The sequence below is a fragment of the Paenarthrobacter sp. NPDC092416 genome (assembly GCF_044755025.1).
Classification (GTDB): Bacteria; Actinomycetota; Actinomycetes; order Actinomycetales; family Micrococcaceae; genus Arthrobacter.
Window position 1 is genome coordinate 461,373 of the sequence record NZ_JBIVQG010000002.1, and the last position, 230,686, is coordinate 692,058.

Genomic DNA, 230,686 nt, shown 5'->3' on the forward strand with positions numbered 1-230,686 from the left:
AAGGCTTGGACGTGGCTGAGCCCGTAAACGTTGACCCCACCATCCTGCAAGCACTCCGCAACGGTGACCCCGAGGCCCTCAGCAGGGTGCTCGTCAACGACCTCCAACGTGCTTCGATCAGCCTGGCCCCACAGCTCCGCGACACCATCGGCTTGGGCGAAGCACACGGCGCACTGGCCGGGATGGTGTCCGGATCCGGGCCCACCATTGCGCTGCTCGCCAGCGATTCGGTGTCCGCGACCGTCCTGGCCGACGAACTGACGCACCGTGGTCACAATGCCTTGGCCGTTCACGGTCCAGTGCCCGGCGCCCGGATCATCTCCGATACCCTCCTTTAGTAGCTCCCCGCATTCCGGCAGTAGAAAGTAGTACCCATTGGCCCACCTGCTTGGCGGCGAAAACCTCACCGTTTCGTTCGCAACCCGCACCATCCTGGACGGCGTCACCCTTGGACTCGAAGATGGCGACCGCATCGGCATGGTCGGCCGCAACGGTGACGGCAAATCCACGCTCATGCGGTTGCTCGCGTTGCGTTCGACGCCGGACTCCGGCCGCGTCACCAAACGTGGCGACGTCAACGTCGGCTACCTCGACCAAAGCGACGTGCTCGACGGCGACCTGACCGTCGGTGCGGCGATCGTTGGCGACCGCGCGGACCACGAATGGGCGGCCAACCCCAAAATCCGTGAAGTCATGGGTGGCCTGGTGGGCGACGTCGATTGGCACGCCAACGTCCATGCCCTTTCCGGCGGCCAGAAGCGCCGCGTCGCACTGGCCAAGCTCCTCATCGAAGACCACGACGTCATCATGCTGGACGAGCCCACCAACCACCTCGACGTCGAAGGCGTTGCGTGGCTGGCCCGACACCTCAAGACCCGCTGGCGCGCCAACCAAGGCGCCTTCCTCGTGGTCACCCACGACCGCTGGTTCCTCGACGAAGTCTGCAACTACACCTGGGAAGTCCACGACGCCATGGTGGACATGTTCGACGGCGGATACGCCGCCTACGTTTTGGCGCGCGCCGAGCGTGACCGCATGGCCGCCGTCGTCGAAGGCAAGCGCCAGCAGCTCGTCAAAAAGGAACTCGCCTGGCTGCGACGCGGCGCCCCTGCCCGAACCGCCAAACCGAAATTCCGGATCGAAGCAGCCAACGACCTCATCGCCGACGTGCCCGATCCCCGCGACTCCGTGGCGTTGAGCAAGATGGCGACTGCCCGTCTGGGCAAGGACGTCCTGGATCTTGAGAACGTCACCTTGGACTTCGAAGGCGGTGAAACCGGGCAGAAACTGTTCAACAACATCACGCTGCGCCTGGCGCCGGGCGAGCGACTGGGCCTGGTGGGCGTCAACGGTGCAGGCAAGTCCACACTGCTGAAGTTGCTCAACGGCGAAATCCAGCCCACGTCCGGGAAGGTCAAGCGCGGCAAGACGGTGGTGACTGCCGTTCTCACGCAGGACGTCAAAGAGCTCGACGACGTCTCGGACCTCCGCGTTATTGAGGTCATCGAACGTGAGAAGCGGTCCTTCAGCGTGGGCGGCAAGGAATTCACCGCCGGCCAACTCGTGGAGCAGCTCGGGTTCACCAAGGAAAAACAGTGGACTCCCGTCAGCGACCTCTCCGGTGGTGAGCGTCGCCGCCTCCAGCTCCTGCGCCTGCTGGTAGGGGAGCCCAACGTCCTCATGCTCGATGAGCCCACGAACGACCTCGATACCGACACCCTTGCCGCCGTCGAAGACGTCCTTGACGGCTGGCCCGGAACGCTTGTGGTGGTCAGCCACGACCGCTACCTCCTGGAACGCGTCACCGACAACCAGATGGCCCTCCTGGGCGACGGAAAACTGCGTGGCCTGCCCGGCGGCGTGGATCAGTACCTGGAGCTCCGCGAAGCCGCCCTGGCGTCCGGCGCCATTGGTGGGGGATCAGGGGCCCCGACTGCGGTTTCCGGCTCCGCAGCCGTACCGTCAGGCGCCAGCGAGGCCGAGAAGCGCGAAGCCCGCAAGGATCTCAACCGGATCGACCGCCAACTCGGCAAGCTCTCACAGCAGGAGGAGAAGCTCCACACCCAAATGGCCGCGAAATCGGAATCCGGAGATTTCGACGCGCTGGGTGAGCTCAATGCCAAGCTGCAGGAGTTGCTTGAGGAGAAGGAAGGCCTGGAGCTCGAATGGCTTGAGGCCGCGGAGATCCTGGGAGAGTAGTCCGGCGCGTCGCGCGGTAAGTGCCGCTTGGCTGTCGTTCGTGGCGGTACGGCAGCCCGCACGCTCTTTCACATCCCGTGCCGTTTTGGGCAACCCTCTTTCAGGTCGCGCGCTGTTTTGTGGAACTCTCTTTCAGGTCGCGCGCCGTTTTGGGCAACCCTCTTTCAGGTCGAGCGCGGCGGGATGACCGCTGACCTGATTGCCAGAGCCGCAAGCCGCACGCTCTCTCAGATCCCGAGCCTTTTTGAGCAACCCTCTTTCACATCCCCCAGCCCGTGTGCATCCTCGGCGTGCTGGCTCGTTCCTGGCCTTTGGCGCGGCGTGACTTCGTCGTTGGGCCGCTACTCCGTTGTCGGCCAGCGACGGAGTTGCGGCTTAGTGACTTAGCAACAAGAGGACGCCCCGTGCCATCCATCGGTCTGACATTCGTGGGCGCCGACAATTAACGTTCCCGGCCGCGTCCGAACCAGCCAGCCAGAAAACGCCATTGTGAACCTCGTGGACGATCGGTCCGGAGGACCGTCGCTGCGCCCAAAGTCTTTGTACGAGTGGAAGAAGATCTCCACCAAGAAACTACGTGAAGCTCAGAGCGTCACGGGCCTTGCCAGCAGCGCTGGATTCGGCGGGATGTGGGTGAGGGTTGGCCGGAAGGGGCCGGGATGTGAGTGAGCGTCGGGCAAAAGGGGGCGGGATGTGAGTGAGGGTTGGCCGGAAGGGGGTGGGATGTGAGTGAGCGTCGGGCAAAACGGGGTGGGATGTGGGAGAGCGTCCGGCCTTAGCCGTCCGAGCGGAGCTCCGGCTCCTTTTGCAGGCCGGTGAGGCCGTTCCAGGCCAGATTTACCAAATGCGCAGCGACGGCTCGTTTGTCCGGCTCGCGGCTGTCCAGCCACCACTGGCCGGTCATCGCCACCATGCCCACCAGCATCTGCGCGTACATGGCGCCGTCGGCAGCGCTGAAGCCGCGGCGGGCGAACTCGTCGGAGAGCAGGTGCTCGACGCGGGCGGTGACATGGGACAACAGCGTGGAAAAGGCGCCTTCCGGCTGCGAGGGAGGGGCATCGCGCATGAGGATGCGGAAGCCATCAGTGCGGTCTTCAATGTAGCCGAGCAGTGCCAGCGCCGCGCGTTCTACGAGGACACGGGGCTTGGCGTCGGTGCTGAGTGCTTCGGTGATTGAGTCCAGGAGGATGTGGAACTCGGTGTCCACCACTTGCCGGTAGAGCCCCTCCTTGGATCCGAAGTGCTCATAAATGACCGGTTTGGAAACCCCGGCGGAGGCCGCGATTTCTTCAATGGTGGTGCCGTCCAGGCCGCGGGCCGCGAAGAGTGCACGGCCAATGCCGATGAGTTGGGAGCGACGCTGTTTGCCGGTCATTCTGGCTCGCACTGGTTGGCCGTTGACGCGGTGTTCGAGGCGCCCGGACGCGGCCGTTGGGCGGGGGAGTTCAGTGCTCTTGCTCACGTGTCCATCATGCACCAAGCGGGCGCCGGGCCGGGTCTGGAGGGGGTGTGGCGCGTGGTCCGATGGGCATCGAGGACGGGTCAAGTCGCGAAGCATGCAAAGGTCATGGCAAACTAGATTCTTGTGTGTGCATCCCGGTGACCCGGGGATCCCTCAGGCCCTGCCGCCTGGCGGACTAAATGCACGCGCGGTCCGCTCTGGTGTAATGGCAGCACCCCGGCCTTTGGAGCCGTGGAGTATAGGTTCGAATCCTATGGGCGGAACGGTCGGAATTGCTCTCCTCTGTACCTGGAACGGCTCCAACGGTGTCTGGGGCCTCAGTTGGATGTCAGCGTTCCGAAGCCGGGTTACCCGGGACAATACCGAGCAAGGAGAGCCAGTACGTGAGCCCCGAATCCACCGGTCCCGCAGCAGTCATTGTCCTGGCTGCAGGCGCCGGCACGCGCATGAAGTCGCGGACTCCCAAAATTCTCCACGAAATCGGCGGACGCTCCATGGTGGGCCACGCCCTCCTCGCAGCCCGCGCCATCAACCCGCAGCAATTGGCCTTGGTGGTCCGGCACGAACGCGATCGCGTCGCCGAGCACGTATCAGCGTTGGACCCCGAAGCCCTGATCGTTGACCAGGACGAGATCCCCGGCACTGGCCGTGCTGTTGAGGTCGCCCTGACGGCACTGGACGCCAGCGCTGAACTGGCGGGCACCGTCGTCGTTACTTATGGCGACGTGCCCCTGCTGACCGGCGGGCTGCTGGGAGAACTGGTTGCAACGCACCAGGCCGAAGGCAACGCCGTAACCGTTCTCACCGCGATCCTTGACGACGCCACCGGCTACGGCCGTATCCTGCGGGCCGAGGACGGTACCGTCACCGGCATTCGCGAGCACAAGGATGCCAGCGAAGCCGAGCGCGCCATCCGTGAGGTCAACTCCGGCATCTACGCCTTCGACGCCGCCGTACTCCGCACCGCGCTGGTGAAGGTCACTACGGACAACGCCCAGGGCGAGATGTACCTCACCGATGTGCTGGGTCTGGCGCGCGACGCCGGTGGCCGGGTTGCAGCGGTTGTCACCGAAGACCGCTGGCAGGTTGAGGGCGCCAACGACCGCATTCAGCTGTCGGCTCTCGGCGCCGAGCACAATCGCCGCATCATCGAATCCTGGATGCGCGCAGGCGTCACAGTGGTGGATCCGTCTACTACGTGGATCGACTCCACGGTCACTCTCGACGAAGACGTTCGCTTGCTGCCCAACACGCAGCTTCACGGTTCCACCACGGTGGCGAGGGACGCCGTCGTCGGCCCTGACACCACTCTGACCGACGTAAACGTGGGCGAAGGAGCCAAGGTGATCCGCACCCACGGATCCGGTTCCACGATCGGTGCGAAGGCCAGTGTTGGCCCGTTCACGTACCTCCGCCCGGGCACTGTCCTCGGGGAAACGGGCAAGATCGGTGCGTTCTACGAGACGAAGAACGTGACAATCGGCCGTGGCTCCAAGCTGTCCCACCTCGGCTATGCCGGCGACGCTGAAATCGGCGAAGACACCAACATCGGCTGCGGCAACATCACGGCCAACTACGACGGCGAGAAGAAGCACCGCACGGTGATCGGCTCCGGTGTCCGCACTGGTTCCAACACCGTGTTCGTGGCTCCCGTCACGGTAGGCGACGGTGCGTACAGCGGTGCCGGTGCCGTCATCCGCAAGGACGTCCCCCCGGGAGCCCTTGCCCTCAGCCTCGCAGCACAGCGGAACGCCGAAGGTTGGGTCCTGGCCAACCGCCCTGGTACTGCCTCCGCGCAGCTGGCCCAGGCCGCGCTGGAGCCGGTTACCGCCCCCACATCCTCACAATCCCCAGCAACCATAGAAGAGGGCAAATAGGCATGAGCGAAATTACCGCACACGGCGAGAAGAAACTGGTTCTCGCCGCCGGAAGGGCACATCCGGAGCTGGCGCAGGAAATCGCGAAGGAGCTGGAAACCGAGCTCCTGCCCATCGACGCCTATGACTTCGCCAACGGGGAAATCTACGTCCGTTCGGCCGAAAGCGTCCGCGGTACTGACGCTTTCGTCATCCAGGCTCACCCGGCACCGCTCAACAACTGGCTCATGGAGCAGTTGATCATGATCGATTCGCTCAAGCGCGCCTCGGCCAAGCGGATCACCGTTGTTTCGCCGTTCTACCCGTACTCACGCCAGGACAAGAAGGGTCGCGGCCGCGAGCCCATCTCGGCCCGCCTGGTTGCCGACCTCTACAAAACGGCCGGCGCGGACCGCATCATGTCCGTGGACCTGCACACCTCGCAGATCCAGGGCTTCTTCGACGGTCCAGTTGACCACTTGATGGCCATCCCGTTGCTGGCCGACTACATCCGCACCAAGGTTGAGGCCGACAACATCACGGTGGTTTCGCCGGACACCGGCCGCGTCCGCGTCGCCGAGCAGTGGGCAGAACGCCTGGGCGGTGCCCCGCTCGCGTTCGTTCACAAGAGCCGCGACCTCACGGTACCCAACCAAGCTGTTTCGAAGACGGTGGTGGGTCAGGTTGAGGGACGTACATGTGTCCTGATCGACGACATGATCGACACCGGCGGAACCATCTCCGGCGCAGTCCAGGTCCTCAAGAACGCCGGCGCCAAGGATGTCATCATCGCTTGCACGCACGCAGTGTTCTCCGAGCCTGCCGCTCAGCGCCTCGCTGATTCGGGTGCCCGTGAAGTTGTGGTCACCAACACGCTGCCGATCCCGGCCGAGAAGCGCTTCCCGCAGCTCACGGTCTTGTCGATCGCGCCGTTGATTGCCCGCGCCATCCGTGAAGTGTTCGACGACGGTTCGGTCACCAGCCTGTTTGACGGCAAGGCCTGATCCAGGCACTGAAATAGCCGGGCCATCCGCCGCCTCCGGGCGTGCGGGTGGCCCGTTTTCAGTTACCGGGCGATCCACTGCTAAACTCGTGGGGATACCTTGGCGAGGGAGAGCACATCCGGTCCGCATTCTTGTGGACCAGGGTTGCGGGTCTCCGTTATCGACTGGGTCTGCATCTCCTTCAACACAGGCGGAATGGCCAGTAGCCATTCTCAGCCGGGCGTAGAAGGTCCACAGACCTCCGCCCTTGCTGATAGACCAGCCCGGAATTTCCCGGGCGCCCCAGTAATCAAGGAGTACACATGTCTGAGCAGAAGCTCACCGCAGAACTGCGCACCGAATTCGGCAAGGGTTACGCCCGCCGTGCACGCATGGCCGGCCAGATCCCGGCTGTCATCTACGGCCACGGTGCAGAGCCGATCCACATCAACCTCCCGGGCCGCGCCACCACGCTGGCTGTCCGCGTTTCCAACGCCCTGCTGGCAATCGACGTCGACGGCGAGCAGCACCTGACGCTCGTCAAGGACATCCAGCGCGACCCGGTAAAGCAGATCATCGAGCACGTTGACCTGCAGACCGTCCAGGCCGGCGAGAAGGTTACTGTTGACATCTCCATCCACGTGACCGGCGAAGTTGCTCCGGGTGCTGTTGCCAGCCTCGAAGCCACGACGGTTTCCCTTGAGGCTGAGGCAACCCACGTGCCCACCGCCGTCGAGGTTGACATTGCAGGCCGCAAGGCCGGCGAGAGCATCCACGCCTCCGACCTCGTCCTGCCGAAGGGCTCCACGCTGCTCACCGAAGGCGACACCCTGGTGGTCCGCATCGCAGAGGCCGCTGGCGAAGCTGAAGAAGAAGCTCCTGCCGCCGAGTAGTCTTTGACTGTTTGAGGCATACGCCTTGAGTGGCCGGGTCCCCGCGGGGCCCGGCCACTTGCTTTTCCCACCCCCGGCATTCATAGGATTGACACCATGACAGACACTTGGCTGATTGTCGGCCTCGGCAACCCCGGCAGCCAGTACAGCAACAACCGGCACAACGTTGGCCAGATGGTGCTGGACGAATTGGCCTCCCGCATGGGCGGCAAGTTCAAGACCCACAAGGCGCGCGCCCAGGTGGTGGAGGGCCGGTTGGGAATCGGCGGACCCCGAGTGGTACTCGCCAAGCCAATGACGTATATGAACGTATCTGGGGGACCCGTGGCTGGCCTGTGCCAGTTTTTCGACATCGCGCCCGATCACGTCATTGCGGTCCATGATGAAATCGACATCCCATTCAACACCGTGAAACTGAAAATTGGTGGTGGCGAGGGCGGGCACAACGGGCTGCGGGACATCTCCAAGGCACTGGCAACCAAGGACTATCTGCGCGTGCGCGCGGGTGTGGGCCGGCCGCCGGGACGCATGGAAACTGCCGACTTTGTCCTCAAGGACTTCGCAACTGCTGAGAAGAAGGACTTGCCGTTCCTCGTGGACGAGGCCGCGGATGCGGTGGAAATGCTCATGAGCCAAGGTCTCCTGGCTGCCCAGCAGAAGTTCCACCCCGCCAAATCTTGAGGCAATCTTGAGGAAAGAATGACCAAAGCCTGACGCTCCAACGGACCTCAAGGCCTACAAAGTGTCGGCAACCGGCGGTAGTCTGCAAGGTACGCAGGTAAGCGGTGGGGGACTGTCGCGGATGTAGCTAAGGATGGCGGATGTCGGCGGAGTTGCTAAACAGGGGCGGAGGAGTCGCAGCGAGGGCTGTGGCTCCTGACCTTGTGGGTGGCCCTTCGGAAAGGCAGACATGGTCCCTTCTTGCCCGGACTCATGATCTGGCCCGGGCAAGCAAGCAGCTCGAATCTCCTGAATCGTACGGCGTGGTCCTGACAGGTGAGCGCGGCATAGGTAAATCGGGCCTGGCGCGGGCAGTGGTGTCCTCGCTGGGCCCCAAGATTCACAGCCTCCAACTTCGCAACACGATTGCCAATGGCCGCACCCCGTATGGCTGCCTCGGTTTCCTGCTGGCCAGGCTGCCCTCCGACGCCGTTGGTTCGGCCACCGGCATCCTGCACGGCGTGACGTCCCTGATCCGTGCCGAGGCTGCCGGGCGCAAGACGCTTCTGATCGTGGACAACGCAGGTGGCATGGACCCCATGAGTACGGGCGTGCTGCTGAACCTCATGGTGACCGGCACGGCAAAGGTGATCTCCACTGTCCAGCGGGCCAGCGACCTCCCGTCAGACTTCCACCGCCTGGTCCTTGAAGGCCAGCTGGGCGAAGTGCACCTCAACACATTGAGCGAGGAGCAAACCAAGCAGGTCCTCGGCTCGGTGCTGGGGCACTACGTTTCCTCCACGTTGGTGGGTTCATTGCACTCCGCAGTGGGTGGGAACCCCATGCTCCTCCACGCCCTGCTGGACGAGCAAAGGCATTCGGGAAACCTTGTCCTCAATGACTCTGTCTGGACACTCCGCGACCGGATCAAGCTTGAGGGCGCAACAGTGGTGGAGGACTTTGTCCGGTCCAGGCTGGCGCGCGAGCCGCAGGCCAACCGGACAGTGGTGGAGCTCCTGGCCTGCGCCCAGCGCGCTACATTGGTGGACCTCGCCGGGATTTTCGGGACAGAGGTCCTGGTGGAAATGGAGGAGTCCGGGCTGCTGACGGTGGAGCGGGCGGACGAGCACTGGGTTTCGCTGCGCGACAACTACGTTGGCGAGGTAGTCCGCGGCTGGTTGACCACAAGGCGCCGCCGTGAGCTGCGGCTGATGTTGCTGGGCCCCAAAGAGCCGGACCTGCATGGCCTGGCTGCCCAGGACCTGTTGAGCTATGCGGCGTGGATGCACGCTTGCGAGGATGAGCCCGCACCTTCGGCGTCCCATGCCCTTGCCGCCGGCCGAGCAGCCCTGGACGACTACGACCCCAACTTTGCCATTCAATGCACTTTGTCGCTGGACAAGAACGACGCCGAATGGGTGCCCGGCCAGCGCTTGAAGGCCGCTGCATACCTCATGCTGGATTTGCCCCTGCATGCCGCGCAGGCCCTGGACGAAGTGGGCGAGTCCCACATCGCTGCGCTGGATCCATTGGAGTTTGCCGAGGTCACCGCAGCCAAATGCCAGGCCATGACGTGGATTGATGGCCGTTCCGGCATGGTCCCCGGGGTCATAGCAGCGGGATTGGACACGCTCGCCCGGAAGGCCGGCGCCAACGGTGCCTACCCGGACGGAATAATCGAGAGGGCCCGCAACCGCTTGAACCTCTGCGGGTATGAGTACAAGGCCTACATGGGGGAGTACGCCGCGATTGTCGCGGCACTGGAGGATGAACTGGCCAAGGACCCGGCAGAAGACCGGGAGCACTGGCTCAGGTCGGCTTTCTTGCTGATCGAGGCGCGGTGCGTCCTGGGTCGCGAGCTGGAGGCGCAACAGCTGGCACGGACGGTGTCCCGGCAACTGGGCTCCGGGGACCGCACAGCCCCTTTGGAGGAAGCCTTTGCCCGGCACACATTCCTGGTCCTCCTCTTGTCCGGACAGTGGCGCAAATGCATTGAATTGATGCGCCGCGCGCCCTCGACGCCGGCACGGCTGCAGTACAGGGGCGCCTTGACTGAGCTCGGAGTCGGGCTGGCTTACGCCTACGCCGGCAAACCTTCACAAGCATTGGAACCGTTGCGTTCGGCAGTGGCCCAATTGGAACTCCGGCCCGCAATGAACATGGTCAAAGTTGCCTACGCGGCCACGGCTTTTGCCTACGCCCAGCTGGGCAACTCGCTGGAGGCCGGGCGGTACTTGGACCTCTACCGGACCTGCCGTGGGGTGGGGACATACTTCTCGGAATCGGTGGCGGAATTCTGCGCCGAAATGGCGGGCCGCTGGATGGGTGATCCGGAAGCGAAACATCGGCTCATGGCCCGCGCCCATCTCGACATCGCCAAGGAACGCTACACCACCGCGGGAATCTGTCTGTTCGGTGCCACCGTAGAAGGCACGGACGAGGAATACCGGCTGCTTGAAGACATAGCGGGTCGCAGGCAGGGCCCCTTGGCCAAAATTGCTGCTGAGCTGGCACTTGGGTCCCAAATGAAGAGCTCGCGCAGGCTGCTTGGCGCCGCAGATGAGGCAGCAGCCCTGGACTTGCAGGTTGTTGAGGCCAGATGTGTTGCGATGGCCCTGGATTTTGCCCGCGACGCCGGTGAGACGACTGCGGCCCGAACGGCCCAGCTGCGGCTCGAACGGCTTGAACAGTCGGTCTCGGCGCTGCCGATCCAACCGCGCAGTGACGCGCCCGTTTTGACTGAACGAGAAAGGCAAATCGCCAAACTGGCCGGAAAGGGTGTCAGCAACCGTGAAATCGCAATGGATATTGGGGTGTCTGTGCGGACCGTGGAAGGGCACCTCTACCAAGTATTTACCAAGCTCGGAGTGTCATCGCGGGGCGAACTCAATGGACTCCTCTGAGCACATTCAGCCGGCCTCGGCTCACCAGGCCCGGTGCGCATGAGGGCCGAGCACCTTGTAGGCCGTGACGCCGAGCTGGACCTGGCAATGGAAATCCTCAGGCAGGAAGGAGCCGGCGCCGTCCTGGTAGTGGCAGACGCCGGCATCGGAAAGACGGCCTTGACCGCCGAAATCGCCGCCCGCCTTGCCGACGAGATGGTGGTGATGCGGGTCCACGGCAGTCCCGCGCTGTCCTCCGTTCCCTATGGTGTCCTGGCCCCCTATCTGCTGGACCTTCCGGTGGAGCAAGCAACCTCTCCAGTGGCGATCCTCCGGGAGTTCTGGGCACAGTTCGAAAAGAAGCGCGGTGCCAACGGTGCGCGGTTGCTGCTGGTGGTGGATGACGCCCACGAACTCGACGAAGGAAGCACGCAGATCCTGGCCGAGCTGGTGACAGCGGGTTGGGCACGGCTCGTTGCCACAAGCCGCCCCAGGCCCGGACTCCCGCCTGCGTTGCTGCAGCTCTGGTACGACGGCTTGGCCGAAAGGCTCGAGCTGCATCCTTTGGACAAGGACACTGCCACCGAACTCGCCGAAAAGACGCTTGGCGGATCGGTGATGGCAAGTACGGCGGACGTGCTGCACTCAGTTTCCGAGGGCAACCCCTTGCTGCTTCGCTGCCTCTTGGAGGATTCCAGGGCCGGCGGCAACCTGGTGCGGCGGAACGGGGTCTGGTTCCTCGCCGGGGCCCTGTCCGGGAAAGGTGAAGGCCTGGCCGAGGTGGTCCGGAACAAGGTGCTCCGAACCACTGATGCCGAGCGCGAAGCGTTGTACGTCCTCGCCTTGGCGGAGCCGGTCCCCGCCGCCGTTCTGGACACGTTGGTGGGACGCGACACTGTCCGGTCCTTGCTGGACAGCCGTTTGGTGCAGTCCACCAACGGCCCCGGGAGCCCGCTGAAGATGTGGCACCCGATGTACAGTGAGGCGCTTCGCCAGCTGGTGTCGCCGGCCCGCAGCCTTCAAATCCGTCAGCGGATGGTGCAACACTTCGCCGAGCCGGCCACGGCTGAAGGCCTGCTCCGGATGGTGAGCTGGGCGCTTGACTGTGGTGCCGACGTCGACGATGAACAACTGTTGCGGGCCGCCTTCCTAGCCGTGAAGCTCCTGCACAATCCGCTGGCTTTGGCGGCTGCGGGCAAAGTCCGTTCACAGGCGCTGCAGCCGCGGGCGCGGGCCGTGATGGCTATGGCGCATTACAACGATGGCAGCTACCGTGCTGCCGTGACGCTGCTGGAAGAGGATGCCGGCTTCCTGGACGCTGACCCCTCGGGTCCGCTGGGTGCCGGCCTCTTGTGGGCCGCTTCCCGCTCTGCCGTAGGTGACAAGTCCGCGGACATCGTTGCTTACGCCCAGTCGGCCGCCGCCGGGCTCATAGGCGGCCTTGCCAAGGAGGACCCCGTGGTCAAACACATCCGACGCCATGCGGTCGCGTTGGAGTTGGCTGCCCTGGCCCAGGACGGCAAGTACGTCGAGCTCCGGACCGGCTTGGAGATGTTCGCCAAGGAACTGGATCCGGATGCTTCAGACTTCATCATGAATCAGCTCTTCCTCCTGGCCATGCAGTGCGAATTGCTGACGGTCGAGGGTCAGGCTTCCGACGCGCTGGAAGCAGGCCGGGAAGCCTTGGTGCTCCTGGACGAGCACAACGACGACCTCCTGTACTTCAGCGACTTCATCCTGGTCCGGTACGCCCTGGCCGCCCTGGAGGCCGGAGAATGGGCGGCGGGTGAGACGGCCCTCAACCGCTATGCGGCGAGTTCAGCCATGGGGCTGATTACCTTTGGCGGCGACATACAGGCACTGAAGGGCATGGCGTTGCTTCGGCAAGGGCGGCTGGAGCAGGCCGGCGACCTGCTGACGCCCGCCGTCGAAGCCCTCCGCCTGAAGGACCCCCAGCGATTGCGGCGGCTGGGTGCCGCCATGGCGTTCTACGCCGCAGCCCGGACAGGGAATAAGGAACTGGCTCACAGGCTCCTGGCGGAACAGGAAGCGGCTGCACCTGGCGGTGCGTATGTTGAGGCGCTGGCTGAGCTTTTCACGCTGGCCGGAAGGGAACACCTGGGCCGAGGCACCGGGCTGGAGAAGCTCCGTGGGTTGCCTGAGTCCGTGCACCTCCACCAGATGCCGGGGGTGCTGCTGCAAAACCTGGTCCTCCGGGCAGAACTCGGTGACGTCCAAGCCATGGGGTCGCTTGAGGAAACAGCGTCATCCATGGGTGGATCGTGGGCCGCGGGCTGGGAGTCGCTGGCATCCGCGCAGCTGGCAGGGGCTGGAGAAGGGTTCGTCACAGCTGGCAACACGTTGGCTGCCGCAGGCATGCCAGGGCCGGCGGCGGTGGCCTTCGACAAGGCAGCAGTGGCATTTGACGCGGAAGGCAAGCGGCCGGAGGCCCGGCAGGCCGCTGTGCTCCGCGACGTCAGCGAGGCCAGTCTTGGCGATGCCCTGGTCCATGATCCCCACACCGAGGCTGACCGGTCGGTGCCATTGACGCGCCGTGAGCAGGACATCGTGGCCCTGGCCGTTTCGGGGCTCACTGACCGCCAGATCGCGGAGAAACTCATGGTGTCCGTACGTACCGTGGAAGGCCACTTGTACCGCAGTTACGCCAAGCTGGGCATCCGCCGTAGAGAAGACCTGGGTGCAGCTGTCCGCAACTGAGGCTCAGGCCTGCCAAGTACCTCCGCGCGACCGTGCCGCCTACCTGCCCGCGTGGCCGCTGCGATTTTAACCATTCATTGGAGTAACCCGCTGTGGCGTCCTCGTGAAACCAAGTAGTCGGGTCCGGCGCGACTGAGTACAACAAGGTATCGGGCCCTCCAAAGCCACTGACTAATCGAGTACCGATTACTGGTGTACGGATTTCCGCCACGCGGTTAACTGATCTTGGAAGGACGGTTAGCCCCAAGCATCAACCGGAATTCCAAAGTCGCAACACCAGCATCGGTGGTCTCTTTGAGCCGATGCCCCGGACATCGAAAGGTGTTCGGCCCTGGACGAAGCCGGCGGCGACAGAGTCTTCTGAGACCGAGACTCTCCCCCCAGCCGCCGCCGGCTTCTAGGCCAGGTTTCCCGCTTTTCGCGGAACTCGATCCACCTCCCGGACCAAGGGAAATCTGCCATTGGAGTGTGAATGTTGCCGGAGCCCTGGCTTGACGAAGACACCGTCACAGTCGGGCTGAGGACAGCAGCATTCACGGACCGAAGGCAACTCCTCGACCTCATTCTTGACACCGTACCCTCGCCCGCGACCAGCGGCATTGTGGTGGTGGGAGACAAAGGATCCGGCAAGAGCCACTTGCTCCTTCAAATTGAAGCCGGACTTCGCGGTTCCTTTGACGTCCGTACTTTCGCTGGCAAGCAGGAACTGGAAAACACCCTCTACGGCGCCTTGCCCGGAGCCTCGGCGGACCTCCCCGATGAGGCCTTACTGCCGGGATTGAACGTCATCCGCGCACTGGCCGACACGCTGGGTCCGGAGACGTACGTTTACAGGCCGGCACCTGCACGACGGCGGAGCAAGCGGCTTCCAGCGGCCGCCCGGCCACCCCTGGTCTTGTTGGTGGACGATATCCATTACGTCGATCCGGCCTCGCTCGCGATCCTCCTGCAACTGATCCCGGGATTCGGTGCAACCCTGGTGGCAACGGCTGACAGCCGCGTTCCGCTTCCCCAGGACTTGTACCAGTTGTGGGAGGACGGATTCCTGGAGCAGCATTTTCTGCCTCCGTTCAGCTTCTCCGAAGCCCACACCCTGTGCGAGAGCGTCCTTGGTGGTCATGTCCAACCACGTGCAAGCGCATTGATGGCGGCCATGAGTGGATTCAATGTCGGTCTCCTCTGCATCGCCATTGAGGATGCGCGCCAAGCCGGGCTTCTGGTGCAACGGGACGGCTTTTGGACCATCAATGTCCGCGCGCACTGTGACTGGCCCGGGGTGGTGCAGCACGTTCGGACGGAGAATGCATCGCGAACTGAATCGGAGCAGCGGGCCCTGGAACTGATTGCATTGGCGGAGCCGCTGGCGCTTGACGTTGTGGAGCGCAGCTTTGGCCAGCGGACGGTGGAACTCCTGCTGGGTGATAACTTCATCAGGATCCTGCCCGGGAAGCCCCCCTTTGTCCGTACGGGTTCCTGGCTCCGGGGAGAGGGTACCCGGCTTGCTGTCCCGCGTTCACGGAGCCGCGCGCTTCGGCTGAGCGTGGACGAGCCGCAGTTCGCCCAACGTTCTCCCGCGGCCTTGGTTCGCTGGGTCGCGTGGACCCTCGACTGTGAGATAGCCGTTGCTGACGAGCTGCTTTTGGCCGTTGCTCCGGCGGCGGACAGGCCCTCAACTGCCGAGCTGGCCATGAAGGCTGCCGCAGCGGTATCCGGTTCCGAACATCTGCCCGAGGCCAAATTGCTCACAGCCCGTGCGCTGATTGCGGAAGGCCAACTGACTACTGCGTGGCCCATTCTGCGGGAGCTGGCGGGCAGGGGTTCACCCGCCGAAGTGAAAGCAGAAGCTTCAAGCCGCCTGCGGTCACTGGGCCTGCTGGGAGTGGTGCCGGCGGAGGACGTGCAGGGGCCCGGGGCGTCGCAAGAGCCCGGCGAACACATTGTGTGGGACATCCAAGAAGCCGAGCGGCTACTCCTGGCCGGCGAAACCGGCGCTGCCCTGGTGTTCACCGCAGAGGCGATGGCCGCCACCAAACTCCCGTCCTTGCAGTCGTTCCGCCCGGGGGTGCTCCTCAGGCATGTCATGTGCCTGCGTCATAGCCTGGATTGGGACCATCTGGACAGCCTCTTGGACTGTACGGCGTCCTATGCGATGCCTGCACAATTGGCCGTCTGCCTGGAAGTCGCGCGCGGCTACGCCCAAATCAGCCAAGGCCTTCCTCGGGCGGCGGGGCGAACGCTGGAACCCGTCGTGGCTGAACTGTCCGACGTCGGGCTGCCGCCGGTATTGGGCTTGGCTGCGGCCTTGTCGGCCTACTCCGCGGCATTGTGCGGAGACTCGGACAAGGCGTTGTCGAGGATGGCGCAAAGCAGGTCTGCGATGTCCGAAACACGCGGTGGCGCCGGTTCTGCAGACCTGCTGTTCCACGTGAGCTCGGTGTTCGTCGCGGCCGCGCTGGACAGGGCAGAGCGTGGGTCCGCGCATTTGAGGGACGTGGCGGAGCAAGCCCGCTTGGACGGCTTCCCCATGGTGGAAGCCGAGGCGTTGTCCCTCCTGACGCTCAACGGGAGCGGCACCGGCGTCGACGATGACCTGGCAGTCCAGCGACGCCTTGGCGAGCTTGCCTCCTCACTGCACGGTGCCGGAGGCGCCGCGCTGGGTACGTTCGCCGAAGCCTTGCTGGGCAACGATCCGCGGGCGCTCGAGGCCGCGGGGAGGGAATTGTCCGGCGCGCGGCTCTTCGCTCACGCCGCGATCTGCTACTCCAAGGCATCGGAAATCTACCAGGTGCGGGCGCGCGGCGCTGCAAGCCGGAGGGCGGCCACGCTCCTGGGCCGGTTGCGGAGCGCGTTCGACAATGAGGTTGCGCCCCCGCTCGGGTGGCTTCCCGGCACCGCGGGCAGGTGACGTGCTCCAGAGCACACCGCCCGGCACGGCGCATCGTGGGATAATTGAGAGTCCCTGAAGGTTTTCCGAGGAGCGCCCCTTGACCGTCATATCAACTCCTGCCTCACTGCAGCGGTCCGTGAATGCCATGGACAACGCGGAGGTGCTGCGGATCCGGAACGATTTCCCCGTTCTGGACCAACTGGTCAACGGTAAGCCGCTGATCTACCTCGATTCCGGGGCGACGTCGCAGAATCCTTTGAGCGTGATTGAGGCCGAGCAAGAGTTCTACGAGCAGCGCAATGCTGCCGTGCACCGGGGTGCCCACCAGCTCGCTGTGGATGCCACGGAAGTCTTTGAGGACGCCCGGCAGACCGTAGCGGATTTCATCGGCGCGCAGTACGAGGAAACCGTGTGGACCTCCAACGCTACCGAGGGCCTGAACCTCATTGGCTACGCGCTGTCCAACGCGGCTTTGTGGGCCGCGCAGGGCCGCGGCGATTCACGTCTCAAGGACCTGGCCCTTGGTCCTGGCGATGAAATCGTGGTTACTGAGATGGAACACCACGCCAACCTGATTCCTTGGCAGGAACTCGCGTTCCGGACCGGCGCTACGCTCAAGTACATTCCCATTACTGATGACGGCACGCTTCGGTTGGATGCGGCCGCGGACCTCGTGGGGGAGCGGACACGGCTCCTGGCCTTCACCCACGCCTCCAACGTCCTGGGCACCATCAACCCTGTTGCTGAGCTCGTGGCCATCGCCCGCCGTGTTGGCGCGCTGGTGGTCCTCGATGCCTGCCAGTCGGTGCCGCACATGCCTATCGACGTCAAGGAACTGGACGTTGACTTCGCGGTTTTCTCCGGGCACAAGATGCTGGCCCCCACGGGTGTTGGAGTGCTCTACGGCAAGCAGGAAATTTTGGACGTCCTGCCGCCTTTCCTCACGGGCGGCTCCATGATCACCACCGTCACCATGGAACGCGCCGAGTACCTGCCGGCACCCCAACGCTTCGAGGCCGGAACCCAGCGCATCTCGCAGGCCGTAGCGCTGGCCGCCGCCGTCAATTATCTGACAGAGACCGGGATTGACCGCATCCACGCTTGGGAATCAACGTTGGGACAACGGCTGGTCACGGGACTCGAAAGTATCGAGGGAATCCGCGTGATCGGTCCGGCCTCCGGAAAGGACCGGATCGGCTTGGCGGCGTTCGACGTCGCCGGTGTCCACGCGCACGACGTCGGACAGTTCCTTGACGATCGCGGCATCGCCGTCCGCGTCGGTCACCACTGCGCCCAGCCCCTGCACCGCCGCCTGGGCCTGACCGCTACCACCCGGGCAAGCACCTACCTGTACAACACAACGGACGATGTGGACGCGTTCCTTGACGCTGTCTCCGGCGTTCGGGCTTACTTCCAGGCCTGAAACGCCCGCACCGGCGTCCATTAACGATTTCCTCAGAACGGGCAACCAGCACCATGAGTCTTGACCAGCTGTACCAGCAGATCATCCTGGACCATTCCAAGCAGCGGCACGGCAGCGGGCTCGCGGACACCGAGCCCCCGGCCGGGACTTCCACGGGCCAGTCGCACCAGCTCAACCCGGTGTGCGGTGATGAGGTCACGCTTCGTCTCGCCGTTGCCGATGGCACTGTAAAGCAGATCAGCTGGGACGGTGCTGGCTGTTCCATCTCCATGGCCTCGGCCTCGGTCTTGACTGACCTGGCGGAGGGCATGTCCGTGGAGGAAATGCACGCCGTGATTGATAACTTCCGCGAGCTCCTGCGCTCCCGCGGCAAGATTCAGGCCGACCCGGAGGTCCTGGGTGACGCTGCCGCGTTTGAGGGTGTTGCCCGGTATGCGGCCAGGGTCAAGTGCGCCATGATTTCATGGGTCGCTGCCGAAGACGCACTTAACCAAGCGACGGCATAAGCAGCAGCTTAGGCGCGGGCGAAGACGTCAGGTACGCCGTCGCCGTCGTCGTCCCGTTCTTCGTCTGCCTGCACCTGGCGGTACCGCCGGTTGCGCGCCCTGAGCACGACGGCGGCCAGCAGCGCCGCGATCAGGGAACCTGCCAGGATAGCCACCTTGGCGTGGTCGTTGTGCGCGGAACCCGTGCCGAAGCCAAGCTCCCCGATCAGCAACGAGACCGTGAAGCCAATGCCGGCCAGGAGGGCGAGGCCGAAGAGGTCGATCCAAGCGATGCTTGAGTCCAAACTGGCCCGGGTGGTCTTGGTAACCAGAAATGTGGTGCCGAAAACACCGATCGCCTTGCCCACCACCAGAGCCGCCACAATGCCGACAGCCACGGGGTCGCTGAGCGCGGCACCCATGCCGCCGAATCCGCCCAAGGCCACTCCGGCGGAGAAGAATGCGAAGACCGGGACAGCGAATCCGGCGGAGAACGGACGCAGACGGTGTTCGAAGTGCTCAGCGAGACCTTTTGCAGGCTCGCCCTTCTTGCCGCTGGCGAAGACCGGCACGGCAAAGCCCAGAAGGACCCCGGCCACCGTGGCATGGATTCCGGAGGAGTGCACGAATCCCCAGGTAGCAAGGGCGAGGGGGAGCAGGAGATACCAGCTGCGGATCCGCTTTTGGACGAGGAATGTGAAGAGGCCCAGCGGGATCAACGCGGCGAGCAGCATGAGCGGCTGGATGCCAGTGGAGTAGAAGAATGCGATGATGCCGATGGCGATGAGGTCGTCCACCACGGCGAGGGTCAGCAGGAACGTCCTCAGGGCGGCCGGGAGATGGGTGTTGATGACGGCCAGGACGGCGAGGGCGAAGGCAATGTCCGTGGCGGTGGGGATAGCCCAGCCGCGGAGCGTTTCCGCGCCGGAACCCAGGTTGAAGAGAACATAGATCAACGCGGGAACCACGACACCGCCAACAGCCGCTGCCACAGGAACGATCGCTTTTGCGGGTTTGCGCAGTTCTCCGGCGACGAATTCGCGCTTGAGTTCAAGGCCTGCGAGGAAGAAGAAGACAGCCAGCAAACCGTCGGACGCCCAGTGGCCCAGGCTTAGCTCCAGGTGCCACGGTTCATAGCCGATCTTGACGTCGCGGAGGGCGAAGTAGCCGTCGGCGGCGGGGGAGTTCGCCCAGATAAGGGCGATTACCGTGGCTGCCAGGAGGAGCGCGCCGCCCACAGTCTCCGTGCGGAGAATCGAGAGGACGCGGCGGTACTCGGGGTAGCTTGAGCGGGAGAAGACGTTTGTGGTGGCTGGTGGTGGGGTGGCCACAGGGGCTCCTTGTCGGTGGGCGGTCGATCAGCGGGTAGGCATCACGAAGAAATCGCCGACCAGACTTCCCGGCACACCAAAGCCCAGTCTACCCAACTAGGTCGCAGTAGAGCGCGTTATGAGGGCTCAAAACGCGCACTACTGCGACCCAGTTGGGTGGGACAAACGCTAGGCGAACAGCCCCGCAACCCCTATTGCCGCCGTCGCGAGGCCCAGCACCATGGAGATGGTGACCAGAACAACGTGGACGGTCAGGAACTTGGTCGCCTTGCCTGCAGCGTCGCGTGCGCGGGGGTCTTTCATGACGCGCTTGAGGAACTGCGGCCACACGGCCAGGGACCAAACTCCGGCCACGATCAGCACCCAGGCAAGGATTGCGGGAATGTCCATTTGCTAGTGGCTTTCGAGCCAGGCCTGCGCCTGCTGGGACTGGATGTTCAGTGCCTTGCCCACCATGGGCTCAGCGGCATCGGCGATCTTACCGCCCAGGAACGGAACCGAGGAGGAAACGGTGCCCTCAAGTTCGATCCGGGTGTTGCCGCCATCGGCCACGAGGCGCTGGACAGCCGTGACGTCGAGCGGAGCACCGGAAACCTTCAGCGCGATTTTGCTGGCGCGTGAACCGTCGGCAGCCGGGGCTTCCCACAGTTCAGTCTGCGTAACCGTCAGGCTCTCGCCGACGAACTTGCGGGCGATGTCCGGAAGGCGGGTGGTGGGCAGGGTGCGGACCGTCGTGGTGCTGAACTCGCCGGCGGTGTCGCCGTCGATCGTGAACGATTCCAAGGAGCCGCCCACCAGTTCGCTGGTGTGACGCAGGAACTCTTCGTCAACAAATACGGCCGCTACGCGGTCGACGCTGTGCGGCAGGGTGGTGGATGCACTCAGGGCCATGGGTCCTCCGTGGATGTGGTGGTAGTGAAGCTGTTTTAGCTCCCAACATCCTACGGGGTGTCTTTGGCCACCCCGGAACCGGCTTCATTAACGGAAGGTTGACGCGCGGCGGATTCTTGGCTGGCGGACTCTTGCAACGCGATAGCGGCGGCGGAGATATTCCGTGCCATGGAGGGGAAAATGATGCCGTGGAACGGGTACACGCCCAGCCAATAGAGTCTGCCGCCCAAACCCCGCGGGAAGAAGATGGCGCGCTGCTTGTACAGGCTCCCGTCGCCGTCGGGTTCTACCGCCAACTCAAGCCACGCCCGTCCCGGCGCCCGCATCTCGGCCCGGAGCCGCAACAACCTGCCGCGGTCGATCGCTTCCACGCGCCACCAGTCGACCACCTCGCCGCTGCCCAGCTTCTTGGGGTGACGGCGCCCCCTCAGGAGCCCGGCACCACCGGTGAGCTTGTCCAGCCAGCCGCGGACGCGCCACGCCAGCGGCAGGGAGTACCAGCCGTTCTTGCCGCCGATCCCTTCGATGATGGTCCACACGTAGTCGGGCCGGGCATCGCTGTGGAAGGTCCGCTCGTCCACATACACCTTGTACCCAGCCCAATCGGGGTCGCTGGGCAGGGGATCGGCATCCACGCCTGCGTTGGCCCATGTGGTCTCCACCTGGCCGTCGCGTTCTTTGCCCAGCGCCAACGCAACGGCGCGGCGGTAGGGCGTCAGACCGCCGTCTGGCTGGGGAATGACATGGTCGACGTCGTGCTCCCGCGACACTGCGTCGTGCTGCAGCGACTGCACCAAAGGGAAAGACATGGACAGCGGAATGGGCGTCACCAAGGCCACCCACAAACCGGCGAGCTTGGGCGCGGGAACGGGAAGCGCGATCACCAGCCGCCGCGGAAGCCCGCGCTCCACGGCATACTCGTTCATCATGTCCCTGTATTTCAGGACATCACGGGAGCCGATATCGAAGGACCGGTTGATGGTTCCTGGCAGCGCAGCCGCAGCCACCAGGTAGTGCAGCACGTCCCGGACGGCGATGGCCTCGATCCGGTTCTTGACCCAGCTGGGCGCGGGCATCACAGGAAGGGTGTCGGCCAAGTGCCGGATCATCTCAAACGATGCTGACCCTGAACCGATGACCACCCCGGCCTGGAACACGATGGAATCCACGGCCGATTCGAGGAACACACGGCCCACGGTTTCGCGGGAACGCATGTGCGTGGAGAGTTCGGTGTTGTCCGGGTGCAAGCCGCCCAGATAGACGATCCTCTGGACGCCGGCGGCCGAGGCAGCCTCCGCGACGAGCCTTGCCATGGACTCTTCCTTGGCTTCGAAACCACGTCCCGACGCCATGGAGTGGACCAGATAATAGAGGACGTCTACGTCCTTCAGTGAGCCCTCCAGGCTGCCGGCATCCGACAAACTGTCTTGGACGATCTCAACCTGGTCATGCCATGGAACATCGGCGATTTTCTGTGGCGAACGGACCAGGACCTTGACCCGATGGCCCGCTTCGAGGAGCCGCGGGACGAGGCGGCCACCGATGTATCCGGTGGCGCCGGTGACCAGCACCGTCTTCGACTGCGTGTCTTCTGATGGCTGCAAAGGGTAACTCCTCGGGCTGGAGGGAGGGGTAGGCTGGAACGACCCGGCATTCTTTCGAATTTCCGGGCATTTGTGTTGCCTGCCCTTGGACCCACCCTAGGAGTTTCAGCCATGAGCCTCAACGGTCTGCGCCGCGCACTGGCGGAGGACAAGACTTTCGCGCGCGTCCGAACGGAGGCACAACGGCCCTTTGATGGTCGGAGCACTGACTACCAGATCAGTGCGCCCACCGGAATGCGGGCCGTGCTGCTGGCTGAAATGGCCGACGGCCTTGCCGCCCAGGAATCCGGTGCGGTGGTGTTGGCAGTGACTGCCACTGGCCGCGAAGCCGAGGACCTCACTGCGGCGCTCGCCTCCTACCTGCCCGCCGACTCCGTGGCCACCTTCCCGAGCTGGGAAACCCTCCCGCACGAACGGTTGTCGCCGCGTTCTGACACCGTGGGACGCCGGCTGTCGGTCCTCCGACGGCTGGCACACCCGGAAAGCTCGACGTCGGCCCCGTTGCGGGTGGTGGTAGCTCCGGTTCGCGCCGTGGTCCAGCCGATCGTGGCCGGCTTGGGCGATCTGGTTCCGGTGACGTTGAAAGTAGGGCAGGAAAAGCCCTTCACCGACGTGGTCCGTGCCCTCGCGGATGCCGCATATGCCCGCGTGGACATGGTCACGCACCGCGGCGAATTCGCAGTCCGGGGCGGCATCCTGGACGTCTTCCCGCCCACGGAAGACCACCCTGTCCGCGTTGAATTCTTCGGCGACGAGGTCGACCAGATGCGCTGGTTCGCCGTCGCCGACCAGCGCTCACTGTCCGCCCCGGGAATCCACCACCCCACGGAACTCCACGCACCTCCCTGCCGCGAAATCCTCATCACACCGTCCGTGATGTCACGCGCGGCCAAGCTCAAAGCGGACATGCCGGCTGCCGCGGACATGCTGGAGAAGATCGCCGGCGGCATCGCAGTGGAGGGCATGGAGTCCTTGGCGCCGGTGCTGGTGGATGCCATGGTTCCGTTCGTGGACCAACTCCCGGCGGGCTCGCTCAGCGTAGTGATCGAGCCCGAGAAGGTGCGGACGCGTGCCCACGACCTCGCTGCCACCAACGAAGAGTTCCTGGAAGCTGCTTGGTCAACAGCGTCCGACGGCGGTGCGGCGCCCCTTGATCTGTTGTCGCGTGCATCGACGGACCTGCATGCAGCAAGCTTCCGCTCCCTGACCGACACCCGCACGTCCGCGCTGGATCACGGTGTGTCCTGGTGGTCCATCACTTCGCTTGCCACGGACGAGGACTTGGTCCTGGACATCGATGTCCTTAACCTCCGCGCCCGCGAGCCCCGGGGCTATCAGGGCGACGTTGCCGAAATGCTGGAGTTCATCGGTTCCCATGTGCGTGATCAGTGGCGGATCGTGGTGGTAACAGATGGCCCCGGTCCCGCCCAGCGCCTGGCGGAGCTGTTCCACGACGCCGACATCCCGTGCGCCCGCGTGGACTCCCTGGACAAGGATCCCCAGTCCGGCATCATCGAGGTGACCACCGCCGCCGTCGGACGCGGTTTTGTCCTGGACAGTCTCAAACTGGGCCTTCTGACCGAGGCCGATCTGCTGGGCAGGGCCACTGCAAGTTCCACCAAAGACATGCGGCGCATGCCGTCCAAACGGCGCAACGCCGTGGACCCGCTGCAGTTGCACGCAGGAGATCACGTGGTGCACGAGCAGCACGGCATCGGTCGGTTTGTGGAGCTCATCCAGCGCAAGGTGGCCGGAACGTCGTCATCCGATGCGGGCCTGCGCGAGTACTTGGTCTTGGAGTACGCAGCGTCCAAGCGCGGTGCTCCGGGGGATCGGTTGTTCGTCCCGACGGATCAGTTGGACCAGGTCACCCGCTACGTAGGCGGGGACACGCCCGTACTGAGCAAGATGGGTGGCGCGGACTGGGCCAGCACCAAATCCAAGGCCCGCAAAGCCGTCAAGGAAATCGCCGGTGAGCTGATCAGGCTCTACTCTGCCCGGATGGCATCCAGAGGCCACGCCTTCGCCCCGGACACTCCGTGGCAGCGTGAACTCGAGGAAGCTTTCCCGTATGTGGAGACGCCCGACCAGCTGACCACCATCAACGAGGTCAAGGCGGACATGGAGCGCGAGATCCCCATGGACCGGCTCGTGTCCGGCGACGTGGGCTACGGCAAAACCGAGATCGCGGTCCGTGCTGCCTTCAAGGCTGTCCAGGACGGCAAGCAGGTAGCGGTGCTGGTCCCCACCACGCTCCTTGCCCAGCAGCATTATGAGACCTTTACGGAGCGTTTCTCCGGGTTCCCGCTGCGCGTCAAACCGCTGTCCCGTTTCCAGAGCACCAAGGAAGCCAAGGAAACCGCGGAGGGCGTCAAGAGTGGTGCCGTGGACGTCGTGATTGGCACGCACCGCCTCTTGTCCAAGGACTTCGAGTTCAAGGACCTGGGCCTGGTGATTGTGGATGAAGAGCAGCGCTTCGGTGTGGAACACAAGGAAGCGCTCAAGAAAATGCGCACCAATGTGGACGTGCTGGCCATGAGTGCCACGCCGATTCCGCGAACCTTGGAAATGTCGCTGACCGGCATCCGGGAAACCTCCACCCTGGCCACACCGCCCGAAGAGCGGCACCCTGTGCTGACGTATGTGGGTCCCTACACGAACAAGCAGACCTCGGCGGCCATTCGCCGCGAACTCATGCGCGAGGGCCAGGTGTTCTTCGTGCACAACCGGGTGTCCTCGATTGAACGCATCGCCGCCCAGATCCGCGAGCTCGTCCCCGAAGCCCGCGTGGAGGTAGCCCACGGCCAGATGTCCGAGAGCCGCCTTGAGAAGATCATTGTGGACTTCTGGGAGAAGCGCTTCGACGTGCTCGTCTGCACCACTATCATCGAGACGGGCTTGGACATTTCCAACGCCAACACGCTGATTGTGGACGGCGCAGACAAGTACGGCCTCTCCCAGCTGCACCAGCTCCGAGGCCGTGTTGGCCGCGGCCGCGAACGTGCCTACGCCTACTTCCTCTACCCCTCGGAGAAGCCCTTGGGCGAGGTGGCGTTGGAGCGGCTCAAGGCAGTTGCGGCGCACAACGAGCTCGGCGCCGGCATGCAATTGGCTATGAAGGACCTCGAAATCCGTGGCGCCGGAAACCTGTTGGGTGGTGAACAGTCCGGACACATCCAGGGTGTCGGCTTCGACCTCTACATCCGCCTGGTAGGCGAAGCCGTGGCCGAGTACCGTGGCGAGGCCGAGGAAAAGGCCGCCGAGATGAAGATCGAGCTCCCGGTCAACGCCCACTTGCCGCACGATTACGTGCCGGGCGAGAGGCTGCGCCTGGAGGCCTACCGCAAACTGGCTGCCGCCATCACCTACGAAGCCATCGACGAGGTCCTGGCTGAACTCGTGGACCGTTATGGTGAGCCGCCGCTGCCGGCCCAAAACCTGATCTCGGTGGCCCGCTTCCGGGTGGGGGCCCGCGAAGCCGGCCTGTCCGACGTCGCACTCCAAGGAAACTTCATCCGCTTCTCGCCGGCGCAACTGCCCGAATCCAAGACCATGCGACTGAATCGCATGTACCCGGGTTCGCAGGCCAAGCCCGCGTTGGACGCCGTCTTGATCCCCAAGCCCAAGACCGCCAGGATCGGCGGCCGGGACCTTCAGGACGCCGAGATCCTGGAATGGGCCAACAACGTGATTTCCGCAATCTTTACCGACATCCCCGTGAAGGCAGGCTAACCGAATGATGGGAGGACACCACGCCGCGTCTGGTGCCGCGGCGTGGATAGCTATTGCCTCGACCGGCCCGTACGCCTTGGGTTGGTATCCGTTGGATTCCACGGGAATCCTCATTGGAGCCATGGCGACGGCGGGCACCGCCTTGGTCTGCGACTGGGACCACCGGCACAGCACGATCGCGAACTCGCTGCCTCCGCTGTCCAACGCGATTGCCGTGGGTATCGAGAAGGCCAGTGGCGGTCACCGGCAGGGGACGCACTCGCTGCTGGGAGCCTCGGCGTTCGTGGTGCTCGCAGCCATGGCGGCGCAATTCCAGATGGTGACCCCCGTTGGAAAGCTGTCCGTTGGCGCCGGGCTCCTGTGCATGTTCATGATCAACCTCGCGGCCAAAGCACTGAACCTGTTCCCGAAGTCCGGCTGGATCACCAACTGGCTTTTCGCGCTGGTTATGGCGGGCCTGGTGACGTGGTTCGCGCCGGATCAGTGGGGCTGGTTACCGTTGTCCATGCTGACGGGCGTTGTTGTGCACATCGTGGGCGACATGATCACCGTGGGCGGCGTACCCCTGTTGTGGCCGATCGTCATCAAACCACCGAAATTCCTGCGGAAATCGCTGATCAGTGGAATCTGGAAAGCCAACGGTGCTTTTTCCGTGCCGCTGCTCGGCAAAGCCGGTTCCCGCCGGGAATGGTTGGTGCTCATCCCCGTGAGCGGGTATGCGATGGTGGGCATGGGGGCCGCGGCCTGGGCGCTCGCGCAGCAGCATTGGCCGCGGGTGGTTTCCTCTTTGGGAGTGCTCGCCGGGCTGTAGCATGGCTGCCCTGCGAACTACCGGAAAAGCATTGACAGAGGCAAGCCCCAGGCGGATTATTACATCATCTGGATTAATTCTGGGGCCTGGCTGAGGTTCCGCCAGGCAATTAAATTAGATCGTCTTTAGAGGACATCGCCATGCCTGAAAAATCTGAACTCCCCATCTTCCGCGCTGCCGTCAAACAGCCGGAAACCCGCGATCTCCTGCACGCCGCAGAAGTGCTGTTCCGGATCGCGGACTTCAAGCTGAGCGAGAACCAGGATGCCCTCATCCTGGAATCGCCCACGCACGTGGTGGAACTCGCCCGCCCCAGCGGCGGCATCTGGGCAGCCGACAACACCCGGCTCTTCAACCCCCACCTCAGGCCGGTCCTTCCGGATCTGGACAAGGCCAGCTCGTTTGCGAAGGACTTCGCTGCAAACTCCGGGCTCCTGCCCGCATTGGGTGGCCCCGCCTCCTGGGGTGACGTCGTGGTCGGGGGGACCCGGCTAGCGACCGTGAACGGCAAGGAGCGCGAAGACCGGGAACTTGACCGCCAGTTCATCTTCCCCGTGCATGTCGAGGGGCTGCCTGTTGTGGGCGGCGGCGGTGACTTCACTCTTGCGCTCGGCGACGGCGGCGACATCATCGGCTTCCACGGCGTCTGGAGGGACCTGACCGATGCTTTCGTTTCCCGCACCATCTCCAGGGATGAAGCAGAAGAGTCCTACCGGAAATCCCTTGATGCCGCAGGGCTGAAGGTTGAATCCGTGGTCTCCTACCTGGCGTACTACTCCGCGCCGGCAGCGGAGGCCCAGGAAGTTCTGTACCCGGTGCACGTCCTCGGGGGAACTGCGATCGTGGATGGCCAGAAGGTTCCGCTGCGCATGTCCACATTGCCGGCCACGGAATTCGGACCCAAACCCGTCATTCCGGCGCCGGAGCGCCCGCGCCCGCCCGCCTCCAAACCGGGTTCCGGCGGGGGCGACGAGAGTCCCCGCCAGCGCCGCGGATACACGTCCCCCTCCACCGGGGAGAGGATTTCCGCCGAGGCCCGTGCTGCGAACCCGTTCGAAGCCGGCACGTCCTGGATAGGAGTGAGCGGTGGGCTGAACGGCAGCAAGAACAACGCCAAGGGATTTGTTGACGGCTGGCAGTCCGCAGGCTGGAACGTCAATTTCAACTGGGGCGATGCCAATGCCTTCGAAAGCGACTGGCGTCGCAACGATGACACTTGGGTTGATGCGGCCGATTTCGTGTTCTACACGGGCCACGCGTCCATGAACGGGTGGGTTCTGGCCAACCCGGACGACGGCAGCCTGAACTTCAGCGAAGTGGGAGCCGGGCCAGCCAATCCCGGTGACCTCTGGGGACAGAATGACCTCGAATGGGTGACCATTGCCGCCTGCGGCCCCTTGCAGGACAGCATCCTTTCGCCCGGGGGCGGCAATGTCCTTTCGCGCTGGGATGGAGCCTTCGACGGCCTGCACTTACTGATGGGCTATGGCGCCATTACTTTCGACAACGAGACCGAGGGCCGCGACCTGGTCAAATATGCGCGCCAGGGCAAGACGCTCCGGGACGCCTGGTTCCGCACAGCCAAGGAAACGCAGCCGGCCACCAACGGGGCTGCTGCTCCGGATGGTCCGGTGGTGTGGACCGGAGTGATGTGGGCAAGTAAGGCTGGGGCGGACCCGGCCAACGACCACGCGTGGGGCCATGGTTCGGTTTCTGCCGACCCGGTTTCACCCACGTCGCTCTCCTGCATGTGGACGGTCTGCTGACAAACGGTCGCCCTTTAAGACAAACAACGCGGGGTCACTTACGGCCCGTCAATCCCTGAGGAATGGGCTGTAAGTGACCCCGCGTTGCAGTCTAAAAGAGGTTTAGCTTTCGCCAGCCGAGTCCGAGCGGCCGAAGATGGTCTGCGGGATCCAGAAGGCCAGGGCAAAGAGGCCCAGGCAGACGGCCATCGGCCAAGGGTTCCCAAGGCTCAGGAAGGACAGCGAGTAAATGGCGCCCAAGAACAGGACCATCATGATGACAAACAGGACGATGGAGACGCCGAGGTTGTTCTCTTTTTCAATCGGGGCACTTGTTGCGTTCTTGGACATTCATTCCTCCTCGGCCCCGCAGGGCTCAAAAATCTCTGGCGGTTGCGGAAGCCTTAGTAGGCTGATGAACCCTGTTCACCCTTGACGATCGCAATTCCGGAACTCGCTCCGATACGTGTTGCACCAGCAGCAATCATAGCCTGTGCATCGGCCAGGGACCGCACTCCGCCGGAGGCTTTGACGCCTAGCTCCGGGCCCACGGTCTTGCGCATCAAGGCCACATCTTCAACAGTGGCTCCGCCGCCGTTGAATCCGGTGGAGGTCTTCACGAAGTCCGCTCCTGCTGCGACGGAGGCTTCGCATGCAATGACTTTTTGTTCGTCGTTCAACATGGACGTCTCAATGATGACCTTCAGGATGGCGCCACCGGCGTGTACTGCCTCGGCGACGGCGGTGATGTCGTCCACCAGGGCACCCTTATCGTTGGCGCGGGCCGCGGCCATGTTGATGACCATATCGATTTCATCGGCGCCGTCCAGCACAGCACCGCGGGCTTCGAAGGCCTTGACGTCGCTGGGGGTGGCGCCGAGCGGGAAACCGATCACCGAGCAGGTCAGGACGCCCGAACCCTTGAGGGCCTTGGTCACTGTCTTCACCCAGATCGGATTGACGCAGACGGACTTGAACTTGTACTCGACCGCCTCGGCGCAGACCTTCAAGACCTCGGCCTCGCTGGCCTCGGGCTTCAAGAGGGTGTGGTCTATATACGAGGCGATGCCGGCTTCGTTGCTCATGGGATCCTTCCGTGCCGGGCGTGGCCGGCCCGGTGGCCGCAAGGTTGTCACTGCCCGTCAAAGGACCATCTTGCCACACCCTATCCCGCTTGCTTAGGCGGCCACTTGGGCCTCGCGTGCCTTCCCCAGCGAGCCGCCCATGGTACCCAGGAGAAGCCCTGATGCGCACAGCATCGCCGAGGACTCCGCCGAGAGCAGCAGGCCCAAGCGGAGTCCGTCGCATGACGCGGCATCGCCGATTGCCCAGATGCCCGGCACAGAGGTGGCGAGGTCGCGCCCCACTGCAATGCCGCCGTCGTGGGCTGTCATGAGGCCAGCGCTCTCGGCGAGTTCGTTGCGGGCCGTCCGTTCCTCAGCCAACACCACCAGATCACCGTTCATGCTGCTGCCGTCCTCGAAGAGGATGCCAGTGGCGGGCAGTGCAGAACCGGCGATGGACGCGACGACGGCGGCGGGGCGCAAGGTGGTGCGGACCGGGCGGACACCGCGGGCACGCAACACGGCTTCGGCCTGGCCGGCAGCGGGTCCTGTGCCGACGAGGATGCCGAGAGGGCGCCGGCCGACGATCCGGGTGACGTCCTTGACGGCTTCGCCAATGGCTCCGGCGTCGTCGATGGTGGAGTAGTTGAGGCCGCGGGAGGCGCCGGTGACCGGCGGGAGGGCGGGTGCCGATCCGGTGGCGATGACCAGTTGGTCGTAGGCGAACTCCATGCCATCCACCGTGGTCACGATCTTCGCATCGGAATCGATGAAGCTGGCGGCCTGTCCGAAGCGGACGGAAACCTGCGGGAGTTCTGCGAGCGCCAGGAGGGCATCGGGGCATTCGTCACGGTTGCTGAGCACAGTGATGGTGCCGTTGAAGGGGCGCTGCCGGGGGTCGCTCTTGCCCGCCAGTCGCCGCACCAAAGCCTGGGCCGCGGGTCCTGCGCCGGCGATGACGATGTGGAGGGAAGTTGCGGACGGGGTGGCGGACATGGTTGGCCCTTTCGCTGGTACGACCTGTTTGGTGCTGTTGATCATCAGCGTAGATGTCCGGTTTTTCGTGGGTGTTTCCCCGCTGTTGCCATCTTTTGTAGATCCGTAGCGTGGCGTTTACCCGCCGGTAATAACGTGGATCACACTCGTGGCCGGTCATGGTGAGGTCGACGCCGGATGGCCGGCTCGGAGGGGGCGGTTCAGTACCGGCGCAGCAGCTCCCGAAAACCGTTCGCAGCGAAGCCGGCCACCGCCGAAGCACGATCCACGAACCCGTGTGCACCCACGGGTTCAATGGAGCCAAGCAGCGCGGCTGTGTCTGCGACGCTGAGGGTCAGGTCGGCCGATAGTCCGTCCACGTCCAGCTGCGCCCGCCGCGAATCGGACCACGCGTCCGGCCCTGGGTCATCGTGCAGGGTGCGGGTCACCGCCAGGTCCCGCCACTCGCCGTCGAGCCTTGCCCGCGCACGGTAGGTGACGTTATCACCGGCCGCCTCCACCCGGCCGTCCCCCAGGAACACGCGGCCCCCGAAACGGGCGTGCTCCACATAGCCGGTGAACTGCGGGGCTGATTCAGCGGGTGTGGTGGGCAGCACTACGGTGGCCTTGAACGTGAGCGGTGTGCCGTCCAGTTCGCCGCGTAAGGTGTCGTTGAAGCGGACTCCGGCAGCGGGCTCGGTCATCGCCGTGCAGGCGGCGTCCTTGGCGAGCCCGGTGGGCGTCATGGCGTCAAGGTAGGCGCGGGCATCCCGGTAACCCATGCCGATGAGGGTGTCGGCGTCGATCCTGCCCAAGTAGAACTCGGGATCCAACGGCAGTGGATGTTCGGGGCGCACCACATGCAGCACAAAATCGCGTCCTGCGGCCTTTGCGGTCTCGAAGTCCGCAAGCAGGGCTCCCATGGCGCTCATTTCGATCATGTGCACGTATTGCTCCAAGGGACCGTCTCCCCAGTACGGCGCGTTGCCGATGCACCAGATGAGCCACACTTCATCGGCGCCTCGTCGCAGGGCTTCGCCGACGTTCGCGTCGCGTATCCACACGGCATCGGTCCAGATCTTCCCTTCACGACGCAGCGGTGTCAGGAAGATGGGCAGCGACATCCCGGCGGCCATGAGCGCGGCGTCGATACCGGTTGCGTCGATTGCGTGGCACCGCTTCTCGGTGAACTCCACTACGTTGAAGGAGCCCTCGACGGCGCCTGGTTCCGCTGCGCGGGCACGGATGGTGGCGTCATTGATTCCCAAGGCCGGGAAGACTTTGTCCAGGATGCCGTCGGCGTCGCCAATGGCAGGGAGGGACCACGGCCCCTTGAGGTAGTCGCCAAACGGCAGGGCTGAGCCGAAATCCTTGACGTCCACGCCCGACCAACGGGCACACATCTCCTCCGGGGGGATGCCGGAGAGCAGCATGCCGGCGGTGAGGATGCCGCCGGAGGTGCCATCGATGTGGTGGAATTCCATGCCCTCTTCTGCCAGTGCCCGGACGACGCCGGCTTGCCAGGCCACGCGCATCCCGCCGCCGGCGAGGACCAAGGAGCGTTTCATGTGCCGAGGCCTGCGCTGACCTGCGCTCCGCTGATCCGGCGCCAATAGATGAAGAGTAGTACCGCCGTCGCGAGGTCGAAGAAGGCGACCAGCAGTGCAACGGGGGCGAAGACACCGTTCAGTACCCCGATCCCGACGGCACCGAACGCCCCGGTTTTCTGCACACCGGACCAGAGGACAACCTCGGGCGAGGGCACAGCGTTAAGGAGGGTGTGCAGGAGCAGCCCACCCACCACCACCATGAACATTCCCACGGTGCCGAAGAGTTGCCGGGTTTCGGGAGTGGATTCCGTCCCTATGATGTGGAGGACGCTGCCGCCGAAGGGAACCTGGATGGCGCCGGTGAGCACGGTGATGATGGCGATCACGGCCAGGACCGCCCTCAAGGGGTCGGCAGCCGCCCAGGCCACAGTCCCGGGAGGGTGTGGTTTCCGGGATCCTGCGTGCTGGTGCGCGGTCACGCGAAGGACTCCAACAGCCGGCCGCGGTCCACGAGCAGCCAGACGATGGCGGCCCATGTCAGCGTGGACACGTAGAAGCGGATGTCGTTGAGCATCATCCACCGCTGCAGCAGGGAGCGGAGTTCGGCGTCGTCAGCGAAGTCGCCGCCACGGATCCGGACGTTGATGGGGATGATGATGCCTTGCCCCACCCATGTCAGCACGATGATCCCCACGAGGCAGATGATGGCCGGAATGACGCGGATGGTGCCCCACTCGGACCAGACCAGGATGCCACCGGAGATGAACATGATGGGGACCACGATGGTGAAGAACTTGGTGGCTGCGCGCGTGGGGATGCCGAAATGCATGTCCACGTTGTCGCGGGCCAGCGAACGCCACGTGGGGTAGAGGAACCATTTCAGGACCCACATGGTGCCCACGTACATGGTGGCGCCGAAGAGGAAGTAGAGGGCGTTGATGAGCAGGAGCCAGTTCATTGGGCACCTCCTGGAGTGGTTCGCGGAACGGTGCCGGGGCCGGGGATCCTGCTGCGGTCCGGGGGAGCCAGCCACTCCTGCCCTTGGCCCAGGTTGACGACGCTGTCCATCATGTCGCCGCCGCGAAGGGCCACGGCCTCGAGCTGGGTGGGGGCCGTGAGGAACCAGGCTTCGTAGTGGTCGTCCAGGACGCCGTGGGCTTGTGGCAGCCAGGCGGTGAACACCGGCTTGCTCTCAACCTGCAGGTTCTTCAAGGGCTCGACGCCGGGCGCGTCACCGAGGATAAGCCGCGCCTTGGCTTGGGCGCCCAGGGCGATGTCCCCGGTGGCTTCGAAGTAGATGTCCGATTTCCAGAGCATGTTCCGGAAGACGCAGTAGTTGGACGCGGCCAGTTTTAGCGGCAACCCGAGGGGGTCGGGCCGTTCGATTTCGATGTAGCAGCCCAACTGGCCGTCTTTGTCGTACTGGGCGGAAACAGTCGAGTCCGTCACCACAAAGTCGAGGTTGGCCTGGTGCTTGGGCATGCCCCAGATTCCCTTGCCACCTTTGACGGAAATCTCCGAGCTGACGGGCAGGTCCACCACGAACTGGCCCAATTTGAAGGTCTTTTGGAAGATCAGCGGCAGGATGGGCGGGGTGGGCCGGCTGCCGTGGGTGATGGCGATGGCCAGCGAGTATTCGATGTACTTCCCGATGTCCGTGGATTTGTAGTTGACCACTGTGACCACCAGCAGACCCTTGCCGCCCAGGCTGAACGGCCGCATCTCTGAGCCTGGAAGGGCTGCTGCCGCTGCCCTTTTGTTGATGGGGAAGGCCGCCATCAGTACTGGGGAGTCATCGGAATTGACCGGCATGACGTATTTGATCCCGTCGGCGAAGGCGTGCTGTCCGCGGAGCCGCTCCTGCCTGCGTGGTACGGGTGAGGGGATGAGCTTGAGCAAAGGGGTGACCAGTTCGGTAAGGGTTTTCATGACTTCTGCTCCTGGACTCTGCTGGGTTGCTGGACTCTGCTTGTTTCCTGGATTCCGTTGAGTTCCTGGACGATGACCGGGAAAGTGTCCTGCCACGCGTGGTCGCCAAAGAAGACGTCCAAGTGGCCGTAGCCGGGGATGAGATGGAGCGAGTCCTTGCCGGGTCGGTGCTTTTGGAAGAACTCGAAGGTGCGTTGCTGGCTTTCGGGCAGGAAGCACAGATTGTCCACGCCGGCGATGAAGGCGAACCGGGCATCGGTCTGGGGTGCCTGAGCCACAAAGTTGTCCGGCAGTTCGGGGTGGTTTCCCGCTGCGACCATGTGCCCGGCCTTGATGCTGCGGCCCATCTCCTCGAAGAATGTCACCGGCACTTCGGCGAACTCGCCGCTGAGCCATTGGTGCGTGGCGTCGTCGAGGTTTTCATGGGACCAGAGGGCCGGGCGCCCGCTGCCGTAGGTGAAGCTGACCATTTTGCAGACGGTGTTATCGCATTCATGGTGGGTGGCCTTCACCAGGCCGCGGATGGCCCGGGTGAAGTAGCCCTGGGACTTGTAGCCCCACGACGGCGACAGGTGCGGCGTGAAGACCTTGACCACCGGGGTCAGGTAATCGATCTTCAGCCGCGAGAACGCCGGGACCACCGGATGCAGGGAAACGGCGTTGGACACGATCGTGTCTACTTGAGGCAACAGCCCAGCCACGGCGGACATGGTGAACGACGTGGATCCCTGGCAGTGGATGACGGCTTTCATCGTGTCCGCGCCGGTGGCGTTCAGGACATGCTCGACGGCGGCAGGATGGTCGTACACGGCGGCGTCGGCGAGCGTCCAGGAAAGGGGGTCGAGGTCTATGGACGCCCGCCAATTGAGCATCCACACATCCCAGCCGTCTTCCAGGAGTACATCGACGATGGTGGTCCGGACCGGTGGCCTGAACAGCTCCGCCCGGACGCCGGATCCGTGGACCAGCATCACAGGCCCCTTGGTGACCTCAGCCGGGGACGTGACATGGACCAGGCTCAGCGGTGTGTTGTCCCGGGCACGGAACGGAATGACCTCGGTCCTGTGCTCGGCACGGGTGATGATCATGATGAGGTGCCTTTCCGTGCGATGGTGATGGGTTCTTCAAGCAGCCGCACCGCCGGCAATCCGGACGACGGAACCAGCCGCGCGCCGTCGTCGTTCGTCGCCAGTTTCCAATCGCGGCAAACGGTGTCCAGCATGAGCGGGTAGACGGTGACGCTGCCGTCCAGGGCGAGGTGGAGACGGAGGAAGCCCTTGTGGTCCTCGATTGACTGCCCGGACATTTTCCACGAGGACACCTCGCCGGTGGGTGTAGCCAGGATGTACAGGGCGAAAGTCTCGCTGCCCAGCGCCCAGCCGCCCACATGCATCAGTGCGAGTGCCAGCAAGACGATCACGAAATGCGGCCAGCCATCCGGCCAGGGAATCAGGATCACGACGGCGGCACTCACTGCGAGCGCGGACAGCTGGTACAGGGCGCCACGGGCAAAGACCACGATCCCGGACGTCGCGAGATCGAGCCAGCGTGCAAGCAACGCCGTCACTGCGAGCAGGAACGGCACCGAAACGACCAAGATCACGATGAGCAGCAGGGTGTTTCCGTGGGTCAGGCCGCGGAGGCTGTCCACGAACGACTCGCCGCGGAAGGCGCTGAAAACCGTCCAGATGGTCAAGGCAGCCACCACGTGTGCGATGCCCAGCGATAGCCCGAAACCGGGATTGCGGATGGGCAGCCAATATTGGGAGAACGGGTTGGCCAGCCGTGGGCCGAGACGCTGGGAGTCTGCCTGGCCCGGATAGATGGTGGGCATGCGGATGAAGCGCCGGCCCGTGGGAACGTCCTGCACGTCCGGTATGCTCGCCGATTCTCCGGGGCTGGCCGCCGGTGCCGGGAGGACGAGGTGCTCCGGTAGCCAGTGCGCGTCCGAGAGGTAGGCGCCGCCCAGGCCGCACGTGATCATTTGGGTTCTGGACGGATCCGGTGGGAGGTTCTCGGCTTCGCCGGGCGCTCGCTGTTCGTAGCGGGAGTAGTGGTGGAGATCGCCAGTGAGCCATAGCCGGACACTGGCGCCCGTACTCTCGAACAGGCCGGTTTCAGGGTTGAAGCGGCGGCGCAGGTAGTCCTGTTCGAAGAAGTTGACCTGCCGGAACTCATTGACTCCGGGCTCCGAGGCGTCAACCCAGAACGGGGCTGCGACGCACAGCATGATCGCGTCCCCGGGCTGCAGCTGCAGGGTGACGTTCCGGTAGAAGTAGTCCAGTTGGGGTTCGTCGATGTACTGACCCAGTTGGCTGTCCAGGCCCAGGAGCCACCAGCCCGGCGTTCCGCGCCGGCCCGGTGCCGGGGATTCGCCTGTGAGCCGGACCGCGAAGTAGCTGCGTGATTGGATGGTCCGCCACCTGCCGATGCTCCGTTGCCGGGTGAACAAGCGGATGAACGAGGTCAGGCCGTCGTACCAGTCATGGTTGCCGGGGAGGGCCAGCATGATGGGCGTCTCGTTGTGGGGCCTGCTTTGCGCGCTATTCGTGGCGTTTAGCGCGTTGAGTGGGCCCCGCAACGCGGGCAGGGCCGTCCGGTATGGTCCCGCCATCCGGTTCTCGTACGCGGCAGGGGAAGCCACGGGGTACACCTCGTCACCGCCAAGGACCAGGACCCGGCCGCGGGGGAGTTCGTGGCCTTCGACGGTCAGCTTGTCTTGGGCCAGGAACAACGCGACGGAATACGTTGCGTCGAAGCCATCGCCCAGGTCAGCGGCGAAATCGAGCCACATGTCTGTGGCTGCCGGATTGTCAGCTGCGCGTGCTTCACGCTCCTCGTGTTCAGCGCGGGCCCCACGGTCCGCTGCTTCCTCTGGCGAGGGCCGGCCTGTTTCCTTTGGCGAGGGCAAGCCGCGGCTGCTGACCGGTGGTTGCGCGGGTTGGCCGGGGACTGGGAGCTTGTCCAGGTCCAAGGGGTCGGCGGGGAAGCTTCCTTCCAGTTCACGTTTGTCGCCGAAGTCGGCGAACACGGTGGCAGCCATGACCTTCAGTGCGGTACGGGCCAGCGACATGGGAGAGAGCCAACGGACCGCTGCCTGGGGAGTGAACCCCAGGACAGCGCGGTGTTTCGCGAGCTCCCAGCTCTTCATCGCCCTGGCCGGCGTGGAGTACGGAGCGGGAAAGGGACACGTTTCAAGGCCCGGCCGTAAACCTGCAACAGCTCGCCCGCGAAGAGCTTCATGAAGGCCGCCAACCCTGCCACGGGCGCTGGTCCGTCGGCCCTGAACGTGGTCAGCTGCTTGGCGAAGTCCAGCGGGCGGATGTACAGAATGCCGGCGCCAACGATGCCCTGCTCTTCGCCGTGACCTTGACTCTCGGAATGGTCCGGTATTTCCCGGGTTTCCGGCAGGACTTCCGGCAGTGTTTCCGGTGGCGGCACATGCCCGCGGAGGATGGTCGCGTAGAGGATGGTGGTGTCCTGCCAGATGTCCAAGCCCGCCTCGTTGTGGATGAGTTTGTGGCCGGTGAACGTGAACGGCGTGCCGCCCGGGTCTCGGAGCCACAGCCGGTACAGCATGCGCCGCGCCGGTCTGCCGTCCGCGGACTCATCGGCGACGAACAGGTTGAACCAGCCACGTTCCACAGGCATCCGTCCGCCGAAGTAGTCCGCCAGCACGTAGCCCTCAGCCTTGGCCGGGTGGGCAGGATCGGCAACGAACGCGTCGATGTCTTCGGCGGTAATCGTCAGCTCGAACATGATCTTCCGGCTCCGGTCCCTGCCCAGGCTCCTGCCCTTCTCAGGATCGGTGACACCGGGACTGAACCAGCCATGCATCTGCTCGGTGAACCGCACCGAGGTAGCATCCTTGGGTTTCGCCGTTGGAATCCCGAGTCCACGCGACCGCGACCCGGTAGCACTCTCTGCGGTCACCGCGCTCGCAGGCTCTTCCTCCTGTGCGCCCTTGCCCTTGGTGGCGTCCGGTGCCAGGGCTCGGGGAGCCGCAGCGCCGACGTCGACGACGGCGCCAGCGAAGTCGCCGGGACCTGCAGCGTCGGCGGGGGTAATTCCCCTGTGTTCCCCTTGGCCGGCGACGTCCAGAATGTGCGCGCACGTGCGTTCCGCGAAGGCCGCAATGGTCAGAGAGGGGTTGGCGCCCACGGGCCCTGGCATTGCCGCTCCGTCCACGACGTACAGGCCGGGGTAACCGAACACCTCGCCATGGGAATCGCACACCGCTTCGCCTGGGTGCCTGCCCGAGGGGGCACCGCCGATCGGGTGGACCGTTATGACCCGTTTTGCCCACCACAGCGGATTGTCTACGAAGTCGCCGTCGAGGTCGCGGGCGATCGCGGCCATCGTTTCGCGGACGCGGCCGAAGTATTCGGTTGACGTTGCCATGGTCCAGGCGATGGCGAGCCTGCCGTCGTGAAGGGACATGACGCCGTCGGGAATGTCACGCCCCATGCCCAACAGCGGGACAGAACTGGTGGAGAGCCGGCCATCGCCCAGGGCAGCAGCCAGGTCTGCCGACACGTTGGAGCGGCCGGACTCGAAGAGCCTGTCCTTCAACAACTGGCCCGCAACCCTGGCCGTGCGTTTGACCGTGGTGCCGAGCTGGGCGGTTTCGATGAGCCAGTTCATGAACGCTGGATACCCGGCGTCCTCCACGTAGTAGCCGCGGCCGTCGCCGTCGTCGTCGTTTGAATCGGGCACCCTGATCGCAGTGGTGATGACGGGACCGCGGCTACCGGTCAGGGTTCGCACGCCCGGGCGGTTGCCGTTGGCGGCGGGAGTCTTGGCTCCCATGATGAAGGTCAGGAGATCGCCGTTGCCGCTGAAGCGGGTGCCCAGGGCGTCACTGAGCGCAGGGAGCGAGCCGCGGTTGCGGAGCAGGAGGAAGTTGGTGCCGAAGGTGCCCGCGCCAAGGAGGAGCCGGCGGCAGTGGATGAAGCGTTCGGTGAGGAGGGCTCCAGGGTTGCGGGGATCGTGGACGACGTAGCGGACCTCGTAGCCTCCGCCGTCCAGGGGCCTGATACCGCGGACATCATGGAACGTCCGGACATCGGCACCTTTCGCCGCTGCTGCGGAAATGTAGTTGTGGTCCAGGGTGTTCTTGGCGCCCGCGTTGCAGCCGATATCGCACTCGCCGCTGAGCGTGCACGTGGTCCGAACCGTGGTGGGACCGTGGATGCTGCCGTAGCTGGGCAGAGGCAACGGCCGGTTGGTTTGGGGCTCCTTATCGGGCTCCGTGGAGAACGTCACGGCGATCGGCGGGCGGCTGATGTGCAGGCCCAGCGTTGCGGCTGTGTCCTCCATGGCTTGAGTCTTGGGAGTGTCCCTGTAGGGGTAGGGGACCGGTTTGAGCATGGACTCTGCGGCGTCATAGTACGGATCGAGGTCAGCGCGCGTGAAGGGCCAATTCTCGTAGCCGCCACCGGGAATGGGGGACTCGTTGACGAACCACTTTTCGTCTTTGCGGAGCAGCACATTGGCGTAGATGAGGGAGCCGCCGCCCAGGCCGCTGGACACCAGGCCCTCCGTGCCGCGGAAAGTCCAAGCATCAAACAGACCGTACAAGCCGCGGTCCGGATCCCAGAAGTTTCTGCCCATCTCTGCCGGGGAACGGGCGAAGCTGCCCGGCGGGTAGGGTTTGCCCCGCTCCATCAACACCACGGACTGCCCTGCCTCGGCCAAGCGAAGGGCGGCCACCGAGCCGCCGAAGCCGGATCCGACCACAACCGCATCTACTTTTTCCATGCCGCCCCGGTGGCGTGGCGGATCGTCGGCAGGTTCCGAACCCGCATCCCCGTTGTTCCCGGTCCCCAGACGACCCATGGCCGTTCCTCTCAGAGGAAAGCTGACAACATAGCTGCAAGAGACGGCGCCGGACGTGGCCGGGCGGTGCCTCCGCGGACTATGGCCCCATGTTCCCACCGGGCCGGGAATCTGTCCATGAGGTGGAGTAATCCGTTTGTGGCCGTTCGCGGGTGCGGCCGGGGGATGTATTCAGCCGATGCGCGTGAAGTTCAGGTCGAAGTCGTGCTCGAGTGGCGCTCCCAAGTAAGAACCGCGCTCCCAACGGCCCGTGATGCTGTTGCCGTCTTCGCTGACATGGCCGACGTAGCGTTGCGGCCAGTCCGGGCCGTCCCGGAAAAGGGTCCATACATTGCCCTTGAGCGTCATGTCGTAGATCCGTGCGACGCCGCGCGAATCGAAGTAGTGCTGCTGGAGAGCGCCGTCCGAGCCTGTTGCGCCGATAACGCTGACGGCGTTGGGAAACTCCGGCCTTTGAACCGTGGATCGCTGGATGAGGAAACCGCCTCCCTCCAACCATTCGAACGTTGTCCGGCCGGACGCACCCATCGCTGGCGCTTCCGTCTCCCATTCGCCGACCAGGATGTTGAGGGACTCCATGGTGGGTTCGGATGTCATCGGTCCTCCTCGTGTGTGGACCCAGTGTGTGGACCCAGTTTCCGCCTTGGCCTGCCGGTTTGGCGAGGGCTGCGGGGACTTCCTGACCCTCTTTGGGGGACCGTGGGCCGGAAGTCATCCGAATTGGGTTGAATACCTGCAGCCCAACACCCAAAGAAGGTCAGGAAGCAACGCTGGTCGGGTGCCTTGGTGGCATGATGGGCGCATGAGCCGAGTCACTTGCGATTTGACCATCTCCTTGGACGGCTTCGTCGCCGGCCCGAATCAGAGGGCGGAGGAGCCGTTGGGCGATGGCGGAGAACGGCTGCACCGGTGGATGTTCGAGGAACCTGAGGCCAACGCGGCCGCGATTGAGGGCATCCTCGAGGCCAGCGCGTACATCATGGGACGGAATATGTACGCGGGGCCTGGGGAGTGGGACGAGGAATGGCGGGGCTGGTGGGGCGAGGAACCGCCATATCACGCACCCGTTTTCGTCCTGACGCATCAACGCCGCGAGCCTTTGGAGATGCAAGGCGGTACAACGTTCAACTTCGTGACCGACGGCATCGAGTCAGCACTCGCCCAAGCGCGCGAGGCAGCCGGCAGCAAGGACGTGGCTGTTGCCGGAGGGGCGGAGACCGCACGCCAATTCCTTTCGGCTGGGCTGATCGATGAGTTGCGGCTGCACATTGCGCCCATGGTCCTCGGGTCTGGCGAACGACTGTTGGACGGCGTCGGGGACCTCAAGCTTGAGCAGACAGAAGTCAGCGGAAGCAGCCTCGTCACGCACGTGCGCTACCGGGTGGTTCGCTGAGGGCTGCAGGTTCGTTGAGGGCTGCACGTTCGCTGAAGGCTGCAGCCCTCAGTCGTCATCGCGCGCGTAGTGGAGCAGCACCACGCCGTTGCCGAATGTCCGTGTCTGCTTGAGCGTGAGGTTCATCCGGACTTCGGGGACCTGGAGCAGCGGCACGCCCTGTCCAAGGACCACGGGATTGACGTAGACCCGGATCTCGTCCACCAAGCCGTGCCGGATGAAGGAAGCGGCCAGGTTGGGGCCGCTCAGGATGATGTCGCCGCCAGGCTGCGCCTTGAGTTCCGCTATTTGTTCAGGCACGACGCCGGACATCACCGTGGTGTTCCAGCCCGCCTGAGCGATGGTCTTCGAAAAGACGAACTTGGGGATGTCCCGCCAGATTCCGGCGAAGTCGAGCATGGGTGCTGAGAGCCCCGGACTTTGGTCGGCTGTGGGCCAGTAGCTGGCCATCAACTCGTAGGTGACGCGCCCGTACATGAAGGCTCCCGTCGCCCGGAATTGCCCGTTCAAGTAACTGAGGAGTTCGTCGTTAACGCGGTGCCAGCTGATGTCGCGATCCGGGCCTTCGAAGAATCCGTCCAAGGATACCGATGACATCAGCACGATCTTGCGCATTCGAGTACCTCCGCGTTCGGCGCAGGGCGGCGTGGCCGCCGCCGTTCCTTCCAGTGAAGCAGTACCTTCCAGTGAAGCAGTCGCCTCCACGAGATCAGGCTACTGTGGAGGCGCCGTCGAACTTCGGACCACCAGCTGCGGCGTGAGCCGCCTGTCGGCCATTGGAGCGTCGGGGTCGTTGAGCCGTGCCAAGGCCACTTCGCCCGCGATCCTGCCCAGCTCCACCGCATGGAGATCCACGGACGTCAGGTCAATCCCATGGAGCCGTGCTGTCCTTGAATTGTCATAACCCACCAAGGACAGGTCGCCGGGAATGCTCAGGCCCCTGGCATGGGCGGCCTCACGCACGCCCATGGCGAACTGGTCATTGTGCGTGAAGATCGCGGTTGGCGCGTCCGCGGCGTCGAGCAATTCGGCGGCCGCGCGCTCGCTGGCCTCTTGGGTGAAGTCCTGGGCGGACAAAGTTTGCGGGGTCAATCCGGCGTCGCGCATGGTTTGTTCATAGCTTTGTCTGCGCACTATGTGGCCGTCGTGGGCAGGCCCCGCCAAGTGGGCTATGCGCGTGTGCCCCAGGTTGAGCAGGTGTTCGGTGGCTGCCCGGGCGCCGAAAGCGTCATCCGAATAGACGCTGTCAACACCCTCCACCGGCCGGGTGACGCTGACCAGCGGGACGATCTGGGCCATTTCCCGCACGTGTTCGTCTGAATCCAGCAAAGTTGCGGCGATGATGATCCCCACCCGAGCCTCTATCAGTGACTCCAGCGCACCAGGGTCTACACCGTCCACTGATCGGGAAACGCTGAGGATCATACGGTTGCGGTTTTGGGGGAGCGCTATCCGGACGCCGCTCAGGATGTCTGCATAGACCTCGTTGCGGATGTCCATGAGATAGAGCCCGACGGCGGAGCGGTGCTTGCGTGCGAGGTCGGCGGCTCCTGCGTTGGGCCGGTATCCGAGACGCTTCGCGGCATCGAAGATGGCCTGTTTGGTCTCCTCGCTGACTCCGGGGGCGCCGCGGAACGCGAACGATACGAGGGTTCTGGACACGCCGACTTCACGAGCCACGTCGCTTTGCGTGGCAGGACGGTGTCCGCGGTCAGGGGCCATGCCTTCATCCTCCCACGACCGAAGACCAAGAAAATTAGTCATTTGTTAGTTTGACCTTACATTTAAGCCTTTCGCGCGTTAGTCTTTATTCAGAGCGGGTATTTATGACTCGCACCACACTGACAAAGGAGTCCTGATGTCTGCTACGCAAGCGCAGCGCGAAGGCGCCAATATAGCCGCCCTTCCTCCGTTGACGAACGGTCCGCACCGCAAACGCCTTGGCATGGTTGCCATGGTGGCCACCTTCGGTGGTCTCCTCTTTGGCTATGACACCGGTGTCATCAACGGAGCGCTTCGACCGATGACCGCCGAACTCGCACTTACGCCACTCACCGAGGGGGTCGTGACAAGTTCCCTGCTCTTTGGTGCCGCCGCCGGGGCAATGGGAGGCGGCCGCCTCTCCGACACCTGGGGACGGCGCAAGACGATCATCCTCCTGGCCATCTTGTTCCTCGCCGGCGCCTTGATCTGTGTGTTCGCTCCGAACTTCGAGGTCATGGTGGTGGGCCGTGTCATCCTCGGCCTCGCCGTCGGCGGAGCTTCTTCCGTGGTGCCGGTGTACCTCGCTGAGCTCGCCCCGTATGAGATCCGCGGTTCGTTGGCGGGCCGCAACGAACTGATGATCGTCGTCGGCCAGCTCGCGGCGTTCGTCGTCAATGCGATCATCGGCAACATCTGGGGCGAGCACCCTGGTGTTTGGCGGATCATGCTGGCGGTCGCTGCGCTGCCTGCCATTGCCTTGTTCCTCGGCATGCTCCGGATGCCTGAGTCCCCACGTTGGCTGATCTCCCAGCGCCGCACGCAGGAAGCCTTGGATGTACTCTCCACCATCCGTTCGCCCGAGCGTGCCGCGGCGGAAATGGCCGACGTCAAGCACCTCACCGAAGAGGAAGAGCAGATGAACTTGTCCGGGTGGGGCGCGCTGAAGAACAAGTGGATCCTGCGCATCCTCCTCGTGGGCATCGGCCTGGGCGTTGCCCAGCAGCTCACCGGCATCAACTCGATCATGTACTACGGACAGTCCGTGCTCGTCGAGGCCGGTTTCGACTCAAACGGCGCGCTCATCGCCAACATCGCACCAGGTGTCATTGCCGTCGTCGGCGGTGTCATCGGGCTTTCGCTGATGCAGCGCATCAACCGCCGCACCACCCTGATTACCGGCTTCATTCTGACCACGGTCTGCCACTTCCTCATCGGCATCGCCTCGATCGTGCTGCCCGTCGGGGACCCGGTACGACCGTTTGTGATCCTCTTCCTGGTGGTCGCATTCGTGGGCTCCATGCAGACGTTCCTCAACGTTGCCGTATGGGTGATGCTCTCGGAGATTTTCCCGCTGCACATCCGCGGCTTCGCGATCGGTGTTTCCATCTTCTGCCTTTGGATCGCCAATGCCTTCCTCGGCCTGTTCTTCCCAACGCTGGTGGCCGGGGTGGGGATCACCGGTACGTTCTTCCTCTTTGGCATTGTGGGCATTCTTGCCCTGATCTTCATCTACACCCAGGTCCCCGAAACCCGTGGCCGTACGTTGGAAGCCCTTGAGGAGGACGTCACCACGGGTGCTATCTACCTGGTGCACAAGAACCACGCGAGCGTGGGTTCCTAAAGCCTAGGAGACCTTCCGCCGGTACGCTGCCATGGCGAACGCATAAGCGATGACGAGGATGCCGATGCACCAGGCGAGGGCAATCCAGATGTCGCCGCCAACCGGCCGGGACGCGAACAGGGCCTGGATGGTATTGACGATCGACGTCACGGGTTGGTTCTCGGCAAACCAGCGGACCGGGCCCGGCATGGTGTCGGTGGGCACGAACGCCGAGCTGATGAACGGCAGGAAGATCAGCGGGTAGGAGAAGGCGCTGGCACCTTCCACGGTCCCTGCGCTGAGCCCGGCGATGACGGCGACCCAGGTCAAAGCCAAGGTGAACAGCGTCAGGATTCCTGCGACCGCAAGCCATTCCAAGGGGCCTGCTGAGGGGCGGAAGCCCATCAGCAGGCCCACGATGACAATGATCACCACTGAGATCAGGTTGGCCACCACAGACGTCAGCACATGAGCCCACAACACCGAGGATCGTGCGATCGGCATCGAGTGGAACCGCTCGAAGATGCCACTTTTCAGATCGATGAAGAGCCGGAAAGCGGTATAGGCGATCCCCGAGGCAATGGCGATCAGCAGGATGCCCGGCAGCAGGTAGTTGACGTAGTTGTCCGTGCCGGTCTGGATCGCCCCACCCAGCACGAACACGAACAACAGCATGATCGCGATCGGTGTGATGGCGGTGGTGATGATGGTATCCACGCTGCGGAAGATGTGCCGCATGGAGCGGCCCAACAGGACGGAAGTATCTGCGAAGAAGTGCGTGCTGGTGCTCATGACCCGTCCTTTACTGACTCGACCTTGGCGTTATCACCCACGAGTGCGAGGAAGACTTCCTCCAGTGTGGGCTGTTTTTCGATGTATTCGACCTTCGCTGGTGGAAGGAGTTGTTTCAGCTCGGCGAGGGTTCCGTTCGCGATGATGCGCCCCTCATGGAGAATGGCGATCCGGTCTGCGAGTTGCTCGGCCTCGTCAAGATACTGGGTGGTGAGCAGAACGGTGGTGCCGTGCTTGGCAAGGTCCTTCACGATCTGCCATACCTCCAGGCGTGCCTCGGGATCGAGTCCCGTGGTTGGCTCATCGAGGAAGATCACCCTCGGGTGCCCGATCAGGCTCATGGCAATGTCCAGGCGACGGCGCATGCCTCCCGAATACGTGGCGACTCTTCGAGGGCCGGCATCGGTAAGGTTGAAGCGCGCCAGGAGGTCATCAGCCACTTGCCCGGAGTTTTTCAGGTGCCGAAGCTTTGCCACGAGCACCAGGTTCTCGCGGCCTGAGAGGATCTCGTCGACGGCGGCGAACTGCCCGGTCAGGCTGATGGTCTCCCTCACCCTGAGCGGCTCTGCCGAAAGGTCGAAACCCTCGACGGCGGCCTCGCCGGCGTCCGCTTTCAGCAGGGTCGACAGGATCTTCACCATGGTGGTCTTGCCTGCTCCATTGGAGCCGAGCAGCGCGAAGATGCTTCCCGGGGCTACCTCGAAGTCCACGCCGCGCAGCACATGCAGATCCTTATAGGACTTCTCAATGCCCTGCACCCTGATTGCGGTGGTTGTCATGATCCGGTCTCCTTCGCCTTCGCCTGGTCGACCGCCTTGGTCAGGCGATCGCGTTCCTTGTCGATCCACCGCTTTCCGCCGTATGCCTGGGCGAAGCTCTCAGCGAATTCGATGGGGTCTTCTCCGACGATCTCGCTCACCGGCGTGCCGTCGATTGCCGCGCGTTCCCACAGATCCGCGAGGTCGGAGAACATCTGCACGATCGTGTCGCCTTCGGTGACCCCGCCGTAGTACATGAAGTACCGGTTGAAGGCGGTCGCCACTGTGCCGTAGGGCTCAGGGAGGGCATCCAGCCGCGCCTTGGCCTGCTTGTACTGCTTCTTTTGTTCCAGCGAGCCGGTCACGAGCTCGATCCACTTTGCTGCCATGTCAGTTTCCTTCCTTGCGAAGCTCTTCAATCCGTTCGGACAAGAAGCTCCATGTGTTCCAGAATTCGTTCAGTTCTTTTTTGCCCTGGGCGTTGAGTGAGTACACCTTGCGGGGCGGGCCCTTTTCGGATGGCCGCTTCTCGACGTCCACCAGACCCTTTTGCTCGATCCTGACCAGGAGCGCGTACACGGTCCCCTCAGCGATCTCGGTAAAGCCCTGCGCCCGGAGCAGCGTGGTGATCTCATACCCATAGGCTGCGTTGCCGGTCAGGAGGGCAAGAACAATGCCCTCCAATGTGCCTTTGAGCATCTCCGTCATTTGCTTACCCACTGGACACCTCCTTCACTACTCAGTATTACTAGCTACCACTACATAGTAGCGCTAAGTAGTGGAAGTGCAACCCCCCAATATTTGATGGTTGGTGGGCGGCAGCAGCGGTGCGCGCATGCACGATGTCGTCCCTTACCAGCGCATGCGTTCAGTGATTTTGACGGTCGCGTCGAGGGCTCGGCAGGAACACCGAGTGTGGTTCCGGTTTTGAAGGTTTAGCCGACGTGGACCCAAGGCCGGCGGGTGACGTCGGGCTCAGCTTCGCGGAGTACTTCCCGGGTGACGGGGGCAATTTCGCCTTCGCCCAGGAACAGGAACCTCAGGAGGTTGATGACGGGGTTGCCTTCGGTCCAGCGGAAGTAGATGTGGGGCATGATGCCGGTGACATCCCGGATGTGAAGCAGGACCGAGGCAATGGTGTTGGGCACGACAGGTCCGTGGACTTCCAGGATTTGGTGCCCGTGCCGGGTGATGCCGCGCACGAGCAGCTCGGTTTCGAAATCGGAGGAATCGTCCACGACCACCTCCAGGAAGAGGGGTTTTCCGACCACAGGCAGGTGGCTGACCTCCATGGCGGAGCGAACTTTGTCGCGGTAGGCCTCCGCCGTCATGCGCAGCGGTTCGTGGGCGATGATCCGGATGGGTCCGTCCCAGGTCTCCGAAATGAATCCCAAGGCTTCCTCGTCCAAGTGCACGCGGGTGGCGTGGAGTTCGAACGAGCGCCTGACCCGGGAGAGGAAGGACACCGCGATGATGCCGGCAATGAAGACAGCGGCGATGCGGATACCTTCGGGGCGTTCGATGATGTTGGCGATGGTGGTGTAAATGAACACGACGGCGATGATCCCGAACGCGATGGCGCGTTTGCGCTGCTTCCGTCGCCGGGCCGACAGGGTCACGGCAACGGCCGCTGACATCATCAGCACCAGCACACCGGTGGCGTACGCGCCGCCTTGGGCGTCGACGTCGGCGTCGAAAATCCAGGTGACAAGGAACCCGACCAGGGTGAAGACCAGCACGAGGGGGCGGACGGCTTTCGCCCACTCGGGGGCCATCCCGTACCGGGGCAGGTAGCGGGGGACCAAGTTCAGGAGACCGGCCATGGCGGAGGCGCCGGCGAACCAGAGGATGGCGATGGTGCTGATGTCATAAAAAGTGCCAAAGCCGTTGCCGAGGTATTCGTGGGCGATGAATGCCAGTGCTCGGCCGTTGGCCTGCCCGCCGGGCTGGAACTCGTGTTCGGGGATCAGGACGATGGTGGTGAAGCTCGTGGTGATCAGGAAGCTGGACATGATCACGGCGGCGGTTGTCAGCAGCCGGCGTGTTCCTTGGATGCGTCCGATGGGATGTGTTTCGGTGTCGCCGTCCTTGCCGCGGACTTGCGGCATGACCGCGACGCCGGTTTCAAAGCCTGATAGACCGAGCGCCAGCTTGGGGAACACGATCAGGGCGATGCCGACGGCAATCAGCGGGTTCCCATGGGAAGTCGTCAGGGCCAACCACCAGTTGTTGACCGCGACCGGGTGTGTAAGGGCTTCGAAGGTGGAGACGGACACGACGACGACGTTAAGGCTCAGGTAGAGGGCAACAAGGGCGACGGCGACCCCGATGGCTTCCTTGAAACCGCGGAGGAACACGGCGCCGAGCAATGCCAGGAGCAACAGGGTAACGGGCACCTGCTGGCCATGCAGCCAGTCCGGGACCAGCGGATTCTCGATGAAGTGCGCAGTGGCGTCCGCGGCCGAGAGGGTCATGGTGATTAGGAAGTCGGTCGCCGCGAAGCCCAGCAGAACCAGCACGAAAAGCTTCCCGCCCCATTTGGGAAGCAACCGTTCAAGCATCGCGATGGAGCCTTCACCGCGGTGGCTTTCGCCGGCTACCCTTCGGTACACCGGTAAGGCGCCCAACAGCGTGACAGCGACCAACACCAGTGTCGCCAGCGGTGAGATCACTCCGGCGGCCAGCGCGGCAATAGCCGGCTGGTAGCCGAGCGTGGAGAAATAGTCGACACCCGTCAGGCACATCACCTGCCACCAAGGGTGCTTCCTTGCATGGACGTCGGACACCGCGCCGGGGCCTTGATGGGTGCCTTTGCTGTCCTGAAGGCCGAAGAGCAGCCAGCTCCTGAACCGGGAACCTGGGCCCTGACGGGCGGCGGTTGGATCAGCCGGGGGCCGGCTCATCGTGGTCATGGGTGCTTCCTTCGTGCGGCGCACTTGGCTGTTCTCAGCTTGAAGATAGCACCGGCGGGCCCACACGATGCCGGTATGGCGGTGATCTTGACGGTTCCTTTACGCCCCACCGGGGCACGGCAAATCGCCAAGAACTAGGCGCGCAGCCGGTAACCCCGCTTCACCACCGTTTCCACGAGCTTGCCGTCGGGAAGTGCGGAGCGGAGCCTGCTGACCGTCATGTCAAGGGCGTGCACGGAACCGCGGAGATCCAGCAGGTCCGAGAGCGCTTCGCGGGACAGCACGGCACCGCCGGCTCCGAGCAAGGCCCGGAGCAACAGCAGCGGAGCCGGAGCCAGCTCCACGACGTCGCCGTTGATTCGCAGGCAGCGGCCACGCAGCTCGATCGTTGCCGTCTTGGTTTCGAGGCGGCGCACATGGTTCAACGAAAGGTGCTCGGTCACCAGGCGAATCAGCGCGCCCATGCGGTAACGGTCGGGGATCAGCGGCGTCAGCCCGGCGTCGACCAGTGGCTGTGCTGTGACAGGCCCCACGGCGGCAACCGTCACCGGGCCTTTGAGGGCTTCGATGAGCTGGCGGTACAGGCCCATTTCGTGGGCCGTGCTCCACATGGCGTCCACAGCGGGGGCGCTGGTGAACGTCAGGACGTCCAGGTTGCCGCTGCACACGGCCTCGATCAGGCGCGGCAGCTTGTCCTCACCGTCAGGCTTCACCCAGCGGTACGGCGTCACAGTCAGGACGGTGGCGCCGGACATGCGCAGTCGCTCCAACTGGCGGACGTCGGTGTACCCGTGCAGCTGCACGGCTACGGTCTTGCCCCGCACACCTTCGGTGAGCAGCATATCCACGAGTGTCGCTGTGGTTTCGTCGCTGCTGATGCCGACGTCGGCAAGGCCGGCCGCGCGGACGGCGCCTCGGGCTTTGGGGCCGCGAACGAACATGCGGCAGGCTGAGAGGGTCTCCAGGAGTTGCTCGCCGATGCCAAAGGAGTCGGCGGCCTCGCACCAGCGTCGCATACCGTATGCGGTAGTGGCGATGCAGATGTCCGGTTTGGCGGCGATGATGGCACGGGTGTCCTCAATGAGGACCACATCCTCCTGCACCGGGGCGATCTTCAAAGCGGGGGCGTGAAGCACGCTCGCACCGCGGCGTTCCAAGGCCTCGATGAGGTCCCTGGAACGGCGGTGCGAGGTCACGCCAATGCGGAATCCATCCAAGGGCGCTTCGGCGGCTTCGGAAACGCCCGGAGCGGCTACGGCGTCCTGGATTTCGAGGGCACGTGCAACAGTCATTGGTTTACCTTCAGGCTTCAAGGAGCGAAGCCGCGAGTCGGCTCAGTTCAGCGGATGCTTCGGCATGATTACGGTTGGCTTCAGCCACCCTGACCACCTCGCCGATGACCAGTACGGCCGGGTTGCTGCATCCAGTAGCTGCCGTTTCGATCGTACCGAGGTCTGCGATGGTAGTGCGCTGGCCGGGGCGGTAGCCGCGTTCGACGACTGCCATCGGCATGTCTGCGTTCATGCCGGCGCGGCGAAGGCCTGCGGCCAGTTGGGGCAGGGTTCCGATGCCCATGAGGACAACGATCGTGCCGCCGAGTCCGGCCAGGTGCGTGTGCTCCTTCTCGGTGAGCGGAGCGTGACCGGAGACCACAGTGAACATGTGGCTTACCTCGCGGTGGGTCACGGGGATGCCTGCCGCCGCGGGAACGGAGATGGCGCTGGTGACACCGGAAATGACGCGCACAGGTACGCCGGCAGCAACACACGCTGCCACTTCTTCGCCGCCGCGGCCAAATACATACGGGTCACCGCCCTTGAGCCGGACCACGTTCTTGCCCCGCAGTGCGGCCTCCACCATGAACTTCTCGATGTCCCGCTGGGTCACCTTATGGTGACCGGGCTGCTTTCCGACGTCGACCAGATCCGCCGACGTCAGGGCGGCCAGTTCCTGGTAGGGAGCCAGACGGTCGTAGAACACGACGTCGGCATCCCGCAGTGCGTTCACGGCACCGACTGTCAGCAAATCCAGGGCGCCGGGCCCGCCGCCCACCAATGTCACATGGCCTTCGGCGCCAGCTGCCGGTTCATGGGCAACCGGGATGCCGGCCTCGCGGCAACGGTCCACCAACGGCTCCCAGCCGGTGGCGCCGTCGTCGACCACTGCCACCAGGAAAGGACGCTCGGGGAGCGGCCCGTCCTCCCGCACACCCTCGGGGGTGCTGAGCCGGTACACGGTGGCGCCGGCGCTCTGGTAGCGGCGGACGGCCTGGCGGGCGGCCAGGTCCGATCCGGTGACGAGGACGTCGCGGCCTGTGAGATCAATGGTGAGCTGCATGTGTAACCCCTGGTTATTCGCTGCGGACCGGGATGGTGGAGGCGATGAGCACGCCGCCCTTTTCTTCGTTCGTGGCGGGGCGGATCTGCCCACGCTCCGGAACGAAGGAGATGGACTCGTCCTTCTGGTTGGGCGCGTTGACGAAGGAACGGAAGCGGCGGAGGCGCTCCGGGTCCTTGAGGGTCTCTGCCCATTCGTCCTCGTAGGTGTCGATGTGCTTGGCCATGGCGGCTTCAAGCTCCTCGGCGATACCCAGGGAATCGTGGACCACTACTTCCTCGACGTGCTTGATGTCGCCGTCGAGTTCTTCCTGCCAGCGTGCGGTGCGCTGCAGGCGGTCTGCGGTCCGGATGTAGTACATCAGGTAGCGGTCGATGTACTTCAGCAGGGTCTCGTCATCCAGGTCCTTGGCGAGCAGCTTCGCGTGCGCCGGAGTGGCACCGCCGTTGCCGCCCACGTACAGGTTCCAGCCGTCAGCCGTGGCGATGACGCCAACGTCCTTACCGCGGGCTTCGGCGCATTCGCGGGCACAACCGGAAACGCCCATCTTCAGCTTGTGCGGGCTGCGGAGGCCGCGGTATCGCAGCTCCAGGGCGATGGCCATGGCCACCGAATCCTGGACACCGAAGCGGCACCACGTAGATCCAACACAGGACTTCACCGTGCGCAGGCTCTTACCGTAGGCCTGTCCGGACTCGAAACCGGCGTCCACCAGTTCCTTCCAGATATCCGGCAGCTGCTCCAGGCGGGCACCGAACATATCGATGCGCTGGCCGCCGGTGATCTTGGTGTACAGGTTGTACTTCTCGGCGACGGCTGCAATAACACCAAGGCCCTTGGGTGTGATCTCACCGCCGGCGATGCGGGGAACCACCGAGTAGGTGCCGTCCTTCTGCATGTTCGCCAGGGCGCGGTCGTTGGTGTCCTGCAGTGAGCCACGTCCGGAGTCCAGGACGTAGGCGGAGTGCTGGCTGGCAAGGATGGAGGCAATGGTCGGCTTGCAGATGTCGCAACCGGCGCCGGTACCGTACTTGGCCATGATGTCTTCGAACGAGGTGAGTTCCAGGACGCGGATGGCGTCGAAGAGTTCCTGGCGGGACAGGCTGATGTGCTCACAGAGGGCCTTGGAGACCTCGATGCCGGACTTGGTCAGTTCGCCTTCCAGGAGCTTCTTGAGCATCGGGACACAGGAACCACACTGGGTACCTGCACGGGTGCAACCCTTGAGTTCGCCGAGTTCCTGAACCGGGGCATTGCCGTCGCATGCGCCACAGCCGTTGATGGCGTCGCGGATGGTTCCGGCGGCCACGTTGTTGCAGGAGCAAAGGATTGCGTCGTCCGGAAGTTCGGTTTCCGGTGCTTCGCCGCCGCCGGCAGCACTCAAGTAAGCGCCGGGCTCAGCCGGGAGTTCGCGGCCCAGAAGCGGGCGCAGGCTCATGTAAGGGGAAGCGTCGCCCACGAAGATGCCACCCAGGAGGGTCTTGGCGTCGTCGGTGGTGACGATCTTCTGGTAGACGCCACGGGCGGGGTCGGCGTAGACGATTTCCAAGGAGTGCTCGGTCTTGGCGAAGGCGTCACCGAAGCTGGCAACGTCAACGCCCGAAAGCTTGAGCTTGGTAGCTGTATCGAAGCCAGGGAACGTTGCCTCGCCGCCGTGCAAGCGGTCCGCCACGATCTCGGCCATGGTGTTGGCCGGCGCAACAAGGCCCAGGCACATGCCGCCGTAGTTGGCGACTTCACCGATTGCCCAGATGCCGTCCACCTCGGTGGCGCAGAAGTCATTGATGACCACGCCGCCGCGCTGGCCCAGGCTGAAGATCTGCTCTTCGCCCTCAGCGGCGCGGAAGAGGTCGTCGCGGGGCTTGACGCCGATGGCTACGATCACGATGTCGGCGTCGATGGTGCGGCCGTCGGCCATGAGGACTCCGGTCACGTTGCCGTCGTCGTCCGTCACAACCTCGGAGGGGAAGACGCCGCCGTGGACTTCAAAGCCCTTGGCCTCGATCAGGCGGCCAAGCGCCTGGCCTGCACCCTCATCCAGCTGGGTGTTCATCAGCCACGGGGAGCCGTTGATGACGATCGGCGTGGCCCCCAGCAGCTCCGTGCCGGCCGCGGACTCGAGGCCGAGCAGGCCACCACCAATGGTGACTGCGTTGACCTTGCGGCCAAGCTTTTCGGTGAGCTCGGCGATTGCCTTGTTGATGGCCCAGACGTCTTCGAGCGTCCGGTAAACGTGGGTGTGCTCGGATCCGGGGATGGGGAGGCGGGCTGCGTCCGAACCCGACGCGACCACCAGGTGGTCGTATTCGTACTTGTTGCCGGCGGCCGTGAGGACGCTCTTGGCAACGGAGTCAATCTTGACAGCGCGCTCGCCGGTCTTCAGCGTCAGGGCCTCGTGGTCCCACATGGCGGCGTCGCCCAAGGTGAGGTCAACATCGGTTTCCGTCAGGGCCTTGCTCAATGCCACGCGGTCGTAGGGGAGGTGTGCTTCCTCGGTGAGCACCGTAACCTGCCAGCCTTCAAGACCGCGGTTGAACATGGCGTCGGCGAAACGGTGGGCCGCAGGGCCGCCTCCGACGACGACGATGCGGCGCGGGTTCTCTGTACTTGAAGTGTGTCCGGTCACTGGTGGGCCTTTCGCAAATGTTGCAGACGGATCTCCGCAACTTGTAAATCCAGCGTACGGACGGGCAGTTTCGCTTCAGTTTCCCTTTTGTTTCGTGATCTTAACTTCTGCATCACGAACGCATTTCGCGTGGTGTGAGGTCTCTTTTACGAACTGGACACAATCCCGGACTCCCCATGAAACACCCGCGTCTTAGCGTGGAGGAGTGGCCGCAAGCGTGGCCCGGTCCGGGGGATTGACGGTGGAAGTACCAGCACCCGGACACAGTGAGAGGGGCTGAAATGACCGTAATTCTGGACCGTGCCGAAGAGCTGACCACTACTGCTGCCGCCTGGCACCGTGTGTGCCTGGAGGACGAACTTGAGCTCGCCTGGGGCGAAGCGGCACTGATCGAGGGCCGTCAGGTGGCGCTGTTCCGCACCGCCCCCGGTGAGGTTTACGCCGTCGCACAGCAGGACCCGGCGACGCTGGCCAACGTCATGGCCCGTGGCATCATCGGATCCCGCGGCAGCCGGCCGACCATTGCATCGCCGCTGCACAAAGAGGTCTACGACCTCGAAACCGGTGAGTGCTTTACGCACCCCGAACTCAAGCTCGCAGCCTTCGCCACCCGTTTGGTGGATGGCTACATCGAGGTTGAACTCTAAAGCCCGCTAAACCTGGTAGCTACAAGCCCAACGCTTCGCGGACATCCCTGAGGACTTCATCCAGGGATGTCCGTGCTGCTTGGCGCGCAGTGGAAAGCTCCGCTGCGGATTCCACAGGCTGGATGACTTCGAGATAGCACTTGAGCTTTGGCTCCGTGCCGCTGGGCCGGATGATCACGCGGCTCTGGTCACGGGTGAGGTACAAAAGCCCGTCCGTGGGCGGCAGCTGTTCGCTGCCTTCGGCAAGATCGGTGAAGACCTCGACGGCGGAGCCTCCGAACGCTTCGGGAGGGTTGACCCGCAGGCGGTTCATCATCGCGTCCAGCAGGCCCAGATCGGCCACTCGGATGCTCAACTGGTCACTGGCGTGCAGCCCGTGCACCAGGTAGAGCTCGTCCAGGGTATCGAAGATTGTTTTCCCGTCGGCCTTCGCCGCGGCCGCGAGCTCGGCGATCAGCACTGCCGCTGAGATGCCGTCCTTGTCCCGGACCAGATCCGGGGCCACACAGTAACCCAGCGCTTCCTCGTAGCCGTAGACCAAGCCGGGGACGCGGGAAATCCACTTGAACCCGGTGAGGGTTTCCTCATGGGCATATCCTGCTGCAGCGGCGATGCGTGAGAGCAGCCGTGAGGACACGATCGAGTTGGCGAAGACGCCCGCACGGGGCTCCTCACCGGCGTCGAACGCCAAACGCGAGACGATGTGCGCGCCAAGCAGGGCACCTACTTCGTCGCCGCGCAGCATCCGCCACGCACCGGTGGCGGGGTCAAAAGCAGCAACCGCGGCCCGGTCGGCGTCGGGGTCGTTGGCCAAAACAATGTCAGCATCCAAGCTGCCGGCTGCCTCCAACGCCAGGTCCAGCGCGCCGGGTTCCTCCGGGTTGGGGAACGCGACCGTGGGAAAGTCGGGGTCCGGTTCGGCCTGCTCAGCCACCAGCGTCACGTCGGTAAACCCGGCAGCATTGAGCACGGCAACGGCAGTCCCGCCGCCGACGCCGTGCATGGGAGTGAGGACAATTTTCAGGTCACGGGCCGGGAAATGTTCCCGGTCCACGAGCCCGGCCATGGCCGCCTGGTAGTCAGTGGCGATGGATCCCGGCAGGACAGTCCAGCCGGATTCCGCGAGCTCAATCGAATTCAGGGCGCCGACGGCGTCGATCTTGGCCGCGATCTGCTCGTCGTACGGGGCCACGATCTGCGAGCCCCTACCGCTTTCGGTCACCGCATGGCGCCCCAAATACACCTTGTAGCCGTTGTCTTGGGGTGGATTGTGGCTGGCCGTGACCATCACGCCGCCGTCGCAATCCAGAACCCGGACCGCGTAGGCGAGCAACGGCGTCGGAAGCGCCGCTGGCATCAGGAACGTCTCAATCCCGGCGGCGGTGAAGATCGCCGCGGTCTCTTCCGCGAAGATGTCCGAGTTGTACCGGGCGTCATACCCGACGACGGCGCGCGGCCGGGTACCCGGGGCAGCCGCGGCCACTGTTTCGGTGAGGAAGTCCGCCAGGCCTGCCGCTGCCCGGCGCACGACGACGCGGTTCATCCGGTTGGGACCGGGGCCGAGCGCGGCGCGCAGGCCTGCGGTGCCGAATTGCAAGGTGCCATTGAAGCTGTCCGCAAGCTGCTGCGCCGCGCCGGCGTCGCCTCCGCTCGCGTGGCCGGCCAGCTCAAGGAGGGCAGCCGAAGTGGCCGGATCCGGGTCTTGGGCGGCCCACTGGTGGGCGTCACTGATCAGCTGCTCAAATGCGGCATCGCTTGATGTCATAGTGACAAACTATCCTCATTGCCCACGTCAAGGGCAACGCGGGGTCAGATATGGCCCATAAATCTGGTCGCAATGGGCCGTATCTGACCCCGCGTTGCTTCAGAGCGCGCGGGACCGCACCGTGAATTCGGTGTCGCCGTCCATGCTGAACACTGCCGATCCCGTGTTGTCCCACGCCGGGAAGAACGTGTCCGAAATAACTGCGGCACCGTCCTGCGCGAAGACTTCCACGGACGACGAATCGAGGAGGATCCGGAGCCGGACCGTGTTCCCGTTGCCTTCGGCCGGGACCGCAACCTGGTGGTACGGGCTGAATTTCTCGGAGAAGTTCGTGGTTCCGGCGTTCGAGCGGTCCACCTTTACCGTCCGGGTGTCCCTGTTATAGGAGACACGCAGTCCGGAGCTGCCGTCGGCCGCCTGGCGGAGCAGAATCCCGGCCTCGCGTGCGGTGGTGAGCTTCATTTCGACGTCCATCAGCTGCGTGCGGCCAGCGAAATCACCTCCCAGATCCTGCAGGGATGAACCGACGGTGAGGTTTTTGCTTTTTTCCTCACCTGTGGAGCCCATGGCGTTGAGGGCTGCGGCAGCGATGGCGGAGCGCAATTCAAGCCGCTTTTCGCCGCGCACCAGCGTGAGTTCGCGGGGGATGGCCATTGAACCTCGCCACGGGGTGGTGGGCACGTGCTGGGCGTAGTCCCAGTTACCCATCCAACCCAACAGCACAGGTTTCCCGCCGGGGGCGTTGGAGAGGGAGTTGGCGGCGTAGTAGTCAGCGCCGTGATCGAGCCATTGCGACTCACTTAGCGGCGCATCCGGAGCTGCCGCGTTCTCGGCGGTGAAACGGGTCCCGTCGAATTCGCCCACAAAGTACTGCATGCCCGAACCACCGGCGATGCCGCCAGGATTGATGCTGAGGAGCATCACCCATTTCTTGGCAGTTGAGTCCTCTACGTCCATCTGGATCAGCTCAGGAACTTCCCAGAGCCCGCCTTGAGCGCCGACACCGGAGAAATCGCTGAGGAATTCCCAACGGAGCAGGTCTGTGGACTTGAACATCTTGACCACTTGGGCATCGGCCACCACGGTGGTCATGACCCAGTAGCGGCCCGGCTCGTACCACGTGATCTTGGGGTCGCGGAAGTTGTTGTTGGTGGGTGTCAGGTTCAGGACAGGGTTGCCGTGGTACTTATGCCAGCTTGTCCCCTGATCCAGGCTGAATGCCACCGATTGTGCCTGGGCGCCTTGGTGGAGGGCGCCGTTCTTGCCATACGCGCTCGTGTACAAGGCCACCATGGGTGGGTTCTGGGCGGTGCCCAGACCGGAGGCATTGTTCTTGTCCATCACGATCGAACCGGAGAAGATCTCCTCGTCAACGCTGGCTTCCATGGCCACGGGATGCTCTTCCCAGTGCACAAGGTCGGTGCTGGTGGAGTGCCCCCAGGACATGTTGCCCCACGAGTTTCCGCGCGGGTTGTACTGGTAGAACGCGTGGTAAGTCCCGTTGTCGTAGACCAGGCCGTTGGGATCGTTGAGCCAGTTCTTGCTCGCTGTCAGGTGGACGGCGGGGCGCCAAGGGTCCGAAGCGGAAGGCCGGTTGCCAGCAAGTGTGGGGACCGGCGTCGGGCCGGCTGTGCAGGAGGCTGCGGAAAAGGCGACGACGACGGCGGCACTTACCGCCAGCAACTGGCGGCGGGAAAGGTGGGGGCTGGGGAAAGTCATGGGGAAATCCTGGGGGGTTGGGGGTTAGCGGGAGCACCCGGTGCCTATGGCTTGCCGTTCTGACGGCTGCCGGGCACTCCCGCCGTGGCCTGTCGGCCGGGGTACTACTGCCTACTTGTAGAGGCCTTCGCCACCAACGCGGACGTTGGTGGGCAGGTAGCCGAACGGGCCGAGGCCGTTCTGCCCGAAGCTGCGGTCAACCTGCGTGACGCCACCCTTGAAGTTCATCTTCACAGTGGGGGACAGGGAGCCGCCGCGGACGCCGTCCACGTTGTCGATGAACGACTGGACGAGCCCGCCGGGCTGCACGTAGTGCGAGTAGGCCTGGAACTGACGGCCGTTCTGGCGCGGGTCCGGGCCCTCCGGGGCGTTGGCCGGCATGTTCAGGTCCGTGGGGGAGCCCAGTGCCAGGCCGCTGTTGTTGACCGGCTGGTAGTCCGAACGAATACCGTCGCCGACGAAGCCGTAGACGCCGTCAGGACCGCGCATGCCGTCCGCATAGGTGAACTGGTGGCTGATGGTGAACAGGTAGTACTTGTTCTTACCGTTTTCGTTCTGGATGAAGATCTGCGGACGTTCAGTCTGGTCGTTGACGCAGTTGGCGGACAGGATCGGGGGCAGGAAGCTCCACTTGGTCAGGTCCTTGTTGTCTGCCACGGCCAGGCCCACGTTGGCGGTCTGGAACCAAGAGCCGGTGGTGGTGTTGACCTGGTCGAGGGTCTCGGCGTTGGGATCGCCCGGACGGTAGCCCAGGTCTTCCTGCTTGCACTTGTACTCACCGCGTGTGCCGCCGGTGTTGCCCTCGAAGACCATGAACGTCTTTCCGGGGTGTGCCGGGTCCTCGAAGGTGTACGGGTCACGGAACGCGAAACCGGGGTTCTGGGCCTTGTTCTGGTACAGCTTTCCATCCGGCTCGAGGAGCTTGGTGTGCTGGAAGCCGTCGAAGGTCACGCCGTTCTGGTTGGCGTGGATGTTGCCCAGGGCCTTGGCGATCACAGCGTCCGGTGCGATTCCGCCGCCGCCGGCGTTGCGCTCGGCAACGTCGTAGAACGTGGTGCCGGTGTAGAAGACGTTGATCTTGTTGCCCTGCATGAGGCGCGTGGAGCCGGACCACTCGGTGTTGCCGATTGAGGTGTTGTCCAGGAACAGGTGTCCGCCGTAGTTCCACTTGTCCTTGGCCGGATCGGCGTTGGTTTTGCGGAAGAAATACCCGATCCGGGCGTTCCAGTGGCGCTGGTCGAAGCCGTAGCCTGCGTGCCGGTCAGCGACCAGGGAGAAGATGACGTCCCAGCCCTTGTAGCTGATCTGGTTCGAGTGCTCGTCCGTCAGGGACCAGGTGTCCCAGACCCAGACGTCGTCATTCATGGCCGGGAAGTCTTTGGGGATTTCCGGCATGGTGACGTTGGGGCTCATGGAGTTCTGGCCGGCTGCAACGTTGGGGTTGCTTTGCGCCATGATCTGCTTGGCGTCGGCGCGGGTCCACTTGGAGGTGAAGTTCGCTGCCGGGTCAAATGCCTGCTGCGTATGGACGGTCGGCAGCGGGAAACCGGGCGTGGGTGCCGGCATGGTGCTCGACGGCGGGTCGGCCGGCAAGTTTGCCTGCGCTGCCGGCGTGACCAGCAGGATGGTTCCGGCCACGCTGGCGGCGGCTGCGATTGCTACAGCCTGCCGCAGACGGCGACGTGGCCGTTGGGGGATTGAGTGAGTGCTCATGCTTGCTCTTCTCGCGGAGTGTTGGACTTCGTGGAGTGGGGCGCATGCCCTGGTGCCCTGTTGTGGGCTTCTCTACTCCGGCGTCCAGCGATGCGCTCGTGGCGTCATCGAGGGACGCCATCGTATCGAGGACGGTGAAGCCTTTATGGGGCTCCACCGCAGTGGCTCCGGCACGTCGACTTGCCGGGGCGCTTTCCAAGCTACGCATGGCGCAGGGGACAAATCAAAGAGCATTTCGGACGCCTTTTCGGGATGTCAGACATTTATGTGCAAGCGTTTACATTTTCACCACGCGCGCGTGCCATCCGGCTGCCCAAAGGTCAAATATTTCGGCATAAAGCAGACTTATTCTGAGAATTTACTGTGCGTTTACTTTGGCGGCATGTGACTTGACGGGGGCCGGGCTGTGGCGTATTCCCTCGCCCAATCAGGGGTCGGCGCATGTCGCCATGAGGGCTGAATGAAGCATGTTTTGTCCCCTGGTGGGGAGCTTCAAACGTCCAATCGATGGACGTAAACTGTGATAGCGAACCGGCCTGCGAAATGAACCGGGCCCGCCATCTTGTGAGCTGGTGCAGCATGTGTGAGATACCGAAGCGGCGTTGGCGCTCTTCCATCACTCCGCTGCGGCTCGTTGTCACCGTCATCGCCGTTGGCGCCATCGCCGTCGGGTGGCTCCTTCCCGATCTCTTGTCCGCCCTGCCGGTGGGTGCCGGCCTGCTGACACTGGCGGTGGCGGTCCTGATGCCAGCCGTCCGGGAGATCGAATTTGGCCTGTCGCCCAACATCAAACTCTCACCCGCGCTCAAGGACCGCCAAGCCGAGCTCCGCAGCGTTTTTGAGCAGCAAAAGGGCTACTTGGAGTACTGTGCCCACCTGTTGTGCGAAGACCCTGAGACCGCCCAACAATTGCTCGAAGCGGCCTGGTCCCAAGCGACGACTGACTGGAAAGGGCCCGTCACACCTCAACTGCGCATGTACACACTTTGCGTGTTCGTGCAATTGCTGAAGCAACACGAACGCTGGTTCCCGCCACCGCCACGCAAGCGGGGCAAACTCGGCCAGAATCCACTGGCGGCACTGCCGCTTGAGGAGCGCACCGCCGTCGTACTTCATGAGTTCGCCAACCTGACGGTCGCCGAGATTGCCGGCATGACCGAGCAAGCGGTCACTGCGGTGGGAAAGGCTCTGGCGCACGCCGAGTCCACCACGGCACGCTTCTCCCTGGAAAAGGGCAAGCCGTGAGGGAGGACGTGCGGCAGCGCATCCATGCGGAAGCGGTCTACCGTGTGCAGGCATATCCGGCCGACATGGACCGTGCCTTGTCGGCAGGAATGTCGACTGTCCGGCGTCGCCTCCTGCGAACGTGGGTGGTGGCGATCGTAGCCGCCATAGCTTTGACGGCTGCGTTCGTGGTGGCGCGCGTGCTGCTCTCGGAGGGTCCGGCGACGCTGCAATCGATCGCCGTCACTTCCCCGGCCCAGTCTCTCCACCCGGGCACAACCGTGGAACTCTCTGCTGTGGGGACGTACAGCGATGGAGCCCGACTGGTCCTGCGCGAGCGGGTTGTTTGGGCCTCGGACAACCAGGCCGTTGCCGTAGTGACGCCAGAAGGCATGGTGACGGCGGCAGGGACTGGCGCGGCGGGCCTGACAGCAACGCTCGACGGCGTGTCCGGGCGCTTTGATCTCTCGGTCACCATCCAAGGCAGTGCGACCCTGACCGCACTGAAGATCAATCCGTCCGAGGCGGCTATGGATCCGGGCGGGAAGCTCCAACTCATCGCCGAAGGAACCTACAGCGACGGTTCCTTGGGCAAGCTCAATGTCACAGCCCTCTGGGCGTCCAGCAACCCCGGCATTGCTGCCGTGGACGGCGACGGGATGGTCACGGCCACCAAGGCGGGCACTGCGACGATCTCGGCCGCAGAAAGCGGGTTGCAAGGAACATCGGTCATCACCGTGACCGTTCCGCCGCCGGCGAAAGTAACCGGATTGTCGATCGATCCGGGCGAACTGACCATCAAACAAGGACGGACTGCCCAGCTTGCCGCAATCGCCGCTTACAGCGACGGGACGAGCAAAGCGGTCACCAATGCCACTTGGTCCGCGGGCTCCTCGAAGGTGGCCACCGTGAGTGCTTCGGGACTCGTGACGGCGCAAACCGTGGGCCAAGTGGCCATCGAAGCCACGCACGTGGACAGTGACGGGAAAGCGTGGAAAGCAACATCAAAGGTGACCGTAGAGCACGTGGTCACGAGCGTCGTCGTAGCTCCCGCCGGGCCACACGTTCTGGACGTCGGACAGACAGTTCAGCTCAAGGCCACCGTCACGTATAGCGACGGCAAAGCCGGCAACGCAAGCGTGGTGTGGGCGTCCAGCCGGCCCATCTTCGCTGCCGTGAGCGCAAGCGGGCTGGTACGCGGGGCAGTCCAGGGCACAGCGGTTGTCACAGCCACCGCGGACGGGGTATCGAGCAACCAAGTCCGGGTGACTGTGGGGCCGCTGGCGCCCAGCCCTGGGCCGGTGGGTTAACCAGCGCCGGTGGGTTAAACCAGCTCCCATGGGTTAACCAGCGGGAGCCCGGCAGGCTACAGCTTGGCGATGATCTCGGCGAGGAGCTTGGAGATGCGCTTGCCTGCGGTCTGGCCTGCCTCGATGACCTCGGCGTGGCTCAGTGGGACCGGGCTGATGCCCGCGGCGAGGTTGGTGACCAGTGAGATGCCGAAGACCTCCATGCCGGCGTGGCGACCTGCGATCGCTTCCAAGGCGGTGGACATGCCCACCAGGTCCGCGCCGATGCGCTTGGCGTATTGGACCTCGGCCGGTGTCTCGTAGTGCGGGCCCGTGAACTGGGCGTAGACGCCTTCCTGCAGGGTGGGGTCCACCTCGCGGGCCAGGGCGCGGATGCGGGAAGAGTAGAGGTCCGTGAGGTCAACGAATGTTGCGCCCTCGAGCGGCGAGGCTGCGGTGAGGTTGATGTGGTCGCTGATGAGTACCGGGGTTCCTGGGGTCCAGTCCTCGTTGAGTCCGCCGCAGCCGTTGGTGACCACCAGGGTCTTGCAGCCGGCCGCAGCTGCGGTGCGCACTCCGTGCACCACGGACCTGACGCCCTTGCCCTCGTAGTAGTGCGTCCTGGCGCCCAGGACGAGCGCCCGCTTTCCTTCTTTGGTGAGCACCGATCGAATGGTGCCCACATGCCCCACCACCGCGGGTGCATGGAATCCAGGAACCTCTGACGCGGTCAGGGTGGCCGTGGTTTCGCCGATGAGGTCGGCGGCTTCGCCCCAGCCCGAACCCAGGACCAGGGCGACATCGTGGGACTCGACGCCGGTCTCTGCAGCAATGTAGTCAGCAGCGGCCTTGGCGGCTTCGAAAGGGTCTGTGTTCATCAGCTCTGTGTTACTCACTGGTACAAGCTACCCTGCGTCCGCGGCAAATGAACAGGGAAACGCACGACGGCGGCAGGGGCGGTCAGCGGGCACGTTCCGGCACGTGCGGCGCGCGTCGGTCCGGCCGGGGACCGGGTGAGGCTTGGCTGAGTGGCAGGAGGACGTGCAATAGGCGAGAATTGAGAATTGTGACCACCCAAGTTGACTTCAGTTCCCCACGAATCGCGATCCTGGGGGGTGGTCCCGGAGGATATGAAGCCGCCATGGTGGCTGCCTCGCTCGGTGCACGCGTCACCATCGTCGAACGGGCAGGCCTCGGCGGCTCGGCCGTCCTGACCGACGTCGTGCCTTCCAAAACCCTTATTGCCACCGCAGACCTGATGACCCGCGTTGGTGAGGCGGACGAGCTGGGAGTGAAGTTCGACGTCGACGGCGGTGACTCCACGCCGCGCGCCGACCTCAAACACATCAACAACCGCGTGCTTGAACTGGCGCATGAACAGTCCAACGACATCCGGGCCGGACTGGAGCACCAGGGCGTCGAAATCGTGATCGGTTCGGGCCGGTTGCTGGACAGCAACACCATCGAGGTCCTCACCATCGACGGCACGCGCACCATCGAGGCAGACGCCATCCTGCTGGCCGTCGGCGCGCACCCGCGTGAACTGCCCACCGCGAAGCCCGATGGCGAACGCATCCTCAACTGGGCCCAGATCTACAACCTTGACGAACTTCCCGAAGAACTGATCGTGGTGGGTTCCGGTGTCACCGGCGCGGAGTTCGCTTCTGCCTACAACGGCCTGGGTTCCAAGGTCACCCTGATCTCCAGCCGTGACCAGGTTCTTCCCGGCGAGGACACGGACGCCGCCAAACTGCTGGAAGGCGTCTTCGAACGCCGCGGCGTGCGCGTCTTGTCCCGTTCACGTGCGGAGGCCGTTGAGCGGACTGACGACGGCGTGAAGGTCACCTTGGGTGACGGCTCCGTGGTCACCGGCTCGCACTGCCTCGTCTGCGTTGGCTCCATCCCCAACACGGCGGGAATCGGTCTGGAGGAGGCCGGAGTCGCCGTACAGGAGTCCGGTCACATCAAGGTTGACGGTGTTTCCCGCACCACAGCCCCCAACATTTACGCTGCCGGCGACTGCACAGGCGTTTTCGCGCTTGCCTCCGTTGCCGCCATGCAGGGCCGCATCGCGATTGCACACTTCATGGGCGACGGCGTGAAACCGCTCAAGCTCAACCAGGTGGCATCGAACATCTTCACCTCCCCGGAAATTGCCTCCGTGGGCGTTTCCGAGGCTGATCTGGCCTCCGGAAAGTACCAGGGCGACGTCGTGATGCTGTCCCTGCTCAGCAACGCCCGCGCCAAGATGCGCAACACCAAGGACGGCTTCGTCAAGATCATCGCCCGCAAGGGCTCCGGCACCGTGATCGGTGGTGTGGTGGTGGGGCCGAACGCCTCCGAGCTGATCTTCCCGATCTCCGTGGCGGTGACGCAGAAGCTGCACGTGGACGACGTCGCGAGCACTTTCACGGTGTACCCGTCGCTGACTGGGTCCATCTCCGAGGCTGCACGCCGCCTTCACGTGCACATGTAGCTCCGTTCATGCGGCGCCCGTTTCGATGGCTCGCTGCGCACCATGCCGTTCGCACGGCACTCCGCGCAGCGAGCCATCGAAACGGGCTAGCTACGTAGCTCGGCGATGGCTTCGGGCAGGGGCATCTGCAGCGCGGGGCCGTGCCCGGGGAGGATCACGTTGGCTTGGAAGGTACGCAGTGAGCGTGCCGCTGCCAGGGCCGCCTCCGGGTCCGCGTGGTACATCCGGTGCAGCATCTGCGGTCCGGATTGTGTGCTGATCGGGTGTCCGCTGACGAAAGTGTCGCCCACGGCAATGGCCCCGGCGTGCGGTAGCAGCAGGGCGACGTTGCCTGGAGTGTGTCCGGGCAGCAGGATCGCTTGGGGCTGGCCTGGTAACGCCCGTAGCTGGTCTTCGTCCCAGGCCTGGGCGCCGGTTGCGGGCTCAGCTTGCAGGGCCTTTGCTTTGATGACGTGGACCATCCAGCGGAACACTCGGGGTCGCCAAGCCCTCACCAGCACTTGTCCGAACGTCACCTGGTGCTTCTCTTTGCCCTGAACGTGGGCAAGTTCCTCGGGGGAGCACAGGATCGGTGTGCCGAAGGTCCGCGAGAAATAGGCTGCCGATCCCGTGTGATCCACGTGGCCGTGCGTGATGAGCATGGCCTTGGCGTCGGCCGGATCCAGGCCCAGTTGGCGCACGGAGTCCAGGACCAGCTCACGGTCGGCTGGATAACCGCCGTCGATCAGCATGAAGCCTGAGCCGTCCCGCACAATGATCCAGTTGGAGGCGGGTCCTTCGACAAAGAAGATGCCGGGCGCCGGCTCTGTACGTTTCACCCGAGAAGTCTATGTGCCCGTTTCGATGGCTTGCTGCAGGCTGTGCCGCGCGCACGGCCTGGTGCGCAGCTAGTCATCGAATCGGTGCACAGGGGTTATGCGGCCTCAGGCGGCAGCCGCTTGGAAATGTTTTTCGATGATCCCCTTGATGTCCTCGTGGCATCCCCCGCAGCCCGTTCCGGCACGGGTGGCCTTGGAGACCTCTGCGACGGTGCTGCAGCCCTCCACCACGGAATCCTCAATGCTGGCCGCGCTCACCCCTGCGCAGCGGCACACTGTCCGCTGGGGATCGTTGCTGTTGGCGCTCCCGGAGTCCAGCTGGTCCGGTCCATCGAGGCGGAGCAGGAGCGAGCGGTCGGCAGGCAGTTCCGAGGAACGTTCGAACAGGACCACCAACTCGGCAGCAGTCCGCGGCATGCCCACGGCTACCAAGCCCTCCAGAACGCCGTCGCGCGTGGTCATTTTGACGTAGCGGCCGTGCTCGGGGTCTGCCCATTGCGAGATCTGCCGCCGTGCGCGTCCGTTCATTGCGCCGGCTGTCAGGACTTCCTCGTCCCACGGATCAGCTTGGTTGTCCCCGGCGACGGCGAGGTTGATTCCGCGTGCCTTCAGGACCACTACGCCGGGCTTTTCCTTGGGCAGTGCCTCCAGTGCATCAGCCGCCTCCTGGCCATCGCGTGCCAGGACAATCAGGTACTCGGCCAGCCATTCAGCCTGCCTCCAGCCGGGTCCTACCAGTCCTGACGGCCCACCAGCAGTTCGGCAGTCGATGCAGTTGGCGTCCGGGCACCGAACCTCGGCACAGTCACCAATCGCGAACATGTGCGGCTCGTGGTAGGTCCGGAGGTGGTGGTCCACCAGGATCCCGGCAGCAGTGGGAAGGCCGCAACCCTCGGCCAGTTCGATCCTGGGCCTGACACCGCACGAGAGGACCAGCAAGTCGCCGTCGATCGCGGAGCCGTCATCAAGCAGCAACGCAGAAAAGCTGCCGTCCGGGCCCGACGTTTCAATGCCCGTGGAGCGCGCGTTGCCGGCCATCCGTACACCGCCTGCCCGCAGGCTGTTGGTGAGTACTGATCCGCTGCCACGGTCGATGCTGCGGCCCAGGGGAAACGGGCCGTTGTGGACCACAGTGGTTTGGGCGCCTTCTTCGGATGCCGCAAGGGCCGTCTCCAAACCGAGCACGCCACCACCGAGGACCACCACGCGCTTACCGCCAGCTACCGCCGAACGGAGCACCGAAGCATCGCGCAGGTCGCGGAGGGCCGTCACCCCGGCAGGCAGGACCGGGCTGGCAGGATCCGGGTTCAGGCCAGTGAGGTTGGGGATGACAGGACGCGATCCGGTGGCGAACACCAAGCGGTCATAGTGTTCTGTTGTGCTGTCCGAGAGGACCACGTTCTGGCGTGCACGGTCGATCCTCCTGACCTTGACACCCAAGCGGACTTCCACGCCGTCGGCTTCCAGCTCGGACGTGTCAGCCATGGACAAAGCCTCGGCAGTGGTGCGGCCGACACCGAGCTCAGCCACCATCACGCGGTTATATGCGGCTTCGGCTTCCTGCCCCACCACCAGCAACTGCACGAGTCCAGTACGGACCGCGGGGAGCAGTTCATCCACCAGCCGCGCGGCGACCGGCCCGAATCCAACTACAACAATGCGCTCGCTCATGATGCCTCCTTGACGTGCAGTGGCAGTCCGCCGGCGGGTACGGCGGTTGGGGCCGCTGAAACCTGCGTGGAGACTGCTCGCCGGACCCATACCCGGCTGGTCTTGAATTCCGGCATGCCGGAGATGGGGTCTGTGGCCGCCTCAGTGAGGCGGTTCGCGCTTTCCTGGCCCGGGAAGTGGAAAGGCAGGAAAACGGTGTCAGTGCGGACTGAGTTGCTCAGTTCCGCTCGGCAGAGGACCTCGCCGCGCTCGTTGGTCACCGTTGCGTAGTCGCCGTCGGCAATACCCTTGGCTGCGGCCGTGGCGGGGTGGATCAGGAGGCGTGCCTGCGGCTGGGATGCCATCAGTTCGCTGACGCGGCGGGTCTGCGCGCCGGACTGGTAGTGCTCCAGGAGACGTCCTGTGGCCAGTGCCAATGAATCGTCGGCGAAGCTCCGGAGCGCTCGCTTGGACGGCGTCACCGGGACCAGGACGGCACGTCCATCAGCGTGGGCGAATCCGTCGGTGAACAGTCGCGGGGTGCCCGTGCTGCCCACGGGGAACGGCCAGTAGGCGGCGTCTCCGCGGTCCAACATGGCGTAGTCGATGCCCGAGTAGTCGGCCAGACCGCCTGCGGAAGCCAGCCGAAGCTCCTCGAAAACAGTCTCCGGATCATCGCTGAATGTCGAGGGTGCTTCCAGCAGTTCCGCAAGCCGGGCCATGAGCCACAGCTCGCTGCGGACACCAGGCGGAGGGGTCAGAGCGCGGCGCCGGCGGATCACGCGGCCCTCGAGGTTGGTCAGCGTGCCTTCTTCCTCGGCCCACTGTGTCACGGGGAGCACCAGATCGGCTTCGACTGCCGTCTCGGACATGAAGAAGTCGCACACCACCAGGAAATCAAGGCTGCGCAGGCCTTTGATGACCGCGCTGGCGTCCGGCGCCGACACCGCCACATTGGCGCCATGCACGAAAAGGCAGCGAACGCCGTCGGGCTGTCCCAAGGACTTGAGAAGTTCGACGGCGGGCAGGCCGGCTCCGGGGATCAGCGACTCATCCACTCCCCAGACGCGTGCGACGTGGGCGCGTGCGGCGGGGTCGGTGATCTTGCGGTAGCCCGGAAGCTGGTCGGCCTTCTGGCCGTGCTCGCGGCCGCCCTGACCGTTGCCCTGGCCGGTGAGCGTACCGTAGCCGCTGCGTGTCGAGCCAGGCAAACCAAGGATCAGGCTGAGGTTGATGGCCGCGGTTGCCGTGTCAGTGCCGTCGACGTGCTGTTCCACGCCACGGCCGCTGAGGATGTAGCTGCCGCCGCCGCGGGCTCCCTGGGCAAGGCGACGGGCAGTGTCGCGGATGAGGGTTGCCGGGACGCCGGTGATGGACTGGACACGCTCGGGCCAGAACGGGGCGAGGCTGCGGGCCACGCTGGCGTATCCGCGAGTGTTCGCCTCGATGTAGTCGGCATCGGCGAGACCCTCGTGGACCACCACATGGGTGATCCCGAGGATCAGGGCCAGATCCGTTCCGGGCGTCGGCTGGAGGTGGAGGCCACCGCCGTCGCCGGTAAACGCGGCCGTAGCCGAGCGGCGCGGGTCCACCACAATCAGACCGCCGGCGTCGCGCGCACCCTGAAGGTGCTGGACGAAGGGCGGCATGGTTTCGGCGACGTTGGAGCCAAGCAGCAGAATGACCGACGCCGAGTCGAGATCGGTGACAGGGAAAGGAAGGCCGCGGTCCACGCCGAACGCGCGGTTGCCCGCAGCTGCCGCGGAGGACATGCAGAAGCGGCCGTTGTAGTCGATGCGTGACGTGCGCAGGGCCAGCCGGGCGAACTTGCCGAGCAGGTAGGCCTTCTCGTTGGTGAGGCCGCCGCCGCCGAAGACACCGACGGCGTCGTTTCCATACTGCTCCTGGGTGTCCTTGACGGCCGCCGCGATGAGCATGAGGGCTTGGTCCCAGGAGATCGGCTGGTGGACGCCGTCGGATCCTTTGAGCATCGGCTCGGTGACCCGGCCGTTATGACGCAACAACGACGCCGATGTCCAGCCTTTGCGGCACAGCCCGCCCCGGTTGGTGGGGAAGTCGCGACCCGAAACCTCGAGTGGCACAGCGGGTGTGGCAGGGCTTGCCGGTTCTGCGGTGGGCGCGGGCACTGCCCCGGCTGCCGAGGCAGCCGGGGTCAGCGTCATGGCGCACTGGAGCGCGCAGTAGGGGCAGTGGGTATCGGCGCCGTTGGGCATCTAGATGTGTCCGATCGTGTTGCGCTTCTGGGCGGGGCGGATGTAGCAGGCCCAGCAGACGATGAGCATCAGGACGTAGGCTCCAACGAATCCGTAGAACGCCGGGGTGTAGGAGCCGCTGGTCGAGTTGGAGGCGTTGAGCACCTGGGGGATAACGAATCCGCCGTAGGCGCCGATCGCGGAGATCAGGCCGAGGGAGGACGAGGCCAGTCGGCCAGTGACAGCGCTGGTGGCACCGGAGCGTGCGGCCCGGCTGGACGTTGCGAAGATGACCGGGATCATTCGGTAGGTTGCGCCGTTGCCGAAGCCACTGGCCACGAAGAGGAAGAGGAACAGGGCCAGGAAGAGCCAGAAGTTCTTCAGCGGCAAGGTCCAGATCATGGTCAGCGTGATGACGGCCATGGAGGCGAACGACACGATGGTCATACGTGCTCCACCCATGCGGTCAGCCATGCGGCCACCGTACGGACGGGCCAGTGAACCGACCAGCGGGCCCAGGAAAGCGAGCGACAGGGCAACTGCGCCGACGTGGATGGAGGAGAAATCGGGGAAGTAGTCCTTGATCAGCTTCGGGAAGACACCGGCGAAGCCGATGAATGAACCGAAAGTGCCGATATACAAGAACGCCATGATCCACAAGTGCGGTTCTTTGAGGGCGGCCACGGATCCGGCCACATCACCCTTGGCGCTGGTGAGGTTGTTCATGTACTTCCAGGCACCGAAAGCGGCGATGAGGATGAGTGGAATCCAGATGATGCCGGCCATGGGCAGGTTGACCGTACCGGCTGCGAGGAGCGTAATGGCGATCGGAACAACAAGCTGTGCGACGGCGGCACCGAGGTTACCGCCGGCAGCGTTCAGCCCCAGTGCCCAACCCTTTTCGCGGGCCGGGTAGAAGAAGGTGATGTTGGCCATGGAGCTGGCGAAGTTGCCGCCACCGAAGCCTGCGAGTGCGGCGACCAGCAACATGACACCAAACGGTGTTTCCGGATTGGAAACGCAGATGGCGAGGCCGGTAGCGGGGATCAGGAGAAGCAGTGCGGAAACGATGGTCCAGTTACGGCCACCGAACTTCGGCACCATGAAGGTGTAGGGGATGCGGAGCGTTGCTCCGACGAGGGAGGGGATGGAGATGAGCCAGAAGATCTGGTTGGTATCGAACTTGAAGCCTGCTGCGGGGAGCTGGACGACCACGATGGACCAGAGCTGCCATACGACGAAACCGAGGAATTCGGCGAAGATCGACCAGTACAAATTGCGCTTGGCGATGGATCGGCCTTCGGCTTCCCACTGGCCCTTGTCTTCGGCATCCCAGTTGGCAATCCAGCGGCCGGGGCGGTGTTCAAGGGCGGGGGCGGCGGTGGCAGTGGACTGGACAGGGGCCAGTTCATCTGCGGTGCGGTCAACAGTCACGGAGTGCCTCCTTGGTGGGGACGTTGTTATTCCAAGGTAGGTACGGCGCATTTCGTGGACCGTCGCCGTTTGTAAACGTGCTGTGACATTTCCCTATCACCGGCGTCACAAGTGCGTGAGACGATGGTGAGGTTGTGGCACGGACCACAGGGTGAGATTTTTTGATCCGTCCGCATTCTGGACTTGGTTGTCCAGTCAATGGACGGCGGGAACTATTATTGAACTCTCGAATAATTCATTGCCGGAGGGCCTCCACGGGGGAACGGCCGGCGCGAACGAAAGCTATTACTACATGTCTTCCACAGCCACATCCAAGGAAGGCGAGTTCACTCAGCCAGTGAACTCGCGGGGACGGGTGATCTTCGCCAGCATGATCGGCACCACCATTGAGTTCTACGACTTCTATGTGTACGCCACTGCCTCTGTGCTCGTCTTCCCGAAGCTCTTCTTCCCCAACGCGACGGATATCAATGCACTCCTGAGCGCATTTGCGATCTTTGGTGTGGCTTTCGTTGCCAGGCCTGTGGGTGCGGTGGTGTTTGGCCACTTCGGTGACAAGTTCGGCCGCAAGGGAACGTTGGTTGCCTCGCTGTTGACCATGGGCATCGCCACGTTCCTCATTGGCCTGTTGCCGACTGCTTCGGTCCCGGGGTGGGCCGTGCTCGCTCCGCTGCTTCTGGTTGTGCTGCGCTTCTGCCAAGGCCTCGCCTTGGGCGGAGAGTGGTCCGGTGCGGCGTTGCTCGCTACAGAGAACGCACCTGAGGGCAAGCGCGCCGTCTTCGGTACGTTCCCGCAGTTGGGTGCCCCGATCGGTTTCATTATTGCCAACCTGATCTTCATCTGGATGCGTGGCACACTGTCAGACCAGCAGTTCATGGAATGGGGCTGGCGTGTGCCGTTCCTGCTCAGTGCCGTGATGGTCATCGTTGGGCTGTATGTTCGGCTGAAGCTCGTCGAGAGCGCGTCGTTCAGTAAGGTGATCGAGCAGGACAAAGTCCAAAAGCTGCCCTTGGGGGCCACTCTCAAGGGCCACTGGCGTCCGGTCATCGCGGGCACGTTCATCATGCTTGCCACATATGTCCTCTTCTACATCATGACCGCCTTCACGCTGACTTTCGGAAAGGCCCCTGCCTCGTTGGAGGCAGCACAGGCGGCCGCAGTAAAAGCCGGCAAGCCCATGACAGAGGCCCAAGTGGCTTCATTTGTCCCCGGGCTCGGCATCCCCGAGAGCCAGTTCCTCTGGATGCTCATTATTGGTGTCGTATTCTTCGGCATCTTCACGGTAGTTTCCGGGCCACTGGCTGAGAGGTGGGGTCGACGTAAGTTCCTTCTGGCCGTCACGGCCGGCATCTTTGTCTTCGGGGCACTCTGGTTCGCCATGTTTGGTCCTGGCCAAGCAGCGGCGATGGTGGGCCTCATTGTTGGCTTCACGCTGATGGGCCTGACCTTCGGTCCCATGGCAGCCATCCTTCCGGAGCTGTTCCCGGCCAACGTCCGCTACACCGGCTCGGCCGTGGCCTACAACCTCTCATCGGTCCTGGGCGCAGCCCCTGCGTCGTTTATTGCGATCGCCCTATGGCAGCTGGGTGGAGGCTCTACAGTGTGGGTTGGAGCGTACCTGGCTCTCGCCGCCGTCCTCACCTTTGTGGCGCTCTGGCTGACCCGCGAAACCAGGGACATGGACTACGAGAACAACGTTGCCTGACCATCGGGATTAACGACGTCGGCCCCGCACCAAACGGTGCGGGGCCCACGTCCTTAAGAGGTGCTTTGCGTTAGTCCTCGATGGTCGCGATCACGGCGCCGGCGGCAACGGTCTCGCCCGCAGCGGCGGTGAGTCCGCGGACAGTACCGGCCTTGTGGGCCGTCAGCGGCTGCTCCATCTTCATGGCCTCGAGAACCACGATCAGATCGCCCTCGGCAACAACATCGCCTTCAGCTGCGGCCACCTTGACGATGGTGCCCTGCATCGGTGACGTCAGTGCGTCACCACCGGCTGCTGCAGCTGTGGCGCCTGCCGAGCGGGAACGCTTCTTGGACTTCCCGGCCTTGGTTCCTGCGCCGCTTGCAACAGCAGCGACGCCACCACCCAGGCCGGACGGCAGGACGACCTCAAGTCGCTTGCCACCAACCTCGACGACGACGCGCTGGCGCTCACCGGCGTCGGGCGCTTCTGCTCCTGCGCTGCTGGCCGACCAAGCCGGAAGGCTGTTGACGAACTCGGTCTCAATCCAGCGGGTGTGGACCTTGAAGGGTCCTTCTGCCGGGGCGAAGGCGGGGTCTGTGACGACGGCGAGGTCGAACGGGATGACGGTGGGGATGCCCTCGACCACCATTTCCTCCAGTGCACGGCGTGAGCGCTGGAGGGCTTGCTCGCGGGAGGCGCCTGTGACGATCAGTTTGGACAGCATGGAGTCGAAGTTGCCACTGATGACGTCACCCTGTTCGACGCCCGAGTCGATCCGGATGCCGGGGCCGGTCGGGTTCTTCAGCGTGCTGATCGTGCCTGGTGCCGGCATGAAGTTGCGGCCCGGATCTTCACCGGTGATGCGGAATTCGAAGGAATGGCCCCGGACCTCGGGGTCGTCATAGCCAAGTGCTTCGCCGCGGGCAATGCGGAACTGCTCGCGGACGAGGTCGATGCCCGTGACTTCCTCTGAAACGCAGTGCTCCACTTGCAAGCGGGTGTTCACCTCAAGGAACGAAATGGTGCCGTCCTGGCCCACCAGGAACTCGCAGGTGCCGGCGCCGAGGTAGTTGGCTTCCTTCAGGATCGCCTTGGAGGACTCGTAGAGGCGCTTGTTCTGCTCTTCGCTCAGGTACGGAGCCGGAGCTTCCTCAACGAGCTTCTGGTTGCGGCGCTGCAACGAGCAGTCGCGCGTGGAAACCACCACGACGTTGCCGAAAGCATCGGCGAGGCACTGCGTTTCAACGTGGCGCGGTGCATCCAGGAATCGTTCGATGAAGCACTCGCCGCGGCCGAACGCTGCTGTGGCCTCACGGACCGCGGATTCGTAGAGCTCCGGGATCTCTTCCATGGTGCGAGCCACCTTGATGCCGCGGCCGCCTCCACCGAAAGCAGCCTTGATGGCAACGGGCAGGCCGAACTCTTCGGCGAACTTCAGGATTTCGTCGGCAGACTCAACGGGGTCAGCCGTGCCGGGCACCAGCGGAGCCCCCACCTTTTCGGCGATGTGGCGCGCCTGAACCTTGTCACCCAGGGCCGAGATTGCTTCGGGGGAGGGACCGATCCAGGTGATGCCCGCGTCGATGACCTTGGCAGCGAACCCGGCATTTTCGGCGAGGAAGCCGTAGCCGGGGTGGATGGCGTCCGCGCCGGACTGCTTGGCGACGTCGATGATCTTGTCCATCACCAGGTACGATTCAGCGGCAGTGTTGCCACCCAGCGCATACGCTTCGTCGGCGAGGCGGACATGCAGGGCGTCACGGTCCGGGTCTGCATAGACGGCTACGGAGGCGATGCCTTCGTCCCGGGCGGCTCGGATGATGCGTACCGCGATTTCGCCGCGGTTGGCAATCAAGACCTTGGTAAGAGGGCTGGAAATGGGCTGCGCCGGGTTAGCTGACAAGTTGTTGACTCCTTCTGTCCTTCAGGGAGCCTAGCGTGATTGTGAGGGTTCCGCCCATATTGATGGGGGATTCCGTGTGTGAGGCGATGTTCCTTTGTAGGGTTGCTACAAATTGCCGGTCTGCTTAGTGCTGGCCGACCTGCCACAGTTCAGTGATGCCCACCTTGGCGTGGCTGAGCAGCTCCCGGAGCGTCGAGATCGAAAGGCCGACGACGGCGTGCGGGTCGCCGTCCACCTTGCGGATGAATGCGCCGCCCAAGCCGTCGATCGTGAAGGAGCCTGCACAGTGCAGTGGCTCTCCGGTGGCGATGTAGGCGTCGATGTCCTCCAAGGTCATCTCGGCGAAGTGGACCTCGGCACTGGACACAGCGCCCAACGTGGCGCCAGTGCCTGCGGGCGTTTCGTCGTCGTCCATGTCTGCGGCCGTTTCCCGGCAGTCGACCAACCAGTGACCGGTGTGGAGGACACCCTTGGAGCCGCTCATGCGCAGCATCCGCTCGCGGGCAACATCCGCGGTGTACGGCTTACCGTGGGACTCGCCGTCGAACTCGAAAACCGAGTCGCAGCCAATCACCAGGGCGCCCTCGGCCTCGGGCAGGGACGCCACGGCTTCGGCCTTGGCCCTGGCCAGCAGCAGGGCGGTGTCGTGCGCATCAGTGACGCCGTATCGGGCCTGGACCGCATCCTCGTCAACGTCGGAGACCAGGACATCGTGCTGGATTCCCGCTTCCGTGAGCAGCTTGGTACGGGCAGGGGACTGGGAGGCAAGGATCAATCGGGTCACCCACCCAGCCTAATACGATGCTCTCTCACGTCCCGTCGCCTTTCGGTGATCGCTCGCTCACGTCCTGTCGCCTTTCGGTGAACGCTCGCTCACGTCCTGTCGCCTTTCGGTGAACGCTCGCTCACGTCCCGCGCTCAAGGCCCACGAAAAATCCGACGTCGGCACTCAGGAGATGAATGCCGACGTCGGACTTTCTGTGGGATGTGAGAGACCGACGGTCAGATCCGGGGAGGATGTGAGAGACGGACGGTCAGATCCGGTGGGTATGTGAGAGAGGGCTAGTGGACCAGTTCCTCGGTGCCCACTTTCTGACGGTCGCTGCGGTTCAGCGTGGCGCCTTCAACGTCCACATCCGGGAGAACGCGCTCAAGCCACTTCGGCAGCCACCAGGCCTTCTCACCCAAGAGGTACATGACGGCCGGCACGATGGTCATACGGACAACGAAGGCGTCAATCAGCACACCGAACGCCATCGCGAAGCCAAGTGGCCGGACCATGGTGAGGTGGCTGAAAATGAAGCCGGAGAACACGCTGACCATGATGATCGCAGCTGCGGTGACCACTGCGGCGGCATGGCTGAAGCCGGAACGTACAGCATGCTTGGCGGACTCGCCGTGCATGAACGATTCGCGCATGCCTGAGGTGATGAACACCTGGTAGTCCATCGCAAGTCCGAACAGCACGCCGATCAGGATGATGGGCAGGAAGCTGAGGACAGCACCCGGATTGGCGACGTCGAAGATTCCTCCGAGCCAGCCCCACTGGTAGACAGCAACCACGGCGCCGAAGGCAGCAGCCAGCGACAGCAGGAAACCGCCGGTAGCAAGCAGGGGAACCACGATCGAGCGGAACACCAGGAGCAACAGGAGCAAGGACAGGCCGACGACGATCGCCAAGTACGGTGGCAAGGCCGCGCCGAGCTTGGCGGAGACGTCGATGTTGCCGGCCGTTTGGCCCGTGAGTCCGATGGTCACGCCCAGGTCGTCGTGAATTGCGGACCCCTTGGCGCGGACGTCGGACACCACCTGCACGGTGCCTGCGCTGGCGGGGCCTTCCTTCGGAATGACTTGGAAGACAGCCGTGCGGCGGTCGTCGCTGAGCGCAACCGGCACAGCGGCGATGACGTTCTCCACGCTGCGGAGCTGGTCCGCGACGTCGAACTGCTTGTTCTTGGCGTCCGTCTCGCTGAGGCCTCCAGGGAATTCGCCAACGACGACGATCGGTCCCGTGACGCCTTCACCGAAACTGCTGCGGGTGAGGTCGTAGGCTTTGAACGCTTGCGAATCGACGGGCTCGGATCCGCCGTCGGGCAGTGCCAGCCTCAGCTGGGAAGCAGGCAACGCCAAGGCGCCCAACAGCACGACGCTGGCCACCAGGGAAACCCACGGATGACGCGTCACCAGGCCGCCCCAGCCACCACTGCTGCGCTTCTCTTCGAGTGCGCGGTCGGCGGCTTCGTGGCCGGGCTCAGTGTTGTGCTCGTCGGCCTTGGCCCAGGCGCGCTTGGAGATCAGCCTGCGGCCGATCAGCGCAAGCACGGCGGGCGTCAGGGTCAAGGCGACGACGACGGCTACCGCAACTGTCGCTGCGGCGGCAACACCCATCACTGCCAGGAAGGGCAAGCCCGGAACAACCAGTGCTGCCAAAGCGATGATGACGGTGAGGCCGGCGAACAACACGGCGTTACCGGACGTGCCCGTGGCCAACGCTGCAGACTCCTCGGCGTCCATGCCTGCCAGGAGCTGCGTGCGGTGGCGGTTGACGATGAACAGCGAGTAGTCGATGCCGACGGCGAGGCCGAGCATCAGGGCGAGCATGGGGGAGATCGAGCTCATGTCGATCACGCTGGTGAGCGCGAACGTTCCGCCGACGCCCACGGCAACGCCGATGAGGGCCATGAGGAGCGGCAAGCCCGCGGCGATGAGCGTGCCGAGCATCAGGATCAGGACGAGGGCCGCAACGGCGACGCCGACGATCTCAGCGATGCCGAAGATCTCCGAGACATCCTCGGTGATTTCCTTGCTGGCGTAGGCCGTAACGCCCACGGACGAGACGCCGTGGACGATCTCCTGGACTTCCTCACGGACGGCCGGGTCAACTGCGTTGATGGAGGTTTTGAACTGGACCTGGGCGATCGCGGCCTTGTTGTCGTCGGATACGAAACGCATGCCCTGGGAAGCCTCATGTTGGCGCTTGCCCAGTGCCAACGCGGTGGCGCCGTCGGCAGCTTCCTTGGTCCCGGCGTCGAGCTTTTCCTTGCCGGCGGCGAGTTCTGCGCGCTTGGGAGCGAGCTGGGCTTCAATCTGTGCGGGTGTGAGGCCGGCGGCGGCCAGCTGCCGCTCGGCACCTGCGAGCTCCGCTTCGCCTGCGGTCAGTTGCGCGCGGGAAGCATCAAGCTGGGCCTGGCCTTCCGCGGCCTTGGCTTCACCGGCGGCAATCTCGCTTGCGGCCTTGTCCAGCTGCTCCTGCGTGGTGAAGGGGTTCACCGTTCCCTGCACGTCCGGTAGGGTCTGTAGCTTTTCGAGCGCCGCCGTGACGGCGTCCTTCTTGGCTTGGTCAAAACCGGCGTCCCCGGCGTCGAAGACCACGCTCGCGGAACCGCCCGAGGAATCAGGTAGGGCTTCCTTGAGCCTGTCCGCCATCCTCTGGGTTTCGGTGCCCGGGATGGTGAAGTTATTGGACATGGTGCCGTGGAACGCTGCGGCCGAACCGCCCACTGCCACCAAGACGGCCAGCCAGATGGAGATGACCAGCCAGCGGCGCCGGTACGAGAATTTGCCGAGCCGGTAGAGGAACGAAGCCATGTCAGAACCGATCTGTGGTGGTTGGAACGGAGGGTGAGGCTGTTGCGGTTTGTGGGGACGCGTCCGACGGCGGCGCGAAGCCGGCGCCGAGGAGACCCATCGCGTCGATGAGGTGCTGGCGAAGAACGGCAAGGGATTCAGCCGAAAGGTCGGGGCCGCGTTCGGCGAACCAGACTGTCATTGCTGCTTTGCCGCAGGAGATCACTGAACCTGCCAGGGCATGAAGGTAGAGCTCGCTGATGCCGGCGCCGAGCCTGCTGCGTGCTGCATCAATGATTTGCTCGGTGCAGTGTTCCCAGGCTTCCAGCTCGGAACGGGCCAACGAGCGGTTGTCCTGGGTAAGGCTGAACAGCTCGGCCATGGGTGCTACGGACATAGGATCGGCCAGCGCCATGAGCGCCGCCTGCGCGGATTCAAGAATGGACTCGTCCGCGGGGCGCAGCCGGAACTGCTCCAACGCGTGGTCCATGAATCCGTCTGCTACTGAAGCCAAGGCCGCTTCAAGGCTGGGGAAGTAATTGAAAAAGGTTCGCCGCGAGACACCTGCGACTGCGGCGATATCCTCCACGGTGAAGTTGCCGGAACCATTGCTGCGCAGGAGGTCCAAGGCTGCGGCCGCGATGGAGCTGCGGGTTGCTGCCTTGTTCAGTTCGCGACGCGATGGCGATGCGGACTCAGATGGTTCGGGGGTCCCTGATAGGGAAGGTGCGGGAGGCGCGGCCTCGTGGCTGCTCGTTGGGGTCACATAATTACACTAAGTGCAACTTTGCACTCTGCGCAATTTAAAAGTGATAGGTGGGCGCGAAAAATCCCGCCCTCTTTCGTTCCACCCGGCATTCAACGGTGGGTGGGGCGAATAAGAGCGGGATTCTTGGGTAGCTAGAACTGGGTCGGGGGAGCCACCGGGGGAGTGGGCGGCTGCGGTTGTCCCGGTGACGGCTGCTGTGGGGCTGCAGGGGGTGCCGGGTTCTGCGCCTGCTGGGCGGCTGCGTTGGTCAAGTAGATCGATTGGCCGGTCGCTCCCGGTTCGCCTTCGCCGAGCGGCAGGACGTAGACAGCCGTGCCGTAGGCGCAGACCTCGGTCCAGTTGGTGCCCATCTCGGAGGTGTCGAAACGCATGGCGACGATCGCGTTGGCGCCGCGCTGTTGGGCCTCGTTGACCATGCGGGCCATGACTTCCTGGCGGCTTTCGTAGAGGGCCTTGGTCATTTCAGGCAGCTCGCCGCCGCCCAGGGAACGGAAGCCGGCGAGCATTTGCGAGCCAATATCCCGCGAACGGACGGTCAGGCCCATGACTTCGCCGAAGACGGCATCAATGCGGTGGCCCGGAATCTCATTTGAGGTGACGATCAACATGGACCCGAGCCTACCCAGATTTCACCCTTAAACGGACAAATCCCCCGGGGATTCCCGGGGGATTTGTCCGTGAGGCGGTGTTGAACCGGCCAGTGCTCGGATCAGGCCTTGGAGTCGGCCAGCTCGCGCTTGTCGACGTCGGCGTCAGCCGAGTCGGCGGCGAACTCGTCAGCAAACGCGGCTCCGTTGCGGGGAGCGTTGTACAGCGACTCGTCCAGGATGCCCTGGCGCTTGGCCACGATTGCGGGAACCAGCGCCTGGCCTGCCACGTTGACTGCCGTGCGACCCATGTCCAGGATGGGGTCAATCGCCAGCAGGAGCCCGACGCCGGCCAGCGGCAGTCCCAGCGTGGAAAGGGTCAGCGTGAGCATGACGACAGCGCCGGTGGTACCTGCGGTGGCGGCAGAACCGAGGACGGAGACCAGCACGATCAGCAGGTACTGGCTGAAGTCCAGGTTGATGCCAAAGAACTGGGCCACGAAGATCGCTGCGATGGCCGGGTAGATGGCCGCGCAACCGTCCATTTTGGTGGTTGCGCCGAGCGGCACGGCGAAGGACGCGTAGCCGGAGGGAACTCCGAGGTTCCGCTCAGTGACGCGCTGCGTGAGCGGCAGCGTACCGATGGAGGAGCGGGACACGAAGGCGAGCTGCACTGCCGGCCACACGCCGGAGAAGTACTGCTTGATGGAGAGTCCATGGGCGCGGACCAGGATCGGGTAGAGGACGAAAAGCACCAGTGCCAGGCCGATGTAGATGGCAACGGTGAACTTGCCCAGCGAACCGATAGTGTCCCAACCGTAGATGGCGACGGCATTACCGATCAGGCCAATCGTGCCCAGCGGCGCGATGCGGATGATCCACCAGAGAACCTTCTGGATCACGGCCAGCGCGGAGGCGTTGAATGTCAGGAATGCTTCTGCCTGCTTGCCAACCTTGAGGGCGGCAATGCCGACGGCGATCGCGACAACCAGGATCTGAAGCACATTGAAGCTAACGGAGGTGCTCACGGTGGTGGCAGCGTTGGCGCTTTCGGTGACGGTGGAGCTCGCGCCCAAGCCGAGGAAGTTCTTGGGGAAGAGTCCGATGAGGAACGCCCACCAATCGCCGGTCTTACCGGCGTACTCGGCCTTCTGCGTGATGCCCGTGGCAGCGCCGGGTTGCAGGAAGATGCCCAGGCCAATGCCGATGAGCACCGACACCAGTGACGTGATGGCGAACCAGAGCAGGGTGTTCCAGGCGAGGCGTGCGGCGTTGGAAACCTGGCGCAGGTTCGCGATGGAGCTCACCACCGCGGTGAAGATCAAGGGGACGACGGCGGTCTGAAGCAGCGAGACGTAGCTCGAGCCGATGGTCTGCAGAGTTGCGCCGAGGCCGTTGGGGGCGGCTTTGGTGCTGCCGGTGTACTTTGCGATCAGGCCGAGAACGAGGCCGATGATGAGGGCTGCGATGATCTGGACACCGAAGGATCCGGCCCACTTGGGGAGCCGCGCCTTGGACTTTCCAGCTGATGGAGTGATGTTGGTTGAGGTGCTCACGGGAACACGCTAGGTGCACACCAAATAACATAGCGAACGGACGTTTAGAAATGTTACACGGGGATGAAGTTATTCCCGCTCGGGATGTGGCGTGCGTCTCGGACGGGAAGGTGGCGCCCACGCCGAAGTGGTGCGCCCGGCGGCTACGGGTGCGGGCCGCGGTGTTGGAGCGTGAGCGCACCACTTACCGCCGATCGCACCCGCAACCACTGGTGCGCCCGGCGGCTACGGGTGCGGGCCCCGCGCCGAAGTGGTGCGCCGGGCGGCAAGCGTGTTACCCGAGCAACGCGCGGCGGAGCACGTCCAAACCGACCGAGCCGATGTTCAGCGCTCTACTGTGGAACGACTTCAGATCAAAGCCTTCCCGGGTTTCAAGCTCTGCCCGGATCTGCTCCCAGAGCCGCTGGCCAACCTTGTAGGAGGGTGCCTGCCCCGGCCAGCCCAGGTAACGGGCGAACTCGAACTGGAGCTGCCCTTCGCTGATATCGAGGTTTGCTTTGAGGAAGTCGAAGCCCTTCTCCGGCGTCCACGTTCCGCTGCCCCATCGCTCGGGGACGGGCAGTTGCAGGTGCACTCCAATGTCGAAGACCACACGGGCCGCGCGCATGCGCTGACCATCCAGCATGCCCATGTGGTCACCCGGGTCTTTGAGGTAGCCCAGCTCAAGCATCAGTTGCTCGGCGTACAGGGCCCAGCCTTCGCCGTGGCCGGAGACCCAGCAGACGTTGCGTCGCCAGTTGTTGAGCAGCTCCCGGCGGTAGGTGGCCGTGGCTACTTGGAGGTGGTGGCCGGGTACTCCCTCGTGGAACACCGTAGTGGTTTCGGACCAGGTGGTGAAGGTGTCTTCCCCTGCCGGAACGGACCACCACATGCGGCCCGGACGCGAGAAGTCATCGGACGGTCCTGTGTAGTAGATGCCGCCCTCGTCGGTGGGGGCGATCATGCATTCGAGGGTCTTCATGACGTCGGGGATGTCGAAATGCACGTCCGCGAGTTCTGAAACGGCACGGTCGGAGAGGCCCTGCATCCACGCCTTCAGGGCTTCAGTGCCTTTGATCTGACGGGCAGGATCGTTGTTCAGGACATTCTTCGCTTCCTCAATGCTTGCGCCGGGCTTGATCTGCTCGGCCACCTTTTCCTGCTCGGCGATGAGGCGCTCGAGTTCCTGGACGCCCCAAGCGTAGGTCTCTTCGAGATCCACTTGGGCGCCGAGGAATGAGCGGGAAGAGAGGGAGTAGCGCTCCCTGCCGACAGCGTCCTTCCCAGGGGCCGCGGGCAGCAGTTCGTCGCGGAGGAACGTTCCCAGCGAACCGTACGCCTTGCGGGCTGCCGCAGCACCGGCGTCGAGCGTTGACTGCAGCTCGGAAGGCAACGGCGCGCCGTCCAGCGACGCGCCGGCGGCCAACTTGGCGAAGAAGCCGTCTTCCGCGGCGTAGCGGCCGGTCTGCTCGATGACGATCTGCACCTGGCGGGCAGCGGCAACTTTGCCTGCTTCCTTCGCGGAACGCAAGGACGCGATGTAGCCGTCTATGGCTGCCGGGACGTTGGAAGCGCGGCCGGCGATGTGCCCCCACTGCTCCGCGGTGTCTGTGGGCATGAGGTCGAAGATGGCGCGGATGTCCTGCGCCGGCGAAGCGATGTTGTTGAGGTCGGCCGCATCCCAGCCGGACTCGTGGATCTCCAGTTCCAAGCCAAGACGTTCACGCATGGCGTCCAAGGTCACGACGTCGGACTCGTCAACAGGCTCCAGGGCCGCCAACGCGTCCAACGTGTCCCTGGCAGCCTGGGCCAAGGCTTGGGCGCCGGTGGGGGAATAGTCCGGGTATTCCGTCTCGTGACCCGGCAGCCCCAGGGTGGTGGCAAAGCTGGGATTGAGCTTGATGAGGGTATCTGTGTACGCGTCAGCAACGGCGTCGATGGCGGTCTTCGGTCGTACGGGGGCGGTGTTTGGAGTAGTCACCCACAGAGCCTAGCGCCGTCGACGCCCATGTGAAAGGGTTGTTGAACTTTCCCTCACGTAGTAATCGTCAACCCGGTGAAGTCCTAGCCGCGGCTGCGCTTCCAGGCGCCCGGACCCGGTGTTGGATCAAGGCGCAACTGCTGGCGGCGCACCCAATGACGGACGTTGGGCTTGGCCGCGGCGGCCGCTTGCGGCATGCCAAGGGAAGCCACGACGGCGGCAATCGCCGCGAGTTCCTCGGGCGTCGGTTCGCCTTTGACCACAGACAGCATGGGTTCGGCGGGCGTTTCCACCGCTGCCTGGTCGGCGCGGTGTTTAGGCGTGCTGTTCCGGGGTGCGCTCACAGCGGGATGTTTCCGTGCTTCTTGGTGGGCAGGCTGGCTCGCTTGTCCCGCAGCGCGCGCAGTCCGCGGATGATTTGCAGACGGGTGTCGGACGGTGCAATGACCGCGTCAACGTAGCCCAGTTCAGCTGCCTGGTAGGGGTTGAGGAGCTCTTCCTCGTAGCCTTGGATGATCTCAGCGCGCTTGGCCTCGACGTCGCCGCCGGCCTCAGCGACCGCGGCGAGATCGCGGCGGTAAAGGATGTTGACGGCGCCCTGGGCACCCATGACACCGATCTGGGCGGTGGGCCAGGCGAGGTTGAGGTCCGCGCCGAGCTTCTTGGAGCCCATCACGATGTAGGCGCCACCGTAGGCCTTGCGGGTGATGACGGTGAGCTTCGGCACGGTGGCCTCGGCGTACGCATAGAGCAGCTTGGCGCCGCGGCGAATGATGCCCTGGAATTCCTGGTCCTTGCCGGGCAGGAAGCCGGGGACGTCAACGAGCGTGATGATGGGAATGTTGAACGCGTCGCAGTGCCTGACGAATCGCGCGGCCTTCTCGGAAGCCGAGATGTCCAACGTGCCGGCGAACTGCATCGGCTGGTTGGCTACGATGCCGACGGTGTGGCCTTCCACGCGGCCGTAGCCGATGATCACGTTGGGGGCGTAGAGCGACTGCATCTCGAGGAAGTGTGCATCGTCCACGATCTGCTCGATGACCTTGCGCATGTCATACGGCTGGTTGGCCGAGTCGGGGATCAGGCTGTCCAGGGCGAGGTCGTCCTCGTCCAGTTCCAATTCCTGGTCGTGCTCCACAACCGGTGCTTCAGAGAGATTGTTCGAGGGCAGGAAGTCCAGGAGTTCGCGGACGAACTCGATGGCGTCGGCTTCATCGGACGCCAAGTACGTGGACGTTCCGGTGGTGGCGTTGTGCTGGCGGGCACCGCCGAGCGTTTCCATGTCCACGTCCTCGCCGGTGACTGTCTTGATGACGTCCGGGCCGGTAATGAACATGTGGGAAGTCTTGTCCACCATGACCACGTAGTCGGTCAAGGCGGGGGAGTACGCGGCGCCGCCGGCGCACGGGCCCATGATGAGCGAGATCTGCGGGACCACGCCCGATGCGTGGACGTTGTTGCGGAAGATGTCCGCGAACATGGCCAGTGAGGCGACGCCTTCCTGGATACGTGCGCCGCCGCCGTCGTTGATGCCGACTACAGGGCAACCGTTACGCAGGGCGAATTCCTGGACTTTGACGATCTTTTCGCCGTTGACCTGGCTCAGCGAGCCGCCGTAGACGCTGAAGTCCTGGCTGTAGATGGCGATCAGGCGGCCATCGACCGTGCCATAGCCGGAGACGACGCCGTCGCCAAGGGGCTTTTTCTTCTCCATGCCGAAAGCGGTGGAGCGGTGAACTGCCAAAGCGTCGAACTCGACGAACGAACCGGGATCAACCAGGAGGTCGATGCGTTCACGGGCAGTGTTCTTGCCGCGTGCGTGCTGCTTCTCGATCGCTTCCGGGCCGGAAGGCTGCTCGGCACGCGCCTGGCGGTCGCGGAAGTCGGCAATCTTTCCCGCTGTCGTTGTCAGATCGTGGCTCATCAAGTGTCTCCGGCTCTGTAGCTGATATTCGCTGGCGCAGTCCGCGCACGGTTAAGTAGCTTCCGTACAAAGAACAGGCCCCGATGGCCAGTCTAGTGACGCCTTTGCCGCGAACCGCTGTAGAAACCCTACAATTTTCCGCGTCCAAGCCAAAGCCATCCCTATGTTACCCGTCGGTAACATAGTTGCGTTAGAGTGTCCCCATGACTTCAAGCAACGACGCTTCCTCTGCTCTGTCCCAAGGCCAAACCCCGTACGTGGCCAGCGGCTCACTCAACGGCAGGACCATCATCATGTCCGGTGGCAGCCGCGGCATAGGTCTGGCGATCGCCACCCGCGCAGCCCGCGACGGCGCCAACATTGTCATCATGGCCAAGACCGGCGAACCCCATCCGAAATTGGAGGGAACGGTCTTCACGGCTGCAGAGCAGCTGGTCGCCGCAGGCGGTCAAGCGCTCCCCCTGGTAGGCGATGTCCGCAATGACGACGACGTCGCCGCGGCCGTGACCGCCGCCGTCGAACGTTTCGGAGGTATCGACGTCGTTATTAACAACGCCTCAGCGATCGACCTCTCCCGCACCGACGCCGTGGACATGAAACGCTACGACCTTATGCAGGACATCAACGTCCGCGGTACGTTCCTGCTCTCGAAACTGGCTTTGCCGGCGCTGCGGGAATCCAGCCACGGCCACATCCTCACGTTGTCCCCACCACTGAACCTGGACCCCAAGTGGGCAGGTATGCACTTGGCGTACACCATGGCCAAGTACGGGATGAGCCTCACCACGCTGGGACTCGCCGAAGAACTCAAGGACGACGGCGTATCGGTCAACTCACTCTGGCCATGCACCCTCATTGACACCGCAGCCATCCGCAACATGCCGGGCGGGCAGCAAATCGTCAAGGCAGCCCGCGGCCCGGAGATCATGGCGGACGCCGCGCACGCAGTGTTGACGGGGGCCAATATTCCCGGTGGCGGCCCAAGTTCGGGCAACTTTTACACCGACGAAGAAGTGCTGCGTGCGGCCGGAGTCGGCGACTTCGCACCTTACAGCCTCGGCGCGCCCGAGGATCGCTTGGTGCCGGACATCTTCCTCTAAGCGGATTCCCACCTGCGGGACACCATCCCGGCGGCGCAACTGGATAGGATTCTGCTATGGACGCCGAACAGCCTGTCAGCAGCGAAAACCCCGAACCCAACCCGGGGCGCCAACGGCCCGTTTTGGATCGCGGGGCACTGCTTCAGTCGGACTTCCTGGCTGCTACCGGCATCTCGCAGCTGAACATCGTCGAAACCACCGGATCCACGAACCAGGATTTGGTGCGTGCCGTGACGGTTGAGCCCAAGAAGTGGGCCGACCTCGCCGTTCTCACAGCCGAACACCAAACGGCGGCCCGCGGGCGGCTCGACCGGCACTGGGAGTCCCCTGAGCGTTCTGCCGTTTCAGTCTCGATGGTCCTGCGTCCCGTCACGGCTGAAGGCATGCCGGTGCCCACGCAGAGTTACTCCTGGCTTTCACTCCTGGCGGCCGTTGCGCTGCGTGAAGCTTTGCAGGAGACGGCAGGTGTCACGGCGGACATCAAATGGCCCAACGACGTGTTGGTGAACGGGCGGAAGATCGCCGGCATTCTGGCGCAAATGACCCCGCTGGGTGACGGCTCGGTTCCTGCAGTGATCCTGGGCGTCGGGCTGAATGTTTCCCTCGCCGAGGACGAGTTGCCGGTCCCCACGGCAACCTCCCTTGCCTTGGAAGGGGCGACGACGACGGACCGCACCGCGCTGCTCAAGAGCTACCTTTCCCGTTTTACCCGGCTCTACCGCAGTTTCTGCAACTCCGAAGGTGACCCCGCGGCGGGGCTTGCCGGCGGGCCATCGCTGCACAAGAGGGTCGAATCGGCCATGGTGACGTTGGGCCGCGAAGTGCGGGCCCACCTTCCCGGCGATCACGAACTGGTGGGGCACGCCTCCCGCCTGGACGAGCATGGTTCCCTGCTGGTGGTGGATCACGGCGGACGCGAACACGTGGTGACAGCTGGAGATGTGGTGCACTTGCGCGCCACGGAAAGCGGTTATGCGTAAGGAGCTGCTTCCGGGGGAGCAAGTCATCACCATCACGCGGAAACAGGCACGCTCACTCGTTTTTCCGGTGTTGACCGGCATTGGGGTTTCTACTGCGGCGGCTTACACCTGTGCCTGGATCGTCAAAGGCAATCCTCAGCGGCTCGTTCCGTTCATTACAGTGGAGTGGACGCCGTGGTTGATCGGCGTCTGTGTGGTGCTGGCAGGGTTGGTGATTCTTGGATACACGGTCAAACGTGTGCTGCGCTGGCGCTCAATCCGCTACATCCTCACGAGCCGGAGAATAATTGCCAAGTACGGAATGTTTCGCCGCAACGACTGGCAAGTGTCACTGATGGCCGTCCAAAATGTAGGCATCCATCAGAACCTGCTCCAACGGACATTGCACTCGGGGAATATATCCTTGGATACCGGGCACTCCGGAATGGCGGTGTTGGCCGACGTTCCCGAGGTTGGGAAGTTCCGCGGTTTCGTTCTTGACGCCATGGATGAACTCCCGAAGGGTGGGATCTTTGAGGGTGAAGTGCTGACGGATTTTGATGAGTTGCCCTGGGAGTTGAGAGAAGGTGGAAGAGATGAGCGTTGAGGATCAGCAGTCCGGCGAGGACGTGGACGAGGAGTTCGACGCCGTACCCGAGCCTTCAGTGGACGAGGAAACTCGCGCTGCACCCGCCCCGGTGACCGTACCTACAGGCCCACCCACGGGAGTGATGTCGGCCGAGCGGCTGGCGATCAAAGCGCTCGAGGCGCGGCTGCTCGGCGGCGAACGCAAGCTCCGCCGTCGCGAGGTCGCAGCGGGCGCGGGCGTTTCCCTGCTGTCCGCCCGGAAATTGTGGCGCGCCTTGGGCTTCCCCAACTTCGGCGACGAAGACGTCGCATTCACCGAGCGGGACCAAGCAGCGCTGTCCACCATTCTTGATCTGGTCCGGGCCGGAATCCTCACAGAAGAAGCTGCCATCTCCGTCACGCGCTCCATTGGCCAAATGACGGACCGCATGGTGGTCTGGCAGGTGGAAGCCCTCGTGGAAGACATGGTGTCTGAGCAGGGAATCCCGGACGCCGTAGCACGCAAACAACTTGTTTCCCAGTTGCCTGCCCTGGTGGACGCCCTCGAAGAAATCCTGGTCTATTCCTACCGCCGCCAGCTCAATGCAGGCGTGCAGAGGCTGGCCGTTCGCGCCGAAGCCGGACTGCAGGCAAGCGAGGAAGGACGCGAGGGTGACGAAGACGATTCTCCGCTGCCCTTGGCGCGGGCCGTGGGCTTCGCCGACCTCGTCTCCTACACCAGCTTGTCGCGCCGCATGAACGAGAAGACGCTCGCCCAGTTGGTGCAGCGTTTCGAGAACAAGTGTGCCGAGATCATCTCGGTGGGCGGTGGACGCTTGGTCAAGACCGTCGGCGACGAAGTCCTGTACATCGCTGAAACCCCGGCCGCGGGCGCGGAGATTTCCCTGGCATTGGCTCAGGCCTTCACCGAAGACGAGATCCTGCCGCAGTGCCGTGTGTCCATGGTCTGGGGCCGTATCCTTTCCAGGCTCGGCGATATTTACGGGCCAACAGTGAACCTTGCTGCTCGACTCACCACGCTGGCTCAGCCCGGAACGGTCCTTGTTGACGCAATGACGGCCGCTGCCTTGGGCCAGGATGACCGCTTTGTGCTGGTTCCGCAGAAATCCGAGAATGTCCGTGGCTTCGGCGAGATCCACCCGGTCATGCTGGCGCGCGGTCGCGGCAAGGGCTTGGTCGTCGACTAAGAACGCTCTTTCAGGTCGCGTTGGGTTTTTGCGGACGCTCTTTGAGTTCCCGTGGGGATTTCCCCAACGCTCTTTGAGTTCCCGTGGGGTTTTTGCGGACGCTCTTTGAGTTCCCGTGGGGTTTTTGCGGACGCTCTTTGAGTTCCCGTGGGGTTTTTGCGGACGCTCTTTGAGTTCCTGTTGGGTTTTCCCGGACGCTCTTTCAGCTGTCGTCGTGCCGGCGTTTGCGCGCTAACTGGCGCCGCCGCAGCCTGACTGCCGAGTCTGCGGCACGGCCCCGTGCCGCAGACTCATCGAATGGCCGACGGCGCCACTCAACTTAACTGCCGCCGTCGGGATTGTGCGGGGCTTTCCCTGATCCCGTCGAGTTTTTGCGGACATTCCCGACGCTCTTTCAGTCGTCGTCGTGCCGGCTGGAATCATCGGCGTTTGCGCGCTACGCCTCCGCGACCTGACTGCCAAGCTACCGGCGCTCCGTGCCACAGCAGATCAGCGAAATCGCCGACGGCGCCACTCAACTTAACTGCCGCCGTCGAGATTGCTGAGTGGGCCTCGCAACGCAGGGGGGTCTTGTGGGGCCTGGTGTGCGTGGCTCGCCCCGTGGGGGTGGCCCGGAACGGGGTGGGATGTGGGTGGGGGTTGTCTGGAAGGGGGTGGGATGTGGGTGGGGGTTGTCTGGAAGGGGGTGGGATGTGGGTGGGGGTTGTCTGGAAGGGGGTGGGATGTGGGTGGGGGTTGGCCGGTAGGGGGTGGGATGTGGGTGGGGGTTGGCCGGTAGGGGGTGGGATGTGGGTGGGGGTTGGCCGGTAGGGGGTGGGATGTGGGTGGGGGTGGCCCGGAACGGGGTGGGATGTGGGTGAGGGTTGGGATCCCGTATCGCCAAGAACAGATTCGCAAATCGATGGATTAACCCGGTAGGATTGGTGACTGTCCCGCCGTACCACTGGAGTGGGCGGCCCCAGGCCGGGGAGTTGTCCCCATCGCGTTCCTCACGCTGAAGGCCGTACGCTGTCAAAGCCAAGGGATAGCCCGGTCTCGGGTTGCTTGGCTGGCCGTGTGGTGCGTGGGATAGTCTTAGTGACTGAAAATTCCGCCGCCGTATGGGGGTACTGCGGAATGCACGGCTGCTGGCACTTGCCGGTTGGCCCGGAAGCCGCCTGGGGGCGGCTGTACATTGAGGGAATTCAAAGGCTGTGACATCTTTCTTCGGCAATCTGGGGCTGAAAAAGCGTCGAAACAAAAAACTCATATCGGTAACGGCGGTGACTGCGGCCGGTGCTTTACTCGTAGCCGGCGCGGTGCTCTACCCGGGGTTCAAGACGACCGAGGTTGACTTGAACGACGGCGGCGTGTGGGTTGTCAGTAAAACCAAGAACGCGGTGGGTCGTTTGAACTACCCGTCCCGCGTCCTCGATGGTGCAGTAACACCGGCCACCACGACTTTCGATGTTCTGCAGCATGACGGCAACGTGTTCGTGGATGACGAATCAGGCTCCACGATCAATCAGGTCTCGGCGGCGAACCTGAAACTTGGCGGCGACAAGCAGCTGCCGTCGTCGTCGCAAGTAAGCTACGGTTCCACGGTTCTGTCGGTCACGGATCCGGCTCGCGGCAAGGTGTGGGCGTTGTCGCCCTCCACCGTGAACGGTTTCGACGAGGAATCCACGGAGCCGGTGCTGACGGGCGATCAGGGCATGGTGTCCGCCGTCGGCCAGGACAACCGCATTTACACAGCAGACCCTGGCAAGGGCGAAATCACTGTCACCACGGTTGACGCCAACGGAGAGCGGATCAACTCCGAGGTGACAAAAGTGGACGAGCTCAAGGGCGCAGGTGATTTGCAGCTCGCCGTCGTGGGGGACAAACCGGTAGTCCTTGACGCCGCGTCCGGAAACCTTTTCCTCCCTGGCGGCCGCAAGCTTCAGTTGCAGGACGCAAGGGAGGCCAAGCTCCAGCAGAGCGGCGAGGACAGCGGCTTCGTGGCTATCGCAACACGCAAAGCGCTCCTGAAGCAGCCGCTGGACGGTTCGACGGCGGCAACGGTCAACGCCGACGGCGAGGGCGTTCCGGCTGCCCCGGTGCAGGTCAGCAAGTGCGTCCATGCCGCATGGGCCGGTGCCAACAAGTACGTCCGTGACTGCGAGAACGACGCCGACGACAAGAAGAACGCAGTTCCCAAGGCCAGCGCGTCGCCCAGCTACGTGTTCCGCGTCAACCGTGACCTGGTGGTCCTCAACGACGTCAACTCCGGCAGCGTATGGCTGGTCAACCAGAACATGCAGCTCGTCAACAACTGGGACGACGTTGTCCCGCCCAAGAACCAATCCGACGACCAGGACCAGGAATCAGCGGACAACAACACCATCAACGTCCTCCCGGACCGCACCAAGCCGAACCGTGCGCCGGAGACCAAGCCGGACGAATTCGGCGTCCGGCCGGGACGGACGTCCATCCTTAGCGTCCTGGACAATGACTCAGATCCCGACGGCGATGTCCTCACCGCCGCGGTGGGCGCCAACGGCCCCAAAGCGGGTGCGCTGGAAAGCATTTACGGCGGCTCCGCTTTCCAGATAAAGGTCCCAGCCGAGGCCAAGCCGGGCACTGAAGTCTTCGATTACAACGCCTCGGACGGCCGTGGGCTGTCAGCGGGCGGCAAAGTCACGCTCCACGTTGTGGCTCCTGAAGAGAACAAGCCGCCCTTCTTCAAGCGCGCCGAACCCACCACAATGCTGGTGGAACAGGGCAAATCCGTCAGCCAGAACATCCTGACGGACTGGATGGATCCCGACGGCGACGACCTCGTCCTCCTTGACGCGAAGGCAGACAACGACCAAGACCAGGTCAAGGTTCGCCGCGACGGCCTGCTCACCTACCAGGATTCCGGCGCGGCACCCGGCAAGAAGAACGTGACCATCACAGTGTGGGACGGCCGGGCTACCACCACGGGCCGCGTCGTGGTCAATGTTCAGCCGCCGGGAGCCCTCGCCCCGGTGGTCAACGCCGACCACGTTACAGCCGTGGTGGGCCAGGACCTGGTGATCTCACCGTTGAAGAACGACGTCGATCCCAACGGCGGCGCCTTGCGTGTGGCCCACGTTGAGGCCGCCGGTCAAGCGGAGCTTGGCGCTGTGACCGACGGCGGGACGTTCACCTTCCGCAGCAACACCCCCGGTCCCGTGTACCTGACGTACATCGCCAGCAACGGGCCGCAAAGCAGCCAGGGCCTGATCCGGGTGGATGTGGAGTCGGGCAAGGACTCCGGAGCTCCTGTTGCGGTGCACGATGTCGCGCTCCTTCCTGTGGGAGGCAGCGTATTGGTGGATCCGCTCGCTAATGACTCTGATCCATCCGGGGGCGTGCTGGTCCTGCAGTCCGTCACCATCCCCGATGGGTCCTCGGCGTCGGTCAGCGTGATCGATCACAGCGTCCTGCGCATCACCGATGTCCTTGGCTCCAAGGAACCGTTCGTTTTCAGCTACACGATGTCCAACGGGCGTTCCTCGGCCACAGGCACAGTGGGCGTCGTCCCGGTGCCGGCTCCCGCCGTCGTCGAGGCTCCCCAGCCCAAACCGGACGAAGTCAACGTGCGAGTCAACGACGTCGTGACCATTCCGGTCCTGGACAACGACACACACCCGCAAGGTGAAGAGCTGTCCGTGGATCCGGTGTTGGCACAGAACATTGCCGAGGAAGACGGGCAGGCGTTTATCTCGGAAAAGACCTTGCGCTTCATCGCCGGACCCACGCCCAAGACAGTCCGTGCCATCTACAACGCCGTTGATCCGCAGGGCCAAAAGAGCGCCGCGGCAGTGACCATCCACATCCTGCCGCTTGAAGGAGCCCAAAACTCCCGCCCGCAACCGCAGAACCTCACGGCGCGGGTGGTGGCCGGTGGCAGTGTCCGGATTCCTGTCCCACTGGACGGCATAGACCCCGACGGCGACTCTGTGCAGCTCACCGGCATCGACAGCACGCCCACCATGGGAACCGCGACGGCGGGAAGCAACTTCATCGATTTCGTCGCCGCCGGTGACGGCGCGGGAACGGATTCGTTCCGGTACAAGGTGATCGACCGCCAAGGCGCCGTCAACACCGGTACGGTGACAGTCGGCGTGGCGCCGCGCGGAGAAGACAACCAAAAGCCCGCCCCCGTGGATGACGAAGTCAAGGTCCGGCCGGGCCGCCAGATTGCCGTTGACGCTACGGCGAACGACACGGACCCCGACGGTGACCTTATCCGCATCCTGACGGACAGCATCGAGGCCGACGCAGGGCTCGACGCCCACGTCAGCAAGACCAGTGGCCGCATCCTGGTCACGGCGCCTGCCGCTGAAGGGACGGTCAACGTCCGCTATTCCGTGGCCGATGACCGGGACGCGGTGGGCCAGGCAAGTATCCGTGTGATCGTCAAGAACGACATTCCACTGCAGGCGCCCATTGCCCGCGATGACCGGGTGACCTCGGCACAAACGCTGGGCAAAACCGCCGTGGACGTCCCGGTCCTCAAGAACGACGAGGACCCTGACGGCGTGGGGGAGAACCTCAAGATCAGTACTGAACTGGAGACCGCACGGCCGGGCTCTGAGGGCAACGTGATTGTTGAACTCACGGAGCAGCCGCAACTGGTTCCGTACACAGTGGAGGACGTGGACGGACAAAAGTCCACGGCCATCATCTGGGTACCGGGTGTTGGGCAGCAGCTTCCGACGCTTGCCAAGGACGAAGTGGTGGAACTGGTCTCGGGTCAGTCGGTCACCGTGGACCTGCGCGAGTGGGTGAAGGTCCGGGATGGACGTTCGCCGCGGCTCACCCAGACGGACAGGATCAAGCTCATCGGCGCGGATGGAGGTGACCCCGTTGCCAACGGCGGCACGGCTATCAAGTACACGGCCGGGGCCGAATACGTAGGGCCTGGCTCGATCAGCTTTGAAGTCACCGACGGATCAGGTCCTGATGACCCCAACGGTTTGAAGTCGACGCTGAGCATTCGCACCAAGGTCCTGCCGGACCCCGACAAGAACAACCCCCCAGTGTTGCTTGGCAGCGAGGTAGAGGTTCCCAAAGGAGACGCGGCGAGCCTTGACCTGGAGAAGCTCACCTCGGACCCCGATGCCGACGACGTGCAAAACATGGGTTATGAACTGGTGGGCGGTGCCCCCGGCGGTTTCAGGGTGAACGTCGACGGCAAGACACTCAAGGTTTCCGCTGAAGATTCCGTGCAGATCGGACAGACCGGCAGCGTCCAGGTCAAAGCCAAGGATCGTCGTGGATTGGAAGCACTGGCTACCTACAAGCTCTCTTTGTCAGCCTCCAACCGGCCCAAGCCGGTGGCCAATGACGACGTGGAGCCGGATGCGCAGTCGGGCAAGCCTGTCACGGTCAACGTGCTGGGCAACGACTCGAACCCGTTCCCCGACACCCCGTTGAAGATCGTTTCCGCGGTGACCGAGACGGGCCAGGGCGGTGCTGAGTTCAGCAATGGCGATGTGACCGTTACGCCTTCCGCGGGTTTCACCGGCACGATGGTGGTTGCGTACACAGTGCAGGACAAGACCGGCGAGACCTCGCGCTACGCCACAGCACGCATCCGGCTCACGGTCAAAGACAAGCCGGCCGCTCCCACAACGCCGCTGGCCCAAAGCGTGGGGGATCAGACGGCCCTGCTGACGTGGAACGCCCCCGCTGACCGTGGCTCGCCCATCACCAAATACACGGTGTACGGCGAAGGAGGGTTCACTCAAGACTGCCCTGCCAACACCTGTACGCTGACCGGACTGACCAACAACGTGAAGTACCACTTTGCTGTGACGGCCACCAACGCCATCAACGAATCCGAACGGTCGCCCGTTTCGGCTGAAGTCCGTCCCGACGTCAAACCGGACACCCCCGTTGCGCCGACGCTGAAGTTCGGTGACCAGCAACTGTCCGTGGCCTGGGTTCCCCCTGGCAGCAAGGGCTCGCCCATCAAGTCCTACGATCTTGAGATCTCGCCTGCCCCCGCGGGCCAGAACGCCCAGATCCAGAACCTTACTGGTGCAAGCTACGTCTGGAAGGGACTCACCAACGGCGTGGCCTACAAGGTCCGCGTCCTGGCGAGGAACGACGCCAAGGAACCTTCGGAGTGGAGTCCTTACTCCGCTGCGGAAACCCCGGCGGGCGTTCCTGCGACTCCTGCTGCTCCCACTGTTTCCGGTGCAGGATCCGTGGGCAGCCAAAGCCAGCTGCAGGTGAGCTGGAAGGCGCCCAACAACAACGGTGACCCCGTCTCCGCCTACACGCTGACCACCTACCGTGGTGGCGCCGTCGTGGGTTCCCAATCGGTAGCCGCGACGTCCCAAAACGTGACGGTGGCGAACTCCGAAGCTGACTACACGTTCACGGTGTCTGCCACCAACAAGGCCGGCGTCAGTGGCGTCAGCCAACAGTCCGCCGGCATCCGGGCGGCAGGCAAGCCTGGCACAGTGGGCAGCGGTTCGGTCACGGCCACCGGCGTCAGCGGTCAGCTCAGGGTGGCGTTCACCCCTCTGACTGCGGCCGAACGAAACGGTTCGCAGGACAACGAGATCACGTATCGCTGGCAGACGGCGTATGGTTCAGGCCCCATCGGCCGCGGTGGCGGAGACATCGGCGGCCAGCCGAACGGTACCAACGTGGTGGTGAACATCATCGCTACCTCCGTGAAGAACGGGATGTCCGGCGACGCCAAGGCGATCGGTACGGGGAACCCCTATGGGCCTCCGAACGCGCCGAATGTTAACGGTGGCAAGTCCGCCAAGGGCGACGGTCAGGTGCACTGGACATGGAACAACCCCACCATGAATGGCCGTCCGTTGGACCACTACGAAGTCAGCCTCGATGGTGGCGGTTGGACCGGTGTGGGCAAGGCGAACAGCTTCGACGCAGCCGGCGGCGGCTGGAACAACCAGCACAACCTGAAGGTCCGGGCTGTGACCGTTGTTGCTGGACCCGCGGGCAGCGCCAATTCAACCAGTGGCGATGACCCGACACCGCCGCCACCTGCCTCACAGATCCAGGTGGATGCCAGCAGCGTCCGGACCTGCCCAGGCAAGCCCGGCCTGCCGGACTCTTACACCCCCGGCAGCCCCGCAGGCTGCGGTGTTGGTTGGGTGGAGCGCTCGTGGGGCAAGATCACCATCAACTGCACCAAGGACATCTATAACAACGGCACCCCCTGGTACCGCTTGCAAGGCTCTGCCAAGGACGGCTGGTTCGTGAAGTCCACCACCGTGGACCTTTACGGCCCCCGGCCCGGTGGCTGCTGACCCGGCCCGGTGGCTGCCGACCCTGCCGCAACGATCCGGCTGCAAGCAACAACAACTTCATCCGAACACCCCGCATATAAGGAACAGGATCAACCGATGACCATGACTAACGAGCAGGCCGCGTGGTTTGCAGAAACGTTCGAGAAGCTCGTTGCCAACGTGGGCCAGGCCGTTTTGGGCAAGGAACACGTCATTCGGCTGACCTTCACGGCAATGCTGGCCGAAGGGCACGTCCTGTTCGAGGATGCGCCGGGCACCGGTAAGACCTCGCTGGCACGTGCCTTGGCCGCGACGGTGCAGGGTTCGCACAACCGCATCCAGTTCACCCCGGATCTCTTGCCCTCGGACGTCACTGGTGTGACCATCTACGACCAAAAGACCCAGAAGTTCGAGTTCCACAAGGGCCCGGTATTCAACAACATCGTTCTGGCCGATGAAATCAACCGTGCCTCCCCAAAGACCCAGTCGGCATTGCTCGAGGTCATGGAAGAATCACGCGTCACCGTGGACGGCACAACGTATGAGGCGGGTCGGCCGTTCATGGTGCTGGCCACCCAGAACCCGATCGAGCAGGCCGGAACCTATCGACTGCCCGAAGCCCAGTTGGACCGCTTCCTGATCAAGACGTCCATTGGCTACCCGGACCATGCCTCCACGGTCCGCTTGCTCGGCGGTGCCAACCTGAAGGACCGCTCAAGCGTTCTGACGCCGATCATCACCACCCAGGCGGTGGCGGACATGGCGGACCTCGCAGCCACTACCCACGTGGATACGGCAGTCCTGGAATACGTCTCCCGACTCTGCGAGGAGACCCGTAACGCCTCCGAAACCCGGCTTGGCGTCTCCGTCCGCGGCGCCTTGGCGATGGTCCGTGCGGCAAAGGTGTGGGCCGCCGGACAGGGGCGCAACTTCGTGCTGCCGGACGACGTCAAGGAGCTTGCCCCTGTTGTGTGGACCCACCGACTGGTGATGGACCCGGAAGCCGAGTTCTCAGGCGCCACTCCGGAGGCCGTGCTCGCACGGGTGCTCTCCGACGTGGCGGCACCGCAGCAACGCGCCAGCGCATAGGGCAGTGACGGAGCCGGTAGGCCCCGGTCCGAACCCATATTCCGCACCTCGACACGAACAAAGGTCCCCACATGTCCTCCAGCACACCCCTTGGCAGGGCTGCTGAATCGCTGAAGCGCGCCGTCTCCGCGAAGCCCGGCAAGCTCCACCCCGCCGCCGTCTGGTCCGAAGCCATTGGCACGGCCGGTGAGTTCCTTGCCCCGGCTTGGTCCAAGGTCCGTGACGCGTGGCTGCGCTTCGTATGGCCCGTCCTGTCCGTGGTGAGCGTGCTCGGTTGGGTTGTCCTGGCTACTGCAATCGGATTGTGGATTGCGGGGCAGGCTTGGGGCTGGCAAGAAGCAAAGTCGGCGGCGATGGTCGCCTTCCTGCTCTTCGTCCTGGCCGTGGGCTTCATTGTGGGCCGCTCGGCGTATGGTGTTGTGCTGGACCTGGCCCGTACGCGTGTTGCTGTGGGGGATGACGCTGTGGGAAGTATCGCTGTGTCCAATACTTCCGCCCGCCCACTGTTGCCCGCCGCATTGGAGTTGCCGGTGGGCTCGGCCACGGCCATCTTCCACTTGCCGCGCATGAAACCTGGGCAGGTGCACGAGGATCTGTTCACCATTCCCACCGCCCGCCGTGCGGTGATCGTGGTGGGGCCTGTTCGTTCGGTGCGGGCAGATCCGCTGCACCTCCTGCGCCGGCGCGTGCTCTGGACGGAACCCGTGGACCTGTTCGTGCACCCGCGCACCGTTCCGCTGGCAGGATCGGCCGCGGGCTTCATCCGCGACCTGGAGGGCATGCCCACCACCGAGCTCTCCAGCGCCGATGTGTCCTTCCACGCCTTGCGTGATTACGTTCCCGGGGACGATCGCCGGCACATTCACTGGAAGACCACCGCACGCACCAACAAACTCATGGTGCGCCAGTTCGAGGAAACGCGTCGGGCCCACCTGGCGATTTCCTTGTCGATCAACACCGACGAATACGACTCTGAAGCCGAGTTCGAAATGGCCGTCTCAGTGGCTGCGTCCATCGGTCGCCAAGCTATCCGGGAACAGCGTGAGCTCGATGTCCTGACCCAAAAAGGTCCGCTTCGCTGCGAAACCGGCCGCAACATGCTGGACGATATGACCCGGATTGCCGGGGCACCCCTGCGGAAGACCGCCGTCGACCTCGCCCGTACTCTCGCGGACACGGTCCCGAATGCTTCCGTGGTGTTTTTCGTCGTGGGCAGCCACGTGACGGCCACGCAGCTTCGCTCCGCAGCGGCGTCCGTTCCGCCGGGCGTCCGCAGCCTTGCCGTTCGCGTCCAATCCGGGGCGGCGCCGTCGCGGGCAAACATCGCGGACCTGACGGTCCTCACCGTGGGCGACCTTGACGACCTCGCTTTGGTCCTTCGAAAGGCGGCAGCATGAGCACCGCGCCCAACCTCCGCGCGCGACGCCGCGAACCCAATCGCGGAACCAGGCCCACAAGCAGCCGCGCCGGAAAACGCCGCAGCACCGGCTCGCCCTTCGCCGATGGTCGTCCGCTGTGGCATTTCGCGGTGGACTGCGGAAGCCTGGTGGTCCTGCTGTTCCTGGGTGTCCTCGGCTTCAGCTTGAGCTTCGGGGGAGACCCTCGCTACTTGGTGGCAGGGTTCGGCGGTGTGCTCCTGGGCTTGGGTATCGCGCTCCTGAACGCACATCTCCGCCTCGGACTGCTGATCACCACTGCACTGGCTTTCGGCACCTACATGGTGCTCGGCTCAGCCCTCGCCGTGCCGGACTCTGCGGTGCTGGGCTTCCTGCCCAGCCTCGATTCGCTACGTACGTTGCTGCTGGGCGTCGTGTTCTCCTGGAAGGACATGCTGACTGTCGGCGTCCCGGTTGGCACGGCCAACGGCATGTTGATTGTGCCTTTTCTGAGCTCGCTGGTGACCTCGCTGGCCGCCGGCTTGCTGGCATGGCGCCTCCGGAGCCCGTACTGGCCGCTGCTTCCCGTGCTGGTCCTTTTTGTCACGGGCATCGCCTTCAGCACCAGCGCCGGCTTCCTCAACGTGGAGCGTGGCGTCTCATTGACCATCGTGTCGATCGTCTGGGCGGCATTCCGTCGCGACGCCTTGCGGCGAAACGATACGCGGACGGTTTCGGCCAACAGGCCGGAGTCCGACGCCGGTGTGGCCCGCCGCGGCAAGCTGCGGCGGTTGGGGACTGCTGCAGCCGTGACTATTGCCGCCGTCTGCATCACCGCAGTTGCGTCCCCGTTGATCACGGCCACCGACGACCGCAAGGTGCTCCGGAACACGATCGTGCCGCCCTTCGACCCACGCGACTACATCACTCCGCTGGCGAGTTTCCGGAACTTCGTGAAGGACGAGAAGGACAGCACGCTGTTCACGGTCAAGGGCCTCCCCAAGGATGGCCGCATCCGTTTGGCGGCCTTGGACGCGTTCAACGGCCTGAACTACACCATGGACCCCAACAGCTCCGGCAACTTCAGCAAGGTGGGCGATGCACGTTCGTTGAACACGCTGGCTGACACCGGCAGCCCTGTAGGCGCCACCAACTACACCTTGGAAATCAGCATCGAGGACTACCAAGGCTTCTTTGTTCCGGGCGGCCGGCACACCACCGGAATGAGCTTCCTGCAGAACTCCGGTGCTGCCTCTGGCCTGTACTTCAACGCCGGGACGGACACGGCGGTGACCACCAAGGGACTGGCCAAGGGAGACACCTACACCGTTCAGGTTTCCGATCCCGGAAAGCTCGAACATGGCCAGTTGACGCAGTACGATTTCGCGAAGCTCACGCTTCCCGATGCCGAAGAAGTGCCGCCGATCGTCGCGTCGCAGGCCAACGAGCTTTCCGCTGACGCGCCGACGGCGATTGACCGGGTGCGGCAGATCGAAGCCCACTTCCAAAAGAGCGGTGCGTTCAGCAACGGCTTGGTGGCCGATGGGCAGTTGCCCAGCCTGCCGGGCCACAGTGCAGCGCGTATCCGGAACCTGCTCTCCGCCAAGCAGATGCTCGGCGACGACGAACAGTATGCCGTTTCCATGTCGCTCATGCTCCGTCACCTCGGCATCCCCTCGCGGGTGGTCATGGGGTTCTACCCTGACCCGAAGAGCCCCGAGAACGGTGCGGGGGACGTGAAGATCTCCGGCAAGGACGTGCACGCCTGGGTGGAGGTGGCCTTTGACCGCGTCGGTTGGGTTGCTTTCGATCCGACGCCGCCCAAGGACAACGTGCCCATCCCGCCGGACCCGGAGAACAAGTCCAAGCCAAAGCCGCAGGTCCTGCAGCCGCCGCCCCCGCCGCAGGAGCCGGCGGACTTGCCGCCGGACTCCACGCCCGATGCGTTGGACGCGGACGAGAAGAAGAACAACCCGTGGCTCTTCTGGGGTCCGCTGCTGGCTGCCATCGGCGTCGCGCTGATTCCGCTGGGGATTCTCGCCGTACCGCTGCTGCTGGTCCTTTTGTTGAAATCACGACGCCGGAAGGCACGTTTGCGTGATGGGCACCCCGCCCAGCGGGTTGGCGGCGGGTGGAATGAGGTCATCAGCCTGGCGACGGACATGGGGGCGGCGATCGATGGCAAGTCGACGCGGCGCGAATCGGCCACCGTCATTGCCGAGGCCTTCCCCACCACCGGCACCACAACCACGATGTTGGCGCACCGTGCCGACGCCGCAGTGTTTGGTGCGGGCCAGCCCAGCGAGGAAGACGTCAGGGAGTACTGGGAGATCGTTGATTCGTCCTTGAACGACATCACCGGCAGCGTAGGTTTCTGGAAGCGGCAGCAGGCCAGGTTCTCACCGAGGTCGTTGCTGGCGGACGGTCGTGCTGCCCTGCGTCAGCGGGAACAGGTGAGTCGTCGTGAGCTATCAGCCGGGCAGGTATCCAGCACTGGATCTGATGAGCCAGCGGCCCGCACCAGACGATTCACGTTCCCGTTCAAGAAGGGCACCACCGATGACCAATGACTCGGAACTGTGCCCGGCCTGCCGGCAGCCAGTGCGTCCCGGCGCGTCGTTCTGCACCCGATGCGGCTCGCCCCTGAACAACCGGGGAGCGCGCAAAGAGCGCAACGTCAACCAAGCGCAGAAGGCTGCCCTGGACTTCGCCGCAAGGCAGGGACTTCCTGATCCCGGTAGTATCTCGTTAGTGTCGGCGCCGGCCGTCCCGGTTCAGCGGGATGAAACAACAGACGTCCAGCCGGGGCCCGGGGGAGGGACCACTATGAGCGTGAAGCTTGAACTGGTGCCCGCATCTGCCGGGAAACGGTTGGGTGCGGCGGTACTGGACTGGATTGGACCAATCGCGGTTTTGGTGACCACGTTCGCCATTGGAATCGCAGGGATCACGCAAGCCCGCAAGAATGGCTTCATTGTCTACGACACCGGGTTGCTGGTCTTGCTGGGAAGCATCGGCCTCGGTGTCACAGTGGTGTACATCTTTGTGCTGCTGGCTCTCGAAGCCCGGTCCGGAAATACCATCGGCAATCAGCTGATGGGCATCCGCAGCACCGACGCCGACGGGTACGCTCCAGGAGCTGGCTCTGTGTTTGTGCGGGGCGTCATAACAGGTGGCGTGCTGCTGCTGGCCCTCCTTGCCGCCGTTGTCCTGCTGGCGATCGGCCAGTTGGGTCTTGCCCTTTGGGTAGTGCTGCCGCTGCTGTTCCTCGGTGCCGTATGGGCCATTCTGGTGGTGGTTTCCAACGCGTGGGACAACAACGGGAAACTGCGCGGTTGGCATGACAAAGCAGCCAAGTCTTTGGTCTTCGATGTCAGCGCCGGCCGCAATCCGGTGGCTACCGGGGGTATCCAGGGACCTTACAGTTTCGCGCCGATGGACCTCCCGCCGGTACAGCAAGTCGCCTCGCCGGTACCGGCGGCCCAGGTACCGGCCGCGCAGGTGCCGGCCGCGCAGGTGCCGGCCGCGCAGGTGCCGGCCGCGCAGGTGCCGGCCGCCCAGATCCCTGCTTATGACCCGAACCAATGGCAACCTCCCGTTGCGCCCCGGCCAGCCGCCGTCGTCCAGCAGCCCGAACCCGCAGGCGGGAACCCCGCGCCGGACGCCCACGTGGATGACGATATGGAGCGAACCCGGATCCGGGCCGGTGCTGTCCGCGCCAAGGCGGTGCTCCGGATCAGGGTGGATGACGGGCAGGACGTCCAGCTTGGCGCCACGCTCCTGATCGGCCGTAACCCCGCAGCGCAGCCGGGCGAAGTGGCAGAGCAGTTGCTGCCTGTGTCCGATCCCGGCCGGTCCATTTCCAAGACCCACCTGCACGTTCGGGCGGATGGCGACGGGGTATGGATCACTGATCGAAACTCCACCAACGGCAGCGCCGTGACTACGCCCGACGGCATCCAGACCAGGCTCCACCCCGGCGAAGCAGTCTTCGTCCGTCCCGGATCCACCGTTCACTTCGGTGACCGTTCCTTCCACCTAGGACAAGCATGAATTCACAGCCGGTCATCCCTGCCAGCGCCCAGGATGGTGCCGCCGCAGGCGAATCAGCCTTCCGACTCAGCTATGGCTACGGCACCGACCGTGGCCTTCGCCGCGAGTTGAACGAGGACTCGTTCATTGCATCAGACCCCGTGTTTGCGGTGGCAGATGGCATGGGAGGGCACGAGGCCGGTGAGATCGCCAGCGGCATCTGCGTAAGGACCTTGGGAAGCGCCCCGCAATTGGCCGCAGGGACCCGCACCGCATCAGCGGCGGACCTGCAGGCGTGCCTGCTCAATGCTGATTCCCGAATCCGCTCGGCCACAGGGGCGCGGGCAGGAACCACGCTGTCCGGTGTGGTGGTGGTGGAACAGATGGGCGTGCCGTACTGGCTGGTCATGAACATTGGCGACTCCCGGACGTACCGCCTCAGCCAAGGCCAGTTCGCCCAAGTCAGCGTGGATCATTCCGAAGTCCAGGAACTGGTGGATTCCGGCGACATTACCCCGGAACAAGCCGCCGTCCACCCCCGCCGGCACGTGGTGACGCGCGCGCTGGGCACGGGCGACGAAACCGAGGCCGATTTTTGGTTGCTGCCAATCCAGGAGGGCGACCGGATCATGGTGTGCTCGGATGGCCTCAACGGTGAACTGGGCGACGACCATATGTTCCGGATCCTGAGCACCGTTGCCCATCCGCAGGACGCAGTGGATGCTTTGATCCAGGCGGCCCTCCGAAGCGGGGGCCGGGACAATGTCAGCGTGATTGTGGTGGACGCCAAGAACGTGCTCAACGACGCCGGTATCGCCACCACGGCGCCTCGCCCGGAGACCGGGTCCGAGGTGGAAGAGGACACCCTGCCCCGGGCGTGGGCGGCGGGCACCGACCCGGAAGAAGGCGTGGATGGCAAACAGTAAGCCTCGGCCTGGATCCACATACCAGCCGGGCGACTGGTTCGGCATCGTTCGCAACGGAACGGTAGTACTTCTCGGGGCAGAAACCCCCTCCGGTTTGATCGACAACGTCTGGGAACTCCTGGCCTCTGCGCCCGAAGCCCACGAGGTCCTGCATGAAGTGACCGATGCCTTTGGGGTCTCGCTCAGCAGGATTCCGCCATTCGGGATCATCGATTCCAAGGACGCGCTCCGGGTATTCCTCCGGGGTGAGCTCGAGCTGACGGTGCAGTTGCCCGCAGGCGAGGAAATCATCAACGGCCGCGACGTCACCACCTGGACCGAGCGCCGCTTGCCTGCCGCCGCTTCCTTCAGCGTGAGGATCGGGGGCGGCACAGGATCAGGAAGTACGACGCCGGTCCGCGCCTTGCCGTTGCAGGAGGGCGTGGTGCTGCTCGCAGCGCTGGAGGTCCCGTTGGCTGCTTCCGCTGCCAGTTCCGCCGCCAGTTCCGCTGACCGTTTGGCCGGCAGCCCGGTGGCACCGGCCCCGCCGGTCTTCGAGGAACCGCAGCTCCTTGCGGAAGTGCCGGACGACACGATGATCGGGTATGCGGACGTCGACCTTGGCCTGACGATTGCCCCGGGCCAGTTGGGCTTGGAACAGCCTTCTGCCGATGAGGCACCTGCGGACCAGACACCGGCCGATGAGGCACCTGCGGACCAGACGCCGGCCGATGAGGCACCTGCGGACCAGACGCCGGCCGATGAGGCACCTGCGGACCAGACACCGGCCGAGGTGCCTCCTGCCGAGGAGTTCCCTGCCCTGGAGCCTCCTGCCGAAACGCCGACCGGAGTCCACTCCGACGAGTCGGACGAGGTTCCGGTCCACACCAGCACCACCGATCCGATGTCGCATTCGCTCGAGAACACCACCAACTATGACCACTTGTGGGACAAGACCGTCATGCGGAACATCGAAGACGCCGCCATTCGCTTGGACGACGCTTCGGACGAACATGACACGCCGGCGGCTTCAGCACCAGCCGCTGCACCGATGCCGCCCACTGCACCGCAACCCGATCGCGCTCCCGAACCCACGTTGCCCGAGTCGAAGGGCGACGCTCCCGCGGAGGGCCGTTCCGGCGTCGGACAGGTACCCGGCATCATCGGGTCGGTGCCACTCATTGAGGCGGTCCCATGGATGCGGGGCGCCACGAGTGCCCCAACCCAGGCAGCCCCGGCGCAATCCGCCCCAACGCAGTCCAGTCCGGCGACGCCTGCACCCCAGGTTGTGTCTGGGTGGGTACCGGGTGTTCCCGCCGCCGCGCCGTCCGTAGCCGGCCCGGCAGGAGCGCCGCAATCGGCGCCGGTTCCGCCGCCGACGACGCGGGAGGGTGACGATTCCGACCATGACGGCCAGACCATCATGAAGAGCAGCCTGGACACGCCGGTGCGCCAGGGCGCTGCGTCCGGGCAGGTGCCTGTGGTCAATGGCCCCAGTGTTTTGGCACGGGTGTGCTCCCAAGGGCATGCCAATCCGCCCACGTATTCGCAGTGCGCTGCATGTGGGCTTGCGTTGTCCGGTGACGCCGTCCAGGTTCCGCGTCCGCGCCTGGGCCGGATGCGGCTCTCCACAGGCGAGTTGATCGACCTTGACCAGTCGCTCATCATCGGCAGGCAGCCCTCTGTTTCCCGTGTCCAGGGCGGCACCATGCCCCGCCTCGTCCAAGTGGAGAGTCCCGGTGGAGACATTTCCCGCTCCCATGTGGAGGTCCGGCTGGAAGGGTGGCACGTGATGTTGTGCGACCTCAAGGCCACCAACGGAACCGTCCTCATCAGGGAAGGGCAAGCTCCCCGCCGACTGGCCCAGAACGAGATGGCCATCTTGTTGGACGGCGATATCGCTGAACTGGGTGACGATATTTCATTGCGTTTCGAGGAGATTCTTTGAGTTCCAAGAGGCCCCCCGCGCCGCCTCCACCCATCCCCGGCTTCACCTATGTCAGCCTGCTGGGCTCCGGTGGTTTCTCGGATGTCTATCTTTATGAGCAAGACCGTCCGCGCCGAAAGGTTGCCGTCAAGGTCCTGCTGTCCGATTTGAAGACCGAAGGGGCGCGCCGCCGTTTCGAGTCTGAAGCGAACCTGATGGCGCAATTGTCGTCGCATCCGTACATCGTGACGATCTTCGAAGCCGAGATCACGGAGAACGGCCATTCCTACCTCGCCATGGAGTACTGCTCCCGGCCGAGCCTGGACGTGCGGTACCGGCGTCAGCGGTTCAGCATTGACGAGGTCTTGGCGGTCGGCATCCAGGTGGCGTCCGCCGTGGAGACCGCCCACCGCGCCGGCATTGTGCACCGCGACATCAAGCCTGCCAACATCCTGGTCACGGATTACAACCGCCCCGCGCTTACCGACTTCGGCATCTCCGGCACCATCGGCGCGGACACGGAGGACGACGCCGGCATGTCCATTCCGTGGTCGCCGCCGGAACAATTCCGGGGCGGTGCCGTGGAAGGCGTGCCCGTGGACATTTGGGCGCTCGGTGCCACGCTCTACACACTCTTGGCCGGAAGATCGCCGTTTGTCCTCCCGGGACAGGACAACTCGCAGCGCGAGCTGATCTCGCGGATCACGAATTCGCCAGTGCCCAGGCTGGGCCGCGCTGACGTTCCGGAGTCGCTCGAACTGGTTCTTGCCACAGCCATGGCTAAGTCGCCGGGGTCCCGCTACTCGTCCGCCCATGCTTTTGCTTTGGCGCTCCAGCGGATCCAGACCGAGCTGAATTTGTCGGTGACTCCCTTCGAAGTGCTCGAGGAGCCCGGCCACGGCGACGATCAGCACCCGGATGACACCTTCGAGGAAACCCGCGTACGCAGCATCGCGTCCATCGACCCGGACGCATCGGGGACGGCAACCACGGGTTCGGCGCCGACCTTCCCGGCACGGACGTTTCCGTCTACGGTTCCAAACAGCACGCAGGCGCCACTGACGCAGCCGCCACTGACGCAGCCGCCACAGACACAGCCGCCACAGACACAGCCGCCACAGACGCTGGGGCAACCCTGGCAGCCGGGACCAGGGACCACCGCCGAACAGGACCCCGTAGAGTCCACTGTCCTGCGCGGCCGGCAGGCCTCACAGCCGGACGATCTCGCGGCTACGGTCAACCGGGCTCCGGCTCACCCGGCGCAGGGAATCCATGGCGAGGAAAACGCGCCTGCCGACCACGGCAAACGCAACCTCTGGCTTGCCGCCACGGGCGCGGCAGTGCTGGTGGTCGCCGTCGTCGTGGGCATTGTCCTGGGAAGCTCGGCACAGCCGAAACAGGCCCCCACGGAAGCTGTGAACAAGCCGCCTGCGGACGCCCTGGACAGCGGCAACGTCCCGGATGTTGCGGAGCTGGCCGCGGCACGCAAACCGGAAGATCCGAACATCATTGTGTTCACGTGGAAGAACCCGCAACCCAAAGAAGGCGATACCTACAAGTGGCGGCAGAAGACGGCCAAATCTGAGGGCACGTATCAGACCTCGCGCACCACAACCACGTTTGTCTCGGGCAACGGCGAGCCGCCCATCTGCGTCCAGGTCATCATTGTCCGGGCTGACGGTTCGGCATCGCCTGCCGGCCCGGAATCCATCGCTTGCCTGGACTCGTAGCCGGCACATGAAACTTACACACCGCCGAATGAGGAGGCACAGAACATGGGGGATCTAGCAATAGATTTCTGTGGGGAGTGGTACGAACCGTCCGACGAAGACGTTTTCGATATTGGCCGCGAAGGTGACCTGGAAGTCGATGACAACCCATACCTGCACCGTCGGTTCTTGCAGATTGCGCGCTACGACGGCATGTGGTGGCTCAGCAACGTCGGCAGCATGCTGTCCGCTACCATTGCCGACGGATCGGGCGGCATGCAGGCGTGGCTGGCCCCGGGCGCGAGGATTCCGTTGGTGTTCAGCCACACCAACGTGATCTTCACGGCCGGACCCACCACCTACGAGTTCGCCGTGCACCTGAAGACGCCGTCGTTCCGCCACGAGGCGCGGGACGAGGACTCGGCAGGGGACACCACTATCGGCCCGGTGGTTTTCACCGATTCGCAGAAGGCATTGATCGTTGCCCTTGCCGAGCCCATGCTGCGGCGCGAAGGCACCGGCTTCAGTTCCATTCCGTCCTCTGCTGAGGCAGCGAAGCGGCTGGGCTGGGCCCTGACGCGCTTCAACCGGAAGCTGGACAACGTGTGCGACAAACTGGACCGCGTGGGAGTGGTTGGGCTGCGTGGGGGAGCGGGCAAGCTCGCCACCAACCGGCGCGCCCGCCTGGTGGAACACGCCGTGACGTCGCACCTGGTGACACCGGCAGACCTGCACCTCCTTGAGACCATGACTGGAGCAGACGAAGGATGAAATTCCGCCTGACCCTGCGGCGGGATCCTGCAGAAGCCAAGGATCTTGCCGTAACTGTTGACGGTCGCGCCACTGTGGCGGACATTGCCACGGAGCTGTGGGCCGCGGACCCCGCACGGAAGGGGACCGAACCGCCGTCGAACCTTTCCATCAGCGTGGACGAAGCGTTCGTCGGCGGCGGGCTGTCCGGCCACGTGCTCAAGCCCACGGACAATCTCCTGGAGTCCGGACTGCGGCCTGGCTCGAAGGTTTCGCTCACGCAGGTAAGCGAGCACTTCGGCTCGAATGGCCACAACCGGGGACCGGCGGCGGCGACGTTGCGGGTCATGGCAGGGCCCGACGTCGGACGCGAGTTTTCGCTGCCGTTCGGCACCAGCTACATCGGACGGGACCGGGACGCCGACATCCGCCTCGCGGACCCGATGACGTCCAAGCGCCATGCGCGTGTAACAGTCGGTGAAACCGTGGAGATCGTGGACACGAACTCTGCCAACGGGCTCCTGATGGACGGCCTCCCGGTCACCCGGGCAACGCTGGATTCCTCGGATACTGTCACCCTTGGCGAGACCACTGTGGGCGTGGTGGCGCTGTCCCGGAACCACGGCGGCGGGCCTTCGTCGCCGCTGGTCGATTTCAACAGGTCGCCGCGCGTGGTGCCACGCTTCGAATCACCAAAACGCGTACCGCCGGCGGGCCCCAAACGCCCCGAACACCAGCCGTTCCCCTACATCATGCTGGTAGCTCCGCTGCTCATGGGTGGCGTCCTGTTCGCGCTGACGCAAAACCTGCTCTCGGTGATTTTCATGGCCATGATGCCGCTGTTCATCATCGGCCACTACGTGGACCACAAGATGCAGAGCAAGAGGCAGGCCAAGGAGGGGCACAAGCAGTTCAAAGCCTCCATGCTGGCGTTCCGTGAGGACATCGACCGGCAGCAGAACATCGAGCGCGCCGTGCGCCTGCAGGAAGCGCCGTCGGTCAGCGACACTGTTGACGCCATCTACAAACTGGGTCCCCTCCTCTGGACCAACCGGCCCGAACACCACCACTTCCTGGGGGTTCGCTTCGGACTCGGAACAGCGCCGTCGCGCATTGACTTCGACGAGCCCAGTGCCAACGAAACCGAACCTCAGTACATGAAGGAAATCCAGGACTGCCTGGAACAGGTGCGCGTCATTGACGGTGTGCCGATCGTGTCCCAGCTTCGCCTCTCGGGCTCGTTTGGCATCGCTGGTGACCGCAGCGTGGTGGACGACGTCGCCCGCGGCATGGTGCTGCAACTAGTGGGCCTGCATTCACCCGCGGAAGTGGTGCTCACGGCACTAACCTCGGCCCGTTCCCGGGAACGGTGGGACTGGCTGCAGTGGCTGCCCCACGTGGGTTCCGGCCACAGCCCGCTCGCAGGCGATCACCTTGCCGCCGGACCCGGCGCCGGGGCCTCCCTGTTGTCCCGCTTGGAAGACCTCGTGGAGCAGAGGGAAGTACAGGCCAAAGAACCAGGCCAGCAACCACGCCCGGGCCTGAAGGATGATCGGGAAGAGATCCCCGGCCCCCTGGTCCCCGCGGTGCTGGTGGTGGTTGAAGACGACGCTCCGGTTGACCGTGGCCGGCTCACGCGCCTTGTTGAACGAGGCCCGGACTTCGGCGTCCACGTCATGTGGGTGGCCGCCAACGTGCAGTCGCTCCCGGCAGCGTGCCGCGACTTCCTTTCGGTGGACGGCGATCATGGCACCACCACCGGCCAGGTCCGCCTCGGCCGGCACACCTACCCGGTGAGCTGCGAAAGCCTCGACGCCGGACTGGCAACCCAGTTGGCCCGCATGATGTCTCCGCTGGTGGATGTCGGAAACCCGCTGGACGACGATTCGGACCTCCCGCGGGCCGTTTCCTATGCCACGTTGATCGGCAAGGAACTCATGGACAACCCCCAAGCGGTGGCCGAGCGCTGGCAGGAGAACAATTCCGTCCACGCCACTGCAGTACCCAACCGCAAGGACAACGGCAGCCTCCGGGCTCTGGTGGGCTCCAAGGGCGTCGAGCCTTTCTACCTTGACCTTAAGAACGAAGGACCCCACGCCCTGGTGGGTGGCACCACCGGTGCCGGTAAGTCCGAGTTCCTGCAGTCCTGGGTGATGGGCATGGCGGCCGCGTACAGTCCGGACCGGGTGAGTTTCCTGTTCGTGGACTACAAAGGTGGCGCGGCCTTTGCCGACTGCCTGCACTTGCCGCACACTGTGGGCTTGGTGACGGACCTGTCGCCGCACCTCGTACGCCGTGCACTGACGTCGCTGCGCGCTGAGCTGCATTACCGTGAACGGCTCCTGAACCGGAAGAAAGCCAAGGACCTGCTGGCACTCCAGCGCGAGGCCGATCCTGAGGCTCCTCCCTACCTCATCATCATCGTGGACGAGTTCGCGGCGCTGGCCACCGAGGTCCCCGAGTTCGTCGACGGTGTGGTGGACGTTGCCGCCCGTGGACGTTCGCTCGGACTGCACCTGATCCTGGCCACCCAGCGTCCCGCAGGCGTGATCAAGGACAACCTGCGCGCCAACACCAACCTCCGTGTCGCTTTGCGCATGGCCGATGAAGTGGACGCGGTGGATATCCTTGGTGTCCCGACGGCGGCCTACTTCGACCCCTCCATTCCCGGACGCGGTGCCGCGAAAACCGGACCGGGACGCATTCAGGGCTTCCAAACCGGTTATGCGGGTGGATGGACCACCGACAAGCCGCAGCGTCCCCGCATCGACATCGTGGAGATGGCCTTCGGATCCGGACCTGCGTGGGAACCCCCGCCCGTGGCAGCGGTTGAAGAGGACCCGGCCGGTCCCAACGACATTTCGCGCATGACCGGCAACATCATCCGGGCCGCGGACGTCCTGGCCATCAAGCCGCCACGCAAACCGTGGCTCAACGAACTCGCCACCACCTACGATTTCTCGAAGCTGCCCAACCCGCGGACGGACGAGCGGCTGCTGCTGGGTGTGGCTGACGATCCCGCACACCAGGACCAGCCCACGGTGTTCTATGAGCCGGACAAGGACGGCAACATGGCCGTCTATGGAACGGGCGGATCGGGGAAATCGGCGGCACTGCGTGGCATCGCGATTGCCGCGGCCGTGACGCCGCGTGGTGGCCCCGTCCACGTCTACGGCATCGACTGCGGCTCGTCGGGTCTGAAAATGCTCGACGGACTCCCGCACGTCGGCGAAATCATCAACGGCGACGACGTCGAACGGGTGGGCCGCTTGCTGCGCTGGCTCAAGGACGTGGCTGACGACCGCGCCGCACGGTTCGCCGAGGTCAGGGCATCCACGATTGTGGAATACCGCCAGTTGGCCAACCGTCCCGACGAGAAGCGCATCTTCATCCTTGTGGACGGCATGTCGGCTTTCCGCGAAGGATACGAATACAGCAAGCTGTCCGCTCTCTGGGACATCTTCCTGCAGCTTGCCACGGATGGCCGTCCCCTGGGCATCCACCTGGTAGTCAGCGGCGACCGCACAAACTCTGTTCCGGCGTCGTTGCTGGCTTCCATCCAGAAGCGACTGGTGCTGCGACTCAGCTCCGAAGACGACTACATGACGCTGGACGTTCCCAAAGACGTACTCAATGCGTCCTCACCTCCCGGCCGCGGACTGCTGGACGGACTCGAAGTCCAACTGGCCGTCCTGGGTGGCAACTCCAACCTCGCTTTGCAGGCCCGTGAAGTGGCCAAGCTCAGCCAGGCGATGGTGCGGCAGGGACTCGAGCAGGCCCCGCAGATCCAGCGACTCCCGGAACTCGTGGACCTGGACATCCTCCCCACGGGCGCTGGGGACAACCCTGTGATCGGTGTGGACGACGAGACGCTCGGCTCCGCGGCGATTTTGGCCAAGGGCCCGCTCCTGGTGGCAGGCCCACCCGGTGCTGGACGAACGGTCGCTCTGGTCACCCTGGCTTACGCCTTGCGACGCTCCAACCCCCGGACCGAACTCATATACATCGGCTCCCGGCGGTCAGCCGTGGCATCGCTGAAGATATGGAGCCGGTCCCTGGTGGGCCCGGATGATGTCTCGGACGCCGTGGACGACCTCGTGGACAAGTCCACAGACAACCCTGGCACCCTGGCGATCTTCATCGAGGGCCTCACTGAATTTACCGATACCTTGGCCGAGTCCGGGATCGGGCGGTTGGTTACGGCATCGATCAAGGCCGACCAGTGGGTGGTTGGCGAGTCGGAAACGTCCACCTGGTCACAGGCCTGGTCCCTGGCCCAACCGTTCAAGTCCGGACGTCGGGGACTCCTGATCAACCCGGGCGATGTGGAAGGCGACAGCCTGCTCAACACGTCCCTGGGCCGTGTCAGCAACGAGTTCATCCCGGGCCGCGGATACATCGTGGGACGGGGCAAGGTGCGCAAGCTCCAGATCGCCATGCCTCCGGAAAACCGAAGCTAGGATTTGCGGGAGGGCGCCCGGCTGTAGGAAGATTCCGGAAACACCGCAAGTCCTGACGGCTCACGCCCCAACGTCCCAGCCGAGGTTACCTTTATGCGATATTCCGTTGTCCCTGCCGCTTTGCCGGTTGCCCTCCGCCGTTCCTGCATCACAGCGCTCGGTGGCGCAATGCTGGCCGCCGGGCTGTTGGTCCTGCCGGCGACTGCCGTTCATGCTGCACCGTGCGCGCCGGAAAACACTACGTGCGCTCCCATTCCGGCTGAGCCGGAACCAACGCAGCCTTCGTTGGCGCCCGAAGCAGACAAGACGCAGCCGTCGCCCAAACCGGAACCAACCCGCGTCCGGGAGACCCAGGTAGCACCTGCCCCTACCGCGGTGGCACCGCGACCCGTGGTGAGCCAGGCTCCTGTCACGGTGGTGCCGCAGACGACGACGGTTGAGTCACCGTCCGCGGAGGCGACATCGGCAACCCCATCCGCATCGCCGTCGACCTCTCCCTCCGTTACACCGAGCACAGCGAGCCCGGGCCCGTCCAAGTCCTCCAACTGGGATACTCCGATCGACAAGAAGCAGGCAACACAGGCAGCGGTCCTTGCCTCCACTTCAGGGGACGGCCCCAATATGCTCGGCTTGTTCGCCCTGTGCGGTGGCGTGCTGGTGGTGGGCCTTGGCGGGCTGGCCTTCGCATTGTGGAGCCGGAACCGGCTGTCCTCCCACTAGCGGCCCGCAAAATGTCAGTCGGGTGCGGCAAGATAGACCTGTGAGCACACCAGAAACTGCAGATCCGGTAGAAACCACAGTGGAAGACGCGGCTGCCGTCGTCGAGGCCCAAGAGGGGACCCCGCCGTCGGAGAGCCTGCGGGATGAGTATGAGAACCTGGCTGATTTGGTGCGCAAGTACCGCTACGCGTATTACCAGGAAGACTCTCCCACGGTCTCGGACGCCGAGTTCGATGAACTGTACCGGCGGCTCGAGGAACTCGAAGCGCTGCACCCGGAACTCGTCTCCAACGACTCGCCCACCCAGGAAGTCGGCGGCGAGGTCTCCGCGGCGTTTGCCGCGGTGGAGCACTTGCAGCGCATGTACAGCCTCGAGGACGTCTTTTCGCTGGACGAGCTTGAAGCCTGGGTTCGCAAGGCCGAGGCCTCCGTGGCCAAGCTCGGCGCCAGCGTTCCCGGCATTTCCTGGCTGACTGAACTTAAGATCGACGGCCTGGCGGTCAACCTCCTTTACCGGGACGGCAAACTGGTCCGCGCTGCCACCCGTGGAGACGGCACCACCGGTGAGGACATCACCCACAACGTACTCACCATCAAGGAAATCCCGCGCGAACTCAGCGGTTCGGGCTACCCGTCGGAGGTAGAGATCCGTGGTGAGGTTTTCATCCCGTCAGAGGCCTTCATCGCGTTCAACGAGACTCTGGTAGCCGCGGGCAAGGCGCCGCTGGCCAACCCGCGCAACGCTGCTGCGGGCTCGCTCCGGCAGAAGGACCCGGCCGAGACCGCCAAGCGTCCCTTGAGCATGTTCGTCCACGGCATCGGCGCCCGCGAGGGTCTGGAAGCGCGGAGCCAATCGGAGACGTACAAGCTCCTGCAAGAGTGGGGCCTTCCCGTCAGCCCGTACCTGAAGGTCCTCGATTCCTTTGAAGGCGTCCTGGAATTCATTGCCTACTTTGGTGAGCACCGCCACGGGCTCCTGCACGAGATCGATGGCATTGTGGTCAAGATCGATGACTTCGCGACGCAGCGCGCCCTCGGCTACACGTCGCGGGTCCCCCGATGGGCTGCCGCCTACAAGTACCCGCCGGAAGAGGTACACACCAAGCTGCTGGACATCCAGGTGAACGTGGGCCGCACGGGGCGTGTGACACCTTACGGTGTCATGGTGCCCGTCAAGGTTGCCGGGTCCACCGTGGAAATGGCCACGCTGCACAACCAGGATGTGGTCAAAGCCAAGGGCGTCATGATCGGCGACATCGTGGTCCTGCGGAAGGCCGGTGACGTGATCCCGGAAATCGTGGGGCCGGTGTTGGCCTTGCGTGACAAGCAGGAACCTCCGGTGCGCGAGTTCATCATGCCCACGGAATGCCCGTCGTGCGGGACCCCGTTGGCTCCCGCCAAGGAAAGCGACGTGGACATCCGCTGCCCCAACGCCCGGTCGTGCCCCTCCCAGCTGCGCGAGCGTGTTTTCCACGTTGCCAGCCGAGGTGCCTTCGATATCGAGGCCTTGGGCTGGGAAGCCGCCATTGCGCTGACGCAGCCATCAGAGCCGGAGACACCGCCGCTGACCAGTGAAGCTGCGTTGTTCAGCCTGACCCGCGAGGACCTGGCGGACGTGATGATCCGCCGGGAGAAGCGCAGCAAGGGCGTTGGCACTGGGACGTTCGAGCTCGTCCCGTACTTCTACACCAAGGCCACAGCCAAGACTCCATCCAAGCCAACAGCCACCACGGAGAAACTGTTCGCGGAACTGGAGAAGGCCAAGAAGCAGCCGCTGTGGCGGGTGCTGGTGGCCCTTTCCATCCGACACGTTGGCCCGACGGCCTCCCGCGCGCTGGCCACGGCCTTCGGCAGCATGGACGCCATCCGTGCCGCCACGGAGGAGCAGCTGGCCCACGTTGATGGCGTAGGTCCCACCATTGCGGCTGCCCTCAAGGAGTGGTTTGCGGTGGATTGGCACAACGAGATTGTGGACAGCTGGGCGGATGCCGGTGTGCGGATGGCGGACGAACGCGACGCGTCCGTCCAACGGACCTTGGAAGGCCTCACCATTGTGGTCACCGGCACCCTGCCCACTTTGAGCAGGGACGAGGCCAAGGAGGCCATCATCATTCGTGGCGGCAAGGCTGCTGGTTCGGTGTCCAAGAACACCAGCTATCTGGTGGCTGGGGAAAGCGCCGGCTCCAAGTTGGACAAGGCCGAGCAGCTCGGCGTGCCGGTGCTGGACGAGGACGGCTTCCGTGAGCTCCTGGCCAATGGCCCGGCGAAGTCCGGGGACGCAGCCGAATCCGGTGACGACACAGAACAAGTACCCGCTGCAGCGGCGGAAGCAGCAGCGGAATGACGGACGCCTTGGAGCTGTTGGCCGTAGCGAAGCGCGCGGCAGCAGCCGGTGCCACTGTGCTGTCCAAACGGTCCACGGGCGGGACCGGCGGCGAAGACCTCGGAATCGTCAACAAGGGCGAGGCCGGTGACTGGGTCACGGCCTTTGATGTCGCTGCAGAGAATGCCGTCCGGGAAGCGATCACATCGGACCGGCCGAACGACGTCATCACGGGGGAGGAGCACGGCACCACCCGCCCCAAGCAGCCCACGGGCTACCGCTGGTCCATCGACCCCTTGGACGGCACCACCAACTTCATCCGCAACATCGTCTACTACGCCACATCGGTGGCGGTGTCCGACGCCGACGGCGTGTGGCTGGCTGGCGTCGTCCACGCGCCGGCGCTGGGCCGCATCTACTCAGCAGCGCGTGGCCACGGTGCTTGGCTGGAGGAAGCCGGGAAGACCACCCGGTTGTCCGGACCTGTCCAAGGCCGCCAAGGTCTGATTCTGGCAACGGGTTTCAGTTACGACCCCTCCACCCGGGCCAGCCAGGCTGAGGGGCTCGCAAGCCTCATGGACGGTTTCGCAGACGTTCGCAGGCTCGGTTCCGCGGCCTTGGACCTCTGCCTCGTTGCCGATGGCACCTACGATGCTTTCGGAGAGAGGGGCCTCAACGAGCACGACTTCTCCGCGGGTGCCCTCATCGCCGAAGAAGCAGGGTGCTGGGTTCGCAGGCCACGACTGGAAAGCCCGCTGCATGGCGGGCCGAGTGCCGATGACCGTCTGGCGGCCTGGACGTGTGCGGGTGCCTTGGAATTGTCCGGCAAATTCCCGCTATGAGCTAGGTGCGGTTGACGAATGATCCGGACGCTGGCGATTGCCAACTACCGCTCCATCCGCGACCTGACCATGGAGCTGCACGGGCTGGATGTCGTAACCGGCGCCAACGGGAGCGGCAAGTCTTCGCTGTACCGGGCGCTCCGGCTCTTGGCTGAGTGTGCTGGCGGGGACTCCGGGAATGTGGTGGGATCCCTCGCACGGGATGGCGGGCTTTCCTCCACCCTTTGGGCGGGTCCCGAGTCCATCAGCAAGGCCATGCGTCGCGGCGAGGCAGCGGTTCAGGGAACGGTCCGCAAGGACTCCGTCAACCTGAAGCTGGGATATTCCGGTGATGACTTCGGCTATCTGGTGGACCTCGGCATGCCCGTGGCCGGCGGCGCAGGACTCGACCAAGAAACCGGTCGGCCGCGTCCCTCCGCGTTCAACCTCGATCCGGAAATCAAACGGGAACAGATCTTCGCCGGCCCGGTAGCGCGGCCGGGCTCCCTGTTGGTGGATCGAAACGGCAGCCATGCCAAGCTGCGGGGGCAGGACGGCGAATGGACCGAACTCTCCCGGAGGTTGGACACGTTTCAGAGCATGCTGACCGAGGTCTCGGACCAGGACAGGGCTCCCGAGGTACTGCGCGTCAGGGACTCCGTGCGGTCATGGCGGTTTTACGACCATTTCCGCACTGATGCCGAGGCCCCTGCGCGGCAGGCGCAGCTCGGCACGCGGACGCCTGTGCTGCATCACAGCGGCAAAGACTTGGCGGCAGCCCTGCAGACGCTCCGGGAGGTGGGCTTCGAACGGCAGTTGGATGCCGCCGTCGACCATGCTTTCACCGGAAGCCGACTGGAGATCGCCGTCAACGATGGCCGCTTCAGCGTGGAGCTGAGCCAACCGGGCATGCTGAGGCCCATGAAAGCAGGCGAACTCTCGGATGGGACACTGCGTTTCCTCCTGTTGACGGCAGCGCTGCTCACTCCGCGGCCGCCGGAATTGATGGTCCTCAACGAACCGGAGACAAGCCTGCACGTGGACTTGATGCCGGCACTCGCCGGACTGATTGTCCAGGCGAGTGCCAACAGCCAGATGATCGTGGTGACCCACTCCGAGGCGCTCCTGAAGGCCCTCCGCACAAGCGACGCCGTCCACGAGCACGAACTCTACAAAGACCTCGGCGAGACCAAGATCAAGGGCCTGGGGTCCCTTGAGGGGCCGTTGTGGAGCTGGCCCAAACGCTGACGGCGCCTACCGCAAGGAACGACGACGGCGACCCGGCTCGGTCAGCCATGCCGGCTCATACCCCGCGTCAGCGGTGTTAAGGGTTGTGCCAGGCGGGACGATCTCGTCGATCCTGTCCAGCACATCGTGGGACAGGGTGAGCTTGTCCGCCCCGAGCGCTGCTTCAAGGTGTTCCAGGGTGCGCGGACCAATGATCGCCGAGGTTACCGCCGGGTGTTCCAGCACGAAGGCCAGGGCGAGATGGATCAATGACAAACCCGCCTGCTCGGCCAGCTCCGTCAACTCGAGAACGGCCGTGGTCTTGACAGCGTTTTCAGGCAGGTTCGGATCATGCCGTGCCGGTTGACGTCCGGCGCGGCTCGACGGAAGGTGACCGCCGTCGGCCTTGATCCGACCGGACAACCAGCCCCCTGCCAGCGGGCTCCATGGCAGGATCCCGAGTCCGTGCTGCTGCGCCAGCGGCAGCACCTCGCGCTCAGCGCCACGGGCCAGGATCGAGTAGGGTGGCTGCTCTGTAACCGGCCGCTCGCGGTGACGTTCGCGTGCCACATACTGCGCCTCGACGATCTGCCCCGGCAAGAACGTGGACGTTCCGATGTAGCGGATCTTGCCCTGTGCCACGAGGTCGCTGAGGGCGCCGAGTGTCTCGTCGATGTCGGTGTCGGGATCAGGCCGGTGCACTTGGTAGAGGTCGATCCAGTCCGTTTGGAGGCGGCGCAGGCTGTCCTCGACTTCGCGGATGATCCAGCGGCGCGAATTGCCGGCCTGGTTCACGTCGTCGCCGAGGCGCCCGTGGACTTTGGTCGCCAGGATCACCTGGTCGCGCCGCCCCTTGAGGGCTTTGCCCACGATCTCCTCGGACTCGCCCTGGGAGTACACGTCGGCTGTGTCTACCAGGTTGATGCCGGCATCCAATGCCCGGTGGATGATGCGGATGCTGTCATCGTGGTCAGGATTTCCGATGGCCCCGAACATCATGGTCCCCAACGTCAGCTGGCTGACCTTGACCCCGGTACGCCCCAGTGGCCGGTATTCCGTCATCAGAACGCCGATCCGATGGACGTGAGCTGCTGTCGCCCGGAACCGGCAAAACGGTTCTCAGGACGGGCCAGTCCATAGTGCCCACGCAGTGTGGTCGCCGTGTAGTCGGTGCGGAACAGTCCACGCTGTTGCAGGATCGGCACCACCTGATCCACGAAGATCTCCAACCCGGAGGGGAGGACCGGCGGCATGATGTTGAAGCCATCGGCTGCGCCGGCAAAGAACCAATCCTGGATGGCGTCGGCAACCTGCTCTGGCGTTCCCGAGAAGGTGCGGTGGCCACGTCCGCCGCCCAGGCGGCCGATCAGCTGCCGAACCGTGAGCTGCTCGCGGCGGGCCAATTCCACGATCAGCGTGTAGCGGCTCTTGGCGCCCTCAATGTCATCCTCGGAGGGCAAGTCCGCAGGCAGTTGGCGGTCCAGCGGAAGGTCCTCGGGTGAGAGTCGCAAGGTCTTGGCCAGTTGCTCCCGGGCGTATTCCGGCTTGATCAGTTCATCGAGTTCGCGCTCCAGCTGCAGGGCTTCGGCTTCGGTGGAACCGATCACCGGGACGATGCCCGGCAGGATCTTGATGCCCTCCGGGTCACGTCCGACCGCCGCGGTGCGTGCCTTCAGGTCCGCATAGAACGCCTGCGCGTCGGCCAAGGTCTGATGCGCCGTGAAGACCGCTTCAGCGTACTGGGCAGCCAACTTCTTGCCGTCCTCGGAAGACCCGGCCTGGACGATCAGCGGGTGGCCTTGGGGTGAACGGGGAACATTGAGGGGACCGCGCACACGGAAGTGCTTGCCCGCGTGCTCAATTGCCCGGATCTTGCTGTCATCGCCCCACACTCCCTCCGCTTTGTCGGCCAGCACGGCGTCGTCTTCCCAGCTGTCCCAGAGTTTCTGGGCGACCTCGATGAACTCGGCGGCCCGCTCGTAGCGGACAGCGTGTGCGGGCTGGTCATCGACGCCGAAGTTCCGTGCGGCGTCCGGTCCCGCCGTCGTGACCACGTTCCAGCCGGCGCGGCCGCCACTGACCCAGTCCACCGACGCGAAGCGGCGTGCCAGGTTGAAGGGGTCGTTGTAGGTGGTGGAGGCCGTGGCGATCAGGCCGATCTTCTGCGTCGCCGCGGCGATTGCGGTCAGCAGCACCGTGGGTTCCAGCTTGCCGGCAGGGCGACGGCCCACTTCGCCGAACAGCACAGGGGAGTCCGCGAAGAAGATGGAGTCGAGTTTTCCGCGTTCAGCGGTGCGGGCCAGGTGCTGGTAGTGCTCCACCTTGGTAGAGGACAGAGGGTCGCTTTCGGGCAGCCGCCACGAAGCTTCGTGGTGGCCTGTGCTCATGAGGAAGGCGTTGAGGTGGAGGTGGCGCTGTGGTTCAGACATGGGTGTCTCCTTGATTCGAAATAGACGGGGTCAGGCAGCAGCTTGGACGCCAAGGGCAGCGAGCAGTTCGCCCCTCAGCGATGAATGGTCGACGGCGGATCCGGCCTCGCGTTCCAGAGCGACGCGGCCGTCTTGGAGGACAATGACGCGGTCGGCCAGGGTGATGGCCTCGTCGACGTCGTGGGTCACGAGCAGGACTGCGGGGCGGTGCGCGGCAACGAGGTCCTTCAGCAGGTCATGCATTTTCAGCCGCGTGAGGGCGTCGAGCGCACCGAAGGGTTCGTCGGCCAGGAGCAGTCGGGGCTCACGAACCAGCGACCTCGCCAAAGCGACGCGCTGTTGCTCCCCGCCGGAGAGCTCGTGCGGCCAGGCCTTTTCGCGACCGGCGAGTCCTACTTCGGCGAGTGCGCGGCGGCCGCGGGCATCGGCGTCGTGGTCCCGCAGACCCAAGATGACGTTGCCCAGGACGGTGTCCCACGGTAGTAGCCGGGAGTCCTGGAACACTACCGAAACTTGCTCCGGAACGTTCACCACACCGCTGCCGCGGACATCGCGATCCAAGCCCGCCAGCGCGCGCAGCAGCGTGCTCTTGCCGCAGCCGCTCGGGCCGAGGAGGGCCACGAACTCACCCGGCGCTATGTCGAGGTCAACGCCGTTGAGGACGCCTTTGGGTCCGAAGCTCCGGATCAGGTTGCGGACGGAGACTTCGTAAGAGGGGCGCGCAGTCTTTAACTTGCCAATGTTTGTTGCCATGACAATGCCTTTCGTTCCAGGAGCCGGACGGCTGCATCGGAGAGCAAACCCAGGACGCCATAGACGGCCAGGCCCAGGACGATGATGTTGGTTTGGCCGTAGGTGCGGGCGAGCTCCATCATGTAGCCGATGCCGCTGGTGGAATTGATCTGTTCCACCACCACCAAGGAGACCCAGGCGCCGGTGACGGCGAAGCGGAGGCCCAGGAAGAACCCCGGCAACGCCCCGGGCAGCACCACGCGACGGATGAACCCGGCCCGGCTCAGCCCGACAGTTTGTGCCAACTCGACGTAGCGGAGATCGATGCCCCGCAGCCCGGCGTGGGTTTGCAGGTAGATCGGGACGAACACACCCAGCGTGATGGTGAGTACCTTCATGGTTTCGTCGATGCCGAACCAGAGGATGAGCAAGGGGATCAGGGCCAGTCCAGGGATGGCGCGTTTGATCTGCACAGGGCCATCGATCAGCGATTCGCCCACGCGGCTCAGCCCGGACAGGACCGCAAGCACGGCGCCCACAACGATGCCGAAGAACAGCCCCAAACCGGCGCGCTGGGCAGAGATCGCGAGGTTCTCCTGCAGCCGCCCATCGGCGATCAGTTCACCGGCCGTGGACACCACGGTCCATGGCTCGGAAAGGATGCGCGGGTCCAACAGACCTGTCGCAGAGGCAACCACCCATAGGAGGATCAGTGCTCCGGGCCCCACCAAACCGGCAAAGCGGCGACGCTGGCCAGGTCCCAGCCGGCGGCTTGTGGGCCGGACATCCGGCCTTCCTGCGAGTGCCGGGTCGAGGTGGGGTGCGACGGCGGCACCCGGGTGGGTACCGACGTCGCCTTGTGGCGGGGGAACGGTGAGTGTACGCCGGGCAGCAGTTGTCGTCACGGCTTACGCCCCTTTCCCGGCGGCGGCGTACGCCGTGCCGCCGATGGCCTCGAAACGGAGGTCATAGAGCTTGGCGGCGTCCAGCTTCGGTTTCTTTTGTTCGCGGGCCAGCAGGTCGATGGTCTCCTGGTGCCGGGCAATCGCCTCGGTCCACGAGGTCGGGAGGTCGCGCTGGCCGGCGGCATCGATCAGGTACTGGCCGTCCTCAGCGGAGAGCCCCTGGTTCTTGACGTAGTAGCCCTCGAGCCATTCCTTGGGGTGGTCCTGGATCCAGCGCTGGGCTTGTCCCCAGAGCTCGACATATTCGGCCAGTGCCGCAGCCTTGGCTGGATCGTCCAGTACCTTTGCGGGGGAGTAAAGGTGACCGGGGTCGTCCCGGAGTCCGTGCCGCAGCGTCGTTCCGCCGTCGGCTCCGTACTTGGCCAGGTAGCGCTTGATCTGAACTCCTCCCAGCGGTGCGGCGTCAACCTGCTTGCTGGACAGGGCCGTGGAGTAGGTGTCGCCAGTGCTGGGCAGCTCCACGAGCTTCACGTCGCCCTGCTGGAGGCCGGCCTTTTCGAGGATCCGCAACACCAGGGCACCCTGCGCCTGGCCTGGGCTGTAGGCGATCCTTTTACCTCGGAGGCCCTGGAGGTCCGTGATCCCGGCTCCGGGTGCCACACCAAGTTCGTAGAGCGGGTGGTTGATGGCGTCCTGGCGGTAGACGCTGGCGATGATGCGGACATCCAATCCCGTCCAGGTGGCATGAATGGGGGGAATGTCGGCAACGGAGCCCACATCGAGCGCGTTGGCCCGGAAGGCTTCGGTAGTGGCAGGACCGCCGGAAATGTTGGCGAACTTCACGGGGAAGCTGAGCTTCTTGTCCAGACCGGACAGCTCCAGCGCCACCTGCACCGTGGGGTCGCCGACGACGAGCGTGGTGCCTTCCGGGACACTGGTTGCCAGCGGCGCTGTCACTTGGGCAGCCTGCGTGGCGTCGCCGCCGGCAGTCGCTGCTCCGCCGGTAGTGGCTGCTCCGCCGCAAGCGGTGAGCAGGCCGAGCGCCGGGAGCACAAGTAGCGTACCGAGGACTTGGCGCCGGTTGGGTGCGGCAAGGAGATTTGGAGGGGGCGTGAAGGGGTTTTGGACGCGGGGGGACGCGGATGACATGTAAAGCCTTTCAGGTGCGGGAGGGTCGCCGCAGTCCGGAGCCGAGGGCGTCTAACGGGCAGCAGCGGTGCAGGTCGCTGGGTTCTGAAGGCAAGGGGGACAGCAGGTTCGAGCCTGCGTCGCGCCGAAGTGGGCCTGAGGCATCGTTCCTCCTGTTCTGTATTTCCGTTGTTCGGGTTTTCCGAAGTATCCAAAAGTGGGCTGTTGGTTGCCGTGTGGCAACTCAAGCACGCCCCGACTGCCCCACGCCAGTGCTTCGACACGTGGCCGCAACAGCACGAAACCGGGGTTCATGCCGCGCAATGGGACTCAATTGGGCGCCACGTGACGCAACACAAAAGCAGCTCCCAAGGGCCCTCCGCGAACCACGCGACGTGACTGTCCGGCGTCGTTCGATCCGTTTGAGACTGATAGTTCGGTCACGGAAAGGGCCGTTTCGCACGGTGGGCACCTCCGGCACTACTAGCATTGGTAGGTGCATTCGCCGATTACTGTCCGTCCCGCCCTGCCCGAAGACTACGACGCCGTTGCCCGCATCACACAGGACTCGTACGTCACTGCGGGGTACTACGGCGACGCCGACCACCCGTACCTGCAGAAACTCCAGGACGTGGCCGGACGCGCAGAGCACGCGGAAATCCTGGTGGCCGAACGCAACGGCGAGGTCATCGGATCCGTGACGGCAGCCCCCGCCGGCGGTGGCTTTTCCGATATCGGTTTGGAAGACGAACTGGAATTGCGGACTCTCGTGGTGGACCCGGCAGTCCAGCGCTCAGGTGCCGGGCGCGCCTTGGTGCAGGCCGTCGTCGACCAGGCGCAGGCCATGGACGGCATCAAGGCGGTGTCCCTTACAACAGGTGCGACGTGGGAAAGCGCCAACGCGCTCTACGCACGGACCGGCTTTGACCGTGCCCCGGAACGCGACTGGTTTGTCCCGGGCACCGACATAAAGCTGTTCGTTTACAGGCTGGAGCTCCAGCAGCAATAAAGTTTCCTTCGTAAACGCCGGTCACCGGACCGTGCGAAAGCGACAGGAAAGGCGCGGCATGCGCAAGACATTCGGCACGGGTTCGGTCTGGGAACAGACCCTTGGCTACTCCCGCGCAGTCCAGGTGGACAACACCCTCTTCATTTCTGCCACGGCTGCTTCCGGCCCTGATGGCATTGTTGGCGACGACTTCTACTCGCAGACCAAGTACATCCTTGAGAAGCTCGGCGCTGTCCTGGAGGAAGCCGGTTTCTCCTACCAGGACGTCGTGCAGTCCAAGCTGTATCTGACGGACATCAGCAAATGGGAAGATGCTGGCCGTGCGCACGGTGAGGTCTTCGGCGAGATCCGTCCGACGCTGGCCCTGGTGCACGTCCTGCCGTTCCTTGACCCGGAAATGCTGGTGGAGATCGAGCTCGTAGCGCAGAAGTCCGCGTAACGCACCCAACTGAGTCGCATTTGTGCGCGTTATGAGCCGTCAAAACGCGCACAAATGCGACCTACTTGGGTCAGCCCGGGACGCCGTAGCGGTGTTCCGGGCGGCCCGTGGTTCCGTAGCGCAGTTGAATCTCGACGGCGCCATCGTCCGCCAGCGAGGACAGGTACCTTTGCGCCGTGGCCCGGGAAACGCCAACCCTTTCGGCGACCTCGGCAGCTGAGTACTGCTCACCGGCCACCAAGGATTCCAAAACAGCCGCCTCAGTGGCGGAGCGCGGCTTGGCTGAGGGTGCCACGTCGCCGGGAACCAACGCACGCTTGGCGCGTTCAATCGTTGCCTGGTCCACACCGGATTGCTGCCCCAAGATCCGCCGGTACCGGGCGTACGAGCGCAGCTGTTGGGACAACGACTCGGCAGTGAAAGGCTTCAGCAGGTAGCCGAGTGCGCCACGGCGCAGGGCAACCTTGATGGACTGCGCATCCGAGGCCGCCGTGAGCATCACCACGTCCACGTCCAGTTGACCCAGCAGATCAAGCCCGGAACCATCCGGCAGGTAGACATCCAGCAGCACCAAGTCAGGGCGGAGGCTGTGGATTGCCTGGAGAGCCTGCGAAACCGATCCGGCCGGTGCCAAGGCCATGAATCCGGCTACCGAATCCACATAGGCCGCATGCAAGCGCGCCACGTGGAAGTCGTCATCCACAATCAGCACTCTCAAATCCTCAGCCACTGCCGTCCTCCTGTGATGGTGCATCCGTGCGTGCCGGCGATTCCGGCTGTTGGCCCATGACCCCCGGAATGCTGGCCATGAACACGGCACCCGGGCCGCCATCGCTGCCGGCATCCAAAACCCGAACATCCCCGCCACGCCGCCTCGCCAGTTGCCGCACCAGCGCCAGCCCCAGCCCTTGGCCTGCGCCCCCGCGTGCCGGTTGTTCCGACGTCGTAAATCCCTCGGCGAAGACCTCCTCAGGTTCAAGGCTCCCCAGGCCATCGCCGGAATCCGCGACAACAAGGTGCAGCGCGCCGTCGTCGCCGTCAGGATCGTCCAGCAGTTCAACCTCCACCCAGCGGTCCGTTGCGGAACCTGCGACGGCGGCGTTCACGGCGTTGTCGATCAGGTTGCCGAGCACTGTGGTGACGTCTTGAGGATCGGCGACGTGCCCACGAACCAGGGTCTCGGGGCCGATGCGGAGCGCAACGCCGCGTTCTGAGGCTTCCACTCCCTTGGCGCCAACGAACGCCTGCAGATACGTGTCCTGGAGCAGTTCGGCCTGTTCCACCGGGAACTTCAGAGGCCCGGTGGCGGAGAGCCGGGCCAAGTACTCTTTGGCGGAATCGTGCTGGCCGATGCTCATGAAACCGGCGATGGTGTGGAGTTGGTTGGCGAATTCGTGCCGCTGGGCGCGGAGGGCCGTGGACATGGTGCCAACCGCGTCCAACTGTCGGGTCAGCTGCTGAAGCTCGGTGCGGTCGCGGAGCATAACCACCCAGCCAAGGTCTTCGTTGCGGTGCCATGCCTTGCGTGCGCTGGTCACGAGCACACGGCCGCCGGCGACGATTTCGACGGCTTCGGCGTCGCGGGCTGCGGGTTGGGTCAGTTGCTTGAGTTGCTCGGGAACATTCGCTGTGGCCCAGTCCTGGCCGGTGGCGTCCGGCAGGTCCAGGAGCCTGGAAGCGGCTGCGTTGAACACCGAGATTCGTCCGTCGGCGGCAATACCGATCACGCCGTCGTCCACGCCTTGGAGCACTGCTACTTGGTCGTGGACCAGGGTGCTGATTTCTTCGGGTTCCAAGCCCAGGGTCAGCCTTTGCAGGCGGTGCCGGAGCAGGAACGACGCCAACACCCCAGCCAACAAGGCGCCTCCGGCGGTGAGGGCAATGGGGATGATGTCCCGCGCCAGGCTCTTGCCCAGGGATTCCACCGAGTAGCCGACGCTGACTTCGCCCACGATGGTTCCGGAGTCCCCTGGCGAATACACCGGCACCTTTGCTCCGGCCGATGGCCCCAGTGTCCCGGTGTTCCGCGTGGTGATCTCCTGACCGCCCAACGCGACCGATGGATCCGTGCTGACGTGTTCACCGAGCCGTGCAGTCTCCGGGTGGGCCAGCCGGAGGCCCGTTTCGTCCGTAATGACTACGAAGAGGGCCCCGGTGCGGACCCGTGCTGCTTCGGCTGCCGCCTGCAAGGGGCCGGCAGCGAGGACATCGGGCGGCGGTGTTCCCTCTTCTTTGCTGATGGCTTGGACGTCGGCCCTGATGTCGGGGTCCGCGGCCACCGTCCTTGCGAGCGTGAGCGCCTGGTTCTCGGCTTCGTTGCCGATCCGCACGTAAACGAGCCACGCATGGACGGCGCCGCTGAGCAGAACCACCAGAAGCACCACACCCAATTGAAGGAGGAGCGTTTGGGTGGAGAAACGCATACTGACTCGGTTGTTGCGGGGCACCGTCACTCCTTTCCTTCTGCTCCATTGAAGCACTGAGCACAATGCGCAAAACGTTCGCAACGAGCACTACTTCCATCAAATCCCACAAACCCCTGCGAGTGACGGGCGCCACCCTAGCGTATGTAGTGCGCATCACATCGAAGTGTTGCCATTCAGTAGTAAGGAGCCGGCCGTGCTGGTTTTGCTTGGATTCGCAATGATTGCGGTATTCATGGTCCTGATCATGACCAAAAAATTGACGCCCGTTTTGGCGCTGATCATCGTCCCCACCATCTTCGGTCTCTTTGCCGGGGCTGGCCTCGGCATTGGCCCGATGGTCATGGAATCCATGAAGTCCATGACGTCCACGGCTGCGCTCCTCATGTTCGCCATCATCTACTTCGGACTGATGATCGACGTCGGACTCTTCGACCCCCTGGTCAAGTTCATCCTTCGTAAGCTCGGCAACGACCCCGCCAAGGTTGTCCTAGGCACCGCGATCCTCGCCGCAGCGGTCTCCCTCGACGGCGACGGCTCCACCACCTTCATCCTCACCACGGCCGCGATGCTGCCCGTTTACTTGCGTCTGAAGATGAGCCCGGTTGTCCTCACCTGTGTGGCCGGCCTCGCCAACGGCACCATGAACATCCTCCCGTGGGGCGGCCCCACGGCCCGCGCTGCCACCGCACTGCACCTGGATGTCAACGACGTCTTCGTCCCCATGGTCCCGTCGCTCATCGTTGGCCTCATCGTGGTGCTGGTCTTCTCCTGGCTGCTCGGCCTGCAGGAACGCAACCGCCTCCGCACCACCGCTCCCGAGATGTGGGGCGACGTCGCTGATCCCTCGGACGCGTTCGACGGCGGCACTGGCCGCGGTGGTTTGGTTGCCGCGGCTTCGGGTTCAGGTACAGGCCGCTTCGGCTTTGGCCGCACCGGCTCCACCGCCACCGGCAAGCCGGGCACCGGTGGAGGTACCGGCGTCGCGGTTCTTGAGGACCCGGCCACCTTGGTGGACGAGCACGACACGGCCATGGCAGACACCGCACTTGACCCCAACCGCACCACGCTGCGCCCCAAGCTGTTCTGGTTCAACCTGGGACTGACCGTGGCTGTGATGGTGGTCCTGGTTGCGAACATCGTTCCGCTGCCGTTCGTGTTCATGGTCGGTTCCGCGATCGCCCTCCTGGTCAACTTCCCCAAGGTCAAGGACCAGGGCGCCCAGCTGATCGCCCATGCACCGTCGATCGTCGCCGTCGTCAGCATGGTCATGGCCGCGGCAGTCCTGACCGGTGTCCTCAACGGCACGGGCATGGTCAAGGCAATGTCCGAATGGCTCGTCCAGATCATCCCCGCAGACATGGGACCCTTCATGGCTGTGATCACTGGCCTGCTCAGCATCCCCATGACGTTCTTCATGAGCAACGACGCCTTCTACTTCGGCGTCCTTCCGGTCCTCAGTGAAACCGCTGCGCACTACGGCGTCGGAGCAGCAGACATGGCCCGGGCCTCCATCACCGGCCAGCCCTTCCACCTGCAGAGCCCCCTGGTCCCGGCGATCCTCCTGCTGGTCTCGCTGGCCAAGGTAGACCTGGGCGACCACCACAAGAAGGTCCTCTGGCGCACGGCAGTCATCTCGATCGTCATGTTGGCCGTAGGAGTCCTGACCGGAGCAATCGGCATCGGCTAGGCTGCCGTTCCCAAAGCAACCGTCTGCACCTGACGTGCAAAACCCGGCCAGACATCCTCCGGAGGGCGGCCCGAAACGGCCGCCCTCCGGCCGCAAACTGAACCAGACATCCTCCGCGTGCTCGCTCGTTCCTCGCTTAGACGCACGCTTCCGGATGCCTGGTTCAGTTTGCGATGAGCCAGGCGCCCGCTTCAGCCCAACGTAGGCGCCACCGCCAAACCCACCCAGCCCACGTCCCCCAACCCAAACGAGACAGCAAAGCGCGAATGGACCGCTTTGCTGTCTCGCTTGTTGTGGGGGACCCGGAGTGGGGTGGGCACTGACCGCAAGGTGAGCTGGACAGGAGGCGGCAGGCCGGAGACATCCTGCCGGTCGCGTCTAAGCGAGGAACGAGCGAGCGACCAAGGGATCGTCTGCGGTCAGCCGCCGAAGGTGACCCACCGTCCAGCGCGTCAGCGCACCAGTTCGAAGCCGACCCGCAGCCAAGTAGACTGGTTCGGAAAACCATTTGAACTTTGCAGGGGAGATCCATGGCTGCGATCAACCGTGACGACGTCGCGCATCTGGCGCGACTCGCTCACATTGAAATGAGTGCCGAAGAGCTGGACAGGATGGCCGGCGAGCTTGCCGTCATCGTGGATTCGGTGAAGTCCGTCAGCGAAGCGGCCGGGGAGGATGTGCCGGCTACGTCCCACCCGATTCCGCTGTCCAACGTGTTCCGCGAGGACGTTGTGGGCCACACGTTCACGGCCGAGCAGGCGTTGTCCGGCGCTCCGGATGCCTTCGAGAACCGTTTCAAGGTCCCGGCAATTCTGGATGAGGACTAATTACCATGACTGAGCTGAAGAACGAACTCATCCGTCACTCCGCTGCCGATCTCGCAGCGAAGCTGGCAGCCCGGGAGGTGTCCGCCGTCGAGGTGACGCAGGCGCACCTTGACCGCATTGCCGACGTCGACGGTCAGGTTAACGCCTTCCTGCACGTTAATACCGAGGAGGCTTTGGCTGTTGCAGCCGAGGTCGACGCTGCCCGCGCTGCCGGCGGCGCCGCTGCAGAGGAACTGCACGCCCTTGCTGGTGTGCCGATCGCGGTGAAGGACCTGATCGTGACCATCGGCCAGCCGACGACGGCCGGTTCGAAGATCCTCGAGGGCTGGCACAGCCCGTACGACGCCACGGTGGTCAAGAAGCTTCGTGCGGCCAAGATGCCGATCCTGGGCAAGACCAACCTGGACGAGTTCGCTATGGGTTCCTCTACCGAGCACTCGGCGTACGGCCCTACCCGCAACCCGTGGGACCTGGACCGCATTCCTGGTGGTTCGGGCGGTGGCTCCGCAGCCGCCGTCGCCGCTTTTGAAGCGCCTTTGGCCCTCGGAACGGACACCGGTGGCTCGATCCGCCAGCCGGGTGCCGTGACCGGAACTGTTGGCATGAAGCCGACGTACGGAGCTGTTTCGCGGTATGGCGCGATTGCCATGGCGTCCTCGCTGGACCAGATCGGCCCGGTGTCCCGCACAGTGCTGGACTCGGCGCTATTGCAGGAAGTCATCGGCGGCCACGATCCGTTCGACTCCACGTCCCTGACGGACCCGTTCAACGACCTCGTCGCAGCTGCCCGCGTGGGCAACGTGGCGGGTATGAAGATCGGCATCATTAAGGAGCTGCACGGCGAGGGCTACCAGGCCGGCGTCGAGAACCGCTTCAATGAGTCCCTTCAGCTGCTGAAGGATGCCGGCGCGGAAATCGTCGAAGTTTCCTGCCCCAACCTGAAGTACGCCCTGGGGGCTTACTACCTGATCATGCCGTCCGAGGTGTCCAGCAACCTGGCCAAGTTCGACGGCGTCCGGTACGGCATGCGCGTCCTGCCCAAGGACGGTCCCATGACCATTGAGCGTGTTATGGGTGCAACCCGTGCCGCTGGTTTCGGTGATGAGGTCAAGCGCCGCATCATCCTGGGTACTTATGCACTGAGTGCCGGCTACTACGACGCCTACTACGGCTCGGCGCAGAAGGTCCGCACGCTCATCCAGCGCGACTTCGAGGCCGCGTTCGCACAGGCTGACGTGCTGATCTCCCCGACGGCGCCCACCACGGCGTTCAAGCTGGGCGAGAAGCTGGACGATCCTCTTGCCATGTACCTGAACGACGTCGCTACCATCCCCGCCAACATGGCCGGCATCCCGGGGCTTTCCCTGCCCGGCGGCCTTGCTGACGAGGACGGCTTGCCCGTTGGCATCCAGTTGCTGGCTCCTGCCCGCCAGGATGCCCGCCTGTACCGCGTGGGTGCTGTGCTCGAATCCATCCTCGAAGAGAAGTGGGGCGGCCCGCTCCTGGCGCAGGCGCCTGATCTGAAAAATGCTGCCCTTGGTGCCGTATCCAACACCGCCGGAGGTTCCAACTAATGTCCGTCGACGCAACCCTGAGCTTCGAAGAGGCCATGGAGAAGTACGATCCCGTCCTGGGGTTCGAGGTCCACGTGGAGCTCAACACCAAGACCAAGATGTTCTCCTCGGCACCCAACGTTTTCGGTGACGAGCCCAACACGAACGTCAACGAGGTTGACTTGGGCATGCCCGGCGTTCTTCCGGTGGTGAACAAGACCGCTGTGGAGTCCTCCATCAAGATCGGCCTTGCGCTGAACTGCAAGATCGCCGAGTCCTGCCGCTTCGCCCGGAAGAACTACTTCTACCCGGACACGCCCAAGAACTTCCAGACCTCCCAGTACGACGAGCCGATCGCCTATGACGGTTACCTCGACGTCGAATTGGAGGACGGCACCGTTTTCCGCGTGGAGATCGAGCGCGCCCACATGGAAGAGGACGCCGGAAAGCTGACGCACATGGGTGGCTCCGCAGGCCGCATCCAGGGTGCTGACTACTCGCTGGTGGACTACAACCGTTCGGGTGTGCCGCTGGTGGAGATCGTCACCAAGCCGATCGAGGGCGCTGGCAGCCGTGCCCCTGAGCTGGCCAAGGCGTACGTCGCCGCTGTTCGCGAGATCGTGAAGAACCTTGGCGTATCGGACGCCAAGATGGAGCGCGGTAACGTCCGCTGCGACGCCAACGTTTCGCTGCGTCCGCACGGCCGGGAACGTTTCGGCATCCGCTCGGAAACGAAGAACGTGAACTCGCTGCGCGCCGTCGAACACGCCGTCCGCTACGAGATCCAGCGCCACGCCGCTGTTCTCGACTCCGGCGAACCGGTCATCCAGGAGACGCGCCACTGGCACGAGGACACACGCTCGACGACGTCGGGCCGCGCCAAGTCCGACGCCGACGACTACCGGTACTTCCCGGAGCCGGACCTGGTTCCCGTTGTCGCCTCCCGTGAGTGGGTCGAGGAACTGCGCGCAACCCTTCCCGAGCCGCCGGCCGAACGCCGCAAGCGCCTCAAGGAAGCATGGGGCTACTCGGATCTGGAATTCCGTGACGTGGTCAACGCCGGTGTCATGGATTCCATCGAGGAGACCATCGCAGCCGGTGCGTCCGCCGATGTCGCCCGTAAGTGGTGGATGGGTGAGATTGTTGGCCGCGCCAAGGTTGCCGACGTCGATCCCGCGGAGCTGGGTGTCACGCCGCAGGTCATTGTCGAACTCAACAAGCTCGTCGAGGACGGCAAGATCAACAACAAGATGGCCACGCAGGTTCTGGACGGCGTGCTCGCCGGCGAAGGTGCCCCGGCGGAGATCGTCGAGAAGCGCGGCCTGGCCGTCGTGTCCGATGACGGTCCCTTGCTGGAAGCCATCGACGCCGCGTTGGCAGCGCAGCCGGATGTCGCGGAGAAGATCCGTGGCGGCAAGGTCCAGGCGATTGGTGCAATCGTTGGCGGCGTCATGAAGGCCACCCGCGGCCAGGCCGATGCCGGACGTGTCCGCGAACTGATCCTGGAGAAGCTCGGCGTAGAGGGCTAAGCTCCCTGACGCTCCACCGAAGTAGCCCGCAGTTTTTTACTGCGGGCTACTTCGCGTTGGGAGGACAATGGACGCATGGCCACCATTACACCGGGCCTCCACAAGGCCCTTATCGCAGGCGGCATCGCCGTCGTTCTGACCGGCGGCGGGGCGGCCGCTGTATGGGCGGGCACCCAGCCCAGCCCTTCGCCGTCGAGCGCTACCTCCTCACCAGGCCCCTCGCCCTCCGCGACGGCCAAGTCCGCTGAGGGGCGTGGTCACGCGATCCATGGCGAGCACGTTGTGAAGAACCAGGACGGCACGTACCGCACGGTTGTCACGCAGACGGGGAAGATCGAGTCCGTCGGCGACTCCGCCATAACAGTGAAGAGCGAGGACGGTTTCACTCAGAGCTACGCGATTAAATCCGACACCCGCATCTCGCGGATGCCCACTGAACTCTCGGAGCTCCGCAACGGCAAGGGCCGGCCGAGTTTGCCGTCGGCTACGGCAGCGGATCTGAAGGTCGGGGATACCGTCCGGATCGCCGGGACCAAGGACGGCGACACTGTGACGGCGACGCGTATTGTCTCCGGCGAGCTGTCGGCGGCCCTCAAGGGGCACATGAAAGGCCACAGGCACGGACCCAAGTAGTTCGCAATTCCGTGAGGCTTCCTAGAGAGCCACGGTCCTGAATCCCAGGTTGCCGCTGGCTGAGTCCGGAGTGTTCGAGCTCCTGGCGGCCAAGCGATAGCGGTTGCAGTAGGAATCGTGGCAAAGGTACGAGCCGCCGCGCATCACCCTCCCGCGGCCGATCGTTGGCCCCTGTGGGTCCTGGACGGTTCCGGCGTTGAGGCACGTCGTGTAGTACTTGGGCAGGAACCAGTCACTGCACCATTCCCAGACGTTGCCGCTGGTCTGGTAGAGCCCGAAGCCGTTCGGCGCGAACGAGTCCACCGGAGCTGTGGTGAGGTAGCCGTCTTCGAGGTCGTTGCGTACCGGGAATTCGCCTTGCCAGATGTTGCAATGGTGGCGCGCGGTGCCTTCTGTATCGTCGTTGTGAAGGTCGTTGCCCCACGGATAGCGCTGGCCGGCCACGCCGCCGCGGGCCGCGTACTCCCATTCGGCTTCCGTGGGGAGTCGTCGCCCGGCCCACTCGCAGTATGCCAAGGCATCGTTGTGCGATACGTGCGTCACGGGGTGGTCCGGGATGTCCTGCCACCTGGAGAGCGGCCCAGCGGGATGGGCCCAGTCCGCGCCGCGCACATTGAACCACCACGGCACGCCGTTGACCCGGTTCAGGATGTCCTGGGTTTCAGCCTTCACGGCCAGGTGGAATACGGCCGACGTCCCGAATTCTTCGGACTCGGTGCGATGTCCGGTTGCGTCCACGAACGCAGCGAACTCAGTGTTGGTGACGGTTGTGGCGCTGATGGTGAACCCGGAAACGGAGACCTCATGGACCGGGGTCTCGCCGTCGCCGTCATAACCTTCCCCAAAGGGGTCGCCCATGGCGAAGCTCCCGGCGGGAACGTCGACGTCGATCCGCTGACGGGCGGCAGTGCTGCTCCCTGAACGCACGACGGCGGATGTCACGTCGCGGTGTTCGCCCACCGCCCGGAGGGGGAGCGTCAGCCCCGGCTTCGAATGATCCCGGCCGCCGGCGCCCGGGCTGCAGCAATCTGCCATGCCAACCTTCCGTCTTATTTCCAATTACGTGTACTCGGCAGCGCACCGTTTCCCGCCCAGCGCACCACCTGTGTTCAGGCAGCGCACCGTTTCCCGCCCAGCGCACCAGTGGCTACTGGTGCGAACGGCGGCAACGGGTGCGGGCCCGTCGGATATACGTGCCCCATCAATCTTAGTGGTGCCGGACACATCGCCGGAGAATGATGAAAACTGATTTCTAATCAGAGTTTCAATCATGATCTTGCAAATGAGATGGTCGTCACTTATGGTTTGTTAAACGGTTAACGAGCGTGGCTTGAATCACATGTGGTTCTTGCTCAGCACTTGAGGAGACAGTATGAACTCGACGACGGAACAAGCTCCGGCCCTGCCGGAAGCGCGCCGAGTCCCGGAGCCAAGGGCAGGCAAACCCGCGGCAGCCGGCCAGCGGAAACGCAAGGGCGGCCAGGCGCCGAAGCAAAGCTTCCGGTCGAGGCTCCGGCGCGACAAGCAGATGCTGCTGATGATGCTGCCTGGCGTGGCGTTCCTGCTGCTCTTCTTTTACATTCCGATCCTCGGCAACGTCATCGCGTTCCAGGACTACCAGCCATACCTCGGCATCGGCGACAGCCTGTTTGTGGGTTGGCAGAACTTCGTGGATCTCTTCGGCAATCCCGACTTCATCCACGCTTTCTGGAACACCTTGTACCTGGCGGCCTGGCAGTTGGTCTTCCTCTTCCCGGTGCCGTTGGTGCTTGCCCTGATCGTGGATTCCCTGATCAGCACCCGGGTCCGCAGGATTTTCCAGAGCATCGCCTACCTGCCGCACTTCCTGTCCTGGGTGCTGGTGATCGCGTTCTTCCAGCAGATGCTGGGCGGTGCGGGCTTCGTCAACAACCTGCTCCGCGACATGGGCATGGACCCGATTCCGTTCATGACAAATCCAGAGACCTTCCCCGTCATGGTGGTAGTCCAGATGATCTGGAAGGACGCCGGCTGGGCCATGATCATCTTCCTGGCCGCGCTGGCCAGCATCGATGCCTCTCTCTACGAGGCCGCTGCCGCTGACGGTGCAGGCCGCTGGCGCCGTATGTGGCACATCACCCTTCCCGGTCTCCGGCCGGTGATTGTCCTGCTCCTTATCCTGCGCATTGGTGACATCCTCTCAGTCGGATTCGAGCAATTTATCCTGCAGCGCGACGCCGTGGGCGCCGGTGCGGCCGAGGTCTTGGACACCTTCACGTATTACACCGGCGTAGTCGGTGGCGGCTGGAGTTCGGGTGCGGCTGCAGGTCTGGCGAAGGGCGTGGTGAGTGCCCTGCTGATCTACGGAGCCAACAAGCTTGCACACCGCTTTGGCGAAGACGGAATTTTTGCAAAGAAGGTCGGCTAGCCTCGCGGCGGCCGCACAAGGAGACCCCATGGCAACAACACTTTTCACCAGGAAACCCCGGGAGCTTAGCTACAACCCCAAGCGCCCGGTGTGGAAGGAAAAGCCTTCCGCGCTCTACCAGACGGTCAAAGCAGTGGTCTTGATCGTGTTCAGCTTGTCCATCCTCACCCCTATCCTGCTGGTTGTCTCCACGTCCCTCGCGGACACGGAGCAGCTGGTCAAAGCGGGCGGCTTTGTGCTCTGGCCGGAGCGCCCAACCCTGGAGGCCTACGCCACCATCTTCAAAGGGCCCATGGTGCTGCAGTCGCTCGGGGTGAGCCTGCTCGTCACGGCCGTGGGTACCATTCTGGCGTTGTTCGTCACCATCACCATGGCGTATGCCACCAGCCGTCCGGTGTTGTTTGGGCGCCCCGTGGTCCTCGCCGTCCTTTTCACGCTGCTGTTCGCACCTGGCCTCATCCCGTCATTCCTGATGATCCGCCAGCTTGGCTTGTTGGACTCGTTGTGGTCGCTGATCCTGCCCGGCATCTTTGGTGCGTTCAACTTTGTGGTGATGCGCTCGTTCTTCATGAACATCCCGGGCGAGCTGATTGAAAGCGCCAGGATCGATGGCGCCAACGACTGGCAGATCCTGTGGAGGATCGTCATGCCGCTGTCCAAAGCCGTGATCGCCGTCGTCGGCTTGTTCTATGCCGTTGGCTTCTGGAACTCCTTCTTCAACGCACTGCTGTACATCAACGACCACAGCAAATGGCCCATCCAGCTGCTGCTCCGCAACTTTGTTGTCCAGGGGAGCGGCGCTGCGGACCAACTGGGAATCACTACCTCGCCCCCTCCGCAGTCCATCCAAATGGCCGTTGTGGTGGTGGCGCTCGTCCCCATCCTGATGGTTTACCCGTTCCTTCAGAAGCACTTTGCCAAGGGCGTCATCACCGGCGCCGTGAAGGGCTAGCCGCAAGGGCCAACCCACAAGAACTGCACTACCAACCATGAAGAAAATAACCAGAAAGGGTTATGCCATGACGAGCACTACCTCAGGACAGGCTGGATTCAGCCGCCGCGGCTTCCTCGGCCTCGCGGGCCTGGCCGTCACCGCCGTCGGTCTGTCCGCTTGCGGTGGTGGCGGAGCTTCCAGCAGCGGAGGCGCCGCTGCCTCCGCCACGGTGAAGCTGCCCACCTACAAGGAATTCACCGGTGTGACTCCGGACATCGCAGGCAACGCCAAGGGCCTGCAGGCCGGCTACTTCAAACTGCCCACCGCCGTGCAGTCCGTGAAGACGCCGCCGCTCAAGGGCAAGGTCACCGGCCTGACCGAGACGTTCGACACCATGAGCCCGGGATTGAAGGACAATCCGTTCTGGCAGCGGCTTAATGCCAAGCTCGGCGGCGACCTTGAACTGCAGATCGCCGAAGACATCGGTGACGGATACCCGGCCAAATTCGCCACCGTCCTGGCCAGTAACGACCTGCCTGACATGATGTGGGTTCCGCCAAACCAGGGCATTCCCAACGTCGGTCCCATGCTTGAAGCCAAGTTCCAAGACCTGACGCCTTACCTCTCAGGGGACGCAGTCCTCGAGTACCCCAACCTGGCCGCACTCAAGCCGGATTCCTGGAAGACCGCCGTCGTGAACGGCAAGATTTGGGGAGCGCCCATCCCCAGCACCCCGTTCGGCCAGGTCTACTTGGGCAACCACGATGTCTGGGCAGAAGTAGGCGGCTTCGAAGCGGCCAGCGCAGACGAATTCCTGGAGAAGGCCAAGGAACTGACGCGGCCGGGCGACCAGAAGTACGCCCTGGAACCGGCTTACATCAACGCCCTCCACATGGTGACGGAATGGTTCGGAGCCCCGAACAGCTGGGCCGTGAACCAGGACCGCACCCTTACGCACCTCTACGAAACCGATGAATATGCCGCAGGCGTGGAATTCACCGCCAAGATGTTCGCAGCCGGCGTGTTCTACCCGGATTCGAAGGCCACGGATATCCGCTCCCGCGTTGCCAATGGCAGCGTGGCCGCACAGGTGGTGGTTGGCCCGCACGACATCCGCAGCTACCGTGCCCTGAACAAGCAGACCAAGTTCGACGTCCTGATCCCGTTCAGCGCCGACGGCAAGGTCAAGCCGACCTACGACATGGGCTACGGCACCGTTGGTTTCACACCGTTCAAGAAGGCCGAAGAAGGCAAGATCCGCGAACTTCTCGCGCTGATCAACTACCTGTCGGCTCCGTTCGGCACGGTGGAGTATATGCAGAAGAACTTCGGCGAGCTGGGCCAGGACTACTCCATTGACGCTGCGGGTAACCCGGCCCGAACCGAGACCGGAACCACCAACGCACCCGGCCTGGTCTCGGCGCTGAACATCATGTCCAGCCCGGAAAACGTCATCTTCAACCCCGGCTTCGACGACGACACACGATACGTCAGCCAGCAGGAAGAGAAGCTGCTCGAGTTGGCCTGGCGCAACCCGACCAACGGGTCGTACTCGGACACCAACGCCAAGGTGGGAGCCAAAATCACCAAGCAGCTCCGCGACAAGGTGGTGGATATCATCACCGGCCGCGCCAAGATCGACGAGCTCAAGGATGCCGTCAAGCGCTGGAAGAGCGAAGGCGGCGACAAGATGCGCGACGAATACCAGGCAGCACTGGACCCGGCAGCTCCGGTCTTCAAGAGCTAACTCCACGTTGTGGGGCCTGCTCTGCGCGTCGCGGAAGTCTCCGGACACGCAGAGCAGGCCTCTCAACCCAACCTCATCCGGCACGTAAGAATGACACAACAAAGCGGGCTCACTCCCCGCCGAACAGGTTCACACCGAACAACCACACCAGGGGGAAACATGGCAAAAGCGAGTAGCACGGGAGTCAGGCCCACCATCCGAATGGTGGCCGAACTTGCCGGTGTTTCAACTGCCACGGTTTCCTACGTGTTGTCCGGTCGTCGCGGGGATGGTGGACCAGGCGTTTCGGACCCGACGGCGGAAAAGGTCAAGGCGGCTGCGGAGCGGCTGGGGTACCGGCCCAATCAGGCGGCCCGCGCTATCCGGACCGGCCGGACCAACACGGTGATCCTTTCGCTGACCATGCTGTCCGATCCGTGGTCGCTGTCTGTGATTGAGGCGGTGCAACGGGCTGCGGCGCCGTACGGGATCACACCGATGATCCTTGGCGACGCCGATTGGGTCAAGGTTCTGGGCACTCACAACGCCGATGCCGTGTTCGTGGACGCTGTGCGCGAAGAACAGCGGGATGCTCTCAGGCGGCTGGCTGAACACGGGACCACGCTGGTGGTTTTCGACGAAGAGCTCGAGGCTGAGCAGTTCGACGTCATCCGTTCCATCGCCGGGCCGGGCTGCCGCATGGCGGTGGAGCATTTGCTGCATGGGCATCGCAAGATCGCGTGCTTGACCCCGACTACGTCAGCCGGCACGTCCGGCGGGAGCCGGTACCGGGCCTATTCCGAAGCACTCGCGGACGCCGGAGTTCCGGAGCGGGAGGACTATGTTGGCCTGTTCGATGGAACCACGGCCGGCGCCTACGCAGCAGCCATGCGGTTGCTGAGCATGGCGGACCGGCCCACCGCCATTTACGCCACCACGGATTTCGCGGCCGTCAGCGCGGTCAACGCCGCTCAGCGGCTGGGCCTGGTAGTGGGCAAGGACGTGGACATCATCGGTGTGGGCAACACGGTTGAAGGGGAGCGGATGACGCCGTCGCTTAGCACCGTTGGTCCCGTGGATTTCTTCGACAAGCTTGCGCGCTTGCTCCTGCAGCGGGCGAGCGGCCAGGACGCAGTGCCCAACCAGCGGCTGGCGGGTGGCGACACAGGATCCCCGCTGGTCCTGGACTTCCCGTGGCACTTGTTCGTGCGCGAATCGGCGCCACATCGTAGCGCCGCAACCAGACTTTATTAAGAAACAGCAGAAGGAAATTGCACACCATGGAAAAGGATTTGAAGGTCGGCATCGTGGGTTTTGGCCTGCGTTCGGGGCTGTGGAAGCACGCCCACAAGCCGGGCCAGGGCTCTGAGGTCACGATTGTTTGTGACCTGAGCGAACGTGGACGCGCGGATGCAACGGAGCGGATCCCAACGGCCAAAGTCACGGCCGACCTCGAGGAACTGCTGGCCAGTGGTATCGACGCCGTACTGGTGCTGACCCCGGACAACCAGCACGCCGCCGTCGCGGTCCGCACGCTGAAGGCGGGTATCCCGACGTTCTGCGAGAAGCCGCTGGACGTGACGCTGGACGCCGCCGACCTTATTTTGCAGACGGCTTACGAGACCGGAACCCGCCTGTACGTTGGGCACAACATGCGTCACATGCCGGTTGTAGTACAGATGCGCCAAATCATCGAGGACGGCAGGATCGGCGAAGTTAAGGCGATCTGGTGCAGGCACTTCGTGGGCAACGGTGGCGACTACTACTTCAAGGACTGGCATGCCCAGCGCGCCAATGTCACGTCACTTCTCCTGCAAAAGGGTGCGCACGACATCGACGTCATCCACTGGCTGGCCGGCGGTTACACCAAGCGAGTCGCCGCCGTCGGTGATCTTGCGGTCTATGGCGATGTCACCAACCGCAGCAACAACGAGGGCAAGCGCATGGGCGAATGGTTCTCCGTGGACAACTGGCCGCCCACTGAGCAGAAGGACCTGGCCGAGGTGATCGACGTCGAGGATATTTCCATGATGAACATGGTCCTGGACAACGGTGTGTTGGCCTCATACCAGCAGTGCCATTTCACGCCGGATTACTGGCGGAACTACACCATCATTGGCACCAAGGGCCGGATCGAGAACTTTGGCGACGGCCCGGGGGAGACCATCAACGTGTGGACCAGCCGGACCTCGGGCTTCGCGGCACCGGACGAGGTCATCGAGATCCAGGATGGCGAAGGTGGCCACGGCGGTGCGGATCCGCGCCTGATCGAGGAATTCCTACGCTTCGCTTCGGAGGGCGGCCAGACCCAGACCAGCCCGATCGCGGCGCGCCAGGCGGTGGTGGCTGGCATCCTCGCCGCGGAATCGCTGCGTAGCGACGGTTCGGCTCGTGAAGTGCCCGCGCTTCCGGAAGGGCTCGTGGAGTACTTCGACGCCGGTCAGCCGGCCTTGGTCCGCGACTGACCCAACTGAGTCGCACTTAAGCGCGTTTTGGCGGCTCAAAACGTGCTTAACTGCGACCTAGTTGGGTTAACGCGGCCCCGAAAGCCCGGTCATGACGGTTTGAAGTGACTCGCAAACCGTCATGACCGATTTCCGCTTAAGCGTCTCCGGGCGGGCCAGGATGTCGATCTTTCGCACGGAATTCACGCCGGCCAAAGGGCGCAGCACCACACCTGCGTCCAGCACCCGCCGCGCCGTAAACCGCGGCAGCAGCCCGATCGCGCCTCCGGCCGAGACCAGCGCGGCAACCGTCGAGTAGTCGTTGATACGGTGTAACACCTCAGCGGGCCTGCCGCTCACGGCGACGACGGCGGCCAGGACGTCCGCGGGCGAGTACCCATCGCGGCTGGTCACCCAGGGTTCATCGACGACGTCGGACGGCTCCAGTTCGCGCCTGGACGCCAACGGGTGATCCGCTGGAAGCGCGATGTCCAGTGGTTCGTCAGCGAGCGGAATGACGGCCACTTTGTCCTCGGGCCATGGCGGGCTGTTGTCCATCCGGTGCGCTAAAACCAGGTCGTACCGCGCTGCCAACCCCGGAAAGTCCTCCTGAGCCACGTCCTCATCCGACAGCCGCAGACGAGGCGACTTGCCGCCGTCGGACGCCAACAAGGCCGCCAACGGCGCGAACAGCGCCTGCCCGGCACTATGGAAGGCGCTGACGCTCACGGGCGCGTCGGGAGCGTCGTGGTACGCGCCGATCGCCGCCCGCGCATCCGCCATGGCGTTCACGACGGCGGCACCCGCCTCGGCGAGGACACGGCCTGCGTCGGTCAGCACCAAGGCCCGGCCCTCCTTTCGTGTCAACGGCACGTCCACCGACTTCTGCAGGAGGGCAAGCTGTTGCGAAACCGCCGAGGGAGTGACCATGAGAGTCTCCGCTACGGCCTTCACACTTCCGAGGTCACCGAGTTCCCTAAGCATCTGCAGCTGATGGATTTCCATTAGCAAATCCTAAATCGTTGATTGAGAAGAATCTAGTTGTGCTAAATCGTGGGCGGCGCTCTAATGGACTCAGCAGCAGTGAAGCAGCGCCTAGGCAGTGAGGAATCCCATGAAGGCTCTCTACAAATCCGGACCGCACGCAGGGTTCGAACTCGTCGACCGTCCCGAGCCCGAGGCCGGCCCCTCCGACGTCAAAATCCGCGTCATGACCACCGGCATCTGTGGCACCGACCTCCACATCCAGAGCTGGGACGCCTGGGCCCAAAGCATCATTGAAGCACCCCTGATCGCAGGCCACGAGTTCTACGGTGAAGTAGTGGAAATCGGGGAGGATGTCCGGGACGTAAAGGTGGGGGACAGGGTTTCCGGCGAAGGCCACGTGGTCTGCGGAATCTGCCGCAACTGCCGCGCCGGCCGCCGCCAGATGTGCATCCACACGGTCTCCGTCGGCGTGCAGCGCGATGGTGCGTTTGCCGAATACGTCGTCATCCCGGAGACCAACGTCTGGGTCCACCACGACGAATCCGTCACCCCTGAACTCGGCGCCATCTTTGACCCCTTCGGCAACGCCGTCCACACCGCCCTCAGCTTCCCGCTCGTCGGCGAAGACGTGCTCATCACCGGCGCCGGACCCATCGGTCTCATGGCCATCGCGGTCGCCCGCCATGCCGGTGCCCGCAAGATTGCCATCACAGACGTGTCCGCCCCGCGCCTCGAACTGGCCCGCCAGATGGGCGTGGACCTCGCCGTCGACGTGTCCAGGATGCGTGTCCGCGAAGCGCAGCAGGAATTGGGCATGCGCGAAGGGTTCGACATCGGCCTGGAAATGTCCGGGCACCCCACCGCGCTGCCTGAGATGATCGACAACATGAACCACGGCGGCCGCATTGCCATGCTGGGCCTTGCCAGCCAGTCCATCGACATCGACTGGGGCAAAGTGGTTACCCACATGCTCACGCTCAAGGGCATCTACGGCCGCGAGATGTTCGAGACCTGGTACGCCATGAGCGCCATGCTGTCCTCCAACCCCGTTCTGCACCGGAGTATTTCCGCCGTCGTTACCGACAAGCTGTCCGCAGCCGATTGGGAAAAGGGCTTCGAGATCGCCCGGAACGGCACCGGCGGCAAAGTGGTCCTCGACTGGACTGAACTGTAACCGTCCACTACGCACCGGCCGACTTTAGCTACACAAGGAGCACCCCATGTACTCAGCCATCAAAGACCAACTGCAGGGCGAACTGGACGAGATCCGCAGCGCCGGCTTGTTCAAGACCGAACGCCATATCGATTCCCCGCAAGCCAGCCACATCGCTGCCGGCCAGCTCGGCCAGCCCGCCAACAAGGTCCTGAACTTCTGCGCCAACAACTACCTTGGCCTCGCTGACCACCCGGACATCATTGCGGCAGCAAAGTCCGCCATGGACGAGCGTGGTTTCGGCATGGCGTCCGTCCGCTTCATCTGCGGCACCCAGGACCTCCACTTGGAACTTGAGTCCCGTGTGTCCAAGTTCCTGGGCACAGAGGACACCATCCTCTTCTCCAGCTGCTTCGATGCCAACGGCGGCGTGTTCGAGTCGCTGTTCGGCCCTGAGGATGCGATCATTTCGGACTCACTGAACCACGCGTCCATCATTGACGGCATCCGCCTGAGCAAGGCCAAGCGCTTCCGCTACGCCAACCAGGACATGGCCGACCTCGAGGCCAAGCTCGTTGAAGCCGAGGGCTCGCGCCGCAAGATCATCGTTACGGACGGCGTCTTTTCCATGGACGGCTACCTCGCGCCGCTCGAGGCCATCTGCGACCTCGCCGAAAAGCACGACGCCTTGGTCATGGTTGACGATTCCCACGCCGTCGGCTTCATGGGCTCCACCGGCGCCGGCACCCCGGAGCACGCTGGCGTTTCTGAGCGCGTAGACATCTACACGGGGACCTTCGGCAAGGCACTCGGTGGAGCGTCCGGTGGTTACGTTTCCGGTCGTGGCGAGATCGTTGCCATGCTCCGCCAGAAGGCACGCCCGTACCTGTTCTCCAACTCCCTCGCCCCGGCCATCGTTGCTGCCACCATCAAGGCGATCGAGCTCGTCCAGGAATCCGGCGAACTCCGCACCCGACTCTTCGAAAACGCTGCCCTGTTCCGCCGTCGGATGAGCGAGGAAGGCTTCGAACTCCTCGACGGCGAGCACGCCATCATCCCCGTGATGTTCGGCGACGCCGTGGTGGCTGCGCGCGTGGCTGATGAAATGCTCAAGAACGGCGTGTTTGTCACGGCTTTCAGCTTCCCCGTCGTGCCGAAGGGCGTGGCCCGCATCCGCGTTCAGCTATCCGCTGCGCACAGCACGGACGACGTCGAAGCGTGCGTTCAGGCGTTCGTCAAGAGTCGCGCCGCGGTCGCCTAGGCAAAACGCTCACTCACGTCCCACCCCCATTTGGGCAACCCTCTGTCACGTCCCCCGGGTTTTGACCGGACGCTGTTTCAGGTCCCGCGGAGGGGCGCCCGAAAACGGTAGGGATGTGGGAGAGGGTTGCCCGAAAGCGGTGGGGATGTGGGAGAGCGACTGTCCGCACCCACCGCCGTCTGAAAGGATGGGGCCATGGCTTCGAATTATGACGTGGTAATCGTTGGCGGCGGGATCGCCGGGCTGTCCTTGGCTTCGGCCCTCGCAGGGAAATGCTCAGTTGCACTCGTGGAGGCCGAGCAAACCCTTGCCTTTCACACGTCCTCACGGTCGGCTCGGCAGCTCATTCCCAGCTATGGGCCGCCCGTGGTTCAGGATCTGACCATCCGGACGTTGGAGATGCTGGCGGCACGGGATGCCCAAGCAGCGGAGCCGATCCTGACACCCCGCGGCTTCATGCTGGTGGGTGACGCGGAAACTGTGCGCGCCGAGGCCAGCGGCAATATGCACCCCATCACCCACGATGAGGCAATGCACCTTTGTCCGGCCTTGAATCCCGATTCGTTCACAGCAGCAGGGCTGGATAACGGGTCCTTCGGCTGCAACGCCCCTCTGTTGCTCGACGAGCACCGCAGGACTGCCGAAGCTGCAGGCGTGGACATCATCACCGGTGCCAAGGTGCACTCGGCCCAGCGGTTGGGGAGTGGCTGGCAGCTGGGCGCCGGCACCGAAGGGTTCCAGTCCGCCGTCGTGGTTAATGCGGCAGGTGCGTGGGCTGACGAACTGGCGGTCATCAGTGGCGTGGAGAAGCTGGGACTCCAGCCCTTCCGGCGGACGGCCGCGATTGTGAACGTAGAGAACCCTCTCACGCCGGACACGCCCATGGTGTGTGCCGCAGATGACAGTTTCTACTTCCGCGCCGAGGGCAGCCAAGTGCTGATTTCGCCGTCGGAAACGGTGCCGAGCGGAGCCGAGGACGCAAAACCTTACCCGGGGGACGTAGAGAAGCTGGTCACCAAGCTCAACGACGTGACGTCTCTGGGAATCCGCTCGGTGGACCGTGCCTGGACCGGTTTGAGGACCGAGGCCGCGGATGGTGTGCCGGTGGTGGGTTTCGACGCCGAAGCGACCGGGTTCTTCTGGCTCGCCGGGCAGGGCGGGTACGGTTTTCAGACCTCGTCGGCCATCGCCGAGCTGGCCGCGGGGCTGATCCTGGGGTCGGTAGAGCGGGACAGTCCGGAATCCCGGACAGCGGAGCAGCTTGCCGCAGTGCGCTGGTCCATCCGGCGCTGAACAATAGGGTCATGAGCGGAATCACGAACGAGCGCAATGGCAGCACACTGATCGCCAACATCGGCGAACTGATGACCCAAGACCTGGAGCATCGGGTTCTCAAGGACGCAGCCATTGTCTTTGAAGGCGAACGCATTTCCTGGATCGGCTCCAGCTCGGACGCTCCCGCAGCCGACAACAAGATCGACGCCGAGGGTCGCGCCGTCCTGCCGGGCTGGGTTGATTCGCACTCCCACCTTGTTTTCGCCGGTGATCGCACCGCTGAGTTTGAGGCCCGGATGGCAGGACAGAGCTACAGTGCCGGAGGGATCGCTGTCACCACGGGCGCCACGCGCAGTGTCAGCGACGACGAACTTGCCCGCCTGGTGCGGGACCGCGTGGCCGAGGCAGTCGGGCAGGGCACCACGTATCTTGAGAGCAAGACCGGCTACGGTTTGGACGTCGACAACGAGGCCCGCAGCGCCCGCATCGCCGCGGCAGAAGTGGATGAGGTCACCTACCTGGGCGCCCATCTGGTACCAGCCGGTTCCGACGCTGAGGAGTACACGGACTTGGTGTGCGGCCCCATGCTCGACGCCGTCCTGCCATATGTCCGCTGGGCGGACGTGTTCTGCGAGCGCGGCGCGTTCACGGAGGATCAGTCGCGCCGGGTCCTGACGGCGGCCCGGAATGCGGGCCTTGGATTGCGGGTCCACGGCAACCAGCTGGGCGAGGGGCCAGGTGTGGCGTTGGCCGTGGAGTTCGGCGCGGCGAGCGTGGACCATGTGAATTACCTATCGGACAAGGACATCGCGGCGCTCGCGGAAACGTGGACCGGCTGGGACCCGGCAACGGGGGTTGGCACAAAGGGCACGGTCGCGACGTGTCTGCCCGCCTGCGACCTTTCCACCCGTCAGCCTCTCGCGCCGGGACGGCAACTGATCGACGCCGGGGTGCAGATCGCCCTTGCCGCCAATTGCAATCCGGGTACGTCGTACACCAGCTCCATTGCTTTCTGCGTCACCACGGCGGTCCTCCAGATGCACCTCAGCGTTCACGAGGCCGTCCGGGCGGCGACGTACGGTGGCGCCTTGGCGTTGGGTCGGGAGTCCGGGAACGACGTCGACGGCGAACGGGCGGTGGGTTCGCTTGCCGTCGGACATCGCGCTGACCTGCACATGCTGAAGGCGCCGTCTGCGACGCATTTGGCGTACCGCCCGGGTATCCCGATGACGCATTCTGTGTGGCGGGCCGGCGTGCGGGCTGTCTGAGTCGAAAGGCATAACGAGACACGAAAAAGAGGTGCGGTGTTCCGGTTGGAACACCGCACCTCTTTCATTCAGGGATGACAGGGACTAGGCGCACGTGAACTTCGCGTCTGCCCAATCACCCCAGTCGTCGCCGGCGTCGTCACCGTTTTTGTCGGCGATCAGCTCGACGTTCTGGACACCGGTGATGTCCACGTTGAGGGGTAGTGCGGCAGAGTCGGCGCTAAGGACGGGGGTCCGTAGCAGTTCGCGTCCATCGCCCTTGACGATGAACACCACTGAGCCGTGGAGTCCCTTGTTCAGCTTGGCGTCATCGACGCCCACTACCGCAGTAAAGGCGCTGCACTTTGCTTGTGTGGCGATGCTGACCTTGGAGTCGGCGTGAACGCCGATTCCTTTCGGATAGACGACGCCGTCAAGCCGCAGTGCGGGTCCGTCGCCAGCGTTCTGCTCACCGTTGGCGTGGTCGCGCTCGGCGGGTCCCCAGCCGTTGGTGCTGCCGGTCCAGGGCAGGTCCGAGGCGAAGACGGTGCCTTGCAGGACGGTTGCGGGCGGTTCCTGGGCTGTGGAGGAGCAGGTGAACTTGGCGTCTGCCCAGTCGGCGTGGTCGTTGCCGTTGGAATCGCCGGCGTCGTCGGCCACGAGCTCCACGTACTGGGCGCCGGTGATGTCCACCGTGAGTGGCAGGGGAGCGCTGGTGGCACCCAATACCGCCGTGGTCACCTTGGTGGTGCCGTCAGCAACAACGGAGAACTTCACACTTCCACGCGTTGACTGGGCGTCGTCGATGCCCACAGTGGCTGTAAAGGCCGTGCAGTAGCCGCCGAGGTAGTATCGGACGTTGCCGTTGGCATGCGCTCCCAGGCCTTTGGCGTAGACCGTGCCGCTCAGTTTGAGCGGCGTGCCGTCGCCGGCACCGGTTCCACCATTGGACTGGTCTTTTTCCACCGGTCCCCAGCCGTTCGTTGCGCTGACCCAGGGGTGGTCGCTGGCGAAAACGGTGGTCTGAGGAGGCTTGGGGAGAGTGCGCACAGTGGACGTGGTGCTGATGGTGCGGCCGCCCACGGGATCTGCGGTGGTGATGTAGCTCGCGGTCGCCTTGATCGGGTAGTCGCCGTCGGCCGAGGCCGGTGCAATGATCTTCCACGTAGTGACCAACTGTCCGCCGGCAGGGAGGGTTGCAGCCGTTGCAGATGTGGACGGGGTTGCTGTCCAGCCCTGGGGCAGTTCAAGCGAGACGGCGAGTCCGGTGATAGCGGCCGGTTCGTCGGATACGAACGTGGTGACAAAGTCCTGTGCTTTGCCCTGCTGGATCACGTCGCCTTGGAGGGCGGCCGTGAGCTGGGCGCAAGCGGGAACGGCTTCCGAGGCGCCGAGGTCTTCCACGAGGAGGTTGTCCAGGGTGAAATCGGAGCCGTTGGCGCTTCCGGTGCGCTGCAGTCCCACAAAGTAATCTCCACAGAAGCCGGTGTCCAGCGTTTGCTCGAACCGGCTAGTGGAGGTCTTCGCCTCGATCGCCTGGCTGCCCGTCACCGCGGGACCTGCCTGCGAGTCATAGCCGGAAACCCAGGCGTACTGGCCTGCCTTGGAGTTCTGGTAGTCGAAGGAGATCTTGTACTTGTGGCCGGCCTGGAAGGGAACTGTTGCCTCGGTGGTGCGGTACACCATGCCGGGGCCGCCGTCGGGTGCACGGTTTTCGTCGTGGGCGATGAGCGACCACGTGCCGCCCAACACTTCGTCGATCACGTTGGTGTGCCAGCCCTTCTGGGTGAAGGGTTCGCGGCGTTCGGTGATGTGGGTGCGGGGGTCGGTGGAGCCGCCGGCGTCGCCCTTGACGAACGGACCCCAGCCCTGGTCCACGTTTTCGAAGTCTTCGCTCAGGATGCCGGTGGTGGCGACTCGGGTGGTCTTCACCGCCCGGAGGTCGTCGACGCGTACCGTGGCGTCGCCGTCGGCCGCTGTGATGGTGACGGTTGCTTTCGTGTCATCGGCGGGAACGTCCAGCAACACCCGGACCCGCTGGAACCCGGTGCCGTGCTTCTCATCGCCTGCCACGTAGTTTTGGGCGTTCGATGAATCGATAGTGATGCTTTCGCTCTTGCCGTTGATGTCCACGGACAACGTGGTGGGCCGGATCTTCCCGTCCTGGATTTCCACCCACGCGCTGATTGACTGCGTTCCGGCGTCGAGCTTCACTTCCTGGCTGATGGACGACGGCGCCGCCCCCAGCTCGGCGAAGCGGCGGCCTTTGTCGTCGCGAACCTGGGTGACGGTCCCGGCGGGGTTCCACGGTGCAAGGTCTGCGCCGTTGAATCCGGGGTCGGTGAAAGCGGTGCCTTCGCCGAACCTCGCCGTGGCGGGCAAGGCGGCGCTGTTGTTCTTTGGTGCAAGGACGTAGGGCTGTTTGGGGTCTGCAGTGACGGTGACCTGCCCGTTGACCACAGGAACGTCGGCCACCTTGACCCGGCCGTTGTCGGTCAGCTTGAAGAGTTCCAGGGAGCTGGATGTGGCGAATTCCTTGGTGAGCGTCCAGGCGCTGGTTCCGCCAGTGGGGTTGTAGTGGTAGAGCTTGTCAGTCTTGCCGTCGTCCTTGGAGGACCAGGGCAGCAAGTAGGTTCCGCCCTGGAGTACCGACGCTCCGGCCACCGTGATGTTGCGTTCGGCTGGCGTGTTTCCAGTGACGGCCACGCCATCAGCGAGGTCGATGCGTTCGGGGGTCCACTTGGTGATCTGGTGGTGCTGGAGGAACTTCGCGGGCACGTTGGCGGTCCAGACGTTCTCGCTGAAAGCGTTGAAGTCGTTCTGTCCGGTCCAGCCTTCGAACTCCACAATGTGGCTCACGCCGAGCTTGGGGTCCGGGTTCCAGACGTCTGACTGGGTGTTGTTGATGAAGCGCAGGATCTGGGAGTTGATGCCCTTGTTGGTGGATCCGCCGTATTTCTCATCATTGGCCCAGTGCGACCACGTGTTGTTTCGGGACAGGTGGTCCGCCCATTCCGAGCCGACCCGGAAGCCGTTTTTCACGAGTTCCTGCTGGAGGCGTTGGGCGAGCCATCCGAACTCGTAGTAGACGTCCACATAGACGAAGTCCAGGTTCTTGTCCGTGGCTTCGCGTAGTTCTTTGATGCGTTGGGCGAGCTTGCCGGAGTTGATGTCCTCTCGCTGGTTGATGTAGTAGGACTGGTCCAGCCAGTTCCACCCCAGTCCTTTGTCAGCACGCAGCAGGTCTTCGCTGAACGACTTGGCCTCAGGATAGATCTCGGTGGCGTTGATGTGGACGCCGAAGCTGGCGTTCCAGTCCTTGCCTTCCTTTACCAGCTTGTTCAGGTCCTCGAGCCCACCGGCGCGGGTGTTGAAGTTGTTCCCGTAGTCGGTGTTCGCGGAGTCGTGGCCCTCGCTGGTGTAGCCCTTGAGCATGGCCACTTGGCCGAGGCCGTCAGTAGCGAGTGCGATGCGCTTGACGTCATCCAGCGTGCGGAGGAAGGGGTGCGTTGCTTGGGAGGCAAAGTTGAACGGGATGTGCGTGATGACGTTGTCCGGGGTCTGTTCGCCCTTGTTGGGGCTGACCTGGATTGACCGCATGGCGATTGCCGCGTCCTGCCAGTCCACGCCGCCGTCGGCGTTGGCGTCGGCGGTAATGGCCACACGGGTCCAAGGGAGTTCCTCCGTGGTGGCCGAACCTTCGGCACGGTAGAGCCATTGGCCGCTGGCCACGCCTACGGAGACGCCGCCGGCGCCGTCGCTGACGGCTTTGCGCCAGAAACGGCCGCGGTCCTTCGAGCCCGGGCCCGATGACGTGTCGTAGAGCGCGTTGGACTCCAGCGCCGCACCCAGTTGGGCCGTGTTGGCCAGGGCATAGGCCGAGCTTTTGGCGACAGTATCCAAGGGGGTGGCAGCGGTGACCGGTGTGAACTCGTCACCTGTAACCGCCCGGTCTACTGAGAGGTTGGCTGTGGACACCTGGGCGCCGGGTTGCGTGGAGGCCACGGAGACCAGGTTCATCCGGGGGAGTTGGATGGTCTTGACCCGGAATTCGTCGGAGTCTTTGATCTCCGTGACGTTGAAGGAGACCACGTTCTTCTTCACCGCAAGCCGGGCGTTGATCACAGTGTTGCCGAAGCCTGGGACGGTCAAGACGTAGTCCATTGCGTCATCCCCGGATGCGGTCGAGCTCGCGGTGACGTCGTATTCGACGCCGTTGATGGTGATGGTGGCGAGCCGCTCGGCAGTTCCGTTGAGCCGGGCTTTGGTGGCGCGGTCCGTGTAGCCGAGGACCTGAGGGAAGGTGGTGGAAACGTCGACGCTGAGTTGGCCTGATGTGATGGTGGCAGTGTCGGCGGCGCTGACCGTCCCTGCCACGTGCGCGGGAACCGCCGCAACAGCGGGTTGGATGGCCAAAAGGCCTAATGATGATGAGGCGACAACGCAGGCCAAACTCAACGAGGCGATGCGTCTTGGGGATGACAAGCCGGGCATTATGCTCCTTCTTGATTTTTGCAAGCTATTTACGATCATGTTCTTGCGGACTCGTCTAACACTGCTGCATGAGACAGAAGTTGACAAGAGTTAACGAAAAATTAGACATAGGGAACAAAAAGCAACACGGATTCGCTCATTTGCCAGAGTCCATGCGAACCGCGAGCTGGTGCGGATGTCTGGGGTCCGCCCGCAGCGACAGATGATCCTTGTGAGATTGAAAATGATCGTTTAGTGTTTCTATAGATCACAAAACGTCATTGCTATAGCGGGAGTGGAACACACGATGAGCGACAACACACTGGGTGCCTTCATGGAGGAAGAGCTGGTTTCCCAGCCCGAGGTTTGGCAGCGCGCCATCGAGCAAGCATCTGCCGAGCGGTTGCTTCCGGCCGACGGACAGCGCATCGCGGTCATCGGCTGCGGGACCTCCTGGTTCATGGCCCAGAGCTACGCTGCGGCCCGCGAATCCGCGGGCAAGGGCGTGACCGATGCGTTTGCAGCGTCGGAGGCTTTCCTGAACAGCAACAGTGCCGGTCGCCAGTACGACGCCGTTGTGGCTATTACGCGGTCCGGAACCACCACTGAGGTGCTGGAGATTCTGGCTGAGCTCAAGGGCATCGTCCCGACCGTTGCGATCATTGGCGACACCGCCTCGCCGATCATCCACCTGGCCGACACGGTGATCGGACTGCCCTACGCGGATGAGCGTTCCGTGGTGCAGACCCGGTTCGCCACCACGGCCCTTGTGTACCTGTTGGCGAGCCTCGGCATTGACCTGCAGCAGGCCATCGCGGATGCCGCCCCTGCGGTGACCGCTCCGGTAGCCCAGGAACTCCTTGACGCTGAGCAGTTCACGTTCCTTGGCACTGGGTGGACCGTGGGTCTGGCCCACGAAGCAGGCTTGAAGATGCGCGAAGCCGTCCAGGGCTGGACCGAGTCCTACCCGGCCATGGAATACCGCCACGGCCCCATTTCCATTGCAGCACCGGGCCGCGTGACGTGGTTGTTCGGCGATCAGCCCGAAGGCCTGGACAACGACATGGCCGTTACGGGCGCCCTCTACATTCACACTGACAAGCACCCGCTCGCTGAACTGGCCCGTGTCCACAAGGTCACCCTGGAGCGTGCACGCGTCCGGGGCCTGAATCCGGACCTGCCGCGCAACCTGACGCGCTCCGTCATTCTCGACGCATCCGCCTAGGTAGCTGTCATGGTTCTCGGAGCCGCTGAAGCAGCAGTGCTGGCCTTTGATGTCGGCGGTACGGACATCAAAGCCGGCCTGGTGGACGCCGCCGGCCAGGTTCTGGGGATGCGACGCGTCCCAACTCCGCTCGACGCCGCTCGCCCGGCCGAGGCCATCCTCGACAGGCTCGCCGAGTTGGCCGGAGAGCTGGCCGCCGAATTCCCGGACATCCCGGCAAGGGCAGCGGGCGTGATTGTTCCCGGAATCGTGGACTCAATCGCTGGCATAGGCATCTACTCGGCGAATCTTGGGTGGCGCAACTTCCCCTTCACCGCCGAAGCCGAAAAACGGTTCGGCGTCCCTGTCGCCTTCAACCATGATGTCCGTTCCGCCGCTGCTGTGGAGCACCAATTCGGCGGCTCCAAGGACTTCGACGACGTGGTGGTCATGGTGGTTGGCACGGGCATCGCCGCTGCGGTTTTCTCCGGCGGCGAGGCCGTGACCGCGGGAGGTTTCGCAGGTGAACTGGGCCATGCACTGGTACCGGATCCCGACGCCGGTCAAGGCAGCAACGGAGCCACCATCCTCGAAGCAGTGGGTTCTGCAGGGGCCATTGCCAAGCGGTACAGCGCGAAGTCCGGAACCGCCGTCGATGGCGCCCGGGACGTACTGGCGCGCGCCACCTCCGGTGATGAGCTCGCAGCGCGCATCTGGGCTGACGCCGTGGACGCACTGGCGTTCACTATCTGCCAGTGCGTGAACATCATTGGTACCGAGGCTGTGGTCATTGGGGGCGGACTCGCTGAAGCCGGCGACGACCTGCTGGAGCCACTGCGTGCCCGGGTGAACGGGATTCTGGACTTCCAGCGCCGTCCGCTCATCATGCAGGCGCAGCTCGGCCAGGATGCGGGCCTGCTGGGGGCAGCGCTGAACGCGCGGCGGCTCCTTAGCCCGGCACAGCCCACCCCGGCACAGCCCAACTCCGCACAGCCCAAACCTCTGAACACAGCCACAGCGGGTTCCCGTGGAGGCGCACGATGAACCGGATCGTGACGGTTACTCCCAACCCGGCCATCGACATGACCTACACGGTGCACGGGATCACCGAGGGCGCCAGCCACAGGGTCCCCACACCCATCAGCCGTGCTGGCGGCAAAGGGTTGAACGTGGCCCGCGTTGCCCACCAGGTTGGCTACCCGGTCCTGGCGATAGCTCCTACCGGCGGAGCTGCCGGACAGACCCTGGCCGCAGAACTCTGGACCAGCGGTGTGCCCCACACCCTCGTGGCGGTGGCCGCCGAGACGCGCCGCAGCATCGCGCTGGTCGATACCGTCGCCGGCGAAACCTCAATCTTCAATGAGGAAGGCCAGGCGCTCCTGGCAGACGATTGGCGCTCGCTGACCGCCGCCGTCGTCGATGCTGTCCGGGGTGGCGACGGCGAAGCCCCGGCCGCGGTGTTGGTGGGCTCCGGCAGCCTGCCGCCCAATGCGCCGAGCGATTTCTACCCGTCTCTGGTGCGTCTTGCCCACAACGCCGGGATCCCGGCGATCATCGATACCTCTGGCCCGGGCATCATCGCCGCCGCGCAAGCCGGTGCCGATGTCCTCAAACCCAACCACCACGAGCTCGCGGAAGCTACGGGCGAAGACAGCCTGGAGGACGCCGCGCTGTCACTGATTGCGATGGGCGCCAGGACGGTGCTCGTTAGCGCCGGCGCGGACGGCATGCTCGCCTTCGACCATGCAGCCCCGGGTGGCTACTGGAGTGCCCGCCTTCCCGAGCCGCTGAGCGGCAACCCCACTGGGGCGGGCGACGCCGGTGTGGCGGCTGCCGCCGTCGCCCTCGCCGAAGGCATCACCGAGCCCCGTGAGATTCTCCGCCGAGCCACCGCTTGGTCCGCAGCGGCCGTGCTCATGCCCGCAGCCGGAGAGATCTCTCCGCAGTACCGGGACCTCGAACAACAACTGATCGTCACATGGAAGGAGACCCGGTGACCCTGGTCAACACTCGGGAATTGATGGACAGGGCCGCGGCCGGCGGCACCGGCCAAGGCGCATTCAACATCATCCACGTGGAAACGGCTGAAGGACTGGTGGCTGGAGCTGAGGCGGCCGGCGTTCCCCTGATCCTCCAGATTTCCGAGAATTGCGCCAAGTACCACGGAGGACTGGAGCCCATCGCGGCGGCAGCCCTGGCGATTGCCCGCGATGCCGCAGTGCCGGTGGCCCTCCACCTGGACCATGCGGAATCGGAAGACCTCGCGCTTGCCGCCGTGGACCTGGGATTCGGGTCCGTGATGTACGACGGCGCGCACTTGCCGTATGAATGGAACGTCGAAGTGACCCAGCGCGTCGCCCGCTACGCCCATGATCGCGGAGTATACGTTGAAGCCGAACTCGGAAAAGTGGGCGGCAAGGATGGGGCGCACGCTCCCGGTGTTCGGACCGACCCGGCGGAAGCATTGGCTTTCGTCGAGGCAACAGGGGTGGATGCGCTCGCCGTGGCAGTGGGCTCATCCCACGCCATGACGGAAAGGAGTGCGTCGCTGGACCTGCATTTGATCTCCAGACTGAAAGGCGCGGTCGGAAAACCGCTGGTCCTGCACGGCTCCTCCGGCGTCACAGACGAGATGCTCGTAGCCGCTATCGGCGCCGGTATGACTAAGATCAACGTATCCACACATTTGAACGGGTTCTTTACCCGCGCCGTCCGTGAGTACCTCGATGCCAACCCTGCAGTGGTGGATTCCCGGAAGTACATCCAGGCCGGCCGGGACGCCCTGGTGCTGGAATCCGCACGATTGCTGACGCTGTTCGCGAAAGCGAAATAGCAAGACTCCGCGAAAGGCTAGTCATGACCCGCACCGATCGGCTGACCGCCATCCTTGACCTCCTGGCCGAATCCGGCCACGTGGAAGTCGAGGACATCGTGACGCGGCTTAATGTGTCTCCGGCCACGGCGCGCCGTGATCTCGACAGCCTTGCGAAGCAGCGGCTGCTGAGCCGTACCCGTGGTGGAGCCACTACCGGGTCGGTGGCCTACGACCTGCCTGGACGATACAACCGTGATGACCACGCTGCGGCGAAACAGGACATTGCCCAGGCCGCCTCGGCCCTGATCCGGCCAGGGGCCGTGATCGGCCTCAGCGGCGGAACCACCAACACCGCACTGGCTCAGTTGTTGTCCACGCGGGAAGACCTCAATGCGCCGTCCAACCGCCCCACTCTGACGGTGGTCACCAACGCCATCAACATCGCCTCGCAGCTGGCGGTCCGCCCCAACATCAAGATCATGGTGACTGGGGGCATCCTGAATCCGCGCTCCTACGAGCTCGTTGGACCGTACACGGACGTCATCATGCAGAAGGTAGCCCTGGACATTGCGTTCATCGGCGTCAACGGAGTTGACCCGGACCTCGGCCCCACCATCACCGATGAAGGCGAAGCCATGGTCAACACGGTCATGGCCCGCCGTGCCACGGAATCCTACGTTGTGGCTGACTCCTCCAAGGTGGGGCGCCGCTCCTTCGCCGCGATGGCAGGCTACGACTTCCGGCACCTCATCACTGACTCCGGCATCAGCGCCGAGGACAAGGCGGCCTTCGAGGCCAAGGGCACCGAAGTCATCGTCGCGCGGGGGAACTAAGTCCGGGGCTAGAACTGCATTCTGGGGGCGTGGAGCACCGAGTCGTCAACGCTCCGGGGCACCCATTGGCTGAACGGCGCATCCAAACTGTACTGGCCGTCGTCGGTCCTTAACAATGTCCGCAACTCGGCGTTGTCCGGGTTGTTGAGCGATTCAAAGTACTCCACCGTCCAGTGGAACCACCGCATGCAGAACAAACGCATCGTCAGGCCGTGGGTGACCAGCAGCGTGTTCGGCGCATACGTGGGCTTCTGCCAATGCCGGTACAGCGTCTCCATGAACGACGAAACGCGGTCGTACACATCCGAGCCCGATTCGCCCTCGCGGAACCGGTAGAAGAAGTGGCCATAGAGGTTCCGGAGCTCTTTCTGGTCCTCAATTTCACCGGCGATCTGGAAGTTGGCCCAGTCCTGCTCCCGGAGTCGCGGTTCTTCGATCACGCGCTCGATCAGCGGGCCGAGGTTCAGCGCTTCAAGGGTCTGGTACGCCCGCAGGTACGGCGAGACGTAAACGCACACCTGCTCGCCGTCGAGCTTCCGCCGAAGGTCCTCACCGGCAACCTTTGCCTGCTCCACACCCTGAGCCGTCAGGGGGATGCGGTAATCGGGCACGCGGTTGTAGATCGAGGTGTCGGCATTGGCGGCTGACTGGCCGTGCCGGATCATGAAGATTCTCCCTGGGGCGCTCATCCCACCAAGCATAGGGTCCCGGAGGCTGGGGCCGGAGCAAGAAGGCAGGTTCCGGGCAAACAGGCAGCAACACCGGGCAAGATAGGTACATGCTTCTTGCCTCCCGCCGTCGGCTGCGCGCCGAAGTGCTCATTGTGCTGGGCCTGTCACTCGGCCAATCGGCCGTCTATTCCGTGGTGCAGCTCTTGGACAAGATGACGCGGGCTCCGTTGTCTGAGGCCACATCCACGCTCAACCGGTCCCAAAGCACCCGCGAGTACTTCGACCTCACCTACCAACTCCTGGACATCCTGTTCGCGCTGGTTCCGGTGGTCCTGGTGTTCTATTTCCTGTCCGTGCATTCCTCGGCGAACCGCGAAGTGGACGGCTCGGCAGTTGGCAGGGGAGGCTCGGCCTTTGCGCGGCTGGGATTCAATCTTGCCCGACCCGGCAAGGACGTGCTCCAAGGCTTGGGACTGGCCGCAGCGATCGGGATCCCGTCCCTGGGGCTGTACGGTGTGGGGCGGGCGTTGGGGATCACCACTGCCATAGTGCCCAGCGGCCTGGACGCCTATTGGTGGACGGTGCCCGTGCTGATTCTCTCGGCCATGCGCCACGCAATCGTCGAAGAAGTCATTGTGGTGGGCTACCTGATGGACCGCTTTGGGAAGTTCGGCTGGAGCACGCCGGTGGCAATCGTGGTCAGCGCCGTCCTGCGTGGCAGCTATCACCTGTATCAGGGATTCGGGCCGTTCTTCGGAAACTTCGTCATGGGCCTCGTGTTTGCCTGGATCTATACCAAGACCAAGAGGGTTATGCCGTTGGTGATCGCCCACGCACTGTTGGACATCGTGGCGTTCGTGGGATTCAGCCTGTTCGGCAAAGCGGTGGGCCTCGGCTAGCCGCCCAGGAAACAGCTGCTGTTAAAAGAGATTCGGCCGCCATCGGTGGGTGACGTCATTGGCACCCGCTGATGGCGGCCGAAGATTTGCCCGGACATGGCTGACCGGGGCCGGGACCAGCCCGGAACGATGGAATCGTCAGATGGTGACGGCTCCGGAAGCGGTTTCGAACGTGACGGACATGATGCCTGGTGTCCCGTGCGGAGCCATCCACTGAACGGCAACGTCTTCCAGCGGCTTCTCCACCGGTTCGCCCAGCCATTCGGTAACGCGTTCCGCCGAGCCCGCAATGGTGAGGCTGGACATCTTGACGTCACTCTCATAAACCTTGGACGGGTGGAGTGAGGGGTCACCCTCCCACTTGAGCAGGTATGGCACCTGCGGATCCGCGATCAATCCGAGGATGCCTATCTGCTGCCACACCAGTTCCCGGCCGTCCGGGAACTTCCGGTTGCCCGGAACTGCGGCACGGCCAAGCCGTTCTTCGAAGGGAGCCAGGTCGTCAACGGCGACGCACCAGCCCATCCAACCTCCGCCGGCAGCCGAGCGGGCCCGCACTGCCTGACCAAAAGGTGCTTTGTCGGAAGCAGGGTGGTCCAGGACCTCCACGACTTCCAGGTATTTGTTATCAGCGAGGGGAATAATCATGTTCCGGGTGCCGAAGCGCGGGTGCACTCCGCCCCGGACTGCATCCACTCCCAGGGCCGCTGAAATTCGTTCGGTAGTGGCCAGAAGGCCATCTCGTTCACAAGCGTAAGAGACGTGATCCATGCGCATGGCTTCATCTTGGCACTTTGTGATCGGGGTCTCAGCTAAGTCAAGCCTAACCAACATGGGATGTTATGTGGAACGACCTGCAGGCGTCATGCCGGGACGCCCAAAGTCTGAAAAATACTGCCTTCGTCACAAAGCTGGGCTTGCCCTGAATAGCTTCCTAGACTGACTCCAACCCAGGCCGATCGCCAGTTCCTGGATACGTCATGCGCTACGAAGAGGAGAAAGCTATGTCTCAGGGATGGTCCTTTGAAACACGACAGATCCACGCAGGCCAGGAGCCTGATGCTGCAACGGGAGCGCGGTCGCTTCCCATTTACCAGACCACCTCGTTCGTGTTCCCCAGTGCTGAGAGTGCAGCCAACCGCTTTGCCCTGGCAGAGCTCGCCCCCATCTACACGCGTATCGGCAACCCCACGCAGGACGCCGTGGAGCAGCGCATCGCCAGCCTGGAAGGTGGCTTGGCAGCGCTCCTGCTGAGCTCCGGACAGGCCGCCGAGACGTTCGCCATCCTCAACATCGCCGAGGCTGGAGACCACGTCGTTGCCAGCCCGAGCCTGTACGGTGGCACCTACAACCTGCTGGCGCACACGCTGAAGAAGTTCGGCATCTCGGTCACGTTCGTGGAGGATCCGGACAACCTGGACCACTGGCGGGATGCCGTGCAGCCGAACACCAAGCTCTTCTTCGCCGAGGTTGTCTCCAACCCGCGCCAGGACGTGCTGGACATCGAAGGCGTGGCCGCCACTGCCCACCAAGCGGGCGTGCCCTTGGTGGTGGACAACACCTTGTCCACCCCGTACCTGATCCGTCCCATCGAATGGGGTGCGGACATCGTGGTCCACTCGGCAACCAAGTACCTAGGCGGTCACGGCGCCGCGATTGCCGGGGTGATTGTGGATTCCGGCAACTTCGACTTCGGCAAGGACCCCGAGCGCTATCCGGGCTTCAACACGCCGGACCCCAGCTACAACGGCCTGGTCTACGCCCGGGACTTGGGCAAGGACGGGGCGTTGGGGGCAAACCTCTCCTACATCCTCAAAGCACGGGTTCAGCTTCTCCGGGACCTCGGCTCGGCAGTGTCCCCGTTCAACGCCTTCCTCATCTCGCAGGGCCTGGAAACGCTGAGCCTGCGCGTCGAGCGCCATGTTTCGAACGCCACCAAGGTGGCGGAATGGCTTGAAGCCCACGACGACGTCGAATCGGTTGCCTATGCGGGTTTGCCATCCAGTCCGTGGTTCGACCGGGGCCGGAAGTACGGTCCCCGTGGAACGGGTGCGGTCGTGGCGTTCACGCTGAAGGGCGGCCTCGAAGCCGGCAAGCGCTTTGTCGACGGCCTTGAGCTCCACTCGCATGTGGCCAACATCGGTGACGTTCGCTCGCTGGTGATCCACCCCGCGTCCACCACGCACAGCCAGCTGACGGTGGCCCAGCAGGTGGCCGCCGGCGTCAACCCCGGCCTGGTCCGTTTGTCTGTGGGCATCGAGCACGTGGATGACATCCTGGCGGATTTGGAGGCCGGGTTCACGGCTGCCAAGGGCGCATAAATCCACATCTGGAGCCGCGTCCGCGTCGATGATAATTCGCCGGACGCGGCTCCGGCGTGCGCTTTCGTGAATGAATCAGCCCAAAACCGTCACACTGTTGTCACATTCTTCGCCAATGCAGCGGTGTTTTTCCTAGACTCTACGTATTAGGTCATGAGTGCCAGCGACAGCCCCGGCTTGCTGGCCGGCAACCCTCCTTCCGCGGTGGGGTGCCCCGGGTGAGGACCTGGCCTTCCGCATACAAGGCGGCGGGCAAGCGCGAAGTTAGGTGTCAAAGGAATGACTATTACTGCTACAGCCCTCCCCAAATCAGGAGAAGAAGACGGAACGGTCAAGTACGCCGGCGTAGGGTCGCTGGAGCTTGAGGCCGGTGGTTTCCTTCCGGACGTGGTCCTGGCCTACGAAACCTGGGGCCGGCTGAACGCTGACGCCTCCAACGCGGTTCTGGTTCAGCACGCGTTGACCGGCAGCACCCACGTGGCGCGCGGCGCGACAGACGAGGAGGGGTGGTGGGAGCAGCTCGTAGGGCCGGGCGCCACCATCGATACCAACAGGTTCTTCGTGATCTCCATCAACATCGTAGGCGGATGTTACGGGAGCACAGGTCCGTCCTCGACGGCACCCGACGGCCGTCCATGGGGCTCGCGTTTCCCGTTGATCACGCTCCGCGACAGCACCCGGGCCGAGGCAAGGCTGGCCGACCAACTGGGCATCGAAGCATGGCACGCCGTACTGGGCGGCTCCATGGGAGGTGCCCGGGCGCTCGAGTGGGCGGTCACCTACCCCGAGCGTGTCAAGCGCTGTGCAGTGATCTCGGTTGGTGCGTACAGCACCGCTGAGCAGATCGCCTTCGCCCAGTCCCAGACGCTCGCCATCCGCCAGGACCCGAACTTCAACGACGGCGACTACTACGGCGGCAGTGCGCCTGAGGCCGGGCTCGCCCTCGCCCGCCGGATTGCCCACATCACCTACCGCTCTGCCCTGGAGCTGGACTTCCGCTTTGGCCGCGAAGCCCAGCACCAGGAGACGCCGCTGGCGGCCGCAGTGCTGGGGGAGCGTGGCCGCTACCAGGTGGAAAGCTACCTCGACCACCAAGGTACCAAGCTGGTCCGCCGGTTCGATGCCAACAGCTACATCGCCATCACTGAAGCCCTGATGAGCCACGACGTGACCCGGGGCCGCGGCAACCTCACTGAGGCCCTGGCCCGTGCCAGTGCCGAGTTCTTCGTCGCAGCCGTGGACTCGGACCGGCTCTATTTCCCGGCACAATCGCAGGAGCTTGCAGCCGCCCTCCCCGGAAATGTGCCGGTCCACGTCATCGAGGCCCCGATCGGACACGACGGATTCCTGACCGAAATCGGCCAGCTTTCCGTGCAGCTCCGCGAGGCGTTCTTCGCCTGAACGATCAGCCGTTCATGATGTCGGCGCGCTGCTTCATATAGTCCTCCATGGCGATCTCGCCGTTGCTGAACTTTGCGTCCAGCTCGGCCAGCCGCCGCGCCCGGTAGCCCTGCGGCTCCAAACTCGAGGTGTTTGACGGAGCAACGGTCGACGGCGGACCCGCCGGCGGTGCCGCGTCTGCGGGGCGGACCACGGTGGGCTCGCCCGGATACGCCGGGTAGTTCTGGGCAGGGTAATTCCGGGCCGCGTAGTTCTGGGGAGGGTAGCCCGGACCGGGGAGGTTCTGCGGCGGGTAGCCGGCGCCGGGGAAATTGCGGTCTTGGAGCCGGCGCGCCCGGGATTTGTTGTACATGCGGATCCCCAAGGGAATCAGCCACGAGCAGACGATGATCCAGAAGATCAGATTGTTCATGCAGGCCTCCTAGGTCTTCTCCCAGCTTAGCCCGGTAGGCGACCCCGGAGCCCATGGCCGCAGGGGCCGTCCCGGCTTAGACCAGCTGTGTTTCCATGCCCAGGAACGTGCCGTAGCGCTCAACTTCGGTCTCGAGGGCCCGTTGAACCGGGGGAGTGGCTGGCCGGTCCAGCCTCACATCCAGTTCGCACTTACTGCCGACGAATCCGTGCCGCCACCAACCGGCCAACTTCCCGTCCAGCAACACCACGTGCATGGGGCTGTTATCTGTGGGGAGTATCGGAGCCGAACCGCCCAGGTAGTGCCGGGACTGCGAATAGCCCATGACGTACTCGTCGTAGCACTGGATGAGGTCCACGCGAGGGTCGGTTTCGGTGTCGTCGGATCCGGGACTGTCCAGTTCTTCAGCTGCCAGATGGAAGTCCAGGCCGTCGGCGGACACGCTGGCGAGCGTTCCGGGGGAGATGTCCTGTGCCACCTCGATCCCCAGCCGGATGTCCTTCATGGTCAGGCCGGACCATGCGGCGCAGTCTTTCACTGTGGCGGGGCCCCTGCTGCTGAAGTACCGCAACACCAGCTGGGCCAAGCAGTGTTCCCTGTCGCCAGGCGTGCCTCCGGGAACCCGTTCCTCGAAGAGTGCATAGGTCTGTTTGAGGGCACCACCGGCAGAGCGGACGGGGGTGCCACTGGCCAGGATCCTGCTGATTTCCGCGTGCATCAGGTGGTAGATGAAGCCAAGTCCCTTGCTCGGAAAGCCGGCCTTTCCCAGTATTTCCGCCAACTCTTCCCGGGTCTTGTGGGCGCCGCCGGCCACGGCTTCGGCAAGAACCTGCCCGCTCCGGGCGGCAGCAGCCTCGTCCACCCCGGTCTGCCGGTACATGCCTTTGTTGCCTTGGTGGAGCCTGTCCGCGGACAGGGACATCAACCAGCCCAAGTCGTCCCGATGAACGAAATGCCAGGTAGGGCGGAGGATGTGCGTCCGCAGGATGGTGCCGTCGGCTACGGCTTGCTCCACGTCAGCCGCAGTGCTTCCGCCCGTTCGTTGGGCAAGGGTCCACCGAGCGTAGGGGAACTCCTGCGATTGGACGGCCAAGAGGTTGCGGAGCACGGTATCGGGGCTGTCCGCATGGGGCGGGCGCAATTGTTGGCGGCGCAGCCTGACGCGGACAACGTCGCTTGGCAGCAGCTGATCCACCTTTAGCCGCGCGGCAGCATGGTGCCGGCCGGACCAAAGACTGGTCCCGGCGTCGGACGTTTGGGCGTGATGCCGTCGCCGGACGAGCGGTGACGCAGCCGCCTGATGACCCAGGGCACAAAGTACTCGCGCGCCCAGACCAGATCGGAGGAGCGGGCTTCGCGCCAGGTGCGTGGCGGAAGCGGTTTGGGCATGAGCGGTTCCAGAGTGTGCTGGACGTTGAGGGCGTCGAGCACCATGGTGGCCACGGTGTGGTGGCCCAGGGGTGAGAAATGCAGGCGGTCCTCGTCCCACATTTGCGGGTCGGCAAGCTGCCTGAGGGACCACATGTCTGCCACCACCGCATCATGGCGTGCAGCGACAGTGCGGAGGTTCTCGTTGTAGATGGCGACCTTGCCGCGGATCCGGCTCAGGACTGACGACGACGTGTCGGGACCGTTGAACAGGACCACAGTCGCGCCCCCGGAACTGAGTTCCTGCACGGCGACGTCGAGCTTTTCGGCCAGGACGTCGGGATCGGCGCCCGGCCGGATGAGGTCGTTGCCGCCTGCCGAGATTGAGACGAGGTCAGGCTGGAGTTCAAGGCACGGGCCAACCTGCTGGTCCACGATCTGCTGCAACAGCCGGCCGCGGATGGCCAGGTTGGCGTAGGCGAAGTCCTGGTGTCCACGGCTGAGTTCCTCGGCTACGCGGTCAGCCCAGCCACGGTATCCGCCGGGGTTCAACGGCTCGGGGTCGCCGATGCCTTCCGTGAACGAATCACCCAGTGCCACGTAACGGCTCCAAGGGTGTGTTTGAACCGGGTCGCCCGGCTTCACCAATGAATTGATGTCACTCACGCTTCTTATCCTGCCTCGTCCCTGCAAACCTACGCCACCGTAGGTTGTTACCCATCGGTAACTGCAAGAATAGACCCATGACTGAAGCCGTTGCATTCCCCGCGCCCGTTGTCCTGTGGTCCCATGACGAAGCTGATCGGACCGGCAAGCCGCTGTTGGTCCTGCTCCATGGCTATGGCTCCAACGAGGACGACCTCTTCAGCCTTGCCGGCCTGCTGCCGGAAGGCTTCGTGGTGGCATCCCTGCGCGCGCCGATGCCGATGGGGCCCGGATTCACCTGGTTCCCGCTGACGGCGTCCATCGACTACTCGCTTGAGGCCGTCAAAGTCGCCGCGGAGTACGCCCTCGAATGGCTGGACACCATCAAGGCCAACCACTCCTCAGTCACGCTGCTCGGCTTCTCCATGGGCATGGCCATGGCCACCACCATGCTCCGCTACCGTCCCGCGGACTTCGCCGCCGTCGTCGGGCTTTCAGGTTTTGTGGTCGACGCCGGTGCTGACGCCGCATTCCGCGACGCCGAACTGGACGGCTCGGTGCCGATGTTCTGGGGCCGTGACCAGCAGGACCCCGTCATTACCCCGGACAAGATCGAGTTCACCATGGGCTGGGTGCGCAACCACGTGGACCTCACCAAGGTGCTTTACACAGGCATGTGGCACGGGATCAACCAACAGGAGATCGGCCACGTAGGTGAGTTCCTGACCCACAAGGTCCTCGCGTCTTAACGCAACGCGGGGTCACTTACGGCCCATAAATGGCCTCACGATGGGCCATAAGTGACCCCGCGTTGCTTCAGGCGGTGATAATCCTTACGGTCTGGCCGTTGACGGTGACGGTATCGCCGGCGTGCAGCTGGCGGCCGCGGCGTTCGTCGATCTCGTCGTTGACCTTCACCAAGCCATTCTTGATGAGCTCGGTGGCCTCCACGCCGTCCTCCACCAGGTTGGCCAGCTTCAACAGCTGACCCAGGCGGATCATGTCGTCGCGGATGGGGACCTCTTCGATTTCCGGGTTGCTCATACAGCAATGATGCCTGACGTAGTGTGGTGTCAGTGCCGCAGTCTTCCCGTCTTTCCACCCTTCCGCTCGCCGTTGGCCTCCCCCTGGCAGTAGCAACAGGCCTGGTCATCCCACTCCAAGCACGCATCAATGGAGCCCTGGGAGCCACGTTGGACGACGGCATGGCTGCCGCTGTGGTGAGCTTCACCACAGGACTTCTGCTCATCGCCGCCATCTCGGTTGTGACACCCAAGGGCCGGGCCGGCCTTTCGCGTATCCTCCCGGCCGTGCGGAAGGGGAGCTTTCCCCGCTTCTATGTCATGGCCGGTGCCATCGGTGCACTCTTCGTCATCGCGCAAACATTCACTGTGGGCTTGCTGGGGGTTGCGCTGTTCACTGTGGCGGTGGTCACCGGGCAAACGCTCAGCGGATTGCTCGTGGACCGCATGGGCATTGGCCCGGGCGGCAAACGATCCATCACCGGAGTCCGCGTGCTGGGAAGTATCCTCACCGTTGCGGCGGTGGCCTGGGCGGTTTCCCCACGCTTCGGCGCCAGCAATGACGTGGCATCGCTGGTCCTGCCGGTGTTGCTTCCGCTGGCAGCGGGTTTCCTGATGAGTTTCCAGCAAGCCATGAACGGCACCGCCACCGTGCACTACGGGACGCCGGTTGCGGCCACCTTGGTCAACTTCATTGCCGGCTCCGCCATTCTCTGGATGGTCTGGCTCATCAAGCTGGCAGTAACCGGTCCGGGCAACCCGCTCCCGGGCGAATGGTGGTACTACCTCGGCGGCCCCATGGGTTGCCTCTTCATCGGATTGGCCGCGTTGCTGGTCCGCAGCCTCGGCGTGTTGACCACCGGATTGGGCATGATCGCCGGGCAGTTGGTGGGGTCGTTGGTGCTCGACGTCGTGATCCCCAGCCCAGGTGCGGTGGTCGCCTTGCCCACGGTGCTGGGTACGGTACTGACGCTCGCGGCGATCATCGTAGCCACACTTCCGTGGCCCAAAGGATCGCTCGCACGGGGCCACGCGGCCAAAGGCCGGTAGGCTAGGACACGCAGCTTCCTGCACAGTTATTACCAGTACCACTTTCCCCAGCACCCCGGTCCGGCACCTTAGCCCGGAACCCGGGGCAAACCACCGCGGACCGCACCCAGCGGCCCTGTAGAACAAATGGAGTACCCATGGCAGCAAAATCCGTCCTTGACCAGGTCATTTCCCTCTCCAAGCGGAGGGGCTTTGTCTTCCAGGCCGGTGAAATCTATGGTGGCTCCCGTTCTGCGTGGGACTACGGCCCCCTCGGTGCCGAACTGAAGGAAAACATCAAGCGCCAGTGGTGGCAGAGCATGGTCCGCGGCCGCGAAGACGTGGTTGGCCTGGACTCTTCCGTGATCCTTCCCCGCCAGGTATGGGAAGCATCAGGCCACGTTGAGGTCTTCTCCGACCCGCTGGTTGAGTGCCTTTCCTGCCACAAGCGCTACCGCGCGGACCACCTCGAGGAAGAATACGAGGAAAAGAAGGGCCGTCCGGCAGAGAACGGCCTCAAGGACATCGCATGTGCCAACTGCGGTACCCGTGGCGAATGGACCGAGCCGCAGGAGTTCTCCGGCCTCCTGAAGACCTTCCTCGGCCCGGTAGCCAGCGAGGAAGGCATGCACTACCTGCGCCCGGAAACGGCCCAGGGCATCTTCGTGAACTTCAACAACGTGCTCACCACTTCCCGGAAGAAGCCGCCGTTCGGCATCGGTCAGATCGGTAAGTCTTTCCGCAACGAAATCACGCCGGGCAACTTCATCTTCCGCACCCGCGAGTTCGAGCAGATGGAAATGGAATTCTTCGTCGAGCCCGGCACAGATGAGGAATGGCACCAGTACTGGATGAAGGAGCGCATGTCCTGGTACACCAGCCTGGGCATCCGTGAAGAGAACCTCCGCTTCTTCGAGCACCCCCTGGAAAAGCTCAGCCACTACTCCAAGGGCACCACGGACATCGAATACCGCTTCGGTTTCCAGGGTTCGGAGTGGGGCGAGCTCGAGGGCATCGCCAACCGCACCGACTTCGACCTCTCCACACACGCCAAGGCTTCCGGCACGGACTTGAGCTACTTCAACCAGGCCACCAACGAGCGCTACACCCCGTACGTGATCGAGCCTGCCGCCGGTCTGACCCGCTCCTTCATGGCTTTCCTGATCGACGCCTACACCGAGGACGAGGCACCCAACGCCAAGGGCGGCGTCGACGTCCGTACGGTCCTGAAACTGGATCCGCGCCTGGCTCCGGTCAAGGCTGCAGTCCTGCCGCTGAGCCGCAACGAGGACCTGTCCCCGAAGGCCAAGGCGCTGGGCACCCAGCTGCGCAAGAACTGGAACATCGACTTCGACGACGCCGGCGCCATCGGCCGCCGCTACCGTCGCCAGGACGAGATCGGTACTCCGTTCTGCATCACCGTGGACTTCGATACGCTCGAGGACCAGGCCGTGACCATCCGTGAGCGCGACACCATGAGCCAGGAACGCGTATCCCTGGACAAGGTTGAGGCATACCTGGCAGCACGCCTGATCGGCGCCTAGCGGTGGCGTTGGAATACCGCGAATGGAAGGAGGGCGACGACCTCGCCCTCCTGGAGATCTGGGGTGGCCCGGAAACTCTTCCAGCGGAGCAGTTCCGTGCGGCCTTGGCACCCTCCAGCAACCAGCCATGGCGTCGGTGCATTGTGGCCGAGGACGTCGTGGACGGCGTTCGCATTCCGGTTGCCGCAGGTGTGGTCCACGAGGCCTCCCTGCACCCTGAACGGCTCTGGGCCTACATCGAGGTGTCCAAAGACCACCGCCGCAACGGCATCGGTGCCACCCTGCTGACCATGCTGCGCCGCGAGGCCGGGAACTCGCCGTCGGGCGTTTCCAAGCTGCGTAGCAAGGTGGAGCCGGGCACCCCGGGTGCCGCGTTCGCCGAAGCCGCCGGCCTTGGCCCCATCCAGCGCTCGCAGTTGATTGTGGTTGATCCGGAGCCGCTGAAGTTGCCCGTGTTCGGCGACGGCTCTGAGGAAGCTGCGTCTGAGCGCGTGGAGGATCTGGCTACTGGTTCGGTCGAGTTGAGCGACGTCGTGGGGCGCTACTACACCGATGTCCACCACTGGGACACCCCGGGAGAGCTCAGCGTTGCCACGGTGCAACGACTGTTCCTCCACGACCTCACCGGCGCCCACGGCGCGATCGTCCTGCGCGCACCGAAAGCAAGTGCCTTCGGTGCGGGCGTGCCGGCCAGCAAGAAGGGCAGGCTGCAGGCCTTTGCCATCAGCTACGCCCAAGGCAACTCGGATGAACCGTCCGATGTCTTCCTGGGACACGACCCCCAACTGTCCGCCGGGGACGCCCAGGCCGCGGTTCGTGACCTGCTGGCTCTCATTGCGTACCAGCACCCGGTGCTGCTGGAAGTGGACGAATCCATGACCGCGCTTCGCAGCGTTTTGGAACCGCTGCTGGAATCCGGCAAGGCCCACGTCCGCGGTGAAGACACTCTGATCGTCAGCGACTGAGCACTCCTGCACAACGCTGGGATCCCGTCCGATACCGTTTCCACGGTGCGGGCGGGATCCTGCGTTTAACGCCGCCCGGCTATCGTTGCCGCGGACCCCTTGACGCTGCCCCCTCGCCAGGAGTAGGCATAGCGTCGTAAGCCCCCACTCCGATGCAGTTGGCGGGAACGGCGTGGGGAACATTCCGGTCTCACGGTGAATCGGTGGTAGCAAAATGAACGCAATAGCCTTGGATGGGCTGAGGGAACAGCTGCGTGGACAGCTCATAACCCCGGAGGATCCCGAGTACGATTCAGCCCGCGCTGTTTTCAACGCCATGGTGGATAAACGGCCGGCGGGGATCGTACGCGTGGCGCAGGTTTCAGATGTGATTGCGGGCGTGAACTTCGCACGCGAGAACGCCATGCCACTGGCGATCCGCGGCGGGGGACACAGTGCTCCTGGCTTCGGCACGTGGGACGACGCCCTGGTGTTGGACTTCGTCAACCGTACCGGCGTCCGGGTGGACCCGGAAAACAGCACAGCACGGGCAGAGGGTGGCACCACATGGGCTGATTTCAACCACGCCACGCACGCGTTCGGATTGGCGACCACTGGAGGGATCGTCGGGTCAACGGGTGTCGCCGGGCTGACCTTGGGCGGCGGCATCGGCTACCTTGCCCGCAAGTACGGCCTGTCCTGCGACAACCTCGTCTCAGCCGACGTCGTGACTGCCGATGGCCGGTTCCTCACAGCCAGCGAGGACTCCAACGAGGACCTCTTCTGGGCGCTCCGTGGCGGCGGAGGCAACTTCGGCGTGGTGACCTCGTTTGAGTTCAAACTCCATCCTGTGGATATGGTTCACGCCGGAATCATTCTTTACAGCGCCGAACACACAGACACGGTCGCCAGGTTCTACCGCGACTACATCGCGTCCGCGCCAGAGGAGTTCGGGGCCTTCCTTGGCTTCCATCAGGGCCCGCCCGTACCCTTCCTGCCTGAAGAATGGCACGGTAAGCCGGTTTGCGTGGTGGTGGGAATGTGGACAGGTGACTTGGCCGAGGGCGAATCACGGTGGCAACCGTTCCTGGATGTCGCGCCCGTTGCCGGTTCGATGATCGCGCCCATGCCGTACCCTGCGCTCAACGTTGCCTTCGACGGACTCAACCAGAAAGGCATGCAGGGGTACTGGAAGGCCAATTTCCTGCCTGAACTCAACGATGGCGCCATCCAAGCGCATGCCGAGCACGGTGCGACGGTGACTTCCGTCAACACCGCTGTGCATATATACCCGATCGATGGAGCTGTCTCCCGCGTCGGTACCCGTGACACAGCGTTTTCACACCGGGACATGAAGTTCTCCCCGGTGATCGCCACACAATGGGTGGAACCCGCCGACAACGAAGCAAACATCGCATGGACGCGCGCGTATGCGGCAGCCCTGGCACCGCACTCGGCTCCCGGTGGCTACATCAATTTCATGGACGCGGAAGATCAGAACCGCGTTTCGGACAATTACGGTCCCAACTGGGATCGCCTGGTGGAAGTCAAGAGCAAGTATGATCCCGGAAATCTCTTCCACGTGAACCAGAACATCAAGCCCGCCTGAGTCAGGAGGTTTGCAGCTGGCCCGCGTAGGGTTGAAACCATGAGGTTTTCCAGCTGATGGGCCACGGACACTCCCACGGTCCCACCGAACATTCCGAGCCAACACCACAGGCCATTGCATCCCGGAAGCGGGCCAACTGGCTTCTCGCTGCAGTGCTGGTGCCCCTGGCCGTACTGACGATCGTCGCCATGATGGTCATGTGGCCCTCAGGCAGCCGCGAAGGGATCTCGTTCGCGAGTCCCTACGAGGCTGCCCCCGGGGTCACCTTCGACACCGGCAAGATCCAAAGCGTCGTCCAGGAAAGCTGCACGCAAACGGGCCAAACGGACACGGGCCAAACGGACACAGGGCAAGCCCCGGCAGGATCGGAGTGCACGTTCGCCTTCACTGAACCGGACAAGGGTGGCAGCCCCGTCAAGGTGGTCATCAACCCCGATGTTGCCAAGTCCCATGGCGTGGATGTGGGCGACTCCATCCGCTACTTAAACCTCTCCGGCGTCCAGGGTGCCTCGGCAGGCAACGGCTCGCCGTCGTACGTTTTTGTCGACTTCGTGCGCAGCATGCCCATCGCGTTCTTGGCCGTGCTCTACGCCGTGGTGGTGATCGCCGTGGCGCGCTGGCGCGGCTTCCGGGCCCTTTTGGGCCTGGTGGGTGCGTATGCCGTGCTGGTCAGCTTCATCCTGCCCGGACTGGTGGAGGGCAAGCCACCCCTGATGCTGGCCCTGGTGGGTTCCACCGTGATCATGATCGGGGTGCTGTACTTTGCCCACGGGTTCTCGGCACGGACGTCCACTGCCTTGCTGGGAACCATCTTCGGGTTGGGTATCACGGCCCTGTTGGCGGCGTGGGCAACCGACGCCGCGAACCTGGCGGGCGTGGGCAACCACGATGCCGCAACACTCGTGAACATGTCGGACAAGATCTCCATTTCCGGGATCATCCTGTGCGGGCTCATCATCTCCGGACTCGGCGTGCTCAACGACGTCACCATCACCCAGTCCTCGGCCGTGTGGGAACTCTACGAACTCGCCCCGGAAACGAGTGCGCGCAAGTTGTTCTCCTCCGCGATGCGCATCGGCCGGGACCACATCGCCTCCACGGTGTACACCATCGCCTTCGCCTACGCAGGCGCCGCTTTGCCGATCCTCATCATTGTGATGCTGTATGACCGCCCCGTGGCCGAAGCCTTGACCAGCGCAGAACTCTCCGAGGAAGTCATCCGCACCTTGGTTGGCTCCATCGGGCTGGTCCTTGCCATTCCGGTTACCACGCTGATCGCGGTCTTGGTGGTTAAGGCCACCGGCCTTAAGCGCTCCGGTGCGCCCGGCGCCCGTCCCGTGAGTCCCGAGGACATTGATGACACCGGCGCGCTCGCCGCGGCGGCCGCCGTCGTGGGCTCAGAGCGTCATGAAGCGAACGACGACGACACTCGCCGCGGCGAAGCCGGCAGGCCCGCACGGCCTGGCAGCCGACGGGCCAAGCGGGAAGCGGAGCGGCGCGGTTCGGTCTGAGCCCTGATGACATTTGTCATCGACAATCGGTGACACTCCCACGGGGAAAGCGGCGCGGTGCGGCTTGACTTGGTGGCTTTCTTCGGGCCCAACGGTGCGGGCAAGAAGGACAACGGGCGGCTTCTTTAGCCGATTTGCCCGGATTTGCAACAATGGATGGGTGACTGTTGTAGCAACGCCCCCTGCACCAAAGCTTGAGCTCCCGCCATTGCAGCTCGGCGGAATCACCGTGGACACCCCGGTGATCCTCGCGCCGATGGCCGGCATCACCAACTCCGCCTTCCGCAGGCTCTGCCGTGAATACGGTGGCGGCCTGTACGTGGCCGAGATGGTGACCTCGCGCGCGCTGGTGGAGCGGACGCCGGAATCGCTGCGCATCATCTCGCACGATGACGACGAAAAGGTCCGTTCAGTGCAGCTTTACGGCGTGGATCCCGTGACGGTGGGCGCTGCTGTGCGCATGCTCGTCGAAGAGGACCGTGCAGACCACATCGACCTGAATTTTGGCTGCCCGGTACCCAAGGTCACCCGTCGAGGCGGCGGCTCCGCGCTGCCCTGGAAGATCGATCTCTTCACCTCGATCGTCCAGACGGCGGTGAAGGAAGCCTCCAAAGGCGGCCTTCCGCTGACCATCAAGATGCGCAAGGGCATTGACGAGGACCACCTGACGTACCTCGAAGCGGGCCGGATTGCCCGCGATTCCGGAGTGGCCGCCGTCGCACTTCACGGCCGCACGGCCGCCCAGTTCTACTCCGGCCAGGCAGACTGGTCCGCCATTGCCCGTCTTCGTGAGGCACTTCCGGACATTCCAGTGCTGGGCAACGGCGATATCTGGTCCGCAGAGGACGCTGTGCGCATGGTCCGGGAAACCGGCATCGACGGCGTTGTGGTGGGCCGCGGTTGCCAGGGCCGGCCATGGCTGTTTGGTGACCTCCAGGCAGCCTTCGAAGGCAGCGACCAGCGTCACCGCCCCGGACTGCGTGAAGTCGCCGAAGGCGTTTACCGCCATGCCGAACTCATGGTGGAAACGTTTGGCAATGACGAGTACAAGGCGCTGCGGGAAATCCGCAAGCACATGGCCTGGTACTTCAAGGGGTACGTGGTGGGCGGGGAACTGCGCGCCAAGTTGGCCCAAGTGCCCACCCTTGAGGTCCTGCGCGAACTTCTGGCGGAGCTCGACATGGATTTGCCGTACCCCGGAGTTGACTCCGAGGGCCCGCGCGGCCGTGCCGGTTCGCCCAAGAGGCCCGCATTGCCCAAGGATTGGCTCCTGAGCCGGCAATTGAACGAGGACCAGAGCCGCGACATCGCGGCAGCAGAGTTGGACGTTTCGGGCGGCTAGCCGCACACGTGTAAGACTGGCTCAAGAGGCACCACACCACGGCGCTTGGAGGAGGCAGATACCCATGGGAACCGAAGCGATGCTTGGCCGCACCGGAACGCCGCACGATTTCGTCCAGGCGATTCCCGGTTACGCCGAGGCAGACTCTGCACGTTGGGTCGAAGAGCCGCGCAAGAACACGTACCGGTCCGATTTCGAACGTGACCGGGCCAGGGTGCTGCACTCCTCGGCATTACGACGGCTCGGAGCCAAGACCCAGGTGGTTGCCCCGGACACGGACGACTTTGTCCGCACCCGGCTCACCCACAGCCTGGAAGTGGCGCAGGTGGGGCGTGAGCTTGGCCGCTCCCTGGGCTGCGATCCGGATGTGGTGGACACCGCCTGCCTGAGCCATGACCTCGGCCACCCGCCTTTTGGCCACAATGGCGAATCGGCTCTGAATGAGGTGGCCCATGCCATTGGCGGGTTTGAGGGCAATGCCCAGACATTGCGGCTGCTGACCCGGCTGGAGCCTAAAGTGCTCGCGGACGACGGCCGACCAGCGGGCCTCAACCTGACCCGTGCCAGCTTGGACGCCGCCTCCAAGTACCCGTGGTCCGCGCTCGACGCCCCCGTCATCCACGGCCACCGCACCAGCAAGTTCGGCGCCTACGAGGACGATCTGCCCGTGTTCCAGTGGCTTCGTGAGGGTGCGCCGGGGAACCGCTCCTGCATCGAGGCGCAGGTCATGGACCTGGCGGACGACATTTCGTACTCCGTGCACGACGTTGAGGATGCGATCGTCGCCGGCCATTTCCAGTTGAAGTGGATGGACAACCCGGACCATCGTGCACGCGTTGTCGGCTACACCAAGCAGTGGTACCTGCCGCACAATGAGCCCGCGGAGATCGACGCCGCCCTGGCCCGCTTGGAGGCCACGCAGGTCTGGGTCCGGGAGGCTGACGGAAGCCGCAAGTCCATGGCGGCGCTGAAGGATATGACCAGCCAGCTCATCGGCCGCTTCTGCCAGAGTGCCATGGAAACCACCCGGGCCCATTTCGGGCCGTCCAACCTGACCCGGTACGGCGCTGAACTGATGGTGCCCGAGGATACCGTGACAGAGATCGCGGTCCTCAAGGGCCTCGCCACTACCTTCGTCATTTCCACGGACCACCGCCAACCCGTGTACGAGCGCCAGCGCGAAGTACTGCATGCACTGGTTGGCGTGCTGAAAGCCACAGGCGACCGGCACCTCGAGCCGATGTTCGCCGCGGATTGGCGTGACGCCGTCGACGACGCCGCCCGGCTTCGCGTCGTGATCGACCAGGTCGCTTCGCTAACGGACGGGTCTGCCCTGGCCCTGTATGAGCGGCTCGTGGGAAGCCTTCCGTCGCTTTGGTAGCGGCTATTATGGCCCCGCTGAGCGACTAGGATGGTCACGTGGCTGGCTTGATCAAACGTGAAGATATCGACGAAGTACGCCAGCGCACAGACATCAAGGAAGTCGTTGACGGCTACGTCACCCTCAAGGGTGCCGGTTTGGGCAGTTTCAAGGGCCTATGCCCCTTCCACGACGAGCGTTCACCGTCGTTCACCGTCCGCCCGCAAGTGGGCAGGTACCACTGCTTCGGCTGCGGCGAAGACGGCGATGCCATCTCCTTCGTGCAGAAAATGGACCACAGTTCCTTTCACGAAGCGGTGGAAAAGCTCGCTGCCAGGATTGGCTACGAGCTGCGATATGAGGACGGCGGAACCGGTCCCAACCGCGAGGAAGTCGGCAAACGGCAACGCCTCCTGGACGCCCATAAGATTGCCGATGAATACTTTCGCGCACAACTGCTGACGCCCGGCGCCGCCGAAGGCAGGAACTTCCTGGACGGCCGCGGCTTCGACCGGGCCGCTGCTGAACACTTCGGCGTGGGATACGCTCCGCAAGGCTGGGACTCACTCCTCAAGCACCTGCGCGGACGGGGTTTCACCGATGCCGAATTGAAGCTCACAGGCATGTTCTCCGAAGGCAACCGCGGCATCTACGACCGCTTCCGCGGCCGGCTGATCTGGCCCATTCGCGACATCGCCGGGGACACCATCGGGTTCGGCGCGCGGAAGCTGTACGAGGATGACCAGGGCCCCAAGTACCTCAATACGCCTGAGACCACCCTCTACAAGAAGTCCCAAGTCCTCTACGGGATCGATATCGCCAAGCGCAACATCGCCAAGGACCGGCAACTTGTGGTGGTTGAGGGGTACACGGACGTCATGGCCTGTCACCTGGCAGGGGTCACCACTGCGGTAGCCACCTGTGGCACGGCGTTCGGCACCGAGCACATCAAGATTGCCCGGCGGCTGCTGTCCGACGACGGCAGCGGGGGAGAAGTCATCTTCACTTTCGACGGCGACGCCGCCGGCCAGAAGGCCGCTTTGCGCGCCTTCGAGGAGGACCAGCGCTTTGTGGCCCAAACCTACGTCGCGGTGGAACCCACGGGTGCCGACCCCTGTGATCTTCGACAACTTAAGGGTGACGCGGCGGTGCGGGACCTCATCGGCACCCGGCGGCCGCTCTTCGAGTTTGCCATCAGGGCCTCGCTCCGGCGGCACAACCTGGACACCGTCGAGGGCCGGGTCGCGGCACTCAAAGAGGCCGCCCCCGTGGTGGCCCAGATCCGTGACTCTGCCATCAGGCCTGCGTACACGCGCGAACTCGCCGGGTGGCTGGGTATGCCCATCGAGGAAGTCAGCCGCTACGTAGGGGCAGCGGCAAAGCGCGCCGCCGCAGGTGGGACAGGCAGTCCGACGTCGGCCAGCGGAACGGAGCACGCAAGCCCAGGCGGCCCCCCGCCCGCTGGTGCGGGTTCCGTTCAGCAATCGGAGGCGGCAGCGCCGCAGGCTGCCGGTCCTGTCTTCCAGCGGCCCGATCCCCGCGACCCCGTGGCAGGCATGGAACGTCAGGCGCTCGAAGTTGTCCTCCAGGAGCCCGGAGTGCTCGGCGGGGGAGCGTGGGAACGCTTTGAGGTGTCCTACTTTGCCACGCCGGCCTATGCGGCCGTCCACACGGCGATACGCGCTGCCGGCCTTGCCCATGCGGCCGATCCGGTTGCCTGGGTAGAGAATATTCGCCAGGAAGTTCCCGAGCCGCTGCGACCCCTGGTCTCTGAACTGGCGGTGACGCCGCTGCCGGCCAGCACGCCGGAGGCCATGCAACGGTATTGCCGGGACATTTTGGCGCGCCTGTTTGAGCTGCAGATCACGCGGATCAAGGCGGACAAGATGGGCCAGTTGCAACGACTGGATGCCGTTGCGTTCCCGGCTGACTTCCAGCGGCTGAACCGTGAGCTGATGGAGCTGGAAATGCAGAGGCGTGCGCTCCGGTCCGACAACTGATCTGGATGCTCGGAGAGCTGAACCGGGGTCCGGAGGCGCCTGAGGGAGCCGTTCGGGGCTCGATTTCGCTTTCCGGCTGACCCCTGTTAAGCTAGTAACCGCTTCATTCCTCCGTAGCTCAATTGGCAGAGCATTCGACTGTTAATCGAAGGGTTACTGGTTCAAGTCCAGTCGGAGGAGCGCACAATACCCCCGTTCCGGTTCGCCGGAACGGGGGTATTTTTTATACCCCGGTGGGGTATTTTCACGAGGGCTCAAGGGGCTGTTGTTGTGAGCGAGGTGGCGCTGGGGGGACCCTCTCCCGCCGATTTCGCATTCCGGTAGAACCTTTGCTAAAGTCATAACCGCTTCATTCCTCCGTAGCTCAATTGGCAGAGCATTCGACTGTTAATCGAAGGGTTACTGGTTCAAGTCCAGTCGGAGGAGCGCACGAACCCCGCACCGGCGTCACGCTGGTGCGGGGTTCATTCTTTTTGCTGGATATCCGGTGTGACTTTCCTCAGACAAAGTCCATTTCGACTTGCAGGAAGCGTGCCGCTTCCGCGACGGCGGCCAGGAAGGCTTCCTGTTCTGTAGGCGGCGTGCGTGGTTCCCGTGGATGCCACTCATGAGGTGCCGAGTACACGCGGGTAAAGCCGCCTCCTGGCGGGGCGTAAAAGATCCCGAAGCGCTGCACAGGCCATTCCGGTGAGGTCTCAGGGGCTACCAACAGCGCTGCGTCTGCCTCGGGGTTGTACCACTGGGCAATGGGTCGCCGACGGTCATCAGTGAACAGTCCGGCGGCGTAGAGGGCCGCGGACTGGGGGCTGGTTACTGAGCACAGCCGTTCCCACCACAGCGGCAGGATGCGTTCATCCCGACGCTGCCAAGGTGCCGGAAGCGGCTGCAGCTCTTGCCAATGAGGCACATCTCAACTTTATCGCTGGGGGCCGTACCCGCAACAGAGGCGCGGGCCCCTGAACGGCGACCTTGACAGGATCCTTACCGGGACAGTCCAAGGCGGGGATAGAGGACTTCGAACCCCTTGGTCAGGCCCGCGTTCAGGGCGATCCCCACATGTCCTCCGTTGGGAACCTCGTAGTAAGTGACGCTCATGCCGGCAGACCGTGCTGCCGCCGAGACGGCCTTTGCTGCCGCGACGTACGTGACGTCGTCGGAGCCCACAGTGAAGACGGCCGTAGTGTTCGGAAATTGCTTGCCCTTCATGATGTTGATCGGCTTCTGGGCGTCGTAGGCTGCCTGATTGCCGCCGAAGATGTCTTGAAGGTTCTGGGCTGGTTCCTCGGCTCCGGGATACTCCTCCCCGGAGATATCAACGACGTTTCCCCACATCTTCGGATATTTGACGGCGAAGGAGATGGCACACTGGCCGCCGTTGGAATACCCGGCGATGGTCCAATGATCCCGGTCCGGGAGGATGTTCAGGTTTGCTTTGGCCCAATTGACCACATCAACGTTGATGTACTTTTCCACGTTTCCGTACTTGGCGGTGTCGAGGCAGAGGGTGTCGTTCTCATCGGGTCCGATCTGGTCTGCAACGATCGCGATCGGGGCGAGGCCGTTGTTCTTGGCGGCGAATTCGTCCAGGGCCGCGGACACGTACTGCGGGTCCGGCAGGCCTGGCTGGCCCATCAGGAGGACGAACAAGGGCAGCTTGGGCGGGTTGTCCGTCAGGGCCGCTGGCGGCAAGTAGATGCCCGCAGGCCGGGCGTTGAAACCTGAGACGGTAGCCGGGATGACCTGCGTCCCGGTTTCCCCTTTTGCCGGCATATTGGCCGGCGGATTCCAGTTCTGCCATAGCGGTCCGGCTGGAATGGACGTTTGCGGGTCAGGTTTGTTCAACTGGATGGCGCCCTCGGTGGAGATACCAAAGGCGGAACCCAACGTATTGTTCAGTCCGAACTCCGAATTAACACCGAGTGCTGTTACCAGGAGGAACACGGGGATGGAGACGGCTGCTACCGCCTTCCTCCAGCGGGGACTATGGCTGAAACTGACCGAGGCCAGTCCAAGGCCCGCAAATCCGGTGATGACCCAGAACCACACTCTGGCCGTCAGGCCCACGTGGAAGACGTCCAGGACGTCCTCAACGATCCACACCGTCAGTCCGCCCGCGACGGCCGCCACCACGATGCCCAGGAGGGCTTTGAGCGTCCATTGCCGGGATGGCCGGAGGAAAAGCAAGAGAAACAACCCGACGCCGATTGCGATGGCCACGGTCATCACCACGGGACCGGTGATCTCAAGCTTCAGGAGGTCGTTCATGGTTGTGCGGCGCTCATGCTGCGGGCTCCTTGGCCACCATTTGCCGCAGCAGGCCGGCGCTCTGGCCGGGGGAGAGCCCCGGAAGGTAAGCGGAACCGACGGCGATACCGATGGCCGGCAGGGCCAAAGGGTCGTGGTAGTACATGAACAGGGTCCGGTGCTCCGGCTGGAAACGCGATTTGAACGCGGCGAGTGATTTGAAGCCGTACATGGGTTCCAAGGCGTTGCCCAGGAGTGCCAACACGCGGTCCAGGGCTGTGTGATCCACGTCCGAGGATTCCGTCCCGGCGTTGGCCAGCGGGGAGCCCGACAGCGAGATCTGCGGAACGTCCTCCTTGAAGTGGTTTACCGCGGACGCAATCAGGAACTCCATGACGCCTTTGAAACCTGTGGTGCGGCGGCGCATGAAGTCCAAGGTCCAGCCCGATATGGTGCGTTCTGTGAAGACAGGCAGCCAGCTCGTGACGCCGTGGACCAGTCCGTCGTCGTCCACGGCCACGCAGCAGAGCACCTCGGGATCCTTGAGCTCGTCAAGGCCACCCAGCGTGAATCCCATTTCAGGGAGGGCCTTATCCGCTACCCACTCTTCGGAGATCTCCGCCAGCTGGGCCCTGATGCCCGGCGGCATGTCGGCGTAGTGATACCAGCGATCCGTGATGGACAGCTTTTCCGCCCGGTTCAGTGCCGTCCGGACGTTCTGCCACTCCTTGCCTTTGAAGGTCATGGCCTGAACGTCGAGGAGGGTTTCCTCTGCGACCTCGAGCTTACGGAAGCCGCGGGGGAGCAGGGCTTCATCCAGCTCAGCTGTGGCCGAGTAGAAGCAAGGAATCAGCCCAAGCTTGGCGCAGTGGCCCAGGAAGCCCGCGGCAGCCTCCGGCAGGTGTCCCTGGGCGCCGAACGGTCCGGCGACGGTCAGCGCCACGCCGTTGTGGACCTGATACGCGACTCCGGCCTTGCGATCCGGCGTGAACCAGTACTGGTTGTTATCCCATAGGGCCATCCAGGACAATGTTCCACCGCCGTCGTGCAACAATTCCCGGGCGTGACCGAGGTCAGCGTCCGGGTCTGTGGCCAGGGTGCGGAAGCGCCGGAAATTGCCCAGGACCAGCACCAGGATGCATAGCCAGATGACGTCGCCACCCAGCCCGTACAGCACCGTGCTGAGCAGCCCCTGCGGAAGCTCCACCACGAAGGGCACGGGGAACGGGACCAGGATGTGGGTCAGCTGGCCTGCGAGGTCCCAGAGCGTCGATCGGCCGGCGTTGCCTTCCATGAACCAGAACGCCGCATAAAGGGCCACAGCGGTTACTGACAGGATCAACGTTGTCCTGCCCAGGACGCGGTAGCCGGCGTCACTGGATTCCACCCGGAATTTGTGGCGGTTTGCGAGCAGCAACCACACCACAATGATCGGAGCCAGGACGGCGGGCACAGCATACAGAAGGAGGTAGCCGATGTCGTCGTCACCCAGTGTCACCTCAGGGTCTGTGACGTATTGGAGGATCGAGAGGACCGTGACGACGGCCAGATACAACTGGATGGCCAAGGTCAGCCGGTAGGCAAGCCTGCGGCCACGCCGTAGCCCCTCAGCGCAGACCAGCAGCAGCAAGACGGGGATCAGTGTCAGGACAACGGCGCCGAAGCTCCGCACGCCCACCACGCCCTGCAGCGTGACACAGCTCTTGTCGTTGTCGCAGGCCTCTTGGACTTCGTCCACTCCGGGACTCGCTTGGAGCATGACCTCGGAGACAACCGAGAGGGGCCCAATGGCCAGGGACCCTGTAACTTGCGTCAGCAGAGGGCCCAAAGCGAAGACACCCACCACCGTGCCCACCAGGAAACGGGTCTCACGAAGGCTGGACGAATGAAGAGAACCGGCGCGACGCCGCAAGATGAGTGACTGGACGGCCCATCCGGAGGCCACGCCGATGACGGCCCCAGCCAGCGCCTGAATGGTCTGGGCCACGCCGACGAACAACGCGAACATGAGCGCAGCGGCCAGCAGCCACGTCCGCAGGCGACGACGCCACAGCGCCTCAAGTGCCGCCGTCGCGCTTCCCAAAGCGGCAGCAGCGCCGCCGTAAGCGCCCACAACGTACTCCCCACCCAGGAAGCTGAGCCATTGATCACTGTTGTCGGTTCCAAAAGCAACAAGCGCGACGAGTACCACAGCGCTGAGGGCCGAACCGATCAGGAAGGAAGCGGCGGCCAGCCACGGGCCCATGGTCCTTTCGGCGATCCCGACGCCCAGCAGGATCACGGCGGTGCAGAACAGATAGTCCAGCAACGACGAGGCAAAGAATGCCGAGGTGAAGACGGACCACCAAGGACCGGGATCGACGCCGAGGCCAAGCCCCACTTGGTCGAGCAACTCCTCGCTCGGGCCATTCAGCAGGCTGCCGGTCACCGCGCCCACAAGCCAAAGGATCACGACGATCCCCAACGTCAGAGGTAACCTCCGGACGGCCGCCAGGCCGCGCAGCGTGCCTCGATATCCCACAGCCGCACTCATGTGATGTCCCCTTCACCGGTGGAGCACAGGTTAGACCCGGCTGGCCACCATTCTGCCCTGCCGGGCGGCAGAAGGGGAGGGGCTAGTCCCTGTTCCAGGGACCGGGATTAACCCGGTAGAGCACGGCGGCTCCGACGACGGCACCCAGGATCGCGCCAAACAGCGCACTCCCGGCGGCGCGGCCAATGAGCGCCCCGACGACGGCGCCGAGCAACGCGCCGAGGAAAAGTCCCCTGCCGTTGCGGTGCGGTTTCCTGGTCATGCTGACAGCCTACGTTGCGAAAAGCCGATGGATTGCCCGCCTAGTGGATCGACGGGACAGTCCGGGGCCGTACCACCAGCCACAGGGCTGCTATGGCAGCGGCAATGCAGACGGCTTGGACGGTACCCATGGGGACGGCCGAATCGACACCGAGCCAGCCGACCACCGGTGGAACAATTCCGGCCATCATGAACTGGGCCGCACCCAGGAGGGAGGCAGCGGTTCCGGCCTGGGCGCCATGGTTCGCCAGCGAGAGGACCTGGACGCACGGGAACATGAAGCCAGTGGCGCAGATGTAGAACCACAGAGGGATCAGGATGCCCCACAGGCCAACGTGGAACAGGTCCAGGACGATAATCAGCCCTGCCATGAGCAGCATGAAGACGGTGGCTCCTGCGACGATCCACTGGGGTGCAACGCGGCGGATCAAGCGCGAACTGATCTGCACGCCTGCCACGATGCCCAAGGAGTTGACGCCGAACAGGACACCGTACTCCTGCGGGGAGAAACCGTAGATGTCCTGGAACAGGAAGGTCGAGGCCGACAGGTAGGCGAACAGGCCGCCGAAGTTGAGGCTGCCCACCAGCAGCATGCCGACGAAAATGCGGTCTGTCAGGACCGTCTTGTAGCGCTGGCGCACCGTAACGTTGGACTTTCCCCGCCGTTCAGGAGGGAGGGTCTCCTTGATGAAGAAGATCGCGGCCAGAATCACGAGCAAGCCATAGCCGGCCAGGAAGTAGAAGATGCCGGGCCACGTGAAGACCAGCAGCAACTGGGAACCTATCACTGGCGCAAGAATGGGAGCCAACCCATTGACCAGCGACATCCGGGAAAACATGCGCACCATCGAGTAGCCGTGGAAGAGGTCACGGACCATGGCCATGGCTACCACGCCGCCACCGGCCGCGCCGATGCCCATCAGCACACGGAACAGCGACAACAGCGCGATGTCCGTTGACAGCGCGGCGCCCAGCGAAGAACCGATGTGGACGGCCGTGGCCAGGATAAGAGGCAGACGGCGTCCATACTTGTCGCTGAACGGTCCCACCACTAATTGGCCCAGCCCAAACCCGATGGTGGTACCTGTCAGTGTGAGTTGAATCGCAGCCGCTGACACCCCGAAGCTGTCCTCCAGGGCGGGGAACGCCGGCAGGTACAGATCGACGGTAAAAGGGCCCAGCGCTGTTAGCGCGCCCAAGAGAACGATGTAGACAAGTTTTTCGCGTCGGCTCAGGGAATCGCCCGGAGCAATGGGGGTCGTCACGATCAACTATCCTATGGCCCGAATCATATTTATTCGGGGGTAAAGCGGGCGCGCCGCGGCGCCGCGCCGAAAGTTGAGCCGGAACCTGAATGATAGTTTTGTGGACAGGTGTGTGCGGCAGGTTCTTTTCAGGCCGCGGGCGCCGGAAACAATGCCAAGAGGAAGCAGTTAGGCGGAACCCATGAGTGGACGTCATACCGGCCGGACCAGACAAGGACCGGCCATCCGTGCCTTGCCGAAAACCCTCAAGCTCATTGCCCGTTTAGCGCCCCGTCAGCTCAATGACGAGATCGCGCTGGCAAAAATCGAACTCAAGCGCAAAGGCATCCAACTTGGTGTCGCCGGGGCCTTCTTCGGAGTTGCGCTCGTTTTCCTGTCGCTGTTGGTGATTGCCTTGGTTGTCGCAGCCATCATGGGGCTCGCGACCATCATGCCGGCCTGGCTTGCTGCCTTGATCGTTGCAGGGGTCTTCCTGCTCATCATCGCCCTGGCTGCACTGATCGGCGTCGCAAGGTTCAAGAACGCCCTGCCGCTGATTCCCGAGGACACCATCCGTGGACTCAAGCACGACCTCGGGATTGCCAAGGAGGGCTCGAACTTTGATGAGTCTGTCCTGGATCCCACTTCGGAAGCTGCCAAGGCAGCCAAGGCTGCCAAGGAAGCTGCTGCAGCCAAGGCCAAGGCCGAGAAGGCTGCGAAGGAAGCCGCCAAGGACGCCGACGCCGTCAAGCCGCCCACTGAAGCCGAATTGCGTCGCCGCCTCACCAAGCGCCGCGAGCACCTGACTGGAGTGCGCGACGACCTCGGCGTTGAGTTGGACGTGAAAACGCAAGGCCAGGCCTTGCTGGACAGCGCAAACCAAAAAATCCAGGAGGGCCGCGAGTTTGCAGCGGCGAAGTTCGCCGAACTTGGCGATGCCGTCCCTGAGGGCGTTCCCGATCGCTTGGCCGCCCGGTGGAAAGATCTGCTGGCATTCGTTGCTGCCGCTGCCGTGTTCGCGGTTGCTTTGCGCAAGCTGCTCAAGAAGTAGCGGCACGGCCAGGCACCGCACACACTGAACATGGGAAGGGGGACACGATGAGACTCATTGGCGCTGGTTCGCACCCGGACCGGCCGCAAGTCGACCACGACCTCATCGTCACTGTCCCCAACATCCTCACGGTGCTTCGCTTCATGGGCGTCCCGCTGTTCGTGTGGTTGGTGCTATGGCAAAAGGAGTATGGCTTTGCCGTGCTGGTGCTGGTCATCATGGGGAGCACGGACTGGGTGGACGGCTACATTGCCAGGCGGTTCGACCAAACGTCCAAGCTTGGCAGGATCCTCGATCCCATGGCGGACCGTGCGGCCCTTATTGCCGTTGCTGTCACGTTGGCGATCGCCGGCGTCGTGCAGTGGTGGTACCTGGCCGCCCTCGTGGTGCCCGACGCGATTTTGGCTGTCGCCTCGTTGTTCTACTTCCGCAGCCACCCCGACCTCCCCGTCAGCATCATCGGGAAGATCCGCACAGCGCTGCTGTTGGTGGGCACGCCCTTGCTGGTGCTGTCCAAATTGCCAATACCTTTCACGGAGGTCTACTTCGTTGCGGCCTGGGTCTTCCTGGGCCTCGGGCTGCTGGGTCACTGGATTGCCGCCTACAACTACTTTTGGGCCATCTTGCGTAAGGGCAAGGACCTGCGGAACGACGACGACGGCGGACGCAACTGATGGTCTGGCTGGCAGTTTTCCTTGCGGTGCTTGGCGCCTTCTTCCTTGCCATCGGGGCCCAGCGGCAGGGCAGCGCGGTGAAGGCCGATACGGGCGGACTCGCACTCAGTTCCAACGGGTTCCTGCGGTTGTTGCGGAATCCGCGATGGATGCTGGGCCTGCTGTTGCTGTGTATGGGCATGGTGATGAACGCGATCGCTTTGGTGTCGGCGCCGCTGACTGTGGTGCAACCGATCGGCGCCATTGCGCTGGTGATCACTACGGTGGTCAACGCCAAGGACCAAGGCCTCAGCATCAACCGGGCCACCGTCGTGGCGATTACCGCGTGCGTGTCCGGATCGGCGCTCTTCGTGTTGCTGGCCGTGACCGTCACGCAGGAAAACCACCATGTCAACGCCGAGGACGAACTGACCATTGTCCTGCTCCTGGCGCTGGCGGTGGGTCTGTTCGGCACTCTTGCGGTGCTGTTCAAACACCGCATGAGCGCCTTCGTGTACATCCTGGGGGCCGGTGTGCTGTTTGGCTTCGTGGCTGTCCTGACGCGGATCATCGGCAAGCACTTGCTCGATCCCAACGGCCTGTTCCTGCTCAATGTGCAGTGGTACACGCTGATTGCCATCGCAGCCGCTGGCGGTCTTGGGTCCTGGTTCGTGCAGAGCGCGTATTCCGGCGGCCCACCAGATCTGGTCATTGCCGGGTTGACCGTGATTGACCCCATTGTGGGCATCGCGATTGGCATCGTGATCCTCGGTGAGCTTCGTCCCGATGTCCACGCCGTGATGGCGATCGGCATGGCCGCGGCAGCTTCCCTTGCTATCGTGGGGGTTATTGCCCTGAGCCGTCACCATCCGGAAGTCACCAAGCGCAAGAAGGACGCAAAGGCGGCTGCGAGCCGGAAGGCCCAAGGCAACTAGCTGTACCTCGCGCCACCGCTTGCGGACCGGCAACCCGGCGACAGCACAGCATTGCAACCAGTGCTGTCCGCACCGTGACCCTCAGGAGTTCTCCACGTGACCATTCCCGATACCAATAAACCCCTCACCATCCTGATCGCGGCGGACACCTACCCGCCCCACGTCAACGGGGCCGCTCAGTTCGGCTACCGCCTGGCCAAAGGGATGACGGCCCGTGGTCACAACGTGCACGTTTTGGCTTGCCGCCAGGACACCGGCAAGAGCTTCACTGAGTTCCGGGACGAAGCAACGGTTCACCGGCTCCGTTCGCACGGCGTGTTCACGCACGAGTATTTCCGCATCTGCTTCCCTTGGGAAATCAAGAAGGAAATCTCCTTGCTGTTCGACAAAGTCCAGCCCGATGTCGTGCACATCCAAAGCCACTACATGATCGGCGAACACGTACTTTACGAGGCCGTGAAGCGCGGCATCAGAATCGTGGCCACCAACCACTTCATGCCCGAGAACCTGAACCCGTTCCTGCCCTTCCCGCAATGGTTCAAGGACATCGTGGGTCGCATCTCCTGGAAGGACATGGGCAAGGTCATGGGCCAGGCGGACGTCGTAACGACGCCTACGCCACTGGCCGCCAAGGCCATGCACCAGCACGCCTTCCTGCGGAAGGTCCTGCCCCTTTCCAACGGTATCGACTCGGCCGCCTATGAGCTTCAGCCGGGCGAGGTCGTTGAGCCGCACGCCCACCCCACGGTGCTGTTCGCTGGCCGTCTGGCGGAAGAAAAGCACGTCGATGTCCTGATCGATGCCGTGGCCAAGACTCCCCGCGAACTCAACGTCCACCTGGAAATCGTGGGTGGCGGAGAAGTCCGCCCGGCCTTGGAAGCCCAGGTTGCCAAGCTGGGCCTCGGTGACCGCGTCAAGTTCCTGGGTCTTGCCAGCGACGAGGACTTGCGTGAGGCCTACATCAAGGCCGACATCTTCTGCATGCCTGGCACGGCGGAGCTTCAGTCGTTGGTGACGCTGGAAGCGATGTCCGCGTCCACGCCGGTACTCCTGGCAAACGCCATGGCGCTGCCCCACCTCGTCCGTGACGGGGAGAACGGCTACCTCTTCACCCCGAACGACAGTACTGAGCTGGCCGGGAAAATCACCAAGCTGGTGGAGCTCCCCAACGACGAACTGAAGGCCATGGGCAAGGTGAGCCGCGAGATGGTTGGGCCGCACAGCATCAACGGCACGCTCCAGACGTTTGAGGACCTCTACCGTGGTGCCTCGTACGAGGACAAGGTGTTGTGACCGGAGCACTCTCCGGTTGCCATTAGTATTGCTAGAGAGTTTTGCCCCGGATGGCTTCTCTTGAGGTGGTCCGGGGCACCTCGGGGCTATAGCTCAGCTGGTTAGAGCGCGGGACTCATAATCCTAAGGTCCTCGGTTCAAGTCCGAGTAGCCCTACCCTTTTGCACGGGAGCCGTGGTTGATGTTTCGACGTCATCCACGGCTTTTTTGCGTTTTGGTCGCTTTTTGGAATCAGTGACGGGCGTTGCGGCGGCTGCTAAGCGTGAGGTATGTTACTGATCAGTAACTTACTACTCGCCGGTAACGTGACGGCCTGCGTGTCTTCCTGTGGTCCAGTGCCGTTGGTGACACGGAGCCGTTCCCGGTTCGTGATGTGGTCGCAGGTGACCACCCTTGAAGGAGCGAAATGTCCAACGCTGCATTCGATGTCAACACCCTGCCCTATGCCGACGGCGACTTCTACGCCTTTGAGCAAATGCTGACGGCCAAGGAACAGGATCGCTTGGCCGAGGTCCGCGAATTCCTGGCCCGCGAGGTCAAGCCCCTGGCTGTGGACTGCTGGAACCGTGCCGAGTTCCCTATGGAACTTATCCCCAAGCTCGCCGAAATTGACCTTGTGAGCCCGGTTCGCCGGCAGGGGTATTCGAACGTGTTCGCCGGAATTCTGCACGCAGAATTTACCCGCGCCGACGCATCGATCGCCACGTTCATGGGTGTCCACGATGGGCTCTTCACCGGCTCCATCGAGGCGCTCGCGTCCCAAGAGCAAAAGGATGCGTGGTTGCCGGACATCTACTCCCTGAAGAAGGTCGGCGCTTTTGGGCTGACTGAGCCCCTGGGTGGTTCGGACGTCGCCGGCGGTACCCGGACTACTGCCCGGCGGGAAGGTGACAACTGGATCCTCAATGGCGCCAAGCGCTGGATCGGCAACGCCACCTTCTGTGACTGGGTCGTCATTTACGCAAAGGATGTTGCCGACAACCAGGTCAAGGCCTTCCTGGTGGACACCACGTTGCCCGGCTACTCCGCTACCAAGATCGAGAACAAGATCTCCCTCCGAACAGTTCAAAACGCGGACATCACCCTTGACAACGTTGTGGTCCCCGATTTCTTCAAGCTGGCCAATGCGAACAGTTTCCGGGACACCAACAAGGTCCTCAAGGTCACCCGCCTGGCTGTTGCGTGGCAGGCTGTTGGACTTCAGCTGGCCGCGTTCGATGTGGCGCGTGCCTATGCCGTTGAGCGCCAGCAATTCGGGCGCCCCCTGGCCGCCTTCCAATTGGTTCAGGACCAGTTGGTACGCATTCTTGGCAATGCTGTCAGTTCGATGGGCATGATGGTCCGCTTGGCCCAGCTTGAGGATGCCGGCGTTGCCAAGGACGAGCAGTCAGCGTTGGCCAAGGCCTTTACCACCGCGCGGATGCGCGAAAGCGTGGCTCTCGGTCGCAGCATTCTGGGAGGCAACGGCATTGTCACTGACTACGGGATGGCCAAAATCTTCTCCGACGCCGAGGCCATCTACTCCTACGAAGGCACCCACGAAATCAACACCTTGGTGACCGGTCGTGCCATTACCGGGGTTTCGGCCATCGTCTAGTTGGATCTCTGGCCGTCGCAGGTTGGATCTCTGGCCATCGACGGGTTGGATCGCGACGCGAACCGGGCTCAATCCGGCGGAAGCAGGATGGAAGGCCTCAGGTCCTCCAGGAAGCCGAGTGGATTGATGTAGTCATCGCCGCGGCGGACGCCCCAGTGCACGCATGCGGCCTCTCCGCAGTGACCGGACTCGATGGACCCGACGAGCTGCCCCCTGACCACGTGGTCGCCTTCTTGCAAGTCACTGCTCACGGGTTCGAAGCTGCTGCGCAGGCCCTCGCCGTGATCGATGGTGATAACTGGCCGGTCCACGACAACGCCAGCGAAGGTGACCACACCGTCGGCCGGCGCGGTGACCATTCCGCCGTCGGGCGCAGTTTGCAGGTCCACACCCCTGTGCCCGCTCAGCCACGGCTTTTCCGGGGGATCGAAAGCGCGCAGAACGGCGGGCTTGGGGGAGACCGGCCAGCTCCACCGCGGCGTAGCCGGGGCGACCGTGGTGGAGCTGCCTGCAAAGACAGTGGCGGCAATAGCCGCGAACAAAATGAACTTCAGAAAGACCATGAAGTCAGCCTTTCGCGGGCCGCACGGCAGGGCCATCCCCGAACTGTCCTATGTGGACAACCCGGGGTTTCGGCCGGTCAGACAGGTGGGTCTGCTGTAGTACACTTGGTGGAGCAGTTTGCTGTGCCCTCAAGCTTATTCAGGAGCATGTCTCATTCAGATGTGCGAGGGGGCTCAAGCTGACTACGCGTATCCAGCCCTCCACCACCGAAGCCCTGTGGCTTCAGGCTGTGGAGGATTGTGCCTCTTGCGGTCCGGCAGAGCTGTATGGCTTCAGCCCGGATGAGAAGTGCAATGGATGCCAGGAGCCGCGCCCGTCCGGGCAAGGCTAAACAACCGTCAACTATTGGCAGGGTAAGAGCAGTCCCATGGGCTCTCTCATGAATGACCTGCCGGAAGGAGCGTCGGCATGCCCGTCGTAACTATGCGCCAGCTGCTTGACAGCGGCGTCCACTTTGGACACCAGACCCGTCGTTGGAACCCGAAGATGAAGCGCTTCATCTTCACGGAGCGCAACGGCATCTACATCATCGACCTTCAGCAGTCGCTGTCCTACATCGACCGCGCCTACGAGTTCGTCAAGGCTACTGTCGCCCACGGCGGCACCGTCCTGTTCGTCGGCACCAAGAAGCAGGCTCAGGAAGCAATCGCCGAGCAGGCTACCCGTGTTGGCCAGCCGTACGTCAACCAGCGTTGGTTGGGCGGTATGCTCACCAACTTCCAGACCGTTGCCAAGCGTATCCAGCGCATGAAGGAACTCGAAGAGATCAACTTCGAGGACGTCGCTGGCTCGGGTTACACCAAGAAGGAGCTCCTGCTCCTCAAGCGTGAACTCACCAAGCTGGAAACCAACCTCGGTGGTATCCGCAACCTGACCAAGGCTCCGTCCGTTCTGTGGGTTGTCGACACCAAGAAGGAACACCTTGCTGTTGACGAAGCCAAGAAGCTGAACATCCCGGTTGTTGCCATCCTGGACACCAACTGCGATCCCGACGAAGTTGACTTCCCGATCCCGGGCAACGACGACGCCATCCGCTCCGTCAACCTGCTTACCCGCGTTGTTGCCGACGCCGTAGCTGAGGGCCTCATCGCCCGTAACCAGCGCGCAACCGGCACCACCGAAGCTCCGGAAGAGCCGCTGGCTGAGTGGGAGCGCGAGCTCCTCGAAGGCAGCAAGGCTGAAGAAGCTCCGGCCGCCGAGGCTGCTGAAGCTCCCGCTGCCGAAGCTACTGAAGTTGCATCCGGCGAAGCCGAAGAAGCCAAGTAAATTTGGACCTTCCCTGACGCCGGCAACGGTTGCAGGGGCCACTGACAGGATGGCGGCCCACACGGTGGGCTGCCGTCCTGTCAGTCCGTAAACACACAATATTTCTAGACAGAGGGGTTCACATGGCGAACTACACTGCTGCTGACATCAAGGCCCTGCGCGAGCGCACCGGCGCCGGCATGATGGACGTCAAGAAGGCTCTTGACGAAGCCAACGGTGACGCTGAGAAGGCCATCGAGATCATCCGCATCAAGGGCCTCAAGGGCGCCACCAAGCGCGAAGGCCGCTCCACCGCTGAAGGCCTGGTTGCTGCCAAGGTCACCGGCAACGTGGGCGTAATGATCGAGGTCAACTGCGAGACCGACTTCGTCGCCAAGGCTGACAAGTTCATCCAACTGGCTGACAAGGTGCTCACCGTTGCAGTCGAGTCCGGCGCTGCCGATCTCGAAACCCTGCTGGCCACCGAGGTCGACGGCAAGCCGCTGTCCGAGGTTGTCATCGAAGAGGGCGCTGTCCTCGGCGAGAAGGTTGTTGTCCGTCGTATTTCCCGCGTTGAGGGAACCACGGTTGACGCTTACCTGCACAAGACCTCCAAGGACCTCCCGGCCCAGGTTGGCGTTCTGTTCGCTGTTGACGGTGAAGGCGAAGCCGCTGCCACCGCAGCACACGACATCGCTGTCCACGTTGCAGCCATGGCTCCGAACTACCTGACCCGCGAAGACGTACCGGCAGAACTGGTCGAGTCCGAGCGCCGCATCGCCGAAGAGACTGCCAAAGCTGAAGGCAAGCCGGAAGCTGCTCTCTCCAAGATCGTCGAAGGCCGCGTGACGGGCTTCTACAAGGGTGAAGTTCTGGTTGACCAGGCATTCGCCAAGGATTCCAAGAAGACCGTTGCACAGGTCCTCGAAGAAGCCGGCGTCAAGGCAACTGCAGTAACCCGTTTCCGCGTCGGAAACTAGTAAGTCATGAAAAGGGGTGGTCACTTCGGTGGCCGCCCCTTTTTCATGCACCCGTCCAGGTAGTACCTGCGCGGACCCACAGCACGATAATCTAGCCAGAGTCCACCAACGGGAAGGCACCATGGAAACCGTCAACACTGCAATCCAGCCAGAGAAGGCCCGCCGTCGTGTACTTCTGAAACTGTCCGGCGAGGTCATCGGCGGAGGCAAGCTCGGGGTTGATCCCGACACCGTCCGGGCCATTGCCAAGCAGATCGCGGCGGCCGTATCCGACGTCGAAGTTGCCATCGTGGTCGGCGGCGGAAACTTCTTCCGCGGCGCTGAACTCTCCCAGAGCGGCATGGACCGCTCCCGTGCTGACTACATGGGCATGCTCGGCACGGTCATGAACTGCTTGGCGCTCCAGGATTTCCTTGAGCAGGCAGGGGTCGAAACCCGCGTTCAGAGCGCCATCACCATGGGACAGGTGGCCGAGGCCTACATCCCCCGCCGCGCCATCCGCCACATGGAAAAGGGCCGCGTAGTCATCTTCGGTGCAGGCGCCGGACTCCCGTACTTCTCCACGGACACCGTGGCCGCCCAGCGTGCGCTCGAAGTCCACGCCGACGTCGTCCTCATGGCGAAGAGCGGCGTTGACGGCGTGTACACCGCGGACCCCAAGAAGGACCCGTCGGCCGAGAAGCTCGACGTCCTCAGCTACGACGACGCCCTGCGCCGCGACATCCGCGTCATGGACCAGACAGCCATGACCATGTGTAAGGACAACAAACTTTCCATGGTCGTCTTCGGCATGGAAGGCGAGGGCAACGTTACCCGCGCCATCCTTGGCGAAACACTGGGAACCCTGGTTACGCCCTAGCAAGGGCTAGGATATTTCTAGGACCGTCCGCCCTTGTGGCGGATCTTTACTGTGCACTGCCGCCCTTCAACGGGCGGCGACTATTTCTGAGGAGAAACCGTGATCGAAGAGACCTTGCTCGAAGCCGGCGAGAAGATGGACAAAGCGGTTGAGGTAGCCAAGGATGATTTCGCCTCGATCCGCACGGGCCGGGCAAACCCCGCGCTCTACAACAAGGTGATCGTGGAGTACTACGGCACGCCCACGCCGCTGCAGCAGCTGGCCTCGTTCGGCGTGCCGGACGCCCGCACCATCCTGATCACCCCCTACGACAAGACCGCCCTGCGTGACATCGAGAAGGCCCTGAGCGACTCCGAGGTCGGCGCCAACCCGTCAAACGACGGCAACGTGATCCGCGTGACCATTCCCGAGCTGACGAAGGAACGCCGCAAGGAATACGTCAAGATCGTCAAGGGCAAGGGTGAAGACGCCAAGGTCTCCATCCGCAGCATCCGCCGCAAGGCCAAGGACTCGCTGGACAAGCTCGTCAAGGACGGCGAAGCCGGCGAGGACGAGGGCGCCCGTGGCGAGAAGGAACTCGACGCCCTGACCAAGCAGCATGTCGACATCATCGACGAATTGCTCAAGCGCAAGGAAGCCGAGCTGCTCGAGGTCTAATGAACCAGGCTGAGCCGGCGCCCGCGCAGCGGGTCCCGACACACGACACGCGCAAACGCGTCAGGCGTGTGCGTGAAAACCCGACGCCGAAGGCGGGCAGGAATCTTCCGGCCGCTATCGGCGTCGGGCTGGCCATGCTGTTTGCGGTGCTGGGCGGACTCTTGTTCCTCCCGCTCGGATTCGTGGTCCTGACCACATGCTTCGCCGTTCTCGGCGTCTGGGAGGTCTACCGGGCGCTTGAAGCCCAGGGCACCAGGATGCCGATTATCCCCGTGATGATCGGAAGCGTCGGCATGCCGGTCTCCGCCTACTTTGGCGGTTTGGAAGGTTTGCTCTTTACCATGGTGGCCAGCTGCGTCGCTGTGCTGCTGTGGCGTTCCATCGAAAGTGGCGCAGGGGCTCCGCGAAGCGTATTCGCAGGCGTTTTTACCCTGGCTTGGATTCCGTTCCTGATCAGTTTCGCGGCACTGCCTTTGCACGCGAGCGGTGGCGCCACTCCAGTGGGTCTTTGGACCAACGGTATTCCGGAGGGTGCGTGGCAGATTGCCACCATGCTGCTCTTGGTCGTATCCAACGACACCTTCGGCTACATCGTGGGTGCGTCGTTCGGCAAGCACCCCATGGCGCCGAAAATCAGCCCCAAGAAATCATGGGAAGGTTTCGCCGGCTCTGTCGGCGGAGCAATGATCATTGGTGTCCTGGCCTGCGTGTTTATCCTGGACAAACCGTGGTGGGTTGGCCTGGTGCTCGCCGTTGGCATGGTGGCTGCGGCAACCGCTGGCGATCTCGCGGAATCCATGGTCAAGCGCGAGCTCGGCATCAAGGACATGAGCAGCATTCTGCCCGGACACGGCGGCGTCATGGACCGCCTTGACTCCATTGTCTTCGCGGCCCCTGTGGCCTACGTTCTCTTTGCGCTGCTGAGCGGCGTGTGACAACCCCCGATGAAGGATAAGTAGTGGCTTTGGACATTCGACGCCAGATTCCCGCAACATTCGAGCGCGTGGAGCGCAGCAAGTACGGCTACAACGCCAAGCAAGTGGATGCGTTCCTCAAGCGCGCAAGAACCGCGTTCGAAAATCCCGTGGGAGCAGCCGATCACCTGGGCAGCGTGGACGTCCGGTCCGTGGCTTTCGATCCGGTCAAGGGAGGCTATGACGCCCACAGCGTGGACGCGGCCCTGGACCGGTTGGAAGACGCGTTCGCCCGGCGTGAGCGTGATGACCTGGTCAGCCAGCAGGGCGAGGAAGCCTGGCTGCGCCAGATCGGCAAGCTGTCCGGTGTCCTGCGGGGACGCCTGCACAGGCCCGACGGCGATCGGTTCCGTCGTCCGGCCAAGAAAAAGGCCCGCGGTTACAACGTCCAAGACGTTGACGCCCTGTGCGCTGAACTCATCGGCTACCTTGAACATGACCAGCCACTGAGCGTAGATACCGTTCGCCGCGCAGTCTTCCGTGCAGCCAAGGGCGAAGAAGGCTACGAAGAAGCCCAGGTTGACGCGTTCCTGGAGCGCGTCGTAGAACTCATGGCGGCCATCGACTAAGCGCTACACAAGCTAGCGCTGTGTGGGGGAGATCGGTCGGTTGATCCTCCAGACGTTCTCGTATCGGCGTTTCCCACGGATCATGGACGTCACGAAGAACGCCGCAAAGGCGAGTGCGGCCAAAATCACTGCGGCCGGCATTGGAAGACCCGCTGCTGAAAGCATTGCTCCTGCCAGCAAGGCGAGCAACGCCGCGTTAACGGTGATCATGTACATCATGCTGCTTCCGGCCACCTGGCTGAAATCTCTTCGCCCTCCCAGAAAGTAGTACGTCTGCTTGGAGCCAGCTTGGTCATCGTTGTACGAGGCCATCAAGTACTTGGCAAGTCCAGGGTCAAGATCCACGTATGCGGCGCGCAGCCGGTTCATGGCGATGACGTACATCAGGTCCTCAAGGCTGACACTCATGACCCGGATCTGGGTCAACAGCCCCACCACAACGTCGATACTGAGGATGGTCAGCGCGAAAGCCCGGAAGGCGTCTGAGAACTGCGTGGCCTGACCCACAAGTGCAACGCTGAGCAAACTGGCCGACGTGAAGGTCAGGAACATGCTGATGCGTGTGAGGACCTCGCCTTGGGTGGTGCTCCTGGACGCGAGCAGGCTCCAGTGTTCCGTGGCGAGCAATTGGGCCCGGACGCCAGGGGAGACTTCCGGTTCACGTGCTGGCGGTTCGGGGCTGGATCCACCCGGGTGCTCGGACATGGCGTCATTCTCCACCTTGTGCGATTCGCCGACAACTGGGTCAGCGCTCCGTTGCCACCGGCCGTTCCGGTACGTGCAAACGGGACATGATCCGGGCAACAGATCCAGGCACGCGGTTTTTGGTGGTTCGGGAGACCATCACCATGATCGCGAAGGCCGCCGGAACGCTCCACGCAGCTGGTTGGGCGAGCCACGCAGGGGCGTTTCCGGGACCCATGAGGGTTCCCACCACCATCGCCCCTCCGCAGAGAACTGCACCGGTGACCATGCCCGCGATCGCTCCGGCGTCGGTCAGCCCTCGCCACCAAATGCCCAACAGCAGCACAGGACAAATGGTGGAAGCCGTGAACGCAAACACCAAGCCAACGCTTCCGGCCAAGGCCAGCGAATCGGTCATGAACGAAAAACCCAAAGGCACGACGGCGGCCAGCAGCGCAGCGAGTCGGAACCCCCGGACGCTGCCACCAAAGAGGTCCTGGCTGATGACGCCGGACAGCGAGACAACCAACCCGGAGGTGGTGGACAGGAATGCGGCGAAGGCGCCTGCCACCACGAGGGCCGACAAAAGCTCGCCCGCCGTTCCACCCACCAGTTTGCCAGGCAGCAACAGGACCAAAGCATCGGCTTGCCCGCTCTGCGCGAGTTCCGGCGCGAACACCCTGCCCACGGCACCAGACAGCGTGGGAAAAAGATAGAAGACCGACAGCAGCCCCAACACGATCAAGGTGGTGCGGCGGGCAGACTGCCCGTCGGGGTTCGTGTAGAACCGAACCAGCACATGCGGCAGGCCAAGGGTGCCAAACAGCAGGGCGACCATCAACGAAATGTTTTGGTAGGCACTGGCTGCCGGTTGGCCCGTCGGATTCACCGGAAGCTGTGCATCGGCCGGGGTGCCATTGCCCGCCAATACCAGGAGCACAAACACCACGGGGACGGCGAGGGCCGTTATTTTCAACCAATACTGGAATGCCTGAACGAACGTAATGGACCGCATGCCACCCGCCACCACCGTGAGGCAGACAACCAGAACCACCGCCGTCGAACCAACCCATGATGGCAACCCCGTGGTGATCCGAATGGTGAGTGCTGCCCCATGCAACTGGGGCACAATGTACAGCCAACCCACTGCCACCACTACAAGGCTGGTCACCCTACGCACAGCCTTGGAATCCAGCCTGGCTTCAGTGAAATCCGGGATGGTGTAAGCACCGGAACGGCGCAGGGGAGCCGCAACGAAGAGCAAAAGCATCAAGTACCCGGCGGTGTAGCCTACCGGGAACCACAGGGCGTCTGTCCCCGAGAGGAGAATCAGGCCGGCCACGCCGAGGAAGCTCGCAGCCGACAGGTATTCGCCGCCGATTGCTGAGGCGTTCCACCAGGGTGGGACTGTGCGCGAAGCCACGTAGAAATCTCCCGTTGTACGGGAGATCCGCAGCCCGTAAAAGCCGATGACCGCCGTCGTAATTGACACAGCCAAGAACGCGGCCAACCCAACAGCCGGGTTCACTTGTCCTCCACCAAGTCCCGGTATCGGGCCTCGTTGCGGGCCGCCGCGCGATTATAGAGCCAAGCACACATGCCGATCACTGGGTAAATTCCGGCGCCAAGCAGGAGCCAGTCGAGGGGAATGCCCAGGATGCGGGTTTCGGCGACACCCGGTCCGAAGACCAGGAGCAACGCGAACGCGATCAGGATCAGCAGGAATCCGCAGGCCACCACCACGGCAAGCCGGAGTTGGGACCGGATCAAGGAGCGGATGAAGACCTGACCGGCGTCGGAATCTTCGGTCACTTCACGCGAGTAGGGAAACCGGCCCGGTGTTGCCGTAGCGGATTGGCGCGGTGCCGTAACGCGAACGCGCGTCATCCTTGTGGCCGGATGCGGGTGGACTGCAGCTTGTCCCGGACGGAGGGCAAGTGGCGCCGGCTGATGGGCAACTCCGCGCCCGCCACAGTCACGCTGGGACCCGCGGCGGACAGCTTGAGATGCTGCACGTGGTTCAGGGCGATCAGGTAGGAGCGGTGGATCCGGATGAACCCCGCCTCTGCCCATTTTTGTTCGAGATCACTGAGGGGCACACGGATCAGGTAGCTGGCCTCGGCGGTATGCAGCCGGGCGTAGTCACCCTGGGCCTGGACGTAGCTGACATCGTCCCGCCGGATCATGCGCGTGGTGCTGCCAAGGTCCACGGTGATCATCTCAGGGGCGGGCGCTCCGTCCTTGATGAGCTCGCTGATCCGGTCCACTGATCGCGCCAGCCGTTCTGCCCGGAGCGGCTTCAGCAGGTAGTCGATGGCGGCAAGGTCGAAGGCTTCCAGGGCGCAGTCTTCGTCGGCCGTGACGAAAACAACGGCCGGTGGACTGCTGCTCCGGGAAATGGCCCGGGCGATGTCGAGCCCGGAAAGGGCCGGCATGTGGATGTCGAGAAAAACTGCGTCCACGGATTCCGTTTCCAGCTTCCGCAAGGCCTCAGCGCCGGACGATGCACGATGAATGGCGCCAATGCGTTCATCGCGTCCAAGCAGGAAGGCGAGCTCCTCCACAGCCGGTAGTTCGTCATCAGCGACGAGCACATTGATCATGATTAAAGATTAGCCCGGCAGTTCAGGCCTCGTGTCCGGGTTGGGACTTGGGCACCCGCATGGTGATCAGCGTTCCCTCGCCCGGGGCTGTCTCGATCACCAGGCCATGGTCGTCGCCGTACACCTGGCGCAGCCGGGCGTCCACGTTGCGGAGCCCAACGTGATCGCCGTCGGTATGGCCGGCGAGTACTGAGCGCAGATGCTCCGGGTCCATCCCCACACCGTCGTCCTCGATGGTGACCTCTGCAAAAGCCCCGGAATCATTCGCGCAGATGGTGATGTGGCCGGGACCTTCCTTCGCTTCAAGCCCATGCCGCACGGCGTTTTCGACCAGCGGCTGGAGACTCAGGAAGGGGATTACCGTGCTCAACACTTCGGGCGCGATCCGCAGGCTTACCTGTACCCGATCACCAAAGCGTGCCCGTTCCAGCAACAGGTAGCGGTCAATGCACCGCAACTCTTCGGCAACGGTGGTGAAATCGCCGTGGCGCCTGAACGAGTAGCGGGTGAAGTCAGCGAACTCGACCACCAATTCGCGGGCACGGGCAGGATCGGTGTTGATGAAGGAGGCGATGGCGTTGAGCGAGTTGTAGATGAAGTGCGGGCTGATCTGGGCGCGCAGGGCACGGACTTCTGCTTCCATCAGCAAGGTTCTCGACGCTTCCAGCTCAGCAAGTTCCAATTGCGCGGCAATCCAATCAGCCACCTCGCTGGTGGCCCTGACCAGCCCCGCCCCAGCAGCCGGTGCAAGTGCCGCCACCACTCCAACCACCCGGGACCCGGACCGGATCGGAGCGATGACCGCGCTGAAATCGTGGTTGCGGTGCTCTGATTTTGTCGTGCCCGGATGCCCGGCATGGGGCACAACCGCCGTTCGTCCGGTGGACAGCACTTCAGCGGCGAGCCGCATGAGGGAAGGCCTGAGTTCCTCGGCTGCGCCATCCCAGGCAAGCACGCTGTCCGTGTCCGTGATGGCCAGCGCGTCACAGCCCAGGAGCGTACGCAGTTGCTTGCTGGCCTTGGCCGCACCCGCTGGTTGGAGCCCGCCGCGGAGATGCTGCCCTGCGCGGGAAGCGGCGTGGAGTGTGTTGTAGGTGGCCCGCTCGGCGTCGGTGCCAAGGTCCCGGAACGAACGCATCACCTTCAGGCCAACGCCCACGACGACGGCGACGGCCAGCACGATCACGGCGACCGCAGCTGCGGTGAAGAGCGGGGAGTCGGGCATAGAGCCCAGCGTAGTCAATCCGCCGAAAATGGGGGTGGGATGTGGGTGAGGGTTGGCTGGGTGGGGGTGGGATGTGGGTGAGGGTTGGCTGGGTGGGGGTGGGATGTGGGTGAGGGTTGGCTGGCCGGCAAAGGATCCTGGCCCTCTCTCAGATCCCGTCGGTGTTTCCTCGACCCTCTCTCAGATCCCGTCGGTGTTTCCCCGACCCTCACTCACATCACCGTTTGGCGCAGCATCGCGACCGCTGAGCGAAGGCCCGGCGCGATTCTCTGGAGGAGCGGGCACCTTGCGTTCGATAGTGATTGCAGTCACATTGGCGAGGCGTGTGGAGCTGATGTGGACACATCACAATCAGGAGGAACCATGGGTAATGAGGCCCAACCCCAGGACGCAACGGCGTCCGTGGACTTCCAGCAGGTCCAGCAGACGGAACGGTTCAAGACACTGCGCAAGAGGCACCGCAGCTTTGTCTTCCCGATGGCAGTAGCATTCTTGCTTTGGTATTTCGCGTATGTTCTTTTGGCCGATTATGCAGTCGGCTTCATGTCCATCAAGGTCTGGGGCAACATCAACGTTGGCCTGATTCTCGGCCTGCTCCAGTTTGTCACCACCTTCGGCATCACGGCCTGGTACGTGAGCTACTCGAACAGGAAACTGGATCCCATCGCGGCGGAGATCCGCAACGAGATCGAAGGCCACGAATTCGACAAAGACGGCAATGTGATCAGCGGGGCTGCCAAATGAACACCATGGTCCCGGCGGTCAACGTCGCCGCATTGAAAGACACGACGCTCCTCAACATGGGCATCTTTGCACTCTTCGTCCTGGTCACCATGGTGATCGTCTTCCGCGCGAGCAGGAACAATAAGACGGCGGCAGACTACTACGCCGCCGGCCGCTCGTTCACTGGCTCGCAGAACGGCACGGCCATTGCGGGAGACTATTTGTCGGCAGCGTCGTTCCTCGGGATCACCGGTGCAATCGCCATCAACGGCTACGACGGGTTTCTCTATTCCATCGGCTTCCTTGTGGCGTGGCTGGTTGCCTTGCTCCTGGTGGCCGAACTCTTGCGGAACACCGGTAAGTTCACCATGGCTGACGTCTTGTCGTTCCGGCTTCGCCAGCGGCCTGTCCGGATCGCGGCTGCACTCTCAACACTTGCGGTCTGCTTCTTCTACCTTCTGGCCCAAATGGCCGGTGCGGGCAGCCTGATTTCGCTCCTGCTGGGCATCAGCGACTGGGGCGGACAAGCGTTGGTGATCATCGTCGTCGGCGCCCTGATGATCATGTACGTGCTCATCGGCGGCATGAAGGGCACCACCTGGGTACAGATCATCAAGGCCATCTTGCTGATTGCCGGCGCAGCAGTCATGACAGCGTGGGTCCTGTCGATCTACGGATTCAACCTCTCCAATCTGCTGGGATCCGCCGCTGAGGCCGCCAACAATCCGAACGTCCTCAACCCCGGCCTGCAATATGGCAAGACGGAAACGTCCAAGCTCGACTTCATGTCATTGGGGCTTGCGCTGGTCTTGGGCACTGCCGCCCTCCCGCATGTGCTGATGCGCTTCTACACGGTCCCCACGGCGAAGGAAGCCCGAAAATCGGTGGTCTGGTCCATCTGGTTGATCGGCCTGTTCTACCTGTTCACCCTGGTGCTTGGCTACGGTGCAGCAGCCTTGGTTGGTGCAGAAACCATCAAGTCCGCGCCCGGCGGCGTCAACTCCGCAGCTCCGCTCCTGGCCTTCCACCTCGGCGGGCCGCTGCTCCTGGGCTTTATTTCCGCCGTCGCCTTCGCCACGATCCTGGCAGTGGTGGCAGGTCTGACCATCACGGCGGCGGCCTCGTTCGCCCACGACATCTATGCCAACGTCCTTTCCAAGGGCAAGGCCGATGCCACCACAGAGGTCAAGGTGGCACGGCGCACGGTAGTGGTGATCGGCGTCCTCGCGATCCTGGGTGGCATCTTCGCCAACGGCCAGAACGTGGCCTTCCTGGTGGCGCTCGCCTTCGCTGTCGCGGCCTCCGCGAACTTGCCAACGATCGTTTACTCCTTGTTCTGGCGGAAGTTCACCACGCAAGGTGCCGTGTGGAGCATGTACGGCGGCCTGGCCTCAGCCATCCTGCTGATCACGTTCTCGCCCGTGGTGTCGGGCGCCAAGACGTCCATGATCCAAGGCGCCAACTTCGCGTTCTTCCCGCTCAGCAATCCGGGTATCGTGTCCATCCCGTTGGCTTTCCTGCTCGGTTGGCTGGGAACGGTTCTGGACAAGCGTCGTGAGGATCCGGCGAAGCAAGCCGAGATGGAGGTGCGCTCGCTGACCGGCGTTGGTGCGGAGAAGGCAGTGGACCACTAACCGGCGTCGGTGCCCCGGCCGTGCACCGGTCTGGCGTTAGCTGGGGGTTCTCCGACCTCGTCGATGGTATGGCCGCCGCAGGCCGTCTTGGTTACGGCGGCCCGCTCGATGCGCGGCACGGTGAACCATCGCATTGCGTTGCGCAGTCGGCACCACCCAACTAGGTACCACTGGCCGTTCGTGGAGGCGAACAAGACAGGTTCGACGTCGCGGGTGGTTGTGGTCCCGTCTCTCGATGTGTAGCGAATGCGGATCACTCGCTGCTCGGCCATCGCCTCCTCCAGTGCCGACTTGATTGGGCGGGAAGAGGAGGGAAGCGCGTTGACCCAGACGCGGCCGGCCAGCTCGTCGGCTCTTGCCCGGGTTCTGGGATCGAGGACGTCCAGGATCTTCTGGATCCCGGCTGCGGCCAGATCGGCGTAGGGGGCATCAGGTGCAGCGGACACGGCCGCCATGAGCGCTACGGCCTGCGCTGGGGACAGGCTGACAGGAGGCAGGGACGCTCCTGCAGCCAATCCGTAGCCACCGCCCGGACCTGGGCGGGACCATACGGGCGCGCCGCTGTTCTCGAGCGCAGCGAGGTCTCTCTTGACCGTGCGCACGGACACGCCGAACTCTCTTGCCAGCCGCTCAGCGGAGCAACCCCGGGATCCGTTACGGCGTAGCATCTCGGACAGGGCATGGAGTCGCTCTGTCCGCTTCACCGTTCCGCCCGCAACAAATTCATGACACAAATAGTGACATACACCTGCCCGCAGCGACTATGAGGGTGGTGACATGACAACTACTACGAGTAATCCGACCATGATTCTCATCCCCGGCCACTGGCTGGGCGCTTGGGCGTGGGATGAAGTCCTTGAACACCTGAAAACCGGCCACTCTCGTGCAATCGCGATGACGCTGCCTGGTCTCGACGGGGACGATCCCAAGCGTGCGGAGAAGACTCTCGACGATCAAACCGCAGCGGTCCTGGACGTTATCACTCGACTCGGGGTCTCCGAGGATCAGCCCGCGACTATCGTCGCTCACAGTGGGGCGAACGCCCCCGTCAGCCTTGTCCTTGACCGGCACCCTGACCTTGTCCATCGGGTGGTGTGGGTTGACTCCGGCCCTATGGCGACGGGAAGCGCCTTCGCCCCAGACCTCCCTGAGGGGGTGGAGGAGCTTCCGTTGCCGTCCTTCGATGTTCTCGCGCAGCAGGCGAGCCTCGAGGGCTTGAGCGCAGAGGTCCTCGAGCGTTTCCGGGCCCGGGCCGTCCCTGAGCCCGGCCCCGTGCTTCGTCAGCCCGTCGAACTCACCAACGATGCCCGCCGCCAGGTCCGGACCACCCTGGTGTGCTGCTCGATCCCGAGCACGCAGGTGCTGGAGCTGGCCCGCGCAGGCCATGCCATGTTTGCCGAAGTCGCGAACCTCGAGCACCTCGACGTCATTGACCTCCCGACGGGCCATTGGCCGATGTGGAGCCGTCCTCGCGACCTCGCCAAGGCCATTCAATCAGCGGCTTCTCGAACCAACTGAACTGCACGTACAACCTGAAGGGGTCAGTCGAATCCGGCTGGCCCCTTTCCGTCTCCGAGGGAACCCACTTCTGGGCTACGCCTACGTCCACACCGTCACAGATGATCATTCCCGCGCTTGTGGCAGGACACATGAGCTGAACTTGAAATCAAGCACCAGCGCACCCGCCCCAGACGAACGGCCTGCAACGCAACGCAGGGGAGCCCTCTCTTGCGCTCCCGGAATCACCGGCCTACTTCTTCAGGCTGAGCCATTCCTTGAGTTGTTCCAGAGGCCACGTGGTGACGATCCGCTCCATAGGCACCCCCAATGCCTCCGCACGTTCTGCGCCGTACTGCAGGAAGTCGAGCTGGCCCGGGGCGTGGGCGTCGCTGTCGATGCTGAAGAGGCATCCTGCGTCCAGGGCCATCCGGACGAGCCGGTCCGGGGGGTCCTGGCGTTCCAGCCGTGAATTGATTTCGACGGCGACACCCCACTCCGCGCATTCCTTGAAGACTTTCGCGGCGTCGAATTCGGACTCTGGGCGTGTGCCCCGGGATCCCTGGACGAGCCGGCCGGTGCAGTGGCCCAGGACGTTGGTGTGCGGGTCCCGGATGCCGGACAACATTCGCTTGGTCATGGTGCTCTTGTCAGACCGCAGTTTGGAATGGACACTTGCCACCACTACGTCCAGGCGGTCCAGCATCTCAGGGGACTGATCCAAGGTGCCGTCCTCCAGGATGTCCACTTCGATGCCCTTCAGCAAACGGAATCCATCGGCAGAAGCGTTGATCCCTTCCACCACGGCCAGTTGTTTGTCGAGCCGTTCGGCACTGAGGCCGTTGGCGATCTGCAAGTTGGGGGAATGGTCGGTGAGGGCAAGGTATTCCCGCCCCAAAGTGCGGGCGGCAGCCACCATGCTTTCGATTGGTGAGCCACCATCGGACCAATTGCTGTGGCTGTGCAGATCGCCACGCAAGGCCGAACGGATGGCGTGTCCACCTGAAGCCAGCGGTTCCGTGCCGCGTTCGCGAAGGTCGGCCAAATACTCGGGAACCATGTCTTCCAGGGCTTGGGTGATGACTTCAGCGCTCCGGCTGCCGATGCCCTTCAGGCTGGTCAGCCGTCCGGTGCGGATCAGCCTCGGCAGGTCATCGGGCGGTAGCTGCCGAACGGCGTCGGCCGCTTTTCTGAAGGCCTGGACCTTGAACGACGCGGCCTGGCCGCGTTCCAGCCAGAAGGAGATTTCTTCGAGCGCCTCAACGGGATCCATGGCTCCATGATCCCCGAACCCCGGGCAGCATCAACACCCCCAACAAAAACGGCGCATCATCGACCATGGGCAGGGTGTCGATGATGCGCCGGTTCAGGGTGCTTCATTCAGTGATGGTGGCCGGATCCTCCATTGGAATTCAATCCCGCGGGAGGCGTCTGGCCGTGTTCCCCGTGCGGGACTGCGTGCTGTCCCGCCATCGACGCGGCCAATCCGGGTGTCGCCACTGAAGCGACAACGACGGCGGCTCCGAACGCGGCTGCCAGAAGCCGCCCGGTCCTTGGCTGGCCGTGGGCGCCGCCGTCGTTGGTCTTGATTTGCCGGCGCAACCAGCCTGCTCCGGCCAGAACCATGAGTGTGAGGCCCAGCGCCGCCAAGTGGCTCACATCAAGTGAGCGCGGCGACGCGGAAAGCCCGGCGGCAAGCACTGCCACGTGCGCTGCGGCCGCGGCAGCCAAGGCCGGAAATGCGAACCTCGGCACAATGACGGCGTTGCGGTGCAGCCCCAGCAGCGACCAAGCCAGGAAGGCCAGGCCGGCTGCGAGGGCCGCACCGCCGGCAAGCATCATGCCGGGTATGGCTGAACCAGCTCCGGTGAGGTAGCCGGCCGCGATGGACAGATCGACCATCCCGGCCGCCATGGCCGCAAAACATGCGAACAGCAGGGTTGCCGCTTTGAGCGTCGGGTGATCGTTGCGCACCATCGTGGTTGTCCTCTCGGCTACGGCTGGCTCAGCTACGGGCGGCTTAGGCGCGGGCGGAAGCTGCGGTGACCTTGTCCTGGGAAAGTGCCACACCGAGCAGGACAACAGCGCTGGCGAGGTGCAGGACGTTGTCCGCGCCGTTCAGGGCGATGATGTTCAGCGAGCTGCCCACCAGGAAGAGCCCGAGGATGCCGACGAGGAGGTAAACGCCGCCAACGGCGGTGTTGACGGACTTGGACAGCGTGACGCTGTTCATGCCGGAGTAGAGAAGCGCGGCGCCGATGGCCAAGTGGATGACGTTGTGGAGGGGGTTCACGGCGAAAATGATGAGGTTGGCGCCTTCTGTTGCGAAGAAACCTACTCCTGCTGTGACGAAGAACCCGAGTACACCTACGAGGAGGTATACGGCTCCGAAGATGGTGGCGATCAAGCGATTGGGCGAAGTACGCATTGGTCCGAACCTTCCGGTGGTGGCCGGGGCTTTCCCGGCCGTCCTGCGGAGCCCCGGGCGGGGCTCTCAAGCAGTGATTCGGGCCATGCGACGGGATGGATGGGTGGGATTTCGGAAGATTTTTCCAGCGGTCAGGGCCGTAGCCGTATGCTGCTCATTTTGAGGTCGTCGGTGCCTTCGAAAACGTACTTGAGTTCGATGTTCTTGCCCGAGCATTGCAGTGTTCCCGAAAGGTCCGCCGTGTTGTTGCCGTTCTCCGAGTTCACGCTCACCGAGTTGTAGTTTGGCTTGCAGGAGCTGTCCAGCTCCAGGCTCGCGATACCGTCCACGAAGGACTGCTTGTCCAGCTCATCCTTCAGAGCCTGGTGCAGGTAGTTGTCGTATGCTTCTTCGGTTTTGCCCTGGACCACCAAGGTGGTGAACTCGTCGGCCAAGGTCCTCGCCTTGGACGTAGCGCCTCCCACCACGTTGACCAGTACCAAGATGCCGACCACTGCCAGCACGATCACTCCGGCGATGATGCTGAGGACAATCCACAGCACCTTTTTGCTCTTGCGCGGCGGCGGACCTGGCGGGTACTGACCCGGCAGGTACTGACCTGGCGGGTTCTGCCCGGGTCCCGAGTACTGCGGATTGCCGTACTGCTGGGCTCCGTACTGAGGCGCACCGGTCTGCGGCGCTGCGTACTGGGGGTCGACGGACGACGGCGGCTGTTGCCATTGCGGGGGAGCCGGGTTTGTTTGGGGGTACCCGGGTCCAGGCGGGACAGGGGGTGGGTTCTGGCCCGGCTGTCCATATCCGGGGTTCTGTCCTGGCTGGTACGGTTCCTGCGGGTTGCTCACGGTAGTGCCCCTTTCGGCAGCCTGCGGCAGCGCCACCATGTAGCCGGGAACCTCTGGCCGGCCCCCTGTGCGTCCACCTGCATCAAATCGCATCTGCCATTCAGCGGGCAAGAGGCGCGCACAACAATAACGTGGGCTTAGCTTGCCTCCGAGCGTCGGCCCAGGAGGGGCTGCACACGGTAGGGGATCATTTCCCGCATTGCCAAGGCCGTATCGGTTCGGTCCACGCCGTCGCACGCCAGGATCTTGCCGTTGATGCGATAGAGGTCCTCAGCATCCAGTGCCACCACACGCAACAGCAGGTCAGCTGATCCTGTGAGTCCGAAGCCTTCCAGGATCTCCGGAATGGCCGCCAGGTCTTGGGCCAGGGAAGCGAGTTTTTGCTGCTGTACATGGACGGTGATGAAAGCCGTCAGTGGGTACCCCAGGGCCACCGGGTTGATGCGGCGTTCAAAGGACAAGAACGCATGTTTCTTTTCAAGTTGGGCCATCCGTGCTTGGACGGTGTTTCGGGAGAGTCCGAGCTTCTGGGCGAGGGCGACCACAGTGCCGCGGGGGTCCTTGGCCATCGCGGAAAGGAGTCGGGTGTCAGTGCCATCCAAGGGTTGCATAATGCGCAAGATTAGCACGGAGCCAAGAAGGCAAACAGGGCATAATGCTCAAGTTCTGCGAGGGTAGTTGTACCGCGTGCGCGTTGTGAGTAGGGTCACAAATAACCCGGGCGAAGGTGCCTGGGGGCCGGTGTGCGGCTGGATCACAAGTCTTGCCAGCGCCGACGAAAACGAGCCGGAAGGTTGCGATCACCTGTGTTGATGGATAAGGCGGGCGAGGGAGTGCGGCACGACGCTCCGGGCCCTGGACAAAGTGCACATAACCCACTGAGGACCGGTGGCGATCTGGTCCAGTTGGTATCGCCCGAAGGCGATCGGATCAGCCATCCCGAGTTCGACGTCTGGGTCAAGGACATCGGTGACGAGCAATTGTGTTCCTTGTATGAGGACATGACCGTCATCCGCCGCATAGATTCCGAAGCCACGGCACTCCAGCGCCAAGGCGAACTGGCGCTCTGGCCGCCACTGCTGGGCCAGGAGGCGTCGCAGATCGGTTCCAGCAGGTCACTGCGCGACGACGACTTTGTTTTCCCGAGTTACCGCGAGAGCGGCGTTGCTTATGTGCGCGGTGCGCACCTCTCCGAGATTGCCAAGGTCTGGCGCGGAAACGCGTCCTACGCCTGGGATCCGCAGCGGATTAACATGGCCACTCCGCAGATCATCATTGGCTCGCAGAGCCTGCACGCCACCGGGTACGCCATGGGCGTTCAACTGGATGGCGCCAACACGGCGGTCATCGCCTACTTTGGCGACGGCGCCACCAGCGAGGGCGACGTCAATGAGGCCATGGTTTTCGCTGCCAGCTACCAGGCCCCTGTGGTCTTCTTCTGCCAGAACAACCATTGGGCCATTTCCGAGCCCGTCCGCATACAGTCCCATGTTCAACTCGCAGACCGTCCAACCGGTTTCGGCATCCCCAGCATGCGCGTGGACGGCAACGACGTCCTGGCCGTCATGGCGGCTACCCGCATTGCGCTGGACCGTGCGCGGAAGGGCGGCGGGCCTACGTTCATCGAGGCAGTGACGTACCGGATGGGTCCGCACACTACCGCCGATGACCCCACGCGCTATCGCGACCCGAATGAACTCGAAGATTGGGCCGCCAAGGATCCCATCCTCCGGCTGCGCAGGTTGTTGGACGCCAAGGGCCTCCTCACGGAGGACGTTGAAGCCAGGGTGAAGGCCAAGGCCGACGCCGTCGCCCACGAGTTCCGCACGAGCTGCATCGACATGCCCGATCCCCAGCCGCTGGACGTGTTCAACCACGTCTACAGCACGCCGAACCCGTGGATTGAGCGCCAGAAGGACCATTACTCCCGCTATCTGAACAGTTTCAACGAGTCCGTCGAGGAAGGTGCACTCTGATGTCCAAGCTAACGTTTGCCCGCGCCATCAACGCCGGCCTCCGGAAATCCCTCGAAGACGACCCCAAAGTGGTTCTCCTTGGCGAAGACATTGGTTCCCTGGGTGGCGTGTTCCGCGTTACCGACGGACTGCAGAAGGACTTCGGCAAGCACCGGGTGATCGATTCCCCGCTGGCTGAGTCCGGCATCATCGGCACCGCGGTGGGCTTGGCGTACCGCGGTTACCGCCCGGTCTGCGAGATCCAGTTCGACGGCTTCGTGTACCCGGCGTTCGACCAGATCGTGAGCCAGGTTGCCAAGATGCACTACCGTACCCAGGGCCGCGTCAAGATGCCCATCACCATCCGCATCCCGTTTGGTGGTGGAATCGGATCTCCCGAACACCACTCGGAATCCCCGGAAGCGTACTTCACGCACACGTCCGGATTGCGCGTAGTGGCCGTCTCCAACCCGCAGGACGCGTACACGATGATCCGCCAGGCCATCGCCTCGGATGATCCGGTGCTCTATTTTGAGCCGAAGCGCCGCTATCACGACAAGGGCGACGTCGATGAGGCAATCGACCTCTCCTCCGCCTTGCCGTTGGATAAGGCGGCAGTGGTCAACGCGGGCAACGATGTCACTTTGGTTGCTTACGGCCCCTTGGTCAAAACCGCCAAGGACGCCGCGCAGGCCGCAGCAGATGAGGGCATCTCCGTGGAAGTCATCGACCTCCGTTCGCTGTCCCCCGTGGATTACCCGGTGGTGGAAGCGTCCGTCCGGAAGACCGGCCGCTTGGTCATCACCCACGAAGCCGGACAATCCGGTGGCCTCGGCGCCGAGATCGCCGCCAGCATCACGGAGCGTTGCTTCAATTATTTGGAGTCTGCACCGGTGCGGATCACAGGTTTTGATGTTCCCTACCCGTATTCCAAGCTCGAAATGCACCATCTGCCGGACTTGGACAGGATCCTCGACGGCGTGGACCGCGCCCTGGGTCGTCGCAACTCCCTGAGCGGACTGGAAGGATGACCGCCACCATGATCAAGGAATTCAGGCTGCCGGACCTTGGCGAGGGCCTGACCGAGTCGGAGATCTTGAGCTGGAAGGTCGCGGTGGGGGACACCGTGACGCTGAATCAAGTCATCGCCGAGGTCGAGACCGCCAAAGCCGTGGTCGAGTTGCCTTCGCCGTTCGCAGGTGTCGTCGCAGCCCTGCACGAGCAGCCCGGCAGTGTGGTGGAGGTCGGCAAACCGATCGTCTCCTTCGAAGTGGACGACGCCGGAGCCGCCAACGGTAGCGACGTCGCCAACGGGAGGGGCGCCAGCGCCGTCGAGACTGCGGACGAAGCGCCAGAGGCTCCCACGGCAGCCGCGGGTCCGGCTGTGGGGAGTCCGGCCAAACGTGAGCCGAACCTGGTGGGCTACGGCGCCGTCGTCGAACACACGGGCCGACCTACCCGGCGCGCTCGCGGACAGGCTCAATCGTTGAAGCAGGAGCAAGCCGAAGCGCCGAAGGCGCCCGCAGCAGCGACTCCCGCGGCGCCCCAAGCGGACAAGGAAACAGGCGAGCGACCCCGTTCCACGCCACCGGTCCGTAAGCTGGCGCGTGACCTGGGCGTAGACCTGGAGAGCGTGAAGGGCACTGGTCCCGGGGGCCTCATCACCCGGGAAGATGTGCAGAACTTCACGGGTTCGCAGGAGCCGGAAGCTGAGCCGCATGTGGCCGCAGTCGTGCCCCAAGGCGAACGCGAAACACGGACGTCCATTAAGGGTGTCCGTAAGCTCACAGCTGCTGCCATGGTCCAGAGTGCGTTCACTGCCCCGCATGTCACGGAGTTCCTGACCGTCGATGTCACGCCCACCATGGAACTTCTGGCCAGGTTGAAGGCGAACAAGGCGTTTGAGGGGTTCAAGCTGACACCGCTCACCATCGCTGCGAAGGCGGTGCTGGTGGCGCTACGGAACAACCCGACGCTGAATTCGCGGTGGGACGAGGCGAACCAGGAGATTGTCCAGTTCAACTACGTCAACCTGGGCATCGCGGCTGCCACGCCGCGCGGGCTGACGGTACCGAACATCAAGGACGCCGACCGCCTGACACTGCGTGAACTGGCCACCGCTCTCTCCGGCCTCACGGACACCGCCCGCTCTGGCAAGACGTCGCCGGCGGATCTTTCGGGCGGGACGTTCTCCATCACAAACATCGGGGTGTTCGGGATCGACGCCGGGACGCCAATCCTGAACCCGGGTGAGGCCGCCATCGTGGCTCTGGGCGCCGTCCGGAAGGCGCCGTGGGTGCACAACGATGAACTCGCGGTACGTCAGGTGATGTCCCTGAGCCTGTCCTTCGACCACCGTTTGGTGGACGGGGAGCAAGGCTCAAGGTTCCTCGCCGACCTCGGTGCCATCCTGGCCGATCCGGCCATGGTGATGACCATGGTCTAGAACCCACACAGGCAGCAGGCCCCCTTGAAGCCTCAAGGGGGCCTGCTGCTGTCCGGTTGGGCGGGGCTAGTCTTCGGTGGGAGTGGTCCTGTTGGAGTGGACGCCCCGCCAGCTGTGCTCGGGTTCGAAGCCCAGCAGTCTGCGGGCCTTGTCGATGGACAGCATGGTTTCGTGCTGGCCAAGTTCCTTGACGACCTCGACGCCGGGAAATACTTCCGCTGCCAGCTCGGCGCTGCTTCGACTCATCACGGTGTCGGAAGCCGCGATGATGAAAGTCTCGAAACCCGGGGCTGCGTTCTCCAAGGCCCGGACCACTGCTTGGGCGCCGTCGCGGGCGTCGATGTATCCCCACAGGTTCCATTTGCGAAGCTTCGCATCGGCATCGAAGCCGGGGAACGCGTCGTAGTCTTCAGGGTCCATGACGTTGGAGAACCGCAGTGCAGTGATGCTCAGGTCCGGGTCCCAACGGGTGAGTTGGATGGCCATCTGTTCTTCGAGGTGCTTGACCAGTGAGTAGGTGCTTTCGGGCCGCGCCGTGTAGTCCTCGTCAACGGGAATGTAGGGCGGGTCAATGTCGAAGGGTAGCCCCAGCACGGTCTCGCTGGAGGCGTACACGACCTTCTTGATCCCTGCCCGCCGGACTGCCTGGAAGACGTTGTAGCTGGAGAGGATGTTGTTCTCGAAGATCGCAGCATCCGGTGCGAGTCCGGGGGCCGGAATCGCGGCCAAGTGGACGATCGCGTCGAGGCCGTTGTGCCGATCGTCCAGGCCGAGGATCACATCCAGCACCTGACCATAGTTGCGCAGGTCGACGCTGACATAGCCCGGGCCCCTGGCGCCTGCCCGGTCCAGGTTGAGGACGTTGTGGCCGTCCTGGGTCAAGCGTCGAACCACGCTCCTGCCCAGCTTGCCGCTTCCACCGGTGACGGCAATTTTCATGGGGTGCTCCTCATCCTTGGCCTGCACTGTTGCTGCTTCAGTGCTCAAGCCTAGGCGTGGCCGTGCTGCTGCGCAGCCCCTGAGGGAGGCCCTGTGAGTCCTAGGAAGCGAGGTCCTCCTCAACCGTCAAAGCTGCCAGGGCCATCTGTTCAAGGATGGGGCGCGCCGACTTCATGGCGATCTTCCGGCCGTGGTGCCGCACGGAATGGGGGGTTGAGTTGATGAGGCCGAAGGCCGCGTGGGCGCGCACGCGGAGATTGGCTACATCGGTGGTGGTGTGGATTTGCCCCAGGACGGCTACCCACGTTTCGACGTAGCCGCGCTGCAGGGACCGGACCTCGGCCTGGTCGGCGTCGGTGAGGCTGCTGAAGTCCCGGTCCTGAACGCGAATCACGTCAGGGTTGGTGAGCGCGAAATCCACATGGAACCGCACCAGGCCCAGCAACGCCTCCCGAGGGTCCGCGGCTTCGGCTGCCACTCGGTGCCCGCCGTCGAGGAGGTCGCGGCTGACGCTCAGCAGCAGTTCGCCCAATACCGCTTGCTTACCTGGGAAGTGTCGGTAGACGGCGGGTCCGCTGACGCCGGCGGCGGCGCCGAGGTCTTCGAGGGACACGCGGGTGAAGCCGTTCTCCGCGAACAGGCCTGCGGCCGCGGACAACAGGGCAAGCCGCCGGACTTCCTTGGCTTGGCTTCGCTGGGTTGCGGCGACGCGGGTGGCCTCCATGCCGGTCTCCGGGGCTCCGGTCACTCTTCCTCCTTGGCTGGCCAGCTGTGCTGGACATCACAGTTAATAAAGACTAACCTAAATTTCAGTTACGTGGCACTAACCGAAATGGCCTTGGGCCGGGAATGGAACACGGTCAATGGAGACACTTGCCAGTCTGATGGGAACCACCAGCGGCACCTTTGAAGCCAACCAGGAAGCGCAACTCGCCCTGGTGGAGGAATTGAAGGAACGGCTTGCAGTAACTGCACTGGGCGGTCCGAAGAAATCCCGTGAACGCCACATTGCCCGGGGGAAACTCTTGCCCCGCGAGCGCATCGATTACCTGCTGGATGACGGCAGTCCGTTCCTGGAGATCGCACCGCTGGCCGCCAACGGCATGTACAACGACGATTCTCCGGGCGCGGGAGTGATCGCCGGCATCGGGCTGGTCCATGGCAGGCACGTTCTGGTCATCTCCAATGACGCCACGGTCAAGGGCGGCACCTACTATCCGATGACCGTGAAGAAGCACCTCCGGGCCCAGGAAATCGCCTTGGAGAACAAGCTTCCCTGCATCTACTTGGTGGATTCCGGGGGAGCATTCCTTCCCAAGCAGGACGAGGTTTTCCCCGACAAGGAGCACTTCGGCCGGATCTTCTACAACCAGGCCAAAATGTCAGCGGCCAAGATCCCGCAGATCGCCTCGGTCATGGGTTCCTGCACGGCCGGCGGCGCGTATGTGCCGGCCATGAGCGACGAAACAGTGATTGTCCGGAACCAAGGCACGATCTTCCTGGGCGGACCCCCCTTGGTGAAGGCGGCGATCGGTGAGATCGTCACGGCCGAGGAACTCGGCGGCGGAGACGTCCACTCCCGGATCTCCGGTGTCACAGACCACTTGGCGGAGAACGACCAGCATGCGTTGGAGATCGTGCGGGACATTGTCTCGACGTTGCCCAAGCCGGCTCAACCGGCGTGGGACGTGCTCGACGTCGTCCTGCCGCCCGTGGTCGACCCTTCCGGGATCTACGGCGTGGTTCCCACGGACGTCAACGCCCAATACGACGTCCGCGAAGTGATCGCGAGGATCGTGGATGGTTCTCAGTTCCATGAGTTCAAGAAGAACTACGGCACTACCCTGGTCACCGGATTCGCCCACCTGCATGGTCATCCCGTGGGCATCGTGGCCAACAACGGGGTTCTGTTCAGCGAGTCCTCCTTGAAGGGCGCGCACTTTATCGAACTCTGCGACCAACGCGGCATTCCGCTGATCTTCCTGCAGAACCTCTCCGGGTTCATGGTGGGGAAAGACTACGAACAGGGCGGCATCGCCAAGAACGGCGCCAAGATGGTGACCGCTGTAGCAACCGCCAGGGTTCCCAAGCTGACTGTGGTGATCGGCGGATCCTTCGGGGCCGGGAACTACTCCATGTGCGGCCGGGCCTATTCGCCCCGGTTCCTTTGGATGTGGCCAGCAGCACGCATCTCAGTTATGGGCGGAAACCAAGCCTCCAGCGTGTTGGCCACGGTTAAGAGGGAGCAGTACGAGGCCGCAGGCGAAGAATGGTCCGCTGCGGACGAGGAAGCATTCAAAGCTCCCATCAAGCAGCAATACGAAGACCAAGGCAGTCCCTACTACTCCACCGCCCGGCTCTGGGATGACGGCATCATCGATCCCGCAGACACCCGCCGAGTCCTGGGCATGGCCCTGGACGTCGTCTCCCGCCAACAACTGCCCGAGACCTCCTTCGGCCTCTTCAGGATGTGACCATGACGCTCCCAGCCACCACCACCGCTCCAGCCCCTTCCGGGGCAAGACCCCTTACCACCGTCCTCGTCGCAAACCGGGGCGAGATTGCCTGCCGCGTCATCCGGACCTTGAAGGACATGGGGATCCGTTCAGTTGCTGTCTATTCGGACGCGGACAAGAACGCCAAACACGTCGAGTTGGCCGATACAGCTGTTGCCATCGGCGGCACATCGCCGTCGGAGAGTTACCTGCGCATCGAGGCCATCATTGATGCCTGCCGTCGCACGGGTGCGCAGGCAGTCCACCCCGGGTACGGCTTCCTCTCCGAAAACGTGGAGTTCGCCAAAGCCCTGGACGCCGCAGGGATCACGTTCATCGGCCCGGGCATCGATGCCATTGACGTCATGGGCGACAAAATCCGCTCCAAAAACCACGTGATGGCGTACGACGTCCCGTGCGTGCCTGGCATCGCCACGCCGGGCCTTACAGACCAGGAACTGCTGGACGCTGCAGCGGGAGTCGGTTTCCCCTTGCTGATCAAGCCCTCGGCCGGCGGCGGCGGCAAGGGAATGCACGTGGTGGAGCGGCTGGAGGACATGCCATCCATCCTGCAGACTGCCCGGCGCGTGGCGGCATCGGCTTTCGGCGACGACACTCTGTTCCTGGAGCGGCTGATCCAATCTCCGCGACACATTGAAGTCCAGATCCTGGCCGACAACCACGGCAACGTCATCCACTTGGGCGAGCGGGAGTGCTCCCTGCAAAGGCGTCACCAAAAGGTGATCGAAGAGGCGCCTTCAGCACTGTTTGAGTCCCTGGCCGACGGCGCAGAAGAACGAGCCAGGATCGGTGAGGCCGCCTGCAACGCCGCGCGTTCGGTCAATTACAGTGGCGCCGGAACGGTTGAATTTCTGGTGTCCGATGAACACCCTGACGAATTCTTCTTCATGGAGATGAACACCCGGCTGCAGGTTGAACATCCGGTCACGGAGATGGTCACCGGTATTGACCTCGTTGAATGGCAAGTGCGGATCGCCGCCGGTGAGGTGCTCACCGTGGCGCAGTCCGACGTCGTACTCAACGGCCACGCCGTCGAGGCGCGGGTCTACGCGGAGGTGCCGGAACGGAACTTCATGCCGTCCATGGGCCGGATTGTGGCGCTCGCCGAAGACGGAGCCCCGGATGCCGCGGTGACGGGACACCCGCGAACCCACGCCAACGTGCGGATCGATTCGGCCATGCGGGACGAACTTGAGATCACCGGCGACTACGACCCCATGCTCGCCAAAGTCATCGCGTGGGGCAATGACCGCGCCGCTGCCCTGGATACGCTGGACGCTGCGCTCAGCCGCTACACGTTGCTCGGTGTGGACACGAACGTCGAGTACCTGCGGCTGCTGATCAACGACGACGACGTCCGTGCCGGGCACCTCGATACCGGCCTCATCGAGCGGAAACTGCCCCAGCTGGAGTTCAGGCATGCCGGTGCCGCCGAAGTGACCGCCGCGGCACTCACACTCTGGCTGGACCGCCAAGGACCGACCCTCGCGGGCGACGCATGGGGGGTGCCTGATTCATGGCGCGTCGGCGTCCCGGGTGCCTGGACCGTCACGTTCGGCCTGCCCTCGGGGGACGTCTCCACCGTGTCCGTCGTCGAAGGATCCGATTCCTTGTCGGTGCGGATTGACGGGGGTCCGGCTCACAGGGTGGTGCTCGCGGACCGCAGCGAGACCGGCATTGCTTTGGAGTTCGACGGCGGCGTGGTCACGTTCGCCGTGGGCGTCGGTTCCCCAGTGCCGGGCGCTGTGCGGGAGATCCACATTGGCAACGACGGCTGGTCCTGCCGCCTCGAGGTGTTGGACCGCGCTGCGCGCCTGCGGCGAATGCTCGCAGGCATTCAACGCGATGAAGGTTCCGCAGATCCTGAAGTGCGCTCGCCGATGCCAGGAACGGTCGTGTCAGTGTCTGTGGCCAACGGCGACACCGTTGCAGAAGGGCAAGTCCTTATGGCCGTCGAGGCCATGAAGATGGAGCACCAACTGGTGGCACTGGTCGCAGGGACCGTCCACCTCACCAGCAAGCCCGGCGACCTGGTCAAAGCCGACCAAGTGCTCGCCACGATTCACGTTGAAGACGATATTGAAGACGATATTGAAGACAAGGAAGTCCAGCCATGAGCACTTTTGAACTGAACGAGGAATATCAGGACCTCAGCGACTCCGTCAGGGAATTCGCCGACGAAGTGGTTGCGCCCGTATCCGCCAAGCACGACGAAGAACACAGCTTCCCCTATGAAGTGGTCAAGCAGATGGGGGAGATGGGCTTGTTCGGGCTGCCCTTCCCGGAGGAGTTCGGCGGTATGGGGGGCGACTACTTTGCACTGGCACTTGCGCTTGAGCAGTTGGGCCGCGTGGATCAGTCCGTGGCCATCACTCTGGAAGCCGGAGTCTCGCTGGGCGCCATGCCCATATACCGTTTCGGCACCCAGGAACAAAAGGAACAGTGGCTTCCCCAGTTGGCGTCCGGGCGTTCCTTGGCCGGGTTTGGCCTGACGGAGCGCGAGGCGGGCTCGGACGCCGGCGGCACCAAAACCCACGCCCACGCAGAGAACGGCGAGTGGGTCATCAACGGGAACAAGGAGTTCATCACCAACTCCGGCACGGACATCACCACGCTGGTCACCGTCACCGCTGTCACCGGCAAGCAGGAGAATGCGGACGGCAGTACCAAGAAGGAGATCTCCACCATACTGGTGCCCACCGACACGCCCGGGTTCACCGCCGAAAAGGCCTACAACAAGGTGGGCTGGAACGCCTCGGATACGCACCCCCTGACGTTGGACAACGTCCGGGTTCCCGAAGCCAACCTCTTGGGCGAGCGCGGCAGGGGCTACGCGAACTTCCTGTCCATCCTGGACGAAGGCCGCATCGCCATTGCGGCGTTGGGCACTGGCGCGGCGCAGGGATGCGTTGACCTTTCGGTGAAGTACGCCAAGGAACGCAGCGCTTTTGGGCAGAACATTGGCAAGTACCAGGCCATCCAATTCAAGATCGCCCGGATGCAGGCCAGGGCCCACACTGCGCGTCTTGCCTACTACGACGCTGCCTTCAGGATGTTGGCCGGCAAGCCGTTCAAGACCGAAGCGGCCATCGCTAAGATGGTCGCAGGCGAGGCAGCCATGGACAACGCGCGGGACGCCACCCAGGTGTTCGGCGGCTATGGCTTCATCAACGAATTCACGGTGGCACGCCACTTCCGGGACTCCAAAATCCTGGAAATCGGCGAGGGCACCACAGAGGTTCAGCTGATGCTCATCGCCCGCGAGCTGGGTCTTTAACCGCAGGGGAAGGATCAAGGATGATTGACAAGGTTGTTGCCAGTGCCGCGGAAGCGGTGAAGGACATCCCCCACGGCGCCTCGCTCGCCGTCGGAGGTTTCGGCTTATGCGGTATCCCGGTTTCGTTGATCGACGCACTGCATCAACAGGGAACCACAGACCTGGAAACGGTCAGCAACAACTGCGGCGTGGATGATTGGGGGCTGGGCATCCTGCTGAAAGACGGTCGCATCCGACGCACTGTGAGCTCCTACGTTGGCGAGAACAAGGAATTCGCGCGCCAGTACCTGGCGGGGGAGCTCGAAGTGGTTCTCACTCCGCAGGGCACCCTCGCCGAAAAGCTTCGGGCCGGCGGCGCGGGCATTCCGGCCTTCTACACCAAAGCCGGTGTGGGAACCCAGGTGTCCGAAGGTGGCCTTCCGCAGAAGTACGACGCCGACGGCAACGTTGCGATCGCGTCGGCGCCGAAGGAGGTGCGGACCTTCAATGACGCCGACTATGTGTTGGAGGAATCCCTGACCCCCGACTTTGGCCTGGTTCACGCCTGGAAGGGCGACCGGCACGGGAATCTCGTCTTTCATGCAGCAGCCATGAACTTCAATCCCTTGTGTGCCATGGCGGCCCGGGTGACTATCGCCGAAGTTGAAGAGCTCGTGGAGACGGGCGAGCTTGATCCCGAGCACATTCACACCCCGGGCATCTTCGTGCAAAGAGTCGTGGTGGCACCCTCAACGGAGAAGCGCATTGAGAAACGGACGGTTGCGTTGCCCGCAACAGGCAAGGGCACCGCGCCCGGTGCCGCACCTAGTCAACAGGCAGGAGCTTAGCGATGGAATCGAACCTGCAGGACATGCCGCCCCGTCCCGAAGCCGTGCGCCACGAGTACCGTCGTGCCGCCGTCGAACATCCGGACACCAAAGGCTGGACCCGCAACGAACTGGCCGCCCGCGTTGCGCAGGAACTGACCAACGGGCAGTACGTGAATCTGGGCATCGGTATGCCCACGTTGATTCCCAACTACATTCCCGCCGGAGTGGAAGTGATTCTCCATTCCGAGAACGGCATTCTGGGCGTTGGCCCATACCCGGCTGAAGACCGGGTGGATCCGGACCTCATCAATGCCGGCAAGGAAACGGTCACCACCAATGCCGGCGCTGCGTTCTTCGATTCCGCCGCGTCCTTTGGGATGATCCGTGGCGGGCATGTTGATGTTGCTGTCCTTGGTGCCATGGAGGTGGCCGAGAATGGGGACCTCGCCAACTGGATGATTCCAGGCAAGATGGTCAAAGGCATGGGCGGGGCCATGGACCTCGTGTTCGGCGCCAAGAAGGTGATCGTCATGATGGAGCACGTGGACCGCAACGGCAGGCCGAAGATCGTGAAGGCGTGTTCGCTGCCCCTCACAGGGAAGGGCTGCGTGGACAGGATCATCACGGACCTGGCAGTGATCGACGTCGTCAAAGACCAGGGGGAGCCGCGGCTGGTGCTTCGCGAACTTGCTCCCAGCGTGACGTTGGAGGACGTGGTGGCTGCGACCGGCGCGGACTTGTTTGAGGAAGATCAGGAGCTCACCGTATGACGCGCGTTGTTGAGCAGCGCGGACTCTATTTCGACGAGCTCGAAGAGGGCGTCATCTACGCGCATAAGCCCGGGCGAACGGTGACGGAAACGGACAACGTCCTCTTCACCACCCTGACCATGAACTCGCAGGCGCTGCACTTGGACGCGGCATGGAGTTCTACGCAACCTTTTGGGCAACGGCTGATGAACTCCATGTTCACCCTCTCAACCATGGTGGGGCAGTCGGTGACGCAATTGACGCAGGGAACCATCATTGCCCAGTTGGGCCTGACGGACGTTACCTTTCCGCACCCGCTGTACCACGGGGATACCCTGTATACGGAAACTGTGATTGCCGGTAAACGGCTGTCCTCGTCACGTCCCGGCCAAGGTATTGTGACCATGCAACACACCGGCCGGAACCAGGACGGAGTGGTGGTGGCCCTGGCCACGCGCTCCTGCCTGATGTGGACCAAGGACGCCCACACAGCGCAGTCGTAGCAGTTTTCCGCTATTCATGGAACGCCCACAGCAAGGAATCCCCATGCCCTCTCACGACGCCGAAGCCGCGACTCCGTTCACCATGGGGCCTGCCCTTTTGTTCTGTCCGGCCGATCGGCCGGAGCGTTTCGGCAAAGCTGCGGATCGCTCGGACGCGGTCATCCTGGACCTTGAGGATGCGGTGGCACCGGCAGACAAGCAGCGGGCCAGGGGAGCCATTCTCGCCCAGTTGGGCACCGGTGGCGAGTCTGCCGAGCTGGATCCCAGCAGGACCATCGTGCGGGTCAACCCTGTGGGTACGGCCGAATTCGAGAAGGATCTGCACAGCCTGGCGCACACACCCTACCGCACAGTGATGCTGGCCAAGGCTGAGACCGCCGAACAGCTTCGTGCCCTTGCGGGCTACCGCGTGATCGCGCTGTGCGAGACGGCCGCGGGCATTGTCAATGCGGCGGCGATCGCCGCCGAGCCGAACGTCGTGGCCCTGATGTGGGGCGCCGAGGACCTGTTGGCTTCGCTGGGAGGGCTCTCCAGCAGGAACGACGACGGCGGCTACCGGGCTGTCGCGCTGCACTCGCGTTCCGCTGTGCTGCTGGCCGCGAAGGCCGCAGGCAAGGAAGCCATTGACTCCGTGTATGTGAACATCCCTGACCTCGAAGGGCTGCTGGAGGAATCCCGCGATGCCGTGGCCAGCGGGTTTGGCGCAAAGGCCTGCATCCACCCGAACCAAGTAGCCGTGGTCCGTGAAGCTTACGCGCCCAGTCTTGAGGATCTGGCCAAGGCCACGGAACTACTGGAAGCTGCCTCCGCCGCCGGCACAGGTGTGTTCCAGTTCGAGGGCAAGATGATCGACGGTCCCATCCTCAAGCACGCTGAGGCAACCCTGCGCCGGGCAGGGCACGCGAGCTGACACTTAAACCCCATGTTTGGGGAAACTTGGGGTCCAAGTGCCAACTCGGCGTGCCCTCAGCGCTCGGCGCGTACCGCGTTCGTGAGTTCTGCCAGTTCCACCATGGCCGGCCGCACGGCCGTGCTCTTGATGGCGACTGCCTGGCCGGATTTGGCGGATTCCAGCACGGATTCCATAACCTCCAGAGCGTGGAACGCCAATTGGCCGCCTGCACGTGGCTCGGTCCCCGACGGTGTGCCGGCGAGGTCTGCAATTCCAAAGCCGCGGCCCGAGTCAACGTAGCCTGCGGATACGGGCAGTGTTTCCCAGTCTTCTGCGCCAAGCGCAAACAACTGTACGTCCCCGTCGAAGTAGTTCGGGTCCGGGACGATGAGTGAGCCCGTCTCGCCGTGAATCTCGATGTTGGGACTCTTTGTCTTCACAGCATCGAAGCTCATGAAGAGTGTGGACAGGGCGCCGGATGCGTGGACCAGCACACCCGTGACGTGTGAGTCGATCCCGACAGGCACCTTCTGCCCCTCACGCGGGCCGGACCCGATGGTGCGTTCGCTGCGCGTGTGGCTCGCAGCACCCACCACTGACACCACCGGCCCAAGCAAAGTGACCAGCGCCGAGACGTAGTAGGGGCCCATGTCCAGCAGCGGACCGCCGCCGGGCTGGTAGTAGAAATCGGGGTTCGGGTGCCAGCGCTCGTGCCCTGGTGTTGCCATGGTGGCCGTCGCGGACACGGGTGCCCCGATCAGTCCGTCGTCGATCGCTTTGCGCGCTGTCTGAATGCCGGTACCCAACACGGTGTCGGGAGCGCAGCCGACAGCGACCCCTGCCGCGGCGGCGGCGTCGAGCACCTGGCGTGCCTCGGCGGTGGTCGCTGCCAGCGGCTTCTCGCCGTAGACGGACTTGCCCGCGGCAATGGCCTTGAGTGCGATGTCCGCGTGCGCTGCCGGAATGGTCAGGTTCAAGACGAGCTCGACGTCGTCTGCGGCCAGCAACTCGTCCACCGTCAGAGCACGGACGCCGTCGTACGAGTCAGCAACCGCCTGCGCCCGGGCGGGATCAAGGTCGGCAACGGCCACTAGGTTGATCGCATCCAGTCTGCGGAAGTTCGTCAGGTACTGGGCGATGATGGCGCCGCAGCCAATAATGCCGACATTGAGCGGCTTGTCTGTTTCTAGCGGGTTGCCCACAGCATGCCCCTTTCGATGATGGTGCGGACGTTGATGTCCTGGAGGATTTCGACACGGTGACCGGGAGTGGAGACGAAGATTCGTCCCTTGCCCCACTGCCGCGTCCAGATCGCCGGGGACGTGACTTCACGGTTCCAGGGGTCCCATTCACGGACCTTCTGGGTGGTAGTGGCAAGGACGTCGATGTAGTCGTCGGCAAGGACCCAGTACTGTTCGGTCACGAGGTCGAAATCGCCGATTCCCTGTGTGATGGGGTGCTCGGCCGCGGATGGCAGCATGTTCACCCTGTACGGCACATAGTTATCCGACTGCTCGCCAATCCGATCGTCCTCATGCTTGCCGGGGTGGCACGCGAACTGGCCGCCGATCAGGTGCAGGTAGTCCGAGGTGTTGCGATAGGAGTCGGCGATGCCGCCGTGCCAGCCGGCTAGTCCCGTGCCATTCTCGACGGCGGTGCGGAGCCCCTCGAACTCGTCCTTCTCAATGGTGGACATTGTCATGCACTGCACGATGAGGTCTACTCCGGCCATGTAGTCCGGATCTGCATAGATCTTGGGGGACTCTTCCACCCGGACGTCGTAGCCGTTGGCCCTCAGGTAGGGGATGAACAGTTCGGTGGCTTCCACGGGCTGGTGTCCGTCCCAGCCGCCGCGGACCACCAACGCGGTCTTGTTGTTGCTTGTCATGGTTTCCTTCGTTTCGGGGCGTCTGTGCTTGAGTCGGTTGTAAGTTTCAGCGGGTGGCGAATGCTGCGTCGAAAGCTGCGGCAGGCGGCCGGATAGCGGCAAGCCGGCGGACCAGGTCCAGGGCCTGCGGAGCGCCGACCACCCGGTCCATCCCGGCGTCTTCCCATTCGACGCTGGTGGGGCCCTGATAGCCGATCGCGTTGAGCGTACGGAAGATCGGCTCCCAATTCACGTCCCCATGGCCGGCAGTGACAAAGTCCCAGCCGCGACGCGGATCAGCCCACGGCAAGTGGGATCCCAGGCGTCCGTTGCGGCCGTTGAGCTGGCGTACGGATTCCTTCACATGGACGTGGAAGATCTTGTCCGCGAAGTCCTGCAGGAACATCACCGGGTCAAGGTCCTGCCAGATGAAGTGGGAGGGATCGAAGTTGAGCCCGAAGCTTTCCCGGTAGCCTATTGCCTCCAGCGTGCGTTTGGCGGTCCAGTAGTCGTAGGCGATCTCGGAGGGATGTACCTCGAGGGCGAAGCGGACTCCTTCTTGCTCGAACACGTCCAGGATGGGATTCCAGCGGTCTGCGAAGTCCTGGTACCCGCGTTCAATCATGGCTTCCGACGCCGGCGGGAACATGGCGACGCACTTCCAAATAGCGGAACCCGTGAATCCTGTGACGGTCTTCACGCCGAGCATCGCCGCCGCGCGGGCAGTGATCTTCATGGCTTCGGCGGCCCGCTGACGGACGCCCTCGGGGTCTCCGTCGCCCCACACTTCAGCCGACAGGATGTCCCGGTGACGTTCATCGATAGGGTCGTCACACACTGCCTGTCCAGTGAGGTGGTTGGCGATCGCGTGGACGCTGAGGTTGTGCTTGTCCAGGATATCAAGCTTGCCCTTCAGGTACGCGTCGTCCTCCACAATTCGTTGCGGATCCAGATGGTCGCCCCAGCAGGCGATTTCCAGTCCGTCAAAGCCCCATTCGCCAGCGAGCCGCGCCACTTCTTCGAAGGGAAGGTCGGCCCACTGGCCAGTGAAGAGGGTAATGGGTCGGGTCATGGTGGTTCCTTTCAGACTTTCTGCCAGTGGCTCGCGTTGTCCGCGCTCGCCTCCACTGCGGCCAGTACCTTCTGCACCTGCAAAGCATCAGCGAACGACGGCGACGGCCGCTCGCCAGCGCCGATCGCCGTAACCAGGTCCACCACTTGGTGGGTGAATCCGTGCTCGTAGCCGAGGCCGTGGCCCGTGGGCCACCAGTTGCCCGTGTAGGGATGGGAGGGTTCGGTGACCATGATTTTCCGGAATCCGGCGTCAGGTTCCTGGGCGGAGTCGTACACCTGAAGTGAGTTCATGTCTTCGAAATCGAAGGCCAGGGATCCCTTGGTGCCGTTGAGTTCCAGCCGCATGGCGTTCTTCCGTCCCAGTGCGAACCGCGTGGCTTCGAAGATGCCGATCGGGCCTGGAGCAGGCTGGGCAGCGGCGCCGTTTCCGTCAGTGCCGGCGGCAGCACCGGCGTCGGGCGTTCCTTCGAAGCGGGCGGTGAACAGGGCGGCGTCGTCAACGGTGACCGGACCGCGCGGACTGTCTGCCCCGCCGCGGCCACCGAGCCCCACCAGGTCCCCGCCCACGGGCCGTTCCTTCACGAACGTCTCCAGCAAAGCGGAGACGCCGGTGATGTTTCGCCCGGTGATCCATTGGGCGGCGTCGATGCTGTGTGCACCGATGTCTCCCAGCGAGCCGGACCCGGACTTGGACTTGTCCAACCGCCAAGTCATAGGGGCATTCGCATCTGACAACCAGTCCTGCAGGTACTGCGCCCGGACGTGCCGGAGTTCGCCCAAACGGCCGTCCTCCACCATCCGCTTGGCCAAGGCCAAAGCCGGGGTGCGGCGATAACTGAAGCCGCACATGGAAAACACGCCCCTGGCAGCGGCGGCCTCGGCAGCTGCCGTCATCAGCTCTGCCTCTTCCACGGAATTGGCCAGCGGCTTCTCGCAGAGGACGTGTTTCCCGGCTTCAAGTGCTGCGATGGCGATCTCGGCGTGGGTATTGCCCGGCGTGCAGATGTCGACCAAATCAATATCGTCGCGCTCGATCAGGCGGCGCCAGTCCGTTTCCACCGAACCCCAGCCGAACTTGGCTGCGGCGGCCCGTACACCCTGCTCGTTCCTGCCAGCGACGGCGGTGAGTTCAGGGGCGAGCGTAAGGTCGAAGAATCGCGGCGCCGTGCGCCAAGCGTGGGAGTGGGCGGCGCCCATGAAGGCATAGCCCACCATGCCCACTCGCAGGGGTTTGGGTTCTGTCACAACAGGTCCTTTCTACTTGCTGAAGCCTGCGGTGAGGCCGCTGACCAACTGTCGGCGGCCAAGGACGTAAATCACCAGGATTGGCAGTGTACTGAGCACCACGGAGGCAAGAACTGCGGGGATGTTGACACTGAACTCGCCTTGGAAGGTCCACAGCGCAAGAGGGAGGACACGCAATTCAGGGCTCTGGGTGAGTACCAAGGGAAGCAGGAAGCCATTCCAGACGTGCAGTCCGTTGTAGATTGCCACGGTCACGATCGCAGGCCGGGTCAGTGGCAGGGCCAACCGCCACATGGTCTGCCATTCGCTGCAGCCGTCCAGCCGCATTGATTCGAACAGCTCGTTGGGGACATCCCTGATGAAGTTGGACAGGATCAGGACCGTCAGGGGTATGGCGAACGCAATGGACGGAAGCATGATGGCCAAGAGGCTGTCATACAAATTCAGCCGAATGATCATCAAGTAGATGGGAATGATGGTTGCTTGGAGTGGAATCGCCAGGCCCATGAGGAACATTCCATTGACAAACTTCAGGTAGCGGCCGTGTCCCCGAACGATGGCAAAGGCAGCCATGAAGGAAATCAGGACGGTGGGGATCACCGATCCCAGCGTGACCACCACGCTGTTCATGAAATATGTTGCGAAGTTGGCCTCAAGAACCAGTTGGTAGTTCTCCAGCGTGGGTGCAGTAGGGGGAGCGAGCGGGCTCTGGCCGAAGTACCCCTCCGATGTCTTCAAGCTGGTGATGACGATGTAATACACCGGAACGATAATGACGGCCAGCCATATCCAGCCGCCGAGACCTCCGGGGATATTGAGCCGCTTGACCCGGGTGCCGAGTGATTGCTTTGCCTTGACCGAAAGGAATGGGGGATAGTCGGGTGCGGCCTTCCGATCGCTTTTCAGGACAGTGCTCACCTTACAAACCTTCCAATTGGCTGCCTTGCTTGTCCTTGCCCCCAAGGCGTTGGAGGAACAAGGCAAGGGCAAGGCCGATGACGACGAGGATGACGGCGATGACGCTTGCGGGTCCCATCAGGTTTGCCCGGAAGCCGCGCAGGTACATGTCCAGGGCCAGGATGCGGGTGGAGTTGCCCGGGCCGCCGCCGGTGAGGACAAAGATGAGGTCAAAGTAAGTCAGCGATCCGACAACCATCAGGGTTGACGACGTGATGATGGTGTATTTCAGCTGGGGAAGCGTTATGTGGAAGAACTGCTTGATGGTCCCGGCGCCATCGATCTGGGCCGCCTCGTACAGGGACTTGGGGATCTGCCGGACACCACCTTGGTAGATGAGCGTATGGAACGGCACGAACTGCCAGGCGATCACGAAAATGACCAAGCCCAACGCCAGTTGTGGGACGCCCAGCCAATCTTGGGCCAGGAAAGGTAACCCCAGGCCCATTGCCAAGCCGAAATTCGGGTCCAACAGAGCTTTGTAGGCGATGGCAACTGCCGCTGAGGAAAGCAGGAGCGGCAGGAAGTACAACACCGCCAAAGCTGCCCTGTAACGCTGGCTGCCTGCCGTGAAGACGCCCAGCAAAAGACTGATGGGCGTCTGGACAAGCCAGGAGACAATCATGATCATGAACGTCAGACCCAGGGCGTTGTACAGGCCTGGGTCTGTGAGCACAGATGCCCAGTTCTCCATGCCAGCTGCTCCGATGGCGCCAATGCCGTCCCAGTTGGCGAAGCTCAGGACAAGTACGCCCAGCAACGGGACGACGGCGAAGACCAGGAAGAAGATCAGCGCCGGCAGCGTCAGCCAGGGAAGTGCAGATTTTTGCTGCGCGGTCCGTTCGATGCTCCGCGGGGCGGTGGCCGCACTATGAGTGGTTGACGAACTCATTTGCCGAGGGTTGCATTCATGTTCTCGGCGAACTGCTGTGGCGTGATCGACTTGAGGAAGAGTTGATCGATGTTGTTCAGCAGTGCCTCTGCAGCTGTTGGGCTCAGGGCCTGGTCCCAAGACTGCTGGAAGTTCGGGGCATTCTTGGCCAGATCGTAGACGAAATTCAGGAAGTCTTTGTCCGGGGACGTTTCGAGCTTGTCCTCAATTCCATTCACGATGGGGACCGAACCGGAGTTGATGTAGGCGTCGATGACGGTATCGGTCATGATGCCGTCCTTGAAGAACTTCTTCGCCGTTTCCTTTTCGCTGTCGGAGGCCTTGGCCGAAATCGACATGTACTGGGCAGGGTTGCCGACGCCGTTCTTCGGGTCGCCCTTGCCGCCCGGGATGGTGGGGAACGTGACGAAGCCCAGCTTGCCGTCTTGGACGAAGTTTTGTCCGTCCTTCTTCATGGCGCCGTATGTCCAGGAGCCCTGGAGCATCATTGCCGCCTTACCGGTGAACAACAGAGCCTGATCTGCCTTCGAGTCTGCCGTGATGGAGGAGAAGCCCTTGATGAAGCCGTCTGCCGAGACGAGTTCCTGGATCTTGGTGCCCGTTTCGATCACTGCCGGATCCATCCAAGCATTGGGCTTGCCTGCAAAGATGGCGTTGAACACTTCGGCCCCGCCGATGCGGTCCAGGAGGTATTCCAACCACATCATGGAGGTCCAGCGCGATTGTCCACCGAGGGAGAACGGCGCCACACCCATGCCGTTGAAGGTCTTCACCAATGACATGACGTCATCCCAGGTTTTGGGCGGCTGGACACCGGCCTTTGCGAAAACCTCTTTGTTGTAGAACAGGACGATCGGGGCAACATACTGGTTGGGGAGGGCGTAGATCTTGCCGTTGACTGTGGCTGCACCGAAGGACGCAGGGAAGAACTTCTTCTTCAGGTCCGGGTTGGCCTCGAACCAGCTGGTCAGGTCTTCCACTTGGTTGGCCTCGGCGTAGGTCTTCAAGGTTCCACCACCCCAGCCGTAGACAATGGTCGGGGCCTGACCCGCGCCGATGGCGGTCTTGATCTTCGTCTTGAAGGCGTCGTTCTGGAAGTACGTGACGGCGATCTTGTTGTCAGGATTCGTCGAACCGAAAGCATCCACTGCCTTCTGAATGGTGGTCTGGTTCGGTTCACCGGAGAGGAACCACATGCTTGCCCCTCCTGCGCCTGCGCTGCCTGGCCCGGACGTGCCACAGGCACTCGTTGCCATGACTGCGAATGGGGTTACGGCCGCGAGAGCCAGAAAGGAACGCCGGGATGATTGGAACTGCTTCATTGCTTCTCCATGTGTAGTCGCCTCATCGAGCACCTCGCGGTGCTCATGTCCTGAAGTGTGGCCTTTCGCGAAAAGTATCGAAATATTTCGAAGTGTCTTTCGGAAGAGCCCACCAAATGTAGCTGTGAGTCGCGTCACCGTCAAGACCAATGTTTCGTCCAGCTGAACGGGTTTTCACGGCCCGTTGACTCGAAGTGCCGCTATCGGTCACACTGAACGCGTCCGAAATATTTCGAAAGTAGGGGATTCCATGAGCAGTGAGCAACGACCCTCCAAGCTCACGCTGGCCGCCGTCGCCGAGGAAGTCGGCGTCTCGGCGCCAACGGTCTCCAAAGTGGTCAACGGCAGGCAGGACGTTGCCGAAGCCACCAGGGCGCGTGTCTTGGCAGCACTGCAACGCACGGGTTACAAATCGCCTCTCCAGCGCAAAAGTATCCCGGAACACCGTGCCGTGGAGGTTGTGTTCGACTCGTTGAACTCGGCCTACGGTGTGGAGGTCCTGAACGGGGTGATGGAGCACGCCGCCGCCTCCGAGATGGAAGTGATTCTTTCGATCACGGGACGCCAGGCGGCATCCCCGCTGGGCCCGGAGGAACGGGCGCAGCGCATGATCGATGAAGGCCGTGCCGGCATGATCGTGGTGACATCGGCCTTCGGATCCGCGCAATTGGAAGCATTCCACCGCCGTCAGATCCCCATCGTCGTGATTGACCCGCTGAATCCACCACCCGCAGATGTCTTCAGCGTCGGTGCCAGCAACTGGGCCGGCGGCAAAGCCGCGGCATCGCACCTGCTCGAGTTAGGACACAGAAGGATCGCCTACATTGGTGGTCCCTCAACGGCAGAGTGCAGCCAGGCGCGCCTCCATGGCTATATGGCCGCGTTGATGGCTGAGGGCATCACCGTGGACGACGACTACGTTTCCTCAGGACCCTTCAAGCCTGAAAACGGAGTGCGCGGCATGAAGGCCCTGCTGGCACTGGAAGATCCGCCCACGGCCATCTTCGCCGGCAGCGACAGTATTGCCTTGGGCGTCCTCGCCGAAGCCCGCAGGCAGAACATCCGAATTCCTGAGGACATGAGCCTGGTCGGATTCGACGGAACGCATCAAGCTGAAGAGTCGGTGCCACCGCTGACCTCCGTCTCTCAGCCACTTCAGGAAATGGGCCGTTCCGCGCTGCGCTTCATCATCCGTCAGGTACGCGGCGAAGAAATCGATTCGCGCAGGGTGGAACTGGCCACGCACCTCGTGGTCCGCGAGTCCACGGGCCAGCCACGGGTATCCAACCTGGCACTGCCGCGAGTGTCGACTGCTACAGCTGCCGCCGCCGTCGGGGTGTCAGCGACAATGGCGGGATAGCGTCGTACAACAGCAAGCGGACCCAACGCTCACCGGTCTCGCGGAACTCTTCGCGGCTGGCGAATCGGTACAGATAACTGCGCGCACGCACCCAACGCGGCCGTCCGCCGTCGAACGGGTCATGGCGAAGCAGCCCAAGCGTCGGCTTGTCCGCCTCCAAGAGCTTGTCCAGGAAGGCGTAGAACCAGTCCTCGTGGACGGTGCGCAGCGGCAGGAACCACATCAGCCAATCAAGCCGCAGATGGTACGGCGCCCACTGGCGGGGGAGGCGCCGGACGTCGCCGGGCTTGCCCTTGAAGCCGTACTCCAGCCATCGCTCATCCGGGGCGTCAGGCTGGTCGTCCAGCGTGCCTTCCACCACGATCTCCACCCGTTGCTTGGTCACCGTCCCGAAGGCACCGTAGGCATTGACCAGACGCCAGCGGTTGAAACTGGCGTTCATGAGTTGGTAGTGCGAGAACAGGTTGCGGAGCGGGCGGTAGCTCAGCACCAGCAGCAGCAGCGTTACGGCAAGTACGACGGCGAGCCACCATACCGGGGTCTGCCCACCCGTATGCCAATCGAGCGGGATGAAAGGCAACACTGCGTGCGCAACGGGGTCACTCACGGCGGAGAACGCAAGGACGATTGCCATCCAGTTGAGCCAGGCGAAATTTCCGGTTCCCACCAGCCACAGCTGGGTCACGATGATGATTCCCGCAGCGATGCTGGCCACAGGTTGGGGTGCGAACAAGAAGAACGGAACCACCAGTTGCGCGAAGTGGTTCCCCACCACCTCCACCTTATGCAGCGGCCGCGGCAGGAGATGGGCCTGGCGGCTCAAAGGTCCCGGCATGGGTTGGGTCTCGTGGTGATACAACATCGCCGTCAGGTCCCGCCATTCACTGCCACCCCGGATTTTGATCATCCCGGCGCCGAACTCAAGCCGAAACACCAGCCAGGCAATCAGAATCAGGATGGTGGTGGGCGGGGGAGTCTGGTCCGAGCCCAGGAACGCCACCGTGAACCCGGCTTCGAGGAGCAGAATCTCCCAGCCGAAGCCGTAGAAAGTCTGGCCGACGTTGACGATCGACATGTACAACAGCCACAAGGCCAGGAACGCCAGCATCGGCATCCACGGCGGGCCAATTTGGGGCAGCCCCACCACGAGCAGCGCCGAGATCAGAATGCCGGCCCAGCACACCGCCCTCAACAACGCATCGGAGTAGCGCCACTGGAAAAGAGATGGACGGCCCGGATGCCGGCTCATCGCGAGGTAAACCGGGACGGGAAGGAGCCCGCGCTCGCCGAGAAGGACCGGGAACTGGTTCATCGTGGAGACGAACGCAACCAAGAAGAGCGCCGCAGTGCCGCGCTGCAATACTTGCCGGGCGAATTCGTAGTCCGGTGCGTCGAACCAGGCGAGCCAGTCCACAATTCCACGTTACGCCGGGGGAGAGAGGGGTCAAGCGTCCACAGGCCGACGTTTTCCACATACGCCCAGGCTCCGTTCGCGACCCTCTGCGGCGGCTGGGATACTTAAGCAATGCAGCCGCGCAAGATCGTCATTCTCGGGTCCACCGGTTCCATCGGCACACAGGCGATTGACGTCGTCGACGACGCCCCGCATCTTTTCGAGGTGGTGGCACTCAGTGCCGGTGGCGGAAATCCACAACTGATTGCGCAGCAAGCAGTCCACACGAGGGCGCAAGCAGTAGGTATCGCGTACGGTGATGCCGCGAAATTGCAGGAACTCATCGACGCCGCAGCGCTCGCGGCCGGTTTGCGCAACTACAAGCCCGAGCTTTTCGTCGGCCCCGACGCTTCAACCAGCATCGCTGCAGTGCCGTGCGACGTGGTCCTCAACGGCATCACCGGCTCAATCGGTCTCGCACCAACCCTTGCAGCCCTCGGATCCGGTGCCACTTTGGCGCTCGCCAACAAAGAGTCGCTCATCGTGGGCGGTGCCTTGGTCAAGGCCGCTGCTGGACCCGGACAAATTGTCCCTGTGGACTCCGAGCACTCAGCCATTGCCCAATGCCTGCGGTCGGGAACGGCCCAGGAAGTGGAGAAGCTGATCCTGACGGCATCTGGAGGTCCCTTCCGAGGCAGGACGCGCGAGGAGCTCCACAACGTCACCCCCCAGGAAGCCCTGGCGCACCCCACTTGGGACATGGGCCTCATGGTCACCACCAACTCAGCCAGCTTGGTCAATAAGGGGCTTGAAGTGATCGAGGCACACCTTCTGTTTGACGTTCCCCTCGACCAGATCGACGTCGTGGTGCATCCGCAATCCGTGGTCCACTCCATGGTTCAGTTCGTGGACGGGTCCATCATTGCCCAGGCGTCGCCCCCTGACATGAAGCTGCCCATAGCGCTCGGCCTTGGATGGCCTGGGCGGGTTCCACGCGCAGCGAAGCCCTGCGACTGGAGCCAGGCGACCAGCTGGACCTTCGAGCCGTTGGATTCAGTGGCCTTCCCCGCCGTTGACCTCGCCAAGGACGCCGCCAAGCAAGGAAACACGTTCCCGGCCGTGTTCAACGCAGCCAACGAGGAAGCCGTTGAGGCCTTCCACGCAGGACGCATACGGTTCACCGACATCGTGGACACTGTGGAGTCCGTCCTCAGCGAACATTCAGGGTCTTCGGAGCTGACAGTGGAGTCCGTGTTGGATGCTGAGAAGTGGGCACGCACGCGTACCCATGATCGTTTAGCCAGCAGCACCTCGTAGGAAACAGCTCCTTCAGGTACCCGCAACCCCTTATGGAAGCAGTCCCACCGGCATGAGTCCCGTCATTCTTTTCATCCTCGGAGTCGTCTTCGTCGCTCTTGGCGTTGCGGTCTCCATCGCCCTGCACGAGGTAGGCCACCTTGTCCCGGCGAAGCTCTTCAAAGTCCGCGTGACCAAGTACATGATCGGCTTCGGGCCCACGCTGTGGTCCAAGAAGAAGGGCGAAACGGAGTACGGCTTCAAAGCCCTGCCTTTGGGTGGCTACGTTGCCATGATCGGAATGTACCCGCCCAACACGGCTGATGGAGGGGTGCGACCCTCCAGCACGGGAATGTTCCAGACCATGGCCACGGAAGCCCGCTCCATGG

The 230,686-nt window shown here is 63.7% G+C and carries 185 protein-coding genes, 4 tRNA genes and 1 riboswitch (2 of these 190 only partly in view); of the genes, 103 read left to right on the forward strand and 86 right to left on the reverse strand.

The genetic code is table 11. The features are described from left to right. Positions 1-338, forward strand: partial view of a 4-(cytidine 5'-diphospho)-2-C-methyl-D-erythritol kinase gene (locus ACIQC5_RS06300; RefSeq protein WP_400279560.1) — the final stretch only. Its footprint begins 655 nt before the window's first position; 338 of the gene's 993 nt are visible here — the last part of the coding sequence; its start codon lies off the left edge, out of view; the stop codon is at positions 336-338. A 37-nt stretch (positions 339-375) separates the two neighbouring features. Then, positions 376-2,199, forward strand: a complete 1,824-nt coding sequence (locus ACIQC5_RS06305; RefSeq protein ID WP_400279562.1) for an ABC-F family ATP-binding cassette domain-containing protein — start codon at positions 376-378, stop codon at positions 2,197-2,199. 775 nt (positions 2,200-2,974) lie between these two features. On the opposite strand, the gene ACIQC5_RS06310 is transcribed toward ACIQC5_RS06305, so the two are convergent. Beyond that, positions 2,975-3,574 carry a TetR/AcrR family transcriptional regulator gene (locus ACIQC5_RS06310; protein ID WP_400280154.1) on the reverse strand — a complete coding sequence of 200 codons (600 nt, stop codon included), beginning with the start codon at positions 3,572-3,574 and terminating at the stop codon, positions 2,975-2,977. A 278-nt stretch (positions 3,575-3,852) separates the two neighbouring features. Here ACIQC5_RS06310 and ACIQC5_RS06315 point away from each other — a divergent pair. The 10 genes from ACIQC5_RS06315 to sufU all read left to right on the forward strand — a co-directional run bounded on the left by ACIQC5_RS06315 (position 3,853) and on the right by sufU (position 18,469). Next, positions 3,853-3,924: transfer RNA gene (locus tag ACIQC5_RS06315), tRNA-Gln, on the forward strand. A gap of 120 nt (positions 3,925-4,044) precedes the next feature. Next, positions 4,045-5,538 (forward strand): bifunctional UDP-N-acetylglucosamine diphosphorylase/glucosamine-1-phosphate N-acetyltransferase GlmU, encoded by a 1,494-nt coding sequence (gene glmU, locus ACIQC5_RS06320; RefSeq protein ID WP_400279564.1) that lies wholly within the window; start codon positions 4,045-4,047, stop codon positions 5,536-5,538. 2 nt (positions 5,539-5,540) lie between these two features. Beyond that, positions 5,541-6,521 carry a ribose-phosphate diphosphokinase gene (locus ACIQC5_RS06325; protein ID WP_400279566.1) on the forward strand — a complete coding sequence of 327 codons (981 nt, stop codon included), beginning with the start codon at positions 5,541-5,543 and terminating at the stop codon, positions 6,519-6,521. A 302-nt stretch (positions 6,522-6,823) separates the two neighbouring features. Then, the gene (locus ACIQC5_RS06330) at positions 6,824-7,393 is read left to right on the forward strand and encodes a 50S ribosomal protein L25/general stress protein Ctc (RefSeq protein WP_400279568.1); all 570 of its coding nucleotides are present in this window, start codon (positions 6,824-6,826) and stop codon (positions 7,391-7,393) included. Between the two features lie 96 nt (positions 7,394-7,489). Further along, positions 7,490-8,074, forward strand: a complete 585-nt coding sequence (gene pth / locus ACIQC5_RS06335) for an aminoacyl-tRNA hydrolase (protein ID WP_400279571.1) — start codon at positions 7,490-7,492, stop codon at positions 8,072-8,074. Positions 8,075-8,214: 140 nt separating this feature from the next. After that, entirely contained in the window at positions 8,215-10,956 is a 2,742-nt protein-coding gene (locus tag ACIQC5_RS06340; protein ID WP_400279574.1) for a LuxR C-terminal-related transcriptional regulator, read from the forward strand. 39 nt (positions 10,957-10,995) lie between these two features. After that, positions 10,996-13,653: an AAA family ATPase gene (locus tag ACIQC5_RS06345; RefSeq protein WP_400279577.1), complete on the forward strand. Its 2,658-nt coding sequence runs from the start codon at positions 10,996-10,998 to the stop codon at positions 13,651-13,653. Positions 13,654-14,125: 472 nt separating this feature from the next. Beyond that, positions 14,126-16,558 carry an ATP-binding protein gene (locus tag ACIQC5_RS06350; RefSeq protein ID WP_400279580.1) on the forward strand — a complete coding sequence of 811 codons (2,433 nt, stop codon included), beginning with the start codon at positions 14,126-14,128 and terminating at the stop codon, positions 16,556-16,558. A 79-nt stretch (positions 16,559-16,637) separates the two neighbouring features. After that, on the forward strand, positions 16,638-17,963 hold the full coding sequence (locus ACIQC5_RS06355; RefSeq protein WP_400279583.1) for a cysteine desulfurase: 1,326 nt from the start codon (positions 16,638-16,640) through the stop codon (positions 17,961-17,963). A 53-nt stretch (positions 17,964-18,016) separates the two neighbouring features. After that, a complete protein-coding gene (sufU, locus tag ACIQC5_RS06360) occupies positions 18,017-18,469 on the forward strand; it encodes a Fe-S cluster assembly sulfur transfer protein SufU (RefSeq protein ID WP_400279585.1) in 453 nt (150 codons plus the stop codon). Positions 18,470-18,477: 8 nt separating this feature from the next. On the opposite strand, the gene nhaA is transcribed toward sufU, so the two are convergent. The 4 genes from nhaA to ACIQC5_RS06380 all read right to left on the reverse strand — a co-directional run bounded on the left by nhaA (position 18,478) and on the right by ACIQC5_RS06380 (position 22,274). Continuing rightward, a complete protein-coding gene (nhaA, locus tag ACIQC5_RS06365; RefSeq protein ID WP_400279588.1) occupies positions 18,478-19,779 on the reverse strand; it encodes a Na+/H+ antiporter NhaA in 1,302 nt (433 codons plus the stop codon). 168 nt (positions 19,780-19,947) lie between these two features. Then, entirely contained in the window at positions 19,948-20,169 is a 222-nt protein-coding gene (locus ACIQC5_RS06370) for an SCO4848 family membrane protein (protein WP_400279591.1), read from the reverse strand. Positions 20,170-20,172: 3 nt separating this feature from the next. Then, positions 20,173-20,670, reverse strand: a complete 498-nt coding sequence (locus ACIQC5_RS06375) for a DUF2505 domain-containing protein (RefSeq protein WP_400279594.1) — start codon at positions 20,668-20,670, stop codon at positions 20,173-20,175. 50 nt (positions 20,671-20,720) lie between these two features. Continuing rightward, the gene (locus ACIQC5_RS06380) at positions 20,721-22,274 is read right to left on the reverse strand and encodes an SDR family oxidoreductase (protein ID WP_400279597.1); all 1,554 of its coding nucleotides are present in this window, start codon (positions 22,272-22,274) and stop codon (positions 20,721-20,723) included. A 111-nt stretch (positions 22,275-22,385) separates the two neighbouring features. On the opposite strand from ACIQC5_RS06380, the gene mfd reads away from it, so the two are divergent. The 3 genes from mfd (at position 22,386) to ACIQC5_RS06395 (ending at position 28,583) form a co-directional block, all read left to right on the forward strand. Continuing rightward, positions 22,386-26,006 (forward strand): transcription-repair coupling factor, encoded by a 3,621-nt coding sequence (gene mfd / locus ACIQC5_RS06385; RefSeq protein ID WP_400279599.1) that lies wholly within the window; start codon positions 22,386-22,388, stop codon positions 26,004-26,006. A gap of 4 nt (positions 26,007-26,010) precedes the next feature. After that, complete coding sequence (locus ACIQC5_RS06390) at positions 26,011-26,817, forward strand: metal-dependent hydrolase (RefSeq protein ID WP_400279602.1); 807 nt, start codon at positions 26,011-26,013, stop codon at positions 26,815-26,817. Positions 26,818-26,957: 140 nt separating this feature from the next. After that, positions 26,958-28,583 carry a DUF6345 domain-containing protein gene (locus ACIQC5_RS06395; protein WP_400279605.1) on the forward strand — a complete coding sequence of 542 codons (1,626 nt, stop codon included), beginning with the start codon at positions 26,958-26,960 and terminating at the stop codon, positions 28,581-28,583. Positions 28,584-28,685: 102 nt separating this feature from the next. Here the strand turns inward: ACIQC5_RS06395 and ACIQC5_RS06400 are convergent, their stop codons facing one another. The 11 genes from ACIQC5_RS06400 to ACIQC5_RS06450 all read right to left on the reverse strand — a co-directional run bounded on the left by ACIQC5_RS06400 (position 28,686) and on the right by ACIQC5_RS06450 (position 40,515). Continuing rightward, positions 28,686-28,913 carry a hypothetical protein gene (locus tag ACIQC5_RS06400; RefSeq protein WP_400279608.1) on the reverse strand — a complete coding sequence of 76 codons (228 nt, stop codon included), beginning with the start codon at positions 28,911-28,913 and terminating at the stop codon, positions 28,686-28,688. A gap of 53 nt (positions 28,914-28,966) precedes the next feature. Then, positions 28,967-29,647 carry a deoxyribose-phosphate aldolase gene (gene deoC / locus ACIQC5_RS06405; protein WP_400279610.1) on the reverse strand — a complete coding sequence of 227 codons (681 nt, stop codon included), beginning with the start codon at positions 29,645-29,647 and terminating at the stop codon, positions 28,967-28,969. 93 nt (positions 29,648-29,740) lie between these two features. Beyond that, on the reverse strand, positions 29,741-30,622 hold the full coding sequence (locus ACIQC5_RS06410; protein WP_400279613.1) for an FAD-dependent oxidoreductase: 882 nt from the start codon (positions 30,620-30,622) through the stop codon (positions 29,741-29,743). Positions 30,623-30,822: 200 nt separating this feature from the next. After that, complete coding sequence (locus tag ACIQC5_RS06415) at positions 30,823-32,169, reverse strand: patatin-like phospholipase family protein (RefSeq protein WP_400279615.1); 1,347 nt, start codon at positions 32,167-32,169, stop codon at positions 30,823-30,825. After that, positions 32,166-32,630: a hypothetical protein gene (locus ACIQC5_RS06420; protein WP_400279618.1), complete on the reverse strand. Its 465-nt coding sequence runs from the start codon at positions 32,628-32,630 to the stop codon at positions 32,166-32,168. Before ACIQC5_RS06420 ends, ACIQC5_RS06415 begins: the two co-directional genes overlap by 4 nt. Beyond that, the gene (locus ACIQC5_RS06425; RefSeq protein ID WP_400279621.1) at positions 32,627-33,109 is read right to left on the reverse strand and encodes a hypothetical protein; all 483 of its coding nucleotides are present in this window, start codon (positions 33,107-33,109) and stop codon (positions 32,627-32,629) included. The genes ACIQC5_RS06420 and ACIQC5_RS06425 overlap by 4 nt, the downstream gene beginning before the upstream one ends. Then, positions 33,106-34,080, reverse strand: a complete 975-nt coding sequence (locus ACIQC5_RS06430) for an acetoacetate decarboxylase family protein (protein ID WP_400279623.1) — start codon at positions 34,078-34,080, stop codon at positions 33,106-33,108. Before ACIQC5_RS06430 ends, ACIQC5_RS06425 begins: the two co-directional genes overlap by 4 nt. After that, positions 34,077-35,168: an esterase gene (locus ACIQC5_RS06435; RefSeq protein ID WP_400279626.1), complete on the reverse strand. Its 1,092-nt coding sequence runs from the start codon at positions 35,166-35,168 to the stop codon at positions 34,077-34,079. Before ACIQC5_RS06435 ends, ACIQC5_RS06430 begins: the two co-directional genes overlap by 4 nt. Beyond that, positions 35,165-37,231, reverse strand: coding sequence for a hypothetical protein (locus ACIQC5_RS06440; RefSeq protein ID WP_400279629.1), 2,067 nt, complete (start codon positions 37,229-37,231; stop codon positions 35,165-35,167). The genes ACIQC5_RS06435 and ACIQC5_RS06440 overlap by 4 nt, the downstream gene beginning before the upstream one ends. Continuing rightward, the gene (locus tag ACIQC5_RS06445) at positions 37,228-39,840 is read right to left on the reverse strand and encodes a GMC oxidoreductase (RefSeq protein ID WP_400279632.1); all 2,613 of its coding nucleotides are present in this window, start codon (positions 39,838-39,840) and stop codon (positions 37,228-37,230) included. The genes ACIQC5_RS06440 and ACIQC5_RS06445 overlap by 4 nt, the downstream gene beginning before the upstream one ends. A 249-nt stretch (positions 39,841-40,089) precedes the next feature. Next, entirely contained in the window at positions 40,090-40,515 is a 426-nt protein-coding gene (locus tag ACIQC5_RS06450; RefSeq protein WP_400279634.1) for a hypothetical protein, read from the reverse strand. 205 nt (positions 40,516-40,720) lie between these two features. Here ACIQC5_RS06450 and ACIQC5_RS06455 point away from each other — a divergent pair, with 205 nt between their 5' ends. Continuing rightward, entirely contained in the window at positions 40,721-41,311 is a 591-nt protein-coding gene (locus tag ACIQC5_RS06455; RefSeq protein ID WP_400279637.1) for a dihydrofolate reductase family protein, read from the forward strand. 48 nt (positions 41,312-41,359) lie between these two features. Here ACIQC5_RS06455 and ACIQC5_RS06460 read toward each other — a convergent pair whose 3' ends face one another. Together ACIQC5_RS06460 and ACIQC5_RS06465 are read right to left on the reverse strand one after the other, a co-directional pair. Next, on the reverse strand, positions 41,360-42,016 hold the full coding sequence (locus ACIQC5_RS06460) for a dihydrofolate reductase family protein (protein ID WP_400279640.1): 657 nt from the start codon (positions 42,014-42,016) through the stop codon (positions 41,360-41,362). A 9-nt stretch (positions 42,017-42,025) separates the two neighbouring features. Continuing rightward, entirely contained in the window at positions 42,026-43,075 is a 1,050-nt protein-coding gene (locus tag ACIQC5_RS06465; RefSeq protein WP_400279642.1) for a LacI family DNA-binding transcriptional regulator, read from the reverse strand. A gap of 94 nt (positions 43,076-43,169) precedes the next feature. On the opposite strand from ACIQC5_RS06465, the gene ACIQC5_RS06470 reads away from it, so the two are divergent. Beyond that, positions 43,170-44,636, forward strand: a complete 1,467-nt coding sequence (locus ACIQC5_RS06470) for a sugar porter family MFS transporter (RefSeq protein ID WP_400279644.1) — start codon at positions 43,170-43,172, stop codon at positions 44,634-44,636. A gap of 3 nt (positions 44,637-44,639) precedes the next feature. Here the strand turns inward: ACIQC5_RS06470 and ACIQC5_RS06475 are convergent, their stop codons facing one another. The 8 genes from ACIQC5_RS06475 to nirB all read right to left on the reverse strand — a co-directional run bounded on the left by ACIQC5_RS06475 (position 44,640) and on the right by nirB (position 54,040). Further along, positions 44,640-45,407, reverse strand: coding sequence for an ABC transporter permease (locus ACIQC5_RS06475; protein WP_400279647.1), 768 nt, complete (start codon positions 45,405-45,407; stop codon positions 44,640-44,642). Continuing rightward, positions 45,404-46,186 carry an ABC transporter ATP-binding protein gene (locus ACIQC5_RS06480; protein ID WP_400279649.1) on the reverse strand — a complete coding sequence of 261 codons (783 nt, stop codon included), beginning with the start codon at positions 46,184-46,186 and terminating at the stop codon, positions 45,404-45,406. Before ACIQC5_RS06480 ends, ACIQC5_RS06475 begins: the two co-directional genes overlap by 4 nt. Beyond that, entirely contained in the window at positions 46,183-46,554 is a 372-nt protein-coding gene (locus ACIQC5_RS06485; RefSeq protein ID WP_400279651.1) for a DUF1048 domain-containing protein, read from the reverse strand. Before ACIQC5_RS06485 ends, ACIQC5_RS06480 begins: the two co-directional genes overlap by 4 nt. A gap of 1 nt (position 46,555) precedes the next feature. Continuing rightward, positions 46,556-46,885 carry a PadR family transcriptional regulator gene (locus ACIQC5_RS06490; protein ID WP_400279653.1) on the reverse strand — a complete coding sequence of 110 codons (330 nt, stop codon included), beginning with the start codon at positions 46,883-46,885 and terminating at the stop codon, positions 46,556-46,558. A gap of 215 nt (positions 46,886-47,100) precedes the next feature. Then, positions 47,101-49,077 (reverse strand): amino acid transporter, encoded by a 1,977-nt coding sequence (locus ACIQC5_RS06495; RefSeq protein ID WP_400279656.1) that lies wholly within the window; start codon positions 49,075-49,077, stop codon positions 47,101-47,103. A gap of 134 nt (positions 49,078-49,211) precedes the next feature. After that, positions 49,212-50,369: a uroporphyrinogen-III synthase gene (locus ACIQC5_RS06500; protein WP_400279659.1), complete on the reverse strand. Its 1,158-nt coding sequence runs from the start codon at positions 50,367-50,369 to the stop codon at positions 49,212-49,214. Between the two features lie 10 nt (positions 50,370-50,379). After that, a complete protein-coding gene (gene cobA / locus ACIQC5_RS06505) occupies positions 50,380-51,414 on the reverse strand; it encodes a uroporphyrinogen-III C-methyltransferase (protein ID WP_400279662.1) in 1,035 nt (344 codons plus the stop codon). A 13-nt stretch (positions 51,415-51,427) separates the two neighbouring features. Further along, positions 51,428-54,040: a nitrite reductase large subunit NirB gene (nirB, locus tag ACIQC5_RS06510; RefSeq protein ID WP_400279665.1), complete on the reverse strand. Its 2,613-nt coding sequence runs from the start codon at positions 54,038-54,040 to the stop codon at positions 51,428-51,430. A 281-nt stretch (positions 54,041-54,321) separates the two neighbouring features. On the opposite strand from nirB, the gene nirD reads away from it, so the two are divergent. Then, the gene (nirD, locus tag ACIQC5_RS06515; RefSeq protein WP_400279667.1) at positions 54,322-54,687 is read left to right on the forward strand and encodes a nitrite reductase small subunit NirD; all 366 of its coding nucleotides are present in this window, start codon (positions 54,322-54,324) and stop codon (positions 54,685-54,687) included. Between the two features lie 19 nt (positions 54,688-54,706). Here the strand turns inward: nirD and ACIQC5_RS06520 are convergent, their stop codons facing one another. The 3 genes from ACIQC5_RS06520 to ACIQC5_RS06530 form a co-directional block, all read right to left on the reverse strand. Beyond that, positions 54,707-56,452, reverse strand: coding sequence for a phospho-sugar mutase (locus tag ACIQC5_RS06520; protein WP_400279669.1), 1,746 nt, complete (start codon positions 56,450-56,452; stop codon positions 54,707-54,709). A 99-nt stretch (positions 56,453-56,551) separates the two neighbouring features. Next, a complete protein-coding gene (locus ACIQC5_RS06525) occupies positions 56,552-58,171 on the reverse strand; it encodes a glycoside hydrolase family 32 protein (protein ID WP_400279672.1) in 1,620 nt (539 codons plus the stop codon). A gap of 111 nt (positions 58,172-58,282) precedes the next feature. Beyond that, the gene (locus ACIQC5_RS06530; protein WP_400279675.1) at positions 58,283-59,884 is read right to left on the reverse strand and encodes a glycoside hydrolase family 68 protein; all 1,602 of its coding nucleotides are present in this window, start codon (positions 59,882-59,884) and stop codon (positions 58,283-58,285) included. 579 nt (positions 59,885-60,463) lie between these two features. Here ACIQC5_RS06530 and ACIQC5_RS06535 point away from each other — a divergent pair. Further along, complete coding sequence (locus tag ACIQC5_RS06535) at positions 60,464-61,129, forward strand: sigma factor-like helix-turn-helix DNA-binding protein (RefSeq protein ID WP_400279678.1); 666 nt, start codon at positions 60,464-60,466, stop codon at positions 61,127-61,129. Next, positions 61,126-62,418, forward strand: coding sequence for an Ig-like domain-containing protein (locus ACIQC5_RS06540; RefSeq protein WP_400279681.1), 1,293 nt, complete (start codon positions 61,126-61,128; stop codon positions 62,416-62,418). The genes ACIQC5_RS06535 and ACIQC5_RS06540 overlap by 4 nt, the downstream gene beginning before the upstream one ends. A gap of 56 nt (positions 62,419-62,474) precedes the next feature. On the opposite strand, the gene ACIQC5_RS06545 is transcribed toward ACIQC5_RS06540, so the two are convergent. Continuing rightward, positions 62,475-63,275, reverse strand: a complete 801-nt coding sequence (locus ACIQC5_RS06545) for a purine-nucleoside phosphorylase (protein ID WP_400280156.1) — start codon at positions 63,273-63,275, stop codon at positions 62,475-62,477. Between the two features lie 188 nt (positions 63,276-63,463). Between ACIQC5_RS06545 and ACIQC5_RS06550 the strand changes: the two genes are divergently transcribed. Continuing rightward, positions 63,464-64,873: an NAD(P)H-quinone dehydrogenase gene (locus ACIQC5_RS06550; protein WP_400279683.1), complete on the forward strand. Its 1,410-nt coding sequence runs from the start codon at positions 63,464-63,466 to the stop codon at positions 64,871-64,873. Positions 64,874-64,959: 86 nt separating this feature from the next. Here ACIQC5_RS06550 and ACIQC5_RS06555 read toward each other — a convergent pair whose 3' ends face one another. The 4 genes from ACIQC5_RS06555 to ACIQC5_RS06570 form a co-directional block, all read right to left on the reverse strand. After that, positions 64,960-65,691, reverse strand: coding sequence for an MBL fold metallo-hydrolase (locus tag ACIQC5_RS06555; protein WP_400279685.1), 732 nt, complete (start codon positions 65,689-65,691; stop codon positions 64,960-64,962). Between the two features lie 105 nt (positions 65,692-65,796). Beyond that, positions 65,797-67,362 carry an FAD-dependent oxidoreductase gene (locus ACIQC5_RS06560; protein WP_400279687.1) on the reverse strand — a complete coding sequence of 522 codons (1,566 nt, stop codon included), beginning with the start codon at positions 67,360-67,362 and terminating at the stop codon, positions 65,797-65,799. After that, a complete protein-coding gene (locus ACIQC5_RS06565) occupies positions 67,359-69,575 on the reverse strand; it encodes a molybdopterin oxidoreductase family protein (RefSeq protein ID WP_400279689.1) in 2,217 nt (738 codons plus the stop codon). Before ACIQC5_RS06565 ends, ACIQC5_RS06560 begins: the two co-directional genes overlap by 4 nt. Next, complete coding sequence (locus tag ACIQC5_RS06570) at positions 69,576-70,988, reverse strand: MFS transporter (protein ID WP_400279691.1); 1,413 nt, start codon at positions 70,986-70,988, stop codon at positions 69,576-69,578. It abuts the gene before it with no gap. Between the two features lie 292 nt (positions 70,989-71,280). Here ACIQC5_RS06570 and ACIQC5_RS06575 point away from each other — a divergent pair, with 292 nt between their 5' ends. Continuing rightward, complete coding sequence (locus ACIQC5_RS06575; protein ID WP_400279693.1) at positions 71,281-72,693, forward strand: MFS transporter; 1,413 nt, start codon at positions 71,281-71,283, stop codon at positions 72,691-72,693. A gap of 70 nt (positions 72,694-72,763) precedes the next feature. Here ACIQC5_RS06575 and ACIQC5_RS06580 read toward each other — a convergent pair whose 3' ends face one another. From ACIQC5_RS06580 to ACIQC5_RS06620, 9 genes are all read right to left on the reverse strand, one after another. Continuing rightward, entirely contained in the window at positions 72,764-74,578 is a 1,815-nt protein-coding gene (locus ACIQC5_RS06580; protein WP_400279695.1) for an acetyl/propionyl/methylcrotonyl-CoA carboxylase subunit alpha, read from the reverse strand. A gap of 124 nt (positions 74,579-74,702) precedes the next feature. Continuing rightward, positions 74,703-75,362 carry a Maf family protein gene (locus ACIQC5_RS06585; protein WP_400279697.1) on the reverse strand — a complete coding sequence of 220 codons (660 nt, stop codon included), beginning with the start codon at positions 75,360-75,362 and terminating at the stop codon, positions 74,703-74,705. 278 nt (positions 75,363-75,640) lie between these two features. Beyond that, the gene (locus tag ACIQC5_RS06590) at positions 75,641-78,166 is read right to left on the reverse strand and encodes an MMPL family transporter (protein ID WP_400279699.1); all 2,526 of its coding nucleotides are present in this window, start codon (positions 78,164-78,166) and stop codon (positions 75,641-75,643) included. A gap of 1 nt (position 78,167) precedes the next feature. Next, on the reverse strand, positions 78,168-78,911 hold the full coding sequence (locus ACIQC5_RS06595; protein ID WP_400279701.1) for a TetR family transcriptional regulator: 744 nt from the start codon (positions 78,909-78,911) through the stop codon (positions 78,168-78,170). Between the two features lie 134 nt (positions 78,912-79,045). Further along, a complete protein-coding gene (locus tag ACIQC5_RS06600; protein WP_400279703.1) occupies positions 79,046-79,522 on the reverse strand; it encodes a YbjQ family protein in 477 nt (158 codons plus the stop codon). A 101-nt stretch (positions 79,523-79,623) separates the two neighbouring features. After that, the gene (locus ACIQC5_RS06605; RefSeq protein ID WP_400279705.1) at positions 79,624-81,057 is read right to left on the reverse strand and encodes a dicarboxylate/amino acid:cation symporter; all 1,434 of its coding nucleotides are present in this window, start codon (positions 81,055-81,057) and stop codon (positions 79,624-79,626) included. Between the two features lie 274 nt (positions 81,058-81,331). Further along, a complete protein-coding gene (locus ACIQC5_RS06610; protein WP_400279707.1) occupies positions 81,332-83,017 on the reverse strand; it encodes a DUF885 domain-containing protein in 1,686 nt (561 codons plus the stop codon). Positions 83,018-83,100: 83 nt separating this feature from the next. Beyond that, on the reverse strand, positions 83,101-83,289 hold the full coding sequence (locus ACIQC5_RS06615) for an acyl-CoA carboxylase subunit epsilon (RefSeq protein ID WP_400280158.1): 189 nt from the start codon (positions 83,287-83,289) through the stop codon (positions 83,101-83,103). Positions 83,290-83,357: 68 nt separating this feature from the next. Then, entirely contained in the window at positions 83,358-84,941 is a 1,584-nt protein-coding gene (locus ACIQC5_RS06620; RefSeq protein WP_400279709.1) for an acyl-CoA carboxylase subunit beta, read from the reverse strand. A gap of 203 nt (positions 84,942-85,144) precedes the next feature. Here ACIQC5_RS06620 and ACIQC5_RS06625 point away from each other — a divergent pair, with 203 nt between their 5' ends. From ACIQC5_RS06625 to ACIQC5_RS06710, 18 genes are all read left to right on the forward strand, one after another. Next, positions 85,145-86,041: an SDR family oxidoreductase gene (locus ACIQC5_RS06625; protein ID WP_400279711.1), complete on the forward strand. Its 897-nt coding sequence runs from the start codon at positions 85,145-85,147 to the stop codon at positions 86,039-86,041. A 56-nt stretch (positions 86,042-86,097) separates the two neighbouring features. Next, entirely contained in the window at positions 86,098-87,021 is a 924-nt protein-coding gene (locus ACIQC5_RS06630; RefSeq protein WP_400279713.1) for a biotin--[acetyl-CoA-carboxylase] ligase, read from the forward strand. Further along, positions 87,014-87,607: a PH domain-containing protein gene (locus ACIQC5_RS06635; RefSeq protein ID WP_400279715.1), complete on the forward strand. Its 594-nt coding sequence runs from the start codon at positions 87,014-87,016 to the stop codon at positions 87,605-87,607. The genes ACIQC5_RS06630 and ACIQC5_RS06635 overlap by 8 nt, the downstream gene beginning before the upstream one ends. Beyond that, positions 87,597-88,775: an adenylate/guanylate cyclase domain-containing protein gene (locus ACIQC5_RS06640; RefSeq protein ID WP_400279717.1), complete on the forward strand. Its 1,179-nt coding sequence runs from the start codon at positions 87,597-87,599 to the stop codon at positions 88,773-88,775. The genes ACIQC5_RS06635 and ACIQC5_RS06640 overlap by 11 nt, the downstream gene beginning before the upstream one ends. Before the next feature lie 1,193 nt (positions 88,776-89,968). Further along, positions 89,969-96,058, forward strand: a complete 6,090-nt coding sequence (locus tag ACIQC5_RS06645) for an Ig-like domain-containing protein (RefSeq protein WP_400279719.1) — start codon at positions 89,969-89,971, stop codon at positions 96,056-96,058. 96 nt (positions 96,059-96,154) lie between these two features. After that, positions 96,155-97,126 carry an AAA family ATPase gene (locus tag ACIQC5_RS06650; protein WP_400279721.1) on the forward strand — a complete coding sequence of 324 codons (972 nt, stop codon included), beginning with the start codon at positions 96,155-96,157 and terminating at the stop codon, positions 97,124-97,126. Positions 97,127-97,197: 71 nt separating this feature from the next. After that, entirely contained in the window at positions 97,198-98,523 is a 1,326-nt protein-coding gene (locus ACIQC5_RS06655; RefSeq protein WP_400279723.1) for a DUF58 domain-containing protein, read from the forward strand. Beyond that, entirely contained in the window at positions 98,520-101,072 is a 2,553-nt protein-coding gene (locus tag ACIQC5_RS06660; RefSeq protein WP_400279725.1) for a transglutaminase domain-containing protein, read from the forward strand. The genes ACIQC5_RS06655 and ACIQC5_RS06660 overlap by 4 nt, the downstream gene beginning before the upstream one ends. Then, the gene (locus tag ACIQC5_RS06665; RefSeq protein ID WP_400279727.1) at positions 101,062-102,555 is read left to right on the forward strand and encodes an RDD family protein; all 1,494 of its coding nucleotides are present in this window, start codon (positions 101,062-101,064) and stop codon (positions 102,553-102,555) included. Before ACIQC5_RS06660 ends, ACIQC5_RS06665 begins: the two co-directional genes overlap by 11 nt. Then, entirely contained in the window at positions 102,552-103,460 is a 909-nt protein-coding gene (locus tag ACIQC5_RS06670) for a PP2C family protein-serine/threonine phosphatase (protein WP_400279729.1), read from the forward strand. Before ACIQC5_RS06665 ends, ACIQC5_RS06670 begins: the two co-directional genes overlap by 4 nt. Next, positions 103,447-105,387 carry a hypothetical protein gene (locus ACIQC5_RS06675; protein WP_400279731.1) on the forward strand — a complete coding sequence of 647 codons (1,941 nt, stop codon included), beginning with the start codon at positions 103,447-103,449 and terminating at the stop codon, positions 105,385-105,387. The genes ACIQC5_RS06670 and ACIQC5_RS06675 overlap by 14 nt, the downstream gene beginning before the upstream one ends. Next, positions 105,384-107,096 carry a serine/threonine-protein kinase gene (locus tag ACIQC5_RS06680; RefSeq protein WP_400279733.1) on the forward strand — a complete coding sequence of 571 codons (1,713 nt, stop codon included), beginning with the start codon at positions 105,384-105,386 and terminating at the stop codon, positions 107,094-107,096. Before ACIQC5_RS06675 ends, ACIQC5_RS06680 begins: the two co-directional genes overlap by 4 nt. Before the next feature lie 45 nt (positions 107,097-107,141). Continuing rightward, positions 107,142-107,846 carry a hypothetical protein gene (locus ACIQC5_RS06685; protein ID WP_400279735.1) on the forward strand — a complete coding sequence of 235 codons (705 nt, stop codon included), beginning with the start codon at positions 107,142-107,144 and terminating at the stop codon, positions 107,844-107,846. After that, entirely contained in the window at positions 107,843-112,285 is a 4,443-nt protein-coding gene (locus tag ACIQC5_RS06690; RefSeq protein ID WP_400279737.1) for an FtsK/SpoIIIE domain-containing protein, read from the forward strand. The genes ACIQC5_RS06685 and ACIQC5_RS06690 overlap by 4 nt, the downstream gene beginning before the upstream one ends. Before the next feature lie 93 nt (positions 112,286-112,378). Beyond that, positions 112,379-113,005, forward strand: coding sequence for a hypothetical protein (locus ACIQC5_RS06695; protein WP_400279739.1), 627 nt, complete (start codon positions 112,379-112,381; stop codon positions 113,003-113,005). A 40-nt stretch (positions 113,006-113,045) separates the two neighbouring features. Next, positions 113,046-115,349 carry an NAD-dependent DNA ligase LigA gene (ligA, locus tag ACIQC5_RS06700; protein ID WP_400279741.1) on the forward strand — a complete coding sequence of 768 codons (2,304 nt, stop codon included), beginning with the start codon at positions 113,046-113,048 and terminating at the stop codon, positions 115,347-115,349. Further along, positions 115,346-116,170: an inositol monophosphatase family protein gene (locus tag ACIQC5_RS06705; protein WP_400279743.1), complete on the forward strand. Its 825-nt coding sequence runs from the start codon at positions 115,346-115,348 to the stop codon at positions 116,168-116,170. The genes ligA and ACIQC5_RS06705 overlap by 4 nt, the downstream gene beginning before the upstream one ends. 18 nt (positions 116,171-116,188) lie before the next feature. Beyond that, entirely contained in the window at positions 116,189-117,397 is a 1,209-nt protein-coding gene (locus tag ACIQC5_RS06710) for an AAA family ATPase (protein WP_400279745.1), read from the forward strand. 6 nt (positions 117,398-117,403) lie between these two features. Here the strand turns inward: ACIQC5_RS06710 and ACIQC5_RS06715 are convergent, their stop codons facing one another. The 5 genes from ACIQC5_RS06715 to ACIQC5_RS06735 are packed head-to-tail and all read right to left on the reverse strand — an operon-like array spanning position 117,404 to position 122,591. Next, on the reverse strand, positions 117,404-118,438 hold the full coding sequence (locus ACIQC5_RS06715; protein ID WP_400279747.1) for an aldo/keto reductase: 1,035 nt from the start codon (positions 118,436-118,438) through the stop codon (positions 117,404-117,406). Then, on the reverse strand, positions 118,438-119,805 hold the full coding sequence (locus ACIQC5_RS06720; RefSeq protein WP_400279749.1) for an LLM class flavin-dependent oxidoreductase: 1,368 nt from the start codon (positions 119,803-119,805) through the stop codon (positions 118,438-118,440). Before ACIQC5_RS06720 ends, ACIQC5_RS06715 begins: the two co-directional genes overlap by 1 nt. A gap of 30 nt (positions 119,806-119,835) precedes the next feature. After that, positions 119,836-120,558 carry an ABC transporter ATP-binding protein gene (locus tag ACIQC5_RS06725; RefSeq protein ID WP_400279751.1) on the reverse strand — a complete coding sequence of 241 codons (723 nt, stop codon included), beginning with the start codon at positions 120,556-120,558 and terminating at the stop codon, positions 119,836-119,838. After that, on the reverse strand, positions 120,534-121,442 hold the full coding sequence (locus ACIQC5_RS06730; RefSeq protein ID WP_400279753.1) for an ABC transporter permease: 909 nt from the start codon (positions 121,440-121,442) through the stop codon (positions 120,534-120,536). The genes ACIQC5_RS06725 and ACIQC5_RS06730 overlap by 25 nt, the downstream gene beginning before the upstream one ends. A 3-nt stretch (positions 121,443-121,445) precedes the next feature. Continuing rightward, positions 121,446-122,591, reverse strand: a complete 1,146-nt coding sequence (locus tag ACIQC5_RS06735) for an ABC transporter substrate-binding protein (protein ID WP_400279755.1) — start codon at positions 122,589-122,591, stop codon at positions 121,446-121,448. A 475-nt stretch (positions 122,592-123,066) separates the two neighbouring features. Here ACIQC5_RS06735 and ACIQC5_RS06740 point away from each other — a divergent pair, with 475 nt between their 5' ends. Together ACIQC5_RS06740 and ACIQC5_RS06745 are read left to right on the forward strand one after the other, a co-directional pair. Continuing rightward, positions 123,067-123,579: a GNAT family N-acetyltransferase gene (locus ACIQC5_RS06740; protein ID WP_400279757.1), complete on the forward strand. Its 513-nt coding sequence runs from the start codon at positions 123,067-123,069 to the stop codon at positions 123,577-123,579. Between the two features lie 58 nt (positions 123,580-123,637). After that, entirely contained in the window at positions 123,638-124,018 is a 381-nt protein-coding gene (locus ACIQC5_RS06745) for a RidA family protein (RefSeq protein ID WP_400279759.1), read from the forward strand. Between the two features lie 70 nt (positions 124,019-124,088). Here the strand turns inward: ACIQC5_RS06745 and ACIQC5_RS06750 are convergent, their stop codons facing one another. Next, positions 124,089-124,748, reverse strand: coding sequence for a response regulator (locus ACIQC5_RS06750; RefSeq protein ID WP_400279761.1), 660 nt, complete (start codon positions 124,746-124,748; stop codon positions 124,089-124,091). After that, positions 124,741-126,441 carry an ATP-binding protein gene (locus ACIQC5_RS06755; protein WP_400280160.1) on the reverse strand — a complete coding sequence of 567 codons (1,701 nt, stop codon included), beginning with the start codon at positions 126,439-126,441 and terminating at the stop codon, positions 124,741-124,743. Before ACIQC5_RS06755 ends, ACIQC5_RS06750 begins: the two co-directional genes overlap by 8 nt. 196 nt (positions 126,442-126,637) lie before the next feature. Between ACIQC5_RS06755 and ACIQC5_RS06760 the strand changes: the two genes are divergently transcribed. The 5 genes from ACIQC5_RS06760 (at position 126,638) to ACIQC5_RS06780 (ending at position 132,673) form a co-directional block, all read left to right on the forward strand. Further along, positions 126,638-128,131: a CitMHS family transporter gene (locus ACIQC5_RS06760; RefSeq protein ID WP_400279763.1), complete on the forward strand. Its 1,494-nt coding sequence runs from the start codon at positions 126,638-126,640 to the stop codon at positions 128,129-128,131. Positions 128,132-128,661: 530 nt separating this feature from the next. Then, entirely contained in the window at positions 128,662-128,958 is a 297-nt protein-coding gene (gene gatC / locus ACIQC5_RS06765) for an Asp-tRNA(Asn)/Glu-tRNA(Gln) amidotransferase subunit GatC (protein ID WP_400279765.1), read from the forward strand. Positions 128,959-128,963: 5 nt separating this feature from the next. Further along, the gene (gatA, locus tag ACIQC5_RS06770) at positions 128,964-130,532 is read left to right on the forward strand and encodes an Asp-tRNA(Asn)/Glu-tRNA(Gln) amidotransferase subunit GatA (RefSeq protein WP_400279767.1); all 1,569 of its coding nucleotides are present in this window, start codon (positions 128,964-128,966) and stop codon (positions 130,530-130,532) included. Next, entirely contained in the window at positions 130,532-132,040 is a 1,509-nt protein-coding gene (gatB, locus tag ACIQC5_RS06775; RefSeq protein WP_400279769.1) for an Asp-tRNA(Asn)/Glu-tRNA(Gln) amidotransferase subunit GatB, read from the forward strand. Before gatA ends, gatB begins: the two co-directional genes overlap by 1 nt. A gap of 75 nt (positions 132,041-132,115) precedes the next feature. Further along, a complete protein-coding gene (locus ACIQC5_RS06780) occupies positions 132,116-132,673 on the forward strand; it encodes a DUF5666 domain-containing protein (protein WP_400279771.1) in 558 nt (185 codons plus the stop codon). A gap of 21 nt (positions 132,674-132,694) precedes the next feature. Here ACIQC5_RS06780 and ACIQC5_RS06785 read toward each other — a convergent pair whose 3' ends face one another. Then, a complete protein-coding gene (locus ACIQC5_RS06785) occupies positions 132,695-133,708 on the reverse strand; it encodes a formylglycine-generating enzyme family protein (protein ID WP_400279773.1) in 1,014 nt (337 codons plus the stop codon). A gap of 337 nt (positions 133,709-134,045) precedes the next feature. Here ACIQC5_RS06785 and ACIQC5_RS06790 point away from each other — a divergent pair, with 337 nt between their 5' ends. The 5 genes from ACIQC5_RS06790 (at position 134,046) to ACIQC5_RS06810 (ending at position 140,205) form a co-directional block, all read left to right on the forward strand. Continuing rightward, on the forward strand, positions 134,046-135,080 hold the full coding sequence (locus ACIQC5_RS06790) for an ABC transporter permease (protein ID WP_400279775.1): 1,035 nt from the start codon (positions 134,046-134,048) through the stop codon (positions 135,078-135,080). Positions 135,081-135,108: 28 nt separating this feature from the next. Next, complete coding sequence (locus ACIQC5_RS06795; protein WP_400279777.1) at positions 135,109-136,032, forward strand: carbohydrate ABC transporter permease; 924 nt, start codon at positions 135,109-135,111, stop codon at positions 136,030-136,032. A 67-nt stretch (positions 136,033-136,099) separates the two neighbouring features. Further along, a complete protein-coding gene (locus ACIQC5_RS06800; RefSeq protein ID WP_400279779.1) occupies positions 136,100-137,761 on the forward strand; it encodes a sugar ABC transporter substrate-binding protein in 1,662 nt (553 codons plus the stop codon). Between the two features lie 159 nt (positions 137,762-137,920). Then, on the forward strand, positions 137,921-138,994 hold the full coding sequence (locus tag ACIQC5_RS06805; RefSeq protein ID WP_400279781.1) for a LacI family DNA-binding transcriptional regulator: 1,074 nt from the start codon (positions 137,921-137,923) through the stop codon (positions 138,992-138,994). A gap of 17 nt (positions 138,995-139,011) precedes the next feature. Continuing rightward, positions 139,012-140,205, forward strand: a complete 1,194-nt coding sequence (locus ACIQC5_RS06810) for a Gfo/Idh/MocA family protein (protein ID WP_400279783.1) — start codon at positions 139,012-139,014, stop codon at positions 140,203-140,205. A 66-nt stretch (positions 140,206-140,271) separates the two neighbouring features. Here ACIQC5_RS06810 and ACIQC5_RS06815 read toward each other — a convergent pair whose 3' ends face one another. Then, a complete protein-coding gene (locus ACIQC5_RS06815) occupies positions 140,272-141,189 on the reverse strand; it encodes a LysR family transcriptional regulator (RefSeq protein ID WP_400279785.1) in 918 nt (305 codons plus the stop codon). A gap of 109 nt (positions 141,190-141,298) precedes the next feature. Between ACIQC5_RS06815 and tdh the strand changes: the two genes are divergently transcribed. The 4 genes from tdh to hutI all read left to right on the forward strand — a co-directional run bounded on the left by tdh (position 141,299) and on the right by hutI (position 146,128). Further along, positions 141,299-142,345, forward strand: a complete 1,047-nt coding sequence (gene tdh / locus ACIQC5_RS06820; RefSeq protein WP_400279787.1) for an L-threonine 3-dehydrogenase — start codon at positions 141,299-141,301, stop codon at positions 142,343-142,345. A gap of 46 nt (positions 142,346-142,391) precedes the next feature. Then, positions 142,392-143,585: a glycine C-acetyltransferase gene (locus ACIQC5_RS06825; protein WP_400279790.1), complete on the forward strand. Its 1,194-nt coding sequence runs from the start codon at positions 142,392-142,394 to the stop codon at positions 143,583-143,585. 195 nt (positions 143,586-143,780) lie between these two features. Further along, positions 143,781-144,878, forward strand: coding sequence for an NAD(P)/FAD-dependent oxidoreductase (locus ACIQC5_RS06830; protein WP_400279792.1), 1,098 nt, complete (start codon positions 143,781-143,783; stop codon positions 144,876-144,878). Between the two features lie 11 nt (positions 144,879-144,889). Beyond that, complete coding sequence (gene hutI / locus ACIQC5_RS06835; protein WP_400279794.1) at positions 144,890-146,128, forward strand: imidazolonepropionase; 1,239 nt, start codon at positions 144,890-144,892, stop codon at positions 146,126-146,128. Positions 146,129-146,212: 84 nt separating this feature from the next. On the opposite strand, the gene ACIQC5_RS06840 is transcribed toward hutI, so the two are convergent. Continuing rightward, on the reverse strand, positions 146,213-150,523 hold the full coding sequence (locus ACIQC5_RS06840; protein ID WP_400279796.1) for an endo-alpha-N-acetylgalactosaminidase family protein: 4,311 nt from the start codon (positions 150,521-150,523) through the stop codon (positions 146,213-146,215). A gap of 364 nt (positions 150,524-150,887) precedes the next feature. Between ACIQC5_RS06840 and ACIQC5_RS06845 the strand changes: the two genes are divergently transcribed. Genes ACIQC5_RS06845 through ACIQC5_RS06865 form a run of 5 tightly spaced genes read left to right on the forward strand, consistent with a single transcriptional unit; the run spans position 150,888 to position 155,432 of the window. Further along, complete coding sequence (locus ACIQC5_RS06845) at positions 150,888-151,805, forward strand: SIS domain-containing protein (RefSeq protein ID WP_400279798.1); 918 nt, start codon at positions 150,888-150,890, stop codon at positions 151,803-151,805. Between the two features lie 9 nt (positions 151,806-151,814). Further along, positions 151,815-152,828 carry an ROK family protein gene (locus tag ACIQC5_RS06850; RefSeq protein ID WP_400279800.1) on the forward strand — a complete coding sequence of 338 codons (1,014 nt, stop codon included), beginning with the start codon at positions 151,815-151,817 and terminating at the stop codon, positions 152,826-152,828. Then, the gene (locus ACIQC5_RS06855; RefSeq protein WP_400279802.1) at positions 152,825-153,781 is read left to right on the forward strand and encodes a 1-phosphofructokinase family hexose kinase; all 957 of its coding nucleotides are present in this window, start codon (positions 152,825-152,827) and stop codon (positions 153,779-153,781) included. The genes ACIQC5_RS06850 and ACIQC5_RS06855 overlap by 4 nt, the downstream gene beginning before the upstream one ends. Further along, positions 153,763-154,617 carry a class II fructose-bisphosphate aldolase gene (locus ACIQC5_RS06860; protein WP_400279804.1) on the forward strand — a complete coding sequence of 285 codons (855 nt, stop codon included), beginning with the start codon at positions 153,763-153,765 and terminating at the stop codon, positions 154,615-154,617. The genes ACIQC5_RS06855 and ACIQC5_RS06860 overlap by 19 nt, the downstream gene beginning before the upstream one ends. Positions 154,618-154,640: 23 nt before the next feature. Continuing rightward, positions 154,641-155,432: a DeoR/GlpR family DNA-binding transcription regulator gene (locus tag ACIQC5_RS06865; protein ID WP_400279806.1), complete on the forward strand. Its 792-nt coding sequence runs from the start codon at positions 154,641-154,643 to the stop codon at positions 155,430-155,432. An 8-nt stretch (positions 155,433-155,440) separates the two neighbouring features. On the opposite strand, the gene ACIQC5_RS06870 is transcribed toward ACIQC5_RS06865, so the two are convergent. Continuing rightward, positions 155,441-156,121, reverse strand: a complete 681-nt coding sequence (locus ACIQC5_RS06870; protein ID WP_400279808.1) for a histidine phosphatase family protein — start codon at positions 156,119-156,121, stop codon at positions 155,441-155,443. Positions 156,122-156,210: 89 nt separating this feature from the next. Between ACIQC5_RS06870 and ACIQC5_RS06875 the strand changes: the two genes are divergently transcribed. Then, positions 156,211-157,002 (forward strand): CPBP family intramembrane glutamic endopeptidase, encoded by a 792-nt coding sequence (locus ACIQC5_RS06875; protein WP_400279810.1) that lies wholly within the window; start codon positions 156,211-156,213, stop codon positions 157,000-157,002. Between the two features lie 138 nt (positions 157,003-157,140). On the opposite strand, the gene ACIQC5_RS06880 is transcribed toward ACIQC5_RS06875, so the two are convergent. Then, complete coding sequence (locus tag ACIQC5_RS06880) at positions 157,141-157,779, reverse strand: VOC family protein (RefSeq protein WP_400279812.1); 639 nt, start codon at positions 157,777-157,779, stop codon at positions 157,141-157,143. A gap of 203 nt (positions 157,780-157,982) precedes the next feature. Between ACIQC5_RS06880 and ACIQC5_RS06885 the strand changes: the two genes are divergently transcribed. Continuing rightward, positions 157,983-159,323 (forward strand): bifunctional o-acetylhomoserine/o-acetylserine sulfhydrylase, encoded by a 1,341-nt coding sequence (locus tag ACIQC5_RS06885; protein ID WP_400279814.1) that lies wholly within the window; start codon positions 157,983-157,985, stop codon positions 159,321-159,323. 149 nt (positions 159,324-159,472) lie between these two features. Next, a riboswitch (SAM riboswitch) is annotated at positions 159,473-159,588 on the forward strand. A 14-nt stretch (positions 159,589-159,602) separates the two neighbouring features. Next, positions 159,603-160,724, forward strand: coding sequence for a homoserine O-acetyltransferase (locus ACIQC5_RS06890; protein ID WP_400279816.1), 1,122 nt, complete (start codon positions 159,603-159,605; stop codon positions 160,722-160,724). Between the two features lie 4 nt (positions 160,725-160,728). Here ACIQC5_RS06890 and ACIQC5_RS06895 read toward each other — a convergent pair whose 3' ends face one another. From ACIQC5_RS06895 to ACIQC5_RS06905, 3 genes are all read right to left on the reverse strand, one after another. Next, complete coding sequence (locus ACIQC5_RS06895; RefSeq protein ID WP_400279818.1) at positions 160,729-161,136, reverse strand: hypothetical protein; 408 nt, start codon at positions 161,134-161,136, stop codon at positions 160,729-160,731. A 76-nt stretch (positions 161,137-161,212) separates the two neighbouring features. Then, positions 161,213-162,322: a winged helix DNA-binding domain-containing protein gene (locus ACIQC5_RS06900; protein ID WP_400280162.1), complete on the reverse strand. Its 1,110-nt coding sequence runs from the start codon at positions 162,320-162,322 to the stop codon at positions 161,213-161,215. Positions 162,323-162,333: 11 nt separating this feature from the next. Then, entirely contained in the window at positions 162,334-163,170 is an 837-nt protein-coding gene (locus tag ACIQC5_RS06905; RefSeq protein WP_400279820.1) for an SGNH/GDSL hydrolase family protein, read from the reverse strand. A gap of 77 nt (positions 163,171-163,247) precedes the next feature. Here ACIQC5_RS06905 and ACIQC5_RS06910 point away from each other — a divergent pair, with 77 nt between their 5' ends. Continuing rightward, positions 163,248-163,898: an alpha/beta hydrolase gene (locus tag ACIQC5_RS06910; protein ID WP_400279822.1), complete on the forward strand. Its 651-nt coding sequence runs from the start codon at positions 163,248-163,250 to the stop codon at positions 163,896-163,898. A gap of 67 nt (positions 163,899-163,965) precedes the next feature. Here the strand turns inward: ACIQC5_RS06910 and ACIQC5_RS06915 are convergent, their stop codons facing one another. Beyond that, on the reverse strand, positions 163,966-164,193 hold the full coding sequence (locus ACIQC5_RS06915) for an RNA-binding S4 domain-containing protein (protein ID WP_400279824.1): 228 nt from the start codon (positions 164,191-164,193) through the stop codon (positions 163,966-163,968). A gap of 23 nt (positions 164,194-164,216) precedes the next feature. Between ACIQC5_RS06915 and ACIQC5_RS06920 the strand changes: the two genes are divergently transcribed. From ACIQC5_RS06920 to ACIQC5_RS06965, 10 genes are all read left to right on the forward strand, one after another. Further along, positions 164,217-165,221, forward strand: coding sequence for a DMT family transporter (locus ACIQC5_RS06920; protein WP_400279826.1), 1,005 nt, complete (start codon positions 164,217-164,219; stop codon positions 165,219-165,221). A gap of 137 nt (positions 165,222-165,358) precedes the next feature. Then, positions 165,359-166,744 carry a glycine--tRNA ligase gene (locus ACIQC5_RS06925; protein ID WP_400279828.1) on the forward strand — a complete coding sequence of 462 codons (1,386 nt, stop codon included), beginning with the start codon at positions 165,359-165,361 and terminating at the stop codon, positions 166,742-166,744. Between the two features lie 2 nt (positions 166,745-166,746). Continuing rightward, a complete protein-coding gene (locus tag ACIQC5_RS06930; RefSeq protein ID WP_400279830.1) occupies positions 166,747-167,709 on the forward strand; it encodes a GNAT family N-acetyltransferase in 963 nt (320 codons plus the stop codon). Between the two features lie 214 nt (positions 167,710-167,923). Then, the gene (locus ACIQC5_RS06935; RefSeq protein WP_400279832.1) at positions 167,924-169,297 is read left to right on the forward strand and encodes an FAD-binding oxidoreductase; all 1,374 of its coding nucleotides are present in this window, start codon (positions 167,924-167,926) and stop codon (positions 169,295-169,297) included. A 56-nt stretch (positions 169,298-169,353) separates the two neighbouring features. Next, on the forward strand, positions 169,354-170,808 hold the full coding sequence (locus ACIQC5_RS06940; RefSeq protein WP_400279834.1) for a YibE/F family protein: 1,455 nt from the start codon (positions 169,354-169,356) through the stop codon (positions 170,806-170,808). Between the two features lie 160 nt (positions 170,809-170,968). Continuing rightward, a complete protein-coding gene (gene dusB, locus ACIQC5_RS06945) occupies positions 170,969-172,150 on the forward strand; it encodes a tRNA dihydrouridine synthase DusB (RefSeq protein WP_400279836.1) in 1,182 nt (393 codons plus the stop codon). A 64-nt stretch (positions 172,151-172,214) separates the two neighbouring features. Beyond that, positions 172,215-173,531: a deoxyguanosinetriphosphate triphosphohydrolase gene (locus ACIQC5_RS06950; RefSeq protein WP_400279838.1), complete on the forward strand. Its 1,317-nt coding sequence runs from the start codon at positions 172,215-172,217 to the stop codon at positions 173,529-173,531. A gap of 38 nt (positions 173,532-173,569) precedes the next feature. Continuing rightward, a complete protein-coding gene (gene dnaG, locus ACIQC5_RS06955) occupies positions 173,570-175,510 on the forward strand; it encodes a DNA primase (RefSeq protein ID WP_400279840.1) in 1,941 nt (646 codons plus the stop codon). A gap of 107 nt (positions 175,511-175,617) precedes the next feature. Then, positions 175,618-175,690: transfer RNA gene (locus tag ACIQC5_RS06960), tRNA-Asn, on the forward strand. 173 nt (positions 175,691-175,863) lie between these two features. Next, positions 175,864-175,936 (forward strand) — tRNA-Asn (locus ACIQC5_RS06965). Positions 175,937-176,009: 73 nt separating this feature from the next. On the opposite strand, the gene ACIQC5_RS06970 is transcribed toward ACIQC5_RS06965, so the two are convergent. The 5 genes from ACIQC5_RS06970 to ACIQC5_RS06990 form a co-directional block, all read right to left on the reverse strand. Beyond that, positions 176,010-176,417 carry a hypothetical protein gene (locus ACIQC5_RS06970; RefSeq protein WP_400279842.1) on the reverse strand — a complete coding sequence of 136 codons (408 nt, stop codon included), beginning with the start codon at positions 176,415-176,417 and terminating at the stop codon, positions 176,010-176,012. A gap of 74 nt (positions 176,418-176,491) precedes the next feature. Next, positions 176,492-177,775 (reverse strand): alpha/beta hydrolase, encoded by a 1,284-nt coding sequence (locus tag ACIQC5_RS06975; RefSeq protein WP_400279844.1) that lies wholly within the window; start codon positions 177,773-177,775, stop codon positions 176,492-176,494. A 13-nt stretch (positions 177,776-177,788) separates the two neighbouring features. Next, positions 177,789-180,287: a phosphatidylglycerol lysyltransferase domain-containing protein gene (locus ACIQC5_RS06980; RefSeq protein ID WP_400279846.1), complete on the reverse strand. Its 2,499-nt coding sequence runs from the start codon at positions 180,285-180,287 to the stop codon at positions 177,789-177,791. An 82-nt stretch (positions 180,288-180,369) separates the two neighbouring features. After that, positions 180,370-180,549, reverse strand: a complete 180-nt coding sequence (locus ACIQC5_RS06985; RefSeq protein ID WP_400279848.1) for a YMGG-like glycine zipper-containing protein — start codon at positions 180,547-180,549, stop codon at positions 180,370-180,372. 40 nt (positions 180,550-180,589) lie between these two features. Next, the gene (locus ACIQC5_RS06990) at positions 180,590-181,819 is read right to left on the reverse strand and encodes a multidrug effflux MFS transporter (RefSeq protein WP_400279850.1); all 1,230 of its coding nucleotides are present in this window, start codon (positions 181,817-181,819) and stop codon (positions 180,590-180,592) included. A 175-nt stretch (positions 181,820-181,994) separates the two neighbouring features. Between ACIQC5_RS06990 and ACIQC5_RS06995 the strand changes: the two genes are divergently transcribed. The 6 genes from ACIQC5_RS06995 to ACIQC5_RS07020 all read left to right on the forward strand — a co-directional run bounded on the left by ACIQC5_RS06995 (position 181,995) and on the right by ACIQC5_RS07020 (position 187,321). Then, a complete protein-coding gene (locus ACIQC5_RS06995; protein ID WP_400279852.1) occupies positions 181,995-182,843 on the forward strand; it encodes a phage holin family protein in 849 nt (282 codons plus the stop codon). Positions 182,844-182,890: 47 nt separating this feature from the next. Beyond that, on the forward strand, positions 182,891-183,517 hold the full coding sequence (locus tag ACIQC5_RS07000; RefSeq protein WP_400279854.1) for a CDP-alcohol phosphatidyltransferase family protein: 627 nt from the start codon (positions 182,891-182,893) through the stop codon (positions 183,515-183,517). Further along, a complete protein-coding gene (locus tag ACIQC5_RS07005) occupies positions 183,517-184,431 on the forward strand; it encodes a DMT family transporter (protein ID WP_400279856.1) in 915 nt (304 codons plus the stop codon). Before ACIQC5_RS07000 ends, ACIQC5_RS07005 begins: the two co-directional genes overlap by 1 nt. Positions 184,432-184,527: 96 nt before the next feature. Further along, positions 184,528-185,724, forward strand: coding sequence for a glycosyltransferase (locus ACIQC5_RS07010; protein WP_400279858.1), 1,197 nt, complete (start codon positions 184,528-184,530; stop codon positions 185,722-185,724). Positions 185,725-185,806: 82 nt separating this feature from the next. Further along, a tRNA-Ile gene (locus ACIQC5_RS07015) sits at positions 185,807-185,880 on the forward strand. Positions 185,881-186,130: 250 nt separating this feature from the next. Further along, complete coding sequence (locus ACIQC5_RS07020; protein ID WP_400279860.1) at positions 186,131-187,321, forward strand: acyl-CoA dehydrogenase family protein; 1,191 nt, start codon at positions 186,131-186,133, stop codon at positions 187,319-187,321. A gap of 68 nt (positions 187,322-187,389) precedes the next feature. Here ACIQC5_RS07020 and ACIQC5_RS07025 read toward each other — a convergent pair whose 3' ends face one another. Then, entirely contained in the window at positions 187,390-187,884 is a 495-nt protein-coding gene (locus tag ACIQC5_RS07025; RefSeq protein WP_400279862.1) for a M23 family metallopeptidase, read from the reverse strand. A gap of 409 nt (positions 187,885-188,293) precedes the next feature. On the opposite strand from ACIQC5_RS07025, the gene rpsB reads away from it, so the two are divergent. From rpsB to ACIQC5_RS07055, 6 genes are all read left to right on the forward strand, one after another. Next, a complete protein-coding gene (gene rpsB / locus ACIQC5_RS07030) occupies positions 188,294-189,151 on the forward strand; it encodes a 30S ribosomal protein S2 (RefSeq protein WP_400279864.1) in 858 nt (285 codons plus the stop codon). 122 nt (positions 189,152-189,273) lie between these two features. Next, entirely contained in the window at positions 189,274-190,110 is an 837-nt protein-coding gene (gene tsf, locus ACIQC5_RS07035; protein WP_400279866.1) for a translation elongation factor Ts, read from the forward strand. Between the two features lie 121 nt (positions 190,111-190,231). Beyond that, entirely contained in the window at positions 190,232-190,969 is a 738-nt protein-coding gene (gene pyrH, locus ACIQC5_RS07040; protein WP_400279868.1) for a UMP kinase, read from the forward strand. A gap of 99 nt (positions 190,970-191,068) precedes the next feature. After that, a complete protein-coding gene (gene frr / locus ACIQC5_RS07045) occupies positions 191,069-191,626 on the forward strand; it encodes a ribosome recycling factor (protein ID WP_400279870.1) in 558 nt (185 codons plus the stop codon). Next, positions 191,626-192,561 (forward strand): phosphatidate cytidylyltransferase, encoded by a 936-nt coding sequence (locus ACIQC5_RS07050; RefSeq protein WP_400279872.1) that lies wholly within the window; start codon positions 191,626-191,628, stop codon positions 192,559-192,561. The genes frr and ACIQC5_RS07050 overlap by 1 nt, the downstream gene beginning before the upstream one ends. A 23-nt stretch (positions 192,562-192,584) precedes the next feature. Then, on the forward strand, positions 192,585-193,169 hold the full coding sequence (locus ACIQC5_RS07055; protein WP_400279874.1) for a DivIVA domain-containing protein: 585 nt from the start codon (positions 192,585-192,587) through the stop codon (positions 193,167-193,169). Between the two features lie 12 nt (positions 193,170-193,181). Here ACIQC5_RS07055 and ACIQC5_RS07060 read toward each other — a convergent pair whose 3' ends face one another. From ACIQC5_RS07060 to ACIQC5_RS07080, 5 genes are read right to left on the reverse strand one after another with little or no spacing between them, the layout of a single operon-like run. Beyond that, entirely contained in the window at positions 193,182-193,874 is a 693-nt protein-coding gene (locus ACIQC5_RS07060; RefSeq protein WP_400279876.1) for a hypothetical protein, read from the reverse strand. A 40-nt stretch (positions 193,875-193,914) separates the two neighbouring features. Further along, positions 193,915-195,381: a cation acetate symporter gene (locus tag ACIQC5_RS07065; protein WP_400279878.1), complete on the reverse strand. Its 1,467-nt coding sequence runs from the start codon at positions 195,379-195,381 to the stop codon at positions 193,915-193,917. Continuing rightward, a complete protein-coding gene (locus ACIQC5_RS07070) occupies positions 195,378-195,740 on the reverse strand; it encodes a hypothetical protein (protein WP_400279880.1) in 363 nt (120 codons plus the stop codon). The genes ACIQC5_RS07065 and ACIQC5_RS07070 overlap by 4 nt, the downstream gene beginning before the upstream one ends. Further along, a complete protein-coding gene (locus tag ACIQC5_RS07075; RefSeq protein WP_400279882.1) occupies positions 195,737-196,456 on the reverse strand; it encodes a LytR/AlgR family response regulator transcription factor in 720 nt (239 codons plus the stop codon). Before ACIQC5_RS07075 ends, ACIQC5_RS07070 begins: the two co-directional genes overlap by 4 nt. 22 nt (positions 196,457-196,478) lie before the next feature. Next, positions 196,479-197,681: a sensor histidine kinase gene (locus ACIQC5_RS07080; protein ID WP_400279884.1), complete on the reverse strand. Its 1,203-nt coding sequence runs from the start codon at positions 197,679-197,681 to the stop codon at positions 196,479-196,481. Positions 197,682-198,044: 363 nt separating this feature from the next. Between ACIQC5_RS07080 and ACIQC5_RS07085 the strand changes: the two genes are divergently transcribed. Both ACIQC5_RS07085 and ACIQC5_RS07090 read left to right on the forward strand, forming a co-directional pair. Continuing rightward, positions 198,045-198,425: a DUF485 domain-containing protein gene (locus tag ACIQC5_RS07085; protein WP_400279886.1), complete on the forward strand. Its 381-nt coding sequence runs from the start codon at positions 198,045-198,047 to the stop codon at positions 198,423-198,425. Then, positions 198,422-200,038, forward strand: a complete 1,617-nt coding sequence (locus ACIQC5_RS07090) for a cation acetate symporter (protein ID WP_400279888.1) — start codon at positions 198,422-198,424, stop codon at positions 200,036-200,038. The genes ACIQC5_RS07085 and ACIQC5_RS07090 overlap by 4 nt, the downstream gene beginning before the upstream one ends. Here ACIQC5_RS07090 and ACIQC5_RS07095 read toward each other — a convergent pair. Next, a complete protein-coding gene (locus tag ACIQC5_RS07095; RefSeq protein ID WP_400279890.1) occupies positions 200,035-200,742 on the reverse strand; it encodes a helix-turn-helix transcriptional regulator in 708 nt (235 codons plus the stop codon). The two genes, ACIQC5_RS07090 and ACIQC5_RS07095, sit on opposite strands and share 4 nt — an antisense overlap. 73 nt (positions 200,743-200,815) lie before the next feature. Here ACIQC5_RS07095 and ACIQC5_RS07100 point away from each other — a divergent pair, with 73 nt between their 5' ends. Next, on the forward strand, positions 200,816-201,556 hold the full coding sequence (locus ACIQC5_RS07100) for an alpha/beta fold hydrolase (protein WP_400279892.1): 741 nt from the start codon (positions 200,816-200,818) through the stop codon (positions 201,554-201,556). Positions 201,557-201,788: 232 nt separating this feature from the next. Here the strand turns inward: ACIQC5_RS07100 and ACIQC5_RS07105 are convergent, their stop codons facing one another. The 5 genes from ACIQC5_RS07105 to ACIQC5_RS07125 all read right to left on the reverse strand — a co-directional run bounded on the left by ACIQC5_RS07105 (position 201,789) and on the right by ACIQC5_RS07125 (position 205,416). Continuing rightward, positions 201,789-202,808: a PHP domain-containing protein gene (locus ACIQC5_RS07105; RefSeq protein WP_400279894.1), complete on the reverse strand. Its 1,020-nt coding sequence runs from the start codon at positions 202,806-202,808 to the stop codon at positions 201,789-201,791. A gap of 107 nt (positions 202,809-202,915) precedes the next feature. Continuing rightward, entirely contained in the window at positions 202,916-203,512 is a 597-nt protein-coding gene (locus tag ACIQC5_RS07110) for a hypothetical protein (RefSeq protein WP_400279896.1), read from the reverse strand. A 43-nt stretch (positions 203,513-203,555) separates the two neighbouring features. Next, positions 203,556-203,963, reverse strand: a complete 408-nt coding sequence (locus ACIQC5_RS07115) for a DUF4383 domain-containing protein (protein ID WP_400279898.1) — start codon at positions 203,961-203,963, stop codon at positions 203,556-203,558. 131 nt (positions 203,964-204,094) lie between these two features. Next, positions 204,095-204,805, reverse strand: a complete 711-nt coding sequence (locus tag ACIQC5_RS07120) for a hypothetical protein (RefSeq protein WP_400279900.1) — start codon at positions 204,803-204,805, stop codon at positions 204,095-204,097. Between the two features lie 137 nt (positions 204,806-204,942). Continuing rightward, positions 204,943-205,416 (reverse strand): Lrp/AsnC family transcriptional regulator, encoded by a 474-nt coding sequence (locus tag ACIQC5_RS07125; protein WP_400279902.1) that lies wholly within the window; start codon positions 205,414-205,416, stop codon positions 204,943-204,945. Positions 205,417-205,611: 195 nt separating this feature from the next. On the opposite strand from ACIQC5_RS07125, the gene pdhA reads away from it, so the two are divergent. From pdhA to ACIQC5_RS07140, 3 genes are read left to right on the forward strand one after another with little or no spacing between them, the layout of a single operon-like run. Then, complete coding sequence (pdhA, locus tag ACIQC5_RS07130) at positions 205,612-206,781, forward strand: pyruvate dehydrogenase (acetyl-transferring) E1 component subunit alpha (protein ID WP_400279904.1); 1,170 nt, start codon at positions 205,612-205,614, stop codon at positions 206,779-206,781. Next, positions 206,781-207,791 carry an alpha-ketoacid dehydrogenase subunit beta gene (locus ACIQC5_RS07135; RefSeq protein ID WP_400279906.1) on the forward strand — a complete coding sequence of 337 codons (1,011 nt, stop codon included), beginning with the start codon at positions 206,781-206,783 and terminating at the stop codon, positions 207,789-207,791. Before pdhA ends, ACIQC5_RS07135 begins: the two co-directional genes overlap by 1 nt. Next, on the forward strand, positions 207,788-209,206 hold the full coding sequence (locus ACIQC5_RS07140; RefSeq protein WP_400279908.1) for a dihydrolipoamide acetyltransferase family protein: 1,419 nt from the start codon (positions 207,788-207,790) through the stop codon (positions 209,204-209,206). Before ACIQC5_RS07135 ends, ACIQC5_RS07140 begins: the two co-directional genes overlap by 4 nt. Before the next feature lie 66 nt (positions 209,207-209,272). Here ACIQC5_RS07140 and ACIQC5_RS07145 read toward each other — a convergent pair whose 3' ends face one another. Together ACIQC5_RS07145 and ACIQC5_RS07150 are read right to left on the reverse strand one after the other, a co-directional pair. After that, positions 209,273-210,145, reverse strand: coding sequence for an NAD-dependent epimerase/dehydratase family protein (locus ACIQC5_RS07145; protein WP_400279910.1), 873 nt, complete (start codon positions 210,143-210,145; stop codon positions 209,273-209,275). Between the two features lie 100 nt (positions 210,146-210,245). Continuing rightward, positions 210,246-210,869: a TetR/AcrR family transcriptional regulator gene (locus ACIQC5_RS07150; protein WP_400280164.1), complete on the reverse strand. Its 624-nt coding sequence runs from the start codon at positions 210,867-210,869 to the stop codon at positions 210,246-210,248. Between the two features lie 139 nt (positions 210,870-211,008). Here ACIQC5_RS07150 and ACIQC5_RS07155 point away from each other — a divergent pair, with 139 nt between their 5' ends. From ACIQC5_RS07155 to ACIQC5_RS07185, 7 genes are read left to right on the forward strand one after another with little or no spacing between them, the layout of a single operon-like run. Further along, a complete protein-coding gene (locus ACIQC5_RS07155; protein WP_400279912.1) occupies positions 211,009-212,619 on the forward strand; it encodes a carboxyl transferase domain-containing protein in 1,611 nt (536 codons plus the stop codon). 2 nt (positions 212,620-212,621) lie between these two features. Next, positions 212,622-214,778: an acetyl/propionyl/methylcrotonyl-CoA carboxylase subunit alpha gene (locus ACIQC5_RS07160; RefSeq protein ID WP_400279914.1), complete on the forward strand. Its 2,157-nt coding sequence runs from the start codon at positions 212,622-212,624 to the stop codon at positions 214,776-214,778. Then, the gene (locus ACIQC5_RS07165) at positions 214,775-215,938 is read left to right on the forward strand and encodes an acyl-CoA dehydrogenase family protein (protein ID WP_400279916.1); all 1,164 of its coding nucleotides are present in this window, start codon (positions 214,775-214,777) and stop codon (positions 215,936-215,938) included. The genes ACIQC5_RS07160 and ACIQC5_RS07165 overlap by 4 nt, the downstream gene beginning before the upstream one ends. A gap of 20 nt (positions 215,939-215,958) precedes the next feature. Then, positions 215,959-216,765 carry a CoA transferase subunit A gene (locus ACIQC5_RS07170; RefSeq protein WP_400279918.1) on the forward strand — a complete coding sequence of 269 codons (807 nt, stop codon included), beginning with the start codon at positions 215,959-215,961 and terminating at the stop codon, positions 216,763-216,765. Between the two features lie 2 nt (positions 216,766-216,767). After that, entirely contained in the window at positions 216,768-217,517 is a 750-nt protein-coding gene (locus ACIQC5_RS07175) for a CoA transferase subunit B (protein WP_400279920.1), read from the forward strand. Next, positions 217,514-217,999, forward strand: coding sequence for a MaoC family dehydratase (locus ACIQC5_RS07180; RefSeq protein ID WP_400279922.1), 486 nt, complete (start codon positions 217,514-217,516; stop codon positions 217,997-217,999). The genes ACIQC5_RS07175 and ACIQC5_RS07180 overlap by 4 nt, the downstream gene beginning before the upstream one ends. 43 nt (positions 218,000-218,042) lie before the next feature. Further along, the gene (locus tag ACIQC5_RS07185) at positions 218,043-218,909 is read left to right on the forward strand and encodes an HpcH/HpaI aldolase/citrate lyase family protein (protein WP_400279924.1); all 867 of its coding nucleotides are present in this window, start codon (positions 218,043-218,045) and stop codon (positions 218,907-218,909) included. A gap of 56 nt (positions 218,910-218,965) precedes the next feature. On the opposite strand, the gene ACIQC5_RS07190 is transcribed toward ACIQC5_RS07185, so the two are convergent. Genes ACIQC5_RS07190 through ACIQC5_RS07220 form a run of 7 tightly spaced genes read right to left on the reverse strand, consistent with a single transcriptional unit; the run spans position 218,966 to position 226,248 of the window. After that, positions 218,966-220,093 (reverse strand): Gfo/Idh/MocA family protein, encoded by a 1,128-nt coding sequence (locus tag ACIQC5_RS07190; RefSeq protein ID WP_400279926.1) that lies wholly within the window; start codon positions 220,091-220,093, stop codon positions 218,966-218,968. Beyond that, positions 220,078-220,779, reverse strand: coding sequence for a ThuA domain-containing protein (locus tag ACIQC5_RS07195; protein WP_400279928.1), 702 nt, complete (start codon positions 220,777-220,779; stop codon positions 220,078-220,080). Before ACIQC5_RS07195 ends, ACIQC5_RS07190 begins: the two co-directional genes overlap by 16 nt. A gap of 46 nt (positions 220,780-220,825) precedes the next feature. Next, the gene (locus tag ACIQC5_RS07200) at positions 220,826-221,830 is read right to left on the reverse strand and encodes a sugar phosphate isomerase/epimerase family protein (protein WP_400279930.1); all 1,005 of its coding nucleotides are present in this window, start codon (positions 221,828-221,830) and stop codon (positions 220,826-220,828) included. Between the two features lie 11 nt (positions 221,831-221,841). After that, a complete protein-coding gene (locus ACIQC5_RS07205) occupies positions 221,842-223,077 on the reverse strand; it encodes a Gfo/Idh/MocA family protein (RefSeq protein WP_400279932.1) in 1,236 nt (411 codons plus the stop codon). A 12-nt stretch (positions 223,078-223,089) separates the two neighbouring features. Continuing rightward, entirely contained in the window at positions 223,090-223,995 is a 906-nt protein-coding gene (locus tag ACIQC5_RS07210; RefSeq protein WP_400279934.1) for a carbohydrate ABC transporter permease, read from the reverse strand. Position 223,996: 1 nt separating this feature from the next. Continuing rightward, positions 223,997-224,926: a carbohydrate ABC transporter permease gene (locus ACIQC5_RS07215; protein ID WP_400279936.1), complete on the reverse strand. Its 930-nt coding sequence runs from the start codon at positions 224,924-224,926 to the stop codon at positions 223,997-223,999. Next, positions 224,923-226,248, reverse strand: coding sequence for an extracellular solute-binding protein (locus ACIQC5_RS07220; protein WP_400279938.1), 1,326 nt, complete (start codon positions 226,246-226,248; stop codon positions 224,923-224,925). The genes ACIQC5_RS07215 and ACIQC5_RS07220 overlap by 4 nt, the downstream gene beginning before the upstream one ends. A 250-nt stretch (positions 226,249-226,498) precedes the next feature. Here ACIQC5_RS07220 and ACIQC5_RS07225 point away from each other — a divergent pair, with 250 nt between their 5' ends. After that, complete coding sequence (locus ACIQC5_RS07225) at positions 226,499-227,608, forward strand: LacI family DNA-binding transcriptional regulator (RefSeq protein WP_400279940.1); 1,110 nt, start codon at positions 226,499-226,501, stop codon at positions 227,606-227,608. Here ACIQC5_RS07225 and ACIQC5_RS07230 read toward each other — a convergent pair. Beyond that, positions 227,562-229,022, reverse strand: coding sequence for a lipase maturation factor family protein (locus tag ACIQC5_RS07230; RefSeq protein ID WP_400279942.1), 1,461 nt, complete (start codon positions 229,020-229,022; stop codon positions 227,562-227,564). The genes ACIQC5_RS07225 and ACIQC5_RS07230 overlap by 47 nt on opposite strands. 111 nt (positions 229,023-229,133) lie before the next feature. Here ACIQC5_RS07230 and dxr point away from each other — a divergent pair, with 111 nt between their 5' ends. After that, positions 229,134-230,318 (forward strand): 1-deoxy-D-xylulose-5-phosphate reductoisomerase, encoded by a 1,185-nt coding sequence (dxr, locus tag ACIQC5_RS07235; RefSeq protein WP_400279944.1) that lies wholly within the window; start codon positions 229,134-229,136, stop codon positions 230,316-230,318. A 52-nt stretch (positions 230,319-230,370) separates the two neighbouring features. After that, on the forward strand, positions 230,371-230,686 hold the 5' end (the start) of the coding sequence (locus tag ACIQC5_RS07240; protein WP_400279946.1) for a M50 family metallopeptidase. The gene runs 1,016 nt beyond the window's last position; the window shows 316 of its 1,332 coding nt (coding positions 1-316); its start codon is at positions 230,371-230,373; its stop codon lies beyond the right edge, outside the window.

Excerpts from the sequence above, each read along its gene's own strand:
- ACIQC5_RS06310 (WP_400280154.1), bottom strand. The coding sequence starts at position 3,574 with ATGACCGGCAAACAGCGTCGCTCCCAACTCATCGGCATTGGCCGTGCA.
- ACIQC5_RS06325 (WP_400279566.1), top strand. The coding sequence starts at position 5,541 with ATGAGCGAAATTACCGCACACGGCGAGAAGAAACTGGTTCTCGCCGCC.
- ACIQC5_RS06330 (WP_400279568.1), top strand. The coding sequence starts at position 6,824 with ATGTCTGAGCAGAAGCTCACCGCAGAACTGCGCACCGAATTCGGCAAG.
- pth (WP_400279571.1), top strand. The coding sequence starts at position 7,490 with ATGACAGACACTTGGCTGATTGTCGGCCTCGGCAACCCCGGCAGCCAG.
- ACIQC5_RS06340 (WP_400279574.1), top strand. The coding sequence starts at position 8,215 with ATGTCGGCGGAGTTGCTAAACAGGGGCGGAGGAGTCGCAGCGAGGGCT.
- ACIQC5_RS06345 (WP_400279577.1), top strand. The coding sequence starts at position 10,996 with ATGAGGGCCGAGCACCTTGTAGGCCGTGACGCCGAGCTGGACCTGGCA.
- ACIQC5_RS06350 (WP_400279580.1), top strand. The coding sequence starts at position 14,126 with ATGTTGCCGGAGCCCTGGCTTGACGAAGACACCGTCACAGTCGGGCTG.
- sufU (WP_400279585.1), top strand. The coding sequence starts at position 18,017 with ATGAGTCTTGACCAGCTGTACCAGCAGATCATCCTGGACCATTCCAAG.
- ACIQC5_RS06370 (WP_400279591.1), bottom strand. The coding sequence starts at position 20,169 with ATGGACATTCCCGCAATCCTTGCCTGGGTGCTGATCGTGGCCGGAGTT.
- ACIQC5_RS06375 (WP_400279594.1), bottom strand. The coding sequence starts at position 20,670 with ATGGCCCTGAGTGCATCCACCACCCTGCCGCACAGCGTCGACCGCGTA.
- mfd (WP_400279599.1), top strand. The coding sequence starts at position 22,386 with ATGAGCCTCAACGGTCTGCGCCGCGCACTGGCGGAGGACAAGACTTTC.
- ACIQC5_RS06390 (WP_400279602.1), top strand. The coding sequence starts at position 26,011 with ATGATGGGAGGACACCACGCCGCGTCTGGTGCCGCGGCGTGGATAGCT.
- ACIQC5_RS06395 (WP_400279605.1), top strand. The coding sequence starts at position 26,958 with ATGCCTGAAAAATCTGAACTCCCCATCTTCCGCGCTGCCGTCAAACAG.
- ACIQC5_RS06400 (WP_400279608.1), bottom strand. The coding sequence starts at position 28,913 with ATGTCCAAGAACGCAACAAGTGCCCCGATTGAAAAAGAGAACAACCTC.
- deoC (WP_400279610.1), bottom strand. The coding sequence starts at position 29,647 with ATGAGCAACGAAGCCGGCATCGCCTCGTATATAGACCACACCCTCTTG.
- ACIQC5_RS06410 (WP_400279613.1), bottom strand. The coding sequence starts at position 30,622 with ATGTCCGCCACCCCGTCCGCAACTTCCCTCCACATCGTCATCGCCGGC.
- ACIQC5_RS06415 (WP_400279615.1), bottom strand. The coding sequence starts at position 32,169 with ATGAAACGCTCCTTGGTCCTCGCCGGCGGCGGGATGCGCGTGGCCTGG.
- ACIQC5_RS06425 (WP_400279621.1), bottom strand. The coding sequence starts at position 33,109 with ATGAACTGGCTCCTGCTCATCAACGCCCTCTACTTCCTCTTCGGCGCC.
- ACIQC5_RS06430 (WP_400279623.1), bottom strand. The coding sequence starts at position 34,080 with ATGAAAACCCTTACCGAACTGGTCACCCCTTTGCTCAAGCTCATCCCC.
- ACIQC5_RS06435 (WP_400279626.1), bottom strand. The coding sequence starts at position 35,168 with ATGATCATCACCCGTGCCGAGCACAGGACCGAGGTCATTCCGTTCCGT.
- ACIQC5_RS06440 (WP_400279629.1), bottom strand. The coding sequence starts at position 37,231 with ATGAAGAGCTGGGAGCTCGCGAAACACCGCGCTGTCCTGGGGTTCACT.
- ACIQC5_RS06445 (WP_400279632.1), bottom strand. The coding sequence starts at position 39,840 with ATGGAAAAAGTAGATGCGGTTGTGGTCGGATCCGGCTTCGGCGGCTCG.
- ACIQC5_RS06450 (WP_400279634.1), bottom strand. The coding sequence starts at position 40,515 with ATGACATCCGAACCCACCATGGAGTCCCTCAACATCCTGGTCGGCGAA.
- ACIQC5_RS06455 (WP_400279637.1), top strand. The coding sequence starts at position 40,721 with ATGAGCCGAGTCACTTGCGATTTGACCATCTCCTTGGACGGCTTCGTC.
- ACIQC5_RS06465 (WP_400279642.1), bottom strand. The coding sequence starts at position 43,075 with ATGACTAATTTTCTTGGTCTTCGGTCGTGGGAGGATGAAGGCATGGCC.
- ACIQC5_RS06470 (WP_400279644.1), top strand. The coding sequence starts at position 43,170 with ATGTCTGCTACGCAAGCGCAGCGCGAAGGCGCCAATATAGCCGCCCTT.
- ACIQC5_RS06475 (WP_400279647.1), bottom strand. The coding sequence starts at position 45,407 with ATGAGCACCAGCACGCACTTCTTCGCAGATACTTCCGTCCTGTTGGGC.
- ACIQC5_RS06480 (WP_400279649.1), bottom strand. The coding sequence starts at position 46,186 with ATGACAACCACCGCAATCAGGGTGCAGGGCATTGAGAAGTCCTATAAG.
- ACIQC5_RS06485 (WP_400279651.1), bottom strand. The coding sequence starts at position 46,554 with ATGGCAGCAAAGTGGATCGAGCTCGTGACCGGCTCGCTGGAACAAAAG.
- ACIQC5_RS06495 (WP_400279656.1), bottom strand. The coding sequence starts at position 49,077 with ATGACCACGATGAGCCGGCCCCCGGCTGATCCAACCGCCGCCCGTCAG.
- ACIQC5_RS06500 (WP_400279659.1), bottom strand. The coding sequence starts at position 50,369 with ATGACTGTTGCACGTGCCCTCGAAATCCAGGACGCCGTAGCCGCTCCG.
- cobA (WP_400279662.1), bottom strand. The coding sequence starts at position 51,414 with ATGCAGCTCACCATTGATCTCACAGGCCGCGACGTCCTCGTCACCGGA.
- nirD (WP_400279667.1), top strand. The coding sequence starts at position 54,322 with ATGACCGTAATTCTGGACCGTGCCGAAGAGCTGACCACTACTGCTGCC.
- ACIQC5_RS06520 (WP_400279669.1), bottom strand. The coding sequence starts at position 56,452 with ATGACATCAAGCGATGCCGCATTTGAGCAGCTGATCAGTGACGCCCAC.
- ACIQC5_RS06525 (WP_400279672.1), bottom strand. The coding sequence starts at position 58,171 with ATGACTTTCCCCAGCCCCCACCTTTCCCGCCGCCAGTTGCTGGCGGTA.
- ACIQC5_RS06530 (WP_400279675.1), bottom strand. The coding sequence starts at position 59,884 with ATGAGCACTCACTCAATCCCCCAACGGCCACGTCGCCGTCTGCGGCAG.
- ACIQC5_RS06535 (WP_400279678.1), top strand. The coding sequence starts at position 60,464 with ATGTGTGAGATACCGAAGCGGCGTTGGCGCTCTTCCATCACTCCGCTG.
- ACIQC5_RS06545 (WP_400280156.1), bottom strand. The coding sequence starts at position 63,275 with ATGAACACAGACCCTTTCGAAGCCGCCAAGGCCGCTGCTGACTACATT.
- ACIQC5_RS06560 (WP_400279687.1), bottom strand. The coding sequence starts at position 67,362 with ATGAGCGAGCGCATTGTTGTAGTTGGATTCGGGCCGGTCGCCGCGCGG.
- ACIQC5_RS06565 (WP_400279689.1), bottom strand. The coding sequence starts at position 69,575 with ATGCCCAACGGCGCCGATACCCACTGCCCCTACTGCGCGCTCCAGTGC.
- ACIQC5_RS06575 (WP_400279693.1), top strand. The coding sequence starts at position 71,281 with ATGTCTTCCACAGCCACATCCAAGGAAGGCGAGTTCACTCAGCCAGTG.
- ACIQC5_RS06590 (WP_400279699.1), bottom strand. The coding sequence starts at position 78,166 with ATGGCTTCGTTCCTCTACCGGCTCGGCAAATTCTCGTACCGGCGCCGC.
- ACIQC5_RS06600 (WP_400279703.1), bottom strand. The coding sequence starts at position 79,522 with ATGTTGATCGTCACCTCAAATGAGATTCCGGGCCACCGCATTGATGCC.
- ACIQC5_RS06615 (WP_400280158.1), bottom strand. The coding sequence starts at position 83,289 with ATGCTGTCTGTGGTCAAAGGCGAACCGACGCCCGAGGAACTCGCGGCG.
- ACIQC5_RS06620 (WP_400279709.1), bottom strand. The coding sequence starts at position 84,941 with ATGAGCCACGATCTGACAACGACAGCGGGAAAGATTGCCGACTTCCGC.
- ACIQC5_RS06625 (WP_400279711.1), top strand. The coding sequence starts at position 85,145 with ATGACTTCAAGCAACGACGCTTCCTCTGCTCTGTCCCAAGGCCAAACC.
- ACIQC5_RS06630 (WP_400279713.1), top strand. The coding sequence starts at position 86,098 with ATGGACGCCGAACAGCCTGTCAGCAGCGAAAACCCCGAACCCAACCCG.
- ACIQC5_RS06635 (WP_400279715.1), top strand. The coding sequence starts at position 87,014 with ATGCGTAAGGAGCTGCTTCCGGGGGAGCAAGTCATCACCATCACGCGG.
- ACIQC5_RS06640 (WP_400279717.1), top strand. The coding sequence starts at position 87,597 with ATGAGCGTTGAGGATCAGCAGTCCGGCGAGGACGTGGACGAGGAGTTC.
- ACIQC5_RS06650 (WP_400279721.1), top strand. The coding sequence starts at position 96,155 with ATGACCATGACTAACGAGCAGGCCGCGTGGTTTGCAGAAACGTTCGAG.
- ACIQC5_RS06655 (WP_400279723.1), top strand. The coding sequence starts at position 97,198 with ATGTCCTCCAGCACACCCCTTGGCAGGGCTGCTGAATCGCTGAAGCGC.
- ACIQC5_RS06660 (WP_400279725.1), top strand. The coding sequence starts at position 98,520 with ATGAGCACCGCGCCCAACCTCCGCGCGCGACGCCGCGAACCCAATCGC.
- ACIQC5_RS06665 (WP_400279727.1), top strand. The coding sequence starts at position 101,062 with ATGACCAATGACTCGGAACTGTGCCCGGCCTGCCGGCAGCCAGTGCGT.
- ACIQC5_RS06670 (WP_400279729.1), top strand. The coding sequence starts at position 102,552 with ATGAATTCACAGCCGGTCATCCCTGCCAGCGCCCAGGATGGTGCCGCC.
- ACIQC5_RS06675 (WP_400279731.1), top strand. The coding sequence starts at position 103,447 with ATGGCAAACAGTAAGCCTCGGCCTGGATCCACATACCAGCCGGGCGAC.
- ACIQC5_RS06685 (WP_400279735.1), top strand. The coding sequence starts at position 107,142 with ATGGGGGATCTAGCAATAGATTTCTGTGGGGAGTGGTACGAACCGTCC.
- ACIQC5_RS06690 (WP_400279737.1), top strand. The coding sequence starts at position 107,843 with ATGAAATTCCGCCTGACCCTGCGGCGGGATCCTGCAGAAGCCAAGGAT.
- ACIQC5_RS06695 (WP_400279739.1), top strand. The coding sequence starts at position 112,379 with ATGCGATATTCCGTTGTCCCTGCCGCTTTGCCGGTTGCCCTCCGCCGT.
- ACIQC5_RS06705 (WP_400279743.1), top strand. The coding sequence starts at position 115,346 with ATGACGGACGCCTTGGAGCTGTTGGCCGTAGCGAAGCGCGCGGCAGCA.
- ACIQC5_RS06710 (WP_400279745.1), top strand. The coding sequence starts at position 116,189 with ATGATCCGGACGCTGGCGATTGCCAACTACCGCTCCATCCGCGACCTG.
- ACIQC5_RS06715 (WP_400279747.1), bottom strand. The coding sequence starts at position 118,438 with ATGACGGAATACCGGCCACTGGGGCGTACCGGGGTCAAGGTCAGCCAG.
- ACIQC5_RS06720 (WP_400279749.1), bottom strand. The coding sequence starts at position 119,805 with ATGTCTGAACCACAGCGCCACCTCCACCTCAACGCCTTCCTCATGAGC.
- ACIQC5_RS06725 (WP_400279751.1), bottom strand. The coding sequence starts at position 120,558 with ATGGCAACAAACATTGGCAAGTTAAAGACTGCGCGCCCCTCTTACGAA.
- ACIQC5_RS06735 (WP_400279755.1), bottom strand. The coding sequence starts at position 122,591 with ATGTCATCCGCGTCCCCCCGCGTCCAAAACCCCTTCACGCCCCCTCCA.
- ACIQC5_RS06745 (WP_400279759.1), top strand. The coding sequence starts at position 123,638 with ATGCGCAAGACATTCGGCACGGGTTCGGTCTGGGAACAGACCCTTGGC.
- ACIQC5_RS06755 (WP_400280160.1), bottom strand. The coding sequence starts at position 126,441 with ATGCGTTTCTCCACCCAAACGCTCCTCCTTCAATTGGGTGTGGTGCTT.
- gatC (WP_400279765.1), top strand. The coding sequence starts at position 128,662 with ATGGCTGCGATCAACCGTGACGACGTCGCGCATCTGGCGCGACTCGCT.
- gatA (WP_400279767.1), top strand. The coding sequence starts at position 128,964 with ATGACTGAGCTGAAGAACGAACTCATCCGTCACTCCGCTGCCGATCTC.
- gatB (WP_400279769.1), top strand. The coding sequence starts at position 130,532 with ATGTCCGTCGACGCAACCCTGAGCTTCGAAGAGGCCATGGAGAAGTAC.
- ACIQC5_RS06780 (WP_400279771.1), top strand. The coding sequence starts at position 132,116 with ATGGCCACCATTACACCGGGCCTCCACAAGGCCCTTATCGCAGGCGGC.
- ACIQC5_RS06785 (WP_400279773.1), bottom strand. The coding sequence starts at position 133,708 with ATGGCAGATTGCTGCAGCCCGGGCGCCGGCGGCCGGGATCATTCGAAG.
- ACIQC5_RS06790 (WP_400279775.1), top strand. The coding sequence starts at position 134,046 with ATGAACTCGACGACGGAACAAGCTCCGGCCCTGCCGGAAGCGCGCCGA.
- ACIQC5_RS06795 (WP_400279777.1), top strand. The coding sequence starts at position 135,109 with ATGGCAACAACACTTTTCACCAGGAAACCCCGGGAGCTTAGCTACAAC.
- ACIQC5_RS06800 (WP_400279779.1), top strand. The coding sequence starts at position 136,100 with ATGACGAGCACTACCTCAGGACAGGCTGGATTCAGCCGCCGCGGCTTC.
- ACIQC5_RS06805 (WP_400279781.1), top strand. The coding sequence starts at position 137,921 with ATGGCAAAAGCGAGTAGCACGGGAGTCAGGCCCACCATCCGAATGGTG.
- ACIQC5_RS06815 (WP_400279785.1), bottom strand. The coding sequence starts at position 141,189 with ATGGAAATCCATCAGCTGCAGATGCTTAGGGAACTCGGTGACCTCGGA.
- tdh (WP_400279787.1), top strand. The coding sequence starts at position 141,299 with ATGAAGGCTCTCTACAAATCCGGACCGCACGCAGGGTTCGAACTCGTC.
- ACIQC5_RS06825 (WP_400279790.1), top strand. The coding sequence starts at position 142,392 with ATGTACTCAGCCATCAAAGACCAACTGCAGGGCGAACTGGACGAGATC.
- ACIQC5_RS06830 (WP_400279792.1), top strand. The coding sequence starts at position 143,781 with ATGGCTTCGAATTATGACGTGGTAATCGTTGGCGGCGGGATCGCCGGG.
- hutI (WP_400279794.1), top strand. The coding sequence starts at position 144,890 with ATGAGCGGAATCACGAACGAGCGCAATGGCAGCACACTGATCGCCAAC.
- ACIQC5_RS06845 (WP_400279798.1), top strand. The coding sequence starts at position 150,888 with ATGAGCGACAACACACTGGGTGCCTTCATGGAGGAAGAGCTGGTTTCC.
- ACIQC5_RS06850 (WP_400279800.1), top strand. The coding sequence starts at position 151,815 with ATGGTTCTCGGAGCCGCTGAAGCAGCAGTGCTGGCCTTTGATGTCGGC.
- ACIQC5_RS06855 (WP_400279802.1), top strand. The coding sequence starts at position 152,825 with ATGAACCGGATCGTGACGGTTACTCCCAACCCGGCCATCGACATGACC.
- ACIQC5_RS06860 (WP_400279804.1), top strand. The coding sequence starts at position 153,763 with ATGGAAGGAGACCCGGTGACCCTGGTCAACACTCGGGAATTGATGGAC.
- ACIQC5_RS06865 (WP_400279806.1), top strand. The coding sequence starts at position 154,641 with ATGACCCGCACCGATCGGCTGACCGCCATCCTTGACCTCCTGGCCGAA.
- ACIQC5_RS06870 (WP_400279808.1), bottom strand. The coding sequence starts at position 156,121 with ATGAGCGCCCCAGGGAGAATCTTCATGATCCGGCACGGCCAGTCAGCC.
- ACIQC5_RS06875 (WP_400279810.1), top strand. The coding sequence starts at position 156,211 with ATGCTTCTTGCCTCCCGCCGTCGGCTGCGCGCCGAAGTGCTCATTGTG.
- ACIQC5_RS06880 (WP_400279812.1), bottom strand. The coding sequence starts at position 157,779 with ATGCGCATGGATCACGTCTCTTACGCTTGTGAACGAGATGGCCTTCTG.
- ACIQC5_RS06885 (WP_400279814.1), top strand. The coding sequence starts at position 157,983 with ATGCGCTACGAAGAGGAGAAAGCTATGTCTCAGGGATGGTCCTTTGAA.
- ACIQC5_RS06890 (WP_400279816.1), top strand. The coding sequence starts at position 159,603 with ATGACTATTACTGCTACAGCCCTCCCCAAATCAGGAGAAGAAGACGGA.
- ACIQC5_RS06895 (WP_400279818.1), bottom strand. The coding sequence starts at position 161,136 with ATGAACAATCTGATCTTCTGGATCATCGTCTGCTCGTGGCTGATTCCC.
- ACIQC5_RS06910 (WP_400279822.1), top strand. The coding sequence starts at position 163,248 with ATGACTGAAGCCGTTGCATTCCCCGCGCCCGTTGTCCTGTGGTCCCAT.
- ACIQC5_RS06915 (WP_400279824.1), bottom strand. The coding sequence starts at position 164,193 with ATGAGCAACCCGGAAATCGAAGAGGTCCCCATCCGCGACGACATGATC.
- ACIQC5_RS06925 (WP_400279828.1), top strand. The coding sequence starts at position 165,359 with ATGGCAGCAAAATCCGTCCTTGACCAGGTCATTTCCCTCTCCAAGCGG.
- ACIQC5_RS06935 (WP_400279832.1), top strand. The coding sequence starts at position 167,924 with ATGAACGCAATAGCCTTGGATGGGCTGAGGGAACAGCTGCGTGGACAG.
- ACIQC5_RS06940 (WP_400279834.1), top strand. The coding sequence starts at position 169,354 with ATGGGCCACGGACACTCCCACGGTCCCACCGAACATTCCGAGCCAACA.
- ACIQC5_RS06950 (WP_400279838.1), top strand. The coding sequence starts at position 172,215 with ATGGGAACCGAAGCGATGCTTGGCCGCACCGGAACGCCGCACGATTTC.
- ACIQC5_RS06975 (WP_400279844.1), bottom strand. The coding sequence starts at position 177,775 with ATGAACGACCTCCTGAAGCTTGAGATCACCGGTCCCGTGGTGATGACC.
- ACIQC5_RS06980 (WP_400279846.1), bottom strand. The coding sequence starts at position 180,287 with ATGAGTGCGGCTGTGGGATATCGAGGCACGCTGCGCGGCCTGGCGGCC.
- ACIQC5_RS06985 (WP_400279848.1), bottom strand. The coding sequence starts at position 180,549 with ATGACCAGGAAACCGCACCGCAACGGCAGGGGACTTTTCCTCGGCGCG.
- ACIQC5_RS06995 (WP_400279852.1), top strand. The coding sequence starts at position 181,995 with ATGAGTGGACGTCATACCGGCCGGACCAGACAAGGACCGGCCATCCGT.
- ACIQC5_RS07000 (WP_400279854.1), top strand. The coding sequence starts at position 182,891 with ATGAGACTCATTGGCGCTGGTTCGCACCCGGACCGGCCGCAAGTCGAC.
- ACIQC5_RS07005 (WP_400279856.1), top strand. The coding sequence starts at position 183,517 with ATGGTCTGGCTGGCAGTTTTCCTTGCGGTGCTTGGCGCCTTCTTCCTT.
- ACIQC5_RS07020 (WP_400279860.1), top strand. The coding sequence starts at position 186,131 with ATGTCCAACGCTGCATTCGATGTCAACACCCTGCCCTATGCCGACGGC.
- ACIQC5_RS07025 (WP_400279862.1), bottom strand. The coding sequence starts at position 187,884 with ATGGTCTTTCTGAAGTTCATTTTGTTCGCGGCTATTGCCGCCACTGTC.
- rpsB (WP_400279864.1), top strand. The coding sequence starts at position 188,294 with ATGCCCGTCGTAACTATGCGCCAGCTGCTTGACAGCGGCGTCCACTTT.
- tsf (WP_400279866.1), top strand. The coding sequence starts at position 189,274 with ATGGCGAACTACACTGCTGCTGACATCAAGGCCCTGCGCGAGCGCACC.
- pyrH (WP_400279868.1), top strand. The coding sequence starts at position 190,232 with ATGGAAACCGTCAACACTGCAATCCAGCCAGAGAAGGCCCGCCGTCGT.
- ACIQC5_RS07050 (WP_400279872.1), top strand. The coding sequence starts at position 191,626 with ATGAACCAGGCTGAGCCGGCGCCCGCGCAGCGGGTCCCGACACACGAC.
- ACIQC5_RS07060 (WP_400279876.1), bottom strand. The coding sequence starts at position 193,874 with ATGTCCGAGCACCCGGGTGGATCCAGCCCCGAACCGCCAGCACGTGAA.
- ACIQC5_RS07070 (WP_400279880.1), bottom strand. The coding sequence starts at position 195,740 with ATGACGCGCGTTCGCGTTACGGCACCGCGCCAATCCGCTACGGCAACA.
- ACIQC5_RS07075 (WP_400279882.1), bottom strand. The coding sequence starts at position 196,456 with ATGATCAATGTGCTCGTCGCTGATGACGAACTACCGGCTGTGGAGGAG.
- ACIQC5_RS07080 (WP_400279884.1), bottom strand. The coding sequence starts at position 197,681 with ATGCCCGACTCCCCGCTCTTCACCGCAGCTGCGGTCGCCGTGATCGTG.
- ACIQC5_RS07085 (WP_400279886.1), top strand. The coding sequence starts at position 198,045 with ATGGGTAATGAGGCCCAACCCCAGGACGCAACGGCGTCCGTGGACTTC.
- ACIQC5_RS07090 (WP_400279888.1), top strand. The coding sequence starts at position 198,422 with ATGAACACCATGGTCCCGGCGGTCAACGTCGCCGCATTGAAAGACACG.
- ACIQC5_RS07100 (WP_400279892.1), top strand. The coding sequence starts at position 200,816 with ATGACAACTACTACGAGTAATCCGACCATGATTCTCATCCCCGGCCAC.
- ACIQC5_RS07105 (WP_400279894.1), bottom strand. The coding sequence starts at position 202,808 with ATGGATCCCGTTGAGGCGCTCGAAGAAATCTCCTTCTGGCTGGAACGC.
- ACIQC5_RS07110 (WP_400279896.1), bottom strand. The coding sequence starts at position 203,512 with ATGGTGCGCAACGATCACCCGACGCTCAAAGCGGCAACCCTGCTGTTC.
- ACIQC5_RS07115 (WP_400279898.1), bottom strand. The coding sequence starts at position 203,963 with ATGCGTACTTCGCCCAATCGCTTGATCGCCACCATCTTCGGAGCCGTA.
- ACIQC5_RS07125 (WP_400279902.1), bottom strand. The coding sequence starts at position 205,416 with ATGCAACCCTTGGATGGCACTGACACCCGACTCCTTTCCGCGATGGCC.
- ACIQC5_RS07135 (WP_400279906.1), top strand. The coding sequence starts at position 206,781 with ATGTCCAAGCTAACGTTTGCCCGCGCCATCAACGCCGGCCTCCGGAAA.
- ACIQC5_RS07140 (WP_400279908.1), top strand. The coding sequence starts at position 207,788 with ATGACCGCCACCATGATCAAGGAATTCAGGCTGCCGGACCTTGGCGAG.
- ACIQC5_RS07145 (WP_400279910.1), bottom strand. The coding sequence starts at position 210,145 with ATGAAAATTGCCGTCACCGGTGGAAGCGGCAAGCTGGGCAGGAGCGTG.
- ACIQC5_RS07150 (WP_400280164.1), bottom strand. The coding sequence starts at position 210,869 with ATGGAGGCCACCCGCGTCGCCGCAACCCAGCGAAGCCAAGCCAAGGAA.
- ACIQC5_RS07155 (WP_400279912.1), top strand. The coding sequence starts at position 211,009 with ATGGAGACACTTGCCAGTCTGATGGGAACCACCAGCGGCACCTTTGAA.
- ACIQC5_RS07160 (WP_400279914.1), top strand. The coding sequence starts at position 212,622 with ATGACGCTCCCAGCCACCACCACCGCTCCAGCCCCTTCCGGGGCAAGA.
- ACIQC5_RS07165 (WP_400279916.1), top strand. The coding sequence starts at position 214,775 with ATGAGCACTTTTGAACTGAACGAGGAATATCAGGACCTCAGCGACTCC.
- ACIQC5_RS07170 (WP_400279918.1), top strand. The coding sequence starts at position 215,959 with ATGATTGACAAGGTTGTTGCCAGTGCCGCGGAAGCGGTGAAGGACATC.
- ACIQC5_RS07175 (WP_400279920.1), top strand. The coding sequence starts at position 216,768 with ATGGAATCGAACCTGCAGGACATGCCGCCCCGTCCCGAAGCCGTGCGC.
- ACIQC5_RS07180 (WP_400279922.1), top strand. The coding sequence starts at position 217,514 with ATGACGCGCGTTGTTGAGCAGCGCGGACTCTATTTCGACGAGCTCGAA.
- ACIQC5_RS07185 (WP_400279924.1), top strand. The coding sequence starts at position 218,043 with ATGCCCTCTCACGACGCCGAAGCCGCGACTCCGTTCACCATGGGGCCT.
- ACIQC5_RS07195 (WP_400279928.1), bottom strand. The coding sequence starts at position 220,779 with ATGACAAGCAACAACAAGACCGCGTTGGTGGTCCGCGGCGGCTGGGAC.
- ACIQC5_RS07200 (WP_400279930.1), bottom strand. The coding sequence starts at position 221,830 with ATGACCCGACCCATTACCCTCTTCACTGGCCAGTGGGCCGACCTTCCC.
- ACIQC5_RS07215 (WP_400279936.1), bottom strand. The coding sequence starts at position 224,926 with ATGAGTTCGTCAACCACTCATAGTGCGGCCACCGCCCCGCGGAGCATC.
- ACIQC5_RS07220 (WP_400279938.1), bottom strand. The coding sequence starts at position 226,248 with ATGAAGCAGTTCCAATCATCCCGGCGTTCCTTTCTGGCTCTCGCGGCC.
- ACIQC5_RS07225 (WP_400279940.1), top strand. The coding sequence starts at position 226,499 with ATGAGCAGTGAGCAACGACCCTCCAAGCTCACGCTGGCCGCCGTCGCC.
- dxr (WP_400279944.1), top strand. The coding sequence starts at position 229,134 with ATGCAGCCGCGCAAGATCGTCATTCTCGGGTCCACCGGTTCCATCGGC.